This is a genomic window from Streptococcus sp. 2_1_36FAA, assembly GCF_000161955.2.
Taxonomy (GTDB): domain Bacteria; phylum Bacillota; class Bacilli; order Lactobacillales; family Streptococcaceae; genus Streptococcus; species Streptococcus gordonii.
Window position 1 is genome coordinate 235,570 of record NZ_KI391976.1, and the last position, 230,686, is coordinate 466,255.

The 230,686-nt window shown below is 41.4% G+C and carries 206 protein-coding genes, 1 tRNA gene and 9 pseudogenes (1 of these 216 cut by a window edge); 55 read left to right on the top strand and 161 right to left on the bottom strand.

Annotation, left to right across the window (positions count from 1 at the left end; translation table 11 throughout):
• The coding region (locus HMPREF0847_RS08970; RefSeq protein ID WP_020992797.1) for a sensor histidine kinase at window positions 1–1,325 on the bottom strand (1,325 nt) is incomplete at its 3' end.
• A gap of 12 nt (window positions 1,326–1,337) precedes the next feature.
• The gene (locus HMPREF0847_RS08975) at window positions 1,338–2,072 is read right to left on the bottom strand and encodes a response regulator transcription factor (RefSeq protein WP_020992798.1); all 735 of its coding nucleotides are present in this window, start codon (window positions 2,070–2,072) and stop codon (window positions 1,338–1,340) included.
• 675 nt (window positions 2,073–2,747) lie between these two features.
• On the opposite strand from HMPREF0847_RS08975, the pseudogene HMPREF0847_RS11135 reads away from it, so the two are divergent.
• Window positions 2,748–2,873, top strand: a pseudogene (locus tag HMPREF0847_RS11135) (tyrosine-type recombinase/integrase); the annotation flags it as partial.
• A 601-nt stretch (window positions 2,874–3,474) separates the two neighbouring features.
• Here the strand turns inward: HMPREF0847_RS11135 and HMPREF0847_RS11280 are convergent.
• The 8 genes from HMPREF0847_RS11280 to HMPREF0847_RS10955 all read right to left on the bottom strand — a co-directional run bounded on the left by HMPREF0847_RS11280 (window position 3,475) and on the right by HMPREF0847_RS10955 (window position 8,511).
• Window positions 3,475–3,642 carry a hypothetical protein gene (locus tag HMPREF0847_RS11280; RefSeq protein ID WP_020992799.1) on the bottom strand — a complete coding sequence of 56 codons (168 nt, stop codon included), beginning with the start codon at window positions 3,640–3,642 and terminating at the stop codon, window positions 3,475–3,477.
• A 13-nt stretch (window positions 3,643–3,655) separates the two neighbouring features.
• Entirely contained in the window at window positions 3,656–4,309 is a 654-nt protein-coding gene (locus tag HMPREF0847_RS08985; protein WP_000677415.1) for an ABC-2 transporter permease, read from the bottom strand.
• Window positions 4,290–5,147 carry an ABC transporter ATP-binding protein gene (locus HMPREF0847_RS08990; RefSeq protein ID WP_008808388.1) on the bottom strand — a complete coding sequence of 286 codons (858 nt, stop codon included), beginning with the start codon at window positions 5,145–5,147 and terminating at the stop codon, window positions 4,290–4,292. Before HMPREF0847_RS08990 ends, HMPREF0847_RS08985 begins: the two co-directional genes overlap by 20 nt.
• A 13-nt stretch (window positions 5,148–5,160) precedes the next feature.
• Window positions 5,161–5,673 (bottom strand): hypothetical protein, encoded by a 513-nt coding sequence (locus tag HMPREF0847_RS08995; protein WP_020992800.1) that lies wholly within the window; start codon window positions 5,671–5,673, stop codon window positions 5,161–5,163.
• A gap of 11 nt (window positions 5,674–5,684) precedes the next feature.
• The gene (locus tag HMPREF0847_RS09000; RefSeq protein ID WP_008808387.1) at window positions 5,685–6,152 is read right to left on the bottom strand and encodes a stage II sporulation protein M; all 468 of its coding nucleotides are present in this window, start codon (window positions 6,150–6,152) and stop codon (window positions 5,685–5,687) included.
• A gap of 87 nt (window positions 6,153–6,239) precedes the next feature.
• Complete coding sequence (locus tag HMPREF0847_RS09005; RefSeq protein ID WP_008808386.1) at window positions 6,240–6,518, bottom strand: class IIc cyclic bacteriocin; 279 nt, start codon at window positions 6,516–6,518, stop codon at window positions 6,240–6,242.
• 444 nt (window positions 6,519–6,962) lie between these two features.
• Entirely contained in the window at window positions 6,963–7,823 is an 861-nt protein-coding gene (locus tag HMPREF0847_RS09010; RefSeq protein ID WP_020992801.1) for a helix-turn-helix domain-containing protein, read from the bottom strand.
• Between the two features lie 115 nt (window positions 7,824–7,938).
• Complete coding sequence (locus HMPREF0847_RS10955; RefSeq protein WP_008808384.1) at window positions 7,939–8,511, bottom strand: helix-turn-helix transcriptional regulator; 573 nt, start codon at window positions 8,509–8,511, stop codon at window positions 7,939–7,941.
• Between the two features lie 154 nt (window positions 8,512–8,665).
• Here HMPREF0847_RS10955 and HMPREF0847_RS11465 point away from each other — a divergent pair.
• The 5 genes and pseudogenes from HMPREF0847_RS11465 (at window position 8,666) to HMPREF0847_RS09040 (ending at window position 12,454) form a co-directional block, all read left to right on the top strand.
• Window positions 8,666–9,110: pseudogene (locus HMPREF0847_RS11465) on the top strand (hypothetical protein).
• Between the two features lie 281 nt (window positions 9,111–9,391).
• Complete coding sequence (locus tag HMPREF0847_RS09025) at window positions 9,392–9,814, top strand: hypothetical protein (protein WP_008808382.1); 423 nt, start codon at window positions 9,392–9,394, stop codon at window positions 9,812–9,814.
• Window positions 9,815–9,816: 2 nt separating this feature from the next.
• Window positions 9,817–10,845, top strand: a complete 1,029-nt coding sequence (locus HMPREF0847_RS09030; RefSeq protein WP_008808381.1) for a replication initiation factor domain-containing protein — start codon at window positions 9,817–9,819, stop codon at window positions 10,843–10,845.
• A gap of 59 nt (window positions 10,846–10,904) precedes the next feature.
• Window positions 10,905–11,165: a helix-turn-helix domain-containing protein gene (locus HMPREF0847_RS09035; protein ID WP_008808380.1), complete on the top strand. Its 261-nt coding sequence runs from the start codon at window positions 10,905–10,907 to the stop codon at window positions 11,163–11,165.
• A gap of 71 nt (window positions 11,166–11,236) precedes the next feature.
• On the top strand, window positions 11,237–12,454 hold the full coding sequence (locus tag HMPREF0847_RS09040; RefSeq protein ID WP_008808379.1) for a tyrosine-type recombinase/integrase: 1,218 nt from the start codon (window positions 11,237–11,239) through the stop codon (window positions 12,452–12,454).
• Between the two features lie 110 nt (window positions 12,455–12,564).
• Here HMPREF0847_RS09040 and rpsI read toward each other — a convergent pair whose 3' ends face one another.
• The 5 genes from rpsI to rlmB form a co-directional block, all read right to left on the bottom strand.
• The gene (rpsI, locus tag HMPREF0847_RS09045; RefSeq protein ID WP_008808378.1) at window positions 12,565–12,957 is read right to left on the bottom strand and encodes a 30S ribosomal protein S9; all 393 of its coding nucleotides are present in this window, start codon (window positions 12,955–12,957) and stop codon (window positions 12,565–12,567) included.
• 19 nt (window positions 12,958–12,976) lie between these two features.
• A complete protein-coding gene (gene rplM, locus HMPREF0847_RS09050) occupies window positions 12,977–13,423 on the bottom strand; it encodes a 50S ribosomal protein L13 (RefSeq protein ID WP_008808377.1) in 447 nt (148 codons plus the stop codon).
• A 195-nt stretch (window positions 13,424–13,618) separates the two neighbouring features.
• Window positions 13,619–14,482, bottom strand: a complete 864-nt coding sequence (locus HMPREF0847_RS09055) for a DegV family protein (protein ID WP_008808376.1) — start codon at window positions 14,480–14,482, stop codon at window positions 13,619–13,621.
• 141 nt (window positions 14,483–14,623) lie between these two features.
• Window positions 14,624–15,268, bottom strand: coding sequence for a hypothetical protein (locus HMPREF0847_RS09060; RefSeq protein ID WP_008808375.1), 645 nt, complete (start codon window positions 15,266–15,268; stop codon window positions 14,624–14,626).
• Complete coding sequence (gene rlmB / locus HMPREF0847_RS09065) at window positions 15,268–15,999, bottom strand: 23S rRNA (guanosine(2251)-2'-O)-methyltransferase RlmB (RefSeq protein ID WP_008808374.1); 732 nt, start codon at window positions 15,997–15,999, stop codon at window positions 15,268–15,270. Before rlmB ends, HMPREF0847_RS09060 begins: the two co-directional genes overlap by 1 nt.
• A gap of 147 nt (window positions 16,000–16,146) precedes the next feature.
• Here rlmB and HMPREF0847_RS09070 point away from each other — a divergent pair, with 147 nt between their 5' ends.
• Complete coding sequence (locus HMPREF0847_RS09070; RefSeq protein ID WP_008808373.1) at window positions 16,147–17,109, top strand: aromatic acid exporter family protein; 963 nt, start codon at window positions 16,147–16,149, stop codon at window positions 17,107–17,109.
• 66 nt (window positions 17,110–17,175) lie between these two features.
• Here HMPREF0847_RS09070 and HMPREF0847_RS09075 read toward each other — a convergent pair whose 3' ends face one another.
• From HMPREF0847_RS09075 to pnp, 10 genes and pseudogenes are all read right to left on the bottom strand, one after another.
• The gene (locus HMPREF0847_RS09075; RefSeq protein WP_008808372.1) at window positions 17,176–19,023 is read right to left on the bottom strand and encodes an APC family permease; all 1,848 of its coding nucleotides are present in this window, start codon (window positions 19,021–19,023) and stop codon (window positions 17,176–17,178) included.
• Window positions 19,024–19,408: 385 nt separating this feature from the next.
• Window positions 19,409–20,539, bottom strand: a complete 1,131-nt coding sequence (locus HMPREF0847_RS09080; RefSeq protein WP_008808371.1) for an ABC transporter ATP-binding protein — start codon at window positions 20,537–20,539, stop codon at window positions 19,409–19,411.
• A gap of 108 nt (window positions 20,540–20,647) precedes the next feature.
• The gene (locus tag HMPREF0847_RS09085) at window positions 20,648–21,523 is read right to left on the bottom strand and encodes a helix-turn-helix domain-containing protein (protein WP_008808370.1); all 876 of its coding nucleotides are present in this window, start codon (window positions 21,521–21,523) and stop codon (window positions 20,648–20,650) included.
• Entirely contained in the window at window positions 21,510–21,914 is a 405-nt protein-coding gene (locus HMPREF0847_RS09090) for a Mini-ribonuclease 3 (RefSeq protein ID WP_008808369.1), read from the bottom strand. The genes HMPREF0847_RS09085 and HMPREF0847_RS09090 overlap by 14 nt, the downstream gene beginning before the upstream one ends.
• Complete coding sequence (gene cysS, locus HMPREF0847_RS09095; protein WP_020992803.1) at window positions 21,907–23,250, bottom strand: cysteine--tRNA ligase; 1,344 nt, start codon at window positions 23,248–23,250, stop codon at window positions 21,907–21,909. Before cysS ends, HMPREF0847_RS09090 begins: the two co-directional genes overlap by 8 nt.
• Before the next feature lie 17 nt (window positions 23,251–23,267).
• A complete protein-coding gene (locus HMPREF0847_RS09100) occupies window positions 23,268–23,789 on the bottom strand; it encodes a dihydrofolate reductase family protein (RefSeq protein WP_008808367.1) in 522 nt (173 codons plus the stop codon).
• Window positions 23,790–23,797: 8 nt separating this feature from the next.
• Window positions 23,798–24,562 carry a nucleoside phosphorylase gene (locus HMPREF0847_RS09105; protein ID WP_008808366.1) on the bottom strand — a complete coding sequence of 255 codons (765 nt, stop codon included), beginning with the start codon at window positions 24,560–24,562 and terminating at the stop codon, window positions 23,798–23,800.
• A gap of 13 nt (window positions 24,563–24,575) precedes the next feature.
• A complete protein-coding gene (locus HMPREF0847_RS09110; RefSeq protein ID WP_008808365.1) occupies window positions 24,576–24,776 on the bottom strand; it encodes a YdeI/OmpD-associated family protein in 201 nt (66 codons plus the stop codon).
• Between the two features lie 49 nt (window positions 24,777–24,825).
• Window positions 24,826–25,443, bottom strand: coding sequence for a serine O-acetyltransferase (gene cysE, locus HMPREF0847_RS09115; RefSeq protein ID WP_008808364.1), 618 nt, complete (start codon window positions 25,441–25,443; stop codon window positions 24,826–24,828).
• Window positions 25,444–25,529: 86 nt separating this feature from the next.
• Window positions 25,530–27,729 (bottom strand): annotated as a pseudogene (gene pnp, locus HMPREF0847_RS09120) (polyribonucleotide nucleotidyltransferase).
• A gap of 711 nt (window positions 27,730–28,440) precedes the next feature.
• Between pnp and HMPREF0847_RS09130 the strand changes: the two are divergent.
• The 5 genes and pseudogenes from HMPREF0847_RS09130 (at window position 28,441) to HMPREF0847_RS09150 (ending at window position 34,448) form a co-directional block, all read left to right on the top strand.
• Window positions 28,441–29,801, top strand: a pseudogene (locus HMPREF0847_RS09130) (MFS transporter).
• A gap of 114 nt (window positions 29,802–29,915) precedes the next feature.
• Window positions 29,916–31,712, top strand: coding sequence for an oligoendopeptidase F (gene pepF / locus HMPREF0847_RS09135; protein WP_008808360.1), 1,797 nt, complete (start codon window positions 29,916–29,918; stop codon window positions 31,710–31,712).
• Between the two features lie 165 nt (window positions 31,713–31,877).
• Window positions 31,878–32,537: a hypothetical protein gene (locus HMPREF0847_RS09140; protein WP_020992806.1), complete on the top strand. Its 660-nt coding sequence runs from the start codon at window positions 31,878–31,880 to the stop codon at window positions 32,535–32,537.
• Between the two features lie 340 nt (window positions 32,538–32,877).
• Window positions 32,878–33,669, top strand: a complete 792-nt coding sequence (locus HMPREF0847_RS09145) for a DUF2785 domain-containing protein (RefSeq protein WP_008808358.1) — start codon at window positions 32,878–32,880, stop codon at window positions 33,667–33,669.
• Between the two features lie 110 nt (window positions 33,670–33,779).
• The gene (locus tag HMPREF0847_RS09150; protein ID WP_008808357.1) at window positions 33,780–34,448 is read left to right on the top strand and encodes an MIP/aquaporin family protein; all 669 of its coding nucleotides are present in this window, start codon (window positions 33,780–33,782) and stop codon (window positions 34,446–34,448) included.
• A gap of 99 nt (window positions 34,449–34,547) precedes the next feature.
• Here the strand turns inward: HMPREF0847_RS09150 and trxA (HMPREF0847_RS09155) are convergent, their stop codons facing one another.
• The 3 genes from trxA (HMPREF0847_RS09155) to HMPREF0847_RS09165 form a co-directional block, all read right to left on the bottom strand.
• Complete coding sequence (gene trxA, locus HMPREF0847_RS09155; protein WP_008808356.1) at window positions 34,548–34,862, bottom strand: thioredoxin; 315 nt, start codon at window positions 34,860–34,862, stop codon at window positions 34,548–34,550.
• 13 nt (window positions 34,863–34,875) lie between these two features.
• Window positions 34,876–35,097: a DUF4649 family protein gene (locus tag HMPREF0847_RS09160; protein WP_008808355.1), complete on the bottom strand. Its 222-nt coding sequence runs from the start codon at window positions 35,095–35,097 to the stop codon at window positions 34,876–34,878.
• A 188-nt stretch (window positions 35,098–35,285) separates the two neighbouring features.
• Window positions 35,286–35,699 carry a YjdF family protein gene (locus tag HMPREF0847_RS09165; RefSeq protein WP_008808354.1) on the bottom strand — a complete coding sequence of 138 codons (414 nt, stop codon included), beginning with the start codon at window positions 35,697–35,699 and terminating at the stop codon, window positions 35,286–35,288.
• Window positions 35,700–35,987: 288 nt separating this feature from the next.
• Between HMPREF0847_RS09165 and HMPREF0847_RS09170 the strand changes: the two genes are divergently transcribed.
• Window positions 35,988–36,914: an alpha/beta hydrolase family protein gene (locus tag HMPREF0847_RS09170; protein ID WP_008808353.1), complete on the top strand. Its 927-nt coding sequence runs from the start codon at window positions 35,988–35,990 to the stop codon at window positions 36,912–36,914.
• A gap of 804 nt (window positions 36,915–37,718) precedes the next feature.
• Here the strand turns inward: HMPREF0847_RS09170 and rpsO are convergent.
• The gene (gene rpsO / locus HMPREF0847_RS09175; protein WP_001018251.1) at window positions 37,719–37,988 is read right to left on the bottom strand and encodes a 30S ribosomal protein S15; all 270 of its coding nucleotides are present in this window, start codon (window positions 37,986–37,988) and stop codon (window positions 37,719–37,721) included.
• Here rpsO and HMPREF0847_RS11470 point away from each other — a divergent pair.
• A complete protein-coding gene (locus HMPREF0847_RS11470) occupies window positions 37,987–38,139 on the top strand; it encodes a hypothetical protein (protein WP_185758058.1) in 153 nt (50 codons plus the stop codon). The genes rpsO and HMPREF0847_RS11470 overlap by 2 nt on opposite strands.
• A 76-nt stretch (window positions 38,140–38,215) precedes the next feature.
• On the opposite strand, the gene HMPREF0847_RS09180 is transcribed toward HMPREF0847_RS11470, so the two are convergent.
• The 11 genes and pseudogenes from HMPREF0847_RS09180 to HMPREF0847_RS09230 all read right to left on the bottom strand — a co-directional run bounded on the left by HMPREF0847_RS09180 (window position 38,216) and on the right by HMPREF0847_RS09230 (window position 52,528).
• Window positions 38,216–39,601 carry a DUF4832 domain-containing protein gene (locus HMPREF0847_RS09180; RefSeq protein ID WP_008808351.1) on the bottom strand — a complete coding sequence of 462 codons (1,386 nt, stop codon included), beginning with the start codon at window positions 39,599–39,601 and terminating at the stop codon, window positions 38,216–38,218.
• Between the two features lie 16 nt (window positions 39,602–39,617).
• On the bottom strand, window positions 39,618–40,289 hold the full coding sequence (locus HMPREF0847_RS09185) for a DUF4956 domain-containing protein (protein ID WP_008808350.1): 672 nt from the start codon (window positions 40,287–40,289) through the stop codon (window positions 39,618–39,620).
• A gap of 18 nt (window positions 40,290–40,307) precedes the next feature.
• Complete coding sequence (locus tag HMPREF0847_RS09190) at window positions 40,308–41,042, bottom strand: polyphosphate polymerase domain-containing protein (protein WP_020992807.1); 735 nt, start codon at window positions 41,040–41,042, stop codon at window positions 40,308–40,310.
• Complete coding sequence (locus tag HMPREF0847_RS09195; protein WP_008808348.1) at window positions 41,029–42,804, bottom strand: CotH kinase family protein; 1,776 nt, start codon at window positions 42,802–42,804, stop codon at window positions 41,029–41,031. The genes HMPREF0847_RS09190 and HMPREF0847_RS09195 overlap by 14 nt, the downstream gene beginning before the upstream one ends.
• Window positions 42,797–44,242: an exopolysaccharide Pel transporter PelG gene (gene pelG / locus HMPREF0847_RS09200; RefSeq protein ID WP_008808347.1), complete on the bottom strand. Its 1,446-nt coding sequence runs from the start codon at window positions 44,240–44,242 to the stop codon at window positions 42,797–42,799. Before pelG ends, HMPREF0847_RS09195 begins: the two co-directional genes overlap by 8 nt.
• Window positions 44,242–45,642: a GT4 family glycosyltransferase PelF gene (gene pelF / locus HMPREF0847_RS09205; protein ID WP_008808346.1), complete on the bottom strand. Its 1,401-nt coding sequence runs from the start codon at window positions 45,640–45,642 to the stop codon at window positions 44,242–44,244. Before pelF ends, pelG begins: the two co-directional genes overlap by 1 nt.
• Before the next feature lie 20 nt (window positions 45,643–45,662).
• Window positions 45,663–47,492 carry a DUF2194 domain-containing protein gene (locus HMPREF0847_RS09210; protein WP_008808345.1) on the bottom strand — a complete coding sequence of 610 codons (1,830 nt, stop codon included), beginning with the start codon at window positions 47,490–47,492 and terminating at the stop codon, window positions 45,663–45,665.
• Window positions 47,493–47,501: 9 nt separating this feature from the next.
• A complete protein-coding gene (locus HMPREF0847_RS09215) occupies window positions 47,502–48,401 on the bottom strand; it encodes a hypothetical protein (RefSeq protein ID WP_008808344.1) in 900 nt (299 codons plus the stop codon).
• A 1-nt stretch (window position 48,402) separates the two neighbouring features.
• Window positions 48,403–50,184, bottom strand: a complete 1,782-nt coding sequence (locus HMPREF0847_RS09220; RefSeq protein ID WP_008808343.1) for a hypothetical protein — start codon at window positions 50,182–50,184, stop codon at window positions 48,403–48,405.
• Between the two features lie 472 nt (window positions 50,185–50,656).
• Window positions 50,657–51,384, bottom strand: a pseudogene (locus HMPREF0847_RS09225) (pseudouridine synthase).
• A gap of 1 nt (window position 51,385) precedes the next feature.
• Entirely contained in the window at window positions 51,386–52,528 is a 1,143-nt protein-coding gene (locus HMPREF0847_RS09230) for an MFS transporter (RefSeq protein ID WP_020992809.1), read from the bottom strand.
• Between the two features lie 155 nt (window positions 52,529–52,683).
• On the opposite strand from HMPREF0847_RS09230, the gene def reads away from it, so the two are divergent.
• The 4 genes from def to HMPREF0847_RS09250 all read left to right on the top strand — a co-directional run bounded on the left by def (window position 52,684) and on the right by HMPREF0847_RS09250 (window position 55,861).
• Entirely contained in the window at window positions 52,684–53,298 is a 615-nt protein-coding gene (gene def, locus HMPREF0847_RS09235; RefSeq protein WP_008808340.1) for a peptide deformylase, read from the top strand.
• Between the two features lie 226 nt (window positions 53,299–53,524).
• The gene (locus HMPREF0847_RS09240; RefSeq protein ID WP_008808339.1) at window positions 53,525–54,568 is read left to right on the top strand and encodes a bifunctional glycosyltransferase family 2/GtrA family protein; all 1,044 of its coding nucleotides are present in this window, start codon (window positions 53,525–53,527) and stop codon (window positions 54,566–54,568) included.
• Window positions 54,565–55,464, top strand: a complete 900-nt coding sequence (locus HMPREF0847_RS09245; protein ID WP_008808338.1) for a phosphodiester glycosidase family protein — start codon at window positions 54,565–54,567, stop codon at window positions 55,462–55,464. The genes HMPREF0847_RS09240 and HMPREF0847_RS09245 overlap by 4 nt, the downstream gene beginning before the upstream one ends.
• The gene (locus tag HMPREF0847_RS09250; protein WP_008808337.1) at window positions 55,445–55,861 is read left to right on the top strand and encodes a hypothetical protein; all 417 of its coding nucleotides are present in this window, start codon (window positions 55,445–55,447) and stop codon (window positions 55,859–55,861) included. Before HMPREF0847_RS09245 ends, HMPREF0847_RS09250 begins: the two co-directional genes overlap by 20 nt.
• A gap of 91 nt (window positions 55,862–55,952) precedes the next feature.
• Here the strand turns inward: HMPREF0847_RS09250 and HMPREF0847_RS09255 are convergent, their stop codons facing one another.
• From HMPREF0847_RS09255 to HMPREF0847_RS09300, 10 genes are all read right to left on the bottom strand, one after another.
• Window positions 55,953–59,861, bottom strand: a complete 3,909-nt coding sequence (locus tag HMPREF0847_RS09255) for an SGO_0316/SGO_0317 family LPXTG-anchored serine peptidase (protein WP_232205104.1) — start codon at window positions 59,859–59,861, stop codon at window positions 55,953–55,955.
• The gene (locus tag HMPREF0847_RS11475) at window positions 59,825–60,436 is read right to left on the bottom strand and encodes a YSIRK-type signal peptide-containing protein (protein WP_008808335.1); all 612 of its coding nucleotides are present in this window, start codon (window positions 60,434–60,436) and stop codon (window positions 59,825–59,827) included. Before HMPREF0847_RS11475 ends, HMPREF0847_RS09255 begins: the two co-directional genes overlap by 37 nt.
• An 84-nt stretch (window positions 60,437–60,520) precedes the next feature.
• Window positions 60,521–65,005, bottom strand: a complete 4,485-nt coding sequence (locus HMPREF0847_RS09265; protein ID WP_020992810.1) for an SGO_0316/SGO_0317 family LPXTG-anchored serine peptidase — start codon at window positions 65,003–65,005, stop codon at window positions 60,521–60,523.
• A 447-nt stretch (window positions 65,006–65,452) separates the two neighbouring features.
• Window positions 65,453–66,064, bottom strand: a complete 612-nt coding sequence (locus HMPREF0847_RS09270) for a histidine phosphatase family protein (protein ID WP_008808333.1) — start codon at window positions 66,062–66,064, stop codon at window positions 65,453–65,455.
• On the bottom strand, window positions 66,061–66,657 hold the full coding sequence (locus HMPREF0847_RS09275) for a histidine phosphatase family protein (protein WP_008808332.1): 597 nt from the start codon (window positions 66,655–66,657) through the stop codon (window positions 66,061–66,063). The genes HMPREF0847_RS09270 and HMPREF0847_RS09275 overlap by 4 nt, the downstream gene beginning before the upstream one ends.
• Window positions 66,658–66,668: 11 nt before the next feature.
• Entirely contained in the window at window positions 66,669–67,511 is an 843-nt protein-coding gene (locus tag HMPREF0847_RS09280) for a Cof-type HAD-IIB family hydrolase (protein WP_008808331.1), read from the bottom strand.
• Between the two features lie 221 nt (window positions 67,512–67,732).
• A complete protein-coding gene (locus HMPREF0847_RS09285; protein ID WP_008808330.1) occupies window positions 67,733–70,117 on the bottom strand; it encodes a phosphoketolase family protein in 2,385 nt (794 codons plus the stop codon).
• A gap of 466 nt (window positions 70,118–70,583) precedes the next feature.
• Window positions 70,584–71,438, bottom strand: coding sequence for a methylenetetrahydrofolate reductase [NAD(P)H] (gene metF / locus HMPREF0847_RS09290; protein WP_020992812.1), 855 nt, complete (start codon window positions 71,436–71,438; stop codon window positions 70,584–70,586).
• 137 nt (window positions 71,439–71,575) lie between these two features.
• On the bottom strand, window positions 71,576–73,828 hold the full coding sequence (gene metE, locus HMPREF0847_RS09295) for a 5-methyltetrahydropteroyltriglutamate--homocysteine S-methyltransferase (RefSeq protein WP_008808328.1): 2,253 nt from the start codon (window positions 73,826–73,828) through the stop codon (window positions 71,576–71,578).
• Between the two features lie 280 nt (window positions 73,829–74,108).
• Window positions 74,109–74,480 carry a hypothetical protein gene (locus HMPREF0847_RS09300; RefSeq protein WP_008808327.1) on the bottom strand — a complete coding sequence of 124 codons (372 nt, stop codon included), beginning with the start codon at window positions 74,478–74,480 and terminating at the stop codon, window positions 74,109–74,111.
• Between the two features lie 132 nt (window positions 74,481–74,612).
• Between HMPREF0847_RS09300 and pabB the strand changes: the two genes are divergently transcribed.
• The 8 genes from pabB to HMPREF0847_RS09340 all read left to right on the top strand — a co-directional run bounded on the left by pabB (window position 74,613) and on the right by HMPREF0847_RS09340 (window position 82,532).
• Window positions 74,613–76,346 carry an aminodeoxychorismate synthase component I gene (gene pabB, locus HMPREF0847_RS09305; protein ID WP_020992813.1) on the top strand — a complete coding sequence of 578 codons (1,734 nt, stop codon included), beginning with the start codon at window positions 74,613–74,615 and terminating at the stop codon, window positions 76,344–76,346.
• A gap of 220 nt (window positions 76,347–76,566) precedes the next feature.
• Window positions 76,567–77,475 (top strand): ABC transporter ATP-binding protein, encoded by a 909-nt coding sequence (locus tag HMPREF0847_RS09310; RefSeq protein ID WP_008808325.1) that lies wholly within the window; start codon window positions 76,567–76,569, stop codon window positions 77,473–77,475.
• Window positions 77,476–77,491: 16 nt separating this feature from the next.
• The gene (locus HMPREF0847_RS09315; protein WP_008808324.1) at window positions 77,492–78,250 is read left to right on the top strand and encodes an ABC transporter permease; all 759 of its coding nucleotides are present in this window, start codon (window positions 77,492–77,494) and stop codon (window positions 78,248–78,250) included.
• Between the two features lie 37 nt (window positions 78,251–78,287).
• A complete protein-coding gene (locus HMPREF0847_RS09320) occupies window positions 78,288–78,980 on the top strand; it encodes an ABC transporter permease (protein WP_008808323.1) in 693 nt (230 codons plus the stop codon).
• A 142-nt stretch (window positions 78,981–79,122) separates the two neighbouring features.
• On the top strand, window positions 79,123–80,031 hold the full coding sequence (locus HMPREF0847_RS09325; RefSeq protein WP_008808322.1) for an ABC transporter ATP-binding protein: 909 nt from the start codon (window positions 79,123–79,125) through the stop codon (window positions 80,029–80,031).
• Window positions 80,032–80,043: 12 nt separating this feature from the next.
• On the top strand, window positions 80,044–80,739 hold the full coding sequence (locus HMPREF0847_RS09330) for a lantibiotic ABC transporter permease (RefSeq protein WP_008808321.1): 696 nt from the start codon (window positions 80,044–80,046) through the stop codon (window positions 80,737–80,739).
• A gap of 145 nt (window positions 80,740–80,884) precedes the next feature.
• Window positions 80,885–81,817, top strand: coding sequence for an ABC transporter ATP-binding protein (locus tag HMPREF0847_RS09335; RefSeq protein WP_008808320.1), 933 nt, complete (start codon window positions 80,885–80,887; stop codon window positions 81,815–81,817).
• The gene (locus HMPREF0847_RS09340) at window positions 81,810–82,532 is read left to right on the top strand and encodes a lantibiotic ABC transporter permease (protein WP_008808319.1); all 723 of its coding nucleotides are present in this window, start codon (window positions 81,810–81,812) and stop codon (window positions 82,530–82,532) included. Before HMPREF0847_RS09335 ends, HMPREF0847_RS09340 begins: the two co-directional genes overlap by 8 nt.
• An 88-nt stretch (window positions 82,533–82,620) precedes the next feature.
• On the opposite strand, the pseudogene HMPREF0847_RS09345 reads toward HMPREF0847_RS09340, so the two are convergent.
• The 15 genes and pseudogenes from HMPREF0847_RS09345 to HMPREF0847_RS09415 form a co-directional block, all read right to left on the bottom strand.
• Window positions 82,621–83,239, bottom strand: a pseudogene (locus tag HMPREF0847_RS09345) (helix-turn-helix domain-containing protein).
• Between the two features lie 121 nt (window positions 83,240–83,360).
• Window positions 83,361–83,594 (bottom strand): annotated as a pseudogene (locus HMPREF0847_RS09350) (hypothetical protein); the annotation flags it as partial.
• Window positions 83,595–84,042: 448 nt separating this feature from the next.
• The gene (locus HMPREF0847_RS09355) at window positions 84,043–84,918 is read right to left on the bottom strand and encodes a sensor histidine kinase (RefSeq protein ID WP_008808316.1); all 876 of its coding nucleotides are present in this window, start codon (window positions 84,916–84,918) and stop codon (window positions 84,043–84,045) included.
• A gap of 1 nt (window position 84,919) precedes the next feature.
• Window positions 84,920–85,600, bottom strand: a complete 681-nt coding sequence (locus HMPREF0847_RS09360; RefSeq protein ID WP_008808315.1) for a response regulator transcription factor — start codon at window positions 85,598–85,600, stop codon at window positions 84,920–84,922.
• A 382-nt stretch (window positions 85,601–85,982) separates the two neighbouring features.
• The gene (locus HMPREF0847_RS09365) at window positions 85,983–87,422 is read right to left on the bottom strand and encodes a 6-phospho-beta-glucosidase (protein WP_008808314.1); all 1,440 of its coding nucleotides are present in this window, start codon (window positions 87,420–87,422) and stop codon (window positions 85,983–85,985) included.
• 209 nt (window positions 87,423–87,631) lie between these two features.
• On the bottom strand, window positions 87,632–87,892 hold the full coding sequence (locus HMPREF0847_RS09370) for a SemiSWEET family transporter (RefSeq protein WP_001291473.1): 261 nt from the start codon (window positions 87,890–87,892) through the stop codon (window positions 87,632–87,634).
• Between the two features lie 250 nt (window positions 87,893–88,142).
• Window positions 88,143–89,717, bottom strand: a complete 1,575-nt coding sequence (locus HMPREF0847_RS09375; RefSeq protein ID WP_008808313.1) for an ATP-binding cassette domain-containing protein — start codon at window positions 89,715–89,717, stop codon at window positions 88,143–88,145.
• 541 nt (window positions 89,718–90,258) lie between these two features.
• Entirely contained in the window at window positions 90,259–90,606 is a 348-nt protein-coding gene (locus HMPREF0847_RS09380; protein ID WP_008808312.1) for a VOC family protein, read from the bottom strand.
• Between the two features lie 154 nt (window positions 90,607–90,760).
• Entirely contained in the window at window positions 90,761–92,536 is a 1,776-nt protein-coding gene (gene spxB / locus HMPREF0847_RS09385) for a pyruvate oxidase (protein WP_008808311.1), read from the bottom strand.
• 299 nt (window positions 92,537–92,835) lie between these two features.
• The gene (locus HMPREF0847_RS09390) at window positions 92,836–95,058 is read right to left on the bottom strand and encodes a heavy metal translocating P-type ATPase (RefSeq protein ID WP_020992814.1); all 2,223 of its coding nucleotides are present in this window, start codon (window positions 95,056–95,058) and stop codon (window positions 92,836–92,838) included.
• A 10-nt stretch (window positions 95,059–95,068) separates the two neighbouring features.
• Window positions 95,069–95,440, bottom strand: coding sequence for a cupredoxin domain-containing protein (locus HMPREF0847_RS09395; protein WP_002901455.1), 372 nt, complete (start codon window positions 95,438–95,440; stop codon window positions 95,069–95,071).
• Window positions 95,441–95,458: 18 nt separating this feature from the next.
• Window positions 95,459–95,854, bottom strand: a complete 396-nt coding sequence (locus HMPREF0847_RS09400; protein ID WP_002901456.1) for a CopY/TcrY family copper transport repressor — start codon at window positions 95,852–95,854, stop codon at window positions 95,459–95,461.
• Window positions 95,855–95,999: 145 nt separating this feature from the next.
• Entirely contained in the window at window positions 96,000–96,632 is a 633-nt protein-coding gene (locus tag HMPREF0847_RS09405) for an SGNH/GDSL hydrolase family protein (RefSeq protein ID WP_008808309.1), read from the bottom strand.
• A complete protein-coding gene (locus HMPREF0847_RS09410) occupies window positions 96,632–97,489 on the bottom strand; it encodes a Cof-type HAD-IIB family hydrolase (protein ID WP_037622592.1) in 858 nt (285 codons plus the stop codon). Before HMPREF0847_RS09410 ends, HMPREF0847_RS09405 begins: the two co-directional genes overlap by 1 nt.
• Window positions 97,490–97,499: 10 nt before the next feature.
• The gene (locus HMPREF0847_RS09415) at window positions 97,500–99,161 is read right to left on the bottom strand and encodes a MutS-related protein (RefSeq protein ID WP_020992816.1); all 1,662 of its coding nucleotides are present in this window, start codon (window positions 99,159–99,161) and stop codon (window positions 97,500–97,502) included.
• Window positions 99,162–99,341: 180 nt separating this feature from the next.
• Here HMPREF0847_RS09415 and HMPREF0847_RS09420 point away from each other — a divergent pair, with 180 nt between their 5' ends.
• From HMPREF0847_RS09420 to HMPREF0847_RS09430, 3 genes are all read left to right on the top strand, one after another.
• Window positions 99,342–99,983 (top strand): GntR family transcriptional regulator, encoded by a 642-nt coding sequence (locus tag HMPREF0847_RS09420; RefSeq protein WP_008808306.1) that lies wholly within the window; start codon window positions 99,342–99,344, stop codon window positions 99,981–99,983.
• A 245-nt stretch (window positions 99,984–100,228) separates the two neighbouring features.
• Window positions 100,229–101,419, top strand: a complete 1,191-nt coding sequence (locus tag HMPREF0847_RS09425) for a quaternary amine ABC transporter ATP-binding protein (protein WP_008808305.1) — start codon at window positions 100,229–100,231, stop codon at window positions 101,417–101,419.
• A gap of 14 nt (window positions 101,420–101,433) precedes the next feature.
• Window positions 101,434–103,158 (top strand): ABC transporter permease/substrate binding protein, encoded by a 1,725-nt coding sequence (locus tag HMPREF0847_RS09430; protein ID WP_008808304.1) that lies wholly within the window; start codon window positions 101,434–101,436, stop codon window positions 103,156–103,158.
• Window positions 103,159–103,234: 76 nt separating this feature from the next.
• Here HMPREF0847_RS09430 and HMPREF0847_RS09435 read toward each other — a convergent pair whose 3' ends face one another.
• On the bottom strand, window positions 103,235–104,674 hold the full coding sequence (locus tag HMPREF0847_RS09435; protein ID WP_008808303.1) for a glycoside hydrolase family 1 protein: 1,440 nt from the start codon (window positions 104,672–104,674) through the stop codon (window positions 103,235–103,237).
• 110 nt (window positions 104,675–104,784) lie between these two features.
• Between HMPREF0847_RS09435 and HMPREF0847_RS09440 the strand changes: the two genes are divergently transcribed.
• Window positions 104,785–105,657 carry an AraC family transcriptional regulator gene (locus HMPREF0847_RS09440; RefSeq protein ID WP_008808302.1) on the top strand — a complete coding sequence of 291 codons (873 nt, stop codon included), beginning with the start codon at window positions 104,785–104,787 and terminating at the stop codon, window positions 105,655–105,657.
• Window positions 105,658–105,768: 111 nt separating this feature from the next.
• Here the strand turns inward: HMPREF0847_RS09440 and HMPREF0847_RS09445 are convergent, their stop codons facing one another.
• From HMPREF0847_RS09445 to HMPREF0847_RS09480, 8 genes are all read right to left on the bottom strand, one after another.
• The gene (locus tag HMPREF0847_RS09445) at window positions 105,769–105,963 is read right to left on the bottom strand and encodes a hypothetical protein (protein ID WP_020992817.1); all 195 of its coding nucleotides are present in this window, start codon (window positions 105,961–105,963) and stop codon (window positions 105,769–105,771) included.
• Between the two features lie 16 nt (window positions 105,964–105,979).
• Window positions 105,980–106,207, bottom strand: coding sequence for a hypothetical protein (locus tag HMPREF0847_RS09450; protein WP_008808300.1), 228 nt, complete (start codon window positions 106,205–106,207; stop codon window positions 105,980–105,982).
• A gap of 103 nt (window positions 106,208–106,310) precedes the next feature.
• On the bottom strand, window positions 106,311–107,573 hold the full coding sequence (locus HMPREF0847_RS09455; RefSeq protein WP_008808299.1) for a CapA family protein: 1,263 nt from the start codon (window positions 107,571–107,573) through the stop codon (window positions 106,311–106,313).
• Window positions 107,574–107,729: 156 nt separating this feature from the next.
• Window positions 107,730–109,676 carry a beta-glucoside-specific PTS transporter subunit IIABC gene (locus tag HMPREF0847_RS09460; protein ID WP_008808298.1) on the bottom strand — a complete coding sequence of 649 codons (1,947 nt, stop codon included), beginning with the start codon at window positions 109,674–109,676 and terminating at the stop codon, window positions 107,730–107,732.
• 282 nt (window positions 109,677–109,958) lie between these two features.
• Window positions 109,959–111,230: a TRZ/ATZ family protein gene (locus tag HMPREF0847_RS09465; RefSeq protein WP_008808297.1), complete on the bottom strand. Its 1,272-nt coding sequence runs from the start codon at window positions 111,228–111,230 to the stop codon at window positions 109,959–109,961.
• 92 nt (window positions 111,231–111,322) lie between these two features.
• Entirely contained in the window at window positions 111,323–112,009 is a 687-nt protein-coding gene (locus tag HMPREF0847_RS09470; protein WP_008808296.1) for a DUF4947 domain-containing protein, read from the bottom strand.
• An 84-nt stretch (window positions 112,010–112,093) separates the two neighbouring features.
• Window positions 112,094–113,029 (bottom strand): peptide-methionine (R)-S-oxide reductase MsrB, encoded by a 936-nt coding sequence (msrB, locus tag HMPREF0847_RS09475; RefSeq protein ID WP_008808295.1) that lies wholly within the window; start codon window positions 113,027–113,029, stop codon window positions 112,094–112,096.
• 163 nt (window positions 113,030–113,192) lie between these two features.
• Window positions 113,193–114,131, bottom strand: a complete 939-nt coding sequence (locus HMPREF0847_RS09480; RefSeq protein WP_008808294.1) for a dihydroorotate oxidase — start codon at window positions 114,129–114,131, stop codon at window positions 113,193–113,195.
• Window positions 114,132–114,366: 235 nt separating this feature from the next.
• Between HMPREF0847_RS09480 and gdhA the strand changes: the two genes are divergently transcribed.
• Genes gdhA through HMPREF0847_RS09495 form a run of 3 tightly spaced genes read left to right on the top strand, consistent with a single transcriptional unit; the run spans window position 114,367 to window position 116,382 of the window.
• The gene (gene gdhA, locus HMPREF0847_RS09485; protein WP_008808293.1) at window positions 114,367–115,713 is read left to right on the top strand and encodes an NADP-specific glutamate dehydrogenase; all 1,347 of its coding nucleotides are present in this window, start codon (window positions 114,367–114,369) and stop codon (window positions 115,711–115,713) included.
• 30 nt (window positions 115,714–115,743) lie between these two features.
• On the top strand, window positions 115,744–116,229 hold the full coding sequence (locus tag HMPREF0847_RS09490; RefSeq protein ID WP_008808292.1) for a GNAT family N-acetyltransferase: 486 nt from the start codon (window positions 115,744–115,746) through the stop codon (window positions 116,227–116,229).
• The gene (locus tag HMPREF0847_RS09495; RefSeq protein WP_008808291.1) at window positions 116,230–116,382 is read left to right on the top strand and encodes an NADP oxidoreductase; all 153 of its coding nucleotides are present in this window, start codon (window positions 116,230–116,232) and stop codon (window positions 116,380–116,382) included.
• A 96-nt stretch (window positions 116,383–116,478) separates the two neighbouring features.
• On the opposite strand, the gene HMPREF0847_RS09500 is transcribed toward HMPREF0847_RS09495, so the two are convergent.
• The 4 genes from HMPREF0847_RS09500 to HMPREF0847_RS09515 all read right to left on the bottom strand — a co-directional run bounded on the left by HMPREF0847_RS09500 (window position 116,479) and on the right by HMPREF0847_RS09515 (window position 119,742).
• On the bottom strand, window positions 116,479–117,123 hold the full coding sequence (locus tag HMPREF0847_RS09500) for a TetR/AcrR family transcriptional regulator (protein ID WP_008808290.1): 645 nt from the start codon (window positions 117,121–117,123) through the stop codon (window positions 116,479–116,481).
• A 16-nt stretch (window positions 117,124–117,139) separates the two neighbouring features.
• Entirely contained in the window at window positions 117,140–118,144 is a 1,005-nt protein-coding gene (locus HMPREF0847_RS09505; protein WP_008808289.1) for an NADP-dependent oxidoreductase, read from the bottom strand.
• 262 nt (window positions 118,145–118,406) lie between these two features.
• Window positions 118,407–118,775 (bottom strand): EXLDI protein, encoded by a 369-nt coding sequence (locus tag HMPREF0847_RS09510; RefSeq protein ID WP_008808288.1) that lies wholly within the window; start codon window positions 118,773–118,775, stop codon window positions 118,407–118,409.
• Window positions 118,776–118,839: 64 nt separating this feature from the next.
• Entirely contained in the window at window positions 118,840–119,742 is a 903-nt protein-coding gene (locus HMPREF0847_RS09515; protein WP_008808287.1) for a DUF2268 domain-containing protein, read from the bottom strand.
• Window positions 119,743–120,123: 381 nt separating this feature from the next.
• Here HMPREF0847_RS09515 and sstT point away from each other — a divergent pair.
• Window positions 120,124–121,337: pseudogene (sstT, locus tag HMPREF0847_RS09520) on the top strand (serine/threonine transporter SstT).
• 77 nt (window positions 121,338–121,414) lie between these two features.
• Here sstT and HMPREF0847_RS09525 read toward each other — a convergent pair.
• The 5 genes from HMPREF0847_RS09525 to HMPREF0847_RS09545 all read right to left on the bottom strand — a co-directional run bounded on the left by HMPREF0847_RS09525 (window position 121,415) and on the right by HMPREF0847_RS09545 (window position 125,997).
• Window positions 121,415–122,029: a DUF4352 domain-containing protein gene (locus tag HMPREF0847_RS09525; protein ID WP_008808285.1), complete on the bottom strand. Its 615-nt coding sequence runs from the start codon at window positions 122,027–122,029 to the stop codon at window positions 121,415–121,417.
• 36 nt (window positions 122,030–122,065) lie between these two features.
• Window positions 122,066–122,905, bottom strand: a complete 840-nt coding sequence (locus tag HMPREF0847_RS09530; RefSeq protein ID WP_008808284.1) for a mechanosensitive ion channel family protein — start codon at window positions 122,903–122,905, stop codon at window positions 122,066–122,068.
• A gap of 143 nt (window positions 122,906–123,048) precedes the next feature.
• Window positions 123,049–124,488 carry an APC family permease gene (locus tag HMPREF0847_RS09535; RefSeq protein WP_020992819.1) on the bottom strand — a complete coding sequence of 480 codons (1,440 nt, stop codon included), beginning with the start codon at window positions 124,486–124,488 and terminating at the stop codon, window positions 123,049–123,051.
• Window positions 124,489–124,743: 255 nt separating this feature from the next.
• Window positions 124,744–125,151 (bottom strand): polyketide cyclase, encoded by a 408-nt coding sequence (locus tag HMPREF0847_RS09540; RefSeq protein WP_008808282.1) that lies wholly within the window; start codon window positions 125,149–125,151, stop codon window positions 124,744–124,746.
• 99 nt (window positions 125,152–125,250) lie between these two features.
• Entirely contained in the window at window positions 125,251–125,997 is a 747-nt protein-coding gene (locus tag HMPREF0847_RS09545; RefSeq protein WP_020992820.1) for a LysR family transcriptional regulator, read from the bottom strand.
• A gap of 108 nt (window positions 125,998–126,105) precedes the next feature.
• Here HMPREF0847_RS09545 and HMPREF0847_RS09550 point away from each other — a divergent pair, with 108 nt between their 5' ends.
• Window positions 126,106–126,624: a DUF4865 family protein gene (locus tag HMPREF0847_RS09550; RefSeq protein WP_008808280.1), complete on the top strand. Its 519-nt coding sequence runs from the start codon at window positions 126,106–126,108 to the stop codon at window positions 126,622–126,624.
• 161 nt (window positions 126,625–126,785) lie between these two features.
• Here HMPREF0847_RS09550 and trxA (HMPREF0847_RS09555) read toward each other — a convergent pair whose 3' ends face one another.
• The 6 genes from trxA (HMPREF0847_RS09555) to HMPREF0847_RS09580 all read right to left on the bottom strand — a co-directional run bounded on the left by trxA (HMPREF0847_RS09555) (window position 126,786) and on the right by HMPREF0847_RS09580 (window position 132,601).
• The gene (gene trxA / locus HMPREF0847_RS09555; protein WP_008808279.1) at window positions 126,786–127,100 is read right to left on the bottom strand and encodes a thioredoxin; all 315 of its coding nucleotides are present in this window, start codon (window positions 127,098–127,100) and stop codon (window positions 126,786–126,788) included.
• A gap of 84 nt (window positions 127,101–127,184) precedes the next feature.
• Window positions 127,185–128,603 (bottom strand): C69 family dipeptidase, encoded by a 1,419-nt coding sequence (locus HMPREF0847_RS09560; protein ID WP_008808278.1) that lies wholly within the window; start codon window positions 128,601–128,603, stop codon window positions 127,185–127,187.
• A gap of 100 nt (window positions 128,604–128,703) precedes the next feature.
• Window positions 128,704–129,348 carry a GNAT family N-acetyltransferase gene (locus tag HMPREF0847_RS09565; protein ID WP_008808277.1) on the bottom strand — a complete coding sequence of 215 codons (645 nt, stop codon included), beginning with the start codon at window positions 129,346–129,348 and terminating at the stop codon, window positions 128,704–128,706.
• A 10-nt stretch (window positions 129,349–129,358) separates the two neighbouring features.
• Window positions 129,359–131,692 (bottom strand): endonuclease MutS2, encoded by a 2,334-nt coding sequence (locus tag HMPREF0847_RS09570; RefSeq protein ID WP_008808276.1) that lies wholly within the window; start codon window positions 131,690–131,692, stop codon window positions 129,359–129,361.
• Window positions 131,693–131,747: 55 nt separating this feature from the next.
• The gene (locus HMPREF0847_RS09575; RefSeq protein ID WP_037622645.1) at window positions 131,748–132,296 is read right to left on the bottom strand and encodes a CvpA family protein; all 549 of its coding nucleotides are present in this window, start codon (window positions 132,294–132,296) and stop codon (window positions 131,748–131,750) included.
• Window positions 132,296–132,601 (bottom strand): hypothetical protein, encoded by a 306-nt coding sequence (locus tag HMPREF0847_RS09580; protein WP_008808274.1) that lies wholly within the window; start codon window positions 132,599–132,601, stop codon window positions 132,296–132,298. Before HMPREF0847_RS09580 ends, HMPREF0847_RS09575 begins: the two co-directional genes overlap by 1 nt.
• 150 nt (window positions 132,602–132,751) lie before the next feature.
• Here HMPREF0847_RS09580 and rnhC point away from each other — a divergent pair, with 150 nt between their 5' ends.
• From rnhC to recD2, 3 genes are all read left to right on the top strand, one after another.
• Window positions 132,752–133,642, top strand: a complete 891-nt coding sequence (rnhC, locus tag HMPREF0847_RS09585) for a ribonuclease HIII (protein WP_008808273.1) — start codon at window positions 132,752–132,754, stop codon at window positions 133,640–133,642.
• Window positions 133,643–133,645: 3 nt separating this feature from the next.
• Complete coding sequence (gene lepB, locus HMPREF0847_RS09590) at window positions 133,646–134,248, top strand: signal peptidase I (RefSeq protein WP_008808272.1); 603 nt, start codon at window positions 133,646–133,648, stop codon at window positions 134,246–134,248.
• Between the two features lie 94 nt (window positions 134,249–134,342).
• The gene (gene recD2 / locus HMPREF0847_RS09595; protein WP_020992822.1) at window positions 134,343–136,697 is read left to right on the top strand and encodes an SF1B family DNA helicase RecD2; all 2,355 of its coding nucleotides are present in this window, start codon (window positions 134,343–134,345) and stop codon (window positions 136,695–136,697) included.
• A gap of 53 nt (window positions 136,698–136,750) precedes the next feature.
• Here recD2 and HMPREF0847_RS09600 read toward each other — a convergent pair whose 3' ends face one another.
• From HMPREF0847_RS09600 to dinB, 5 genes are all read right to left on the bottom strand, one after another.
• Window positions 136,751–137,389 carry a TetR/AcrR family transcriptional regulator gene (locus tag HMPREF0847_RS09600; protein WP_008808270.1) on the bottom strand — a complete coding sequence of 213 codons (639 nt, stop codon included), beginning with the start codon at window positions 137,387–137,389 and terminating at the stop codon, window positions 136,751–136,753.
• A gap of 75 nt (window positions 137,390–137,464) precedes the next feature.
• Complete coding sequence (locus HMPREF0847_RS09605) at window positions 137,465–138,211, bottom strand: CPBP family intramembrane glutamic endopeptidase (RefSeq protein ID WP_008808269.1); 747 nt, start codon at window positions 138,209–138,211, stop codon at window positions 137,465–137,467.
• 45 nt (window positions 138,212–138,256) lie between these two features.
• Entirely contained in the window at window positions 138,257–139,051 is a 795-nt protein-coding gene (locus HMPREF0847_RS09610; protein WP_008808268.1) for a CPBP family intramembrane glutamic endopeptidase, read from the bottom strand.
• Window positions 139,052–139,370: 319 nt separating this feature from the next.
• Window positions 139,371–139,697 carry a hypothetical protein gene (locus HMPREF0847_RS09615; RefSeq protein ID WP_008808267.1) on the bottom strand — a complete coding sequence of 109 codons (327 nt, stop codon included), beginning with the start codon at window positions 139,695–139,697 and terminating at the stop codon, window positions 139,371–139,373.
• Between the two features lie 212 nt (window positions 139,698–139,909).
• The gene (gene dinB, locus HMPREF0847_RS09620; RefSeq protein ID WP_008808266.1) at window positions 139,910–140,974 is read right to left on the bottom strand and encodes a DNA polymerase IV; all 1,065 of its coding nucleotides are present in this window, start codon (window positions 140,972–140,974) and stop codon (window positions 139,910–139,912) included.
• 249 nt (window positions 140,975–141,223) lie between these two features.
• On the opposite strand from dinB, the gene pflB reads away from it, so the two are divergent.
• The 5 genes from pflB to HMPREF0847_RS09645 all read left to right on the top strand — a co-directional run bounded on the left by pflB (window position 141,224) and on the right by HMPREF0847_RS09645 (window position 147,532).
• Entirely contained in the window at window positions 141,224–143,539 is a 2,316-nt protein-coding gene (pflB, locus tag HMPREF0847_RS09625; RefSeq protein WP_008808265.1) for a formate C-acetyltransferase, read from the top strand.
• Between the two features lie 137 nt (window positions 143,540–143,676).
• Window positions 143,677–144,435 carry a threonine/serine exporter family protein gene (locus HMPREF0847_RS09630; protein WP_008808264.1) on the top strand — a complete coding sequence of 253 codons (759 nt, stop codon included), beginning with the start codon at window positions 143,677–143,679 and terminating at the stop codon, window positions 144,433–144,435.
• 4 nt (window positions 144,436–144,439) lie between these two features.
• Window positions 144,440–144,895: a threonine/serine exporter family protein gene (locus tag HMPREF0847_RS09635; protein WP_008808263.1), complete on the top strand. Its 456-nt coding sequence runs from the start codon at window positions 144,440–144,442 to the stop codon at window positions 144,893–144,895.
• A gap of 187 nt (window positions 144,896–145,082) precedes the next feature.
• Window positions 145,083–146,261, top strand: coding sequence for a hydroxymethylglutaryl-CoA synthase (locus HMPREF0847_RS09640; protein WP_008808262.1), 1,179 nt, complete (start codon window positions 145,083–145,085; stop codon window positions 146,259–146,261).
• Window positions 146,258–147,532 (top strand): hydroxymethylglutaryl-CoA reductase, degradative, encoded by a 1,275-nt coding sequence (locus tag HMPREF0847_RS09645; RefSeq protein ID WP_008808261.1) that lies wholly within the window; start codon window positions 146,258–146,260, stop codon window positions 147,530–147,532. The genes HMPREF0847_RS09640 and HMPREF0847_RS09645 overlap by 4 nt, the downstream gene beginning before the upstream one ends.
• 36 nt (window positions 147,533–147,568) lie before the next feature.
• Here the strand turns inward: HMPREF0847_RS09645 and fni are convergent, their stop codons facing one another.
• The 8 genes from fni to gla all read right to left on the bottom strand — a co-directional run bounded on the left by fni (window position 147,569) and on the right by gla (window position 155,570).
• Window positions 147,569–148,576: a type 2 isopentenyl-diphosphate Delta-isomerase gene (gene fni, locus HMPREF0847_RS09650; RefSeq protein ID WP_148507663.1), complete on the bottom strand. Its 1,008-nt coding sequence runs from the start codon at window positions 148,574–148,576 to the stop codon at window positions 147,569–147,571.
• Window positions 148,557–149,576: a phosphomevalonate kinase gene (locus tag HMPREF0847_RS09655; protein ID WP_008808259.1), complete on the bottom strand. Its 1,020-nt coding sequence runs from the start codon at window positions 149,574–149,576 to the stop codon at window positions 148,557–148,559. The genes fni and HMPREF0847_RS09655 overlap by 20 nt, the downstream gene beginning before the upstream one ends.
• Entirely contained in the window at window positions 149,566–150,513 is a 948-nt protein-coding gene (mvaD, locus tag HMPREF0847_RS09660) for a diphosphomevalonate decarboxylase (protein WP_008808258.1), read from the bottom strand. Before mvaD ends, HMPREF0847_RS09655 begins: the two co-directional genes overlap by 11 nt.
• On the bottom strand, window positions 150,495–151,373 hold the full coding sequence (gene mvk, locus HMPREF0847_RS09665; protein ID WP_008808257.1) for a mevalonate kinase: 879 nt from the start codon (window positions 151,371–151,373) through the stop codon (window positions 150,495–150,497). The genes mvaD and mvk overlap by 19 nt, the downstream gene beginning before the upstream one ends.
• A gap of 129 nt (window positions 151,374–151,502) precedes the next feature.
• Window positions 151,503–152,438, bottom strand: a complete 936-nt coding sequence (locus tag HMPREF0847_RS09670; RefSeq protein WP_008808256.1) for a serine hydrolase domain-containing protein — start codon at window positions 152,436–152,438, stop codon at window positions 151,503–151,505.
• Window positions 152,435–153,172, bottom strand: coding sequence for a CppA N-terminal domain-containing protein (locus HMPREF0847_RS09675; RefSeq protein ID WP_008808255.1), 738 nt, complete (start codon window positions 153,170–153,172; stop codon window positions 152,435–152,437). Before HMPREF0847_RS09675 ends, HMPREF0847_RS09670 begins: the two co-directional genes overlap by 4 nt.
• Window positions 153,173–153,299: 127 nt before the next feature.
• Complete coding sequence (locus HMPREF0847_RS09680; protein WP_008808254.1) at window positions 153,300–154,580, bottom strand: membrane protein; 1,281 nt, start codon at window positions 154,578–154,580, stop codon at window positions 153,300–153,302.
• 138 nt (window positions 154,581–154,718) lie between these two features.
• Window positions 154,719–155,570 carry an aquaglyceroporin Gla gene (gene gla / locus HMPREF0847_RS09685; RefSeq protein ID WP_008808253.1) on the bottom strand — a complete coding sequence of 284 codons (852 nt, stop codon included), beginning with the start codon at window positions 155,568–155,570 and terminating at the stop codon, window positions 154,719–154,721.
• Between the two features lie 103 nt (window positions 155,571–155,673).
• Here gla and HMPREF0847_RS09690 point away from each other — a divergent pair, with 103 nt between their 5' ends.
• Window positions 155,674–157,953, top strand: a complete 2,280-nt coding sequence (locus HMPREF0847_RS09690; protein WP_008808252.1) for a Xaa-Pro dipeptidyl-peptidase — start codon at window positions 155,674–155,676, stop codon at window positions 157,951–157,953.
• Between the two features lie 35 nt (window positions 157,954–157,988).
• Here the strand turns inward: HMPREF0847_RS09690 and HMPREF0847_RS09695 are convergent, their stop codons facing one another.
• Complete coding sequence (locus HMPREF0847_RS09695; RefSeq protein ID WP_008808251.1) at window positions 157,989–158,396, bottom strand: glycosyl transferase; 408 nt, start codon at window positions 158,394–158,396, stop codon at window positions 157,989–157,991.
• A 191-nt stretch (window positions 158,397–158,587) separates the two neighbouring features.
• Between HMPREF0847_RS09695 and HMPREF0847_RS09700 the strand changes: the two genes are divergently transcribed.
• The gene (locus HMPREF0847_RS09700; protein ID WP_008808250.1) at window positions 158,588–158,887 is read left to right on the top strand and encodes a YbaB/EbfC family nucleoid-associated protein; all 300 of its coding nucleotides are present in this window, start codon (window positions 158,588–158,590) and stop codon (window positions 158,885–158,887) included.
• 41 nt (window positions 158,888–158,928) lie between these two features.
• Here the strand turns inward: HMPREF0847_RS09700 and HMPREF0847_RS09705 are convergent, their stop codons facing one another.
• On the bottom strand, window positions 158,929–160,689 hold the full coding sequence (locus tag HMPREF0847_RS09705) for a glycerophosphoryl diester phosphodiesterase membrane domain-containing protein (RefSeq protein ID WP_008808249.1): 1,761 nt from the start codon (window positions 160,687–160,689) through the stop codon (window positions 158,929–158,931).
• 55 nt (window positions 160,690–160,744) lie between these two features.
• A complete protein-coding gene (locus HMPREF0847_RS09710) occupies window positions 160,745–161,239 on the bottom strand; it encodes a DUF536 domain-containing protein (protein ID WP_008808248.1) in 495 nt (164 codons plus the stop codon).
• Window positions 161,240–161,506: 267 nt separating this feature from the next.
• On the opposite strand from HMPREF0847_RS09710, the gene HMPREF0847_RS09715 reads away from it, so the two are divergent.
• The gene (locus HMPREF0847_RS09715) at window positions 161,507–162,682 is read left to right on the top strand and encodes an NAD(P)/FAD-dependent oxidoreductase (RefSeq protein WP_008808247.1); all 1,176 of its coding nucleotides are present in this window, start codon (window positions 161,507–161,509) and stop codon (window positions 162,680–162,682) included.
• Between the two features lie 55 nt (window positions 162,683–162,737).
• On the opposite strand, the gene HMPREF0847_RS09720 is transcribed toward HMPREF0847_RS09715, so the two are convergent.
• The 8 genes from HMPREF0847_RS09720 to tsaB all read right to left on the bottom strand — a co-directional run bounded on the left by HMPREF0847_RS09720 (window position 162,738) and on the right by tsaB (window position 168,575).
• Window positions 162,738–163,478 carry a MerR family transcriptional regulator gene (locus HMPREF0847_RS09720; protein WP_008808246.1) on the bottom strand — a complete coding sequence of 247 codons (741 nt, stop codon included), beginning with the start codon at window positions 163,476–163,478 and terminating at the stop codon, window positions 162,738–162,740.
• A 100-nt stretch (window positions 163,479–163,578) separates the two neighbouring features.
• Entirely contained in the window at window positions 163,579–164,247 is a 669-nt protein-coding gene (locus HMPREF0847_RS09725) for a hypothetical protein (RefSeq protein WP_051312045.1), read from the bottom strand.
• A 309-nt stretch (window positions 164,248–164,556) separates the two neighbouring features.
• Window positions 164,557–165,303 carry a class I SAM-dependent methyltransferase gene (locus HMPREF0847_RS09730; protein ID WP_008808244.1) on the bottom strand — a complete coding sequence of 249 codons (747 nt, stop codon included), beginning with the start codon at window positions 165,301–165,303 and terminating at the stop codon, window positions 164,557–164,559.
• Between the two features lie 109 nt (window positions 165,304–165,412).
• The gene (locus HMPREF0847_RS09735; RefSeq protein ID WP_008808243.1) at window positions 165,413–165,745 is read right to left on the bottom strand and encodes an AzlD domain-containing protein; all 333 of its coding nucleotides are present in this window, start codon (window positions 165,743–165,745) and stop codon (window positions 165,413–165,415) included.
• The gene (locus tag HMPREF0847_RS09740; RefSeq protein WP_008808242.1) at window positions 165,735–166,430 is read right to left on the bottom strand and encodes an AzlC family ABC transporter permease; all 696 of its coding nucleotides are present in this window, start codon (window positions 166,428–166,430) and stop codon (window positions 165,735–165,737) included. The genes HMPREF0847_RS09735 and HMPREF0847_RS09740 overlap by 11 nt, the downstream gene beginning before the upstream one ends.
• A gap of 9 nt (window positions 166,431–166,439) precedes the next feature.
• Window positions 166,440–167,450 carry a tRNA (adenosine(37)-N6)-threonylcarbamoyltransferase complex transferase subunit TsaD gene (gene tsaD / locus HMPREF0847_RS09745; RefSeq protein WP_008808241.1) on the bottom strand — a complete coding sequence of 337 codons (1,011 nt, stop codon included), beginning with the start codon at window positions 167,448–167,450 and terminating at the stop codon, window positions 166,440–166,442.
• Entirely contained in the window at window positions 167,440–167,892 is a 453-nt protein-coding gene (gene rimI / locus HMPREF0847_RS09750) for a ribosomal protein S18-alanine N-acetyltransferase (RefSeq protein WP_008808240.1), read from the bottom strand. Before rimI ends, tsaD begins: the two co-directional genes overlap by 11 nt.
• Window positions 167,889–168,575: a tRNA (adenosine(37)-N6)-threonylcarbamoyltransferase complex dimerization subunit type 1 TsaB gene (tsaB, locus tag HMPREF0847_RS09755; protein ID WP_008808239.1), complete on the bottom strand. Its 687-nt coding sequence runs from the start codon at window positions 168,573–168,575 to the stop codon at window positions 167,889–167,891. Before tsaB ends, rimI begins: the two co-directional genes overlap by 4 nt.
• Window positions 168,576–168,851: 276 nt before the next feature.
• Between tsaB and HMPREF0847_RS09760 the strand changes: the two genes are divergently transcribed.
• Together HMPREF0847_RS09760 and rnjA are read left to right on the top strand one after the other, a co-directional pair.
• The gene (locus HMPREF0847_RS09760; RefSeq protein WP_008808238.1) at window positions 168,852–169,082 is read left to right on the top strand and encodes a DNA-dependent RNA polymerase subunit epsilon; all 231 of its coding nucleotides are present in this window, start codon (window positions 168,852–168,854) and stop codon (window positions 169,080–169,082) included.
• A 3-nt stretch (window positions 169,083–169,085) separates the two neighbouring features.
• Window positions 169,086–170,768: a ribonuclease J1 gene (rnjA, locus tag HMPREF0847_RS09765; protein WP_008808237.1), complete on the top strand. Its 1,683-nt coding sequence runs from the start codon at window positions 169,086–169,088 to the stop codon at window positions 170,766–170,768.
• On the opposite strand, the pseudogene HMPREF0847_RS11160 reads toward rnjA, so the two are convergent.
• The 21 genes and pseudogenes from HMPREF0847_RS11160 to rsgA form a co-directional block, all read right to left on the bottom strand.
• Window positions 170,746–172,246: pseudogene (locus HMPREF0847_RS11160) on the bottom strand (IS1182 family transposase). The gene rnjA and the pseudogene HMPREF0847_RS11160 overlap by 23 nt on opposite strands.
• Before the next feature lie 208 nt (window positions 172,247–172,454).
• Complete coding sequence (locus HMPREF0847_RS09780; protein WP_002896638.1) at window positions 172,455–173,789, bottom strand: Nramp family divalent metal transporter; 1,335 nt, start codon at window positions 173,787–173,789, stop codon at window positions 172,455–172,457.
• Between the two features lie 234 nt (window positions 173,790–174,023).
• Window positions 174,024–174,428 (bottom strand): GNAT family N-acetyltransferase, encoded by a 405-nt coding sequence (locus HMPREF0847_RS09785; RefSeq protein WP_008808236.1) that lies wholly within the window; start codon window positions 174,426–174,428, stop codon window positions 174,024–174,026.
• Window positions 174,429–174,481: 53 nt separating this feature from the next.
• Window positions 174,482–175,828, bottom strand: a complete 1,347-nt coding sequence (gene glnA, locus HMPREF0847_RS09790) for a type I glutamate--ammonia ligase (RefSeq protein ID WP_008808235.1) — start codon at window positions 175,826–175,828, stop codon at window positions 174,482–174,484.
• Between the two features lie 29 nt (window positions 175,829–175,857).
• A complete protein-coding gene (locus HMPREF0847_RS09795; RefSeq protein WP_008808234.1) occupies window positions 175,858–176,223 on the bottom strand; it encodes a MerR family transcriptional regulator in 366 nt (121 codons plus the stop codon).
• Between the two features lie 288 nt (window positions 176,224–176,511).
• Window positions 176,512–177,042 (bottom strand): FUSC family protein, encoded by a 531-nt coding sequence (locus HMPREF0847_RS09800; protein ID WP_008808233.1) that lies wholly within the window; start codon window positions 177,040–177,042, stop codon window positions 176,512–176,514.
• Window positions 177,043–177,193: 151 nt separating this feature from the next.
• Window positions 177,194–177,844, bottom strand: coding sequence for a COG3942 and LysM peptidoglycan-binding domain-containing protein (locus tag HMPREF0847_RS09805; RefSeq protein WP_008808232.1), 651 nt, complete (start codon window positions 177,842–177,844; stop codon window positions 177,194–177,196).
• A gap of 247 nt (window positions 177,845–178,091) precedes the next feature.
• On the bottom strand, window positions 178,092–182,825 hold the full coding sequence (locus HMPREF0847_RS09810) for an antigen I/II family LPXTG-anchored adhesin (protein ID WP_008808231.1): 4,734 nt from the start codon (window positions 182,823–182,825) through the stop codon (window positions 178,092–178,094).
• Window positions 182,826–183,005: 180 nt separating this feature from the next.
• Window positions 183,006–184,205, bottom strand: coding sequence for a phosphoglycerate kinase (locus HMPREF0847_RS09815; protein ID WP_008808230.1), 1,200 nt, complete (start codon window positions 184,203–184,205; stop codon window positions 183,006–183,008).
• A 318-nt stretch (window positions 184,206–184,523) separates the two neighbouring features.
• A complete protein-coding gene (locus HMPREF0847_RS09820) occupies window positions 184,524–189,272 on the bottom strand; it encodes an endo-beta-N-acetylglucosaminidase (RefSeq protein WP_020992824.1) in 4,749 nt (1,582 codons plus the stop codon).
• Window positions 189,273–189,518: 246 nt separating this feature from the next.
• Window positions 189,519–190,529 carry a type I glyceraldehyde-3-phosphate dehydrogenase gene (gene gap / locus HMPREF0847_RS09825; protein ID WP_020992825.1) on the bottom strand — a complete coding sequence of 337 codons (1,011 nt, stop codon included), beginning with the start codon at window positions 190,527–190,529 and terminating at the stop codon, window positions 189,519–189,521.
• 232 nt (window positions 190,530–190,761) lie between these two features.
• The gene (gene fusA / locus HMPREF0847_RS09830; protein WP_008808227.1) at window positions 190,762–192,843 is read right to left on the bottom strand and encodes an elongation factor G; all 2,082 of its coding nucleotides are present in this window, start codon (window positions 192,841–192,843) and stop codon (window positions 190,762–190,764) included.
• A 417-nt stretch (window positions 192,844–193,260) separates the two neighbouring features.
• The gene (gene rpsG, locus HMPREF0847_RS09835) at window positions 193,261–193,731 is read right to left on the bottom strand and encodes a 30S ribosomal protein S7 (protein WP_008808226.1); all 471 of its coding nucleotides are present in this window, start codon (window positions 193,729–193,731) and stop codon (window positions 193,261–193,263) included.
• A gap of 19 nt (window positions 193,732–193,750) precedes the next feature.
• Window positions 193,751–194,164, bottom strand: coding sequence for a 30S ribosomal protein S12 (gene rpsL / locus HMPREF0847_RS09840; RefSeq protein ID WP_008808225.1), 414 nt, complete (start codon window positions 194,162–194,164; stop codon window positions 193,751–193,753).
• Between the two features lie 244 nt (window positions 194,165–194,408).
• On the bottom strand, window positions 194,409–194,948 hold the full coding sequence (locus HMPREF0847_RS09845; protein ID WP_008808224.1) for a hypothetical protein: 540 nt from the start codon (window positions 194,946–194,948) through the stop codon (window positions 194,409–194,411).
• Window positions 194,949–194,962: 14 nt separating this feature from the next.
• Window positions 194,963–195,778 (bottom strand): pur operon repressor, encoded by an 816-nt coding sequence (purR, locus tag HMPREF0847_RS09850; protein WP_008808223.1) that lies wholly within the window; start codon window positions 195,776–195,778, stop codon window positions 194,963–194,965.
• A gap of 95 nt (window positions 195,779–195,873) precedes the next feature.
• The gene (locus HMPREF0847_RS09855; protein ID WP_008808222.1) at window positions 195,874–196,815 is read right to left on the bottom strand and encodes a 3'-5' exoribonuclease YhaM family protein; all 942 of its coding nucleotides are present in this window, start codon (window positions 196,813–196,815) and stop codon (window positions 195,874–195,876) included.
• On the bottom strand, window positions 196,805–198,061 hold the full coding sequence (locus tag HMPREF0847_RS09860; RefSeq protein WP_008808221.1) for a DNA recombination protein RmuC: 1,257 nt from the start codon (window positions 198,059–198,061) through the stop codon (window positions 196,805–196,807). Before HMPREF0847_RS09860 ends, HMPREF0847_RS09855 begins: the two co-directional genes overlap by 11 nt.
• A 1-nt stretch (window position 198,062) precedes the next feature.
• A complete protein-coding gene (locus HMPREF0847_RS09865; protein ID WP_008808220.1) occupies window positions 198,063–198,695 on the bottom strand; it encodes a thiamine diphosphokinase in 633 nt (210 codons plus the stop codon).
• Window positions 198,688–199,347 (bottom strand): ribulose-phosphate 3-epimerase, encoded by a 660-nt coding sequence (gene rpe / locus HMPREF0847_RS09870; protein WP_008808219.1) that lies wholly within the window; start codon window positions 199,345–199,347, stop codon window positions 198,688–198,690. Before rpe ends, HMPREF0847_RS09865 begins: the two co-directional genes overlap by 8 nt.
• 17 nt (window positions 199,348–199,364) lie before the next feature.
• Complete coding sequence (gene rsgA, locus HMPREF0847_RS09875) at window positions 199,365–200,243, bottom strand: ribosome small subunit-dependent GTPase A (protein ID WP_008808218.1); 879 nt, start codon at window positions 200,241–200,243, stop codon at window positions 199,365–199,367.
• A 345-nt stretch (window positions 200,244–200,588) separates the two neighbouring features.
• Here rsgA and HMPREF0847_RS09880 point away from each other — a divergent pair, with 345 nt between their 5' ends.
• Both HMPREF0847_RS09880 and HMPREF0847_RS09885 read left to right on the top strand, forming a co-directional pair.
• Entirely contained in the window at window positions 200,589–201,506 is a 918-nt protein-coding gene (locus HMPREF0847_RS09880) for a CPBP family intramembrane glutamic endopeptidase (RefSeq protein WP_008808217.1), read from the top strand.
• A 176-nt stretch (window positions 201,507–201,682) separates the two neighbouring features.
• Window positions 201,683–201,765: transfer RNA gene (locus HMPREF0847_RS09885), tRNA-Leu, on the top strand.
• Window positions 201,766–201,780: 15 nt separating this feature from the next.
• Here the strand turns inward: HMPREF0847_RS09885 and HMPREF0847_RS11485 are convergent.
• From HMPREF0847_RS11485 to HMPREF0847_RS09920, 7 genes are read right to left on the bottom strand one after another with little or no spacing between them, the layout of a single operon-like run.
• Window positions 201,781–202,188: a hypothetical protein gene (locus tag HMPREF0847_RS11485; RefSeq protein WP_008808216.1), complete on the bottom strand. Its 408-nt coding sequence runs from the start codon at window positions 202,186–202,188 to the stop codon at window positions 201,781–201,783.
• Window positions 202,189–202,244: 56 nt separating this feature from the next.
• The gene (rsmA, locus tag HMPREF0847_RS09895) at window positions 202,245–203,117 is read right to left on the bottom strand and encodes a 16S rRNA (adenine(1518)-N(6)/adenine(1519)-N(6))-dimethyltransferase RsmA (protein ID WP_008808215.1); all 873 of its coding nucleotides are present in this window, start codon (window positions 203,115–203,117) and stop codon (window positions 202,245–202,247) included.
• Window positions 203,114–203,449: a hypothetical protein gene (locus HMPREF0847_RS09900; protein WP_008808214.1), complete on the bottom strand. Its 336-nt coding sequence runs from the start codon at window positions 203,447–203,449 to the stop codon at window positions 203,114–203,116. The genes rsmA and HMPREF0847_RS09900 overlap by 4 nt, the downstream gene beginning before the upstream one ends.
• An 11-nt stretch (window positions 203,450–203,460) precedes the next feature.
• On the bottom strand, window positions 203,461–204,876 hold the full coding sequence (locus HMPREF0847_RS09905) for an SseB family protein (RefSeq protein WP_008808213.1): 1,416 nt from the start codon (window positions 204,874–204,876) through the stop codon (window positions 203,461–203,463).
• Window positions 204,877–204,911: 35 nt separating this feature from the next.
• On the bottom strand, window positions 204,912–205,766 hold the full coding sequence (locus HMPREF0847_RS09910; protein ID WP_008808212.1) for an SDR family NAD(P)-dependent oxidoreductase: 855 nt from the start codon (window positions 205,764–205,766) through the stop codon (window positions 204,912–204,914).
• Between the two features lie 11 nt (window positions 205,767–205,777).
• A complete protein-coding gene (gene rnmV, locus HMPREF0847_RS09915) occupies window positions 205,778–206,347 on the bottom strand; it encodes a ribonuclease M5 (protein ID WP_020992827.1) in 570 nt (189 codons plus the stop codon).
• Window positions 206,340–207,110: a TatD family hydrolase gene (locus HMPREF0847_RS09920; RefSeq protein ID WP_008808210.1), complete on the bottom strand. Its 771-nt coding sequence runs from the start codon at window positions 207,108–207,110 to the stop codon at window positions 206,340–206,342. Before HMPREF0847_RS09920 ends, rnmV begins: the two co-directional genes overlap by 8 nt.
• 250 nt (window positions 207,111–207,360) lie before the next feature.
• Here HMPREF0847_RS09920 and HMPREF0847_RS09925 point away from each other — a divergent pair, with 250 nt between their 5' ends.
• The 3 genes from HMPREF0847_RS09925 to HMPREF0847_RS09935 are packed head-to-tail and all read left to right on the top strand — an operon-like array spanning window position 207,361 to window position 209,475.
• On the top strand, window positions 207,361–207,837 hold the full coding sequence (locus HMPREF0847_RS09925; RefSeq protein ID WP_008808209.1) for a DUF2975 domain-containing protein: 477 nt from the start codon (window positions 207,361–207,363) through the stop codon (window positions 207,835–207,837).
• An 8-nt stretch (window positions 207,838–207,845) separates the two neighbouring features.
• Window positions 207,846–208,064, top strand: coding sequence for a helix-turn-helix domain-containing protein (locus HMPREF0847_RS09930; protein ID WP_008808208.1), 219 nt, complete (start codon window positions 207,846–207,848; stop codon window positions 208,062–208,064).
• Between the two features lies 1 nt (window position 208,065).
• Window positions 208,066–209,475, top strand: coding sequence for a DUF4153 domain-containing protein (locus tag HMPREF0847_RS09935; RefSeq protein WP_008808207.1), 1,410 nt, complete (start codon window positions 208,066–208,068; stop codon window positions 209,473–209,475).
• A gap of 141 nt (window positions 209,476–209,616) precedes the next feature.
• On the opposite strand, the gene rpmH is transcribed toward HMPREF0847_RS09935, so the two are convergent.
• The 19 genes from rpmH to HMPREF0847_RS10030 all read right to left on the bottom strand — a co-directional run bounded on the left by rpmH (window position 209,617) and on the right by HMPREF0847_RS10030 (window position 227,745).
• On the bottom strand, window positions 209,617–209,751 hold the full coding sequence (rpmH, locus tag HMPREF0847_RS09940; RefSeq protein WP_000831902.1) for a 50S ribosomal protein L34: 135 nt from the start codon (window positions 209,749–209,751) through the stop codon (window positions 209,617–209,619).
• Between the two features lie 139 nt (window positions 209,752–209,890).
• Window positions 209,891–210,523 (bottom strand): hypothetical protein, encoded by a 633-nt coding sequence (locus HMPREF0847_RS09945; RefSeq protein WP_008808206.1) that lies wholly within the window; start codon window positions 210,521–210,523, stop codon window positions 209,891–209,893.
• 14 nt (window positions 210,524–210,537) lie between these two features.
• Complete coding sequence (locus HMPREF0847_RS09950) at window positions 210,538–211,536, bottom strand: DUF6287 domain-containing protein (protein ID WP_008808205.1); 999 nt, start codon at window positions 211,534–211,536, stop codon at window positions 210,538–210,540.
• Window positions 211,537–211,662: 126 nt separating this feature from the next.
• Window positions 211,663–212,625, bottom strand: a complete 963-nt coding sequence (gene jag, locus HMPREF0847_RS09955; protein ID WP_008808204.1) for an RNA-binding cell elongation regulator Jag/EloR — start codon at window positions 212,623–212,625, stop codon at window positions 211,663–211,665.
• 15 nt (window positions 212,626–212,640) lie between these two features.
• Complete coding sequence (locus HMPREF0847_RS09960; RefSeq protein ID WP_008808203.1) at window positions 212,641–213,456, bottom strand: YidC/Oxa1 family membrane protein insertase; 816 nt, start codon at window positions 213,454–213,456, stop codon at window positions 212,641–212,643.
• On the bottom strand, window positions 213,440–213,799 hold the full coding sequence (rnpA, locus tag HMPREF0847_RS09965; protein ID WP_008808202.1) for a ribonuclease P protein component: 360 nt from the start codon (window positions 213,797–213,799) through the stop codon (window positions 213,440–213,442). Before rnpA ends, HMPREF0847_RS09960 begins: the two co-directional genes overlap by 17 nt.
• 147 nt (window positions 213,800–213,946) lie before the next feature.
• Window positions 213,947–215,332: an argininosuccinate lyase gene (gene argH, locus HMPREF0847_RS09970; protein ID WP_008808201.1), complete on the bottom strand. Its 1,386-nt coding sequence runs from the start codon at window positions 215,330–215,332 to the stop codon at window positions 213,947–213,949.
• 14 nt (window positions 215,333–215,346) lie between these two features.
• Window positions 215,347–216,546, bottom strand: coding sequence for an argininosuccinate synthase (locus HMPREF0847_RS09975; RefSeq protein WP_008808200.1), 1,200 nt, complete (start codon window positions 216,544–216,546; stop codon window positions 215,347–215,349).
• 175 nt (window positions 216,547–216,721) lie between these two features.
• Window positions 216,722–218,179 (bottom strand): glutamate--tRNA ligase, encoded by a 1,458-nt coding sequence (gene gltX / locus HMPREF0847_RS09980; protein WP_008808199.1) that lies wholly within the window; start codon window positions 218,177–218,179, stop codon window positions 216,722–216,724.
• 149 nt (window positions 218,180–218,328) lie between these two features.
• The gene (locus HMPREF0847_RS09985; RefSeq protein WP_008808198.1) at window positions 218,329–218,823 is read right to left on the bottom strand and encodes a beta-class carbonic anhydrase; all 495 of its coding nucleotides are present in this window, start codon (window positions 218,821–218,823) and stop codon (window positions 218,329–218,331) included.
• A 136-nt stretch (window positions 218,824–218,959) separates the two neighbouring features.
• The gene (locus HMPREF0847_RS09990; protein WP_008808197.1) at window positions 218,960–219,670 is read right to left on the bottom strand and encodes a TIGR00266 family protein; all 711 of its coding nucleotides are present in this window, start codon (window positions 219,668–219,670) and stop codon (window positions 218,960–218,962) included.
• 112 nt (window positions 219,671–219,782) lie between these two features.
• Window positions 219,783–221,144 carry a DNA repair protein RadA gene (gene radA / locus HMPREF0847_RS09995; RefSeq protein WP_071788350.1) on the bottom strand — a complete coding sequence of 454 codons (1,362 nt, stop codon included), beginning with the start codon at window positions 221,142–221,144 and terminating at the stop codon, window positions 219,783–219,785.
• A gap of 12 nt (window positions 221,145–221,156) precedes the next feature.
• Complete coding sequence (locus HMPREF0847_RS10000; protein ID WP_008808195.1) at window positions 221,157–221,672, bottom strand: histidine phosphatase family protein; 516 nt, start codon at window positions 221,670–221,672, stop codon at window positions 221,157–221,159.
• 18 nt (window positions 221,673–221,690) lie between these two features.
• A complete protein-coding gene (locus tag HMPREF0847_RS10005) occupies window positions 221,691–222,149 on the bottom strand; it encodes an isochorismatase family protein (RefSeq protein WP_008808194.1) in 459 nt (152 codons plus the stop codon).
• Between the two features lie 9 nt (window positions 222,150–222,158).
• On the bottom strand, window positions 222,159–222,602 hold the full coding sequence (locus HMPREF0847_RS10010) for a dUTP diphosphatase (RefSeq protein WP_008808193.1): 444 nt from the start codon (window positions 222,600–222,602) through the stop codon (window positions 222,159–222,161).
• Window positions 222,603–222,686: 84 nt separating this feature from the next.
• Window positions 222,687–223,136 carry an 8-oxo-dGTP diphosphatase gene (locus HMPREF0847_RS10015; RefSeq protein WP_008808192.1) on the bottom strand — a complete coding sequence of 150 codons (450 nt, stop codon included), beginning with the start codon at window positions 223,134–223,136 and terminating at the stop codon, window positions 222,687–222,689.
• 263 nt (window positions 223,137–223,399) lie between these two features.
• Window positions 223,400–224,089, bottom strand: a complete 690-nt coding sequence (locus HMPREF0847_RS10020) for a gamma-glutamyl-gamma-aminobutyrate hydrolase family protein (RefSeq protein ID WP_008808191.1) — start codon at window positions 224,087–224,089, stop codon at window positions 223,400–223,402.
• A 178-nt stretch (window positions 224,090–224,267) separates the two neighbouring features.
• Window positions 224,268–226,037: an ABC transporter ATP-binding protein gene (locus HMPREF0847_RS10025; RefSeq protein WP_008808190.1), complete on the bottom strand. Its 1,770-nt coding sequence runs from the start codon at window positions 226,035–226,037 to the stop codon at window positions 224,268–224,270.
• A gap of 1 nt (window position 226,038) precedes the next feature.
• Window positions 226,039–227,745 carry an ABC transporter ATP-binding protein gene (locus HMPREF0847_RS10030; RefSeq protein WP_020992828.1) on the bottom strand — a complete coding sequence of 569 codons (1,707 nt, stop codon included), beginning with the start codon at window positions 227,743–227,745 and terminating at the stop codon, window positions 226,039–226,041.
• Window positions 227,746–227,940: 195 nt separating this feature from the next.
• On the opposite strand from HMPREF0847_RS10030, the gene HMPREF0847_RS10035 reads away from it, so the two are divergent.
• Both HMPREF0847_RS10035 and galU read left to right on the top strand, forming a co-directional pair.
• Window positions 227,941–228,957, top strand: a complete 1,017-nt coding sequence (locus HMPREF0847_RS10035; RefSeq protein WP_008808188.1) for an NAD(P)H-dependent glycerol-3-phosphate dehydrogenase — start codon at window positions 227,941–227,943, stop codon at window positions 228,955–228,957.
• Window positions 228,958–228,986: 29 nt separating this feature from the next.
• Window positions 228,987–229,895, top strand: a complete 909-nt coding sequence (galU, locus tag HMPREF0847_RS10040; RefSeq protein WP_020992829.1) for a UTP--glucose-1-phosphate uridylyltransferase GalU — start codon at window positions 228,987–228,989, stop codon at window positions 229,893–229,895.
• A 120-nt stretch (window positions 229,896–230,015) separates the two neighbouring features.
• Here galU and abpB read toward each other — a convergent pair whose 3' ends face one another.
• Window positions 230,016–230,686: the final stretch of a C69 family dipeptidase AbpB gene (gene abpB, locus HMPREF0847_RS10045; RefSeq protein WP_008808186.1), read on the bottom strand. It continues 1,282 nt past the right edge of the window; the window shows 671 of its 1,953 coding nt (coding positions 1,283–1,953); its start codon lies beyond the right edge, outside the window; the stop codon is at window positions 230,016–230,018.

Consider the following 230,686-nt stretch of genomic DNA (forward strand, 5'->3'; position numbering starts at 1 on the left):
TCTGTAGTTTTTTTTTGTATTTCTATTGTCTGTCTAAACACATATGAAAAACTTTGAGTTCTAATAGATGCACTAGGATACTTATCTAAAATTTGTGTCACTTTATATAACCCTATCCCTCGTTCTTCACCTTTTGTTGAAAAACCATTTTTAAAAATATTATTCCTATTTACACTTTCCTCCCTTGTCTTATTTTCAACTATAAAATAAAATCTATCATTATGAGAAAAAATAGCAATGTTAATTTCCGGATCTTTTGATAATAATGTTGCTTCTATGGCATTATCTAAAAGAATTGAAATAATTGTAATAAAATCTAGCAATTCAAATGAATATAAATCTTGCCTACCATCCACCTCTATAGCAATTTCAACCCCCTTATTATAAGCCTCAAGTAATTTTGCTGATAAGACACTTTTTAGGGCAGTGTTTTCAATTTTGGAAAGATTAGCAATATCGTATTTTCTATCCGAAAAATCTTTTACGGTTTTTGATAAAACTGTATCATATACATTCTGAATAGATGCTATATCGTTTAACTCAATACCTGATTTTATACTTGTAATAATGTTTATATAGTCATGCCTAAATAATCGTATCTCCTCATATAAGGACTCAATATGACTACTATATTTTTCTAAGTTCTGAACTTGGTTATCTTTCTGCTCTTTCAACTCTCTATCAATCTCATCAGTGATCTTAGAATGCAAAAAAATTAGCATAATCAGAAAGTAAATAACGTATATCCCTACTAAATTCTCTCTTAATTTAAGTGCATTTGGAATCACGTCTGTAAAAATAGAAAAAATTTGAAGCAATATAAAATAAAATGCCATTGAAATATCAAATGTTAACAAATAATATTTTAATTGATTTTTAGAAAACCCAATTTGCAAATTTTTAAAGTCGATCTGGATAGTTTTGGTCAAATAATAAAATGTTGGGAATATTAACAGTTCAATCAATAGTGATAATACCGGAAATTTATTTGTAATATTTATTGATACACCAAACATCGGTAATAAATCAAATGCAATAACCCTACTAAATAAACTTTCGACAACTACTGGATATAGACCAAAAAATACAGCTAATGTTCGATTACTAAATTTATTTTTATATAATGAGTAAATTAACCAAAATAATAATGAAGAAAAATATCCTATTGGTGGAACAATATAAAATAATACTCTAAAAATGATTGGTAATAGAAAATAAAGATAAAAACGTACCTTGTCCCCTGTAATTTGTTGATATAGCATTAAAACTACGATAGTATGAACAACAAATGTTATTTCTTCAAGCAAAAAATTATTGATATACAAAGTTAAAACCTTTTAAAAATCTAACCTTTCCTTGAGTTTCTTTAATTTAGTCTTAGAAACTAAGCAACTTTCTCCATTTTCAAATAGAATTAGCTTATTTTCCTTATCAATCTTACTAATGTTTTCAGGATTTACGACAAATGACTTGTGACATCTGTATAACCTATTATCCGTTTTTTCAATCTCAGAAATTCCAGCATAAAATTCTAATCTTTCATCTATCGTATGCATAATAACCTTATGCACAGTAGGCGATGTTTCAAAATAAAGAATTTTATTAAATGGAACTTGGACACGAGATAGTGATGTTTCAAATTTAAAAGAATCATGAGCAACAGTACTTCCATTTTTTTCCAATGTATATTCAATCGCTGATTTTACTCTTTCATAAAAATGAAGATCACCAAGTGCCTTATCAATAAAATCTAAAGCACTAACTTTATATCTGAATGTTAATGGCATAAACTCAGAATGGGTAGTCACAAAGACAATAGTTACATTGGGATCGAGTTTTCTAATTTGATAAGCAAGCTCTAATCCTTTTTTTTCTTCATCCTTGATCTCAATATCTAAAAAAAATAACTGATGAGCCCCTCTCTCACTTATCTCTGCTAATAATTGAGATGGCTTTCCAAAAATCTCAAACTTATTAATTTTTAAATTTTCATCTTTTATAACCTTATAAATAATAGTCTCTATGCGAGACTGCTGTAGTAATTCGTCTTCCAAAACATAAATGTTAAGCATCTCTATTCCCTCCATCTATATAAAAAGGCATTTACATTATGACAATATACTGACCAATTATGATAATACGATATTTTATTTTTAATTTATTTTATCATAATTATAAAACAATAGAATGAGAGGCAAAAAATATTTTCTGTCTAAAAATAATCAAATTGATAATTAAAATCAACAAATTATGTAAAAAATATTCATTAAAATATCAAATATTGCCTAACAAAAAAGCTATTAAAGTATTTAAGGATACAAATAATGGCTTATATTTTATCATAATTCTCTCCCAAAATACAGTGAATACTAAAATAGGCAGGATAAAGAACACTAACACTACTGATTATAAATCAATCATTCTTCTTACCAAGAAAATAAAGTACGAAAAACTCTTTTCTGGCCATTTAGAATTATATGGTGCAATTGATTTAACAGAAGATCTAGATGTATTAATGAAAGAAATTAACGAATACCTAACTGAGTGGTTAAAATTCACAACTAAAAGCTTATAAGTAACATCAAAATAACAAAAAATTTGACTCCATTAATTAAGATTTCATCTGATAAATGGAGTCTTTTATTATACATAATGGTTTAACCATTTAGTTAGAATTTCAAGGTAATTAGGAACTACGTAAATTATAGTATCGAACCAGTCTGACGAAGATACCCTGAACTGTAGTTTCGCTTGAGGAAATTTCTGAAGCACTCACTCATAGTGATACGATTACAACTAAGACTTATGTCAACACTTCAAACGTAATCCCAATGGCTGTTGGAGAAATTGCCTTTCGTAATCTTAAGAAGTAATGGTGTGAATTTTGCTAAAAATCATCAAAAAAACACTCCATGGTGTGAACCATGAAGTGTTTCGAAACGTTGATATAATCGTATTGATTAACGTTTTGAGGCAACTGACTCTGTCAGTTTGCAGCCACATTTGTAAGCAACTAAAGTCGCAACAACTGTGTCAATTGCACCAATTTAGTATAGAAATATAAAAAAGAACACCAAGAAAGGTGCTCTTTGTAAGTATAGTAATTCTTTCAAATTAACGTTTACTAAATTGTGAAGCTTTACGAGCTTTCTTAAGACCTGGTTAGAAACACTTTTATTTGAATAAGTTTCAAGATATGCTTAAAATCAATGTTTTCCCACGTTTTCAGAAAGAACAATTTCATCTAATTTGAATAACTTTCAGTTGAATGGTGTGAATTTTACCCTAAAAATACACAAATTGAGCTAACTAATATCTAAAATTCACACCATTGAATAATCTAATTTTTATTATGTTTTTTTGTAGAATACTCCCTTTATTTTTTCGTATAGAAAACAAATGAGAAAGACACTTGAGTATAAAACAAGCGTCTTTTCTATTATTCTAAAAACTAACTATGATGGAAATCTATTCCTATTCCTCCCCTTGCTTTCCCATTCGTTCTACCAATCCTGCAATTAAAAGAGGGATAATTGCAAAAAAGATTGTACCTCTTTCTCCCCAAATTAGCAATCCAACTGCCAATATAATTGAAATTATTGCTAAAGCAACAGCTACTTGATGATATATTTTTTTACTCATAACAATTAAACTCCTATCTATTAAATGTACTAGAGTATATTTTGGTTGATATTATCATAGAAACAACCGTTATTGTCATAATTAAGATACAGCTTGCAATTATTAGTAGAATAGCATTAGTATTGCTAATCCAAGAAATAAATACTAGACCAAAAGCTGTTTTCTGCAAAATGTAAACTGCTCCCATAATGAATACCAAAACCAGTATATTTACGACTGTGCTTCCAAATGTACCAAAGGCATAAACCGACGGAAGTAAGAATACTACATACATAATGCCAATCAATAAGCCAGCTATTGATATGAATATATGTATTTGTATACTGAATTGTTGAAAAATTAGAGCGGTTATAAGACTCAAAATCAGAGTTATAAAACTAACAAATATTATTAGAGAGATACAAAAAATGTACCTAGCTAGAACTATCGTTTTTTTGGAAATTGGGAAAACACCAACAAACCTGTTCCAACCACTTTCATAGTCAGAAACTAATAGACTGGTTGGTATAGATGCCAAGCCAATTGGTCCCATTATTGATAAAAAAATTGCTCCAGACTCTCTACCAAAAATTGTTATTAACAATAACGCACAGACAATTAACAATCTATTCGTCACACTTACTTTATTCAAAATAAGTTGAAAATCTTTATAGAGTAGTCCCTTCATCTATCCTCACTCCCTTTGCTAGAAATAATAATATTTCTTCTAATGTAGCATAGTCTTCACTATCAACTTCATTTTGTGATACGTCAACTAAATATTGAATAATGTTATCTTGAGACGACTTATATTTGATGTTTTTCAATGGCAAATGTGCTATTTCGGTTTTAATAGCGTAATGGTTAAGTAACTCACTCCTCTCGCCCTTTAGTAGAATTTTCCCATTTTCAATAAAAATAAAATAATCAGCGACTTGTTCCAAATCACTTAAAATATGCGAAGACAATAGTACAGTCATTCTATTATTATCTACATATTTTTTTAGTATAGTTAAAATCTCTTTTCTTACAATAGGGTCAAGCCCGCTTGTTGCTTCGTCAGCAATCAAAAGTTTAGGATGATGGGATAATGTGGCAGCAAAGTTTAGTTTTACAACCATTCCCCTTGAAAAATCTCCAATAGCTTTGTTAATAGGTAAGGCAAATTTATCAATTAAGCTGTAATAAAGTTCTTTATCCCAACTTGGATAAATCATTTTTAGCATTTTTTCAATTTGTTGAATTGAAAACGAATTTGGAAAATAATTTTGTTCTAAAATCACTCCTAGGTTAAGTTTTATTTGATATTCATCTTTATCAGAATCCAAACCTAAAATTTTCATATTACATGAGTCACTTTTTATTTGATTTAACAACAAATTCAGAAAAGTTGATTTTCCTGAACCATTTTCACCAATCAATCCAACAATACTTCCTTCTTGGATTTTTAAATTATTGATTTGTAGTTGAAAATCTGTATACCGCTTGCTTAAGTTTAGCACTTCTAATACTGGTTTTGTATTCATTTTTTACACCTCGCTAAGATTGCAATAGCATATACACAACCGTTAAGCTATTTCCAATTAGAATTACCAACGTCAATAGAGTATTAACTTTTTTAGATACATTGGCCTTTTTTAATTCAATAAATAATAATAAAGCTACTAAAACATAATTACCTAAACTCATTAGTAAAGTAAATAAATTTGTTATTGTGATAAATAGACTTGTTATCACAGAGATAGCACCTGTTATTGAATAAGATAATAGATAAATAAAATACAATGTATTTTTAAAATCATAGTTATCTATGTTTATGTCAGAAAATCTTATTATTATCTTCTTAATTATAAAATAGGTTATATTGGTATTTAAAATTAATACACCAGCTGTAATTACTAGTGAAACCACTATAAATAATAGTGTATTGAATAAGTTAAAGTGTATATTGTATTTTATTTGAAAGGTTTTTTCAGAAATAAAAATACTTCTAAGGATAAAGATAAATAATGAAATTGTAAATACAATGGGTAATTTATGCTTTTTATCCATTTTATTTCTCCTTAACTAATGAAATTAATCATGAAAGGGGTTATAAAGGTTTCAACCCCTGCCGCTAAAGCTAACAATAGGAAAGAGACTATAAAACGTTTAGTCACTTTTTTCTTATCTTGGTTCTGATTCCTCATATTCATTATAGTATCTGATAAATATACATAAGAGCCTATTTCAATCAATCCATGTGGTAAAACTAGCAATAAATATGTTATTGACGAAAAGGAAGACAACAAAAGTCCCAAGATTACTCCATTAATTATAAAGAAAATATAGATAATTGATTCACCAAAGATATATGCTAATAATAACCAAATACTAGCAATTGAATTTTTTAAAAGTATTTGGATAAAATCTTCAAAGCCAAAAGCTACATTATAGTTTGAAATTACTTGCTTTTCAGAAGAAGTGGAAAAATAAAATACTATAAGAGCGGTTAATAAATAGGTCAAAATTAAATATTTTTTCCCTCTCATCCTTTCTCCCTTAGTAATCTAATTATTACTTACTTGAATTTTGAAAAATTGAGGAAGAATTTATCTCCCTCAATCCTCCAACAGTATTTAAGCACTTACGACACCAAAACCAGCTAAAACTGGTGCAATCCATGCTGGAAGTGTAATCCCAGCAATAATTGCAAAGGCATCAACAATTGAACCGCCAGCAGATACAAAGTCTACAATATCTTGGTACCATCCTGGAGCCAACCGAATACCAAATTTTCCACAAATCCAGTAGATATTTCCTACCGCAATAAGCATACCTACAGAAACGAGCAAACTAAATAGAAAAGTTTTTTCAATTTTATTAAGATTGAAGTTTAGTGATACATTGTTTCTCATAATAAACCACCTTTCCCAGTGCAATATAAAGCAGTATTAGTACATTCACAAATTCACCTTTTTGTTTTGGACCCCCATAATAACCATCTCTTTTCTTTTAGTATTATTATCCTTTAGAAAAATATTTTACTAGTATTAATTTCGATAAAGGATAATTGGTGTAACCGATTACACTGTTATTCTAGCACTCTTTTATATATAACCTAGATAATTTCAAATAAGAACTTTAATTTACTATTATTTTCATATTTGAAAAAATACACCTTATTACTTATTTCGATTTATAATAATAGTAAAAGGAGGTTCTACCTTATGTTAAAAACAATTTTAAAAAGAATTATTTCTCTCGCTCTTGTCCTACCATTTTTCCTACTACCAATTTTATAAGCTATTATGAGCTAAAATGTTAAAAAGCTGCTAGATTTAAATCTAGTAGCTTTTTTATCAATGTAAAAATTGTTGTAGATTTATTCTTAAAAAAGAGGCAGCAATGGGATTACCTAGCTTTTCAATCATGTTTATATCATTATCTATTTTTTCAATGCTCTTTACATCACCATTGAGATAGTCTGATACTTGTTTTAAAACATGCAAACAAGTAATAGCAAACATATCTTGGTAATTCAATATTTCTTCTAATTTAGATATGAAATACCTCACATAGTAAATCTCTTTCCGCTCAATTAAAATTAAAATTAGATTCAAAAAGGCTATTTCAGCACTTTTTTTATGACTTGTAAGTGAGGAATATAATTTACTACGTTCTTCAAACGCTTTACCTAAAAAAATTAAATCTCTATCTGACAATATGGACATTGTATTACCAAATATATACAGTTCATATTCTGTCCATGCTTCAATCTCATATAAATAATTAGTTAAAAATTTTTTATCTTCATCAGTTATTAGAGAGCCGTTATCGAGGGAATGGATAGCTACTTTAATAACTAATAGGTTTAAACGATTATAAACATCAAAACTTTCGTATCCCTTATAAGTTACCAATAGCTTTTTTAAACCATCAATATCTTGTTTCGAGTGAAGCGCTGCTATTTTTTCTCCTAATTTAAAAAATTCAGGCTCTTGATAATTATTCAGTGCATATCCAAACTCTGAAAAGTTCATATGAATACCCGATATAGCTACTAATAGCTTATCAGACGAAAGCATCGTCTGACCATTCTCAAATTTAGATAATTGTGAGACAGACAATTTATCACTTGCAACATCTTTCAATTTTAAGCCTCGTGCAATACGTAACTCACGAAAAAGCTCTCCTAAATCCATTGATTCTTTTGTATTCATCTGCATGTCTCCTATTTTTTAGCTATTGATATAAAACTAAAAACTTAAATTCTCATGTATATCAGGCTTCACTTAACTCTTTCAAGTAATTTCATGTTTTACAAAATTAATTACTTTATAAATTTGTATGCTCAAATCGAATTACATCAATTTCTTTATCCGATTGTTCCTTATACAAAGAAATTAAATTTTCCGTTTTCCTTTGAATATCCTTTTCATACTTAAGTTGAATGAGTTCTATTTTATCTTCGTCAGACATGTTATTATTTTCAAGTCCTAACTCTTGATTCAGTTGTTCTTTTGTATAAGTTTTCTGTTCCACTTCTCGTTGAAATTGAGCATACTCAAAAAGATTTTCTAACAGTAACTCTTCTTCTGCCATACGAGCATAATGCCAATCATTAGCTAAGCGCTCCAAATGGTCTGCCCATTTCACATCCCCTTTCATCTCTCCAAACTCATTGTAAGGAAAAAGCGCATCCACATCAACTTTTAAAGCTTTAGCTATATCTTCAAGGCGTTCCCAGCTTGGGTCGGTAGTGCCTTTTTCGTAGTTAATAATCGTTTGTTTTGTGACACCAATAATCTTAGCCAATTCTTTTTGAGTCATTCCTGCTTTTAAGCGAGCTGACTTAATATCTAATTCTCCAGCTCGTAGAACAGTCGTATAATTATATAAAGGAGCCATTAGTATCTCACTTTCTGGGTAAAATATATTTTTACTTTTTTGGGTCGACAGGTAAAATTTTGTTTTGTATAATAAAGATAATTCAAGGTAAAATAATTATTTACCTCTTGATTATATAATATTTTACCATAAAAGTAAATGAGAGGAGACAAAAATGACACAGTTTTATGGTTATGCCCAAATAATTGAACTTGTTAAGGGATTGAACTCTATCTCTACACTAAAAAAAATGGCGTTTAAAGATTGAACAACTCACAGGGACTACCTTTGAAGAAAGTCGAGTCCGAACTGGTAAACGTTCTTACAGTAAAATCTATCTCTTTACAGATGATGATATTGAAAAACTCCAACAAATTGCAGATACCAAAGGAAACCTTGGGCTTGATAAAGCAATCTTAAAAGCCTATGCACCGAGTAGAGCCTCTCCCTTATCTATTAACCAAAAAGTCAATCGTTTAACTGTTCAATTAAAAGGGTTAAGTCAAAAAGTAACAGACTTAACACAACAGGAACAGGTATTAGCTATTCGTATAGAGCAGTTAAGAAAACAGATTGAAGTTTTAGAGAAATCGAAGAGGAAAAAATTATTTGGGAAGTGAGCACGGCTAGAAGCACAACGCCATGGGCGAGTGTGTAGAAACACGGTAGCCCATAATGGCGTGCCCGTGCTTGGACGGGCAATCTTCCCCAAAAATTAGTACCCCGATACTAATAGGGGGTACGAACGTACACGAAAGTAGGGCTAAACCCTTGATACGTCTGGGGTTAAAGCCAATCAGTTGAAGTTTGCGCTGAAATCCCTTGGGGGAGTATGGTTCAAAGCTAATTCTGCGTACGTTTAGAAAAGATAACTACTTTAAAAAACACAAAGGAGAATACTATGACAAACTTAACACTAACTGACACAACACTTAAACTTGGCGAATTGAACCTTGATAAAAGTCAATTCATGCTACCTAAAAAAGTGGTAGTGCTTTCTGCTCGTATGAGTTATAAGTATCAAGAGGTAAATGGCGAACAAGTCCGAACAGACGAACCATCCAAACTAGTTTGTAGCGTTCAAGATGCGGATAAAATCAAAGTGTTAAAAGAAATGAACATTGCCATTGAAGAACTCAAAGCGATTACGCTTGAAATTAATGACAACCTCGACAAAATCACGAAATTGGCAGAAAATGACGGTTTACTTGATAAGACCGTTGAACTCGTCAATCCTCAAGTCCGTCTCATGTGGAACATGACTCGTAGTAACTGGTCTGGAGTAAAACTAGTGGCAAACGACCTTAAAATGACTGGTGACTAAGCATGGATAACAGCGTAAGGATTGACTACTTCGCTGTGACCATTAAAGATGTTCCACCAGAGGAGGTGTTAGAAGAGATACTCCTTATACCCCAAGACCAGTTTGCCCTTAATGCTTGGGGAATAAACAAGTATCAAAGCCACTATGCCTGTTCAGATATCAAAGTTTACTTTAACCAAGTCTTAGATAAGATGGGGGTCTATCTGGAACTCAAAGGACGAGGCTGTCGCCAATATGAGGAATTTATGGTGGGTAACGCTAACAACTGGGTAGCTCTGGTCACACGCCTTTACCGCTATCAGGTCAACTTTACCCGAATAGATATTGCCAATGACATCTACGATAAGGCTTTATCCGTTCAAACCCTCTACGCCTACTGTAAACGAGGCTTGTGTATTACAAGAGCACAATATATGGACTATCACGAGCGGTCAATCCTTGAAACAGGCGAACGGGTTGGTGAGACCGTCACCATAGGGGCACGAGGGAGCCAACAATGGTGTGTCTATAACAAACTCATGGAACAAAAAGGTAAAGGTAAAATCGTTGATGAGACAAACGCTTGGGTCAGAGCAGAACTCCGTTGTTGGCAAGGAAAAGCCAATATCATTGCTCACCAAATACACCTTAAAAGACCTCTGACAGCCATTTACTTTGAGGCAATCAACGGACACTACCGTTTTGTCAGACCAAATGGCAGGGACACAAATAAGCGCAGACGCCAACCCGTCAAATGGTGGCTGGATTACCTCCAGACGGAAATCAAAACACGGTTAAGCACTGAACGTACCAAGCCAACGCTTAGACAGTCAGAACGATGGGCGGAAAAACAAGTCTCAAAGACCTTAGCCAAACTCTATGTGGCTAAATATGAGGCAACAACTCTTGAAGGAGCAGACCAATTTCTCCAAGACCTCTTAAAACTGGGATTATCGAAATTTACCAACAGCGATGAAAAGGAGATTGACCAATATGTCCGTGAACACCAAAGTTCCAACACTTGGGGCATACAAAAAGACGACTTGTCGTAAACAAATCGCCTTAGAAATAATAACTACAAATATTATATCATGAAAGGACAAAAAAGACTATGCAAGTGATTTTACCAGACGAACAAATTCATCAGCTACAACTGTTAATTAGCTGGCTTATAGAAAATGAAATAAAAAATAAATTGGATAGTAACAACATTGAAAGTCCATTCTTGAACAAGCAACAAGCTTGTAAGTATCTAGGAATTGCCAATAATACGCTTGATTCTTGGATAAAAAAGGGGTTACCAGTTATTCGAGTTGGAAAAACTGTCCGCTTTGATAGAATTGAACTCAATCACTGGTTACAAAATCAGTAGCATTCTAACCGTGGTTTGATATAATTAAGCCACGGTATTTTTCTAGCTCAATTCAAAAAAAGGAGAATACTATGTCAATTACAAAAACTAAAAATGGAACTTATCGCTTACGTATCTATGTCCCAGAAGAAGTCAAATCATCATTGGGAATTGATAAAAAAGTGATTGAAAAACGTTTTAAGCTAAGGAGTGAAGCTAAAAAATACGAACTTGAATTACAAAACAGGATTGATAAAATTTTAAGCGGAGATTCAACCTCATTGGAAACAAATGGTTCAACCCTCTTTTCCGATTTTTATCACAATATTTGGTGGGAATCCTATAAAGCAGGTCAAACAACATCTACCACAAAACCACCTTCACAAGCTACTATTGACGGTACAGAAATTGTCTTTAGAAAACATATCCTACCCTTGCTTGGAAATTATTCTATTGATTTTCTCAATCAAAATAAACAAGTTGTTTTGAACCTATTGACCCAAAAAGCAGAAGAATATGCCAACTTCAAAGTCATCAGAAGCTATGTTAACTCTATTTTTGATTGGGCTGAGGAATTAGAATATATCGAAACTAATCGCCTCTCTAAAACCATTAGCCGTATTAAGGCAACTAAAAAAATCAAACTACAAGAGGCTAAAAATGATGAAGATTTGTATCTGTCACAATCAGAACTACAAGCATGGTTTACAGCGTTTGAAGAAGATTTAGAAAATGACAAACTCCTGTTCAAAGATTATGTGTTATTCTATACAACCTTTTTCCTAGGTGATAGAAAATCTGAAAGCTATGCCTTACAATGGAAGCACATTAACCTAAAGAAACAAGAAATTCAGTTAGTGAGAGCCTTGGATAAGTATAAAAATCCAAAGTCAACTAAGGGTAATAAAAAGACGACTTTCCATATTCCCATTGAGCTAGCTGATTTACTCCGTGTTTGGAAAAAGCAACAAAAATTGGAATTAGCAAAATTCAATATTATTCAATCTGATGAACAGTATGTCTTTACTTATATTGACACAAAAGGAAACGTTAATAGTCCCTTACATGCTGATTATCTTAATAATAAGATGAAGTCAGTCGAACGCCGTCATAAGGAACTAATACACGCTACACCTCATAAATTACGTCATACGGGGGCAACTCTTGCCAAACAATCTGGCACATCACTAGAAGCCATTTCAGAGGCTCTAACGCATAGCGACACTTTTACAACTAAGACCTATGTCAATACTTCAAATGTCGTTCCAATGGCTGTTGGAGAGATTGCTTATCGTAACTTAAAAAAGTAATGGTGTGAATTTGGTGTGAAAAGTGGTGTGAATTTTACTTAAAAGACATCAAAAAACACTCCATGGTGTGAACCATGAAGTGCTTGAAACGTTGATATAAAAGTATAATATTAACGTTTTGAGAACTGACTTGCTTTACGAGCTTTCTTAAGACCTGGTTTCTTACGTTCTACCATACGAGCATCACGAGTAAGAAGACCTGCGCGTTTAAGAGAATCGCGGAAGTCTGGGTCTACTTGAAGAAGGGCACGAGCGATACCGTGGCGGATAGCTCCTGCTTGTCCTCCGTAACCACCACCGTTAACGTTTACGAAAACGTCGTATTGACCAGCAGTTGAAGTAACTGCAAATGGTTGGTTGATAACCAAACGAAGGTCAGCGTGTGGGATGTACTCTTCAACATCTTTTTTGTTTACAGTGATTTTACCAGTTCCTGGAACAAGGCGAACGCGTGCAACAGCGTTTTTACGACGTCCAGTACCTGCATATTGTGCTTGTGACATAGCTTATTTGTTCCTTTCCTTAGATAAGTTCTGAAATATCAAGAACTTCTGGTTGTTGTGCAGCGTGAGTGTGCTCAGCGCCTACAAATACTTTCAATTTCATACCTTGAGCACGGCCAAGAGTATTATGTGGAAGCATACCTTTAACTGATTTTTCGATCAAACGAACAGCGTTCTTAGAGCGAAGTTCACCAGCAGTGATAGATTTCAATCCACCTGGGTACATTGAGTGAGTGTAGTAAACTTTATCAGTAGCTTTCTTACCAGTCAATTTAACTTTTTCAGCGTTGATAACGATTACGCAGTCACCTGTATCAGTGTGTGGTGTGAATGTTGGTTTGTTTTTTCCACGAAGTACGCTTGCTACAACAGCAGAAAGGCGTCCAAGAGGTACATCAGTAGCGTCAACTACGTACCATTTGCGTTCAACTTCACCTGGCTTAGCCATGTATGTTGTTTTGTTCATGATTTCTCCTATTTGAATATCGTTTTTGTTTACAGGGCGGATGTTCCGGTCCGCAAGTTATTTGAAAGGTTCCGGGGCCTTACAAATGGGGTAAACAATACCGCCTACTATCATACCAAATTTTTAGGCCAAAAGTCAATATCTTTGCCGGAAATATTTCACTTTTTAGCTTGTTTTCGTTTTCAAGTTTGTTTCTTAATCTCGGTCGTTTTTTGCGAAGCCAAATAAGGCTAAGGTTCCTGGTCCAACGTGGGTTGCAATAACTGGTCCAAGTGGCTCAATCAAGACTTCTTTCACTCGGCCATCTGCTAAAAGCTGTTCCTTCAGATTTTCAGCATCCTGATCAGCATCTGCATGAGCAATCACTGCACGATCATCCGCTATATTTTCTAAAAGCATGCGAACACACTCTGCCTGAGCCTTCTTCTTTCCTCTTACCTTAGCAATTGGTTTCAAACTTCCATCCGCTTGAACTGCAATAATCGGTTTAATGCTAGCCAGACTACCTATCATGGCAGCTGTTTTTGAAATTCTTCCGCCCCGCACTAAGTGATTCAGATCATCCACTAAGAAATAGGTTTGAACTTTTAGTCGCAAAGCTAGTAAAATATCTAAAGTCTCAGCTAGTGATTTACCTTCTGATCGTGCCTCAACCGCCTTCATTACCAGAAGCCCTTCCCCCATAGAAGCCGCCCGACTCTCAAGAATCTCAATCACAGCTTGAGGATAGTCTTCCAAGACTATGTCCCGAGCCATAACAGCACTTTGATAGGTTCCAGATAACAAGGAAGCAAAAGCCACATATAAAAGTGGCGTGCCAGCTTTCGCATATTCTCTAAAGACATCCTCAAACTGACCTACATTAATTTGACTAGTAGTTGGTTGACTCCCCGCCTTCATCTTTTCAAGCAAGGTTTTACTGGTTAGTTTGTTTTCCCCTACTGTTTCATAGGTCACTCCATCCAGCTGAATGGTCAAGCCTAGGATTGTAACATCATGTTCAGCTGCCCATTTTTCAGACAGGTCTGTTGTAGAATCCGTTAAAATTTTAAAGGTCATCTTTTTTCTCCATCATTTTTTAGTTCCCACAGAAGCGCTTCTCCATGGGCATAAGCGGGTTATTAGTGGTGTTTTGAATGACCACCTTATTGGGACTAGCTATTAAACATTCTTGCTTTTTAGGAAAGTTATTTCGCTAGGTTAATCCAAAACAGGACTGACACCTTGAAAACCATTCAAATCAAAAATATATTGGAAATATTCATCTTGTGGATCTTTTAAAATCAGGTTTGCTCTATCATTAAGCAATTCAATACAAGTCCATTCCCCATCTAAACACTCAACATCATATTTTTTATCTTCTAAAAATAAATTTGTTAATTGTACTTCTGGATATTTATTTTGGAAAGAAACCATCCCAGAGTTGTCATTTCGGTAAGCAAGCACAGGAACTTCCACTTTTTGATTTCCCATATAAAAGGAACTCATACACCTCTTTTCAGCAAGGCACTCATATTTTCCTTTTACATAATTCACAATCTCTTTATTTAAAATTGTAGAAAAATTGAGAATGCTGATGAGATCCGCCTTAGCACTGGATAAGGTTTCGACCTCAATTAGGTATTTCAAAGAGCCATTTACCTGACTTCCTTGACCGTATAAATCCGTGCAATTCAAGGAATATTGGGTCAATAAATCTTCTAATGGATACTGATCTGCTTCGTCAGTGATTTCAAAGCAAAAGCAATAATTATCTTCTCCTTTATTATGATAGATATCATAAATAATCGGTTCAAACTTTTCTGTTTGATATTTTTCTAATACATAACTCCCAAGTACTTGCATTAGTCCACCCGATTTCTAAAGACTTCATACATGAGAATTGCCGCTGCTACACTGGCATTGAGGCTCTGGACATGGCCATTCATGGGAATGGAAATCATCTCGTCCACCTGCTTTTTAATATTGCTTGAAATCCCCTTACCTTCGTTACCGATGATGAGGGCCAGCTTGCCTGTGGTATTCCACTTATGAGAAGGCGTCCCCTGCATATCTGTACCGAAAATCCAGAAACCAGCTTCCTTGAGCTTATCCAGAGTCTGGCTGAGATTGGTCACACGAGCAATAGGAATATGCTCAATAGCACCCGTTGAGGTCTTGGCAACGACTGGTGTCACACCGACTGCCCGGTGCTTGGGAATGATGACTCCAGCCACATTGGTCGCGTCAGCCGTCCGCAAGATAGAGCCCAGATTGTGAGGATCAGTCAGCCCATCCAAAATCAATAAGAGAGGATTGTCTTCCTGCTCTGCTTTTTTCAAGAGTACCTCAAAGTCAGTATAGGCGAACTCTGCGACTCGCAGGACAAAGCCCTGATGAACTGCTCCGTCAGTCATCTCCTGCAAGGTCTTCTTAGGCGTCCAGGAGATGGAAACCTTTTTTTCCGCTGCTAAATCTTTGATTTTATCGACCTTTTTACCACGCAGGTCGTCTTGAATGTAGAGTTTATTTCCAGTGTTGGCTGCGAGCGCTTCTGTCACCGCATGCACACCGTAGACAATATCGTTTTTTTCCATGTTTTCAGTATAACATAAATGCCTCCAAAATTGCGACAGCTTTTACTGAACAAAACAAGAAATCCGAATTGAAGGAATCATCCTAACCAACTTTATACTCTAGTCATGATATAATAAAGCGACTCTAGAAAAAGAAAGTTGACGCATATGTCCCTTCTCCACCGAACGATCAAACTGATGCTCGCCACCTGCCTAGCGGCTTGGCTAGCAAAAACTTTAGGATTAGCTTATTCAGTCTCTGCTGGTATTATTGCTCTTTTGAGTGTTAGCGATACACGCCGGAGTACAGCTAGACTAGCTAGAGACCGCTTTTTATCGACCCTGCTGGCTCTGGCTATTGGAAGCTTAGCCTTTCACTTTCTAGGCTTTAATCTCGGTGCATTAGCCCTCTATATCGCAATCTATGTTCCGCTAGCTTTTCAACTTGGATGGGAAATTGGCATTACCCCCAGCACTGTCCTGGTCTCTCATCTGCTCTTAGAAAAATCCACCTCTTGGCTACTTCTTGGTAATGAGCTCGCTCTATTTCTCATTGGAACTGGCTTTGCTCTTTTAGCCAATCTCTACATGCCCTCGCGCCAAGAGGAGATTGACAGCTATCATGAGCAAGTGGAAGAACAACTAAAAAAGATTCTCCTTCGTTTTGAATACTTTTTAAAGTCTGGAGACGGACGAAACGAAGCGACCCTAATAAAAGAGCTTGATACAACTCTAGAACAAGCCTTGAATCTGGTCTACTTGGACCGCTCTAACCATCTCTTTCATCAAACCAACTACCATATCCACTATTTTGAAATGCGAAGAGCACAGAATCGCATCTTGCTGGATATGGCCGGTAATATCAATACCTGTCGCCTAGCAGCTAGCGAAAGCTTCATATTGGCTAAACTCTTTTTAAAAACAGCCAAACAGTTAAGTCAAGAAAATCCAGGTCATGATTTGCTGGATGAAATCGAGGAATATCTGGCTGTCTTTCGAAAACGGCCACTTCCTAAGACTCGCCAGGAATTTGAAACCCGCGCTACGCTCCTTCAGCTCCTGCGGGACTTGGAGACCTTTATTGAGTTAAAGGTTGATTTTTATAGGAATTATCAAGAAGAAAGAAACTAACTCTTTCTACACAAAATAAAAAAGGAACCAAAAAATTTGGTTCCTTTTTTACATTAAGAAAGTAGGTTACTCTTTTAAGTGATAAGAATAGCTTGCGACTACAACATCTTCGTACCACTTTAGATAATATTTCAATTTTAAACTCATTTGATTATGAAGGATATTTTGCCAGCTCTTTTTCGGGATAAACTGAGGAACCAAGACTGTCACTGTCCTTCCTTCTTTTTTAGCCCGCTTTGCTACCTTGATCACATACTGAACTGTTGGAGTAATGATATTGCGGTAGCTAGTCGTAACAGTCTCAAATCGAATATCAGGGAAGTAGTCAGCAAATTCCTCTGCGACTTCAGCATCCTTTTTAGCAGTTTCAGTTGTTGAGACGTGCATTGCGACGACATCGTCGCCAATACTGCGAGCATAGCTCATCGCTCCAACACTAACTCTGGTAACATTTCCGACTAGTACAATTACTGTATTGCCTGTGTAATTCTGACGCTCGATATGTTCTTCTAATCTCAGCTGTCTCGCGACTCTGTTATAGTGCTGTTTAATAGCTAAGAACAGCCAGGTCAAGACAATGATAATGGGAAAGAAGGGCCAAATATCTCGCAGACGGAATAAAAGTAAAATAAGAACAATCCCGTAACAAATAACAGCACCAAGGATATTCGCAATTGAATGCTTCAAGAAATCTTTTCCAAACTTTTTCTTCCAATGGACAACCATACCAGTTTGAGAGAGGGCGAAGGGCACAAATACACCAATGGTATAGAGTGGGATCAAACGCTCTGTGTTCCCTTTAAAAATCCACAAAAGAGCAATAGCCCCAAAGGCCAATGTAAAAATCCCGTTTGAATAGCTGAGTCGATCTCCTTTTTCCATATACATATGTGGCATATATTTATTCTTAGCCATATTGTAGGAAAGCACTGGAAAAGCTGAGAATCCTGTATTAGCCGCAACTGCCAAGATCAAAGCTGTTGACAATTGAAAAACATAGAATAAGACACGACCAAGTGGAGAACTTCCCAAAATTGCCTGAGCCATCTGTGCCAAGGTAGTTACACCTTTGACAGGCACGATTCCAATCCAATAGTTTAAGAAAGTGATTCCTGCAAACATGATCCCTAGGATTAAAGCCATAATTGATAGGGTTGTTGCAGCATTGTGAGCCTTTGGCTTCTTGAAAAAGGGAACTGAATTAGATATGGCTTCCACTCCAGTCAAGGAAGCTGAACCACTGGTAAATGCTCGGAGCAACAAGATCAAACTTACTCCAGTAATAGAAGTGCCAATATGAGCAGTTGCGTGATATTCCAAGTTTCCTGTCATGATTTGCACAAATCCAAAAGCAATCAATAGCAAAGTACTTAAAATAAAAAGATAGACAGGAACCATTAAGGAAGTCGCTGATTCTTTTAGCCCTCGTAAATTCATTAGCATCAATAAGAGGACTAGCAAGACCGAGATGTGTAGATTGTAAGGGTGTAAGACAGGAATCGCTGAGGTAATGGCATCCGCTCCAGAAGCAACTGAAACAGCTACAGTCAACATATAGTCTACCAGTAAACTTCCACCCGCAATTAAGCCTGCTGTTGGAGAAAGATTTTCTGTCGTTACCATATAAGCCCCTCCTCCTTGAGGATAAGCATGGATAACCTGACGATAAGAAATTGTTAAACTTGCTAGTAAAACTAATACAACAATTCCTATAGGAAGTGACCACCAAATCGCTCCGACAGAAACAGAAGTTAAGACCAAAACAACCTGCTCTGGTCCATAAGCGATGGAAGATAAGGCGTCACTAGAGAGCATAGCCAAGGCCTGTAGCTTTGTCAATAAATGACCATCCTCTCCTTCTTTACCGGATTTTAATGGGCGTCCAATAAAAAATCCTTTTAACTTGGAAAACATAAGTTCCTCCTCAATTAAAAAATAAGGGCTATTTTACTCTTTTTCAGAAAACATGTCAACAGTTTTCTGGATTTTTTCAAGTTTTAAACAATATTTCTTTATTCAACAGTGTGAGCTAGTAGCAATTAATAGATTGTGAGAAGGATTCAATTATCCTATCCTTAAAGAAGAGAAGTGAATCTCCTCATCTCTAATGAAATAACTTCGAAGGACAAATTCATATTTTCCAAACTCCATTTGCTATCACTTATAAAAATAATCTCTTCAACTATGAGGTTTTTGGGCCTATCAAGTATGGATTATAAGACCTAATATGATAGAAAAAAACGAGCGTAGATGTCCAAGCTCGTTTTTGATAACTAAATTTTCTTCATTGTAGAAAACATTAATAAACTGTCTTTTCAGTTTCTTTATCGAAGAAGTGCGCCTTGTTCAAGTCAAATCCAAGATCGATTCCTGCACCTGTTTGCAAGTAGTCACGCGCATCTACTTTTGCGATAAATTCGTTTTTACCAACTTGGCAGTACAAGTGCGACTCTGAACCAAGCAACTCTGATACAGAGATTGTTGCGTGTACCACTGAGTCAGGGAAAGTTTCAAGGAAAGCAGGTTCTGTATTGATATCTTCTGGACGGATACCAAAAATCAATTCTTTACCTTCGTAGCCTTTTTCTTTCAGAACTTTCAAGATCCCTTCTGGCACTTTCAATCTCACACCTTCTGTAACGATCTCGTTGCCTTCAAGCTTCACATTGATGAAGTTCATAGCTGGGCTTCCGATAAAGCCGGCAACAAATTTATTGACAGGGTGTTTGTAAAGTTCTTGTGGTGTACCAACTTGCTCTACGCGACCAATTGTACCAGTTCCTGATGGGTTCTTAGTTGCTGACATGATAACAATACGGTCAGCCAAAGTCATCGCTTCTGTTTGGTCGTGTGTTACGTAGATAGTTGTTGCTCCGATACGACGGTGGATTTTAGCGATTTCAGCACGCATAGATACACGAAGTTTTGCATCCAAGTTTGACAAAGGCTCGTCCATCAAGAATACTTTTGCATCACGGACAATAGCACGTCCCATGGCAACACGTTGACGTTGACCACCTGAAAGGTCAGCTGGCTTACGGTCCAAGAATTCTTTCAAACCAAGGATTTCAGCAGCTTCTTGAACACGTTTGTCGATATCATCTTTGCTGTATTTACGCAATTTCAAACCGAAGGCCATGTTGTCGTATACAGTCATATGAGGATATAGGGCATAGTTTTGGAAAACCATGGCAATATCACGGTCTTTTGGTGCCACATCGTTAACCACTCGGCCATCAATTGAACATTCACCTTCTGTGATGTCTTCAAGTCCAGCAATCATACGAAGAGTTGTAGACTTACCACATCCTGAAGGTCCTACGAATACGATAAATTCTTTGTCTTGGATTTCCAAGTTGAAATCCTCAACAGAATAGTGTTCACTATTTGGATATTTTTTGTAAATGTTTTTTAGGTTTAATTCTACCATGATAGGCTCCTTTTAAATTTATACTCTTATTATATTTGAAAGCGTTTTACAATGCTATGGCAAACTGCCTAAAATAAAAAAAATGTTTTGTGCAGCCTGCACAAAACATCAAAATAAATCTTTCAAAATGATATGGTAACAGAGTGATAAATCCGTCAACTCTTTTAACTGCAAGCCTGTCAACTCCTCCCACTTATCCAAGCGATATTGGAGAGTATTCCGGTGAATATAAAGTTGCTGGGCTGCCTTGGTCACAACTGCTCCATTTTCCCACAAGGCTAAGATAATCTCGGTTAATTGCTCTTGCCCATCTATAAGCTGATGTAGTTTTCTCTTCAGAGGAAGAAGAGTGTCCTTAGCCTCGTCTAAGCCCCATAAAAAGAGCTGGGAGAAGGACAAAACAAAAGAGTGCTGGTAACGATTGAACCATTGGATAAAGAGTTTGCTTTCAGCCTGGTAGAGCTGAGGCAACTCGTCTTTCACCGATTTGGGCCAGACTTGCCCAATCAAAACAGCCAAACGCAGGTTAAAGTCATATTCAACAGCTGACAAGACATCCCTCAGCAAATCTTTAACAGTCAATTGTTGCCCCTGATCAAGAACAAAAATATAGTCTTGCGGGCTGGTCTGAAAATAAGCGACTTTATTGGTCAAAAGAGTTCGCATCATGTCCAGCCAGGCTGAAATAGATTCTGCCTCATAATGGAAAAGATGACAATGAATAAACTGTAGCGCCTCAACCTCATGGGGAAGCGTCTCTTCGGACTCAGATACTAAATATCTATACCAGGGATTTTGTGAAAAAACGGACTCTTTTTCTGTCAGTAGAGCAAGCAGTTGCTGTTCTCGATCTGTTAAATCTTCTGTTGCCAAAACTAGCCAATGTTGCTGATCAAGACGAAGCGAGACTTTCTGGCTATCTTGACTGGGTTTATCTTGTAGACTAGCCTTTGGAAACAAAGCTAGCAGTTCATTTGTTTTCATGAGTAGCTTCCTCCACTCGTTTGACACACCAGTCAATTAATTCTTCCAAGCGTTCGATTTCTTCCGTCATATGCAGGTAGCCCATGACCGCTTCAAAGCCAGTAGACATACGGTAAGTAACAATATCCGCATTCTTGGCCTTGGTGTGGCTATTAGCATTGCGGCCGCGCTTGTAGATATCCTCTTCCTTTTCCGTCAGAATTCCTTCTTCCAGCATGAGAGAGATGAGATCGGCCTGAGCCTTGGCAGAGACGTACTTGGTTGCTTCCCTGTGCAGCTGATTGGGCTTGGTCAGACCCTGAAAAATCAGGTGACGCCGGATATACATGGAGTAGACAGCATCTCCCTCAAAGGCGAGGGCAATGCCGTTAATCAGGTTGACATCAGTCACGGGTCCACCTCACTCCGTCCTTGGTATCCAAAAGCTTGATGCCCTGAGCGGCCAAGTCATCTCGAATACGGTCTGCAGTCGCAAAGTCACGATTGGCACGCGCTACTTGGCGCTCCTCAATCAAGCGCTCAATGTCTGCGTCTAGGACTTCTTCTACAAAAACAATACCAAAAACTTCTAAGAGCTTGGCAAATGCTTCCTTAACTTCAGCGGTGTAATTGCCAGAATTGATCCACTTGGCTAACTCGAAGACAACCGTGATACCGTTGGCCGCATTGAAATCTTCGTCCATAGCAGCGGTGAATTTATCCAGAAAGGCCTGAAGCTGATCAGAGTCTGCCTGACCAGTGAAAGGCTGCTCATAGGTATTCTTCAAATATTTGAGATTGGTTGCTGCATCATGAACAGCTTTTTCTGTGAAATTAATCGGCTTACGATAATGCTGGGTAGCAAAGAAGAAACGCAGCACTTGACCATCAATGGTCTTGAGGGCATCGTGAACAGTGATAAAATTGCCTAAAGACTTGGACATCTTAACATCGTCAATGTTGACAAAGCCATTGTGCATCCAGTAGTTGGCAAAAGTCTGGCCAGTCTTAGCCTCTGATTGGGCTATTTCATTTGTGTGGTGAGGAAACTCTAGGTCTGCCCCGCCACCGTGGATATCAATCGTATCCCCCAAAATCTCCGTCGACATGACCGAACACTCGATATGCCAGCCCGGACGGCCTGCTCCCCAAGGGCTGTCCCAGGAAATCTCACCTGGCTTAGCTGCCTTCCAGAGAGCAAAGTCCACTGGATTTTCCTTACGTGCAGTCTCCTCATCTGTCCGGCCAGAAGCACCCAACTCCAAGTCTGCCAAGGTTTTATTGGCTAATTTGGCATAATTGTGAGACTTTTCCACTCGGAAATAGACATCGCCCTCTGACTCATAGGCGTAGCCTTTGTCAACCAAGTCCTCAACAAAACGGATGATGTCAGCCATAAACTCCACCACCCGCGGATGACGAGTCGCAGGTTTGACGCCCAAAGCTGTCACATCCTCACGAAAAGCTGCGATATACTTATCAGCCACTTCTTTTGGTGTGATGCCTTCTTCCTTGGCGCGATGGATAATCTTATCATCTACATCTGTAAAATTGGAAATATAATTGACCTCAAATCCCCGATACTCAAAATAGCGACGAACTGTGTCAAAAGCTACTGTTGAGCGGGCATTGCCGACATGGATATAGTTATAAACCGTCGGACCGCAGACATACATGCGAACCTTGCCCTCTTCAATGGGCACAAATTCACGTAGGCTGCGGGTCATAGTGTCGTAAATTTTAATCATGCGGTCCACTCCCTTCTCTATTTCTGACTTTTTCGGCTGAAAACCAGCTCTGCAAAAGGGCCAAATTGTCTGAGGCTATCCAGTTGGTAAAAGCGCTGCCCTTCCTCTTGGGTAAAGAGGGGAACCCCCTTTCCTAGGATAAGGGGCGCTATCTGAATAATGAGGTGGTCGAAAAGATCCGCATCCAAGAGCGGTCCTACCAAGGAATTACCACCAATCACAAAGACATTTTTGCCTTTGTCAATCTGGTGAACAAAGTCCACCACATCCCCAGCTACTGGCTGGTAATTGCTGACAGGCAGGTGCCCATCATGCGTAAAGACATAGTTTTCCGTAGCTTGATAAAAGCTTTCTACATCTTGCAAATCTTGGATTTCCTCAAAGGTCCGCTTGCCCATGATGGTGATATCCATTTGCCTGTAAAAGTCATCATAGCCTGTATCCTCTACAGAACCAAGCTGATGCAGCCAGTCTATCCTGTGCTGGCTGTCTGCCAAGTAGCCATCCATGGTGATACAGCCGTAAAAATATACTGCCATTCTTGTAGTTACCTTTCTAGTTCCTTTGCTATTGTCAAAGCGATAGTGAAAAAAGTCATGGCATCAGCTGTCCGCTCTTCATGGCGAGCATCCCAGGTTCGGTTATGATGATCCACATAGTCAGCTGTGTAGAAAAACTGATAGACTTTACTCTTGCGAAATTGGCTCCATGCCATGATAGCCGAAGCTTCCATGTCCACCACTTTGGCTCCAGCAGCCAAGCGACGCTTGACCTTATCAGGCGTTTCTCGATAAAAGGCATCAGTCGTCCAAGACTTGGTGCGGATATGCTCGATATTATGCTTGTCAAAGATGGCTTCTAGCTTAACTAACAGAGACTCGTCATAGACCACTTCATCACCCGGTGGAGCATAGTGATAGCTAGTCCCTTCATCTCGCAATGCGGCTGCAGGCAGAATGATTTTATCCGCCTCAATTGAGTGGTCCAAAACGCCACAGGAACCTAGAATGATAAAATTCTTGAAGCCTCTAGCCACCAACTCCTCCAGTTGACCAACTATCATGGGAGCCCCAATTGGAGCCAACATAACTGCTAGCTTGCTAGGTCCTTGGCCATAAATATACCATGGATGCTGTCCGTTTATGCTTTTCAGATAGCCTCCCTGATAGACTTCTTCTGACTCAATCAAACGTTTCAGAATTTCGCCATTAAAGGACAGGATGATGGTTTCGCACACCTCACCCTTGTCATGGACTGGCTTTTCAGTTGGCTCAATAACTGCTGCTACATCTTCAAATTCCTCTAATAGCATAACTTCTCTTTCTTTAAGGCTCCAGCAAATCCGCCTTCATTTTATTTAGACGGCGCAGTTTGGTCTCATCTTTTTTGGCTTCACTGATATAATGAGCCCATTCTCGCTGGTGGCTAGGTGGCAGTTTGATAAAGCGCTCCTTAGCAAGACCATCCAAGTGTTCTTGCAACTCAAGAACTGCCTGGTTCAAAATTGCATCTGATAAATCTGACATAGTTCTTACCTCCTGTCATACTTCACCTCGATAACTTTGCTACCCTTTCCTAGAGACTTGACGAATGGTGGCTGGCCTCACGGGCATGCTCTAGTTTGTCTAAATAATATTCTCGTTTTTCTTCTACTTCATGGATAGTCGGCTCATCCTTCTCGCCGTGAACACGGACAATCTTCGCTGGAACTCCGACCACTGTCACATCACTAGGCACATCAGATACAACTACTGCACCCGCCCCAACTTTAGCTTTCTCACCTATTTCAATAGGGCCAATCACCTGAGCGTGGGCCGAAATCAGCGCCCCTTTTCGAACAGTCGGATGGCGTTTACCTGTATCCTTTCCAGTACCTCCAAGGGTCACGCCGTGGTAAAGCATGGCCCCCTTCTCCACAACAGCTGTCTCTCCAATCACTAGGCCACTGCCATGGTCAATAAAGACACCTGATTCAATCTGGGCTCCAGGATGAATCTCTATCTGGGTCCAAAAGCGCCAGAATTGACTGTGCATTCGTGCTAATAGCTTGAACCCACGCTTCCACAAAAAATGAGAAAGACGATGAGCTGCCAAGGCTTTAATCCCTGGATAAGTCAAGAGGACCTCTAGGGAATTTCGAGCTGCTGGATCATTTTCTTTTACAATATCAATGGTTTCTTTCCACCACCCCATCTTCTTCTCCTTTCATGATGTAAAAAACAAGGGAGCTGGCCCAAGAATTGCAACGCAACTGAGCCCTACTACTCCTTGTTTGTCTTTTATTCTTCTGTTTGAGTAAGAGGTGCTTCTTCATGTTTCTTATGAGGATGCCCCTTACCATGATGCTTATCATGGTGCTTGTCTGATTTTTCAGGTTTAGGCGGACGTGGCAAAAGAGCCTTCATGGAAGCATCTACCCGGCCTTTGGCATCAATCTTGATCACCTTGACATCCACTTCATCACCGATTTGTACGACATCTTCGACATTGTTGGTCCGAGTCCAAGCTAGCTCTGAGATGTGAACCAGGGCATCTGTCTTGTCAAAGAGATTAACAAAGGCACCAAATTTCTCAATCCGAACAACCTTGGCATGGTAAACTTCATCCACTTTTGCTTCGCGGACCAAGCCAGCAATGATTTCCTTGGCACGATTGATGGCATCTTGGTCGCTAGAGTAGATGGACACATTTCCTTCTTCATCAATGTCAATCTTAACACCAGTCTCAGCGATAATCTTATCAATGGTTTCCCCACCTTTACCTATGACAATTTTAATCTTGTCCACATCAATCTTGATGGTGTCGATTTTCGGAGCAGTTGGAGCCAACTCAGGGCGTGGAGCTGGAATTGTCGCTTCAATCAAGTCCAGAATTTCAAAGCGGGCTTTCTTAGCCTGAGCAAGAGCTTCTGTCAAGATCTCGGCTGTAATTCCTTCAATCTTGATATCCATCTGCAGGGCTGTAATCCCTTCACGAGTACCAGCTACCTTAAAGTCCATATCACCAAAATGGTCTTCCAAACCTTGAATGTCCGTCAGAACCGTGTAGTTGCTGCCATATGAAATCAAGCCCATGGCAATTCCGGCAACCGGCGCCTTAATCGGCACACCACCAGCCATCAGAGCCAAAGTGCCTGCACAGATAGAGGCTTGGGAGGAAGAACCGTTTGATTCCAAGACTTCTGCTACCAGACGGATAGCGTAAGGAAACTCTTCCAAGCTAGGCAAGACTTGCTCCAAGGCACGTTCCCCAAGAGCACCGTGTCCGATTTCACGACGACCAGGAGCCCCATAACGGCCTGTTTCACCGACAGAGTATTGCGGGAAGTTATAATGGTGCATGAAGCGCTTCTTGTATTCTGGATCCAAACCGTCCACAATTTGCGTTTCTCCCATTGGTGCCAGAGTCAGAACAGACAAGGCTTGGGTTTGTCCACGGGTAAAGAGACCTGAACCATGCACGCGTGGCAGATAATCCACTTCCGCATCCAGCGGACGGATTTCATCAACCTTACGACCGTCAGGACGGACCTTATCTTCGGTAATCAAACGGCGCACTTCAGCATGCTCCATTTGCTCCAAGATTTCAGCCACATCACGCATGATACGGTCGAATTCTTCATGGTCCGCGTATTTCTCTTCATAAACTGCTGTGACTTGGTCTTTGACAGCCTGAGTTGCGGCTTCACGCGCCAGCTTTTCTTCTACCTGAACAGCTTTTTGCAAGTCGCTGTTGTAGGCTGCGACAATCTCTGCCTGCAACTCTTCATCAACATGCAGCAATTCTACTTCTGCTTTTTCCTTGCCGACTGCTGCGACAATTTCTTCCTGGAAGGCAATCAATTCTTTGACCGCTTGGTGCCCTTTGAGAAGAGCTTCCAGCATGATATCTTCAGACAGTTCCTTGGCTCCAGATTCTACCATATTGATAGCCTCTTTGGTACCAGCCACTGTCAGTTCCAAAAGCGAAACTTCTTTTTGTTCCTTGCTAGGGTTGATGATAAATTCACCATCTACATAACCGACTTGAACTCCTGCGATAGGGCCATTAAAAGGAATATCTGAGATAGAAAGAGCCAGAGAGCTACCAAACATAGCGGCCATTTGAGGTGAAGCATCTTCGTCATAAGAAAGAACGGTATTGATAACCTGAACTTCATTGCGGAAACCTTCCGCAAACATAGGGCGAATCGGACGGTCAATCAAGCGGGCAGTCAAAGTCGCATCTGTTGACGGACGGCCTTCGCGCTTGTTAAAACCACCAGGGTATTTCCCAGCCGCATACATTTTTTCCTTCATAGTTGACCTGCAATGGGAAAAAGTCACCAGTAGCCATCTTTTTGGACATGGTTGCCGCAGTTAAAACGGTACTTTCTCCATATCGAACAACGGCGCTGCCATTTGCCTGCTTTGCAACCTGACCGGTTTCAACTACCAGCTCACGACCTGCAAAAACGGTTTTAAAAACTTGTTTTGTCATAAAGACTCCTTGCCGAGCACATGCTCAAATTTTTTCATACGCCTTGGCTACAAAGATCAAGATACTAAGCCGTTAAGCAACTCAAAGGAAAATAGGAAAGCGAGCGACGGAGCGACTGCTCCTAGATAGATTTATCTTTTTCCACAGAGTTGTAGGCGTGTTCAATTCTCAAGATACTAAGACCGTCAAAAGCAAAGTAAAAATAGGAAACTGGCGAGGTCTTCGATGAAGACAAGACAGTTTATCTTTTTTACACAGCTTTTAGGTCGTGTTCAGTTCATCAAGATACTAAGACGTTAAGCAACTCAAAGGAAATTTATTTTTCTCAAGAAATGAGACCTGAGCTCAATTCAGATAAGCGCAAAGAACTTAGGACCTGTTCACTTAAGATTCTCAAAGCGACTCAGCTTAGCTTTGATTTCATGGCCTTAGTAGCCTATTATATCCTCATCTTTGTATCAAGCACGTATAGACCTTATTTTACCACAATTTCAGGCAAAAGAAAAAGGCTGAAAATGGCTTTTTTCTATAAAAGTAATAAAAAGCTATTTTTCTTTTCTATAGCTGATTATAGTCAGCTGTCAGAGTTCGTTTTTCCCCTTTCGATTCGTCAAACAAGATGGCGGTATAGCCACTATTCACTTTTCAAAGTGAACTTCTTGCTTTATAATAAATACAGTGACTCATTTCAAACATATAAAGGAGACAATCGTGCAAGATCATCAAACAGTTGAAAAGAAAGATTTTTTCTCGCTCCTTGCGACAGCCTTAGTCTGCTTTGCAGGCATCTTATCTGAAACCAGTATGAATGTAACCTTCCCGCATCTAAGTAAGGTCTTTGGTTTAGGCTTGGGAACACTGCAATGGATTACAACAGGATATTTGTTAGCAGTGGCCATTACGATTACTTTAGGAGCAACCTTAGCCCACAATTGGAAAGAGAGAATCATCCTCTTTACTGCTTTGGCCAACTTTTGCTTTGGCACACTGATTGCCATGCTGGCTTCAAGTTTTCCCATCTTGATGATAGGGAGAATCCTACAAGGAGGAGCTACTGGATTAGCCATTCCTTTGCTCTTTAACTTGATCGTTGAGCGTGTTCCTAAGCAAAAAATCGGAACCTACATAGGCTTATCTGGGATGGTGGTCAGCCTAGCACCAGCAATTGGTCCGACTTACGGTGGTTTTATGATTAGTCGTTTTGACTGGCATATGATTTATACCTTAATTCTTCCTGTTCCAATCATTTCCTTTATCCTTGGCTTTTTCTTTTTAAAAAATTCCGAGAAGTCTAGGAAACGCGCCTTTGATCTTCTCTCATTTTTCCTCTTAGCAAGCTCACTCGTCTTTGCCATTGTAGCTATCTCTAGCTTAGAAGAAGGACATATCGATTGGCTCTACCTTGTTCTCTGCCTACTGCCACTAGCTTGCTTCATCTATCGGAGCTTGAAAATCGATCATCCATTTCTAGATATTCGTATCTTAAAGCAACCAACGGTCTTATTAGCTATTTTACCCTTCTTCATTTTTCAGTTTATCAACCTATCGGCTAATTTTCTGCTTCCCAACTTCCTGGTCATAGAAAAAGACATTTCAACCGCTCAGGCAGGATTTGCATTGCTTCCGGGAACCATGCTTGGAGCCTTCCTCTCTCCTCTCTTTGGCAAACTCTATGATACAAAAGGTCCTAAACCAACCCTTTTTACAGGAAATTCACTTCTTTTCCTGGCTGTACCTTGCTCCTTATCTTCACAAAAGAACTCACCCTAACAGCTGTTATTGCGATTTATATTTGCTTTACCTTGGGGCGAAACATGGCCTTTAATAACACACTTGCCCTAGCGACGACTCAAGTTGATAAAGAAAAAACTGCAGATACGACCGCGCTCTTTCAGCTGGCCCAGACCTTTGCGGGCGCTATAGGTACTGCAGTTACAGCTGTCATCGCCAATCAAGCTCCCAATATGACAAAAGGAACTCAAAACGTCTTTACCCTTTTATTGGGCCTGGTTATCTTCGTCTTCTTGTCTTATATACTGCTTTTTAAAAAGATTGCTGCAAAGAAACATTGACTTTTATCCTTGACCTGATAAACATCTAAAATTTCCGACTTATCCTTCTCCCCCAAAGACATTTTGGGGGATTTTTTGCTATACTATTTCTATATATGACAAAAGGAGCATACTATGGAACAAAAACATCGTTCTGAATTTCCAGAAAATGAACTCTGGGACCTAACGGCCCTTTACCAAGATCAAGAGGACTTCCTGCGAGCCATTGAGAAGGCCAGAGAGGATATCAAAAAATTTGTCCGCGATTACCAAGGTAATCTCAGCACTTTCGAAGATTTTGAGCGGGCATTTGCTGAGTTAGAGCAGATTTATATCCAAATCAGCCATATCGGCAACTACGGTTTTATGCCACAGACCACTGACTTTGGTGACGAGAGCTTTGCACAGATTGCCCAAGCAGCTATGGAGTTTGAGACGGAAGCCAATGTCGCACTCAGCTTCTTTGACGACGCCCTGGTCGGTGCAGATGAAGCTGTCTTAGAAAAACTAGGTCAAGAGCCCCATCTGACTTCAGCCATCCGTCAGGCTAAAATCAAAAAAGCCCACTATCTGGGAGCAGATGTCGAAAAAGCCTTGACTAATCTGGGCGAAGTCTTCTACAGTCCACAGGATATTTACACCAAGATGCGGGCTGGCGACTTTGCTATGGCTGACTTTGAAGTGGACGGCAAAGTATACAAAAACAGCTTTGTCACCTATGAGAATTTCTACCAAAACCATGAAAATGCAGAAATCCGCGAAAAATCTTTCCGCTCTTTCTCTGAAGGCCTTCGCAAGCACCAAAATGCCGCTGCAGCTGCCTATCTGGCTCAGGTCAAGTCTGAAAAATTACTGGCTGACATGAAGGGCTATGACTCTGTCTTTGACTACTTGCTAGCTGAGCAAGAAGTTGATCGTTCTATGTTTGACCGACAGATCGACTTGATTATGAGCGAATTTGCCCCAGTAGCTCAGAAATACCTCAAGCATGTCGCTAAGGTAAACGGACTTGAAAAAATGACCTTTGCCGACTGGAAACTGGACTTGGACAGCGAGCTCAATCCCGAAGTCAGCATTGATGATGCCTATGACCTCGTCATGAAGTCAGTCGAGCCACTCGGACAAGAGTATTGTCAAGAAGTTGCCCGCTACAAGGAAGAACGCTGGGTCGACTTTGCGGCCAATGCCGGAAAGGACTCTGGAGGCTATGCTGCGGATCCTTATCGGGTTCACCCTTATGTCCTCATGAGCTGGACTGGTCGCATGAGTGATGTCTATACTCTGATTCACGAAATTGGTCACTCTGGTCAGTTTATCTTCTCTGACAATCACCAAAGCTATTTCAACGCCCACATGTCCACCTACTATGTGGAAGCTCCGTCTACCTTTAATGAGCTCCTGCTCAGCGATTATCTGGAGCGCCAATTTGATAACCCACGCCAGAAACGCTTTGCCCTAGCTCACCGTCTGACGGATACTTACTTCCACAACTTCATCACCCACTTGCTGGAAGCTGCCTTCCAACGCAAGGTCTATACTTTGATTGAAGAAGGCGGAACCTTCGGTGCAAGCAAACTCAATGCTATCATGAAAGAAGTCTTGACAGACTTCTGGGGCGATGCCGTTGAGATTGACGACGACGCTGCCCTGACTTGGATGCGTCAAGCCCACTACTACATGGGGCTGTACAGCTATACTTACTCCGCAGGTCTGGTCATCTCTACTGCTGGCTACCTACATTTGAAAAATGACGAAAATGGTGCCCGTGACTGGCTGGAGCTACTCAAATCTGGCGGCAGCAAGACTCCGCTTGAGTCGGCTATGATTATCGGAGCAGATATTTCGACAGACAAACCACTCCGCGATACCATCCAGTTCTTGTCTGACACAGTTGATCAGATTATTGCCTACAGCGAAGAGTTGGGGGAATAAGTCCATATCTTTAGAATCAGACTCAGATGAATCATCTGAGTCTGATTTTTTCTTTTAAAAAACAAAATCAAATCTGTATTTTAAAATTTTACAAAAATATCTATTGAAAACGCTTCCTTTTTGTGGTATGATGTCCTTGGATATATATCCGAAGGGAGAAAAATTATGAAAAAATGGTTATTTTTAACAGCTTTGACTGCACTACTGCTTGGAGCTTGCTCAACAGAGAATGAGGTTTCCCAAGAAAACACCGATAAACAGATAGGCTTCGTTCAAAAAGAGGATAAAAATAGTTTAGAGAAAGCGGAAAAAGAAAAATTAGAGAAAGAGAAAAAAGAAAAAGAACAACAGGAAAAAGAGAAAAAGACTGAGGAAGAAAGAAAACTACGAGAAGAAGAGGAAAGAAAAAAACAAGAAGAAGAGAGGAAAGCTCGCGAAGAACAAGAAAGAAGAGATGCGGAAGCCAAACAAATTGCAGAGCAAGCAGAGGCAACTGTTCAACAACTAGAAAACAATCAAGTTCAAGACTACGTTGCTCCTGCTCAAGCTGCAGTTGAGCGTGTTGCTGATGAAAATATAAAGTCTAAATTGGTATATCGTATTGGACTTGTCCAAAATGCGATTAATATTAGGGCCCAACAAGCTGCAGAAGCTGAACAAGCACGCCAAGCTGCAGAAAGACAAGCTACAGAAAATCAGATAGTAGAACAGCAAGAATCAGTAGCTGCCGGTGGATATTTTAAAGATTATAGAGGCAGATGGCATCGTCCCAACGGTCAATACGCTTCAAAAAAGGAAATAGCAAATGCAGGGTTGGCATGGTAACATTAGATCTGCTCAGTATCCATCAGGCAATATGTATATGCTTAACCACTCCGCGACACCATCCAATTCCTGTCCGACACAGTTGATCAGATTATTGCCTACAGCGAAGAGTTGGGGGAATAAATGAAGAGTAGGCTCGCTATATAATAATGCTTTTCAGCTATTAATCATTCTTGAAATTGGCTTATCTGTAGCCATTTTCAAGAAGACCGTTGAAGTTCGTGATGTTAGAACTGAACTTGCTATTTAGTTACTACTGAAAAAATTTGATGTTTAAATAATATAAAGTCATCTACGGATGGCTTTTTGATAAGTTACTAGAAATGTAGAGGTGCTAAGGATGTATCAAGAATTACAACGAAAAGTGACAGAAGAAAGACCAAGCTATAGCCAAGAAGAAATCCAGTGGTTACTGAAGCATTTGGGAGATCCCTCGTCAGAAATTCGCGACGACCTCGTTTTTATAAGCTTGGCTAGAGGGATTCAAGAAGAGCTATTTACAGAGAAACAATTCCATTTCATTGTTGAGGAAATTTTATCTGATGGAGGATTAGAGAAAGAGACTGATAAGATAGGGTTGCCAACACTTGAACGTTCTTTTAGGGCACTTATTTATGCAAATCTCCTGTCTGCAGATGCCAATCAGCAATCGATTTTTTATCGGGAATTAAAAGGAGAAATTCGCAATATCATTTTAAATCAAGGCTTGCACTATCTTTCAAAAGAAAAGGATACAACAGGTTTTTCAAGTCAATATGGTTGGGTTCACGCTTTTGCGCATGGTGCTGATCTCTTGACAGAGGTAGTTTGTCATCCAGAATTTCCTAAAAACAGAGTTCATGAAGTAATTGACATACTTGACCAACTATTTAAAAGAATTTCGATTCGTTTTACAAATGATGAGGATTGGCGTTTAGCAAGAGTGCTTTATGAACCCATTTTACAAGGAAAGTTAGAGCAAAAACAAGTAGTTTCTTGGATAAAAGCTATTGATTTTCCGTTAGAAGAGACTGATGATTTTTATAAATTTTCCAACTTCAGATCCTGTCTGTTGGAAGTTTATGTCCAACTTGATCAGAGAAACATTTTACAAAATGAATTAAGAAAAGCTATTCAATCTTTTCAATACTAGGGTTAAGATAGTCGTTTTATGATTTTCAAAAAAATTTCAAGTCACTTTTCTTGAATCCGGTTGCTTCTTTTGATAGACTAGTGCATAGTTTTAGAAAAAGGAGACAGAAAATGAAAAAGTTTTTTGCTGAATTAATCGGTACATTCATGCTTGTGTTTGTAGGGACAGGTGCAGTTGTTTTTGGTAATGGCGTAGAGGGTCTTGGTCATCTTGGGATTGCCCTTGCCTTTGGTTTGTCAATCGTTGCCGCTGCATACTCTATTGGTACGATTTCCGGAGCTCACCTTAATCCTGCAGTATCTATTGCTATGTTTGCAAACAAGCGTTTGTCGTCTAAGGATCTTGTCAACTACATCCTTGCACAAGTTCTTGGGGCTTTTATTGCTTCAGCGACAGTATACTTCCTCTTGGCCAACTCAGGTATGCCAACTGCCAGCCTAGGTGAAAATGCCTTGGCAAATGGTGTAACTATCTTTGGTGGCTTCTTATTTGAAGTCATTGCAACCTTCTTGTTTGTCTTGGTTATCATGACCGTGACTTCTTCAAGCAAGGGCAACAGCTCAATCGCTGGCCTCGTAATTGCCTTGACTTTGGTAGTGATGATCTTGGTTGGTCTCAATATCACTGGCCTCTCAGTTAATCCAGCTCGTAGCTTGGCTCCAGCTCTTCTTGTAGGTGGTGTAGCCTTGCAACAAGTTTGGATCTTCATCTTGGCACCAATTGTTGGTGGTCTTCTTGCAGCAGTAGTTGCCAAAAACCTTCTTGGAACAGAAGAATAATCGAAAATAAAAAGAGCCTTGCTCCTTATCTTGAGGAACAGGGCTTTTTCTTTAAATATTAAAATACACTCCCATTTTACTTACGGGAGTGTATTAACTTTAACTCAATTCAGCAACGATAGCCTTGATTTGTTCTGCAGTATGAACACCTGCAACTTGTTTAACCACTTGGCCATCTTTTTTAAATAGAAGTGTTGGGATAGACATAATTCCAAAGGAACGAGCTGTCAGTGGATTTTCGTCCACATCTATTTTGACAATTTTAAGTTTATCTTCTGAAACTTCTTCTGACAGTCTATCTAAGACTGGTCCTTGCATTCGACAAGGTCCACACCATGTGGCCCAAAAGTCAATGAGCACTAAACCATCTTTTGTTTCTTGTTCAAATGTTGCATCTGTGATTGCTTTTACCATTATTTTTCTCCTTTTAATCAAACTTTGTCAAATCCTGCTTCATCAGGAAAAAGAATACATCGCCATAAGTCCCATGATAATCCAAATCGTGCCCATTATAGGTCAGTTTCTGAACCGGATAATAATCCGCAACCCCAATCAAGCAGGCCTGCTGAGACTGTTCAAATGCTTGATAGGACTCAAAGGTCATCTTGCGTTCTTGCTTGACAGCATCCAAATAAGTAATTTCAATCATAACTTCTCCTTTTTCAAATTACTCTTGTAATTTTTTATTTTACGATTATATTGTAACCATCTTTATTACATCTGTCAAATGAAACGACTCAGAGAAATTCATTCACTTTTAAAGTTACTCACTGATTGCCTAGCAAATGAAAAAGCCTCCCATCGGAAGACTTTTTATGTAAATAAGAAAAAGCAGGATCAATGCCCCTTGTGTTTTTCCAATCGTTTTTGCTGTTTGAGTTCGAATTTCCTTTGCTTAGCCAGTTCTTTCTGCTGCTTGCGCTTGACTTGAGCGATTTTCTTTTGCTCTTCAAATTGCAGCTTCAGCGCTTCCTGGGACTTTGAAGACCGTGAAGCCATCTGCTCCTTTTTAGCCTGTCTCTGCAAGCGTTTGGGACTGATGGACTTAGCCTTCTCCTTCACCCTGATGCTAGGACTAAACTGCAACCGATGATAATAACGGTTTAGAAAATCCAACAGCTCCTGCATACTTGGCTCTGCGCCAAAGGTGACTCGGCAAACTCTATAAGACTGAGCATGTTCCCGCTCGAAAAGACCGTGCCAAAATCCCTCTTCAAAATAGACTGTCAGCGTCATTGAAATCTTATCCATGACAGCACCTCCTTTAAAAAATCCCTAAGAATGGACAACCAAGGAGGAAGGTTACTGACAAAAAATGGTTTTTTGCGTCTGGACTACCAACCAGAACTGTGTTTTTATCTTAGTAGCTACAGTCTAGCAAGATTTTCTAAAAAATTCAAGATTATCAGAATCTCGCTTAGATAAGTGAATTGGATTTTCTTGTATGAAAGGTAGAAAAATCAAAAAACAAGAAAGCTCTCTTCTTGTAAAATACATTCATTTCCGCTATAATACTACAAATACTGAAAGGAGAGAACTATGAAGTATATTTGGGCTTTCTTAGCAGCCTTGAGCTTGGCTGGACTGGTTCTTTTCTTCTGGCATTCCCAAACCAAATCAAATCCTACCCCTCCTAAGCCAGAAACCACACAGACAGCTTCTAGCGAGAAAATCGACAATCAACCGACTCCGACAGAAGACATCGTGTCCGAAGAGTACAGTATTTCATACGACGACAAGCAGCTCTACGGAAAGATTACTGCTCCTTCTGACTACAAGAGAAAAAAATTGCCGACCATTGTCATCGCACACGGGTTTAACAATACCCTTGAGCAATATGAAATGTACAGCCAGCTGCTGGCAAAGCAAGGTTATCTGGTTTACAGCTTTGATTTCTACGGAGGCAGCCATCATTCTAAAAGTGGCGGACAAGATATGCTGGATATGTCGGTCAAGACCGAACTCACAGACTTGACCCAAGTCATGGAAAAACTTCGTTCCGAGACCTTTGTAGATAAGAGCAAAATGAGCTTATTCGGTGCCAGCCAAGGCGGTGTCGTTGCTAGTCTCTACGCAGCTGCTTATCCGGACCGCGTATACAAACTCCTGCTTATCTTTCCAGCTTTCGTTCTTTTTGACGATGCCAAGGAGACCTATCGTGAGCTAGGGAGTCCAGACTTCGATCAACTTCCCGATAGCCTGACACACCACAATGTTACTCTAGGGAAGATTTATCTAATTGATGCTTTAGGTATCGATATCCAATCTGAGCTGGCCAAAATTACAGCTCCAACTCTGATTATCCATGGCACTGATGATGCAGTCGTTCCCTACCAGTATGCGGTCGAAGCCAGTCAGACCATTCCAAATGCTAAGCTGGTCACTGTAGAAGGTGGAGAGCATGGCATTGACGAAAGATTTGCTATCACTGCCGCTCCAGCAATCCAAAAATTCTTGAAAGAGTAAATCTTCTTATAAAAAAGTTCTTCTAAAATCCTAGAAGAGCTTTTTATTTAGAAAAACAAGAAATGTCGGCTGATGATAGAAAAACACTGGTATTTAAGCCAATCAATATAGGCTAACAAAGGACTAAGTAATTTATAGAAAAGATTAACAAAAAACGCGCATAAAATGAGAATATTTTTTTGAGCTCGGGTTAAAACCCATGAAAAAAGCTACCCAATTTAGAGTATCTTCATTATCAAGATATGCTCAATTGTACACGCCCTAAATGAGTTGATAAAACAAAAAAGCCCTCTGAATCCAGAGAGCCATTTTGAGCTCGGGCTAAAATCCTAGTGAAAAAGATGAAACTCCTTGTGTTCATCGAACACGGTGTCGTTTCCCTATGTTCATACGGATTTTTAACGCCCTTGACATCATGATTCTTGCTGGATAAAACGTTTATAGACTAGGCGACGAGTCGAAGATTGTACGAAAATTTTAGTGAAAAAAAATCTCCCCGAAGGGAGATCATTCTGGTTTATTTTACCTTACAGTGCTAGGAACCGTAACCGAAGATAATACTTGAGTATATCAAGGTAAGGTGACGGAACAGAAAAAGCTCCCTGAAGTCAGAGAGCCAATTTGAGCTCGGGTTAAAATCCATGAAAAAAGCTACCCAATTTAGAGTAGCTTCATTATCAAGATGTGCTCAATTGAACACGGCCTAAGCACTTGGCAAAAAAGATATAATCTCCTCGAAACTGAAGTTTCTTCGTCAATTTTCCTATTTTTGCTTTGTGCTTTTGACGGCCTTTGTATCTTGAATTAACGACGAAGTCCTAGAGAGTTGATCAACTCACGGTAACGGTTAACGTCGTTTTTACGCAAGTATGCAAGCAAGTTACGACGGCGACCGATTTTCTTCATCAATCCACGGTAAGTAGCGTGGTCTTTTTTGTGTTGTTTGATGTGTTCGTTAAGGTGGTTGATTTCCCAAGTAAGGACAGCAACTTGAACCTCTACTGAACCTGTATCACCTTCGTGACGCGCATATTGTGCAATGATTTCATTTTTTTTCTCTTTTGAGATTGCCATGATATACTCCTTTTCTTTACGCTTCATCCGAGTGGCAGGTTTGGCATGGCCTGCAACCAAGAAGAAGTTATTTGTCTTTACGACATTCTTATTCTACCAAGAAGGACCAGCTTTGTCAAATCATCCTACTTTAAATCGTCTTGGTCATTGATTAATCAACCTTAGTCACATAGTTCCCGGAAATTAGCTAAAAAAGAAGTGCTGCAATAGGCAGAGCACTTCTTTTTTTATTCATCAGTTGCAGCATCATATAGAGTCAGAACAGTCTGGTCTTCTTGACCTTCATTTGCAAAACGAATAGATGGCTGGTTTGTTAAAGGAGAGATAATTCCTATAGCAACCTTATAGCCCTTATCCTTACTCATCAGATTAGAAGTTGAAAGTGAGACTTCAAGCTCTTCCTCTTTATCTGGCAGAAGCTTGGTCAAATCAAGAGAAAGTTTCTTAGTTTCTACAATCTCCCCTGATTTATCAAGAACATAAATCTTAGTGTCCCAATTCCGATAAAAAGGAGCCACTCCTTTGTTTGCTAAAGTAAGAGTAAGCTTGGTTTCATCACCTTGTGACTTCAAGGACGCTGAAGGAACCCAGAATCTATAACCCATGTTTTTCAAGACTTCGTTATAGCCCGTATCATCCTTCTCATCAAGTACCTCAGCAATCTTAGGTCCCAAGAAGCTTGTATGCGATTGTTGAACTTCTTTAATCGTTTGTTCTAAATTATTCTTGAGAATGTTTTTCATGCTCACTGCACTAGTAAACTCACCACCAATCGGTGCAGTTTGCCAGGCGTCAGGCATCGCTACAAGGCCATCCTTCGCTTCTTCCTGGTCATAGTCGCCACCAGATTTTATCCAATCCAGCCAAACCTTAGTGCTTTCTTTCTCTCCTACCATATCATTATAAAGGCCGAAGCCATGCTTCTTCGCAGCCACAAAAGGACGACGCATTAAAATATTGGCTTTGGGAAAAGATTGAATCCATGGAGTGATAAATTTTTCACGGATTGCTGCTTCTGGTAATTTTCTGATGTTTACCTCATCATTGACGTGCCATTCTCCCCAATGTCCGAGAACTCCAAGCTGAATAAAGGCAATTTGCCCACTTTTAGCCCAGCGCTCTCCCATGGCAGCAACAGCTTTTTGATAATAAGAAATCAAGGTTTTATCTGAATAATTAGGAGAAAAGCCTTTTCCATAGTCAGACTCATAACGGTCCCCTGGATCAGACATTTCTTTTATGAGCCAAGAAGGAATATCTTCATGAGAAGTATCAGAAGGATAGTCTAAGACAAAGCGTAGAACAATGTACTTTCCTTCCTTTTTCCAGCGTTCCATCTGGTTGCTTTCTTCTATCTTGTCCCAATCATATACACCCTTTTGGGCTTCCAATTCTTTCCAAGTGACATCCATATATACCAGTTGAACATCGTCCGAAAGCTCCGATTCCTCTGCGGATGGTGCATAGCCCATCAAGGGATTTGGAATTGCCTCTTCAGAGTAGGTAAAAGTACGGTTTGCTTGTTTTTTATTATTCAAGGAACTTAAGAAAAAACTACCAAAAATCGTGGCTACTACTAAAATAATTAAACTGTATCGCAACTTTTTATTCATTCCATTTCCAATCATGCTATCCGTGATACTCACCGTTATATTGGATAAGGGTCACGTCTGAAACCTGTTCAATATTCCGAATGCGTTCTACAAATGTGAAATCGTCTTTTTTACAGAGGACTTCAACTGCCATTTCAACAGCATCTCCACGAAGGGTCTTGGATTTCACAAAGTACTTGATCTTACCAAAAGATTGGATGATGCGGTCTCCTGTTTCATCTCCTTGGTAATGAATAATGAGAATGAAGACCTTACCTTGGTGCTGCATCCGACTAAAAATGAGTAGCATTGCAAAAATAACAACCGCTGTCACAATAGCTAGGATATACATTCCCGCTCCAACTGTGATTCCCGTAGTGATTGCCCAGAACAAATAAAGCAGGTCCATGGGGTCTTTCACAGCCGTCCGATAACGCACAATGGAAAGGGCACCGACCATCCCCAAAGAGATAACAACGTTGGTACTAATTGCTAAAGTAACCATGGCTGTTAGGATAGACATCCCAATCAAGGTCATGGCAAAACTTCTTGAATAGACAACTCCAGTGAAAAATCGCTGATAAACAAAGTAAATAAAAGCTCCTAATGCGATTGCTAATAAAAGAGTGGCAAGAATTTTTACAGCATTTTGGGAAGTAAAATTCTCTGATTTTAATATTGATTTTTTAATCATATCTTGAACACTCATTCTTTTCTCCTATCTCTCCTAATAATCTGTGTCAAACCAGTACTCAAAATCATGCAAATATCTTGTCTTTTCATAGCAAAGAACGTATTTTGATACCGCGATAAACTCTGAAGCTCCGGGGGGAATAATATCTTTGATAATCTGCGGTTGCATCTCTGTATATTTCACCTCAAAGACCAACTTGCCTTCCGGAAGAACTGGAATAGTCGGTAAGTTCGGGTCAAATATATCATAGCTACCAACAGCTGCTCGAACATTTGAATCAAAGGTCAAGCGTACTGTCCCTGCATCGTAAACCCACGGTTCCCGCTCGTAGTCAACAATTACACGGGGACGCATAACATTTGTCACACATTCAAAATAAAATTCCCGACAAAGAGGGTGGGGACTATGGAGTAGAAACCCATAGTCGCCTTCAATAATTTTTTCCACCTCTTCTCGTGTTAAAGGTGCTGCTTCCTTATAGATATAATTTTCAAACTTTTTCTTTCTTTCCAACTTGATGCTACGATCGCTAAAATTATAAATTCTAATTCGATATTTCTTTCGCATCAAAATCCCTGCAGCCTTTTCCTCGTAACTACTATTCCAGTAATCGTCAAAATAAAGACTGCGAATGGTGTACCCTCCGTTTTGAGCATGTCTATCCAAATTTAGAATAGACTCAAACCGTTGGGTCAGTAAGGCTTTTTCTTTTAAACCGATGAGATATTTCGCTTCATGGCGAAACTGCTCCTTTTTATCTGTTTTCATAAGTGTCAACCTTGATTCCCCCATCTTCCATTACATAGAAGCCTGAGACACCAAATTGTTTGGTAGTGTCTGTCCGATAGTAGTCAAAGGCCGCTTGTGAATTGCCTGTTTCATTTGTAGCGAAAATTCGGATAAAGTATTGCCCCTTAGGTAAACGGTCTGTCTTAATGCTGAGCTCCTTGATCCCCTTCTTATCTAGTATTTTTTCTTTGAAGCTTGGATCCTTGGCAAGTTCTACGTGATAGGTAATCTCTTGATTATTAAAATCATAAGATGGTAGCCATCTTAAAACAAGTTTCTTTCCTTCTACTTTAGGTTGGTCAATGTAGAATGGCTGAGGCGATTGCAGACTCTTCTTATAACCATGATAATTTTCCTCTACTTCTTTTGGTAGAGCATCCAAAACTTGATTATACTGGTCTTCATTAAAATATAAATGACCCAAATCTGGCATACGAGACAGATATGGTTTTACTATTTTAGCATAATTTTTACTCAAATCGCCAATATTTTCTGGTTTCAGCTGATTTTTATATAACTCATCAACTGTTCTTTCCAAACCGGTTCTGAATCTTTCTGATTTGAGCAAGCGTTGGAACAAGTGATTTCCCCAGTAGTTGCTGACTCCGTATTGCCAACTATTTTCTCCCAATGCATCTGGCTTACGAATTGCATACTCACTTTTGTGTAGGGAATCGTCCAAGTCCCAAGGTAAGATATACCAGCGTGTCCCATTCTTTGGACTGTAGAGGAACATATTCCGGTTTTGACTGTCAATATTACCCATCAAAATCTGAAAGGCCATCCAGTACTGGACATTTTGCGCATCAAAATATTTTTCTAGGAACTCATCACTTGAGACTGACTCATCGTTTAGTTTATCCAACATATCAATCAGTTTGGTATGGTCCTTGTCTCCTTTAACCTCTAAACGAGACTCGAATTTTTTCTTATCAAATTGAGGATCATCTTCTTTTCGAATAGCATCAGGCTCTCTGTAGAATTCGAAATTATTAATCTTATAGAGATGGCCACTTTGGTCAAGACCATGAGCTTCAAGAGCCGTCTTGTTTAACTGTTCAACTTGCGTGTAGATGCCGTAATCTTCAAACCCCTTCGATTCTTCTCCTGTCTCATCTTTGACATAGAGATGGATAAATTGGGTTCGTAGTCCTACAATTTGCGGAATTCCTTCTATTAGCTTAAAAGCTAGCTTATTACGGAAACGCAGATAGTCATAGGGATGCTTATTTAGGTTAATGGTCCGTTGGCCTTCCCATCTTCCCTTGCTCCTTTTTATCTCAACCTTATAATTCTTTTGACTGGCTCTACTAGAGCTTTGCCCACGGATCTGAACCGTAGCATTGGGAACTTCTTCTCCAAAACCGAACTGTCCTGACTCAGGTCCTTTTTCATTGCCCACTTGAAGGAGACCTTCGACTTGATAGCGTTTCACACCCATTTTTTCATAGTCGTAAGCTGAATATTGGTTGACTTCACTCCAAGAATGATTGGTGTTTTCGACTGTATTACCCCGTCTAACAGTCAAATACATGGTAATCACATCCGGATCCCCTTGGTTATACAAGGTTTCTTTGTCATAAAGATGCAAGTCATTAATATTTTGCACCTTTTCCTTCTTCACCTTTTGGGTCACTTTGTCTTTTCCAGTATTTCCTGTGTTATCAAAAACTGCTAAAAGAATAAAGGCGAGGGACATTAAGCCAAAGACTAATAAGAACTTACCCCATTTATTATTCATCATTTCTCCTCGCTTCCAACGTATTATACAGCTTAGTGAAGAATCCCACTTCTTCACGTGAAACGACATCCTGACTTCCTAAAACACGGTAAGGAAGGTCTTTGGTATATTCAGTCAACCGAGCACTTGTTGTTAAATAAAGTATTAGTGAAGCTAATAAAAAGCCATAACCGATAAAAGATGTATCCATAAACTGAGTCAGAATACTAAAGATTACTGAAATTCCTGCAAACCATTTGGCACAATCCTTAGCACCCTCATAGTCTACGAAATAAAGAAGTAAGAGTAAGTTAACATTTCCTACGGCATAAAGCCCGTAGCCCAAACAAAGTGTCTGAAAATAACCTTTCATCTGACTATTGAAGCCTAGGGGTAGAACCCCCAACAAAACTATCCCCACAAACATCGCGAGCAAGGTTGCTAAGAGTTGTTTCCAAGATAAATATTTCAGTTCATTTCGGAGAGTCCGAAGCATATCCACTTCCGTCTGGTTGATTTTATCAACACTTCCGACCCCATCGTACAGCTGATAATATTTCCTAAATTTCGGATAAAATACAACTTCTACCGAAACCACAAAGCTCACAGTTGACACCAAGGTTACGAGATAGGCTAACATAGCTGACACATCATAGACAGGAGCCGTACGAAAAAGCCCTCCAATCCCTTTGCTCAATGGTCCGAACCAGTTAATCACAATATGAGCAAAGAGCCCAATAAAAAGATAGATTCCAACCTTAAAAAGATTGAAATATTCATCAAACCAGATCAGAAACTCGAAATTGGCCTCATAGCTTTTCGGAAAATACCGATACATTATGCGAATCATTTGAATTAGGATATATGCATAAGCGATACAGGTACTCAGAAGCAAACCATAAGGGATCGACAAGGATAAAGCGAGGAATCCTGCTCCAAGCGTAATCAGGATCGCCATTGCAAATGTTTTTAAGATACTGCGATAGTCTTTAACCGCTGTTAGGTAATTGACTGCATGCCAAATCAAGCATAATTCACTAAACAGTAGCAAGTTTAAAACAATCTCCAGCAAGGGAATGCCTGATAAGAATAAGAACAAGCCGTAAGACACAAAGCCAATCCCCAACATCATGGCACCAGAAGAAAAGTAAGAAGGCAGAATTTTTTCAAATTTTTCTTCATAAAGCATATCTGAGACATAGCGGGTCACAACCATAGAAAAAATATTGGTAATGGCTAAGGAAGCTAGGATTGAGTAGGAAATCAACCCCAACAGATGGTCGCGTTCACTGTTGCCAAAACGACCAAAAACACTAAGATAGACAACTGCAAGAATCAGTAAAATCCCAAGAATCATTGGTCCAACATAAATAATGCCTGCATAGCCATATGCTTTTTGCTTGGCCAGGAAGCTTCCCTTATTATATACCTTTCTTAGTTCAAATCCCAATCCTGCCATTACTTCACATACTCCTTATACATTTGTCTATATTGGTCAATCATTTGATCATATTGGTAATATAGCTCGGCTCGTTTTTTAGCAGTTTTCCCCATCACCAGCCTTTCTTCTTCCACAGAAGCCATCCGTAGCATAGCATCAGCTAGGCCACTTAGATCAGTAGGGGGGACACAATACCCTGCTGGTCCTAAATTATCGTCTTCTCTTCCCTCCAGCAATTCTCTACAGCAACCAACGTCTGTCGTTACACATGCTTTTCCAGCTGCCATTGCTTCTAAAACAGAAAGTGGCTGTCCTTCAGAAATACTGGTTAAAATCATAAAGTCCATTCTTTTTAGGTATTCTTTGATGTCAACTCGACCAGTAAAAATCAGGTTATCTAACTTCAATTTTCGAACTAGATCATAACATTCATTGGCATACGCTTTATCATCTACACCTCCCATAACATAGAGACGCACATTAGGCATTTGGGCGGATACTTCATAAAAGGCATAAATCATGGTTTTAATATCCTTGATTGGAGCCATTCGGACCGCTGCACCAATGTTGATAAAGCCATCCCCCTCATGAGGAATTGTTGAAAAAGCTTCGTAGTCAATTCCATTTGAAATGACTCGACACTTTTCTGGATCACAACCCATTTCTATCTGAATTTCTCTAGCTTTTGAAAAAAGGCTGGTAATACAGTCTGCTTTTGAATAGACGGCATCTGAGAGAGTATAGAAAAAGTCAATCCATTGTTTTCGCATGGACGGCAAAATCCAATCTGCTCGGATGATCTCTTCCTCACGCTCCCGAGTATAAATCCCATGTTCAGTCAAAAGAAGGGGTTTCTTTGTCCGAACGCTCGCTAGTGTGGCCAAGATGCCACCATATCCTGTCGAAATTGCATGATAAGCATCTGCAATCGGAATATCACTAGATAAAAGGGTCAAAAGTGGAAAAAGCATGGAGCGGATGGTATGAAACACATCTGACATCGGTTGCATGGCGTATCTTTCCGTACACAATTGCTGGATCATTTGGAAAAACTCTTCGCTAGCTAAGAAGCTATCCCGCTGGATTTTTCCGTCTTGAAGCAAGTTAAAAATCAAAGACCAATCTGGTTTTGCGCAAAAAACTAATTGTTTTAGGGCTTCGTATTCTGCATCCGTCAATTCTCCAGATTCCTTATTCCCTACTTCTGATCCAGCTAGACTATCTAGGAAAACCTCTCGAACTTCTACTACATTAGGAGGAAATTCGTAGACGAATTGTCCTTTTTTTTCCTCGTTCGCCCCTATCACCCATACGATAAACTCGTGTTCTTTCATCTCGGTGATATACTGATGCATCCAAGTAGATACACCTCCGTGAACATAGGGATAAGAACCTTCTAAAACCAAACAAATTCTCATTTTTCTTTTCTCTTCTATGTTTATTTGACCTCAATAGATACTTTCGCTGATGTTGCCTCCAGCAGATAGAGATTACCTGTTAAATGTTCGAGTTTGCCACCCTTGACTTTTCCAGGCTCGCCCTCGTTTAATCGAATCATTACATAAGCTTGATTATGGAAGTTTCCAAGTTCTAGCTCTAGGCCTGTATCTGTTCGATTCTGATTTATGGTTAAGATGGCATAGCGTTGAACTGCTCCAGCCATTTCAGAACCTGTCAGACGTCGAATATTTGGAACAACTTTGTACAGGCTCTCAATTTCACTTTGGAAATCTTTATAGAGTTTGGGCCATCCTAGTTTCGCACCTCGATCTTCATCCATGACATCGTCAGGATGAAGGAAATGAGTAGTGACATAGTGCATGTTTAACTCAGAAAATACGGTCAATTTTGAATAGGCATCCCATGAAGCACCCGAAACAATCCGGGGTTGTTCAATCATACCGTCATCTGCCACTTCAAATTCCTGGGAATAGGTGAATTTGCCTGGGAAATAGTTACTAGCAATACTCTTGATTTCTGGGAATTTTTCTCGTAGAACTTCCCTTCCTTCTTTAGATAGAACGTTTGAAGGCGGGATATAAATCGACTTTTCTCCCTTTGGAAAGAGTTCCTTCGTAAAGCGAAGCAATTCACTGATTGCAGAAGCCATAGCTTTCTTATCTTTCCAAGTTTTATAGGTTGGGAATTCATCACCATAGTCAACTCCCTTAGGCGTTAAAGGTTGGTGATTATAACCATGGTAACTGATCTCGCCTCCATTAGCCAAAAGCGACTTACCAAAATATTTAAATCGGTCTACGTCTTTTTGGCTATGAACATTTCCTGATGTGTCATCCTCATAATTTTCGATGACCCCGCCTGTATACTTAATTCCATAAGTTTCAGCCAGCTTCAACAAATCAGGCCACCAGATATTGGTATAAAAGTCTGAGATGCTCATGTTATAGTCACGTTTAATATAAGTCGCATCTCCTGCAGGGACTGGAGATGGGAAGTCATCTAGGTAAAAAGTTGTCCCATTAATAACTGGATAAGCTGTCGCGGACGTCATCAAGCTATAGGAAGCTGCATAGAGGCCACGTACTGCTCTTTCATAAATGCCAAAATTATCAACTACAAACTTCCCTTGACCATGTTTCTTTTCCCAGACCAAAGGAGTTTTTGCCTCATCATCTGTCCAGGCGTGAACTTTGGCATCAGATGATAGCGTAACTGACCAAGCAGAATGGAAAGCGCCGTCAATGGCATAGCTTTTCCCACCACCAATCATAAAGTCTTTATCAATATAAATTTTCTTAACATAGGCATTTTCAAAACTAGAACTTGAAACGCCTAATTTTTGTTCGATTTCTGTTAGTTTGCTGTCCTTGGAGAGTGTTACAGCAAAGAGAACATTTCCTCCCTGCTCAACCCAATCCACCATCTCAAGCGCCTTGTCTCCCAAGCCTTCCAAATCGCTCAGAAGCACAACGACTTTTTTATAATCAGAAAAACTAGGAATCGTCTCTTTTGAAATATCAACCAAGCGGTACCCCATTCTCATATCTTTGAGAATCTGAGTAAATTGCTCTTTTGCCCTTCGACTTGTATCATTGTTTTCATCATAAAGAACCAGATTATCCTGAGCTAAGCTGTCAAATACAGCATTAGACGAAGGGGTATTTTTTAGATAAATGTTTTTTTCAGGATTAACTGTATATTGTTCACCACTCTTTTGAATCCACAAAACTGCAGATAACAAAAGAAAGATTACAATTACAATAATGGATTCTTTTGAATATAAGATTTTTCTTTTTTTCTTTGTCATCTTAAAAACCTACGATTGCCAGAAAGCTAGGCGTTCTCGATTCGCTTTAGAAATATAAATAGAACCATTTTTGATAGCTTCTACCAATTCTTCTAACCTTTCTCCCTGTCTCGTTTCAAAATAATATCTGAGATAGAGCATATAAATCTCTTCTTGTTGAGGCCATTTTTGAGAAATAGTATTCAAGTATTTTTCAACACTTTCATATCGCTTCAACAAGAGTTCATTCTCTATCAATTTCACATAATCAGAAAGTTGCTCTTTTTGTTGAAGTTTCTTTTCTAAGAGATGGGAATAATCTTTCCGCAAGACCTCTTCCATCCGCTTAGTCACTAGATTCTTTTGCAGGTATGCTGCTAAAACTGCACAGTATTCTGCTAGAGTCCGGTAATCCGACGGATTTTCCTGGTGCTTTTTATCCAGTGTCTGTAGACGGATATCATATTGTCGAGATATTTCTGCAATCAAGGTCGTTGCGTAATGCACAACCTCTGTATCCTCATCCTGACGAGCCAGGAACAATAAGTCAATGAACTTAGCAGGAGCCCGACTGACTATCTCCATCAACATCCACCGAGAAACTTCTTTGTCTTGTAAGACAAGAGCTTCTTCTAGAGGAATAATTTCTTCAACGTGATCATAGGCACTTTCAACCCTGCTCATTTTCTGTGTGTCATCTACATCAAACCATTCTTCGAAATCACCTTGAACCAGCGAAAGGTCAGATTCATCCTTTTGAATAGAACGATTCAAGCCCCAAAGTAAGATATAACCTAAAAAGGGTAGAGCAATAGGAAAGACTATGTAAAAGAGAGGCAGCTGCATCCGTTTTGTTTTTAATAAGATAAACGAATGCAGGCATAAAGCTAGGTCTAAAAAGACACAAAAACTAGTAATCATCCATTCCATTTTAGTTTCCTTGCCTCATTTCGCCGGGACTGCTATGCGTGGTCAGGCCAGAATCTTTATTCATGCTAGAGAAGACTTGATAATAACCGGCCTTGTCTACCATAGACGCTGTCAGTTCACTTACCATCTGTAGGAAATGAAGTTTTGAGAAAGTCAATTGATCATAAGAAACTTCGTCGACCCATATCAGATAATGAAGCCCAGAAGCACTTTTCATTTCTACTGCAAAAACAGGATAGTCTGGAAGCATTTTTTTGTTAATCCAAACCGCTTCTTTTTCCAAACCTTCTTTCAACTGAGGATAGAGCTCTATCTTAAAGTTAGAAAAAGGAGACAAAGGATAAAAATGAACTTCATCAGTTGAAAATTCTTCTCCAATGATTTTTTCAGCTTCAGCAATCACTTCTTCAACTGTTTTCTTATTTAAACGTTTGTGAACAGCGTATAGTTGACTATTGCCATTGCTACTGCTCACTACTTTTTGAACTAGTGCATCTCGATCATGAGCGGCATCTTCATATGAAAGAGTCAAAAAGTCATTTTGCTCGTTCAATAACTGATTTTCTTTTTCCAGCAATTCCTTCTCATCTTGGTATTTCATCTGGATAATACCACAAATAAGAGCCACGAAGATATAAGCGGCAAACGGGAGCCATCTATCAGTGTTATATACAATTGATTGCCACTTATTACCTGCTGCTATGCTTGTTACAAATAAGCCTAAAACAGATAAAACACCAGCAAAGACGCCATATACTGTTCCAAAAATAGTACTAATTAAGGTTACAAACAAGAGGCGCACATCAATCATTCCTAGCTGATTAAATCTTGCAACGATAAAGCTGAGGACTTCTGACAAGAGAAAGGCCAGTAAAATCTCTGCTGTTTTTTGAAAATCATTATGACCCCGCAGTCTATAGATATTTTTCTTCAAACCGCGAAATTCAAGCCGTCTTAAAGGCTTACTTTCAGAAGCAAATTGGCAATAAAGATCTGATAAATCATCCAAAATAGAATAATGGATAAACCAACCATACCGACCACGCAGATTATTCTTGTCCATTGTTTGGTAGAGAGGCGATAGCTTATTGGATGATTGGAAACCAATCGTACTGTGCGAGAGCTCTAAATTTTGTAACTTGGTCGCCAACTGCTGGAAAGTATCCTGAAACGGACTAGGAATTGTTAGAACTTCAATCTCATCTGTCCAACTATTAAATACTTTATAAACAAGTTCTGCTAAGTCTTCTGAATTAATAAAGTTTGCCACTTCATCGGGCTGCTCATCGAAACGAATTGGCTGATTGCGTCGGATATTAGACATTAAACCGTAGAAATAGTCCTCTGGCTGAGTTGCAGAATAAACATAAGGACTTCTAATAATCTTGAGAGAACCACTGTAGGTATGAGCCCAATGCAAGCAAAGATTTTCTGCTGCTCTTTCTAAATCCTGAGGCAGATTGATGATTTCTGGTCCGGTCAGATAGATAATCTTAGACCAGGTCAATTTAGAAGTGTTTTTTAAGAAATCCTGTAGTCTTTCCAATTCCCCAATCTGTTGATTTTTATAGGTCAAGAAATTTGAAAGATACAAAATCTGATCGAAGCGATAATTTTCTAAGATTTCAGCGATTCCGATTGCTTCTGTCTTCTTAAAAACTGTTACTCGCTTTAGGCTAGTTAAGTTGGTCTTTCCAAAAATATAGACGTCGCTATTGGGGAAAGCCTCCTCAATGAACTCTTTAGTTATGTAACCTGTGTTTCCGAATAGTAAAGTCTTCACATTTCTCTCCTTTTTTTATATCCTTTGTTCGCCTTAAGAACAAAATTAGGTCGAAAATACTTTCATATATCGTATTATTTCACACTCAGTTTAAAATCATATAATTTTTTGGCAAAAATATCAAGTATATCACCCCGTAATTTACATAAAATACAGAAAGAACAATGACTTTATAAATTTAAGAATCAGATCAAACATTTGCTATATATAAAAAAACATCTCCGAGGATCATAATGCAACATAAAAAAACATTAGAAGGGCTCAAAGATTCACCTTCATTATACCAAAAAAGGTTATCAATGAACACTATTCACCCGTTTCAAATCCAGACTTAATCTTACAGAAAATTCTTATCCTCAAATAATTGGAAAGTCCCCACTATATTAAAAAATTTATGAAAATCAAAAACACCCTCGAAGTCAGATTTTCATTCCAACCTCGAAGGTGCGACAATATTATAAAATTAAATTCATTATAATTCTACCTGAAATCTCTCCAAAGATTTTAGCTCTTCCTCCGTTAAACGGCGCCATTCTCCGAGGGCAAGCTCAGGATCCAATTGCAGAGGCCCCATCGTGAGTCTCTGAAGATCTGTTACTTCTTTTCCGCAGGCGGCCACCATGCGCTTGACTTGGTGGAACTTGCCTTCGGCTAGACTGATTTCTACGAGAGAGGTCTCTTTTTCTTCATCTACTTCTAAAATCTTGAGCTGGGCTGGTTGACAGGTAAAGTCTTTCAACTCTATCCCTCTAGCAAACTGCTCCACATCTGATTGATTCATCAAGCCAGCTACTTGAGCTCGGTAGATTTTCTCAACGTGTTTTTTGGGTGACAGCATGGCATGAGCTAGCTTACCGTTATTGGTCAGAAGGAGTAGACCATGAGTGTCAATATCCAAGCGACCAACAGGAAAGACTTCTTTTTGGAGAGCAGTCTCATCCAATAAATCCAGAACTGTTTTATGTCGTTCGTCCTCTGTTGCTGAGATATATCCCTTGGGTTTGTTAAGAAGATAGTAAACAAACTTTTCATAGGTCAACTTTTGGCCAGAAACAACAACCTCATCTTCCGTCTCGTTAATCTGAGTCTTGGGAGATTTTTCCGCTCTGCCATTGACCAAAACTAAACCTTTTTCAAGAGTTCCTTCACTTGGCTTCGTGAACCAAGACCATTTTCTACCAAAAATTTATCTAGGCGCATATTATTCCTTTGTGATATTGTAACTTAGCATTGCTATGATCATCATGATGACCCCTAGAGCAGAGAAAATGAAAAGCGGAGCTTGAGATAGATGACCAATCAAAGAAAGGATAAATGTCGTTACAGAGGCACCACCACTGCAACCTAAAACAGTAATTGAAACAGCCTGATTGATTAGATGAGGAGGAATCTTCTCTGACACTGTATGAAAAACGGTCGTCAGAGTTATACTGTAGGTAAAGCCTGCAAAAAGGGCACTAAAAGCTAACAGCCATATATTGCTGGAAAGACCAATCAGAATCATGCTCAAGCCAAAACAAATTCCAATAATCGTCAGTAAACGGTCCTTAAAAATTCCGACCATAGGAGCAAAGCTAACACCAGCCACAATTCCAATTAACTGCATAGCACTCAAAATCAAACTGGCCGTTTGCGCTGTCCCTATTTGATGGTACAACACTAGACTAGGTACGCGCAAGTTGATGGCTGTATTACTGAGTACAATTACCCCAGCCACCAAAGCTGATAATAAGGTGAAGCGGAACTGACCAGCTGTCATTTTTTCTTTCTTGGCCTGCTTATGTTGATGAACTTCCCCTTTTTCATAAGGAACAAAGAGAAGAAAAAGTCCCAAAACCAAAAAGCAGAAGGTATAAACAAGGAAGGTTGCTGTCCAGCCAAAGCGCAAAAGTTGGCCGACTGCCAGAGTCAGAAGGGCTGTCCCCACTACTTCTGCTGATCCTCTATAGCCTAAGAGCTGTATGCGCTCATGACCTTGGTAACGCTCGCTAATAATTGAAATAGCCTTGGCATTGATCAAGCCTGTCCCCAAGCCAAAAATTAAACGGGAAAGAAAGACTAGATTATAGGATGGATTCAGAATGGGAACAAAGGCGCAGGCAGACATAATCAGTAAACCCGTCACAATCATGATCCTCTCAGATAAGAAACGCTCAATCAGTCCATTCAACAAGAGCATGACCATAATCCCTATAGAGGGCAGGGACACCAAAAGCTCAACCTTATCAGCTGGGTAGTCCTTATAAAAATCAAACATGGCCGGCAAGGCACTGGAGATTGAAAAAGAGGTTGTCAGTACCAAAGATAGACTCAGGATACTGATTTTTTCCATTGTTCTTTTCATTTTCTTTCCCTTCAATAACACACTATTAGTATCATACAGTTTTTTGCACAAAGACGCAATCCGTTTATTTAGAAAAATTCATCATCAAGTCGTCTTCTTTATTTCTAGTCTGTTTTGTGATATAGTATCTTATAGAAAGAACGAGGAAAGAGAAGATGTCTGTTATTGAAAAACTTATTAAACCAGCTCATTTGATTGATATGAAGGATATTATTCGCGAGGGAAATCCAACCCTACGCGCTGTTGCTGAGGAAGTTTCTTTTCCCTTAGCGGACGAAGATATTCTTTTGGGTGAAAAAATGATGCAGTTCTTACATAACTCACAAGATCCAGTCATGGCTGAAAAACTTGGATTGCGTGGCGGTGTGGGACTAGCTGCTCCGCAGCTTGATATTTCCCGACGTATCATCGCTGTTCTCTTACCTAACCCTGAGGATGAAAACGGCAATCCACCCCAAGATGCTTATGCTTTAAAAGAAGTCATGTACAACCCTAAAATCGTGGCCCATTCTGTACAAGATGCGGCTTTGGCTGATGGAGAGGGTTGCCTATCAGTCGACCGCGACGTCCCTGGCTATGTAGTCCGACATGCGCGGGTCACTGTAGATTACTTCGATAAAGATGGTGAGAAGCATCGGGTAAAACTCAAGGGCTACAAGGCTATCGTTGTCCAACATGAAATTGACCATATCAACGGTATCATGTTCTACGATCGGATCAACGAGACAGACCCATTTGCCATTAAAGAAGGTATGTTAATCTTAGAATAATTGATCAGAGGTGCAAAATTTCCTTCTGTCTCTTAACGAGGTGAGACCAGACTAACTGTTTAAACAAGCAGTCTGGCCTCCCTCTTTTTTCTTGTCTGTCGAGCATTTTTCCTTAAACAAATATTAAGCCAAACTTAAAGAAAACTGATATCAGTTAGCTTTAAGGAGCCGTCTTTATACTGTTCTGTATCTTATCTATTAAACATCTAAGAAAGAGGTACAGCTTATGGATTATCTCGTTATTCCAGCTTATGAGCCAGATTACAATCTCATTCGCTTAATAAAAAAAGTTCGTGAAAAGAGTGACTTTGAAGTAATCGTAATCAATGACGGCAGTTCTGCTTCATGTAATCGTGTCTTTGAACAAGCAGCAACGTATGCAACTATCCTACATCATTCTCTTAACCAAGGCAAGGGACAGGCCCTAAAGACAGCTTTTCGCTATATTCAATCTCAAGGTCGCTATGGTGTCATTGTCACAGCAGATGCAGATGGTCAACATAAGCTCTGGGACATCCTGCGTGTTGCCAATGCCGCCCATGAGCAACCTCAGAAGTTAATCTTAGGGGCACGAGCATTTACCGGAAAGGTCCCTCTACGAAGTCGATTCGGAAATAGTCTGACCCGTCTGCTCTTTAAACAACAAACCGGCGTTGCTGTTTCGGATACCCAGACTGGCCTTCGTGCCTTTACCAGCAATATGCTTCCATTTATGCTCTCAATTGAAGGCCAACGCTATGAATACGAAATGAATATGCTTCTGCAAGCTTGTAAGACTTATCCAATCGTGGAAGTTCCGATTGAGACTGTCTACATTGATGATAATAAAACTTCCCATTTCAGACCCATTCAAGATGGCTTAATGATTTACAAGGATATGTTCAAATTTGCCTTATCTTCACTAAGCAGCTTCATTGTGGACTATCTAGTCTATGCTGTCGCCCTACTCTTCCTGGTAGCTGTTCCGACAACTCTGCGTATTCTCCTAGCCAATGGGATCGCTCGCGTCACCAGCTCCATTTTTAATTACTCAACCAATAAAAAACTCGTCTTTAAAAATGAGGATAGCATTGCAAAAACAGGAAGTGGCTACTTTGGCCTAGCTCTAGGTTTGTTTATATTAGACACACTCCTTATCAGACTCTTCTACGTCGTCTTTGGTATCAACCTTCTACTCGTTAAGATTTTGGTCGGCATTCTGCTATTTTCTCTCTCTTGGCTTATCCAAAAGAAGTTTATTTTTAAAGAAAGGACCCACACCGTATCATGAAATTATTTAAAAAATCTTATGTTTATGCTAGTCTTTTTGGCTTATTGTTGACTGCATCTTTCAGCTACTCTATGCTCAAAACCTTTGTCTTATCAGAGTCCATCACAACTGTTAAAGCCAATACTACAAGTAGTAGCACCAGTACAACTGCAACCAATGTCAGCACGTCTGATACTAGCTATAGTGATGACAATATCTCCATTACACTGACGGAGAAAACAGTCAGCAATACCCAGGTTTATATTGCTGACATAACCGTCAGCTCTGCTGAATATTTAAAAACTGCTCTGGCTCAAAACACATATGGAACCAATGTCACTGCCAAAACCTCTGTCACTGCTGCCAACAACAATGCTATTCTAGCGGTCAACGGTGACTACTACGGGGCTAATTCCACTGGCTATGTTATCCGCAACGGTGTTGTCTACCGTGATACCGTCCGAGAAGACTCCAGCAATGGTGATTTGGCGATTTACAAGGACGGCTCCTTTAAGATCATTTATGAGGATGAAATATCTGCCGATCAACTGGTGAAAGACGGAGTTGTTAACCTCCTAGCCTTTGGTCCATCCGTGGTAGAAAACGGTGAGATTGTCGTTGATACCAATTCTGAGGTTGGTCAATCCATGGCTTCCAACCCACGTACAGCCATCGGTATTATCGACGAAAACCACTATATCATTGTTGTATCAGATGGCCGAACCTCAGAAAGTCAGGGACTATCCCTCTATGAGTTAGCCGAGGTCATGAAATCTTATGGCGTCAAGACTGCTTATAACCTTGACGGTGGCGGATCTTCTACACTCTACTTTAACGGTCAGGTGATCAATAAACCAACGACCAATGGGAATATTTCAGAAAGGGCGGTGAGCGACATTGTCTACATCGGTTACTAATCCAAGCAAAAAACGTTTCAAGAAGACAGCTCTTGTCTATACTCTCTTAAGTATTTTCTTCTTTGCCTTTAGCCGTATCTATGAGCCTTTCAGCTTTGGTGAAACCTCTACCTACATGCACTATCTTTATGTAGTTCCTTTGGTTGGAGGCCTCCTCTTATTAATCCTACTCAAGATCATTCCCAACCTCTCAAGACTCAGTCTTAATCTCTGGAACTCGGCAGTCGCTACCCTCACTGCCGGCATCCTTTTCCGAGGCATTGTTAATCTATCTGGACGTTCCACAACGCTGGATCAGCCCTATATCTATACTAGCATCGCCTTTCTTGTATTAGCTGTACTCTCAATATTATTTACTAGAAGCGTCTGGACAGAAGAAAATAATCTTATTGATTAAATAAATAACAAAAACAACCGGAGTCATTTTAGACTCCGGTTGTTTCTTATGTAGGTAAGCTAACTTAAAAGATTTTTAATTCTCCTATAGACTATTCGCTTTCTTCACGCTTTTTGTGAATGGCCATTCCGGCCAATGCTAGCGAAGTTATTCCAAAGAGACTGAGTGCTAGAGAAGTTTGGTCCTCTTGTCCTGTCTTCGGAAGGACACCAGATTCTTCTTGCTTACTAGAAGCTGTTTTATAGTTAATCGTTAGTGGCATAGCTGTTGCAACTTTTTCACTCGCTTTATTTGTTTCAAAAGTAGGACGACTATCCGGATTTGTAGGAGCTGGGACTCCCGGTTTCCTATCTGGTTTTACAATTATTCCACTATCTCGATCTGGATCAGGCGTCGGAATCACCATCTCCTTCAGATAGGATAAAACATAACGATTAATCTTATTTGTGACTTCATAGATAAAGTCATTTTCAGTTGCACGATATCCTGCTGGAAGCTCAACATGAATACGATAGTTTCCATTCATCAGCATGCTTTCAAAACTCAGAAGATCATAAATACTATGAGTAAGCTTACGGATAACCCCTTTCTCATCAATAGTCTTCACAACAGTTCCTTCTGGCACTGGCTTGTCAAAACCTATTGTCAGCTTATTCTCAGATAGGTAGTGCGAAGCAAAGGTAACTTTTGGATGAGGATCCTCAGCAGAAACTGTCACTTTTTTCACTAGCTCAGCTCCCCAATCATAATGGTAATCAGAAAGAGTAATCTTGACTGTATATGTGCCAAATGGGAGCTCTGGGAAGCTACCACCATTATAGGCCGAATTAAACTCACCAGTTACAGCACGCCCCTGATCATCAAAGACTTGGTAACGCACAATTGATGGATAATAATTAATTACCTCTCCACTACTGTCTGTAAAGACAAGCTCCAAGGTCCCCTTGTCAGGGGTCTCTTTGTTTTCTGGACTTGACGTTGGCTCTTCAGCGACCGAAGCTGCCTGAGCTGTTAGGTCTTCGCTAGTCTCTACTTTATTTCCTTGCAAGTCTAGCTCAGCTGTATTGTATACCTTATCCCAAACCGAATAACGAACTGTTGAAAGATCTACTCCCTCAGGAATGAGATAGCTTCCATCTTCTTCTGGAGTCAAGGCATGCGTTTCTCCATCTTTAGTGTATGACAGATAAGTACCTGCGACTCCGCTTCCTGTTTCGATAATCTTTCCAGGACGGAAAACTCTGGTCTTAGGATCATAGTGAGCGCTACCCGTCTCGATGCTTGGAGCTGTATTATCAATTTTTACTTTGAAATTCAACTCCTGCTTCTTAGCACCAGAGGCTGATGGACGGTAGGAAATGACAAATTGATATTCGCCATCTGGAAGCCGATTCCCATCATTATCCAAACCTTCCCAAGAAATTTCATAGAATTCTTCACTTCTGTTTCCGCTTCGGTATCTCCAGTGCGTTTTTCTATGAACTTCATTTCCGATCTCATAAATGGGTTGTTTTCTCTCTGTGTCTTCTTTCTTGTAGACTGTCAGATGCACATTTTCGACATTGCGGAGCATAACAGCTTTTACCTTAACACTATCAAAACTAGAATCGTTATTTGGTGAAAAGTAGAGTTGATCCCCATCAAACTTTTCGCCATCCTGTCCCAGTGTTTTAGCTACAGATTCGCCGTTTTCATACACATAGCTGATCAAGGATGTAAAATGATTATCTGGATGCCGTTCTTCCACATCCGGAATCTTGCCATCTGGATAGTCTGTTTTGTCCTTATAGTAATAGAAAGGTTTGTCAGAGCCAGTATATTCATAAATCGGTTTTTCAATTCCTCGCAGATTTTGGTATTCCCCTCGGAAACCTACATAAGGAAGACTGACCAAATGCTGGTTACTCTTAGCATCTTTAACAAGGAAAAATCCTTCTAGAAAATAACCATTTGGCATTTGTTTGCTCAGCTCGGATTGATACTTGCTAGCATCTACTGAGACACGAATGGTCCGTTGACCATGAGCTGGGACAGTGATAGTTTCTTTACCAGTCAGGGTCTCTAAAAGACGTGGGTGGAGCGTAAATTTCCCATCTTCAACTTGATCCGTCTGAAGAGTTGTTTCGTAGGTGACCGTCTTTTCCTGATCAGATAAATTATGAACTGTCACATCAAACTCGAAGGTGTCCTTGATATTTCCCAAGGTCAAGCTACTCTTTTCGCCTTTTGCAGTGACATATAAATCACCTAGAGCAGCGGCTGTCACATCCATGACTCCAGCCCCCTGTTGACGGACAGAAGAATAAGCCTTGGTTTCTTCATCCACATGGGGAACTGCTGTACTCATCGTCATTTGCTTGACGAGGATTTGGAGTTGTTCAGGTGTTAGATGAGGGAAGCGCTCTTTCAAAGACTGCTTGACCAAAGCTGTTGCCCCAGCAGCATGAGGAGATGCCATACTTGTTCCTCTGTCCATATAGTATTCACCGTTATTAACTGATGAGTAAATCATTCCACCTGGCAAGGTCACATCCGGCTTCAAGTCACCATCAACTGATAAGCCCCAGGATGAAAAGTCCGACATCTGTTTAGCAGCTTCATACGGTACACGCTTAAATTTGTTGGCAATGTTCAGTTGGTAATCACTGGCGTGCTGGGACAAAACCTCTCCTGCACGGTGGCCGATTACCCCAACAGGGAAACGCTCCCCTAAACCTTCTAGATCAAATGGAGCAGGCCTTTCTCCTTGCTCTTTTGTCTGATAGAAGACCACTCCAGCCGCTCCAGCTGCTTTCAGCTGTTTGACTTTTTCAACATCTGAGACCTGACCGCCTCTTTCAGTCAAAACCAAACGGCCATTTATCTGATCTCCTTGATAGTTTTCCAGCCCACCATTTTCCACATGGATATAATTTTGTGGAATGGTCGTCCGGAAGCCATCTCGTTCAACAAAAGAATGCATTGGAATTTTACCATCAGGGAATTCTGTAGAACCGACTAGCTCCTTAATGGTTAAGCTTGCTTCCGTTGAAACGTGTTTAGTCAAGCTATTGATTGAAGCAACAGAAATGACATTTGGATTAACCGACGGTGTCCCTGTCATTCCGTAATCAGGTGTTGTAGCAAGTGGCTTACTATGCCAAAAACCATTGGTCGCCATATTGGTAGAAGCAACAGTAATGGTCACTCCTGCCTTGCGAGCTTCATCGAAGGCTTGACGAGTAATTTCTCCAACATCATAGATGGAGCCTGAGGCAGTTCCTAAACTCATATTAATAGTGTCGGCCCCAAGCTTCACAGCGTCTTCCACAGCCTTGGTATAAATAAAGTTTTGGACTTGTCCACCTTTCGTATCTGAAAAGACGCGCAAAAACATGAGCTGAGCTTCTGGAGCTACCCCTCGGAAAATTTCCCCGTTTGGAGATGGTTGAGAAGCATTTCCTACAGCAGTTCCAGCCACATGGGCACCATGTGAAATCGGATCTTCTTCTTTTACATTATCATCCATATCACTATAGTTATGAACATAGACGACTTTGTTGTTGTACCACTTACCATAGGTAATACCAGCCTTTTTCTTGGCTACTTCAATATCAGCTTCACTTTTGAATTTTGCCTTGCTGATGTCCGTTAAACGAAAAGCGTCGTGGGCAGGATCAACTCCTGAATCAATCACAGCTACAACCTGACCCTGACCTTTAATCCCTTTATCCCAGAGCGGTTGTAAATTGATTAAACTGTTTTCTTCGCTAACTTTGGCAGGACTTGGGGTTGGGGAAGAGACAGCTGGTTGCGGCTCTTCCACTCTGGTCCGTCTAAGAGGAGCGTAGTCCACAGCATCGACACGCGCCAAACCTCGAATTTTCTTCGCATCTCCGTAAGTCGTTTCTAAAGCAAGTCCACTAAACAAAAGATTAATATCATATAGTTTCTTAAAGCGAATGGACTGTCTTTCTAATTCTTTTAAAAATTCCTCGTGTTCCCGATTTGTCTTCTCAATTCGTCTAGCCTTGTCCGTAGCTGATGTAAGAGGGGCTTCGCCAGGTGTTTTTCTTCCTTTAGGCGAACAAGAGCTTCTACAGGAGTCGCTTCATCCAGTTCATTTTTTGGAGCTTCAGCTACTTTTTTATGGGACTTTTCTTCTATATTTTCCTGAGTGGCTTTCTTTGTGGTCTCAAGGATAGGTTGCTTATGATCATTTTCACTTTTCTTCTCAGATTCAGGAGTGACATTGCTTCCTGCTTCTTTTCCAGCACTTACCTTGTCGGGCTCATTGCCACTTTCTTTTACAGGATCATTGCTCTTATCGGATGGCTGAATACCTTCTGTCTGACCCGAGTTAAGAGTAGAAGGAAGAGACGGTTCTTCCGGTTTTCTTACTTCTTCCTCTTTGACAGGATGATTTTCTTCCGTCGTCTTTGCAGTATCCACTGCAGACGCTGTAATGGCTTGTTCTTCAGAGGTTACTGTATCTGCCGCAACCATTGGTCCAACAAGAGCCAGTCCAATCAATACAGATGCTACCCCTATAGCATACTTTCGAATTGAAAAACGTTGTTTTCGGTGAAACTCCATACAAAACTCCTTTATTTTTAAGCTGGAAGTAACAAACCTGACTGCTTCCAGCTGTTGTCTAATTATTAACCTATCTTTAAGTGATTAATCCTGACTTTCTTTTCCTCTTTTACGAATGAGTCCAAAGGTGCAAAGTGACAAGAACAAGCCTAACAGACTCATGCCATCCCCAGCTTGTCCGGTATTTGGCAAGCTTTCTTTTGGATCCAAGTCAGAGACTTCTCGTATGTCCTCTTCCTTCTTTTCACTTGGTTTGACATACATTGGACGCAAGTCTGCTTTTTTCGCAATTAGCCGATCTTCTTTATCCACTTCTTTTCCTTTACCAGGATCGGATGTCTTATCCGGAATGAGTGGATCTGGTTTTGGATCTGGTACTGGATTTGGGATTGGATTCGGTGTTGGATTCGGATTAACCGGATTGTCTTCTGCAACTTCTACAAATGTTGTTAAGAAGCGATTGATTTTTTCTCCTACTGAATAGAAAACATCATTTTCTACCGCACGATAACCTTTTGGCAGTTCAATATGAATCTGATAATCTCCATTTAATAAAATCTTTTCAAAAGTCTTTGGTTCATAGAGGGTTTGTTCTAATTCATGCTGTTCTCCGTTATCCTTACGAGTAACAAATACTCTAGTTCCAGATGGTAAATCCTTATCAAAGACTACGTTAAATCGATTCTTAGATTTGTAATGGTAAACAAAGTTGACTAGGCCTTCAGGATGTTCTTTCGTCAACTCAACCGTTACAGTTGTAGGCGATACCCATGAATAGTTTTCATCTTGTGCAACTACTTTGACAGTATAGCTACCAAATGGCAACCTTGGCAACTCACTTTCATAATAAGTATTAAACTCTTTATCAATTCGATTGCCCTTACTGTCGAATACTTGGTAACGCATCATCTCAGGATATTGAGAGGTTGGATTTCCCTCTTCATCAACAACACGAACTTCTAGCCTTCCATCTGTTGCTTCTGCTTGACCGTCCTCAGAACTTCTTTTTCCTCTTGATTTTCCTGATTCCTTCTCAGCCGACTTATAAGCGTTCTGACCATCAAGGGTTAAAGTATTGGTATTATAAGCCTTATCCCAAATATAAAAACGAACAGTTGCTGGATCAACCCCTTCTGGGATCAAATACGAACCATCTTGATTCGGGCTGATTTCAATAGTTTGGCCGTCTTTTTCGTAGGATAAGTATTTACCTGCCAGACCACTACCTTCCTCAATAATTGTTCCCGGTTTAAAGATACGTGTTTTTGGATCATAGAGATCTTTGGTTGACGCTAATTGAGGGACCTGATTGTCGACTTTGACCTTCAAAACGATTTCTTGAGGTTTTGCTCCAGGAGTACTTGGACGATAGGTAAGAACGTATTGGTATTCCCCATCCGGAACAACCTGATTGTTTTGGTCTTTCCCTGTCCAACGACTAGCATAAAGGATTCTACTTCTATCGTTAATTCTCCAGCCATAATCGGTTTTTTTCTCACTTTCGTTTCCTTGTTCAAAAATCGGGTGTTCACGTTTCGTATCATCTGCTTTGTAGACTGCTAAATGGATATTATCAACATTTCTCAAAACGACCGCATTTAGTTTAACCGTATCAAAATGCCCATCTCCATTTGGAGAAAATACCAAGGCGTTACCATCGTATTTACCGTCTGTTTCACCCAGTACAACCTGCTCTTTCTTACCATCTCTACGAATAGAGCTGACTAAAGCAGTAAAATGATTTCCTGGATCCTTGACTGGATTTTCCGCTTTCTCATCTTGATAGTAATAGAAAGGTTTTTCCTTACCAGTAAATTCATAAACTGGCTTTTCGATACCAGGTAGGTCTTGGTAATGTCCTTTAAAGCCGATATATGGAAGACTGACTAAATCTTTTTGCATCTTAGCATCCTTGAAGAAGACGAAACCTTCTAGGAAATAGCCATTCTTCATTTGTTGGGATAATTCTTTGGTATAGGCGCTCGTATTAATCTTAATCGGAATTGTCACACTACCCATTGGAGGTACAAGGACAGTCTTATCACCCTTTTGGTCCAGTAGCTGACGCATTTGAAGTGTAATCCGACCATTTTCAACTTGATCTGTATTGACAACAGTATGGTAGCTGAGCTCTTGAGCTTGATTAGACAAGTTATGAACAGTCACCTCGAAGGTAAAGCTTTCTTTAACATTTCCAAGTGTCAGACTACTATCCGTTCCTTTTCCAGTTACATACAGATTGCCAAAAGCAGCTCCCGCAGCATCCATCAGACCAGAACCTTGTTGGCGGACTGAAGAATAGGTATTGCTTTCCTTGTCCTTGTGAGGTTTAGCTGTACTCATAACCAGTTGACGAAGCAAGGTATGAATTTGCTCTGGACTATATTGCGGGAATCTTTCTTCTAATGCCTGCTTAATCAAGGCTGTTGCTCCCGCAGCATGAGGAGTTGCCATACTAGTCCCACCATCCATGTCGTAAGAACCGTTCGGAATAGCAGAATAAATCATGCCACCTGGCAAGGTTACATCCGGCTTCAGTTTTCCTTCTGTTGACAGTCCCCAACCTGTAAAGTAGAGCATCTTATTAGCTTCACTATAAGGAACCTTTTTGACCTCTTGATGGAAAGTCAGCTTATACTCACCAGCATGCGCAGCTAATTCTTTACCTAAACTATGTCCTAGCACGCTGACAGGATAGAAGGAACCCCAGTAGCCCATTGGAAGATTTTGGAGCTGGTCTCCTTGTTCCTCATTTTGATAAACCAAAACCCCTTTGGCACCAGCTTGACGAAGGGAGTTTACCTTATCTTCATCCGTAACATCGCCACCACTCTCAACTAAAGCAATTTTCCCTTTGACAGAAGCTACCCGGTAAGCTTCTTCTCCACCTTTTTCAACATGGACATAAGACTGCGGACCTTCAACAGGGAAAATGAGCCGATAGACCGGTAAATCAACAAGACCATTTTGAAATTCTTTCTTATCTTTTAAGGCAGGGATTTCTAAGCGAATCTTTGTCACATGGTCAATTTTATTATTAAAGGCTCCGATTGCTAAAACGCCATTCTCAATAGCTGGTTCGTCAATTGTTCCAGTATCAGGAGCATCTGCTTTTGGTTTGGCTTGCCAATATCCATTCACCGCATAATTTCCTGCCGCAGCGTTTATGACAACACCTGACTTTCTAGCAAATTCAAAGGCTTGTCGAGTAAGAGGATTGGTATCAGCTTCTGAACCACTAATGCCACCGAAACTCATATTGATTGTATCTGCTCCAAGCTTAACAGCATCTTCTACAGCTTTTGCAACAATAAAGCCTTGCTCAGTCATTCCTTTCTTATCTGAAAAGACCCGCATAAACATCAGTTGTGCTTCTGGAGCTACCCCTTTAAGTAGTTCTCCAGTTGGAGCTGGTTTGGTCGCATTTCCAACTGCTGAACCGGCTACGTGAGTTCCGTGTGAGCGAGGATCGTCCTCTTTGATCTCATCATTCATATCAGAATAGTTATAAGCATAAACCACCTTATCGTTATACCATTTACCATAGGTAATTCCTGCTTTTTTCATAGCAGCTTCCATTTGCTCTTTATTCTGGTATTTGGCCTTGCTTTTGTCTGTCAAACTAAAGAAGTTATGCTCGTAATCAAGACCAGTGTCAAGAACTGCGACGATACGTCCTTGTCCTTTTATCCCCTTATCCCATAATGGTTGGAGATTGATTAGTTCATTTTCATCACTAACCTTGGTTGGCAACAAGGTATTTTGTTTCTTAGGAAGATCTTGAGGAGTATTGGCAGTTGAAAGAGGTGTGATGTCAACTTTTTCAACTCTGGCTACCTGACGAATCTTCAAAGCTTCCTTATAGCTTGTTTCTAAAACAAAACCATTAAAAATCAGATCAAAATCTGCTAATTTCTTATATTGGATTCCTTTTTCGTCCAATTCCTTTAAGACCGCAGCTTTGATTGGTTGATTTTCATGCATACGAGCTTCAATTTGTGTAGCTCCTACTGGTGTCTCCTTTTTTTCTCCTGCCAGACGGACTACGGCTTGAACACGGGCCTCCTCATCTACTTTATTCGCAATATCTGACTCAACATTTGCATCATTTTTTCTTGCTTCTGAATCATTCTTTTTAGGCTCCTGTGTCACTTCTTTCTTTGTAGTTTCTGAATCTATCTTATTTTGATTAGGCGATATTTCCTTACCTGACTTTTCCTCCAATGCTTTATTTTCTTGTCCATTTTCATTTGCGACAGATTCAACAACCTGGGTCTTGTCTCCTTCATCATCTGTCTTCCTTGTCTCACTCTTCGTTTCAGAGTTAGGCAACTCCTGACTCCTTGTATCTGTATCTGAAGGTGCTAACTCTGGCTGTTCCGACTTCGAATCTTCTTGCTGTACAAGTTCGGAACTCTGTTCGACGATTGCTGGTGGCTCCAGTTGTGGATTGACTCCTGATTCTTGGGCTAAGACAGTTGGACTATAAAAAAGGCATCCGACTACCACGGATACTAAGCCAACTGAATATTTGCGAAAAGAGAAGCGTTGTTGTCTGTCGTTTCTCATAATTGGACCTCCTATATAAATTGTAAGCGCTTGCCTCGGCTTCATTGTAGTCTTTCTATGTTTTAAAGTCAATGAAAATTAGTAGAAATATATAAGTGTAGTATAATATTAATATTTCTGACAATTAATCTTAGAAAAATATTAGAAATTAGTTCAAAAATCCCCTTAGAAGCCTCATAAATAAGGAATTTCTCGCTATTTTCCTCTCATTTGAATTTACAAATCCATTAGATAGAATCTAGATCAACTACAAGTTCCTTTCCAAAAAATATTTGGCTAGTTAGATTGTTAATAGTATGAAAATAGTCTAGCGCTTGTTTTCATATTGTATTTTTGACGAATGATAAATAAAAAGTCCTCTGAAAAGTATTTCTAAGGACTGTATTTCATATCTAGAAAAGGAACTTGAGTCTGATCTTTTTCCGTACTTATTCTCTTTTTTTATAGTCAAAGAGAAGTTTCACACTCATACACACTACCCGTCAGAGGGTCAATAACTTCTGCCAGCTTAAAGTGTCCCTGCTCATAATGGTAATGGCAGATGGCGCAGTTGCCAAAGCGCACCTTGGGATCCAGAGCTTGAGCTGCAATCTTGAGATAGAAGGCCCACATGGCACCGCCATGACTAACAGCCAAGACTGGCTCTGCTCCTGCCTGCTCCATGACCTCAGTCAGAGTGACCAGTACGCGCTCACCGACTTGGTCCACGCCTTCTCCGCCATAAGGGACAAAGAGGTCTTCAAAAGAGGTAGCTCCTGGTCGAAATTTCGGCTGCAGGCGTTCGGGCTGAGCCTCAAAAAGACCAAAATTCCATTCTTTAATGCCCTTGAGACGAGTATAGTCGGTCCGGCCGGAAACGAGTTCTAAGGTATCAGAAGCCCTCTCCTGGGTGGAGGAATAGAGATGACCAAAACGAATGCCCCGCTCTTTCAAATAAGCTCCTGCCTGCCGGGCTTGATCCTGCCCCAGTTCTGTTAAAGGAGAGTCGCAAGCTCCCTGCACCAAGCCTTCTTGGTTGAAAAAAGTCTGACCGTGCCGCATCAAATATAAATCTTTCATTTTTCCTCCCAGTCGCTAAAATCGTGACCAATGGCTTCTTCTAAGTAAAATTGGTCATCTTCAAAAGTAAACTTCAAGATACCGCAGTTGGTCATGTGACCTAAATCATCCAGACGCCAGTTTTTCTGCCAAGCTCTGGCAAAATTAGCCATAGATCCGCCATGGGAGACCATGAGCACAGACTGACCATCTGTCTCTTGCATGAGCTGGAGAATGGTCGACGCCATACGCTCCTGCACCTGATCTTGTGATTCACCGCCATAGGTCACAAAGAAATCTCCATAAGGCAGGGGCGGATTGAGATCCTCGCTTTCCCCCTCAAAGGTGCCGAAGTTCCACTCCTTGAGCCCCTTCACACGCTTATAAGGAAGCTTACCGTCCGTTACCAATTCCAAGGTATCACAGGCCCTCTCTTGAGTAGAGCTATAAGCATCATCAAATATAATACCAGCATCCTTAAAGTATCGCCCTGCCACCTTGGCCTGATAAATACCAAAATCGGTCAGAGGAGCATCGCACCATCCCTGCACCTTATGGCGTAGATTGAAAAGCGTCTGGCCGTGCCGCATCAGATAAAGAGTTTTTGCCATCATTCATATCTCCTTTAGATGAGTTCTAACTTTTCAAAGGCCTTGTAGAGACCGTCTTGACTGACCGAATCTGTCACCATATCGGCCATGGCCTTGATTTCTGTTCCGCCATTTCCCATAGCGACCCCGACCTGACAATAGTCCAGCATAGGAATATCAACCTTGGCATCGCCAAAAGCCAGAGTATCCGCCCTGTCAGCATGAAGATGCTTTAGCAGAACCTCAATAGCATGCGCCTTGGTAATATCCTTGACTCCCAAGTCACCAAAGAGGGCATGCTCCCCCTTGCCACCCCAAGTACCCGCCTTGAGCTCAGGAAAAGCTACCTTAGAGTCCAGATGGTCTTGGTAGCTCTTGAGGATAAAGCTGACTTTGTTCAAGTCGTCCCGATAGAGCTCTCCACAATAAACCAAACCATGAAGGGCTTCTTCTGCCTCCATATTTACGACTTCTTCTGGATTGGCTCCTTTTCCAAGGATGTAGGTCCGAAGCACTGGTCGTGCTGCTTCGCGGAAGCCCCTACTTGCAAAGAGACCGTTATTACTCTCTAGGTAAAACTCTAGCCTCCGCTCCTGAAGCCAGTCCACTAGCCTCTTAGCGACATCTGACGGAATCAGTTGGTGCAGAACAACCTGCCCCTCATGCTCTACATAAGACCCGTTGCCACCAATCATGCCATCAAAGCCAATATCCCAAATTTCCGGTGGCATCTCAGCCTTGCTGCGACCTGTGCAGACATAGACCAGATGTCCCATTTCCCGCGCCCGTCGAATGGCGATCACAGCAGACTCCGGTATATGATTATCATAGTCGATGATGGTACCGTCCACATCCAGAAAGATGATTTTTCTCGTCATAAAGCACCTTCCTTCTCATTTTTGACATAAAATTTGTATATTTCTCACTCTAAATTAACTTGTTTTAGTGAAGTTATTTAGTTTTCTTCTATTATATACTTATTTGAAAGCCTTTTCCTATGAAATAATCAGAGATTCTGATACTATTCTATGATTTATTTAAATAATTAGCTTCTCAAATACACAAAAAAGGCCGGAAAAAATTCCTAGCCTTTTAAAGATTATTTATTAATGTTTTCCCATTTCCAGTTTTGAACCTCTGGGATATCATCACCGTTTTCACGGATGTAAGCATTGTGGTAAGCCACTGTCTCGTCCATTTTAGCAGAGAAGTCAGCTGCTGTTGCACCAAGTGCTGCATTTGCTGCATCTTGAGCCAAGTGGAAGCGATCCAATTCTGACATAACACGCATATCAAACGGAGTAGTGATGTCTCCATTTTCACGGTAACCGTGAACACGAAGGTTGTGGTTGTGACGGTTAAAGAAGATGTCACGAATCATTCCTTCATAGCCATGGAAAGCAAAGATGACTGGCTTATCTGTTGTGAACACTTTGTCGAATTCTTCGTCTGAAAGTCCACGCGCATCTACAGATGGATGGCGTAATTTCAAGATATCAACCACGTTAACAAAGCGAATCTTAAGCTCTGGGAAGGCCTTGTGGAGAATAGATACTGCCGCAAGAGCTTCTAAGTTTGGCTCAGTTCCTGCTGCTGCAAAGACAACATCAGGCTCTTCATTGTTAGACACAGTTGAAGCCCAGTCAATAACCTTGTAACCTTCACGTACCAATTCTTCTGCTTCTTCAGCTGAGTAGAATTGCGGACGTGGGTGTTTTGAAGTAACAATCAAGTTAACCTTGTCTTCTGCCTTGAAGGCTTTATCCATAACAGCCAATAAGCTGTTTGTATCTGCAGGCAAGTATTCGCGGATATACTCTGGAGTTTTCTCTGCCAAGTGAGTCAAGATACCTGGATCTTGGTGAGTATAACCATTATGGTCTTGTTGGAATACTGTTGAAGTTGCAATCAAGTTCAAGGCTGGGTAGTTCTTACGCCATGTAGTATGAGTCTTACATTTACGCAACCATTTGAAGTGTTGCGTCACCATTGAATCTACTACACGAAGGAATGATTCGTAAGATGCGAAGAAGCCATGACGACCAGTCAAGACGTAACCTTCTAACATACCTTCAGCCTGGTGCTCTGACAATTGTGAGTCAATAACACGACCTGCTGGGCTCAAAGCTTCATCGTATTCAGGTCTCATACGGCCCAACCATTGACGGCTAGTACGAGTGAAAACTTCTTGCAGACGGTTTGATTTTGTTTCGTCCGGACCAAAGATACGGAAGTTATCTGGGTTAGCATCTACCAAGTCAGCAGCGTACTTACCAAACTCAATCATGTCTTGAGCCACGATCTCACCTGGAGTTCCAAACTTAAGGGCGTGTTTCTTCCAATCAGCAGTGTCCATTGGTTTGATAACACCAGCATTAGTGATTGGGTTCATAGCCATACGGCGGTCACCTTTCGGTGCAATCGCAGCGATTTCAGGCAAGACTTTTCCAGACTCATCAAACAATTCTTCTGGACGGTAAGATTTCAACCAATCAAGAAGGGCATCAACATGCTCCATATGGTGAGCATCTACTGGAATTGGCACTTGGTGAGCACGGAAACCACCTTCGATTGGAGTACCTTCCCATGACTTAGGACCAGTCCATCCTTTTGGAATGCGGGCAACCAATACTGGGAAAATAGCTTGAGTTGCTTCTTCAGCTGATCCTTTACGAGCTTCAGCTTGGACTTTCTTAATTTCTTCGATTGCTTCGTCCAATTTAGCCGCAAAAAGAGCATGAGCAGCTTCATGATTTTCTGAAATAGCTGTTACATCAGCAAAAATAGGTTTCCAACCTAAACCTTCAAAGAACAAGGTCAATTCTTCGTCTGTTTTACGTTCAAAGATAGTTGGGTTGTGAATTTTACCACCGTTAAGATAGAAAATTGGAAGAATAGCACCGTCATTAACAGGGTTGATAAAAGTATTTGACAACCAACCTGCCATCAATGGACCAGTTTCCCCTTCACCATCACCGATAACAGTTGCTGCAATCACATCTGGATTATCCAAGATAGCTCCTGCTGCATGAGATAGGGCATAACCGAGTTCTCCACCTTCATGGATAGAACCTGGTGTTTCAGGTGCCGCGTGAGAAGCGATACCCCCTGGGAATGAGAAGATCTTGCACAAATGTTTGAAGCCTTCTTCGTTTTGAGGAATATTTGGATTTAACTCTGTATATGAGCCGTCGAGGTATGAGTTTGAAACCATTACCTGACCACCGTGACCAGGTCCTTCAATGTAGAACATATCTAGGTCATATTTATTAATCGTCCGGTTCAAATGAGCGTAGATGAAGTTTTGCCCTGGAACAGTTCCCCAGTGTCCGATTGGGTGAGCTTTTAGATCATTAGCTACCACATCGCGTTTCAAAAGCGGATTGTCTTTTAGGTACATTTGAGCTGCCGAAATATAGTTAGCAGCACGCCACCAAGCATCAACTTTTTCTAAATAAGCCTTAGAATTATAATCTGTTGTCATGTTTCCTCGCCTTTCTATTTGGGTTGATTAGCCATAGCTAAGTCCCTAAACATGAATCTACACCTGGTCTCTCCCAAGATAACCCCTGAAAAGTGCAAAAAATAAAACATTTAGCTGTTTAATTTTCCCTCTTTCACTTCCATACTTTATTGGGTCAGGAGGTTGTATCTAGTAGAAGTATAGGTGTGATATAAAAGAAGTTAACCAATAAGATTTAAAACTCCTATGTTACCATTCTACCATACTTTTTGGAATATGAAACAATTTAATTAACTTTATATAAAATAATCTGTTTCAGCTGATTTATAAGAAATGTAAGCAATTTCATACTCCGAGATCAAAAACAGCCAAGAACATGCATAAATAAAAACTTACAGAGACTAAAAAATCCCCTCTCTTCCAGACCTAACTCAAGACGTGCTGAATATCTATCAGTCTGAGAAGAATAAGGGATAGGGGGTTAATATTAAGAGAAAAATGTATGTGTAGCCTGGTAAATATGATGGGCAGTTGCAGCATTGTTCATAGTATATAGATGAACACCCGCTACATCTTGAGTCACCAAGTCCACGATTTGATCCACGGCGTAGGCAAGTCCTGCTGCTCTGAGCGACTCAGGGTCATGCTCATACTTATCTAAGATGGCCTTGAATTTACGTGGAAGATGGATATTCTCACACGTTTTCAAGAGACGAAGCGCTTGATTACGGTTAAGAATTGGCATAATCCCTGCATGAATGGGAATATCAATCCCTGCCAAGGTACACTTGTCTTGGAAATCATAGAAACGCTCATTATCAAAGAAAAGCTGAGTTACAAGGCTAGAACAGCCTGCATCCACTTTCTTCTTGAGATTTTGAATATCCGAGATTTGGTTTGGCGAGTCAGGGTGTCCCTCCGGGTAGCAGGCACCAACAATATCAAAGTGCGGTGCTTCTTCTTTGATGTATTCAATTAAGTCAGTCGCGTACTTAAAATCATCCTTGGGTGCTACATCAGGGAAAATATCCCCTCTTAGAGCTAAAATCTTATGCACCCCAACCTTGTCCAAAGCCTGGAGTGTATCTAAGACCATTTCCTTGGTTAGATAGACCGCTGGAAGGTGAGCGATGGTAGGAATCTTCAAATCATTATAGATGAAGTCAGCCAAACGAACCGTTGTCTCTTCTATATTAAATTTATTATTGCTAGCAGTCACACTAATATAGTGAGGTGCAATATCCTGCATTTCCCGAAGAGCTTGGATTATTTTTTCATTGCCTACTGCTGGATTGGGAGGAAATACTTCAAATGAGAGACTAGGTGTGTGGTGACGAACCATAAAATAAAAAGTTCCTTTCAGTGATATACCGCTAAGCTGAGAACAATCCTACAGGAACAATTTCTGCAGGATTGTCAGCTCCGGTTTAAATTTTCTGTTTGCCCTCTATAAAAACAAACGATTATGTCAGAGGAGGATTATTTCAAGTGTTGTCTAGCTGCTTTGGCTGCTTCTACTAAACGAACCAAGCTAGCTTTGGTTTCTGGAATACCACGTGTTTTCAAACCACAGTCAGGGTTGATCCAAACTTTCTTGCTTGGTACTTTGGCAAGAATAGCTTCGATGGTGTGGTCGATTTCGCCTTCGTTCGGCACACGTGGTGAGTGAATATCGTAAACACCAGGTCCTACTTCTGTTTGGAAGTTTTTCGCTTTGAGTTCATCCAAGATTTCAAGGTTTGAACGGCTTGCTTCAAAGGAAATAACGTCCGCATCCATGTTGTCGATAGCTGGGATGATATCTGTAAATTCTGAGTAACACATGTGAGTGTGGATTTGAGTGTCTGGCGCTACTGTTGAGTGTACCAAGCGGAAGGCTGGAATTGCCCAGTCAAGGTAATCTTCATACCAGTCGCTACGACGGAGTGGCAATTTCTCACGAAGAGCAGCCTCGTCGATTTGGATAATCTTCACTCCTGCAGCTTCGAGATCAAGAACTTCATCCTTGATAGCAAGAGCGATTTGAAGAGTAGAATCCTTGATAGAGATGTCTTCACGTGGGAATGACCAGTTGAGGATGGTAACAGGTCCAGTCAACATACCTTTGACAGGTTTGTCTGTACGGCTTTGTGCGTAGCTAGACCATTTAACAGTGATTGGGTTGAGACGAGTCACATCACCCCAGATGATTGGTGGTTTCACCCCACGCATACCGTATGATTGTACCCAACCATTCTTAGAGAAGAGGTAACCTGACAAGTTTTGACCGAAGTACTCAACCATGTCGTTACGCTCGAACTCACCGTGTACAAGCACGTCAAATCCAACTTCTTCTTGCCATTTGATCCATTCGTCGATGGTTTCAGCAAGGAAGGCATCGTATTCTTCTTGTGATAATTCACCCTTACGGAAGGCCAAGCGTTTGGCACGAACTTCTTTTGTTTGAGGGAATGAACCGATTGTTGTTGTTGGAAGAGCTGGAAGTTTAAAGGCTTCTTCTTGGATGGCTTCACGTTCAGCAAAGGCTGGCAAACGAGTGTAGTCAGCGTCTGTCAATCCAGCGATACGTGCACGAAGTTCTGCATTTTCACCCACACGTTCAGTCGCAAAGAGTTCTTTGTTGGCCTCAAGAGCTTCCGCACCTTGACCATTGCGGATAGCATCCAAGTCACGAAGTTCTTCCAATTTTTCAACTGCAAAGGCAAAGTGATTCAAGATAGCTGGCTCAAATTCTTCGTTAGCTGTTGTAAATGGCACATGAAGAAGTGAGCATGAGCTAGTCAAGACAATGTTTTCAGCTGGGATTTGCTCAAGAACAGCCAAGCTCTTTTCGTAGTTGTTGCGCCAGATGTTCTTACCATTGACAATACCTGCATAAAGAGTCTTGTCAGCTGGGAAGCCACCTTTAACAAGTTCAAGAGTTTTCTTACCTTCAACGAAGTCCAAACCAATCGCATCTACTGGCAACTCTACAAGATCAGAATAGATATCACGAACGTCACCAAAGTAGGTTTGAATTAAGACTTCAAGACCTTTCTTGTCTGCCAAAAGCTTCTTATAAAGGTCCAAGAAGAGAGCTTTTTCTTCTGCAGACAAATCTTTGACCAAGCTTGGCTCATCCAACTGGATACGCTTTGCGCCCAGCTCTGCCAGTTTTGCAAAAACTTCTTGATAAGCTGCCACCAAGGCATCTACAAAGTCAGCCGGTGCCACACCATCTTCAAAGTCAGATACTTGCAGGAAGGTGAATGGCCCGACCACTACTGGACGGGTTACTAAGCCCAACTCTTTAGCTTCTGCAAATTCATCAAAAATCTTGTGGCCTGCAAGTTTTACTTGAGTTTCTTTTTCAAATTTAGGAACGATATAGTGGTAGTTGGTATTGAACCATTTCTTCATCGGAAGAGCACGGACATCCCCTTTTTCGCCCTGATAGCCACGAGCCAAGGCAAAATAACGCTCCAAGTCAGTCAATTCCAAGCCTTGCACAGATGACGGCACCACGTTAAAGAGAAAAGCTGCATCCAGCACATTATCATAATGAGAAAAATCATTTGATGGAATCTCAGAAATTCCTTTTTCCTTAACAATATTCCAATGCTTAGCACGGAGCTCTTTAGCTGCAGCCAAGAGTTCGTCAGCTGAGATTTCTTTTCTAAAGTATTTTTCAGTTGTAAATTTCAATTCGCGGAATTCACCCAAACGTGGGAAACCAATGATAGTTGTTGACATATGCGTCCTCCAAAATTTTTCTTGATTTTATCTTATCAGAAAATCCACCCTCTGTATAATTGGAATTTCCCTAGTTTTGATATAGCCAAAAACTATATCCTGATTGTTTTGATCATTAGAAAACCCTATTTTACAACTGACATTGATTGAAATTATTGTTTGGTATAATCAAAAACTATAACTCAAAAATAAGAAAAGCCAGCGATTTTCTCGCTGGTTTTTCTTATTTCGCCATCATTTTCTGAGTTCTTTGAATGAGAAAAAGTGGACGCGACACAGCTTACTCAGCCTTTTCATCACTCTTAAATCTCGGCAAATCTAAAAGGTATAGAGCTCCTCCCCCTATAGATAAAAGGCCAGCAAAATTACCCAAAAAAGGGATAAATCCAACAATAGAGGCAAAAAAGAGTAGCTTATGGCTAGTCTTATTGACTCTTGAGTCTTCGCTATAATGAGCTATTCCGACAATAGAAAGCGCCAAAAACAGCAGGCTTATTAATACTACCAAGCCACCCCAACCAGAGTTTTCGACCAGTTTAGGAACCAAATCAACTATTTTCCAGTCCCATCTCTCAGAAGAAGCGTAAAGGATTAAGAGACCTCCTAAGATACTGATAATTCCATTTACCAATAACAATTTATTCGATTTCATAACAATCTCATTCTTTCTTTTTTTAAAATAGTATACATAACCACTTTCTAATCTGTCAACTTTCTTGAAAGAATTGATGCTCTAGCAGATAAAACCGTTTTCATTCAAATTATCTTGTGATAAAATAACTTTATGCACAAGAAAACGATTATTGATTTTAAGCAATTGGGCCAACGCCTGATTTTCACAAATCCTATCAGGGAGCTAAAGACTCGTCGCCTGGACCAAGTGGAGGAACTTTTGACAGAGATTGAGAGCTGGCAGGAGAAAGGATACTACGCTGTCGGTTATGTCAGCTATGAAGCAGCTCCAGCCTTTGAGGAAAAGTTCCGAGTTCATTCAGCACCGCTCCAGAAAGAATACCTCCTCTACTTTACTATCCACGATAAGGCCGAGCAGGCTGCCATTCCCTTGACCTATGAGGAAGTGGAGATGCCAGGGGCTTGGCAGGGGCTGACTTCTGAACAAGAATACCAAAAGGCAATTGAGACTATCCATCATCATATCCGTCAGGGAGATACCTATCAGGTCAACTATACGGTGCAGCTGTGCGCGGAGCTCAATCCTGAGGACAGCTTGGCTATTTACAATAGGCTGGTCGTCGAGCAAAATGCAGCTTACAATGCCTATGTAGAGCATGATGAGACCGCCATCTTGTCCATCAGTCCCGAGCTCTTTTTCGAGGAGTACCGAGGTCAACTAACCACTCGCCCTATGAAAGGGACCACCAATCGGGGACTGACCTTAGAGCAGGATAGAGAGCAGGCTGCATGGCTGGCCCAGGATGCCAAAAACCGAGCAGAAAATATGATGATTGTCGATTTGCTGCGCAATGACATGAACCGCATTTCTCGGACGGGTAGCGAGCGGGTTGAGCGACTCTGCAACGTCGAGCAATACTCTACGGTCTGGCAGATGACCTCTACCATCAAAAGTCAGCTGCATGAGGGAATTGGACTGGCTGAGCTTTTCAAGGCGCTCTTTCCTTGCGGATCCATCACTGGCGCTCCTAAGATTTCGACCATGGCTATCATCAGGGCGACAGAAAAAGCTGCTCGCGGGGTTTACTGCGGTACAGTCGGCATCTGCCTACCAGACCAGAGACGGATTTTTAACGTTGCCATCCGCACCATTCAGCTAGAGGGAAGAAACGCCATCTACGGCGTTGGCGGCGGCATCACTTGGGATAGCACGTGGAAATCTGAATACATCGAAACTCAGCAAAAATCCGCCGTTCTCTATCGAAAGAATCCGCGATTCGACCTGATTTCTACTGGAAAAGTGACAGATGGAAAGCTGACCCTGCAAGACCAGCACCTGCAAAGACTGGCAGAAGCAGCTAGCTACTTCGCCTATCCTTTTGACCAAGACAAACTAGAGCAAGAGTTAGAAGAAACCTGTGCTCAGCTGGATAAAGGGCAGGATTATAGGCTGCGTATAGCTCTAAAAAAAGACGGTAGCATTGGGCTAGAAACGGCCCCTCTACTGCCACTAACAGAGACTTTCAGAAAGGCAAAACTGGTCGAGCAGACAGCCAATCTAGCCCAGCCTTTCACCTATTTCAAAACCAGTCATCGGCCACATCTGACCTTGGAACAGCAAGAACAGATTTACTATAATTCCCAATGCCAGTTGCTGGAAACCTCTATTGGCAATCTACTACTGGAGCTAGACGGCAAACTCTACACGCCTCCGGCAGAACTGGGTCTTCTCAAGGGCATCTACCGCCAGCAACTGCTGGATGAGGGTAAGGCCACTGAGAAAGTTTTAACGCTAGCTGACCTAGCTAAAGCCGATAAAATCTATGCCTGCAATGCAGTTAGAGGACTGTATGAGCTGGAATTGGACCGCAAGCCACTAATGTAAAAGTAAGCATTAAAACCTTGTATCTCAAAGCTTTCGATGATTGATAAAGGACTTACATAAGCTAGATATACCTGAAAAATTTCTGCTATTTGCAGGAATTTTTTTGCTAAAAAACTTTAGAAATATTTTAGAAATGCTTGAGAATTATTTGAAAGATTGGTACTATACTGGATAGTGAAAAGAGAGCTTCCTCTCCCTATCTATACAAGGAGAACTCATCATGGAAAATATTTTGGTTTTACAGCAAGTTAGCAAGAAATTCGGCCAACAATATGCCCTGACCGACGTGAGTCTGACCATCAAAAAAGGTGACATTTACGGTCTTATCGGGAAAAATGGAGCCGGAAAAACGACCCTCATCAAGATTATCGCTCAGTTACTAGAGGCAGATAGTGGCAGTGTTTCTCTTTTTGGTTCTCAAAATCAAAAAGAATGGACGCAAGGTCTCAAGCGGGTCGGGTCTGTCATCGAAACTCCAGTAGCTCACAACCATTTGACAGCCTACGAAAATCTTAACTACTACTGCAAACTCCGCCATATCCCCCATGCTGACAAGGTTATCCAAGAAACCTTGGAATACGTAAACTTAACAGATACTGGCAAGAAGAAATTCAGAGATTTTTCACTCGGTATGAAGCAACGTTTGGGTATTGCTATCGCCTTGCTATCTAAGCCAGATTTGATGATTCTAGACGAACCGATCAATGGTTTAGACCCAGTCGGTATTAAAGAATTCCGTCAAATGGTCCAACGGCTCAACGAAGAATTGAGGATGACCTTTATCATCTCCAGCCACATCTTATCTGAACTCTATTTAGTGGGAACAAAGTTTGGCATCATCGAACAAGGCCGACTGATTCGAGAAATTTCTAAGTCTGAGTTTGAAGAGCAAAGCGAAGACTATATTGTTCTTAAGACTTCCAAATTAGAAGAAGCCAGCCGGCTTATTCATGACCAGCTTAATTATCGGATTAAGGTGGTCAATGCTTCTGACGAAATTCATATTTTCACTCATTCGCACCAAATCAGCAAGATTGTAGAGGAACTTGTAGCTGCAGGTCTACCTGTGCAAGAAATCTACTATGCTCGCCAAAATCTGGAAAACTTCTTTACGGATTTAGTTGAGTAACAAAGGGAGGCTCATTATGATCGACTTCATTCGTGCCGATTTTTACCGGCTCATGCGCTCAAAAGGCTTTTGGATTACTGAGTTTTTATTATTCTGTGTGATTTCCTCAGCAACCTTCCTTCAAGCAAATATTCATTTTGGAGCAAATATCTCCAGAAATGCGGCTGCTAGTCAATCTCTAGGAAAACTAACCGGCCTTCAAGCTTTGGACTATTTTGCAGGCAATACAGACAGTCTACTCCTTTTCACCATCATTATCATCAGTATGGTCCTTGGAGTGGATCTATCACGAAAGCTCTACAAAAACTGTCTCAGCTATGGCATCTCTAAACTCAGCTATTATTTTTCTAAGTTCTTTGTTTGCGTTAGTATCGCACTTCTACACCTTCTCTTTATTCTGGCTATCTCCTTTGTGACTGCCAGCCTGTCCAACGGAATCGGAACTGCCCCTAGCTCTTTTTTGCCTCATCTGGGCGCTGCTCTTTTCGTTCAATTTCTCAGCACTATCTCTTGGATTAGCATCATCTCTTTGGTCCTCTATGCCAGTCACTCTATCGTATCTAGCTTTTTAACCTATTTTATTGGTGGAGCTCTACTATCTATCCCTCTTATCTTTTATCCTGATAATGAATGGCTCCCCTATCTCACTCTACGTTTCAACACTGCTATGGCAGCTGATGGAGGAACTGTCATCAAGGCCATCCTTACGACATCAGTTGTTACCCTCCTCTTTCTCATTGGGGGACTGAAGATTTTTAAAACAAAAAATTTATAAGATGCTAGTAGTATTTTAAACAATAGGAGGAAATTCCATGTTACACACCATTCAGGCGGAACTCTTCCAGCTCACTCGTTCCAAACTTTTTTGGATAATAGAGGGTCTGCTCTTCCTCCTCATCTTCGTTAGCTCTTTTGGAGAAGCTAGCTTTAGCTTATATGTCTCTACACCTTCTGGACAAGATGAAATAGTCCGTCAAGGATGGACAGGATTTCAAGCTCTCAATCAAGTCGCTCACGATTTCCTCCCTTTTGTCATGATTGCAGTTCTTGTCCTCACTACTTCTTTATTGGGGCGAGACCTGACCAAAAAACTCTACAAGAATACATTGGCTAGTGGCCTTTCGCGAAAAGAATTTTATCTATTTAAAACTGCTACCCTTACAACTACTAGTCTTATTCAATTGGCTACCGTATTTGTCACAGCTTTTATCTTGGGAAGTATCTTTCATGGGCCTGGGATCATGCCAAAGGATTTCTTTGAGAATTTTTCACTATCCTTCTTTCGTTCCTTTGTCTTTATCATGGCCTGTAGTTCTGCCTTTGCCTGCCTACTCTACCTAACCTACTCTACTCTAGCCAGCTATCTAATTTTTTTCGTCCTGATAATGCTTCAGGCTAGCCTCCACGCTCTTTTCCCTCAACTAAATTCTGATTTCTTCACATTCTTGATCCTTGCCGGATCCCTTTGGGGTGGCTATCAGGCCTTCCAACATCGAGACTTATAAATTTACAGAGTTAGTCCCTGACTAGCTCTTTTTGTTTTTCTTTGTATTTCATATTTCTTTAGAAATACTTTAAAAAGACTTGAGAAATATTTGAAATTTGGTTTGTATACTATAGTTAAACCTAAGAAAGCGAGAATATGCTATGCAAACTGTTTTAGAAGTAAAGCAAGTTACCAAACAATATGGCCAACAATATGCGCTTGATCATGTCAGTCTTTCGATCCAGAGAGGTGACATCTATGGACTGATAGGCAAGAACGGAGCTGGCAAAACCACTCTTCTCAAGACCATTAGCCGGCTCATTCATGCCAACAGCGGAACCGTGTCTGTCTTTGGTTCGCAGAACTCTAAGGAATGGAACGAAGCCCTGCGTAAGATAGGAACTGTCATCGAAACACCAGTCGCTTACAATCAGATGACTGCTTATCAAAACCTCAACTACTACTGTAAGGTCCACCAGATTGCCCAGCCTGACCAGCTCATCAAGGAAACCTTGGCCTATGTCGGATTAAGCAATACAGGGAAAAAGAAATTCCGCAACTTTTCGCTAGGAATGAAGCAGCGCTTGGGAATCGCTATTGCCCTTATAAACAAGCCTGAACTCATGATTTTAGATGAGCCCATCAACGGCCTAGATCCGCTTGGCATCAAGGCATTTCGACTGATGATTCAGCGACTCAACCAAGAATTGGGAATCACTTTTATCATTTCCAGCCACATCTTATCCGAGCTCTATCTGGTAGCCACCAAGTTTGGCGTGATTGACCAAGGACGACTCGTCGCAGAATTCACCAAAGACGACTTTGACCGAGCCAGCGAAGATTATATCGTCCTCAAGACCAGCGATAGAGAACAGGCTGCCAATCTCATCCAAGACAAGCTCCACTATCAGCTCAAGGAAGCTGATAAGCCTGACGAACTACACATTGTCGCCCAAGAACAGGAACTAAATGACATCAACAGGGAGTTGGTCCTATCCAACATTCATGTCAATGCTATCTATGCAGCTCACAAAGATTTAGAAAAATACTTTACAGATTTAGTCCAGTAAGGAGAAAAAAACATGTTACATACTTTTCAAGCAGATTTTTACCGTTTCTTTCGTTCCAAGGCTGTTTGGATTACCGAATTCATCTTTCTACTGACGACCTTGAGCGTAGTCTTTAGCAAATTAAATGCCGTCCAGCTGATACAAGCTGGCTCCAGCGCAATCGGTAATAATACTTTTATCATCATTATCCTCTCTATGATCGTCATCGGGACAGATCTGAACAAGCAGCTTTACAAGAATACATTAACCAGTGGCGTTTCTCGTACCAGTTTCTTCGTCTCTAAAGCCCTAGTCATGGTCTGCCTAACCTTCCTGCAGTTGGCTCTCTTTTATAGCATCAGCTTTATCCTAACGACCATTCTAAACGGTATTGGCGATTTATCCACTATCTTCCTGCTTCAGTTTATTCTTCTATTCTTTGTGCAGTGCCTGACTGTCATGGCTTGGACAGCCATTATTTCCTTTATTCTTTATCTGAGTAAATCTATGATTGCTGCTCTGGGAGGTTACCTTTTCTGCGCATCTTTAACTGGAGCTCTTGCGCAATTATACCCCAAATCTTTATGGCTGCAGCATTTCACCATGAGCTTTGACTTTGATACGCTTCAAAGCAGTGGCGTAACCTTGAGAATTATTCTCATCGCCTTGGTCTTTGGAACCGTCTTCACCGTAGCAAGTCTCTATACTTTCCACAAAAAAGATTTATAGTAAAAAAAGGAGCTGGTTCTTAACTGGTTCCTTTTAATTTTTTCATTTCGTATTTCTTTAGAAATACTTTAAAAAGACTTGAGAAATATTTGATAATTAGTTTGTATACTAAAACTATAAACAAAGGAATTAAAGGAGAAACAGCATGCAAAATGTTTTAGAAGTGAAAGGGCTCACTAAAAAATACGGTGATCAATATGCTCTGAAAGATGTCAGTCTTTCCATCAAGAAAGGAGAGATCTACGGTCTCATTGGTAAAAACGGTGCTGGTAAGACCACGCTAATCAAAATCATCACTCAAGTCATCTATCCTAGCGGAGGAACAGTGTCTGTCCTGGGCTCTCAGAGCCAACAAGAATGGACCAAAGCCCTCAGCCATACTGGATCTGTCATCGAGACCCCTGTAGCTCATGCCCACATGTCGGCCTATGAAAATCTGCGCTACTACTGTACCGACCGGGGTATTCCAAATGCTGACAAAGTCATCAAAGAAACCCTACAATATGTCGGCCTGACCGATACTGGAAAGAAAAAATTCCGCAATTTCTCTCTGGGGATGAGACAGCGGTTGGGCATTGCCATTGCCATTTTGGGGCGTCCCGACTTGCTCATCCTGGACGAGCCCATCAATGGTTTAGATCCAGTTGGGATTCAGGAATTTAGAGAAATGGTCAAGCGCCTCAATCAAGAACTAGGCATCACTATCATCATTTCCAGCCATATCCTGTCCGAGCTCTATCTAGTCGCAACTCGTTTTGGCTTTATCAATCAAGGACGTTTCATCAAAGAGCTATCTAAAGAAGAATTTGACCGAGAAAGCGGCGACTATATCATCCTCAAAACGGATAATATCAAGCAAGCTGCTCATTTAGTGCAAGACAAGCTCGGCTACCAAATCAAGACGACCAAGAAGGAAGATGAGCTGCATATTTCTGGCCAAGTACAAGAAATTCGCAAGATTGCCAAGGAATTAGTCCTAGCCGACATCCCAATCGGGGAAATCTACTACGCCCACAAAGACTTAGAAAAATACTTTACAGACTTAATCAACCAACAAGGAGGAAACACTCATGTTTAATAGTATCAAGGCGGACTACTACCGTATCTTCCGCTCCGTAGGATTCTGGGGAGTCCAGGCTTTCTGCATCTTTGGAATTCTCCTTGCCATTTTCACTTCCCAAGCCGTCAGTTCCGACAACGGTATCTTTTTTGCCATATATGCCGTCACCTACAACATCGGCATGCTCTTTATTGCCTGCAATGTCATGACTAGCTTGCTTCTAGGTGTTGATCTCAATGACAAACTTTATCACAATAACCTGACTACAGGCAAGACTCGAACCCAGTATTACTTCTCTAAAGCACTGGTTATCGCTAGCTTACTTCCTCTACAGTTCATACTGCTCTACACTTTTGGTATTGTCATTGAATTTGTCCGAACCGGCGGTAATATGGGAACCCTGCCAGCTAATTTCTGGGGACAATTCGCAATACTCTTTGTCATGCAGGTCATCTGTACCTATGCTTGGTACTGCATTACCAGCTTTGTCCTCTACTTGACTCGAAACTATAGTGTCGTCTTTATCACCTATATCATGACCTACATCTTACTCGGTCTCCCTAGTCAAATGTTCGATGCCAATAATGAATGGTTCAAGGCTATCAAGATGGAGTTCTTCTACGAAGACGCTTCAATACCAGGTGTCATCACCAAAACAGCTATCTTTGCTCTCAGTCTAATCACGGTCTTTACAATAGCAGGACTGGCTACACTGAAGAAGAGAGATTTGTAAAATAAAAACTCAGCTAATCACTAAATTAGCTGAGTTTTTTTGAGCAGATTTCACTCCTTCAGGTCTAGCCCTCTTTATCGGCTTTCTTTCACTGCTTCCAATCTTTGCTTTTTCAAGAACAGACTGATGCAGACTCCTAGGATAAGGTAGAAAGTGACAAAGGCAAGGCTAGCTGCTAGACTAGTCGGATATGGAAAGATCTTGCCCATAGGAAAAAGAACATTAGATAGAAATCCGAGAGGAACAAAAAGCAAGAATAAAATCAAGGCTAGCTTAACCTGAAAAGAAGGTCTTACCTCGGATAGATTGTGGCCTGTTCCCCACACCAGTAGCCCTACTCCCTGGACGATCAGCACCGGCGTTAGCAAGACACTAATCTTGAGAAAATCAGCTAAGATAATGGAGAGGATGATACCCAGACCGGCCAAGGCAAGAGAGAGTTGATAGCAGATATTGCTGGCTATTCTCCTGTGCTCAATTGACTGCTCTTCCTCTTTCTGGACTACTGGCTCAATTCCCTTGAGCAGATAGTCTGTAGTCACCTCAAAATAGTCACTCATGGAAATAATCTTATCCAAATCAGGCATACTCTGCTCGCTCTCCCACTTGGAAACGGCCTGTCTGGACACACCGAGTTGATCGGCTAGCCCCTCCTGAGAAATGCCCCGCGCTTTCCGCAGGTACTGAATTCTATCTGATAGTTTCATGGATTGTTTTACCTACCCTTTCTTATTTTTTATACTTTCTTTCATTGACACTTATTATAGCACAAGGCGAAGAGACTGCAAATTCTGCCTGTCACCTCATCATACAATGCTAGGTTTATTCTTTTTCTTTGTTCATATAGCCAAAATAATCTTGGTAAATGGTACCGTCCTTGTCGAAGACTGCTGTCGCCATGCCAGCCGATGTCTTTTCATGTTCCTTAACATAGTCTTGGATTTTCTGTCCGATTTGGCTATAGGATGTCCCAAAGGGAAGTCGAGTCTCATCAGCAGTAGCTGATAAAGCTGTTAAAAACAAAAATAAGATTAGCATAATGAATAAAGGAATTTTCTTCATGCTTTTTCCTCCTTTAAATTAAACTCAAGTTTTTAATCAAAATCCTCAATGACAGCGATTCGTTCATTCCGAAATCAAAAACTTGGCTTCTGCTTTCAGATTAACAAAAAAGCCAGTTGCCTTTCTAGCGACTGGACTTGGAATAAAGAAAAAATCTAGTTGCTTTTTGAGTGATTGAACTTGGAATCATTGTCAACTGTCAGTTGCAAGTCAGTTATATCAAGGGTTTAGACCATGTGGCTGATTTTTCACTTTGACCGGTAAAATGGCCTCTCTAAGTTGACTTGCTTTTCAAATCACAAAACAAAAAGACATTTTTATCATACCTTTCTTCGATTTAATCTAAAAATAAACCTCAGCCAATTCGAAAATTAGCTGAGGTTTATGAGCGGATTTTAAGGCTAGCTGATAGAGCTGAGCCTTCCCTATTTTGCTTTTTCAAGTCTTTTTACAAGGTCACAACCAGTTCAAACCAATCGTCCTCGGCTTTCACGGTCAAGTCCCCGCCTAGGATTTCGACTAACTGCTGAGTGATATAAAGCCCCAGACCAGAGGACTCCTCACTGCTGGAGAGATTTTCTGAATAGAAACGGTTGGTTAATTTATCCAGGTGCAAGATTGGTTGTTGAACGATATTTTTGACGGTAAAGATACAGTGTTCGCCGTCTTTTTTCAGAGAAATACTGGCAGCCTTTTGACCATGTTTAAGGACATTGCTTATCATATTTTGGACAATGCGCTCCAAAATATCAGGATCCGTTGTCAAGGTCAAACCTTCAGTCAAATCAAGATCCAAGTCAATCTGAGCTTTTTGAAAGGCATCGTAATAAGCAAAAAGTTGCTGAGTCACCAGCTGAGAAAGATCCGTCTTAACAAAGGTTGGGCGAATAGCTCCCTCCATCAGTCTGCGATACTCCATTAAGGCCTCTAGCCGTTTGGACACCATTCCTAGACTATCCGCAATCTTGGCCAGTTGCTGACTTTCTTGGCTGTTTTCTTTTAATAGTTGCTGGGTGTAGCCACTAGCAATGGTCAGAGGAGTGCGGATATCGTGAGCAATATTACTGATAGCCATGTCCAGAGTCTTCTTTTCTTGCTGTACCACAAAGGTCGTCTTATCCAGCTCCTGAAAGATCTCCTCAACCTCTTCAGTTAGCTCTAAAATACTTGCTAGATGGACCGATGGAGCTAGCCTACTAGAACTAGCCTGTTGACGCTTTTGCCGGATTTGCTGGGCTACATCCTTAACTGCCATATGATAACGAACCAAAACGAGGACTAGAAGCAGACAGATAATGACCAATAAAAATGCAAGAACTCCCATTTCAGTCCTCCTTGAGCCTTACACCTAAGCCCCAAACTGTTTCAACATACTCTTCGGATGGATCCAGCTGAGCCAGCTTTTTACGTAGGTTGCTAAGATGAGTATTGAGGGTATTGTCCCCAGGAAGATAGGCTTCTTCCCATACAGATTCAAACAAAGCTTCTTTAGTAAATATTTTTTTAGGATAGCGGAGCAAGAGTTGAAAAATTTGAAATTCTTTCTTACTCAAACGAACTTCTCGCTCTCCACAAACAGCCTGGAAAGTTGCTGGCAACAATTGAATATTCTTAAAACAAAGGCTTTCTTCCTCGGCTGACGAAGCATGCTGACTACGCAATTGGACTGTCACACGGGCAAAAACCTCATCCAGATTAAAGGGTTTGACAATATAGTCATTAGCTCCATTTAAAAGATACTCGCTGACCAGCGACTTCTCTCCCAAAGCCGTCAGCATCAGAATAGGTACTTGGCTGTTAGTCCTGCGAATTTCCTTCAATACTTGGTCACCATTCTTACCAGGCAACATGATATCCAGCAAGACCAGATCAGGTTTTTCCCGCTCAAAAACAGACAACCCTTCTGTTCCCGAATAGGCTGAGTAAACTTCATGTTCTTTCTCAAACAGACTTGTCAGAATCGCATGAATATCATTATTGTCTTCAATCACCAGAATTCTAGCCACAGTCCTTCTCCTTCGCTCCATTTTTACTATTAGTGTAGCAAGGAAAAAGCCGTAAGTCAATGAAATGCCGTCTTCGGACAAATCTTTAGAAATATTTTAGAATTTCTTGAAGAATATTTGAAACCTGTTCCTTACAATGAAAGAAAGCAATATTTCTGGATCGCATGTAGAAAGGAAGCAAAGAATGATTAGAGTATTTTGTAGAGTTATCTTTAGAAGTATAAGATTCGCTATTGAGGATTTATAAAAGAAAATTTATTTACACTATTTATTTTTAGGGTCATAATGCTTGGATTCTCCCAGTTCTCATCCGATTCAGTCTAAGATCGGAATAGGGACAAAACATAAACAAGGCTGAGACACTCATATCTCAGCCTTTTCCCTATTTCACAGATGCTCCGTTAGTCGCGATGACTTCCTTGTACCAGTCAAAGGATTTCTTCTTGGAACGTTTGAGTGTTCCCCTTCCTTCATTGTCCCGGTCCACGTAGATAAAGCCATAGCGCTTCTTCATCTCGCCAGTTCCGGCTGATACCAGGTCGATACATCCCCAGGTCGTGTAGCCCCACAGAACTACCCCATCTTCATTGATGGCTTCTCGCATGGCCTTGACATGGGCTGCCAGATAGTCAATCCGGTAATCATCAGCCACATAGCCATTTTCATCTGGAGTATCCACTGCACCCAGACCATTTTCCACGATAAACATAGGCTTTTGATAACGATCCCAGATGGTATTTAGCGTAATGCGCAAGCCCAGTGGATCAATCTGCCAGCCCCACTCAGAAGCTTCCAAATAAGGATTCTTGAGAGAAGCAAAGATATTGCCCTCAGTCAGCTCGTTGACCTTAGGATCGCCCGAAGCCACCCGGCTAGAGTAGTATGAGAAGGAAATGAAGTCCACCGTATGCTCCTTGAGCAGCTGCAGGTCTTCTTCTGTCATTTCGACAGTGATGCCCTCACGCTCCCAAGCTTTCTTGGCGTAATTAGGATATTCGCCACGCGCCTGCACATCAATGAAGAAATAGTTTTTCCTGTCTTCCTCCATACCAGCCCATACATCGCGTGGATGGCAGGTGTTAGGATAATTTTGACCCGCTGCCAGCATACAGCCGACCTTGTTTTCTGGGTCAATCTCATGAGCCAGCTTGGTGGTAATAGCTGACGCGACCAGCTCATGATGGGCCGCTTGATACTTGACCTGCTCCTCATTTTCACCTTCTTCAAAGCAGAGCCCCGCCCCCATAAAGGGTGCATGGAGAATCATGTTAATTTCATTGAAGGTTAGCCAGTACTTGACCAAGCCCTTGTAACGGGTAAAGAGAGTGTGGCAGAGACGCTCGTAAAATTCCAGCATCTTACGACTCCGCCAACCACCATATTGCTCAATCAAGTGCATGGGACAGTCAAAGTGAGTAATGGTCACCAAGGGCTCAATGCCGTACTTATGGCATTCCTTGAAGAGGTCTTCGTAAAATTTCAGGCCCGCTTCATTAGGCTCCAGCTCATCCCCCTTAGGGAAAATCCGGCTCCAAGCAATGGAAAGACGATAGGTCTTAAAGCCCATCTCGCCAAAGAGGGCAATGTCCTCCTTAAAGCGATGGTACATGTCAATAGCTTCCTTGGCTGGGTAGAAATAGCCTTCCTCAAAGTCAAACATCTTTTTCTTACCCGTGATGATGGCCAGACGGTCCTCACCAATCGGCACCACATCTACATTGGCCAGCCCACGGCCATCCGCATCATAAGCGCCCTCACACTGGTTGGCAGCTGTCGCTCCACCCCACAAAAAACCATCAGGAAAAGTCAGTTTTTCAGTCATATTTCTACTCGCTTTCTTATTTGCTTGTTTATTTACTTATATTATAGCTCATTCTGTAAACCTTTTCTTATAAAATACTATGACATACTGATACTATTCTACTATTTAAGTTAATCAGATCCTTTTTAAAAAAATTATCCTCTCAAAAAAAGCAATAGTCTCCTCTGAAACAAAAAAAGAAGACTGAAAATCAGTCTCCTCCGTTCCTTTTAAATCAAAGCTGTGATAGCAGTTACTAGACCAAAAACAATCCCGGGTGCATTGGCTGCTGCAAGTGGAATATCTCTTTCCTTTTTGAAAAGTCCATAGTAGACCCAGAGACTGCAGTTAATGGCTGCGACCAAGGGTTGGATGAAGTTTCCTTTTTGACCAGCTAGATTGTTCATGATTTGTGGGAAGTAAGACACATACATCATAACAGACATGAAGGTCGCTACCCAACCTAAAATTTTCATTTGTTTTTCAGACATTTTCAAACCCTCTTTCATTTTTGCTGAATCATATTTTATAATCTTTTTTCAAAACAATCAAGACTTTGAAGCTTTTGTTATGAAGATGTAAACTATCACAATCTTGTGATAAGAAATAAGAGTGAAGTTGGGAAAAGTATTTATAAGCAGAAAAACGAATATTTTTATGTGCTGAAAAATCTTGATACTGGGTCTTTTATTGCTGAAATATTTACTTCATTTTATGATAAAACTGACTTTTGGGCCAGAATTAATATTTTCCTAAATCTACAACTTGTTGATATCTACTTTCATCATCAATATGATGGGCAATTTCTAACATCATAACAGGAAGAGAAAATAGTAGTTCATGTACCATGAGGGCGTTTTCTTTATCTAGGGTTGCTGTTACTTCATCAGCCAATAACAGATTTTTTCTACGAAGAAGAAAGCGTGCCAATTCAATCCGCACCCTTTGTCCCCCAGAAATATTCTCCCCGTTATTCTTGATAATAAAATCCAGCCCACCTGTCAATTCATAATCTAGTTTGACTTGTTTCAAAACAGCAAGCAGCTCTTCCTCAGAAAATTCTTGTCCTAAGGTCAAATTGTAACGCACTGTATCGTTAAAGAGAAATGGGTGTTGGTTAATAATTCCTATACTGGATACAAAACTTGATGTAGACTCATTAACAGTTGTCACGCCGATAATTTCTCCCTCATCTGCTATTTCTTCTCCAGTAATGAGTCGGAACAAGGTTGACTTACCACAACCACTCGGTCCTTTGATTAAAACTTTCTGACCTGCTTGAACATCCAAGTTTAGATGAGTAAAAAGCTGTCTGTCACCATAGGATTTACTTAAATTTTTAATGTGCAGGGCATGCAATTCTTGCGCATCTTTTTTATCTATCTGTTTTACATCTCCAATTTCTAATATTCCAAAAATCTTATCTGCTGTCGTTTTTGCCCCTTGTATATCTACAGCATCATACATAATAGTCTGAATGGGGCTCACTAACTGACCTGCTGCGATGTACATGGCAACAAGACTTGCCACTGACACTTTCTGCCCAGCCATAGCAAAGTAAAAACCTAAAACAAGTGGTAAAACTTGGCTCAAAAAGACCATGAATCCGTTGCAAAAGAAAATAATATTATGGGTAAAGCAAAACTTTTGAATTGCTCGTTGATATTTTAGATTAATCTTCCAAAATCTGTTCTGATTTTCAGAAATTGCTTGGTTCATGAGTAGAGTATGTGATCCTCGGATACTATCAGATACTTGATTATGAACTTCTACTCTGCCTTGCGCCATATCATCACCAGTATGTTTGAGTCTTTTATTCATCAAGAACTGAGGAATAGGACGTAGAATAGTGAAAAAGACAAAAATGCTACCTAGCAACAAACTTTGCGAAATAATATAAATCGCTGTTAGTAATGCAACAAAGCTCCAGCAAATGATATTGACGTATTTTTCTAAGTAATTATCCCCCAAATACTCCATATCTTGTGTGAGCATGGTGATTTTTTCATCTTCGCTAAAATCTTTATTTGTCATCAGCTTGTCAAATAAATCTGCCCTCATATTCATTTGAATTTCACGACGAAAAACATTATGTGTATGATTACAAAAGAGCATTAAGCTATACAGGACAAAGTATACTGTAAAGCCAAAAACAGCAAACTGTATGATTTTAGAATAAGTCAGTTCTCCTTGATTTAAGGACAAGGCTCGTGATACGACTAAGGGTTGAGCAAGAGCCAAACCTCCATTTGCCAGTGCACCAATGATAGTATAAAACTTCGTTTTCTTGTCCAGATAGTGAAATATTTTATTCACAATGCCCTCCTAGAAAAAGAGAGAGGCTAGCACTCCTCTCCATTTTTATTATATAAATTTAACAAATATTACAATCTCATTATTCCTATCTTCTATCTATTTTAAATATTTGTTTACCTCATTTTCTTCAAGTAAATATTTATTCTCTTCCAAATAGGCAATATATTCACTTTCCGTTGTTTTATTTTCTTGTATATTCTTCTTCAATTCATTCGTAATCAAAAATGAATGATTATTTTTGGTATTAAAATATACACTACCATCTTCAGTATCATACCTTAAGACATATCGTGATAACTTTCATATTACCACCTCTTTATCTTTGCTTTATTTTAAATACATTATACAACTATTAAAATAATAACTCAAGAAAAATCAGAATATTAGAAAACTTCTACATTTTAATAATTTTTAATCGAGTACAAACTAATTTCAAATTCCCTTATCTACCACTATACATGCCGTACTATCACATTTCTGTTCGTAGAGACACAATCTCTCTATTCCTTGCTCTAAGGTTAACTTCAAATGACTACGCGTCCTATTTCATACGATAAAAATCAATCACTAGACCAGCAGGGCCTTTAACTAGCAGGGATTCTGTTCCCCAATCAGTTATAGCTGGACCGTGTAAAATCTCGGCACCAAACTCTTTCAACCGTTTGTAGTTCTGGTCTACATCCTCAACCTCGATGTGGAGAATGATCCCTGACTGAAAATTTTCCAAAGGAACCAAATGATTTTGGGACAACATGAGACAGTGACTGCCAACCGTGAACTGAGCAAAACTGTCGTCAACATAGTCTGCCTTTTTATCCAAAATACGCTCCAAGTCAGCACAGACTTGAGGAACATTTGACACGATGATATCTAATTGATTTAAATTCATTTACTCTCCTCCATAAAAAGACCGGATTGCTTCGATCTTTTCAAGTTCCGCTCTATGAAAATCAAAGAATAAACAAGGCATCGAACCGCAGGCAGTACTGAAGTACGGCAAGGTGAAGATAACACAGTTTACATTTGATTTTCGACGAGAGGAATTATTTAATTGCGCGTGATTGCAATCCTTCTTCTTCCAAGAAGAGACGGAATGGTACGAGTTCTTCTGCTTCGTATTTGTCCTTGAAGGCTTTGATTGCTTCTTCTGAGTGAAGTTTTGGATCCAATTCAAGTACTTCTACTGGAAGTGGACGATGTTGAGAGATGCGAGCATCGATCACAACAGTTTTACCTTCTTTGTTCAATTTAACAGCTTCTGCAACAACTGCGTCGATGTCTTCGATACGATCAACTGTAAATCCTACAGCACCTTGCGCTTCAGCGATTTTCGCGTAGTCCGCGTTAGGGAAGTCACAACCAAACAAGTGTTTGTTTGTGTCTTCGTATTTGTCCTTGATGAAGGCATATTTACCATTTGAGAAGACAAGGTTGATAACTGGAAGGTCGTATTGAACGTTTGTGATCACGTCTGGGTAGCACATGTTGAATGCACCGTCACCCATGATGTTCCATACTTGGCGATCTGGATTGTCTTTCTTAGCAGCGATACCACCAGGAAGGGCAATACCCATTGTCGCAAAGAGTGGAGATGTACGCCACATGTTCTTAGGTGTCATGTGAAGGTGACGAGTAGATGTTTGAGTAGTGTCACCTACGTCGATTGAGTAGATAGCGTCTTGATCAGCATGTTTGTTGATTGCATTGTAAACTTGGTACAATTGCAATTCACCCTCAGTTTTACCTTCGAGTTTGTTCATGTAATCACGCCAGTTTTGGTTGTTCTTAACGTTTGCACGCCACCATGGAGTAGATTCTACTGGGTTTACTTTGTCAAGGATTGCTTTCGCTGCTTGACCTGCATCACCAAGGATTGAAGCGTCAAGGGCATGACGTTTACCAAGTTTGTATGGATCGATATCGACTTGAATGAATTTTTCAGTGTTCTTGAAGGCTTCGTAAACTTCAGCAAATGGGAAGTTTGAACCAAGGAAAAGAACTGTGTCTGCTTCAAAGACCACTTCGTTGGCTGGTTTCCAACCAACACGGTAAGCAGAACCTGTCAAACCTTCGTAGTTCCATTCAAAAGCTTCAAAGTTTTTACCAGTTGTGATGATTGGTGCTTTGATTTTACGTGACAATTCAGTAATCACTTCACCAGCTTTGACACCACCGTAACCAGCATAGATAACTGGACGTTCAGCATTGTTCAAGATTTCAACTGCTTTGTCGATTTCAACTTCGTTCAAGGCAGGAGCGATGAATGAGCGTTCGTATGAACCTGAACCGTAGTATGAGTTTTCGTCGATTTCTTGGAAACCAAAGTTTACTGGAATTTCAACAACAGCTGGACCTTTTTTAGAAACTGCAGCACGGCAAGCTTCGTCGATTACTTTTGGCAATTGCTCAGCGTAAGCGACACGTTTGTTGTAAACAGCGATACCGTTGTACATTGGGTTTTGGTTCAATTCTTGGAAGGCATCCATGTTGAGTTCGTTAACTGGACGTGATCCAAGGATAGCAAGGAATGGAGTGTTATCCATAGCTGCATCATAAACACCATTAATCAAGTGAGTCGCACCTGGACCACCTGAACCAACTGCAACCCCGATTGAGCCGCCGAATTTAGCTTGCATGACCGCAGCAAGAGCACCTGTTTCTTCGTGGCGAACTTGCAAGAAGCGGATATCTTTGTCTTCAGCCAAAGCATCCATGAGTGAGCTGAGTGTTCCTGATGGGATACCGTAGATGGTATCTACGCCCCATGTTTTCAATACGTTGAGCATTGCTGCAGATGCAGTAATTTTCCCTTGAGTCATAAGAATAACTCTCCTTCAATAAATTAAATTTTCAGTTATTGAAAACATTTTCACTTGTGAATGAAAACGCTTCAAGCAACTTTACTATATCAATTTACCATATTTTTTCTCACTTGTATAAGAATATGCTCAGAGATGCTCAATCCCTATTACATAACAGATGCTCTTTTTTTGAGAAAATTTCACAAACTATAGTAGAATAGGATATTTTATTATAATTTGCATGCACCTCTAAGACTTGTAGCTGTAGGAAATCAAACAAAAAGCGATACAAAATTCTGTATCACTTTTCATTTCATTTAATCAATTTTCTCAACATTGAGAAGCAGCGAGCTAGTCAAAACAGACAAAGAACTAAGGGCCATAGCAAGACCTGCTAGTTCTGGATTGAGGATCAATCCCAGTCCTACAAAGACTCCAGCAGCAATTGGAATCCCAAGGATATTGTAGATAGAGGCCCAGAAGAGATTGAGTAAGATCCTGCGGAAGGTCTTTTGACTCATGTCAAAGGCGCGCACAACGCCAAGTAAATCATTTTGCGTGAGCACGATGCCACCGGACTCGATCGCAATATCCGTTCCAGATCCCATAGCGATCCCCACATCCGCGATCGAGAGAGCTGGAGCATCATTGATCCCATCTCCAACAAAGGCGACCTTGCTAGCTTCTTGCAGTTTTTGGATGGCGCTAGCTTTTTCTTGAGGAAGGACATCAGCAATGACGGTGTCAATTCCCACTTGCTTAGCAATAGCTTGAGCCACCCGTTCATTATCCCCCGTTAACATGACCGTTTTCAAGCCCCGTTCTTTGAGCTTTTTGATCGCTTCTTTTGAGCTGGCCTTCGGAGCATCTTGAATGGCAATCAAGCCAATCACTTGCCCATCCACAGACAAACTGATCACTGTTTTGGCCTGCTCTTGCAACTCTACCATCCGTTTTTCAAGCTCCGGATCCATCGCTGTCCCGTCATGAAGTTTGCCATTTCCCAAGGTCACCAACTGCTGGTCGATCTGACCTTGGACCCCTTTTCCTTCAATCGCTTGGAAGTTTTCCACAGGGAATAACACCAAACCTTTTTCTTCTGCTTGGGATAACACCGCTTGGGCTAGTGGATGTTCTGAAAAAGTTTCAAGACTAGCAGCCAGTGTCAAGACACGCGCTTCATCTCCTACAACATCGGTTACAAGTGGTTGGCCAATGGTAATAGTCCCTGTCTTATCAAACACAACGGTTTGAATCTTTTGCACTTCTTGAAGAACTGTTCCATTTTTAATCAGAACCCCCATCTTGGCACTACGGCCGGTTCCGACCATCAGGGCTGTTGGGGTTGCTAAACCAAGGGCACAAGGACAGGCAATAATGAGGACAGAGACTGCATAGAGCATGGCCTCTTGAAGCGACGCGCCCAGAAGCACGGACCAAACCCAGAAAGTCGCAATGGCCAAAATCGTCACCACTGGAACAAAGATACCTGAAATCTTATCCGTCAAATCTTGAATAGGAGCACGACTGGATTGGGCCATTTTGACAAAGTCCACAATTTGAGATAAGAGGGTCTCACTACCGACTTTTTCAGCCTTAAAGAGAATGGTCCCATTGCTGTTGATAGTGGAGCCGATAACTGCATCACCAACTGATTTTCCCACAGGCAAGCTTTCACCTGTCACCATCGACTCATCAATGGTCGTACTTCCTTCTACAATCGTCCCATCAACCGCAATCTTTTCCCCAGGACGGACCCGAATCAAGTCATCAATTTGGATATCTTCCGCCGCCACCTCAACATAGTTCCCATCACGGAGAACTTGAGCCGTTTTTGCCTGCAAATCCAACAACTTTTCCACAGCCTCGGAGGCATTGTTACGCATCCGTTCTTCAAAGATTTGCCCTAAGAGGATAAAGAAGATGATAAAACCCGCAGCCTCAAAGTATACTGGCTGACCAGTAAAAAGGGCAAATACACTATAGACATAGGCTACCAGGGTTCCAAGAGCTACCAAGGTATCCATATTGGAATGGTGCTTCTTAAATGAGGCCCAGGCACTCTTGATAAAAGGAACTCCTGCTACCAACATGATCGGCGTTGTCGCTAGAAAAGTCCCCCAGCGACTGACTGTATGGGATACAAATCCTGCCATCATCCCGATCATCAAGATCAATAAAGGAAGGGTAAAGATACTAGTAATCCAAAAGCGATCCCGTAAACTTAAGACACGACGGCGTTTTTCCACAACCGTGTAGGAACCCTTTTGCATCTTCATTCCACATGAAAACTCGAAGTCCCCTGTTTCTGTCGGGGTAAAGGATATCACCTTATCCACACCGACTTCCAAAGGCTCTAAAATCCCCTGATCTTCAAACAAAATTTCCTTGTAACAGCCAGAAGGATTGACCCGATGGAAGGTGATTTCAGCAGGGATCCCTTTTTGAAGTTGAAATTCTTTGGGACTATAGCCCTTTTCTGCTGTAATACGGATCTTTTGCACTCCGTTTTCCACAACTGCTTTTTGTTTTTCTACCATACCTACTCCTTTATTCCACAATCATGTGACCATGCATCATGTTCATTCCACATGAATACCCATATTCGCCCGCTTTTTCTGGCGTAATTTCAATGACATGTTTTTCACCTAAAGGCAAATCTTCATGAACTCCAAAATCTGGAAAGATCACTTGAGCCAGACATGAAGATGGATCCTTGCGATTAAAGATGATCCGGGCTGGAACATTCTTTTTCAGGACAATGGTTTCAGGCGAATAGCCCCCCATGACTTCGACTTCAATTTCTTGATAACCTGATTTCTGACGAGCGTGGCCGCTTACCTTTTCATGCTCTGCAAAGAACCACCAAGCAATAAAAGCAACCACAAGTAAACAAACAATACTAATCAACAATCCAAACATAGAATTTCCTTCTTTCTATTACATACAATTGCAAGGGACTGTTTCGACAGCCTCTGCTTTCTTTTCTTCCAGGACCTGCTGCAGCTGATTAAGATCTGCAAGCGTAAAGTCACTCGCCTGAATCAAGTTTTCAAGCACCTGGACAATCCTTTTGGAGCAAACCTTGTCTTTCACATCCTCAACGACCAAGTCTAAACTCTGGTCCTGCTTCAACAAAGCCGAGTAAACAAAGGCTTTGCCTGATTTTTCTCTAGTCAAACATCCTTTCTCCACCAAGCGGGTCAAGAGAGTCTTGACCGTCGACTTCGACCAGTCAAAGCGCTCGGACAAGACGGCGATCAAATCCGTGCTGGTCTGCTTGCCTTCCATCCAGATAATCTTCATGATGCGCCATTCCGCATTGGAAATTTGCATGACCTCTCCTTTCTAAATCTACATTTGTAAATCTTATAATCCTATTTTACCTCTAAGATTTACATTTGTCAACCAAAAGTTTTTAAAAAAAATCTTCCTTTGAAGATTTGTCTGGTTGGGCTTTTTTCGCTCCCTATTTTTATCTCTATAACGTCTCCTGCAAAGCCTTGGACAGGGCTGCATAGCCAGCAATGGTCAGATGGAGACCGTCAGTTGTGTAGTCTGGGCGCAGCTGGCCTTCCTCGTCCAGAAAAGTATCGTAGAGATCGATAAATTGGACATTCATGTAGGCGTTAGCCAGCTGGCGATAGGCCTGATTAAGGGCCTGAATCTTTTCATTGCTGCGGACATAGACCGTGCTCTTGTAGGCTGGAGCTTCATTGACCGGCAGGACAGACAGTAATTGGATCTGAGTCAAAGGACAGTCACGAGAAACCTCCTGAATAACGGCTTCCAAATTAGCCAGCGTTTCTGTCTGAGGCATCTCCTTGCCAATGTCATTGGTACCTATTAAAATAAAAACCTTATCTAAAGCAGAACCAAAAAGGTGGGCATCAAGGTTGTCTAGGAGCAAATCCGTCTTGTAGCCACGAATTCCACGGTTAATCAGAACCTTATTCGTCTGCAATAGTTCCTGCAAAGGATAGTATTCTACGATGGAATCTCCGATAAAGATAATATCTGGTTCCTTAACGGATACTTGATTCAATTCTCGGTATTTATCCTGCATTTTTGCCTGCTCTTTCAAGAGCCACTCTTCTAATAACTGTACTGCCATTATTCTTTTTCCTCTTCTAAGTATTGCTCAATCACTTGTAGAACACCGGCTTCTGTATTGGCCGGCGCTAGGTAATCTGCCACCCCTTTGACCCGCTCATCGCCATTCTCCATAGCGTAAGAAATACCAGCTAATTCAAGCATTTCAATGTCATTTTCACTATCGCCAAAAGCCATGATTTCCGCGCTTTGAATCTGCCACTTAGCCATCAGCTGCTGCAAGCCCCAAGCCTTGTGCATCCCATCTTGGAGAATATCAATGGCTCCATAACCACTAGCAACCGCGCTCAATCGGCCTGCAAAATGTTGATTAATCAGACGAGCATGCTCTGCTGCTGCAGCCTCTTCTACCATCATACTCATTTTTAAGACCTTGTCAAAGGGATAATCCTGAAGGCTTGGCACAAAGTTCATCCGTTTGTGGAAAAGCTGGGCCATTTCCTTAGTCATAACCTTTTCAATCAAGGGAAACTCTGTTCCCTCTTGAACAAAGCCGCCTCTTTCAGAGGTCACAACCAGCTGAAGCTCCCTTTCACGCCCAGCAAAGTAAGCCAGTGCATCCCTAATCAATCCGGCTTCCCAGAAGCTGCTCATGCTTAGCTGGTTCTTTTCAAAAATCCGAGCTCCGTTGGCGACTACCAAGGTCATTCGTTCTACCAAATCTCCCAATAGCAGGCGCATTCGTGGAATTTCATTACCAGTAGCCACCACAAAGCGAATGTCTCTCTTCTCCAGCTCATCTAAAATAGTAGCCAGACGCGGCAAATCCAGCTGTCCCTGTCCATCCAGCAAGGTTCCATCCATGTCTGTCGCTATCATCTTTACAGTCATCTTTTTATCCATTCCTATCTCTATCATCCAATTTTGATTATCCCTTTCCCAGCAAGCTCCAGTTGCCGCTGGCTTCGTAGGCTGTGATAATCTCCCTAGCTGTATCCGTAATCTCTTCTGGATAGTTCAGGCTCTCTAGTGTATTAACCGCATTCTTGGTCAAAGCGCTACCTTGCTTAATCTTATAGTCAAAGACAATTTCTCCAGCCACATATTGACTGTCAAAGTGATATTGAGCATTGAGCTGACCAGAAGCTGCTACCAACTCCACATCATGGCTCGAAATCATGTAAAGACAGGGTTTCTGAGCTAGCCAATCAATGATTGCCAGTCCTGCCCCAATCCGCTCAACAGTATTGGTTCCCTTAAAAAGCTCATCGATGAAAAAGTAGTGCATGCCCTCTTCTTCCAAGGAATCTATCATGCGCTCAATAGCCCTGCTCTCAGCGATAAAATAACTATCCCCAGAGCCAATGTCATCGGTCACATCCATTGAGCTCAAGACATGACCATGCTGCAAGGTCAAGCTCTCGGCACAAGCAAAGCCTAACCCCTGAGCCAAGATAGCATTGATAGCTGCTATTCTCAGGTAAGTCGATTTTCCAGAAGCATTATCTCCACTAATCATCATATTCTTAGAAAAATCCAAATCATTGCTGACAGGTCGCTCTAAGAGTGGGTGATAGAGACCCTTGCCCTTCATCCCAGTTGAGCTTGTAAAGCTAGGCTTCGTATAAATTGGCAAGCTTTCCTTGTAGTTAAGTACAGCAATCGCTGCCTCTAAGCGACCTAGAATCTCCAGCACTTGCCTAGCCTGTTGATTGGCCTTGACCAGGCGATTGGAGATATAGGCCTGAGCTAACTGAGGTATGAGCAAGACGGAGTTGATATAGAGATAGAAAATCTCCAGCTCAGAGGCACCCGACTGGGGTCGAAAGACTTCTCCAAAAAGCCGTGTTCGACTAAAAGAAGCCACCGCTTCTTTCAGAGCAGCTTGCTGGGGCAAGGGCAGGCGGGCGATCTTTTCACCAATATAGAAGATCCGTACCAGATAGCTCATGCTGTCCAACTTCATCTCTAGAGACCAGCGCGTGGCCATGGAATAAACGATATTAAAAGCCATGCTGATGATGGGAACTATATATCCCAGACTAGGATTGATAAAATAGAGTAAAGGGGAAAGTAGCGGAATCGCAGCCAAAAACAGGTAAAAACTTCCCCTGTGATTAGCCTGAGCTGGTTTATAGATCAGTTTCTTAGCTTGATTGTGATTTTTCTTGCCAAGCTCAGAAAAAAGCAGCTGCATCTGAATGCGCACCTCTGGATGTTGGGCTAAATATGCCTGCAAATCATCAAATTCCTGATCTGCCTCGAAATGCAACAGGCGGAGTTTGCTGTAAAGGTACTCTGAACCTAGACTGGATTGGGCTGCTGTATCAATATCCTGAAAAATATCAAAAAAGTCCAAATCTCCCCAAGTCTGGTCGTCGACCAGACTATCATAGGTTCCAGCTTCTTCGTCTAACAAAAAGGACTCATATAGACTGGACTCACTGTCTGGCCGGCAATCCACCCGCTCATGACCTCCCCAAGTAGCAGCTAAACGCTTCTTAAAGCGAAGCTTTCTCCGAATAGCAGAGGCTATGACAAGTACTAGCACCGCCAAAAAGCCCAGCAATACCAAGATAAATTGTGACATAAATATCCTCACCCCTTCCAGAAAACCTCTGACTTTTAGACATATTATACTACTTAAAAAAGTAAAAAGAAAGGTAAGAAGAGGCGGATAAGACGGTCGATTTTACAAAAGACACTTTTCAATCTTCCAGTTTTATATTATAATCATAGCTATATTCCTGTCGTAAAATTGGAGGTTCTCATGAGCAAAAAAGAAGTCGCATTCCCACGCTACCAGCAGATTGCCGTCGCTATTGCTGAGCGAATCGTTGACGGCAAATATCCCATCGGCAGCAAGATCTATGCTCGCTCTACCTTAGCCAGCAACTTCAATGTCTCCCCTGAAACAGCCCGCAAGGCTATCAATGTGCTGGTAGATCTGGAAATCATGGAAGTCCGTCACGGCAGTGGAGCCTTCATTTCCTCCAAGGAAAAAGCCCAGCAGTTTCTCACGACCTATAAAGATGTCAACTCTCTGCAGGATCTCAAAAGCAAGCTCCACCAGAGCATCCAACGCCAAGAGGAAGAATTTGTCAACTTTTCCCAGCTGCTCAATCAGCTTCTCAGTCGGACCAAAGATGTCCAGCAGCGCTTCCCTTTCAATCCCTACGAGCTCCAGCTCTCAGCAGACGCTATCAACCTAGGAAAATCTATCAATGAACTCAATATCTGGCACTCGACTGGCGCTACCATTGTCGCAATCCAGCAGGGAGACCAACTCCTAATCTCGCCTGGTCCTTATACCAAGCTGGAAGCCGGCAATACCATCTATTTTGTTGGTAACGAATTATCGGTCGGTTTGATGCATAATTTATTTTTTAATGAAATTGAAACAAACAAGTGAAACAGCGCTTGTTTTTTCTTTGTCAAAAAACAGAATAGACAGGCGAATCCGCTGTCTGACAAGCTTTTTGCGACTTTCAGAAATATTCTAGAAAATCATCCTCCTTTTTTATAATAACCGAAAAGGCTGGTCTGACAGTATTTTGGGTTTGACAAAGTGACCACACGATGTTATACTGTGATGGTCTTTTAAGTGACAACTTAATAAAATAAACATGTAGTCACTTTTGTAAAAGGAGAAATACGTTGAATAAACTAGAAGTAAAACATTTGACTAAAATTTTCGGCAAAAGGCAAAAGCAGGCACTGGAAATGGTTCAGCAAGCCAAAAGCAAAACGGAAATTTTAGAAAAAACCGGTGCTACTGTCGGAGTTTACGATGTAAACTTTGAAGTTCAGACCGGAGAAATTTTTGTCATCATGGGACTATCCGGTAGTGGGAAGTCTACCCTTATCCGCCTGCTCAACCGATTGATTGACCCAACATCAGGCGACATTTACATCGACGGCCAAGATGTAGCCAAGATGAACGAAGAGGAGCTGCGTGACGTTCGCCGCCACAAGCTCAATATGGTCTTCCAGAACTTCGGCCTCTTCCCACATCGGACCATTCTGGAAAATACTGAGTTCGGCCTGGAAGTCCGAGGTGTTGATAAGGAAGAGCGCACGCGCCTAGCTGAACAAGCTCTGGGCAATGCTGGTCTCCACTCCTTCAAGGACCAATACCCCGATCAGCTCTCTGGTGGGATGCAGCAGCGGGTTGGTCTGGCTCGAGCTTTGGCCAACAATCCTGATATTCTGCTCATGGACGAAGCCTTCTCAGCTTTAGACCCCCTCATCCGCCGAGAAATGCAGGATGAGTTACTAGATCTGCAGGCAGAGCATGAGCGTACCATTATCTTTATCACCCACGATCTCAATGAGGCCCTGCGTATCGGTGACCGTATTGCTATTATGGCTGACGGTCAGATTATGCAGATTGGCACCGGTGAGGAAATCCTGACCAATCCAGCCAATGACTTCGTTCGAGAGTTCGTTGAAGATGTGGACCGCTCCAAGGTCTTGACTGCCCAGAATATCATGACAACGCCACTGACCACCAACATTGACATTGATGGACCTACCGTGGCCCTTAATCGCATGAAAAAAGAAGAGGTCAGTATGCTGCTGGCTGTGGATAGGAAGCGGCAGCTCAAGGGCAGTCTAACTGCCGAAGCTGCCCGCGATGCCCGCAAGCAGCATCAAGCACTGGCTGAAGTGATTGATAAGAACGTCCGCAAGGTTACTCAGGAAACCCTGATTACCGATATTTTCCCGCTGATCTACGATTCACCAGCACCTCTGGCCGTTGTAGATGATAAGGACAAGTTAGTCGGCGTTATTATCAAAGGTCGGGTCATCGAAGCCTTGGCCAATACTACTGAATCTGAAGAATAAGGGAGGTTCGCATTTTGAATATTTTACAACAGCCAATCCCCGTTTCTCAATGGGTTGAGGCCTTTACTAACTGGGTAACTGATACCTTCTCCGGGCTTTTCTCGGTCCTTCAGACTATCGGAAATGCCATCATGAATGGAATGACAGACACCCTGCTCTTCATTCCACCTCTGCTCTTTATCGCAGTCATCACTATTTTTACCTGTTTGATTTCCAAGCGTAAGCTGGGACTGCCCCTGCTCACCCTCCTAGGCCTGCTCTTTGTTTACAACCAAGGCCTCTGGGAAAATCTTATGAACACTGTGACCTTGGTCATCATCTCCAGTGCCATTTCCATTGTCATCGGTATTCCACTGGGGATTTGGATGGCTAAGAGCAACCGCGTCGAAGCAGTTATCAAGCCCTTGCTGGACTTTATGCAGACCATGCCGGCCTTTGTCTACCTGATACCAGCCGTGGCCTTCTTCGGTATCGGTATGGTGCCTGGGGTCTTTGCCTCTGTCATCTTTGCCCTGCCACCGACTGTCCGCTTTACCAATCTAGCCATTCGTCAGATTCCGACCGAGCTGATTGAAGCGTCAGACTCCTTCGGGGGCACTGGCAAGCAGAAGCTCTTCAAAGTTGAGCTGCCTCTGGCTAAAAATACTATCCTAGCTGGGGTCAATCAGACCATCATGCTGGCTCTGTCTATGGTCGTTACGGCCTCTATGATTGGGGCGCCAGGACTGGGCCGTGGCGTTCTCTCTGCCCTGCAGCATGCCGACATCGGTTCCGGATTTGTCAATGGGGTATCTCTGGTTATCCTGGCCATTATTATTGACCGCCTGACCCAGAAGCTCAACCAACCTCTAGCTAAAAAATCACCGATCACTGCCAAGGAAAAACGCAAGAAGATTATGCTCTGGTCTGCTCTGGCTGCTGTCATCTTGACAGCCTTTGTCGGAAATCAAGTAACCAAGCTTCAGCAAAGCAAAAAAGAAAAGGTCAACCTTGCCTATGTTGAATGGGACTCCGAAGTTGCCTCAACCAATGTCGTAGCGGAAGCTCTCAAGGAAATGGGCTACGATGTCACCATCACACCGCTGGACAATGCCGTTATGTGGAAGTCCGTTGCTAATGGCGAAGCTGATGCTATGGTTTCTGCCTGGTTGCCGACCACCCACGCGGCTCTCTATGAGGAGTACAAGGACAAGATAGTGGACTTGGGGCCGAACCTCGAGGGCGTTAAGACAGGGCTAGTCGTACCAAGCTATATGGACGCTGATTCTATTGAAGACCTGTCAGACCAAGCCAAGAAAACCATCACAGGTATTGAGCCCGGCGCTGGTATCATGAGCGCGACTGAGAAGACTATGCAAAAATACAGCAATCTCAGTGGCTGGAATCTTTCTTCTTCCTCAACAGGAGCCATGACCACTGCTCTGGATCAGGCTATTAAGAATAAAGAAGATATTATCGTAACCGGCTGGTCACCACACTGGATGTTCTCCAAATACGACCTCAAATACCTCAAGGATCCTAAGGGAACCATGGGCGGCAAGGAAGCTATCCACACTATTACTCGAAAAAATCTAGACAAGGACTTACCAGAAGTCAACAAGGTCCTGGATAACTTCAACTGGACTCAAAAGGACATGGAAGAAGTCATGCTTAAGATTAACGAAGGCAGCTCACCAGAAGCTGCAGCCAAAGAGTGGATCAAAAACCATCAAAAAGAAGTCGAAAGCTGGAAGAAATAAAAGCATAGAAAAAAGGGATGAATCAAAAGATTCATCCTTTATTTTATAAGGAGCCATTCTATTTTGTTTAAGTCATTTAATCCTGATAGAGACTATCTCCATTCGTCGCAATGACTTCTTTGTACCAATCAAAAGATTTTTTCTTGTAACGGGCTAGACTTCCGCTACCATCATCGTTGCGGTCAACGTAGATAAAGCCGTAACGTTTGCTTAGTTCTGCCGTGCTGGCTGAGACCAGGTCAATACAGCCCCAGGTCGTGTAACCTAGCAGTTCTACGCCATCTTCCAGCGCTTCTCCCACCTGTTGCAAATGCTGTTTAAGATAATCAATACGGTAGTCATCTTCAACCGTTGGGCCAGTTGGACCATCCACCAAGACATCCTTGGCACCGAGACCATTTTCCACGATAAAGAGAGGCAACTGATAGCGATCATAAAAGCTATTTAGCACCAAGCGCAGGCCGACTGGGTCAATCTGCCAGCCCCATTCTGAGCTAGCCAGATGGGGATTTAGGATGCCACCTAGAAGATTGCCTCGGCCAGAAGAATAATTTTCCGGATCATGAGCCGCAACCACACTCATATAGTAAGAGAAGGAAATAAAGTCTACAGTATTTTCAGCCAAAAGTTCTTTGTCACCTGGCGCAAACTGAATCTCAATCCCATTTTCCTTGAAGAAACGATTGATATAGGCTGGATATTTTCCACGCGCATGGATATCAGAGAAGAGGTAGTTTTGATTTTCAAATTCTCGTGCCGCCAACACATCTTCTGGCTTAGGTGTCATAGGATAGGCCGGCATGGCGAGAACCATACAGCCAATCTTAAAATCAGGATTAATCTCATGACCAATTTTCGTTGCCAAGGCAGACGCCACCAGCTCATGATGGACCGCTTGATAGAGATCCTGCTTGGACAGTTCTTCAGCTGGCGTGGCAATGCCACCGCTCATAAAGGGCGCATGGAGAACAGAGTTGATTTCATTAAAGGTTAGCCAATACTTGACCTTATCTTTGTAGCGGGTAAAAACCGTGCGGACATAGCGCTCATAGAAGCCGATTAAATCGCGGTTGGCCCAGCCATTGTACTGACGCGCTAAATGCAGGGGCGTTTCATAGTGAGACAGGGTAATCAGAGGCTCTATTCCATATTTAGCCAGCTCGTCAAAAAGATTGTCATAGAATTGCAAACCAGCTTCATTGGGCTCCAGCTCGTCTCCATTTGGAAAAATCCGAGACCAGGCAATGGAGGTCCGGTAGACCTTGAAGCCCATCTCCGCGAAGAGGGCAACGTCCTCCTTGTAACGATGGTAAAAATCAATTCCTTCCAGCTTGAGATTATATGGCGTTGGCCCCTCGGTAATCAAAGGATTGCGATCACCCGGCTTGGCTGGCAGTCCGCCTTTTGGAGTCACATCCTGAACAGACAGGCCTTTTCCATCTAGATTATAGGCGCCCTCATATTGATTTGCCGCCGTTGCACCACCCCAGAGGAAATTTTTAGGAAATTTTGCCATTGCATTTCTCGCTTTCGTTTTTTCTTTGATTATATTATAATCTTAGATGAAAATGTTTTTTTGCACAATTCTCTTATATATTGATACTATTCTATTACAAGGAGCAGGGAATGCTAGATCTTGGACAGCTTCATAAAAATACCGTATATAAAAATCAAAGGACCCCCTATTCACTGACCCGGACTATTACAAAAAATGGGCAGCCTGACATCCTCTTTCATTGGCATACGGACGTTGAAATCATCTATGTCCATGAGGGGACTGCTAAGTTTCATATTGACCAGGAATATTTCAACAGCAAGGCGGGAGATATCATCCTGATCCGCCCCAATGCTCTTCACTCCATTCATCCTATCGAAAATCAAAAACATTACATGGATGCCTTAAACTTCCAACTGGACTTAATGGGCTACTCTGCAATGGATCAGGCTAGTATCGATTACCTGCAGCCCCTCTACAAGGGGGAGCTAGACTTTGTTCACGTGATCGAACCCCATCACAAGGGCTATCAAGCCATCCGTTCCTGTCTGATTGAGACCATGGAGACTGGCTATCATCGCAAGGACTACTTTGAATTTCAGATAAAGGCTCAGCTCAACCAGCTCTTTTATCTGCTTTTTGAAAATGGTTATGTTGTCTCCAAAACGCAATCCTTGGAAGGCTACCGAAAAGAAGAGAAGATCAGAAATATTATTGATTACATCAGTCTTCATTATCAAGAGGAGTTGACAATTGATCATCTGGCTAATATTTGCGGCTACAGCGCTACTCATTTTATGAACTTTTTCAAAAAGCATATCGGTGTCTCCTGCATGGAGTTCCTCATTCAGTTTCGCTTGAGAAAGGCGACCGAGCTTCTGCAACATTCAAATCTTTCAATCCTTGAAATCGCGAATCAATCTGGCTTCAACAACCTATCTAACTTCAATCGTCAGTTCAAAAAATACTATCTAATGACTCCCAGACAGTACCGAAAGAAATGACATTTATTGAAACACATAAAAAACAGCTTCGACGATATCCGAGGCTGTTTTATTTGTCAAAAATATTGAAAATTATCTTTTTTATCTTGCTTGTCTTTTTATCCAAGTCATTTAAATCAGCAAGGCCAGAATGATATTCACAAGTCCCAACACTAGCAAACTCCGCAAAAGCAAATGTCCTAACTTCTCTTTAAAGAAATTGCGTCGAAGAAAAAGGCCAAAAATCAGCAAAACTGTGGCTGCTAAAGCCAGAATCAACCAAATCACCAAAAGCAACCAAAAGAAAATGAATTGATATAAGAACATGACTCCTCCTAACTCTCTAGTAAGCATGACCAGTAATGAAAGCATAGATAATTCCAAAAACAAAGTATAAAGCAAGCCCCATGCCAAACAAGAGCCATAGACGTCCCAATAACTTCAAATAGAGAGACTTGCCCGCTTGACCAAAGAAAATTATCAAAAGAGCCGGCAGACTAAGGATTGATAGTATATAAAACACAGGAACAAAGAAACCTACTAGCAACAAACCACTCCCGATACCTTCCATTTCTGAGCTCCTTTCTTGTTCATTATAGCAAACGACATCTGTCTCACCAAACGAAAACCAGAAAAGCTATGCTCTTCTGGCTGTAATAACGACGAGAAAATACTTACTCCCAATTTAAGGCAACATGTTCTTTCATTTCCCGGTAGGCTATATCGACCCGTTCTTTGGTAGCTTCATCCAGCCTATCCCGATATTTTCCACCTTCTATAAAGTCTTCCAGAATCAGAGTTTGGTAGCTATAAAGCGGATAGCCTTCAGCAGAAAAACCTCCTTTTTCTACACGGCTGACCCAGGTCGGATGAGCCTGAGCACTCTTGATTCGGGTACCTTTGAGCGTCTTTTCAAGAGTCAGATCCATCAGAACCCCACGCTCGGTCCACTGAGCATTTTCAACTCCTTCCATGGTCTCAATCCGTTGATTAGATATGAAATTTCCCATAGAGTAGATGATTAGTTTTTTCTGGCCGTCCTTTTCCAGAGTTTCAGATGGTTGTGTCACATGTGGGTGTCCACCAAAGATGATGTCGGCACCCCAATCCACCATTTTGTGGTAGAGGCTTACCTGTTCTTCTGTCGGTTGTAGCTGATACTCTACTCCCATTTGGGGCATAACAACCGTAATGTCGGCTTCTTTCTCAGCACGTTCGATTTCCGATTTCATTTTCTCCTCATCAAGATTTGATAAATGCTGGTCATATTCATCTTGACTGAGATTTCCTTCCATTCCATTAAATCCGTAGGAATAGGCTAAGATAGCTATTTTAATCCCATTTACTTCTTTAATAGTCAGAGGCGCTTGGCCACGTGGTTCATGGGTATAAACACCAACCGGTGTAATTCCTTGGTCTTCAAAAGCCTTAGCAGTTGAAAATAGACCAGATAATTGAGAATCTAAAATATGATTATGAGCCAAGTCAAGCACATGATAACCCGCATCTTTAATAGCTCCTACTACTGACTCAGGTGCATTAAACAGCGGATAGCCTGCTAAAGGTAGGTCTGGACTAATGGTCCCTTCAAAATCTCCAATCGTAAGGTCTGCTTGATGGAGCCATTCTTTAGCATACTGAAAATTCTCTGAGAAATCATAACTACCATCTTCTCGTAGAGCGCTCATATAGAGGGCATCATGGTAAAGCAAATCACCATTTGCCATGATACGAGCTGTTTGAACCTGCTTGTTTGCTACAGTCTTCGGTCTAGCTGAATTTTTATTTTCTATACTTGCCTGTCTCGTCTGCTTTCTTGCATCTATTTCCTTTTGGAAGAATGAAATGAGACTAGCCGAAAGAATAATCAGACTAGACAAAGCAAAAACAAACCATTTCTTTTGGGCTTCAGCTTTTCTTCTATCCGAACGTTTCATCCTTGTCGCCTCCTACCATATCTATTTTACTATAAAATAGATGTTCCAGTCATCCTCTAGAAAAACATCGTCATTATTAAAATATCTGAACCTTAAGACCTTTTGAAACTTAAAAAGAGCAGGTGACATCCACATCCTGCTCTTTTCATATGGTTTTTAGTTTAATTCAAATAGAGTATCCCCTAGGTCAACTTCCCCTTCTGCCAAAACCTTCAGATCTCTGAAGCGACTCATATTGGTGACAATGATTGGAGTTGTCACAGGGTAACCAGCCTCCTTGATAGTATCGATATCAAAGCTGAGCAAAAGCTGGCCTTTTTTGACCTTAGAGCCTTGGACAACATGAGCTGTGAAACCTTTTCCATCAAGGGCTACTGTATCCATACCGACGTGAATTAAGAGTTCTGCTCCATCATCTGTAGCTAAACCAATAGCATGGTTGGTAGGGAAGAGCAGGCGAATGACACCATCGGCAGGGGCCACTACTTCACCGACACTTGGCTCAATGGCAACTCCTTTACCTATAGCTCCGCTAGCAAAGACTGCGTCTGGAGTATCCTCAAGAGCGATTATTTCGCCAGCTAATGGGCTTGTCACGACTTGCACAGTAGCTCCGTCAGAGACTCTTTCGTTTTCAACATTTAAAGACGGAGTAGCATCTTTTTCAGACGGACCGCCGAAAAGGTTTGGAATCTTGACCAGCTGAGTCAATCCAAAACCTAGTACAAAGTTCGCTACAATAGCGATGAGGAAGTGAATCAAGGTCATGCTGTTGCCAGCTTCAATAAAGGATGGAATTGCAAAAAGTCCCATACCTCCCATAACCTGCATTTTGACATCAAAGAAAGCTAGATATGCACCAGTCAACGCTCCAGAAATACAGGTCATGATGAATGGCAAGCGCATTGGGAGTGTGATCCCATAAATAGCTGGCTCCGTTACACCAAAGAGAGCTGAGATGAAAGCTGGAATCGAAAGCTGACGAACCTTCTCTTCCTTGGTTCGCATCATGATGTTAATAAGAGCACCTGCTTGTGCAAAACAGATAGCAATAGAGGCAACAAGAATGACACCTGGACCTTTTTGCAGTTCCAGGATTGCTAGTGGCACCAAGCCCCAGTGAAGACCAAACATGACTAGAACCTGCCAAGCAGCCCCTAGAACGATACCATATAGCACCGGACTAAAATCATAGATACCTGTAAAGAGAGCACCTACTAAATCAGATGCCCAACTCATGACCGGACCGATAACCAGAAAGGCCAGTGGCACTGTAATCAAAAGAGTAAAGAATGGTACGATAAAGACTTTGACAACATCTGGAATGATTTTTTTAAAGCCTTTTTCAATCTTGGCTCCAGCCCAAACAGCTGCAATCACTGGAAGGACCGTTGACAAATAGCTCGATGCTGGAAAGATACTCGATGCTGGAAAGATAATTGGAAGACCGAAGAAAGTCGAAAAAATCGGAGACTCAATCGGTGTACCAGCAAAAAGTGTATAAAGCGGTTTTTCCGCCGTAAAGCTAGCTGCGATATTTGGATAAACCAGAGCAAACCCGATAGCCAAAGCAGTGAACTGATTCATCTTGAACCGTTTAGCAGCTGTAATAGCCAAAATCAAAGGAAGGAATTGGAAAAGACCATCTCCTGCTGCATTGAGAACAATATAAGCGCCATCTGTTTTGGCAACGCCTAAGGCTGCCATAATGGCCACCACACCTTTGATCATACCTGCTGCTGACAAGGTACCGAGCATCGGCTGGAAGAGGCCTGATACAAGCGCAATGAAGCGGTCAAACAGATTTCCTTCTACAGCATCGTCATCTGCATCGACACTGCCCTCTCCAGAAATACCAGCAACTCTGAGCACCGTTTCGTAGACATCAGGCACATGATTGCCAATAACGACTTGATATTGACCACCGGCCTTGACAACCGTTACAACCCCATCTCTCTTCATCAGATAGTCTGTGTCCGCCTTTGATTCATCCTTTAAGGAAAAACGCAAGCATGTCACGCAGTGTACTAGTTTGGTGATATTGTCTTTGCCCCCAACGTGGGCAACAATGTCCTTAGCTAATTCTGTGTAGTCTTTAGCCATTTGGGATCCTCCTGTTCTATTTTGATCACGCTAGACCTGTTCAAACTCCTGAAAAAAAGAAGAAACCTAGACGAATACCAAATGAGAAGATAGAACAGAGTTCTAACTCATTACTTGTATTCATCTAGGTTTTGCCTGCGTGATCAGTAACAATCCTTGTATCTAGTATAGCATATGATTTTAAAATTGCAAGCGTTTTCTAAAAATTTTTTAATGTTTTTAGAAAGTATCTTAAAAGAAAAGAGACTGAAAGCAAATGCAGCCTCTATTTTCTTCTCAAAATCAATCTTCTATATTGACATTCACTGTCAAAACCTGGCCATCTCGAACGACCTGCTTGCCAGCAATGTAGACATCCTGGACATCGCTACCTTTAACCGCATACACGAGGTGTGACAGCATATTTTCCAATGGATAAAGGTGAATCCGCCCCTTTGGTTGAATAGCAATGAAATCGGCTTGCTTCCCCACTTCCAGGCTACCAATTTTGTCCTCCAAGCCCAGCGCTTTAGCCCCCTCAATCGTCTGTGCTTTCAAGGCTTGCTCAATCGTAAACTGACTTGCATCACCTACCCACATCTTCTGAAGTAGAGCAGCGGTCCGACCTTCTTCAAACATATCTAGATTATTGTTAGAAGCGACAGAATCTGTTGCTAAGCCAACAGTCACACCAGCAACTAGTAGGTTAGTCACCGGAGCTACACCAGAAGCCAACTTGAGATTACTGATAGGATTGTGGGCGATGCTGACTGGTGACGTCGCTAAATCCGCAATCTCTGACGGATTCAGCTCAACCCCATGAGCAAAAATTGCTGGCTGCTCCAAGTAACCCAGCCCTTTCAAGAAAGCCAGAGGCCTTTTACCGTAACGTTCCAGGATAATTTTATTTTCATTTTGGGTCTCTGCCACATGAATATGGAGCCTCAAATCCAACTCACGCGCTAAATCTACACTGCCCTTTAGCAAATCTTCATCACAGGCATAGGGTGAATGAGGAGCCACCATGACCTGAAAATCTTCGTCATCATAGGAGAGGATTTCCTCTATAATAGCCCGGGTACGAGCCAGGGTCTCTGCTGCTGTTTCCGCTGGTGAAGTGAAGAGAGTTGGAGAGAAATAACAGCGCATCCCCGACTGACGGACAGCTTGGTAAATCTGCTTAATATCCACCCCATGAGGATTATACATATCATTAAATGTTGTTGTTCCTGACAGCAACATCTCAGCCAGAGCAAATTGAACTGCTTTAGTAGTCACTTCTGCTGTAAACAGGCTCTCTGCTGGCCAGAGGTAATCCTCCAACCATTCATGCAGATTGCTGTCATCACGAATCCCACGTAGTAAAGTCATGGCCGAGTGAGTATGGCAGTTGACCAAACCTGGCATGATCCAAGCACCTTCGTAGTCTACTGTTTCACTACATTTCCCTAGCCAAGCTTGGTCATAGGGACCGCAGTAGACAATGCGGTCATCTTCCACCACAAGCAGGCCTCCCCGATAAACATGAAATTCGCTATCACAGGTCACCAGATTGACATTTGTATAAGCTTTCATCCGGATATATCCTCACTTTCTAAACACTTGCACTCAGGAGATTTTAGCTATTATAACAGGCCTTATAAAATAGTTCAAGAGATTCTGATAGTTTATTCGAAATTAAGATAATCAGGGTCCGGTGTAATATATAATAATTGGCCTTTATAAAATACGAGAAAAACCTCGTTCCTCTTGTAACTATATAAGACATAACTGTTAGCAGAGTCTTCTCCCCCAGCTAGTCCAACTCCGACTGCAACATCCGCTACTGCAGCACCAAAGGCGCTCAGTTGCTCTTTTGTAAGATGCTGATCTAAATATAATGATTTTAAGTTTTTAATTTCTTGGTTTCTAAAGTTTCCAGTGAGGTATTTTGGATCCCTTATCACTGCCTCAGGTTCCCCCAGTGCTTCTTTGACTGTTTCCTCAGTATAGCCTTCATAACTAGGCACTTGAGCTTTAATTTGCCCGTCAGAAGAGTTATAAGATACACTTCCATGTCCTTTTGCATAGATTTTATCTTTTGGAGCTAACTGGTCTCCTTTGTCCGAAGCTTCCCTTTTTTCTGAGAAACCAGAATTATCCTTCTCTCCACTTTCCTTACTTGACGACTGGGTCTCTTTACTAGTTTTCTCTTCTTTACTAGTTGACTTAGTCTTTTCTTCTGATTTTGAGCTTGAACTTTCTTCAGTTGGTTTATTCGAATTAGCCTGCCCTTTACCATTAGATTTACAAGCAGTTAGAGTGACAATCGTTAAAATAGTAAGTAAAATCGTCGAAAATCTTTTTAATTTCATCTTTCACTCCTCATTTTTATTATGATCATTATCCCTTATCTAAAAACTTTTGTCAACGCTCAGCAAAAAAGGCCTAACGGCCTTTTATTTCATGTGTTGAAGCAGATAAGCATAACCTTCTGCTTCCATTTTTTCTTTTGGAATAAATCGCAGAGCTGCGGAGTTGATGCAGTAGCGAAGACCGCCTGCTGATTCTGGACCGTCAGTAAAGACATGGCCCAGATGGGCATTGCCAGAACGGCTGCGCACTTCAATCCGCTCCATGCCATGACTCTTGTCTTCATAGTATCTCAGAACTTCTCTGGCAATAGGCCGACTAAAGCTAGGCCAGCCACAGCCCGACTCAAACTTGTCACCGGCAAAAAAGAGAGGCTCTCCAGTCGTCACATCGACATAAATTCCTTCTTCAAAAGTGGCATTGTAGGCATTGTGGAAAGGACGCTCTGTCGCACTGAGCTGGGTCACCTGGTATTGCTCTTGCGTCAACTGTTCTTTCAGTTCCGCATCTGTAGGTTTCTCATATTGGCCAGGATCGACCAAGGGCTGATAGGCATCATTGACATTGATATGGCAGTAGCCACCGGGATTTTTCTTGAGATAATCCTGATGGTAGTCTTCAGCTAATACATAGTGGCGCAAAGGTTCCAGCTCAACAGCTATCTTTTGTCCCAGCTGTTTTTCCTGCTCAGCAAAGACCTGTTCAATGACCGCCTTATCAGCTTGATCCGTATAGTAAACGCCCGTCCGATACTGACGTCCTACATCATTTCCCTGCTTATTGACCGACAGAGGATCAATAACTCGGAAATAATAGAGCAGGATTTCCCGCAGACTAATCCTCTTTTCATCATAGATTAGATGAACCGTTTCTGCATGGTCCGTTTGATGAATCAGTTGATAGTTGGTTGATTCCACCTGTCCATTGGCGTATCCCACTGTCGTTTTCTTAATACCTTCAATGCGGGAGAAATACTCTTCCAAGCCCCAGAAGCAACCTCCTGCTAGATAAATTTCAGCCATAAAAACACCTCATTTCTTTGCGTCTATTTTCTCATAAAAGGAGTCGAAATTATAGCAATTTGATTAGAACTTTCTTCAAAATAATATGAAAAAGCTGGGTCTTAATGACAATCAACCCAGCCATGTTCTTCATTTCAAATCACAATAACGCTTGTATAGAAGATTATTCCTCTATATACTTCAATTTCCCACGGAAATCTTCTAGGTTTTCATAGCCTTTTTCTTCCATAATAGTCTTGAGTTCTGAGGTGATGCGCTCAAAGGCTGCTACACCTTCTTTATGAAGGGTTGTTCCGACCTGCACCATACTGGCTCCACAGAGGATATGCTCAAAGGCATCGCGCCCCGTCAGGACACCACCAGTACCAATGATTTGGATTTCTGGTTTAAGGCGTTGATAAAAAGCATGGACATTGGCTAGAGCAGTCGGCTTGATGTACTGACCTCCGATACCTCCAAAACCATTTTTCGGACGAATGACCACTGACTCATCTTCTATATAAAGGCCGTTTCCGATCGAGTTGACACAATTGACAAACTTGAGCGGATACTTGTTAAAAATCGCAGCGGCCTGGTCAAAATGCACAATATCAAAATAAGGAGGCAGCTTAATGCCTAGGGGCTTTTTGAAATAAACAAAAACCTCTGACAAAATTTTTTCCGTCGTTTCAAAGTCATAGGCAATCTGCGGCTTGCCAGGGACATTAGGGCAGGAGAGATTGAGCTCAGTAATCCCTTTAAAGTCGCTTGCCTGCACTTTTTTGAGAATGGTGTGGGTTTCTTCTGGTGACATACCGACTAAAGAGAGGAAGAAAGTGCGATTTGGTTCACTTTCCTGGAGTTCCAGCAGGTAGTCAAGATAGTAGTCTAAACCATTGTTAGGCAGGCCCATGGAGTTGATAGAGCCCAGCGGAACATCCTGATAGCGCGGTTCTGGATTTCCCTGACGAAATTCCAGCGTCGCTGTCTTGGTCACAAAGGTCCCCGCAGCAGAATCTTTGACTTCCGCCAATTCCTCTTTTGTCATACAGGCAACCCCAGCTGCATTCATCAGGCAGTTGTTAAATGCAAAACCAGCAATCTGTGTCGATGTCGAAACCATAGTAAAATACTCCTTTTCCCTATGAAGGCTAATGCCTCTATCTCTTTTTCCTCATTATATCACCAAACTCCGCTTTTTCGCTTTTTAAACTGGAATTTTCTAACAAACGTTCGGGAATCTATCCAAAAGATAGTTTTTCAAATTTTCAGAAAATTCAACTTTTTTCTTTACACCCCAAAAAAATTCTGCTATAATGGCTCATGTAATAAAATATAACAACAAAAAGGAGAACGATATGACATCTGCTAAAGAATATATCCAAAGCGTGTTTGCAACTGTGAAAGCTCGTAACGGGCATGAGGCTGAATTTCTCCAGGCTGTTGAAGAATTCTTCAGCACTTTGGAGCCTGTATTTGAAAAACACCCTGAGTACATCGAAGAAAATATCTTGGCACGTATCACTGAGCCTGAGCGCGTAATTTCTTTCCGTGTTCCTTGGGTTGACCGTGAAGGCAAAGTACAAGTCAACCGTGGTTACCGTGTTCAATTTAACTCAGCTGTTGGACCATATAAAGGCGGACTTCGTTTCCACCCAACTGTAAACCAAGGGATTTTGAAATTCCTCGGATTTGAACAAATCTTTAAAAATGTCTTGACTGGACTTCCAATCGGCGGAGGTAAAGGTGGATCAGACTTCGATCCTAAAGGTAAAACTGATGCTGAAGTGATGCGCTTCTGCCAAAGCTTCATGACTGAATTGCAAAAACACATCGGACCATCACTTGACGTCCCAGCCGGCGATATCGGTGTTGGTGGACGTGAGATTGGTTACCTTTACGGACAATACAAACGCCTTAACCAATTTGATGCGGGTGTCTTGACTGGTAAACCTCTTGGATTCGGTGGTAGCTTGATTCGTCCAGAAGCAACTGGTTACGGTTTGGTTTACTATACTGAAGAAATGCTCAAAGCTAATGGTAACAGTTTTGCTGGTAAGAAAGTGGTTATTTCAGGTTCTGGTAACGTAGCTCAATACGCTCTTCAAAAAGCGACTGAACTCGGTGCTACTGTCATCTCTGTATCTGACTCAAATGGTTATGTCATCGATGAAAATGGTATCGACTTCGACCTTCTTACAGATGTTAAAGAAAAACGTCGTGCACGTTTGACTGAATATGCTGCTGAAAAAGCAACTGCTACTTACCATGAAGGTTCTGTCTGGACTTACGCTGGAAACTACGACATCGCTCTTCCATGTGCGACTCAAAACGAAATCAACGGTGAAGCAGCTAAACGCTTGGTTTCTCAAGGAGTTATCTGCGTATCAGAAGGTGCCAACATGCCTAGCGACCTTGATGCGATTAAAGTCTACAAAGAAAACGGAATCCTTTACGGACCTGCCAAAGCTGCCAATGCTGGTGGTGTAGCTGTATCTGCCCTTGAAATGAGCCAAAACAGCCTTCGTCTTTCATGGACACGTGAAGAAGTTGATGGACGCCTCAAAGACATCATGACAAACATCTTCAACACAGCTAAAACAACTGCTGAAACATACGGTCTTGGTACTGACTACCTTGCAGGAGCAAATATCGCTGCCTTCGAAAATGTAGCCAACGCTATGATTGCACAAGGATTAGTTTAATTAATCGATACATCCTATCGGAGGTCAATCATGAACTTACGGCCAATGGAAGTGAGAGACAATCCAGCTGTAGCGCAACTCATTCGAGCCAGCCTAGAAGAATTCGGGCTTGACAAACCAGGAACTGTCTACTTTGATTCTCATCTAGATCATTTGGCCGATTATTATCAACAGCAAGAGAGAGCAGCTTACTTTGTTCTGGAAGATGAAGATCAGCTGGTTGGCTGTGGTGGCTTTGCACCTGTGTCCGATAAAATTGCTGAATTACAAAAACTGTATGTCACCAAAAATAGCCGTGGCAAAGGTTATTCCAGCAGGTTGATAAAGCGGATATTCCAGGAAGCCCGCCTAGCAGGTTATGAACAGCTTTATCTAGAAACCTCTACTGAACTGGCTACGGCCGTGGCCATCTATCAACACTATGGTTTTACATCACTGCAACAACCACTTTCTAACGCTGCCGGCCACCCAGCTATGAATATCTGGATGATAAAATCCCTCTTATCAGATGAATAGATGTCAGTATACTCTGGCCGTCCCAATGACATCATGATAAACATCTTCAACACAGCTGAAACTTACAGACTTAGCAAAGACTACCTTGCAGGAGCTAATATCGCTGCCTTCGAAAATGTAGCCAACGCTATGATTGCACAAGGTATTGTTTAAGATTCTTTTCTCAATCCTCAATCACTCCGATTGGGGATTTTTATGTTGGTCTCAAAAAAGCTTACTATTTAAAATAGTAAGCTTAGAAATCTAGATTTATTTTACTTCTACTAAGGCAGAAGACAGGCAGTCAACAATTTCGTTTACTGCTTCATCTATGTTCTCATCTTCCTTATTATTTAGCATCATTGGAATAACATAAGAAAGGCTCAAGGCTAAAATATAGCGAACAATTCTTTCATTGGACCAATCTCGGATAACACCATTTTCTTTAAACTGATTCAGAACTGGACTAATTGGCTTAATGATAGAGTGAACAATAACATTCCCTAACTGGTCAGAAATATTTTTATCAATAAAAGAACGACTCAAGAGAATTTTAACTTGCATGTGATTCTCCTGAATGAAGACTAGTCTATCTCGAACAATGCTTCTCAAAAACACTGGAAAACTCACTTGATTCGCTGTAAATTTCTTCTCAGAAAAATCAGCAATCACATCTGGAATAACCTGTTTAAGAAAAGTTGACAGAATAGCTTCTAAGATGCCTTCCTTGGTTTTAAAGTAACTAAAAACGGTCCCTTCTGAAACTCCAGCCTCCTTAGCAATAAGGCTGGCTGTTGTATTTTCAAAGCCGATTTCTGAAAACAACTTTAAACTTGATAATAACACTTGACGTTGTTTTAAACTCAAGTTGCTATTTTCTAATGTCTGAGCATACTTTTGTTCTATACTTTCCATTGCTAGCCCCTCTCTGCTACTCTCTTACTTTTACAACTTTCTTACCTCGTGTGTGTCCCGACTTCAGACTACGATATGACTCTCTAACTGACTTTAGAGAAAAATCATAAACCTGATCAATATTCAGCCGAACCTTCCCTTCTGAGACCATTTCCGCTAGAGTGTTCAAATCATCATATGTGGAATGTCTTGGACCCGTGAACTGAGCACCTTTTATCATAACATATGGTGAAGGTACTAGCGTTCCAATAGCTGTGCCCTTCAATCCCAAACTGAAAGCCAATTTAACATAATCACTTCCATAGCAATCCAAGAATTTTGTAATCGGTTTTGGACTTGCTGATAGAAGAACATTCTGGATGTTCTCTTCGTAAGCTACTGGTATGGCACCTAAGGACTTCAGATATTCTGAATTCTTCTTACTTGCAATGCCGATAACCGTTGCACCCTTAGCAACTGCATACTGTACTGCAATACTTCCAATACCTCCTGCCGCTGCTGAAATAACTACAACATCTTTAGAACTCAACTCAATTTTTCTAAAAGCACCTCCCACAGTTAAAGAGGCTACCCCCATAGTAGCAGCATGATTCATATCAATCATATCTGGTTTCAATACAATTTCCGATTCATTGACACAAATTTCTGTGGCCAAAGCTCCCCTCTTGGTCCCCAATCCAGGGTCACTGATCATTGTTCCAAAAACCTTATCCCCTACTGCAAACCGACTTACCCCTTCACCAATTTCTGTGATGACTCCAGCGAAATCCCGACCAACACCTCTTGGAAAGAGAGATGATTTTGACTCAAACCAACGACTTGGGTACCTAATTTTTGTCATAAAAGATAGAAAACGAAGTGGCTTTGCACCCTCAAAAGTCTTATAATCAATAGGATTTAACCCAACTGCATAAACTTCTACCCTAACTTGATTCTCTTTCAAAGAATCAGATTTAATGTTCACTAAATCTAACACTTCTTCATCACCGAAACGACTATATTGTATTGCTTGAACAACCATTGTATGAACTCCTTTGTTTATCTATAAATTGAGTGAGCGCTCAATCATTTTTCTTGATTGTACGCTTATTCTTCAAAGAAGTCAACTATACTGTTCCCACAACTTCTAACTAAGTTAGCTATTCATGATAAAAATGGATCTAATTTCAGTATCTTGGTAAAATAAAAAAATACTGCTGGTTCAATAGCTCTATATTCCCTCATGAAAGATTTTCAAACTAGAACTCAAAGAAATCCGACTGCTTATAAAAGCAGTCGGATTTTTATATATCTAATTTTTCAAAAAATTTGCCTGCTACCTGCTTTTCTTTTAGCTTCTCCAGCAGCTCATTCTCCAGAAAAGGACTCAGGTCGTCAAAATCTTGGCAAACCTTAAAAACCGTCTCTCTGTCCATCTGACCGTAAGCTAATTCGTAATAGTCCTTATTATGATGCCAGTTCTGGTCATAGTTGACATCTGTCCGTTGATAGTAAACAATGTTTTGCTTCGGAGTCAGGTAAAGCTTCTGCGTCAGAATGCTTTTCTGATCTTTGGACAGCTTGCTGCGGCTGAAAATTTTAACACCTTGAAAAATCTTGCGCTCATGGATACCTTGATTTGTGACTTTTAATTCAATTCTTTTATAATGCATACTGATACCTCCAGAAATCACCTACATTATATCAGGTTCTGGTAGATTTTCAAGCAAAAATGTGTCATTTCCAAAAGTCTTTAGTCGCTTCTAAAATTTCTTCTGTCGGTGTCACGGTAGCCTCAATAATGCTTTTGCCAGTCTCTTTCAGATAAGCTTGTATCAGATGATAGCCATAAGCATAGCCCGCAGCATAGGGCATACCAACCGGAATTTGACCCTGTATCTCTGCAATTTCATCACCGTAGAGATAAGGAGCCATTTCCGCCATCCCAGTTAGCTGAAGCTGACTTGAGATGATGGGCTTAATATCTTCTAACTGATCGGAACTGGTTGAAGTAACCCAAGGCCCAATGAGATCTTTGCCATAGAGCTCAGCAGCAAAAGACTCTGCCAGACCTTCACTGACTACCCAGTCTGCTAGTGTCGTCTGCTGGTTCCATTTGATAAATTGGAAGCGGACATTGTGGTTGCACTCGTGGGCTAACGCAGCCTGCACACGTGGCAAAGTATAGTCATTCGGTAGCAGACTAAGCATGAGGTAGCCTGGAATTCCACCATCTCCGCTATAACCCTTATTGAGCTGTAGCATAGGCTTTTCTGGATTGCCCAATAAAATAGTAAAATGATAATCCTCAACCTCTAAATCATAGCCAGCCTGCTCAAAAAGACCTATACTCCTCTTGATGGTATCTTGGCAATTTTGCCAGAGTTGATCAGAGCTCAGAGCATCGATAGCCGGTCTATCCTTTTCTGATAGAGTTCCGGGCAACAGATTCATAAAGCCAAGTAGAAACAGAGCATCAAATCCTCCGGGATACTTTGCTTTTAAAGGAATGTGTTGAGTTTGGTATTTCTTTGCAAAAGGTGCTAATATTTTAGCTCGAAAGCAACCTTCTCTCTTTTCTAAAGGAAGCTCGAGCATCTCTTGATAAACTTTATCCGAACGAATCATATTGATTTTCATGGTAATCTCCTTTTCTAATTTTCACCAGTATACACCCTCCTCTAAGGTCAGAGTCAAGAAAAAGATTTGAAACTTATCTAAAATCTTCTTATCGTTTATGAAATCAGCTACTTCCACTTGAAGATTTTTGAGAAGATAGGGAATGACCAGCTAGGACCAGCATTGCTTTCACTAGCTTTCTATTGTATAATGGAGAAATACTCTGTGGCGCATTCAGATAATACGAATCTAATGAGTATGATTTTTTCTGCTTTCTGAGCAATTAAAAAGCCACTGAACTAATTTATCTATCAACGAGAGAGCTCTGCTTTCTTACACCCAAGCTTCAGCAATTTCTTTAACTGTTGGAGCAGACTTTCTATCGTAACGAAAGGAATAGCCATGCTTCATCGAATAATTCTTACTTGGAAAAAACAAATCTTATTAAACGAATTTCACTGGGTATCCTATGCGGGGCTTTATTAGCTGTCCTCTTTCCCCAAGCTTCAGCAATTGGCCTGTTGGGTGAAATTTTCGTTGGCGGTCTAAAAGCAATTGCCCCTCTCTTGGTTTTTGCTCTTGTAGCCAATGCTCTTTCTCAGCAGAAGAAGGGAGAAAAGAGCAATATGAAAACAGTGATTATGCTCTATCTGTTGGGAACATTTGCGGCTGCCCTTGTTGCAGTTCTTATTGGCTTTGTCTTTCCGCTTGAAATTGATTTGGCAGACGCTAAACAGTCCCTCTCACCTCCCGACGGCATCGGACAAGTTCTAAGCAACCTCTTGCTAAAGCTGGTTGACAATCCCCTCAATGCTCTTATTTCAGCTAATTATATCGGCGTTCTCTCTTGGGCTGTAGTTTTTGGGATTGCCATGCGCGAAGCGAGTCATCACAGCAAGGATCTGCTTCGAACCTCAGCCGAAGTTACTTCTAAAATCGTCGAATGGATCATCAACCTCGCCCCCTTCGGGATTTTAGGGCTGGTTTACACTACCATTTCCGGCAAGGGATTTCAAGCACTGCAAAGTTATGGCTTATTGCTCTTAGTCCTAATTGCCACCATGCTGATTGTCGCCCTGATTATCAATCCCCTGATCGTCTTTATCATGCTTCGAAAAAACCCCTATCCTCTTGTTTGGCGTTGCCTCAGAGTTAGCGGTGTTACAGCATTCTTTACACGTAGTTCTGCAGCCAATATTCCTGTTAACATGAAACTTTGTCGAGACTTAAATCTAAACCCTGAAACTTATTCTGTCTCGATTCCTCTAGGGGCCACCATCAATATGGCTGGTGCTGCGATCACTATTAATACTTTGACCCTTGCTGCTGTTCATACTTTGGGAATTCAAGTAGACTTTGCGACTGCTTTTGTCTTGAGCATCGTTGCAGCTATCTCTGCTTGCGGTGCGTCCGGAGTTGCAGGTGGCTCTCTTCTGCTGATTCCTGTAGCTTGTAGCCTCTTTGGCATTTCCAATGATTTGGCTATGCAAGTCGTTAGTGTTGGCTTCGTGATAGGAGTCATTCAGGATTCTTGCGAAACTGCCTTGAACTCCTCTACAGATGTCCTCTTTACTGCTGTTGCAGAAATGAGAAACTGGCCTAAAGAAGATCGCTAATAAAAAAACCAAGCTCATCCTATCAATAGGAAAGTTTGGTTTTTTATTTATCTTTAGTTGATTCATTAAAATGATCGCTATTTTTTTGATTTGGGCTTCATCCACTTATCTTCACCATAAGTTACGGTATAGGAATGCTCATCCCCCTGCTCACCATCAAACACTAAGTCGAAGCTAATCGTCTTCCCAGGAATTAAATCCATCCCTACCTGAGCATGGTCAAAGGTAGAACCATCTAAAATATAAAGATTTCCTTTTTCATCATATAAGTCGAAATTATAGGGATTTAATAATATCCTCCGATTGGAAGTATTCTTAACCTTTATAGACACAACAACAGCAACTCCAGCAGCATCGTCACTCATCTTTTTATTAGTATCCATCTTTGCTGACTGAACAGTGATTTTAGTTCCATTTTGAAAAAAGACAGCATCGCCAAAATAATGATTAGGATGCTCATTTTTATAATCGTAAGCCCGATATGAACTATTTATCCTGCCATTTATCTTCAAACTATCCTCTGAAAGGCTGAAATTAATGAGCAGTAAAGCAACTGTTACCAAAGATAGAATAATGACCAAGCCAGTACTGATGACACTGACCCAAAATAATGGCTGTTTATGTAAAGGCTTCTTAATTTGATAGAGATTCCCATCGGCATCAATCATTTCGTGTGGGGGATCATGTTTCATATTTTCTCCTCTATCTAAAGGACTAGCTTTAGAATATTAATTTGGCAAATCAATGCCTTCCTTTAGTAAAGCTTCATGATAAAGTCTGTAAAAGGAATGGTAAATTTTAGTTTGAGTCCCACTTTGAACCATCATGCTAACACGAAAAACAAACTGGCTATTTTCTTCTAACTGAGGTCCCAAAATATCTGGCTCTTGTAAAATTTCAGGATAATCTTTAAGGGATGCTTGGTTGACTTTCTCAATCACACGAGCAATATTATCTAAATCTGTTTGTGCATTAATCGGAATATCAATCAAAACCCGCATATCTCCACGCGAAAGATTGCTGACGACCATAATATTGCGATTAGGAATATAGTGAAGCGAGCCATCTGCATCCCGAATCTGAGTTGTTCGAATCCCGACACTAACGACTGTTCCCGCTATATTGATAGGACCATTGGTCAAGCGAACACTGTCGCCTACATCTAGCTGACGCTCCAAAAGAATAAAGAAGCCATTGACCAGATCCGATAGAAAGCCTTGCGCCCCCATTCCGATAGCTACTCCGGCAATCCCTGCACCAGCTAACAGACTAGAAACTGGCAAACCTAAAATGGATAAAATCCAATAGATCAAAAGAAAATAAAGGGCATAATTGAGAACATTCTCTATCAAGCGACTAATGGTTTTCTGTCTGGCGATATCAGTACTAGAAAACTTTAAGGATGGGGAGATAATTCTTCTAACAAAGACATGAAGAAGCTTCTTGGCAATATAAAATAAGATAAATAAAAAGAGCAGAGAAATCAACTTGGAAACAGCATCATCTACAATAGCCGTCCAATCAAACTGCTTAAAATAACGAGAAAAAATATTACTTGAAAAAAACATTGCTTACCTCATACAATCACATTTATTCCAGTACCAGAAGAAATATAATCTATTATAACACAAAGCCCATACTTGAAAAAGGCTAGATCCCTAAGACATCTTAAAAAAAGCTGGGACAGTCTTTTGACTTGTCCCAACTTTCTTTATTTCTTCTCTCGACGTGCAGCCATAGGCAGAAGCAAGCCTAGACCCAAGAGGGCTATCGGAGTGATAATATTCGTGATGAGAGCAAACCACCACTCAGTCGGATGAGTTGCCATATCTACTTGTGGAGCCATACCCAGAATACAAGCAAAGGCCGTAAAGGCTAATCCCCAAGCTCCCATTAGAAAACCTAGTCTACGATTTTTCATAAATTTGTATTCAACGTTTTTAAATTTGTCCCATTTACGATACAAGAACATATAAGCTACAAATACCCAAAGGAAACACATGGGAGAAACGATAGCATTGAGATTGGTCATCCATACGACCAGACCATCGATTTCCTTCAATCCAAAAAGTGGCAGTACAATGATAATTGCTACTAGTACCCCTGTTAAGAGATAGCCATTAATCAGCATTCCTGACTTGGTACGCTTACGCAACCAGCTTGGAATAAAATCTTTATCTGCGCTACCCAAAAAGATTTGTAGAGGCGCATCGATACAAATAGCTAGTGTAGCCGCTTGTCCTATTGCTTGGGTAAGAGCATAGATAGTAACTAAGAAATTGCCTATTCCCCAATGCTTTCCTAAAACAGCAAAGGCTTGGTAGGCGCCATTCCTCATCAAATCGGCTGGGATATGGTTGCTATCAAAAATCATGGCCATGGCAAGAGAGCCTAAAATGGCACAGGCTCCTATCATGACAACCATAGCTATCATACCTTTTGGAAAGCCCTTTGCAGGATTTTTCACTTTATTAACATAAGGAGAGATAGCTTCCGCTCCTCCTACTGAGAAGACTAAGAGTGCAATCGTTGTAAAATAGGAGAAGTCAAATTTTGGAATATAAGTCGATAACTGGTCCATATGTTGAGTGGCCAATTGTAGATCTGGCTTAATCAATGGCACACCAACAGCCATTAGAATAAAGAGAACCGACATGACCAGCATGGCTCCACCGGCTAATGTTCCCAAAAATTTCAAGGCTTTCAAACCCTTGGTCGAAATATACAAAAGGAGAAGGAAAGTTAGTAAAGAAAGGCAGACAATCATGGGCATGGACAGACTATCCAAAATCCTTCCATTTCCTTGAAAGGCCCATCCTAAAGCAATTAAGATTGTTTGAGGTTTTTGGGCCAAATATGGTATCTGCACAACCCAGTAGGTCCAAGCCGCAAAAAAAGCTAGCTGTTTGGTAGAAGTAAACTTAATCCAGTCACTAACCCCACCTTCACTATCCTTAAAAGTTGAACCTAGTTGCCCAACCATTAATGTGTAAGGAATAAAATAGATAATCAGCAACAGAATCCATGAAGTGATCACGACAATTCCCTGCTGAGCAAAATTATTCACGACATTGCCTAAGCCCCAAACAATATTAAAGGCTATCAAGGCTATCATGAGCCAACTTAACTGCTTAGAATCTTTTTCTTCCATACGATTTCCTCCTTCCAATCGTTAAAAGCTCTTTTGTCTCTCAAATAGAGGCAGCAGTTGGATAAATTATTAATATATTTCACTGTTATTATAACACTTTAAAAAACAAAATAAAGCGCTTTCGTATTTCGTTTCTGTTTCATTTTTTCCATTAAAGAAGAGCATAAAAAGAACAATAAATCATCTGTACCTCTTGCTGATCCCTTCTCAACATTTAGAAAAAATAAAAAAATTCCCTAGCTAAGCAGAGAATTCTTATTTTTCCAAACAATTTTTTAAAATAAAAATCGATTGAGGAACATCTGAGAAAACTTGGCTTAAAAATCCCAAATGTTGCTGATCTTTGCTATCTAAAGCTACGGTGTGCTTAACATTTACAGTGCCATCATTGTTCTCAATGATCTGATGACCAAAAAGGATATCTCCAAACGGAGTCGCTGTTTTATCCCAAAATTCCTCAAAGGGCTTGACAAGTGTCAGCTGATATTCCATTGGGGGCATTCCTTCGAGTTCCATCGTCCCACAAGAACCTGTCTTAAATTCACCATTTAATGTAATATTTTTTAAATCTTCTTCCCAGTCATACCACTTTTCAATATTTTCATAGTAGCTCCATACATCTTCTTTTGATGCTTTTATGGTTAAACTAAAACTAAATTCCATTACAAAATCTCCTTTATAATATGTACACTTATTATAAGTGTATTTACAAAAATTGTCAAATGGTTTTCCACTCTAGCATTAGCATTTCTTCTAAATGAGCTACCTGCTTTGGTTCTTCTTTTCATACTGATAAAATGGAATCAGAACGATGCCTTGGTCGTATGGCTTGATTTTCGCTCTCTTATTTAACCATTTAGGCAATAGTGCGATTCCTTTCCCGTTTTCAACTAAGCTGATAATGTTCTCAAAAGAATCAATTTCTACAACTGATTTTAAATGAGCAAACTTCATTAAGCTTTGTTTTCTAAAAGGACAATTTTCATCTTTATTAACAAATATAGGCATTTCCTCAGTAGCCTTTATGCTACTCGAACAAGCATAAACTGACTCAATGTGTCCGATAGTCTCATCATAATGCTTTAAATTTTCAATTTTTTGAAAGCAAAAAATTTTATCAAATTCTTCCTGATGAGCAATGATTGGTATATCCGAAGTTTTTTGGATATTAATTTCGCTTTTATCCAAATTAATTGTTTGTGAATTATTAATATCGTGATTGAATAACAATTCTGAAATTAAGATGGATATTTTTGAGGTTTCACATTTCTTTTTTAATTTCTCTAAATTGTTAGAAGTTTCCTTACAAAATTGATAAAATAAGTCTCCACTTTCTGTCGGAATTAAACCATTATATTTTCTGTAAAATAATTTCGTATCTAATTCAGTTTCAAGCACCTTCAATCTAGCGCTGAGATTAGATTGCGCATATTGTAAGATCTTTGAACTTTTGTTTATTGACCTTGTCTCATAGATTGTCACAAAAATGCTCATATCATTAAAATTCATTTAAAACACCCTATCACTTTTTGTGATAATTATATCATTTTTAAGTATTATTCAACATGATATAAATCATTTATACTGTTAATAGTTCATTAGAAAAGGAGTACTGCTATGCAAGCAATGCAATATACTATAAAATTACCATCAGATTATGATATGGATATCATTAGACAACGTGTCCGAAATACAGGTCATTTAATGGATGGATTCGACGATTTGTTTTTCAAAGTTTATTTAATCTCTGAAAAGTCTGAAGGCCAATTATTTAATAGTTACTGTCCGCTATATATTTGGAAAAATACCAACGGAATGACAAAATTCATATTTGATGGTTACTTTGATCATATTTTAAATTCGTTTGGCTGGCAAAATATTGAAATCGGAGTGACTTCATCAGTCGAAATATCTGATCATTTTGACTCAAGTAAATATGCTACATTAGAAGTCATTGATATAGAAGTATCTGAAAGTTTAAAATCCTTTACCATTCATGAGCAAATGCAAACCAACGAAAGCGGCAAAGTTGTTATTTTTAATCCTGATAAATGGAAAAAATGTATCTTTACTTTTTATACCAATAAACCCGACACACAACTACCAACATTTGAAATTTTACACATTTCACAATAAGCACCTATGATAAGTAATAGGGAAACGCCTGAACAAACACTTCTTCGCTATTTTTCACACTATGAGAGTATACTTGCTCTTCCCAAAATTGTATGACCTTTACTGTCATCAGCTAAATGAAAAAATCGTTACGCTATGTAACGATTTTTTTAGCTATGATATTAACTCAATTCCGCGATAATAGCCTTGAGCTGGTCTTTGGTGTGAACACCTGCGACTTGCTTAACGACTTGACCATCTTTCTTGAAGAGAAGGGTCGGAATGGACATAATGCCAAATTCACGGGCAGTATTTGGATTTTCATCCACATCCATTTTGAGGATTTTCAATTCGTCTTCATGAACTTCCTCTGCCAACTGCTCCAAGATAGGTGCCTGCATGCGACATGGACCGCACCAAGTTGCCCAAAAGTCAATCAGAACCAATCCGTCTTTTGTTTCTTCTGCGAATGTTGCATCTGTAACTGCTGCTACCATAAATTTTCTCCTTTAATAGCTTACTTTTGATAACATTTTACACCAAAAGCCAGAGAAAGAAAAATATTTGCTACGGATAGGACCTTAGTCACTCAATGAGAAGTGGTTGACCATGAGATTGCTGGCATCCAAGAGTACTTTCTCCAAGAGATGGTCTGTCGCTTCTTGCACCTTGTCGCTCATGGCTTGATTTTCAGCTTCAAAGTCAACATCCTCACCCTTAGCCAAAGCTCGGTCCACCCGACCTATCATTTCATGACCCCAGGCCATAGTCTTTTCCTGATAATCATCCAAGTCTCCGACATGACTGCTAAAATGAGCATCAGCCAGCCCAGCAATCAGTCGATTGGCCCAGTAGAAAGAATCCGTGGAAACCTTGTCCGTCGTATTGGCAAAGTAGTCTGGCGTTGTTGAGACTTGAGTAAAGAAAGGAACGGCTGTATTGTAAGGCATGGAGCCGTAGGACAGCCACTGGATCCCTGTCGTTTCCTGCGGTTGATTAGGGCGTAGCTGCAAGATGGCTGTCTGACTGGTCCGATTGATTCCAATAGTCCGAAAGGCCCGTCTACTGTAGTGGTCGCCCTCTACTCCATAAGGATCATAAGGCGAATCCTGATAGTGACTGCTCAGGACATACTTGACATCTTCGATCGTGATCTTGCGGTAAGGCTTGCGGCACCATGGAATAAAGAAACTCCTTGGATCTTGCTCCGTTTCTGGATTGAGAAAACGCTGGATATCCCAAGCTCGCGGCGTATTGTAATGGCGATCCTTATCCTTCTGGCTACCAAAAGCATAGCGGGGATTGAAGCCCTCATCTGAGTAATTCAGATTGAGATGATTTTCCTCAATAAAGTTTTTGAGATTTGGATGACAGAGGAAGTGCTCTGGATTGTCAAATTCAAAATAGTCACTGCCCAACTGATTTGGATTGGTCACATAGGCATCGTCTGGTACGCGTCGCGCCATCCAATGGTGACCGCCAATGGTTTCCAGCCACCAGATTTCGTTGACATCTGAGATTGCAATTCCATTGGACTCATAAGTGCCGTATTCCTCTAAGATTTTCCCTAAGCGTAGAACCCCTTCACGAGCCGTTTTGATATAAGGAAGAACCAGCGTAAGGATATCTTCCTCGCTGATACCTGACTCTACCAAAGGATCTGCCCCCAGCACGCGGCTGTTGGTCGTAATCGTTTCCGTCGCGCTAACAGCAACATTGTAGCTGTTAATTCCAGCTGCTCCCCAAATCCCATCTTTGGGAACTGCGTCTGGCACTGCCGTATAGCGGACTGGATTGTCCGGCAAATCCATCTCAAAAGATGTCAAAACTGACTGATAATGACGGGGCTGGTCTTGTGGCTCCACTACGACAAATTTCTTGGGCGTAAAGACCCCATTTTGTGAATCCTCTGTACGAGCCACAATGGTTGAACCGTCGTAACTGGCCTTCTTGCCTACCAAAATAGTCGTGCAGGAATCTGATGCATGCTTTATTCTCATTATTTTCCCTCCGGTACTCTTTATGCTACTTACATTATAGCAAAAAGCAGGCCCTCATAAAAGAACCTGCTGTTATCTCTACGCTGAAACTTCCAATGCCCTATTCGATTTTCAAGACATAGGTATGTTCTTTGTAAAGCTCATCAATCTCAAAATGCTCTAAATCTTCTTTCCTTGAGACAATATAATGCCCTTCTCTTTGATAATAGCCTAAAGAATTTCCTGACTTGTCTGTCAGGCAGATTGTCTGCTGCTTAGTATCAACACTGAAAGAAAACGGTGTTTGATCTTTGGGGCGTCCGACAACTAAATAATCTTGACAAATCAGCTTGCCGCCCCACTTCTGATAGAGGTGATTTGCCTGCTCTCCGTCTCTGGTAAAGATGATCAAGGCCTCAACTTTCTTTTCATGCAGCTGCTCCCAAGCACTATGAAAGAGTTGGCTAGCTATCCCTTGATTCTGAAAATCAGGATGGACAGCCAGATTAGCAAAGTAAGCTATCTTTTTTCCTGGATAATATGGATAAGAATGACTTGCTTCCTCAGTGTAAATCCCAATATCCAGAAGCCCAACAACCTGATCATCTTCTACTGCTATGAGCTCAACCGAATCTTGGTAAGGTTCTTCAGTAAACTCATCCTTGTAACGGCTCATATCATCAAAGAAAGGCGAAAAGAGATAACTCAAAGCTTTTGTATAAACCCAACTTTCCTCATAAATCGAGTCATAGATTTGTATTTTCATTTCTGGCCTCTTACTTAAAGATCACAATCGTTGCACCGCTGCCGCCAGCATTTTGCGGAGCATAGCCGAAGGACTTGACGTGCTTGTTGCGGCGGAGGTATTTTGTCACCCCTTCACGAATGACACCAGTCCCAATACCATGGATAATATCCACTTGAGCCATATTATTAAGAAGGGCCTGATCAATAAATTCATCTAGCTCTTTCATAGCTTCTTCGTAGCGTTTGCCTCGCAAATCCAGTCTGGCTTTCGGACCAGCAGTATTGGCCCGCTTGACCACATTGACCTGCTTGCGCTTAGGTTGTTGCTCTTTTTCAGCCTTGAGAAGATTAAATTCCTGTTCCTCTAGAGTCATCTTGATGAGACCTACCTGAGCTTCCCAGCGGCCGTCCTTGAGCTGCTTGACCAAGGTTCCCCGCTGACCATAGCTAGTGACTAGGATATCGTCTCCCACCTTGGGCGCCCGATGTTTCTTAGCCTGCTTGAGCACCTTATTCTTTGATAAATCAACCGTTTCTGGTGCCAACTTTTTGAGTTGAGACTTGGCTTCGATAATCTCATGAGGTTTGAGACTGGACTTAGCATGGAGATTTTGGAGAATGCTCTCACTCTCTGATAGAGCCAAATCAACGATTTCCTGAGCTTCCAAGCGTGCCTTATTGAGTTCGGTTTCTTTTTCTCGGTTAAACTCATTGTAAAGTTTTTTGAGGGCTCGGTTAAATTTGAGATTTTCCTGCTCCACCTCGCGGATATTATCCAAGCGCTTGCGACTTTCCAGCGTCTGCTCTTCCAGGCGCTCAATAATCCGATTGACATCGCTGTCTGTGTTGGTCTGCTCTTGGGCATGGCTAACGATAAGTTCAGACAAGCCTAAGCGGCGAGCGATTTCAAAGGCATTAGAACGACCAGGCACTCCCTGCATAAAGCGATAGGTCGGCCTTAAACTATCTGTATCAAACTCCATGCTGGCATTTTCCACCCAATCCATCTCAATCCCATAGGCTTTGAGCTCAGGATAGTGGGTTGTCGCCATTGTTTTAATCTGTCTTAGTCGCAGATCTTCCAAGATAGCAATAGCCAGAGCCGCTCCCTCTTGCGGGTCAGTTCCAGCTCCCAGCTCATCCAGCAGAACCAGACTCTCGCTATCAACCTGCTCTAAAATAGAGACAATATTGGTCATGTGACTAGAGAAAGTCGACAGGCTCTGCTCAATGGACTGCTCATCCCCAATATCTGCAAAAATCTGACTGAAAATTCCGACGCGACTGCCCTTGTCCGCCAAAATCGGCAGACCTGATTGGGCCATAATCTGAGCCAGACCCAAGGTCTTCAACATGATGGTCTTACCACCGGTATTTGGTCCAGTAATAACAATCTCTGTTAAATCAGGTCCGAAATGCAAATCATTAGCTACTGCATTTTCAATCAGGGGGTGACGAACCTGTAGCAACTGAATGGCTTGTGTCTCGGATAAGGCTGGCACTACTGCTCCTCGTTCTCTCATAAAGGCCAATTTGGCCATCACCAAGTCAAGATGACCGATAATCCAAGCATTGTTGGCAATTTCAGTTGCATGAGGGCGAATCATAGCAGATAGTTCTTGCAAAATTCGCAAGAGTTCGTAGCGCTCGTCCGCCTTGTAGTTGGAAATTTCCTCATTGAGGTTAACCACTGCCCTAGGCTCGATATAAATGGTCGTTCCACTGGCAGAAATGTCATGCACCACTCCTGGAATCCGATTTCGATAGGTGTTTTTAACCGGCAGCACATTGCGGCCATTCCGGCTGGCTATCACTTGATCTGCCAGCATGTCTCCCTTGTTTTTGAGAATTTCTTGCAAAAGATCTCGTACCTTGCTTTCATTCTCTTGGATCTTACGACGGATTCGCCCCAGATCCTCACTGGCAAAACTTTCAATAAAGCCCCCGTCGTTGACAGCTAACAGACTCCCTTGAATAGCAGGGAAATCGACTAGATTTTCAAAAACACGGTTCAATTCTTGAAGTCGAACATTTTCTAAATCATTATAAAAAGTAACCAAGTCATGCGAAACGCGCAAAACCTTTTTTAAAACAAGCAATTCCTCGATATTCAGATCACCATCAAGCTCCAAACGCTTGCTAATAGCAGTGATATCCTTGGTTGCTGCCAAATGAAAATGCGGATCTTCTACTAAAATCTGCTCCATATCTGCAACTTCTAAAAATGCTCTCTCAATTGCCTCTTTTTTTGTGGTCGGCTGTAAAACTTGTAATTCCAACTTTCCCTGCTCCGTTTGCAAAAAGCCTTGGAACAAGTCTTTTATTTTATTAAATTCTAAAGTTTCTAATATTTTTGTATTCATGATAATATCTTTTTCTAGTGAAAAAGAACCCAGCTAGTAGGCCAACTGAGTCCTTTTATCCAATCACCTTGGTAACCCAAAAATACTTCAGGAGACTAGAGGTAATTGGGGTATGGTTAATAATGAAGCTAGCTAAACCACTGTGATTTAAGCGATCTTGAATAAAAGCTAGTGGTACAGTAGCGAAAACCGTTAGGAACATTTCAATGGCAATTAAGGAAATGAAAACAGCAATTACACCGCTCGCAACATTATACCAACGAGAATCCGTATTCCCTTTAGGTACTAAATGGATAAAAATCCCAATGAAGCGACCAATCGCATAAATAAAAGTGTAAATGATAAAAAAAGCTAGGCCAGCGTAGAAGACTTTATCTAAATGAAAGAGCTGATTGTTAGGAAAATAATACGTTGTAGCTCCTTCTGTCGCACTTGAATAAGGGACCCACAAACTTAAAAAGCGGGCTAAACCTTGGTAAGATTGACTAGCGATAAAAAAGGCTACAATAGCTGATAGTAAATAATAAGCCTGAAGGACAATCCCTCTAGAGTAGCCAATATAGAAACTCCATGCCAAAATCAGTAAAATTAGTAGTGAAATAATCATAAAGGCCCCTCTGTTTGCAAAGATTTTTCTTTTATTTCAGTTAGGGCTTTTCGACGCAAACTTTCTAATTCTCTTTCCTTGTCATCAAATTCAATTTCACGATTTAACTGAGTCGACAGACTATTAATGGCAAGCAAAATAGCCAAGGTTTCATCATCCGCTTGGGGCATTCTTTCCTTGATTGCTTGGTATTTTTCTGTCGCGACCTTTTCGACTTCCTCCATAAACAGATTATCAAAACCTGTTGTTAAAGTCATGGTCTTCTTTCCAAAAGTAAACTTATATCGATTCAAATTTGCCATAAAATCACCTCGTTATATTATACCAAATATCAAGCGTTTTGTCAGGTCGGGGCTTACCCCTCTATCCTGCTTTTCTAAAATATGCTTGAAGATAAAAAGTCCGTCAATCTTTTTTTCAACTTTACTCTTTTTTATGTTAAAATAGAAGGCATGGGACAATTCACCTTAACACCGAGTGAGCGGGAGATTCAAGCATTTCTTAAGCAATATAAAAAATATCTCAGCTCTAGTAAAAATCCTTATATCCGTTATTTTTTCCGTTTGGAGCAAGCAACAGCCAGTATCTATACTTCTGGTAAATTACTCCTTCAGGGAGAAGAGGCAGGTAAATATGCTCTTTTTTTCAAAGAGACAGCAGATATCACCCAGCCTCCACAGAAAATCACCTACCAAGCTATGATAGGAACGGATGAGGTTGGTAATGGTTCCTATTTTGGTGGTTTAGCTGTTGTGGCTTCATTTGTCACTAAAGAACAGGAAGATTTTCTCAGAAAATTAGGAGTTGGAGATTCTAAAACCCTGACGGATCAAAAAATTCGCCAATTAGCTCCTATCCTAAAAGAAAAAATCACCCATCAAGCCCTGCTCTTATCACCTAAGAAGTACAATCAAGTCATTGCTTCGGGTTACAATGCTGTTTCGGTCAAGGTTGCCCTTCACAACCAAGCCATCTATCTCTTGCTAGAAAAAGGAATAAAACCTGATCAAATCGTAATTGATGCCTTCACTAGCAGCACCAATTACCAGCGTTATGTCAAGCAAGAGCGAAATCAGGTTAGTCAGGCGATTCATTTAGAAGAAAAAGCTGAAGGAAAATACTTAGCTGTGGCTGTCAGCTCCATCATAGCCCGCGATCTTTTCTTAGAGAATCTAGAGATTCTGAGCCAGGAATTAGGCTACCAATTACCAAGCGGAGCAGGGGCTAAGAGCGATCATGTGGCCAGTCAGATTTTGAAGGCTTATGGTATGGCCGGTCTTGAAACAAGTGCTAAACTACATTTTAAAAATACTCAAAAAGCAAAACAATTACTAGAAAGGTAAGTTATGTCTGGTTTTAGAAAATTTATGAAAGAATGGGGATTTTTCATCCTCTTCATGGCTACTTTGCTCCTCACCCGCCTCTTCCTCTGGTCTCCATTTTTGGTAAGTGGCCACTCAATGGACCCGACCCTTGCTGATGGAGAGTATCTGCTCGAAGTCCGCTATCTCCCCATCGATCGTTTTGATATCGTTGTTGCTAAAGAAACAGATGAAAATGGGAACGAGAAACGGATTGTCAAACGAGTGATTGGTATGCCTGGTGATACCATCAAATATGAAAACGACCAACTCTATATCAATGGTAAGAAAACTGATGAGCCTTACTTAAAAGAATATATTTCTAAATTTAAAAAGGACAAATTGCAGTCGACTTATTCTTACCGGAAGATGTTCCAGCAAATCGCTGAACAAGCCAACTCTTTCACTCAGGACTCTCTAGGTAACTCAACATTCACTGTCGAAGTTCCTAAGGGACACTATTTCCTTCTAGGAGACGACCGACTCGTTTCAAGAGATAGCCGAGAAGTTGGAAACTTCAAGGCCAATCAGATTGAAGGAGAAGCGAAATTACGCTTCTGGCCACTCAATAAGATTGGTATCTTCTAAGTACCATTTGTTAAGCAAATAAGAATCAAGAAATAAAAAGGGCAGGACAGCAGGTTTCATTGGCTTGTCTGCCTTTTTTTCTAGGATGAGAGATATGGAATTCTATTTTTCAGGAACCGTCGAACGCATTATTTTTGAAAATCCCAACAATTTCTTTCGAATTTTGTTACTGGATATCGAGGACACAGATGCAGAATTTGATGATTTTAAGATTATCGTGACCGGAACCATGGCCGATATCATGGAAGGACAAGACTATACTTTTTGGGGAACTCTTGTTCAACATCCCAAATACGGGGAACAGCTAAAAGTAACTCGCTACGAAAGAGCCAAGCCAAGCAGTAAGGGTCTAGTCAAGTATTTTGCTAGCGATCATTTTAAAGGGATCGGTATTAAGACCGCCCAAAAGATAGTAGATCTCTATGGCGATAATACGATTGACCAGATCTTGGCTGATCCTAGCCGACTCGTAACTATTAACGGCCTTTCTTCAACCAATCGGGAAGCCTTCGTCAGCAAACTGAGACAAAATTACGGCACAGAGATGTTGCTCTCTAAACTCGCTGAATATGGCATTCCTAATAAATTAGCCTTGCAGATTCAAGATACCTATAAAGAAGAAACGCTGGAAATTGTCCAAAAATATCCTTATCAACTGGTTGAAGACATTCAAGGTATTGGTTTCAAAATAGCTGACCAGTTGGCCCAGCAACTTGGTATTGAAAGCGATGCTCCAGAGCGTTTCCGGGCTGGTCTTGTTCATACCCTTTTCAGCCAATCTATGGAGACAGGTGATACTTATATAGAAGCACGTGACTTGCTATCCCACACCATTGATTTGCTGGAGAATGCCCGTCAGGTTGAACTTGATCCTTCCTTGGTAGCGGATGAATTGGCCCACCTTATCGAAGAAGATAAGATCCAAAACGTTGAGACAAAAATATTTGAAAACAGTCTTTATTTCGCCGAGGAAGGTATCCGTAGCAATCTGATTCGGATTCTAGAAAAAGGCAAACAAGAAACCTTTGATGCCCCAAAACTCGAAAGTATCATCGAACAAGTCGAGCAAGATTTAGGAATCTGCTATGACCATATTCAAAAGAAGGCCATCTGCGATGCCATTAATCATAAGGTGTTTATTCTGACGGGTGGGCCAGGAACTGGTAAAACGACCGTTATCAATGGCATCATTGCTACTTATGCTGCTCTTCACAAACTAGACTTGGCTAAGAAACAGGAATTACCTATTCTGCTTGCTGCTCCAACTGGACGAGCTGCCCGACGAATGAATGAATTGACTGGACTGCCCAGCGCTACTATTCACCGGCATTTGGGCATGACTGGAGATGACGATACCAGTCATTTAGATGACTATTTGGATGCTGATTTCATCATTGTAGACGAGTTCTCTATGGTCGATACTTGGCTGGCCAATCAACTGCTCAGCAATATTTCTTCCAACAGTAAAATCCTCATTGTGGGGGATGCTGACCAGCTTCCGTCTGTCAGTCCCGGTCAGGTTCTGGCCGATCTTTTAAAAATACCTCTCCTACCTCAAACTAAACTAACAAAAATCTACCGGCAAGGAGAAGATTCAACAATTGTTACCCTGGCCAGTCAAATCCAGCAAGGGATTCTGCCAGCTGATTTTACTGAAAAAAAGGCGGATCGTTCCTATTTTGAAGCAACTAGTGAATATATCCCTGACATGATTAAGAAAATCGTAGCCGCTACCATTCGTAGTGGCATCCCTGCCCAGGACGTCCAAGTCCTGGCTCCTATGTACCGAGGACCCGCAGGAATCGACCAGATCAACCAACTCATGCAAGATTTAATAAATCCATCAGAAAAAGACCAACTGGTCTTTGAAGCGCCAGACTGCCAATACCGGCAAGGGGACAAGGTCATTCATCTGGTCAACGATGCTGAAAGCAATGTGTTTAATGGGGACTTGGGCTATATCACGGACTTGTTGCCAGCAAAATACACCGACTCTAAGCAAGATGAACTTACCATCAACTTCGATGGAAATGAAATCGTCTATCAACGTAGCGAGTGGTACAAGATCCGCCTAGCCTATGCCATGAGTATCCACAAGTCTCAGGGCAGCGAGTTTCCCGTGGTCATCCTACCTATCACCCGTAGCAGCCACCGCATGCTCCAGCGCAATCTGGTCTACACAGCCATTACCCGGGCCAAGAGCAAGCTGATCCTGCTTGGGGAAAAAGCAGCCTTTGACTATGCTGCAAAAAACACTGGCACCGCCCGCAAAACCTATCTGGTCGAGCGTTTTGCTGACCTAGAAGCTCCACAGGAACTTAGCTACACTCCTGTGGATAGGTTGGAAAAAGCTGTGGAAAACTATGTCTTGACAGAAGAAAATTTCCTGAAAATCGACCCCCTAATCGGCCTGACCGAGGAAGATATCCACAGTATATTCAGCACATAAATAAAAAGGCTGGGACAGAATTAAATTTTTTAGTTCTGTCCTATCGCCTTTTTTTATGCCTTATTTTTCTGGCTAAAGAGCTGCAGGAGCTCATCATTAAAGATATCCATGCCGACCGAGGTCATCATAAACTGCAGAAAATGGAAGCGTTCTGGCAGTTTTTCAGGATCGCTTTCAAAAATGGTCCCATGCATCCAAAAATTCACCAGCAGCAGAAAAACTTCCGCAGCCTGGTCCGGATACTGGGTCTGAAGGGAACCATCTGCCATCCCTTTTTTGATAATGTCACTGACCAGAGGGGCGCCTATCCGCAGATTGTCCCGCATCATGGTCAAAATAAAGCCTGCGTCCTTCTCATACTCACCCACAATGCCGTCCGTAGCCCGGGCTGTCTGACTTTCCAGATTAGACTTGAGGATGGTCTGCAGCTGCTCTCTGCCAGTCAGATTTTCCGTAGCCTTGAGCCACTGCTTCATCTCTTCTTCCATCAGCTCCTGCCGGCTCCTAATCACCGCCAGGACAATCTCATCTTTTGACTTAAAATGATGATAGATAGCCCCCTTGGAGATGCCCGCCGTCTGAGCGATGTCCTGCATACTGGTCTTTTCGGACCCCTTTTGGATAAAGAGCTGGGTTGCTGTATTTAAAATTTTTTCTCTCATGGCCTGGGATTTGTCTTTTCGTTGCGCCATTCTATTCCCCTTTGTTTCTAATATAGCTTTATTCTACCAAAAAAGCCGGGGAAATACAAAATCATAAAACTATCTTTAAGCCTTGTCTTGCTGATCCCTTTGATACCAAAGATAGATACTGTAAGCCGCCATCAAGATATAGCCTAGGAAAAAGAGCGGATTTTCCGTCCCCTTCCCCAGGAAAATGCCTTCACCAATGGTATTGATGGCCCCGTGGAAAAGAACACAGTAAAGGATGGACTGACTGACCTTGTAAAGAGACGCTAGCCAGAAACGGGCGAGCAGGCAGGCGGCAGTAAAGACTAGAAAAGAAGTCCCTGCCTGACTGCTGCCGGGCATAAAGAAGAGGGGCAGATGCCAGACAGCCCAGATTAACCCAGCTGTTACAGTTGCTAAGGGAAAGGGCAGAAGCTTTTCCAGAGTCGGCTGCAGGAAGCCCTGCCAGCCAATCTCTTCATTGCCGCCTGTCAGAAGAGTCGTCATGAGAAAAATCAGGGCAATCCTGAGAAGGCTAAAACCAGGCAGGAGCGGGCTCCAAAAGACTATGGAAAGGGTATAAAGAATTGTCAAAATCAAGAGATGGACCCAAGTCCTTTTTCGGGCCGATCCGATAGAAGCTAAGAGCTCCTTGAACGATTTTCCTAAGACCAGTTTGGCTCCAATGGCCGGGCCAAAAACACCAGCGATGGTTAGGACCTGGGAAATAATAGGAATCCTCAGGAAAGCCGAAGCCAGCCAGGCAGACCAGCTGATACCAAAAGTCCAGGCCAGAAAGGGCAGGATATGCCTTGTCTCTGGCTCTACATGTGTTTGTGTTTTCATATGATTACTCCTTTTTCTTTGGCAGAAGAGCGATTGCCAAGATTTTTAGCCTGCATCTTTCTGAACTCCTTTCCGATTGCCCTTCCAATACCACCAGCCGACCAGCAGGGCGGTCATGACCAGATTAGCAACCTGGAAGCTGAGATACCTTCCGCCATTTGTAGCACTGCCGACAATCGTCGCCTGAGCAAAGTTAATGCAGCCGTGAAAGACCATGCAGGCAAAGACAGAGGCCGTCTGCTTGTAGAGAGCCGCCTGACAGAAACAGAGCAAGATACCAAAGGAGAGATAGAAGGGCAAAGAAATCTGACTTTGACTCGTTCCCGGAATCAGCCAGAGGGGCAGATGCCAGGCCACCCAGACCAGAGCCGTGATGACAGTTGCCAGAGGGAAGGAGAATTTTTTCTCCAGAGCCGGCTGCAGGAGGCCCCTCCAGCCCAGCTCTTCGTTCCCGCCTCCAGCAAACGTGACAAAGGTCCAGCCCAAAGGAAACATCAGAACGGCATTGAGCGGCGGTAATACAGGATTGGCGATAAAAAGGGTCAAAACCCGAACCAGACAGAAGGCCAGCATATAAATCCACCAGCCCTTAGCATGAGAAAAGATAAAGTCCAGCATCTTCTTAGGATGAGAAATTTTGAGGCTGATAAAAGTTCCCAAGGCCGGTCCGAAGCCCCCGATGAAATTGAGAGCAAGGCCCAAAGGCTCAGCCCCGCTGGTCAGCTTCAGGGCGGTTAAAATATACTGAAGCAGCCAGGCTCCCCAGGTAATGCCAAAAGTCCAGGCCAGAAAGGGCAGGATATGCCTTGTCTCTGGCTCTACATGTGTTTGTTTGTTCATACGATAACTCCTTATCAAATGTAGAATAGTGAAAAGTCATCCGAAAACTGGACAAAGGCATCCTTTACTCTCAGTCTTTCAGATGATTGCCTGTTTTGAAACGCAGATTTTTAAAATCCGACCATTCGGTTTGTTTTATTGTAAAAAAATAAAGACCTGCGCCAAATAGAAAACGTAGTCTTTTAGTCCTTGCCTAAAATAAAAAGCAAAGATAGACTAAATAATGCTAAAAGCTATGTCAGCACCGTTTAGCTACTGCCTGCTGCTTTTAGTTTCTAAGTTGTCCTGACTCTGATGCTTAATACAGGCCATTTCTCTGCTACTTGCTCCTTTCTTTATTTTGCAATCGCCGAATTTGCCAGAGATTGGAGGCAAGGCTCAGACTGCCTACTGCCATAATACCCAGTCCTCGCCAAGGGCTAAAGACAGAAGTCAGCAAGCCACCAGCAAGGACAGCATATCCAGCTTTGACTCCCCACTTAGAATAGCGTATGAGATTCTCATCCTGTGTTATCTTTTCTAGCCACACCTTACGTTTTTCTGCCTGCTGCTGCAAAAACTCTTTCTGACCTTCCCGCTGCCGATCCAGCTCCTGATTAAACTTGAGGATGTGCTCGCTTGTTTTTTCTACTACAGATTTCTTCATTTCTGCTCCTTTCTTTTTAAAAACCGACCAGGCGGTTTTTTATTTTATAGACTCAGTATAACAGACACAGAAAACTTTGTCCAGTATTTTTTCAAAAAAGATTATTTTTAGTTAATGAAAATTATCAGCCAACTTAGAAACTCGTCACAAGCAACTCTCTCATGCTAAAAACTATATCTAAAAAAGCCCGGTAACGAACCAAGCCTTTATCTTTATTCAAACCCCGTCACTGTCAGCCCTAGCAGACGAATACCTCGTGGTTGTTCTTCCAAGCTATCGTAAATCTCATGAGCCGTTCGCTCGATTTGCTCCTTGTCTTGAGTAGCTAGATTCAAACTTTTCCTTTTAGTCAAGGTGGAGAAATCGGCATAACGGATTTTCAGAACGATGGTTCGTCCTTTCTTATCATGCTTAGTCAGGCTATTTTCTACCTTCTGTGCCAGCAGGGTCAGCTCTTTCTTGATATCCTCCTCACTATAGAGCAGTTTGGCATAGGTCCGCTCCTTCCCAATCGACTTACGGATGCGATTGGACTTGACTGGACTATTACTGATGCCACGCGCTTTACGATAGAGATCAAAACCAAAGCGGCCAAACTTATCAATCAAGGTCATTTCTGGTATCTTGAGCAGATCTCCACCAGTATAAACTCCCATTTCATGTAGTTTCTCAACACTCTTCTTACCAACCCCATGAAACTTAGCAATATCCATTGGCGCTAGAAAGGCCTCTGCTTCCTCAGGCAGAATAACAGTCAGACCATGAGGCTTCTCATAGTCACTGGCAATCTTGGCCAGAAACTTATTATAAGAAACGCCTGCCGAAGCCGTCAGTTGCAGCTCATTCCAGATATCGTGCTGAATCAACTTGGCTATTTTGACTGCGGATTTAATCCCCAGCTTGTTTTCCGTTACATCCAGATAAGCCTCGTCGATACTCATTGGCTCAATCAAGTCCGTATAGCGTTTGAAAATCTCTCGGATCTGCAAGCCGACCGCCTGATATTTTTCGTAATTCCCAGAGATAAAAATCCCCTGCGGGCAACGCTCATAGGCTTCCTTGGAGCTCATAGCCGAATGAACTCCGAACTTTCTGGCCTCATAATTACAGGTGGAGACGACACCACGACCGCCAGTCAAGCGTGGGTCGCTGCCGATGATGACCGGATGCCCCTTTAACTTAGGATTATCCCGCTCTTCCACCGAAGCGAAAAAAGCGTCCATATCAATGTGGATGATTTTTCTTGATGTGTCGTTAATTAAGGGGAATATCAACATTCTAGTCGCCTCTTATTCTTGTCTTCCAATTCTAGTATAACCTTTTTCTCATTTTTGCCCAACTATTTGCTAAGAAATTTCTCTCATCCGTCTATATAGTACACTTTTCGGATTTTCAGACAACTGTATTATAAAAGAAAAGGCTTACAAATCCCGAAAACACTTTGTGTAAACGATTACTATGTGTTATACTTTAACTATACAAATGTAACAGATACTTGTTACTAGAAAGAAAAAGAGGAATTTAACATGGTTGTTAAAACTGTTGTCGAAGCACAAGATATTTTTGACAAGGCTTGGGAAGGCTTCAAAGGTGAAGATTGGAAAGAAAAAGCAAGTATTTCACGCTTTGTTCAAGCTAACTACACTCCTTACGATGGAGATGAAAGCTTCTTAGCAGGTCCAACTGAACGCTCTCTTCATATTAAAAAGATTATTGAAGAAACAAAGGCTCACTATGAAGCAACTCGTTTCCCAATGGACACTCGCCCAGCATCTATTGCAGGTATCCCAGCTGGCTACATCGACAAAGATAACGAGCTAATCTATGGTATCCAAAACGACGAACTCTTCAAATTAAACTTCATGCCAAAAGGTGGTATCCGTATGGCTGAAACAACTTTGAAGGAAAATGGTTATGAGCCAGATCCAGCTGTTCACGAAATCTTTACTAAGTACGTGACAACAGTTAACGATGGTATCTTCCGTGCTTACACTTCAAACATTCGTCGTGCTCGCCACGCTCACACAGTTACTGGTCTTCCAGATGCATACTCTCGTGGACGTATCATCGGAGTTTATGCTCGTCTTGCTCTTTATGGAGCTGACTACTTGATGGCTGAAAAAGTAAACGACTGGAATGCTTTGACAGAAATCGACGAAGAAACAATTCGTCTTCGCGAAGAAATCAACTTGCAATACCAAGCACTTGGTGAAGTTGTTAAATTAGGTGACCTTTACGGAGTTGATGTTCGCCGTCCTGCCTTCGATACTAAAGAAGCTATCCAATGGACAAACATTGCCTTCATGGCAGTCTGCCGCGTCATCAACGGTGCCGCAACTTCTCTTGGACGTGTGCCAATCGTTCTTGACGTCTTTGCAGAACGTGACCTTGCTCGTGGCACTTACACTGAAAGCGAAATCCAAGAATTTATCGATGACTTCGTTTTAAAACTTCGTACTGTTAAATTTGCTCGTACAAAAGCTTACGACCAACTGTATTCTGGTGACCCAACCTTCATCACTACTTCTATGGCAGGTATGGGTAACGATGGTCGTCACCGTGTTACTAAGATGGACTACCGTTTCTTGAACACTCTTGACAACATCGGTAACTCTCCAGAACCAAACTTGACAGTTCTTTGGACTGATAAATTACCATATAACTTCCGTCGCTACTGTATGCACATGAGCCACAAACACTCTTCTATCCAATATGAAGGTGTAACAACAATGGCTAAAGATGGATATGGTGAAATGAGTTGTATCTCATGTTGTGTATCTCCACTTGACCCAGAAAATGAAGAACAACGCCACAACATCCAGTACTTCGGTGCTCGTGTAAACGTTCTGAAAGCTCTTCTTACTGGTCTCAACGGTGGTTATGACGACGTGCATAAAGACTACAAAGTATTTGACATCGATCCTATCCGTGACGAAGTTCTTGAATTTGAATCAGTTAAAGCTAACTTTGAAAAATCACTTGATTGGTTGACAGACACTTACGTAGATGCTTTGAACATCATCCACTACATGACTGATAAGTATAACTACGAAGCTGTTCAAATGGCCTTCTTGCCTACTCATCAACGTGCTAACATGGGATTCGGTATCTGTGGATTTGCTAACACTGTTGATACATTGTCAGCTATCAAGTACGCTACAGTTAAACCAATCCGTGACGAAAATGGATACATCTACGATTACGAAACAATCGGTGAATACCCACGTTGGGGTGAAGATGATCCTCGTTCAAATGAATTGGCTGAATGGTTGGTTGAAGCTTACACAACTCGTTTGCGTAGCCACAAACTATACAAGAACGCTGAAGCTACAGTATCACTCTTGACAATCACATCTAACGTTGCTTACTCTAAACAAACTGGTAACTCACCAGTCCACAAAGGAGTTTACCTTAACGAAGATGGTACTGTGAACTTGTCTAAACTTGAGTTCTTCTCACCAGGTGCTAACCCATCTAACAAGGCAAAAGGTGGCTGGTTGCAAAACTTGAACTCACTTGCTAGTCTGGACTTCAGTTATGCAGCTGACGGTATCTCTCTGACAACTCAAGTATCACCTCGTGCGCTTGGTAAAACTCATGACGAACAAGTAGACAACTTGGTAACAATCCTTGATGGTTACTTTGAAAATGGTGGACAACACGTTAACTTGAACGTTATGGACTTGAAGGACGTTTACGACAAGATTATGTCTGGTGAAGACGTTATCGTTCGTATCTCTGGTTACTGTGTAAATACTAAGTACCTCACTCCAGAGCAAAAGACTGAATTGACTCAACGTGTATTCCACGAAGTCCTTTCTATGGATGATGCTTTGAGCTAATAAGTCATTAAATTCAACTATAAAGGAAGATTGGTTTATTTCCAGTCTTCTTTTTTGATTTTGCATGGAATTTTTATGAAGAAGCTTCTGAATTTTGCTATAATAGAAGAAAGTTTAGAAACACTTGGAAAGAGATTATGGAAGAGTCAAAAGAATTTAATCTAGCCGTAGATGTCATCATGCTAGCCGGAACCCTCTTATTGCAAAGCGGATCTGAAATCTATCGTGTAGAAGATACCATGATTCGTATCGCTCATTCGCAGGGGATTATTGATTGCAATGCTCTAGCTATGCCAGTTGCGATTTTCTTCTCCGTCGAGAATACGAATTTCTCTCGTATGAAACGTATTGTGCATTCAAATTATAATATTGAGAAGGTCTGTGATGTCAACCAAGTCTCCCGTCAGTTGACCAGTGGTCAATTAACCTTGCAAGAGGCTTACGATGAACTCTTGCGTCTCAAAAACAAATGTCTGCCATACAACAAAAAACAATTGACCATTGCAGCTACGCTCAGTGCCCCATTTTTTTCCATCATGTTTGGAGGAAATTTTTACGATGCACTTGGCGCTGCTGTGGCAACCTTCTTTGGCTTTACCTTTTCACTGTACGCTGAGAAGTATGTACGAATTCCTTTTGTTACAGCCTTTGCAGGTGCCTTTGTTTTTGGTTTACTAGCACAGGCTTGGGCGCGCTACTCTGGTTTTAACTCAACTGCAGACTTGATTATAGCAGGCTCTGTCATGCCTTTTGTCCCTGGGATTGCCCTGACTAATGCTGTCCGTGACATCATGACCAACCATATCAACTCGGGAATGAGTAAACTTTTTGAATCTCTTCTCATTACCCTTGCTCTCGGTGCGGGTACTTCCGTAGCCCTTGTATTAATGAAATAAAACTATGACAATACTAACATTTTTCCTTCAAGCTCTTGCAAGTTTATTGGCTATTATTACTTTCCTTATCGTTTTAAATGTCCAGCGCAGAATGCTAATTCCAGCTGGTCTACTGGGGATGTCTATCTGGCTTCTTTATTTGCTTTTAAAAGGCCCGACCAATGTTATCGTAGCCACCTTTGTAGCTGCCATCGTCGGATCTTGCTGTAGCCAAATTATGAGTGTTATTTATAAAACTCCTGCAGTTGTCTTTATACTAGCGATTCTAGCACCCCTAGTCCCTGGTTACCTCTCCTATCGAACAACCGCATTCTTTGTAACTGGTGATTATAGTAAGGCTATGGTTAATGCCACCTTAGTAGTCATCTTGGCCCTAGTTATTTCGATTGGAATGGCCAGCGGTACAGTTGCGCTAAAACTTTTTAAGTATATTCAAAAAAGAAAGCACGTCCACTATTGAGTCGACTATAAACTCTAAACAAATTTGATACTTCTGATTAAATCTTAGTAAAAACAAGTTTTACGCTAAGATGTTTCAAGTTCCCTGTCTCTGTTCGACGGGGCTTTTTTATCAGTTTTATTTTGAATTATGGTAAAATAGATGTTGAAATACTCTTGATAATCATATCAAGATATGAGGTTTTAATATGAAAATAGGAATTGATAAAATTGGATTTGCAACCTCCAATTATGTCTTGAAATTAAACGATTTAGCGGCAGCGCGTGCTACCGATCCAGAAAAACTAAGCAAGGGACTCCTGCTTAAAGAACTCAGCATTGCTCCTCTGACAGAAGATATTATCACCTTAGGAGCTGCAGCTGCAGATCCCATTTTGACAAGTGAAGACAAAGAGAAGATTGACATGGTCATTGTAGCTACGGAGTCAAGCATTGATCAGAGCAAGGCAGCGGCCGTTTTTATTCATGGCCTTTTGGCGATCCAGCCTTTTGCCCGGAGTTTTGAGATTAAAGAAGCCTGTTATGGCGCTACTGCTGCACTTGACTATGCCAAACTCCATATCGAAAAATATCCAGATAGCAAGGTCCTCGTTATTGCCAGTGATATTGCCAAATATGGTATTAATACTCCTGGTGAACCAACTCAGGGAGCGGGAGCTATTGCAATGTTGATAAGCAAGGATCCTCGCATCTTAATTTTCAATGAAGACAATGTCGCACAAACTCGCGACGTTATGGATTTTTGGCGTCCAAATTACTCGACAACTCCTAATGTAAATGGACTCTACTCTACCCAACAATACTTGGATTGTTTGAAAACAACCTGGGATGAGTACCAAAAGCGCCACAATCTTTCTCTCAAAGATTTTGTAGCCTACTGCTTCCATCTTCCTTATCCAAAACTTGCTCTTAAAGGTCTCAATAAAATCATGGATAAAAGCCTTCCTCAAGAGCAGCAAGATCAGCTTAAGGAAAACTTTGAAAAGTCAATCCTCTACAGCCAAAAAGTCGGAAATATTTACACAGGTTCTCTTTTCCTAGGCCTTTTGTCCCTCTTAGAAAACTCAGATAATCTTAAGGCTGGTGACAAGATTGCTCTCTTTAGTTATGGCAGTGGTGCTGTAGCAGAAATTTTCAGCGCTTCCTTAGTTCCAGGATACGAGAAACAGCTGTCACAGACACGTCTGGAGGAACTAGACCAGCGTCAAGCTCTTTCTGTTGAAGAATACGAGCATATCTTTTTTGCAGAAGCTAAATTGGATGCAGAGGGTAATGCCAGCTTCTCTGGCTATGAGGAACAAAGCTTTGCTCTGGCGGAAATTGCAGAGCATCAGCGTAAGTACATCAAAGTTGAGAAATCATCATGAAAATAAACTGGACTGGATTTTCCAAAAAAACTCCTGCTGAACGGCTACAGATGCTGAAAGAAAAGGAACTTTTACAAGATGAACATTGGCAGCTGCTAGACAGTCAGCAGACTTTGCCACTGGAAACAGCCAATCAGATGAGTGAAAATGTACTGGCCACTCTGGCCCTGCCCTACTCTCTGGTGCCAGACTTTCTGGTGGATGGTAAGACCTATCAAGTTCCATTTGTGACAGAAGAGCCATCTGTCGTAGCAGCAGCTAGCTTTGCCGCTAAGATTATCAAACGTTCAGGCGGATTTGAAACCGAGGTTCACAAACGCCAGATGATTGGGCAGATTGCCCTCTATCAGGTTGATAATGCAGACCAAGCCATTAAAGATGTTCTCAGAAAAAAGAAAGAGTTGCTGGAACAGGCTAACCAAGCCTATCCATCGATTGTTGCCCGTGGTGGTGGTGCTAGAGATTTCTGGCTAGAGCAAAAGGATGACTTCCTCATTTTCTATCTATCTGTGGATACGCAGGAAGCCATGGGAGCCAATATGCTCAACACCATGCTGGAGGCTCTCACCCTTCCTCTGGAAGAGCTGACTGGCAGTAAGAGTCTGATGGCTATCCTGTCAAACTATGCAACAGATAGCCTGGTAACAGCCCGCTGTGTCATCGACTATCGCTTTCTCAGTCGGAATAAGGCTGAGGCAGAGCTTCTTGCGGATAAGATGCAGCTGGCTAGCAAGCTAGCCCAGGTCGACCCTTACCGAGCAGCTACCCACAATAAAGGTATCTTTAATGGCATTGATGCTTTGGTGCTGGCTACTGGAAATGACTGGAGGGCTGTAGAAGCTGGCGCTCATGCCTATGCCAGCCGAGAAGGAAGCTACCGTGGCCTCTCTACTTGGACGGCAGACCCAGACAAACGCCAGCTTCATGGTCAGATGACCCTGCCCATGCCCATTGCAACTAAGGGAGGCTCCATTGGCCTCAATCCCGCAGTGGCAGCCAGCTTTGACTTGCTGGGGCAGCCTCAAGCCAAGGAATTGGCTTCCATCATCGTATCGGTCGGATTGGCACAAAATTTCGCTGCCCTCAAAGCCCTGGTCAGCACTGGCATCCAAGCCGGACATATGAAATTGCAAGCCAAATCTTTAGCATTGCAAGCTGGAGCTCAAGGCGAAGAAATTGTTGCTGTAGCCAGTCGCTTAACAGCCAAGAAGACTTTCAACTTAGCTGCTGCTCAGGAAATCCTAGCTGACTTACGAAAACAGGACAAGTAAAAAGGCCATTGATGGCCTTTTTTGTATGTCTTTATGCTATTTAATCTGTTCCTGAGCTTCTTTCAGTCGCCCATAGAGTAGATAGGGTACATTCTTTAGTTCTTGCAAGTTTCGGCAGGACAGGGCACACATGATGAGACGCAGATCTGATTTCCAGCCTTCTACAATAGCAATAACCTCTTCCACCGAGTGATTTTCCACCAAGTCCAGCATGGTGCGAGAGAGGCCAACTGCCTTAGCTCCTAAGACCAGGGCTTTGATCATATCCAAAGGATGACGGACACCTCCACTAGCCAAGAGTTCGACCTCATCGCAAAGTGGCTGAAGAGCCAACAGGCTCTGCAGAGTAGATTGTCCCCAATCATTGAGGTAGTCACGATTGCCACCCCGCTGATTTTCAATATAGGCAAAACTAGTGCCGCCCCGGCCAGAAATATCAAAAGTCTGAATGCCCAAGGAGCGCGCTTCTTCGACAGTAGAGCGATCCATGCCAAAGCCAACTTCTTTAAGAATTAGGGGAAGATCCAGCCGCTGACTATAATCAGTCAAGTGCTGTCTCCAAGAACGAAACTCCCGCTCACCCTCTGGCATCAGCAATTCCTGCATGAGATTGACATGGACCTGCAAAAAGAGGGGCTGCAAATCAGCTACTGCTTGCTGGGCAGCTTGATAAGGCTTGTCCAAGCCGATATTGGTAGCCAGCAATAAATTAGGCCGACCAGCCGCCACCCGATAGGAAGAATCAGAAGGATTTTTCAAGGCTGCACTATAAGAGCCAGTTACAAAAAGAAGGCCACAACTTTCAGCTACTTGAGCCAGTTTCTCATTGATTTGACCGCCTTTGTGGCTGCCGCCAGTCATGGCATTGATGTAAAAAGGAAACTCCCAATCACGACCAGCAAAGTGAGTAGATAGGTCTATCTCTGCCAAATCATACTTAGGCAAAGAGCGGTGAACCAGTTCCATTTCATCAAAACTGTTGTAACCCAGACGCTGCTCTAAAGCGTATTTGATATGGTCGTCCTTACGATTCTGGCTCATCATATCCCATCCTTTCTCTGTATAATAGCTCAATGCCAGCTTCTTGCCAGGCTTGAATCAGTTGCTTGCTAGATGCGGCATCAAAGCTGAGAGCAATCCCGCAGTCGCCACCACCGGCACCGCTACTCTTAGCCACACAGTTCAGTCTTTCTGCCGCTTCCTTTAGGGCTTTCAGCGTGTCTGTATAGATAGCCGGGCTGAGCCTTTCTAAGAGCTGGCTAGCCTTTTCCAAACTAGACTGAATAGCAAGTTTCTCTCCTGCTAATAAAGCCTTCTCCAAAGTATCAACCTGTATCCTACTACCTGTCAAAAAGGACTCTGAAATAGCTGACTTGACCTGATTGACCAAGTCCTTAGAAATTGCCGGCTGCTTGGTCCAGCCAACTAGAAAATCCATGGCTAAGCAAGGCTTAATGATGCGAATTTCAAAATCCCAATCCTCTGCTAATAGCTGTGGTAAATCGACTTTGTCCATGCGCTTGCGGAACAGTTCTCTATCAAAAGACCGGTAGTAAATCAGGTCTTCAAAAGCAATGCAGGCTAGATCTCCCATGGAGCCATTATCTCCTCGCTTGAGGAGAACGTAAGAAGCCAGCTTAAAGAGTAGCTCTGGCTCTAAGTCTAGCTCATAAAGGGCTGCCATGGCCTTGATGGTCAGAATAACAACACTACCGCTGGAGCCAATCCCGAACTTCTTGCCGTCTCTTTCCATCTTGCCACTAATCTTTAGAGAAAATGGCTGAAGCTGGTAGCCTAAGTCCTGCAAATAAGTGTTCATAACCCCTATCGTCTCCTGAATCAAGGCGTAATCAGGGTCCGGCTCTAGGTTAGCGCTGTGTTCGAACATATCTGATGACAAGCGATAGTCAGGTACTATCTGGATTTCTCCCGCCATGTAGATAGGAATGGCCTTGATAATGGCTGGCTGACCAGCCGTCAGCACTGCATATTCACCCGCCAGATAGAGCTTGCCACAGGTTTGGACTCTTGCACTAGCCTTCATCTGACAAGTCCTTTGTTTTGGAGACGATAAGCCGGTAGTCTTTCTCAAAAATAGCCACCAGATGGTCTAGGTCTTCCTCCAAGCAGAGCACCTTGACATTGGGCCCTGCGTCCATGGTAAAGTAGCAACGTTCCCCCTGCTCCCGCAGCTTTCTGACAGCATCCATAGCCTTGTAAGACTCCTCTGTCAGATAAGAAAACGGTGGATAAGCCTTTTCTGTCGTGGCATGCATCCGAAGAGCATTTTCCTCCGTCAGCTGGCCCACCTTGGCAAAATCATTGTCCTGCAAATAGCTTAACATAGCTTTATAATCCAAGGCAGACTGGGCAATCCAATCTGGGAAAATTGTGGAAGTTTTAGCGCAGAGCTCCATACCGTCACGGCTGGAAATGGGCTTTTTCTCATCATGCAGAACCAACATAATCATGGCTAGCTTCAAATCCGTCTTGACTGGATAAATGGCTCCACTGTCCTTATCCCAGGCCGCTAGCGGACCAAAGAAAGACCGAGCAGACGACCCTGAAGCAAACTTGGCCAGCTGAGCCAGCTCTTTTGTCTGATAGCCTGTCTGAAAATAAGCATTGCAGGCCTTGACTAGGGCAGACAGACCGCTGGAGCTCGAAGACAGACCTGCTGCTGTTGGCATATTATTGCTGGTATCAACGCGGACAAAACCATCTTCTGGAGAGCGGAAGCGGTCAATAATCTTACTGATTTTGGTATGTTCTGCCGGACTTTGTAGCTGACCGTCAATATAAAACTCATCTCCAGTCGCTGTATCCGGCAAAGGACTCAGCTGCGTCTCGGTATACATATTTTCCAGTGTCAGCGAGATACTGCTGGTAGACGGAATCATCTTTTCTGCATCTTTCTTGCCCCAATATTTGACAATTGCAATATTGGCATAGGATTTGACACTTACAGGCTTTCGATCCATGTGTTAATGGCCCCTTTCTCTCTCAATACGGTGGCTAAGACATCCGCCTGACTTCTTTCTCCTACAAGAGCAATGACACAGCCACCCAGACCGCCACCGCTCATCTTAGCTCCCAAAGCTCCATTTTCAAGAGCTGTTTCAACTAGTTCATCAGCTTTCTGGCAAGACACTCCTAGCCTAGCTAGCTTCTCATGAGCCTTGGTCATGGCTTGCCCCATCGTCATCAGATCCTTGATAGAAATGGCTTTCTCAAGGATTTTTGTTAAATTCCCCAATTCCTGGAGCAAGGGCAGAGCCTTTTGACCCTGACTTTCTACAGCACGGATGGCTTCGCGAGTATGACCATGAATACCTGTATCTGCAATCAATAAAAAGGCATCCAGATCCAATTCAATTTCACTGAAACCAAAGTTGCGAATGAATTTGATAGCTACATCACTAAGGCAGGTCTTGGCATCAAGGCCGCTGGGATTCATATGGGCAATCATCTCTGCCCGATTGGCTAGAATCTCTAGGGTTTGGTCATCCAGCTCTTCTTCAAAGTAGTCAAAAACAGCCCGAATAGCTGCAATACTAACCGCAGCCGATGAACCCATCCCTCTCTTTTCAGGAACCATAGACTCCACCTGACAGCTTATCTTAGCACCTTGCTGGCCTAAATGTTCTAGACAGGCAAAAACAGCCATAGACAGCGTATCCTCAGCATAAAGAGCCCAGGGACGTTCAGACGAAAAGACCCGGCAGGTTACTTCGATATGGTTGAGTGGCAAGGAAATAGCTGGATATCCATAGACTACCGAATGCTCCCCCATCAAAATAATTTTACTGTGTGCCTTTCCGACACCAATTTCTTTTGTCATGATCTTTCCCTATATTTATTTCTTTAACTATTATTTTAATATACTTTGAAAAAAAAAGCGATTTTTACGAGAAAAATCTTTAGGATTCAAGGAACATGAGAAAACTCCGAGCATAGAAGTCGGAGTATCTTATAGTTCCGTTTTTATCAGATTCATCAGCTGGTTGCGATCTAAGATCCACTGAGCCCGCTCGTCTTTTTCATAGGTCCGGTTGGACAAGAAAATGACTGCCTTTTGCTCCTTGCGATTATACATGATAAAGGTTCCCGTGTAGCCAGTGTGATCCAGCCAGTCGTCCTCCAGATTCCAGGCTAGGCTACGTCTTTTGCCAGGCTCCTTGGAAAAATTCTGGGTCAGATTGGCCGCAAAGTCATCCTGCAGATAATGCTCTAGAAATATTTCCAAATCCCTGAGAGTTGAAAATAAGCCAGCACTACCAGCATGGATGCCTAGAACACGCGCCTTGGGATCATGAACCTGACCATCCTTGACACCGCGAACGGTCGGCACAGCTCCTGGAACTGGCCCAAAACCTGTCTCAGTTAAACCCCAAGGCTGGAAAATCTGACTTTGAAAGATCTGATCCAAGGCCTGACCGTAGATCTCTTCCAACATAAAGCCCAAGAGCAAAAAATTCACATCTGTATAGCGAAAGGTCGTATCTTCAAGCACCGTCAAATGATTGAGTGCTTCTTTCAACTCGGGAGCTGTCAGCTGATCACGATTGGGAATAAAAGGATCAAGCCCTGACGTGTGAGTCAAGAGCTGGCGCACAGTCACATCTTCTCGATGAAAGTCCGGATAATAGTGCTGCAAGGGTAAATCCAGATCCAGCTTGCCCTGCTCATATAAAAAGGCTGCTAGAGTCCCCACTCCGACCACCTTGCTGACGCTAGCCAGATCATAGACCAAGCCCGCTTGAGTGACTTTTCTTTCTTGTGGATCAGCCAGACCAAAGTAGAATTCCCGCCACTGACCAGCTTGATATAGGGCTAGGCTAGCCCCAGGATAGATTTCCTGACGAATCTGCTCTTGAATTTTCTCAAAAATTTTTTGCTTTGTCATGCTTGTTCAAACCACAAGTCAATCTGACTATCATCTGTCGCTAAAAGAAACTTTTTAGACTTAGGAACGAACAAATCACGTCCTTCAAGAAGCTCAGCCAATTGATCTACATCAAAACGTTCCAGAGAAAACTTAATCATAGACAAGTCCCAAGTTGCTGCATTTGCAGCCAATAAATCCTGGCCTTCTTCCTCTTTAAATTCAATTGGTAGCATGTCTCCAAAAGGTTGATAATAAGTTTGAGCTGCTGATTTATTTGGAACATTGAGAATCACTTTTTCAATATAAAATTGTGTTAAGCCAGTGAAATCAGCCTGTGTCTCAAATACAGGAATCTTTTCTAGAGCACGGAGTGTTTGAGGATCATCCTCAGCATGAACTAAGAAAATATCTCCCTCTGGGGAAACAGCCTTGAAAGCATAGCCCTTCTCACCTTGGTAGACCTGTAAAACAGGACGTGCCTGTCCTAGCAAGGCTTCAATTTCTTTTGACTCTTTAACCTTTATAGTGATCTGAGCTAGTTTTTTAGGTCCAACGACCTTACGCGAACGTGCGCCTGGTGATTCTTCAATCACTAATCTTTCACTCTTTGTCTGATCTCCCAAACTGACACCTGGGCCTTCTTCCAAAAGATTTTTCATCCCTAATGTCTGACAATAAAATTCTAAGTTTAAACGACGATTGTTCGTTTTTAGTACTGGTACAGCCTTAATCGTTTGATGATTTCGTGTCATAAATTCCTCCAAGTCTCTTCTATTTTAGAGGATTTTCTCCTATTTGACAAATAATTATATAAAAATTTTAAAAAAACAAACACAAGCTGAAACAAAAAGCAGCAGGCCATTCCCTGCTACTTGTAAATCAACAATAAACATTGTGGGCGACAACCAAACCATTGGCAGATTCAAATTCATACTGCAGGTAATTTTGGTAAGTTCCAGGCGCTATAATTCCTCTTACATTCAAAATAGCAGTCCCAGCTTGACCAACAATCGAGTCCGCCAGCAAACAACAATTGGTCGAAAGAATAAAATAGCTTTTAAAACGGCTACTCTTAAATTTATAAAGCTCCGCCCCTAGCTCATGCCTTAATTTATAAGCATAAGTAGGACTACCATTAAGTTCCTGTTCACTTGGCTCCCATGGATCTAGCAAGTCATCGATTTCCCTCAGACGCTTTTCAACGGCCTCTCGCTCCTGATCAGTTAAAGCCAGAGAATAGCCAAATAAGGTCTTTTTACTCTCTTTTTTACACAAATCGATATAAGCATCCTTATCCACTTTAAATAGTACCCCGTCACCAATGGTACCAAATAGTTTCTGAGAAAAAGGATCATAACTACCATAGGAAATCACCTTCCCCTTATAGCAAATATCAACATGACCAATCGATCCAAACAGGTTTTCCTTAGAAGTATGAACAAGAACTTCTAAATCAGCTTGCTGTTCTCCTTTTAGAATCCGATAAACACTTGATAATTCCTGGTCCTTCGTCCCACGAAAAAAATGGTTGAAGCGTTCCAATTGTTCAAAAGGAATAAAGGCCGCTATGATGACGGGTAGATTGACCCGAAAATGCCTGCGTAAATCCTTTTTTTCCTTATCAAGGTCAAAGAAGAGTCCATCTCTCATATTGGAAATTCCAAGCAAAATCAAATAAATACCTAAAAATAAAAATTGTAGACGACCGTCTGTAGCTGGCGAAAAAATGCTTGTTAGAGCTACTAGTCCCTGAAGAACCGCATCAAATAAATAACGAAAGCCTCCCTTAGCCCGATCACAACGGTAGAGGTAATAAGTAATGGCATAAACCACGGCTGTCGCCAACTGATAAAGTCCTAAAATAATAATGACAACATTAACCGAAAAGTTACCAAGTTCATTCAAGCCTGCTAAAAGCAAGCCAAAGATGATTCGTAAAATCTCAGATGTCAGCGGAATATCTTTCTTACCAGCAAAAAAGTAGAGGATACTATTAAATAAGCCTACTAGAAAAAAATAGAGGCTGAGCAAGTCCAGAGCCAGCTTTGTAAACCCTGCTCCATTTATGATAACAATCATTCCCAGTAGAATGGCTAAGAGACCGAAAAGCAAGGTCCGCCGTCCACTTAATCGATCCATTTTAAATGGGACAATCTTCATTCTCTTCCCTCCAGACTATACCTTTATTCTTCCTTACTATGAAAAGATAAGAAGGCAAAAATATATACCAAAATTACTTCTTTCCCTCTGCCTTCAAGTCAGCTGAGTCTTCTAAAAAAAGGGCTTGCGCCCTTTTAATTATCCATAGATAAATTTGTACAACATAACAGCAGTGATACCTGCAAGGATTGGTGCCACGACTGGTACCCAAGAATACCACCATTTTGAATCACCCTTGTGCTCTCCAAGAACAGACTTAGGCAAGATTTCATGAAGAATACGAGGTCCCAAGTCACGAGCTGGGTTCAATCCAGGACCAGTAGGTCCACCAAGTGAAGTAACCAATGCCATCACAAGGAAACCAAGTGCCAAGTGTGATACAGCCAAACCACTAAAAATGTAGTGACCAACTTGTGCTTTACCTTGGATAGAAGAAGCATCTATACCCTGAGTAGCTGCATATTTAACAATCTCAGCTCCAAAGTAATTCTTTGTCATTGCAATTGCAGCAAAGAAAAGAACGAAGGAACCAACAAACTCATTTACAAAACCATTGATAGTTGCTGCTTTGCGAGATTCAGGTGTTCCATGGTCGATGCTTGAAATCGTTGAGAAACTTCCCAAAATTGCATTTGGATTTGTTGTTTGCAAGTAGTAAGGACGGTGAGTCGCAACCACAAGAGCTTGACCGAAGATAGCTCCCAAAATCTGAGCAACAATGTAAGGAGCAACATGTCCCCATTCAAAGTAGCCGCTGACAGCCAATCCCAAAGTAAAGGCAGGATTAATATGGTTTCCTGAAACATTTCCAAACATCAAAGCAGGAATCATAACACCCATTCCGTAACCAACTGCGATTACCAACCAACCGCTTTGATGACCTTTAGTACCTTTCAATTCAACGTTAGCTACAGCACCGTTTCCTAAAATAATCAAAATGGCCGTACCCAGAAATTCTGTGACGTATTTCGCCATCCATGTAACATCCATGTGTTCAATCTCCTTATAAAATTTTTAGACAAACTTTATTGTATCAGTTATAATGGAGAATGTAAAGGTCAATTTTATATAAATACAAAAAAGGAGTAGATTCATGCGTTACAACCAGTATAGTTACACAAAAGCAAGTGAAGAAGTTATGCTGGATGAATTGGCTCGTTTAGGATTCACTATCCAAGCAACTAATTCTCCCAAGGAAAACCTTCAACACTTTCTGCAAAAAATTCTCTTTCGCTATCAGGACGTCAACTATGTCCTCTCTAGCTGGGTAGCCGACCGACAAACAGATCTGTTAACCTTCTTTCAATCAGACCAGCAACTGACTGAAGAGGTCTTCTATACCGTAGCCCTTCAGGTCTTAGGTTTTGTTCCCTTCGTGGACTTTGACGATGTAACAGCCTTCTGCAAGGAAATACATTTCCCAATCACTTATGGAAATATCCTCGAAAATCTTTATCATCTTCTCAATACTAAAACCAAGCTAGGGAATATTCTAATTGACCAGCTTGTCAGTGAGGGATTCATTCCAGAGAGCAATGACTACCACTTCTTCAACGGCAAAAGTCTAGCAACCTTCAGTAGCCATGAGGCCATTCGCGAGGTCGTTTATGTTGAATCTCGTGTGGACACAGATGGAGATGGCAAGCCGGATTTAGTCAAGGTTAGTATCATCCGCCCTTCTTATGAAGGGAAAATTCCAGCAGTCATGACTGCCAGTCCCTATCATCAAGGTACCAACGATAAAGCTAGCGATAAGGCTCTGCACAACATGAATGTAGACTTAGCCTGCAAGAACCCTAGAACAATTACTGTTCAAGAATCTAGCATTCAAACAGTAGAACCCCAAGGACAGGCAAGTTTGGTTGAAAAAGCTGAAGAAAAACTGGGCCATATCGGTAGTTACACCCTCAATGATTACCTCCTTCCTCGCGGATTTGCCAATCTCTATGTATCTGGTGTGGGAACTAAGGATTCAGAAGGGATGATGACAAGTGGAGATTATCAGCAAATTGAAGCCTACAAAAATGCCATCGACTGGCTCAACGGTCGCTGCCGCGCCTTCACAGATCATACACGCCAAAGAGAAATCAAGGCAACCTGGTCTAATGGAAAAGTTGCCACAACTGGAATTTCTTACCTAGGAACCATGTCAAATGGTTTAGCAACAACGGGGGTAGACGGGTTAGAAGTCATCATTGCCGAGGCTGGTATTTCTTCCTGGTACAACTACTACCGTGAAAACGGACTTGTCACTAGCCCTGGTGGCTATCCTGGGGAAGACTTTGAATCGCTAACTGAACTGACCTATTCACGCAATCTCCTAGCTGGCGAATACCTACGTCACAATCAAGCTTACCAAGCCTACCTTGACCAGCAAAGAAAAGATTTGGAACGAGAAACTGGTGACTACAATCAATTTTGGCACGACCGCAACTACTTGATTCATGCAGATAAAGTCAAGGCTGAAGTTGTCTTCACTCATGGCTCTCAAGACTGGAATGTCAAACCTCTCCACGTCTATAATATGTTCCATGCTCTGCCAGCTCACATCAAAAAGCACCTCTTCTTCCACAACGGTGCTCATGTTTATATCAACAACTGGCAGTCCATTGACTTTCGTGAAAGCATGAACGCTCTTTTATCAAAAAAATTACTAGGGCATTCATCCGACTTTGACTTGCCACCAGTCATCTGGCAGGACAACAGCCAGGCGCAAAACTGGATGAGCCTAGATGATTTTGGAAATCAAGAAGACTACTCTCATTTCGATCTTGGTAAAGGCTCTCAAGAAATCCAAAATCGTTATTCAGACGAAGACTACAATCGCTTTGCCAAGAGTTATCAAGTTTTCAAAAATGAGCTATTTGAAGGCAAAACCCAGCAGATCACCCTTGATTGGACTCTGGAACAAGATCTCTTTATCAACGGGCCTACAAAGCTCAATCTCCGCCTCAAATCTAGCACCAACAAAGGGCTCATCTCCGCCCAGCTTTTGGACTATGGCCCTGCCAAACGCCTGACCCCAATCCCAAGCCCCTTGGAACCACGAGTGATGGATAACGGTCGCTACTATATGCTGGACAATCTGATGGAACTTCCTTTTACGGACACTCCACACCGCGTCATCACAAAGGGCTTCCTCAACCTGCAAAATAGGACTGACCTCTTAACTGTTGAAGAAGTAGTCCCTAATCAATGGATGGAACTATCCTTTGAACTGCAACCAACAATCTACAAACTGAAAAAGGGCGACCAACTGCGTCTCGTCCTCTACACTACTGATTTTGAGCACACTGTCCGCGATAAGACAGACTATCAACTAAGTGTTGATATGGAGCATTCTAGCTTGAGTCTTCCTCACAAGAAATCTTGACAGATAAAAAGAAAATAAAAGCACAAAATGTGCTTTTATTTTTCTCGGATATAATTTTTTGCGTACTTATCGTAGTTTGGTTTTTCCTTACGATTCATTGCCAAAATCATGGTTCCTTCGAGGTAGTTATCCTCTGAAGTTGGCTGTAAGAGAACAGCAATGTTTTTGTCTGCATCAGGGAAAATAATTGAATATTTCTTTCCTTCCATTTCAATCACGATATATTGAACATTATTTTTAAATCCAACCTCTACCTGCTTATACTCTGCTTCTTGTCCATTCACACTGACCTTCTTGTCAGTAAAGGTTACAGTAGTATACTCATGGTTAGAATCCTGAACATTCCACTTTCCTTTAAGGTTTTGTTTGCTGTTGCATCCAGCTAAAATAAAGAGAGGGATCAAAAGACTAAGCAACAAAAGGCTCCATTTGTGTTTTTTCATTAAGAGATTTCTCCTATATCTAAATTTTTAAATATTCTATCATAATCTCAACTTTTTCGTCAACACTGCCTTGAAACGATTCTCTAAATTTTGAAGCAGATTCTTGCCACTTTTTTTAAAAATGATATAATTTGAAGAGTGTAGATTACCAAATGTTAATCCTCAAACAGGAAAGGAATTATAAAAATCTTATGATGAACATGCAATCAATGATGAAACAAGCGCAAAAGCTTCAAAAGCAAATGGAACAGAGCCAAGCAGAATTGGCAGCTACTGAGTTTGTAGGCAAATCTGCTCAAGACTTGGTGACAGCAACTTTGACTGGTGATAAGAAAGTTGTAAAAATCGACTTCCAAGCTGCTGTTGTTGATCCAGAAGATCTTGAAACCTTGTCTGATATGACTGTCCAAGCGCTTAACCATGCACTGGAGCAAATCGACGAAGCAACCAAAAAGAAAATGGGTGCCTTTGCAGGTAAACTGCCGTTTTAATCACAAAACCCTCACTCTGATTAGAGAGTGAGGGTTTTCTCTTAGCTTCCTGGAAAGTTTAAAAGGTCAGCTGCTTTATTTTCTAATAAGGTCGAATATTTAGGATTATCTCTCAGCTCTTTGATTGAGCTTTGAATGTATTCAACATCGTCTGTGATAATCCCATCCACCCCTAGTCTAAAGGACTTGGACACGGCATCTTCTGTATTAATGGTCCAAGTATAGAGTAGTTTATCTGAACTCCATAGCTTATTGACAAAGTTTTCATCTAGGGTCGAATATTCCATGGTATAGCCAGATGCCTTGGTTCGAGGGAAAATGGTATTATAAGGTAAAATGAAGAAGGCTGGTATATCCTTATCATAATCCAGCACCTTATCAATCACTTGATAATCTAATGACTGCATTTGATGCCCATATATTTTGATATTAGCTGCATATTTCTTCAAGAAACGCTCCATCATATCTGAAGAATCAAATTTACTAGTTTTAATTTCAATCAAAAGGCGCTGTCCCAATTGATTGGCTCTTTTCAAATAAGCATCAAAACTTGAAATCTTAGTTCGATGGCCATTTTCCGAAATATCTAGAGCTGTTAACTCTGCTAGCGTCAATTCCTGAGGATGTTTATCTACCCCTGCTAGGTCTTTTAAGGTGGCATCATGCATCATGACGAACTGGCCGTCTTTGGTCTCCTGGACATCCATTTCGATATAGTCTGGCTTGAGTAAGGCTGTTTTTTCTAAAGACTCAATTGTATTTTGTACCCCATTTCCATTTGAAACTCCCCGGTGAGAGATGGTCAGAGGAATGGTTTCCAAAGGAAATTGCAGATAAACATAGCCTTCTAATCCAAAAATTAAGCACGACGCTAGAAGTATCAAAGCCCGTAACCAAGGATTCCCCTTTTTTCTAGGATAGTCTGCCAGCGACTTATCAGTCAAGAAAGATAGAAACTTGATTAAAAAGTAGCTCAGCATGAAATAATAAGCCAGCTTCATGACTACAAAATTGAAGACTCCGACACCAAGACTAATTGCATTAGACTGGGTATCCGCATATTTTTGAAGAAAGACAATACCAATGACAAAGAAGGCGTAGATAAACAAACTTTTGAAAACAATCCAAGATAAGTGCCATGAATAGAAAACGAGCCGTTTTCTGGTCTTATCCAGGCTAAATCGGATGGCTTCTCTAACAGAGGTTCTTTCTAGAAAGATTTTGGGGATGGCAAACATAAAGCGCACCGCCATCAAAAACAGAATTATTGCTAGAATCCCTATCGCCCAGCCCAAGTAGTATTGATTGCTCAGATATTCCTGTATAAACTCTGGAATTAAAATCTTATTGAGGTAGTATATTTTTAAAATCTGTCGGAAAAATGGAAAAAGAATCCCCATATAACACACAATAAAGAGAACCTTTCCTGGTCTAGCTCTCAGTAGCATGATCCAACTGTCTCTCAAAGTCGCTTTAATAAAGCCCCAATGGGAACGTTCTTCCTTATCTAACAAGTTGCGTACGCCCATGAAGATAATGCCTGTTTGGAAATAAGCGACTAATAAATTGACCAAAAATAGGCCTAGAAACTGGGCAGTCACAAGCCAATTTGCTGTGAAAATACTTACGGCGTTGTTATAAGATAAGAATTCGTAGCCTGTCTGCTTGAGCAATGATTCAGCCGCCCAAGACGTAAAAGGAATCCAGGCAAATTCCATGGCCATAAAAACCATGAAAAAGAGTAGCAAAATCTTATCTAAATTTCGGTAGAGCCGTTTGAAGCCTAACTTTTGCGGTTTCATCTTCATTCCTTCTTTTTTAAAACAATAAATCTCAGTTTTTCAACTGAGATTTTTCTTACTTCCCAAATAAACGCGCCCAGAATCCTTTGTTTTCCTGCTGTTGGACCTGCTCTTTTGCTTCGTCCAACTCTAACAGTAACGTTTCGCGCTCACTCATAGCCTTGGCTGTCAGCTGTTGCTGCTGATCTAGCTGCTTGTCCTTCTCCGCAATCTGAACGTCCTTAATCCGAAGTTGTTCGTCTTTGCGTTTTAATTGCTCATCTTTTGACTTGAGTTGATCGTATAGACGGAGAATCTCTGCATTTTTCTCGTCTACCAAAATTTCCATCAGTTCGCGCTGTTTGACGTCTTCGCTGACTGGTTCATCCTCAAAAATGGTCTTCTTGTATATCTCTTCCAGTTTAATTAATCCACTGCGAGTAACAACCGTTACTCCTTTTTCATTTTTTGTTGTATCTTCTTCTGGGAGAGCTTTGACACGATTGTTAATCGCTTGGCGACTAACTCCGAGAATCTCAGCTAACTCGCTGACTGTCTTTTCAATTGCCATAATTTCCTCAAATACTTTTTCTAGATATAGATACCTAAATCTTATCATATCAAGGCTTCCCTGTCAAATTTCCCAATGTTTTCTAAGCTTAACTCCTATCCATTTTTCGCACTTTTATGATACAATGAGACAGATTAGATTACTTTGAAAATGAATGAATACGCCAAGCTTAAAACGATCATTTAACTGCTCATTAATGGACAATATTTCCTAAGAAACATTCACAATTAAACCTTCGCCAAATTTATATCAGAAAGGACGATAAGAATGAACCATTTTGACACAATCATCATCGGCGGAGGACCGGCCGGCATGATGGCTGCCATTTCCAGCTCTTTCTATGGACAGAAGACCTTGCTCCTCGAGAAAAATAAACGCCTGGGTAAGAAACTAGCTGGTACAGGTGGCGGACGCTGCAATGTGACCAATAATGGAGATTTGGATGACCTCCTGGCTGGTATTCCAGGCAACGGACGCTTTCTTTACAGCGTCTTTTCCCAGTTTGACAACCATGATATCATCAACTTTTTCACTGAGAATGGTGTCAAACTCAAGGTTGAAGACCACGGCCGTGTTTTCCCAGCAACAGACAAGTCCCGAACCATTATCGAAGCTTTGGAAAAGAAAATTGCAGAGCTGGGTGGCACTGTCATCACCAACACCGAAATCGTCTCTGTCAAAAAAACTGATGATCTTTTCACTGTCAGATCCAGCGACCAGACTTGGACCTGCCAGAAATTGATTGTGACGACTGGCGGCAAATCCTACCCTTCAACAGGCTCGACAGGCTTCGGCCACGATATTGCCCGACACTTCAAGCACACAGTAACTGACCTAGAGGCTGCTGAAAGTCCCCTTCTGACTGACTTCCCCCACAAAGCGCTTCAGGGGATTTCGCTGGACGATGTGACCCTAAGCTATGGTAAGCATGTCATTACTCACGACTTGCTCTTTACCCACTTTGGCCTATCAGGTCCAGCAGCCCTGCGCTTGTCTAGCTTTGTCAAGGGTGGCGAAACCATCTATCTCGATGTCCTGCCACAGATGAGTCAGCAGGATTTGACAGACTTTTTAGAAGAAAATCGGGAAAAATCTCTGAAGAACTGCCTGAAAGTCCTCCTACCCGAGCGAATGGCAGACTTTTTTGCCCAGCCCTTTCCTGAGAAAGTCAAACAACTCAATCTCAGTGAAAAAGAATCCCTCATCAAGCAAATCAAAGAACTGCCCATCCCTGTCACTGGCAAAATGTCCCTGGCCAAGTCCTTTGTAACCAAGGGCGGTGTCAGTCTCAAAGAAATCAATCCTAAAACCCTAGAAAGCAAACTCGTTCCCGGCCTCCACTTCGCTGGAGAGGTCTTAGACATCAATGCCCACACGGGCGGCTTCAACATTACCTCTGCCCTCTGCACCGGCTGGGTGGCAGGAAGCTTGCATTATGAGTGATAGGTAAAATAGTAGAATCATAAAAAAACTGGTCGAGGAAAATCCTCGCCAGTTTTTATTCTGCACCTGCCCGAACATAAACAGCAATCACATCTGACGTATACTGAGCTGTGCCAACTCCAAATTTGTCGATGTTTTCCTTAAACTCTGGGTTATAGACATAGCCTTTACCGATATGACCAAAGACTTGTAGCGAGCAGTCAAAGCCATAAGTACGAATGGCTTGTAAAAGACGCCCTGCCTGCTCTTGATTTTCTGCCGCTTCAACTGGCAAGCCTTGTCGCATATTCTCTGCCAGACTTTGAAAAACTTGATTGAAGGCTTCGGTGGATTCTTCTTCCCGTCCATTTTGACGAGTCAATGCTTCTGCCATAACTTCTTGACCGTATTCTTCGACAGCTTCTTGATGATATTTGTGATTGTCTTCGTAGGTAAAGCCTGCGAATTTTTCTTTCATTGTCATTTTTCTTTCTCCTTTTTGAGCTTGAATTGTTTTTTGCAAGGTCGAAATCAAAGTATCCAAGCGGTCTCTTTCTTGCTCAAGACAATCCAACTGCCTTACCAGATGTGGCAATAGGGCCTGATCATCCTGACTCAAGAGCTCTGCTATTTTCTCCAAAGAAAAGCCCAGATACTTGTAGTAAAGAATAACTTGCAACCTCTCTAAATCGGCTTGACTGTATGTCCGATAGCCATTTTCTGATTTAGCAGGCACCAAAAGTCCGATTTTGTCGTAGTGATGTAGAGTTTTGACTGAAACACCTGAAAGCTGTGCAGCTTCTTTAACATGATACATGAAAGACCTCCTTGCTACTATAGTATAATCCCTAACCTTAGGGTAGGGTCAAGTGTTGTTAAAAAAACTCCCCACTTAGATTACAAGGGAGTTTCATAGCTTAGTTTTTAGTTAAAGAAAATTCAAAAGCATAATAATTTGAATAATCAAGAGGTTGATCAGCAGGACCAGTAAACATGACAGGTGTGAATTTACCATTTTCTAAAGTAAAGCCTGGCTCAGCTTTCCCTATACCACCAAGACCTGTTATACCAGGAGTCAAGGCACTATATTCTCCTGAAACTAACTCCCATCGATAGAGGTTTTGACTGATTTTAATTGCTCTTGCAACAGCCTTTACATCGCTCTTTTGACCATAACTGCTAAAGTTAGCCTGAGCCCAAACAGATCCATCTGCGCCAACAGTCATTGTAATCTCCTCAGCTTGAGGACTTCTTCCTTTCCAGACACCAACTAATTCTGATGGAACAAGGGAGTCAGCTGTTGGAGCTTCCTTAGTGCTAGAACCGGATGAACTAGTTTGGCTTGATTTTGAAGCATCCTCACTAGAAGAAACTGAAGTTTGGCTGGATGAAGTCGATGACTCCTTGAAACTGCTCTTACTAGACTCACTCGATTTACTCTGACTAGACTTACTCGATTTACTGACCTTATCGCTGGATGAACTCTTTGTTACGCTATCTTTTGGCGAACTGCAGGCTACTAAAATAAATGACAAAGCTAGAAATAAAGATGCATAAAGGAGTTTTGACAATGATTTCACCATCATGGTTACCTCTTTTCTACTTTTCTACACTCTGAAATTATTATAGTTCTTTTTATTCAAAAAAATCAAGTTATTTTTGGAATTGGCTTAAAATCTTTACTTATATAAAACCTTTTGTAAAAATGGCCAAACTAGGTAAAATCTATAAACACTTTATCAACAGCGAATGAGTTCAAGTGTCCTATTCCATAGGCTATGTAAAAGCAAGGGAAGATAAAGTGATTGAACCTACTTAAAAAGGAGAAAACAAAATCATCACTAAAGTATTTTGTCAAATCTTCCCTAAATCAATAAAACAAGAGGATTGATTTCCTATTTGTGAGAAACCATAGCAATAAAGCCCAGTTTTTCTTGATTCTTTTGGAACATCTTAAACATCTTCATAAATTGGCCGTAGTTTTCTTTCTTGAGGGCATTGAAGCAAATTTTCAGAGTGCCGCCTAGTCCTTCGTCATATATCATCCCTCGAAGGCTCATCAAGGTCATTTCGCCGACAAAGGTGTCTACACGGTCAAAAGCATGAGAACGTGCCAGCTGAATCCAAGAGCCTTCTGTCAATGGGCCAACATTGACGTTAATCGCACGTGACAGCTCTTCCCGGACATTCTCATCTCTTTGCTTAAGCATGACATCATGAGTCAGAAGCACACCGCCGGGCTTCAGCACCCGGTAGTACTCTTCCATACATTTAGCTTTCCCCTTCTCTGTCTGCATGGTCAGCATGGCTTCATTGATAACGATATCAAACGAATTGTCATCATAAGGTAGCTTCATAGCGTTGGCTTGTTTAAATGTGACGAGTTCACCAACGCCAGCCTTGTCTCCATTAAGTCGCGCCTGAGCCAGCGCAGCCTTATCTAAATCAACTGCAGTAATTTGGCAACCATATTTTTTTGCTAATTCAATCGTTGTAGTTCCCATATTGCAGGCTACCTCTAGAACCTTTTTATCACTGGAAAATTTCCCTTGCTCTATCAACCAGTCGGTTGCAAGCTTACCTCCAGGACGAAGACGTTTCTTTCCTAATTTTGCTAAAAATTTATGACCTGCTTCTGCCATGGTCCACCTCCTTAGTCTAACAAGACTATTATACCACGATTATGAAATATTCTGACATTTCTAATAATAAAAAAATCTCTCTACCTGAGATAGAAAGATTTATAAATTACTAGATCACTTGAATCACTAAACGTAACAAGGCCACTAAAATTACGCCACAAACCACTGTCAAAATTAAGTTTTTATACTTAAATGCTATGTAAGTTGTTGGAAAAATCGCTAGCAAATCCAGCCATTTAAAACTTGGCAGCTGACCTGTTTTAGCATTGGTGACACTGGACAGGATAAGGGCAAAGATAATGGAAACTGGCAGATATTTGAGGAAACGCTCTGCCATAGGCGGAAGCCCCTTGTACTTGACTAGGATAAAGGGCAGAACACGCGGAATCCAAGTGACCAGGGCTGACAAAAGAATGGCCAGCAAAATATACTTACTTATCATCCAAAATCACCCCCACCGTACAGCCTAGCAAGGTTGCAAAAAGCACCGCCAGCGAATTTTGAAGCAGCATGGTCAGGAGCAAGTAGGCAAGGCCCACCACGCTCAAAACCAAAAAGAGCTTCTTTATCTTGACCCGTCGCAACATGATTGTAAACTGAGAAGAGAAGATACCAATAAACATGGCGACTAGGGCAAAGTCTAGGCCAAAGCTCTCAGGATTGGGCAGAAGGGCGCCGAGGGCAGTTCCTAAAATTGTACCCAAAATCCAAGCAGTATAGCCCATAAAATTATTGCCCATCATCCAACTCGCAGCGATTTCCTCTGTATGTGCCCGCTCCCCCATCAAGACTCCATAAGATTCATCCGTCAAAAAAGAGCCGATGACAATATTCTGAGTCAAGCTAGACTTACGAAAAAGAGTTGATGCATGTAAACCGAGCAGAAGATTCCGGATATTAATAAGAAAAACGGTCAGTGCGATGGCCAAGACTGGCGCCTGCTGGGCGAATAAACCAATCATGGCAAACTGGGCGCTGCCGGCATAAACCAGAATACTCATCACCCCCATCTCCAAGGGATTCATATGAGGTGCCGCCATGATGCCGCAAGCTAGACCAATTCCAATATAGCCCAGAGCCGTTGGCACTGCCGCCTGTGCCCCCTGTTTAAATGTCTGTCCGCGCATTCTTCTCCTTTACTCCATCGTTTCAAAAGCCAGACTCGGCTTAGCATTCAGGTCCAAACTGGCAAAATTCTTCTTATTCCACTCGCTGACACTAGCATAAGCAATCATACCAGCATTGTCACCGCAAAGGCGCAGAGGCGGAATAATCACCTCAACATCCTGAATCTCAGCTGCCAAGCGCTCTCTCAGACCTTGATTGGCCGCAACACCGCCCGCCACGACCAGAGTCTTGACTGGATATTTTTCCAATGCTTTCTTAGTCTTAGCCATGAGAATATCCATGACCGCCGCCTGAAAGCTTGCTGACAAATCTTGATTAGACAAAGCTTCTCCCTTTTGCTGGGCATTGTGGTGCAGGTTGATAAAGGCTGACTTGAGACCAGAAAAAGAAAATTCCAGATTATCTTCCTTGATCATGGCCCGCGGAAAATCATAAATGTCCTGTCCTTGATGAGCCAGCTGATCAATCTCCCGGCCTGCTGGATAGGTCAGGCCCATGACTCGACCGACCTTATCATAGGCTTCACCGACCGCATCATCGCGAGTTTCCCCCACAATCTTATAGTCACCAGCCTGACTGACATAGACCAGCTCAGTATGACCGCCGCTGACCAAGAGAGCCAGCAAGGGAAACTCCAAGGGCTCCACGCTCTGGGCTGCCATCAGGTGGCCGGCCATATGATTGACTGGAATCAGTGGGATATCATGAGCCCAGGCAAAGGACTTGGCCGCTGCCAAGCCGACCAGAAGCGCCCCGACCAGACCAGGACCGTAGGTAACGGCCACCGCTGTAACTTGCTCCTCGCTAATCCCTGCTTCTGCCAAGGCCTCCTCAATGCAAACCGTAATGACCTCCACATGGTGACGGCTGGCCACTTCCGGTACCACTCCGCCAAAACGCTTGTGACTCTCAATCTGGCTGGCAATGACATTACTCAAAAGCTCAGTCTCATTCTTCAGAACCGCCACACTGGTCTCATCACAAGACGTCTCAAAAGCTAAAATATATCTATCTTTCATGGATCTCTCTTTTCATGACAATCGCATCTTCCACCGGCGCATGGTAGTAGGCCTTCCGCCGCGCGATTGCTTCAAATTTTTCTTTTTTGTAAAATAGCAGAGCTGGCTTGTTGGACTCCCTCACTTCAAGGAAAATTTCTTTGTCAGCTGGCAAAAAGTCAAACAAGGCTGTCGCGATTTTCTGCCCCTGATAGCTAGGCAATACAGCAATCTGCAGGACTTCTGCTTCAAAGTCTGTCTCCTGCCAGACTAAAAAGCCGACCAGTAGCCCCTCATCTTCTGCTAGCGCACAACTGTTCACATCCGAACGCAGAACCTCCGCTACTTGATCCGCTGTCCAAGGGCTGACTTCATAGACAGCAAGTAAGAGCTGTTCCAGCTTTTCTGCAAGAGCAGCCACGTCATCATCTGAGCTGTCGCTCCATTTTCTCATCTTAATCATAAGCGCTGAATGTAAGAATCGCTGGATTCCTGATGGGTCTTGAGCCAATTTTCCTCAGCTTCTACTCGCTTGAGGTAGTTAGGAACAAAATCATGAATGGACTGTGCTGGCAGGTCTAAACCGATACGACCAATAGTTGATGCATCTGGCAAAGTTGACTGAATGGCAGCCTGAGGAAGAGCATCTTTGATCTGCTCCACAAAAGCTGTCGTTTCTCCGACAAAGGTGACTGATTGGTTAGCAGCGCCAGCTATTTCCAAAACCTCTGCCAAAGGTAGATGAGCTTCCGACCGTACAGCCTGACCAGACTGGTAAAAGCCAGCGTAGACATTATTGCGGCGGGCATCCATGACAGGAATGACCAAGCCTTCCACCTGCTCTGGGACTAAAGCTAGCAAACTAGATACACCAACCAGCTCAATCTTGAGGGTATGCGCCAAAGTCTTGGCTGTCGCCACCGCAATTCTCAGACCCGTGTAGCTACCCGGTCCCTGAGCCACTACAATACGATCCAAATCCTTCGGTTTCATGTCCAGACTATTCATGAGAAAATCAATAGCCAGCATAAGGATAATGCTATGATTTTTCTTGATATTGAGCGTTGTCTGAGCCAATAGGTGCTCATCTTCTAAAATAGCTAGGGACAGTGCTTGATTAGAAGTATCAAAAGCTAATAATTTCATTCTTATCTTTTCCTTACTCGATTGTCTGCCTTATATTATACTACGAAGAGAGGGATTTTCCAACTTCTTTCCCCTTTAGGTAGAAGGGAAAAATGAAAACGGCTTCCTCTTCTTTTTGGATTTCTAAGTTTTACTAATACCGTATTTTATGATATAATTGTTATAATTGTAACGAACCAAGATTAATCTATTACCCAGAAAACTAAATACAAAAAAACAGCTGATAACTTGGCTGCATGTTTGTTGTAGATTAATCGTGAAATGAAAGGAAATAGAATGATTTACAAAGTTTTTTATCAAGAAACAAAAGACCGTAGCCCACGTCGTGAAAGCACTCGCTCTCTTTACTTGGAAGTTGAAGCAGATAACGAACTCGAGGGACGTATTAAAGCCCGTAAATTGGTTGAAGAAAATACTGATTACAACATTGAATTTATCGAACTCTTGTCTGACAAACACTTAGAATACGAAAAAGAGTCAGGCACTTTTCAAGTAACGGAGTTTTAAACCATGTCCTATACTTTAAAACCAAAAGAAGTTGGCGTTTTTGCTATTGGTGGTCTAGGAGAAATTGGTAAAAACACCTACGGAATCGAATATCAAGACGAGATTATTATCGTTGATGCAGGTATCAAATTTCCAGAAGACGATCTTCTAGGGATTGACTATGTTATCCCTGATTACTCCTATATTGTAGAGAATATCGACCGTGTCAAAGGGGTCCTCATTACTCACGGTCACGAAGACCACATCGGTGGTATCCCATTTTTGCTTAAACAGGCTAATGTGCCTATTTATGCTGGACCGTTGGCACTAGCCCTTATTCGTGGCAAATTGGAAGAGCACGGACTTTTACGTGATGCCAAACTCTACGAGATTAACCAAAACACTGAACTGAAATTTAAAAACCTTAAAGCAACCTTCTTCCGTACGACCCACTCTATTCCAGAGCCTTTGGGAATTGTCATTCATACACCACAGGGTAAGATTGTCTGTACCGGTGACTTTAAGTTTGACTTTACTCCAGTCGGTGAACCAGCTGACCTGCACCGTATGGCAGCTCTAGGCGAGGAAGGCGTTCTCTGCCTACTATCTGACTCGACCAATGCTGAAGTTCCTACTTTTACTAATTCTGAAAAAGTGGTCGGCCAATCAATCATGAAGATTATCGAGGGTATTCACGGACGCATCATCTTTGCCTCCTTTGCCTCAAACATCTTCCGTCTTCAACAAGCTGCAGAAGCTGCGGTAAAGGCTGGACGCAAGATTGCGGTCTTCGGTCGATCTATGGAAAAAGCGATTGTTAACGGGATTGAATTAGGCTATATCAAGGTTCCTAAAGATACCTTCATTGAGCCAAATGCTATCAAAGACTACCCTGCTAGTGAAGTCCTGATTATGTGTACCGGAAGTCAGGGTGAGCCTATGGCAGCCTTGTCACGTATTGCTAACGGCACCCACCGTCAAGTTCAGCTACAGCCTGGAGATACAGTCATCTTCTCATCTAGCCCTATCCCTGGTAATACGACCAGCGTTAACAAGCTGATCAATATTATTTCCGAGGCTGGTGTAGAAGTGATTCATGGTAAGATTAACAATATCCATACCTCTGGACACGGTGGTCAACAAGAGCAGAAACTCATGCTCCGCTTGATCAAGCCAAAATATTTCATGCCAGTCCATGGTGAATACCGTATGCAGAAAGTCCATGCAGGTCTAGCCGTTGATACTGGAGTTCCAAAGGATAATATCTTTATCATGAGCAATGGCGATGTGCTGGCTCTGACAGCTGATTCTGCCCGCATAGCTGGTAGTTTCAACGCCCAAGATATCTATGTCGATGGAAACCGCATTGGTGAAATCGGTGCTGCAGTCCTGCGTGACCGTAAAGACCTATCTGAAGACGGTGTGGTACTTGCTGTCGCAACAGTTGATTTTGAATCGCAAATGATTTTAGCTGGCCCAGATATTCTTAGCCGTGGCTTTATCTACATGCGTGAGTCTGGTGATTTGATTCGCCAAAGTCAGCGTCTTCTTTTCAATGCTATCCGCATTGCCCTCAAAAATAAAGATGCCAATATCCAGTCTGTCAACGGTGCTATCGTCAACGCCCTTCGTCCTTTCCTTTATGAAAATACTGAGCGCGAACCAATTATTATTCCGATGGTGCTTACACCAGACGAAGACAACTAAAAAATAGCTTTGCCACTTGGGCAAAGCTCAGATTGAAGACAAACATCGTTTGAGTGTTTGTCTTTTTATATCTTCAGCGCTACTATTCTCAAAATAGGCTGGAATCTTTATCAAAATAGTTTTCAGCGAAAAATAAAAAGGCTTCCCCGCCATCATTTTTACCAATTTTTTGATATTCAGGCATGCCAAAGTAAGTCCAACTTTTGCCTTCATTTTGGACTTACCTACTTCTCTCGTATAACGTAGATTGTGGTATTCTTTGGCCGTGCCAAAAAGCCGCTCCACCGTTTCTTTACGTTTCTGGTAAAGTTCCTTGCTTCCCTTTTGATGCCGAATCTCCTCACAAATCTCTAAATACTCCCTCCAAATATGGCGAGTAACGACTTTCTGTTTCTTTTTACTTTCTGTGCAACTGGATAACAGAGGACAAATTGCGCAAATCTTAGGATCACTTTTATACTCACGATAGCCATCGCGATTTGTTGTAGAGTAAGCTAACACTTGATTTTCAGGGCAAAGATAACAGTCATAGTAGTCATCATAGATAAAGTCCTTAGGGCGAAGCTTCCCTTTCTTTCCACGAGGGCGAGTATAAGGGAATACAGGTGTAATATTTTGGTCAAGGAGGAATTTTGCAATACTTGGAGTCTTGTAGCCAGAGTCGGCGATAAGGTAGTCAGATTGGAGCCTTTCCAACTGTTCAAAAAGTGCAAGAAAAGCCTGACTGTCATGCACATTGCCAGCATCGATACTATAAGCTAGTGCCCATCCATGCTTATCGCATCCTACTTGGGCATTGTAGGCGAACACTTCCTTATGCTCCCCTTGTGAAACCAACCACTTTCAGGGTCTGTAGTAGAATTCTTCTTCGGTTCAGCCTCGCTTTCTTTTGCGGGCCCGAGAGACTTTTTTCAGTACTTTTTCCGATCTAAGCCAATCTCAACTTCCAGTTGCTCACTCATAAACCTAGCTTGCTTGTCTAGAACTTGATGAGTATATTTATGGTTATTGGCTGTGGCCTTGATATGAGTCCCATCAATAAAAATCTCAGTCGGGTCAATCAAACCTTGCCCCCATACAATGGATAGGACATAATGAAAAAATTCCTCGATTACTTCCTTATCTTGAAAACGACGATTGTAATTTTTGCCATAAGTGGTAAAATGAGAAACCTTATCGTTTAAACTCAAACCCAAAAACCAGCGATAGGAGGGATTGACCTCAATGTCCCTGATAGTTTGGCGCATGGAACGTATACCGTAGAAACATTGGATGAGAGGGATTTTAACTAGCATAACAGGGTCTAAACTAGGACGACCTTTATCTTCAGAATAAGTATCTGCGACTAAGTCATAGATGAAGGAAAAATCGATCACTTGCTCAACCTGACGAAGAAAATGGGCTTGCGGAACGAGTTCATCTAGCGTGTAAAAACCAACTTGATTGCGGTTGTAGTCTAGATTTTCTTTGTGAAACATAGGGAACACCTCACAACTTTTCTTACCTCTATTATACGACTTTACACAAAGAAAAGCCCTTAGAAATTTGTAGTTCTAAGGATTTTGCCTTCAATCTGAAAGAACAATTTCAACTGTTCTTTTTTTGTACTTATTTTTATGAACCAACCACTACTCTTTCTCTTTATTAAACTTCACGCCGCTTCCGATACTTGACTTCAAAACCACTCTAAAAAATATCGAAAAGAAGTTTGATATTGAGAATGGTTAAGATAATGGAAACTGCGTAACCTAGGATTGTGTTCCACTTGGCATTAGTAAATTCTCCCATCAGTGACTTCTTAGAGGTTAGATAAATCAAGGGGAAAATTGAAAACGGAAGAGCGATTGAAAGAAAGACCTGTGAATAGACCAATAACTGATCCAAGGTTTTTTCTTGATGCCCAAACAAAACGGCGACTATAATCACAGGTAGCAAGGCAAAAATACGTGTACCGATACGGATAAGCCACTGAGGCAATCTTAGATGTAAGAAACCTTCCATGACAATCTGTCCTGTCAAGGTACCTGTAATGGTCGAATTCTGGCCACTTGCTAAGAGGGCTAAAGCAAACAAAGTTGACAGAATTGAGCTAGCTATCGCTCCTGCTATCGTCGAATCCTGTAAAGCATTGTACATTTGGGAGAAAGCTGAAATTTCAGATGCATGACCAAAAAAGAGGGAGGCACCTAAAATGAGAAGCAAGGAATTTACAATAAAGGCTAGAGACAACTGAAGATTTGAATCCCAGGTCATAAAGCGCACTGCTTTTCGAACATCCTTCTTATCTTTGTGATTTATTTTCCTTGTCTGGGATAGAGAGGAATGAAGATAGAGATTATGGGGCATGACTGTCGCACCTACAATCCCTAGAGCCAAGGTCAATTGACTTTCATGACCTGGTAACGGTGTTTCAAATAAAGTTGAAGTTGGTAAATAACCACCAATAATCCCTTGGATACTTGGATTGGATAAGGCCACAAGATAGGTAAAGATGGCTAATATGGTTAAAATAAGGGTCGTAACAATAGCTTCAATTTTTTTGAAACCAAATTTCATCAATAAAAGTAATAAAAATACATCTAAAACGGTTAGAAGGATAGCAATCATAATCGGTATTTTAAACAAAAGATTTAAGGCAATCGCTGAACCTAGAACCTCAGCCAAGTCTGTCGCCATTAAAGCCAATTCTAAAATCACCCACAAACTATAGCGAAGCCACTTGGGAGCATGATGAGCTGTTGCCTGCGCTAGGTCCATCCTAGTCACGATACCGAGCTTTCCAGCCATCTGTTGTAACTGCATAGCAATGATGGATGAAATCAAAATAACAAATAAAAGACTGTACTTGTAGGAGGCACCACCAACCACGCTGGTGATCCAGTTTCCTGGATCCATGTAGCCAACTGCCACAAGTGCACCAGGTCCTAAGAATGCTTTTAGATTTTGCCAAAAATGATTGTTATTTGGAGTCTCAATAGATTGATTGATCTCAGAAAGAGAGACTTTTTCATAAGAGGACATAGGGATTTCCCACTTTCTAATCTGTCTTTACATATTTCTTAATATAATATTTTTTGAAAGAATGATGAAAATAGTTTACCTATTTCCAATTCACCCTTATTATATCACATTTTGTAATGATTCCTAAGAAAAGAAATGATAGTTGAAATAGGCAATATCAGTATTGTAAAAGCCAGCGTTTTTTGTAAACTTTAATGGTGTTTGGCAATTGACTTCCATCTATTTAAGAAAAACTCAGCTTAATCGCTTAATAAAATGATATTTGCTAATGCCCTTTTGTGGGACATCTGCTAGACTAGCGTAGATTTCATAACCTTGTTTGAGGTAAAAATCCTTGGCCTGATAGGATTTGGTGGATAAGGTAATACTAGTTGCTCCTGCTTCTGCAGCCTTTTCTTCTAATTCTGACAATAGAGATGCTCCCAAGCCTTTTTTCTGGTACGCTTTATCCACCACCAAAGCCTTGATATGAATATTTTCTAATACCTGCTGGCCATGGAGCAAGGCAATCAACAGACCATCCTCCTCCCGCGTCAGATAATAATCTCTGGGCTCTAGTTTTTCAAGCATGTCTGGACCAAAGTAGACTTCATATTGCTCATCAAAAACCCGCTTAATAAAATCATCAAATTTTTCCATCTTACTTCTCCTCCACGAAAAAGCAGGGGACTTTCAAGCCACCTGCTCTATCATTAGTATAGATCTAAATAGTTATCAATTTCCCATTGCGAAACAAAGGTTGCGTAGCTAGCCCACTCGATACGCTTAGCCTCTACAAAGCTAGTATAGATGTGATTGCCGAGGGCATCCTTGACGACTTCATCCTCAGTTAGAGCCTTTATAGCATTGTGCAGAGTTGAAGGAAGGTCTGTAATGCCAGCTTCCTTTCGTTCTTCTGCTGACATAACATAAATATTCTCTTCAACAGGAGCTGGTGCCTGAATCTTATTTTCAATTCCGTGAAGACCAACTTCAAGAAGAACAGCCATAGCAATATAAGGGTTAGCCATAGGGTCTACAGAACGCAATTCCAAGCGAGTTCCCATACCGCGAGATGCTGGTACACGAACCAAAGGAGAACGATTTTGCCCTGCCCAAGCAATATAAACTGGTGCTTCGTAGCCTGGAACCAAACGCTTATAAGAGTTGACGGTTGGATTCATAATAGCTGTATAGTTGTAGGCGTGTTTGATCAAGCCACCCAAGAAATAGTAGGCTGTATCCGACAATTGCATACCTCTTGGATCCTCAGGATCAAAAAAGGCATTTGTCCCATCCTGATTAAAGAGAGACATATTACAGTGCATACCTGAACCAGCAATACCAAACTTAGGCTTAGCCATGAAAGTAGCATACAAGCCATGCTTACGAGCTATAGTCTTGACAACTAGTTTAAAGAGCTGGATTTTATCACATGCACGTAGAACTTCATCATATTTAAAATCAATTTCGTGCTGACCAACAGCTACTTCATGGTGACTAGCCTCAACTTCAAATCCCATACTTGTCAAAACATTAACAATTTCTCGGCGAGTATTATCGGCTAAGTCTGTCGGAGCTAAATCAAAATAGCCTCCTTTATCATTCACCTCTAAAGTAGGATCTCCATTTTCATCCAACTTAAAGAGGAAGAATTCTGGCTCTGGTCCAAGATTAAAGGATTTAAAGCCCAGCTCCTCCATGTGCTTGAGGGCGCGTTTCAAGTTGCTACGCGGATCTCCCTGGAAAGGCAGACCTTCTGTCGTATAGACGTCACAAATTAGTCCTGCAACGCTACCATTTTCATCTCCCCAAGGGAAAACAGTCCAAGTGTCCAAATCTGGATATAGATACATATCCGATTCGTTAATCCGAACAAAACCTTCAATAGAAGAACCATCAAACATAGCTTTGTTAGATAATACTTTGTCTAACTGTTCATCTGTTGCAGGGATTTCCACATTTTTCATTGTTCCCAAAATATCTGAAAACATAAGACGGATAAAGGTAACATTTTTTTCTTTAACTTCGCGCTTGATATCAGCAACTGTAATAGGCATGATGATCTCCTTATGAAATAAAACAATAGTTATGGTCGTTTTAATTGACCAAATGTCGGCACAGAGGATGCAAATCTACTCTGTTGCACAATGTCGTTGTGTAGTGCACGTCGAACGTCTTTTGCGCTCACTGGTTTTTTGGCCATTGCTTCACGTTCAGCATACTTACGCTTGATTGCAGCAATATTATAGCCTTCAGAAATATAGTCTTTTATTTCCAGCAAGCGATCCATGTCATTTAGGGAATACATGCGACGATTCCCTTCTGTTCGCTCAGGTGTAATCAGCTGCTGATCCTCATAATAGCGAATCTGCCGAGCCGTTAAGTCTGTCAATTTCATAACGCTGCCGATTGGGAAAACTGCCAAATTGCGTCGCAGTTCTTTTTCTTTCATTACATCCTCCTTTCGTAAGAGATGAGAACTCCAAAAACTAATAGGAAAACAAGCTATCAAACCGGCTTTAGCACGACCATATGATAGCTGAAACAATTACTTTTCTTTTCAGATAAAAAGGATTGCTAATCATTCTTTCTAAGTTTTTAGTACGGATCCAATTCCTTACTTGTATGGCAAGTATTAGCAAATGAAGCAAAAACTTCACTCTCCACTAGCCAAGATTACCACTATTATATTCCTAAAGATTTATCCTGTCAAGAAGGAATGTTACTTTTTCTGACATATTCATTTGCTTTTCTCTTTTCTAAAAAAAGAACGCAGGCGATTAATGTCATAATTTACTAACATGGCAACGAATACACCAAGAAATGTCTCAAAAATCCGGGCAAATACGTAAACAATCGTATCCCCTTCAGAAACTGACAGTGTAATAATCAAGAGGGCCGATACACCCCCAATTACCCCTGCCTTATTGTTCATGGCAACATTAGTCATAATCGTTAGCATGGTACAAATCGGAACAAAAAGCAAGGTGACCCAGAGCTGATCTTGAAAAACCTTATTGATGAGGAAAAAAATCAAGGCATAAAAACCACCGATACTATTTCCTAAGATACGAGAAGTACCAAAATGCACGCTCTTATCAAAATCTTCCCGCAAGCTAAAAACTGCTGTCAAAGCTCCTATCTGCAGGCCACCCCAGCCAAATAGACTAAACATCAAGAGAATGATAAAAACCGCCAACCCTGTCTTAAAAGTCCGCATTCCTAATTTGAATTTTGATTTATCAAACTTGTACTTGCTAAAATAGTTCATTCCTGACCCTCTTTCAAATCAAATTACTTTCATTCTAACATATTTTCCAACAAAAAGCCTTCTTGTTTGCAACGTCCTCTCATTCTCACCCTCTATATCCTATCTTGAAAAATAAAAAAGATCTAGAGCAAGCTCTAAATCTTCAATCAAATTAGTTTGGATAGATATACGTTACATTTCCCAAAAATTCATTGGGGTTAAAATAACCGCGATAATTATCAATTTGCTTTTGACGATTGTAATTAGCTTCTAGCACTTGGATTGTACCGTCGCTCTGAACATCTGTAACATAAGCAACATGACCATATTCTCCTCCGTCCCAAACAGCGATTGCGCCTACTGTCGGAACTGTACCAGTAACATAACCTTGATTGCTGGCATTGATAGCCCAAGTATTGGCATTCCCCCACCAGTTGCTTGCCCAAGGAGCTAATTCCTTAACACCCCAAGTACATTGTCCGATTGGATAAGAGTTACCATAGTCAGTCGGGGTATTTAAAACAACATCATCTACATCAGATACCAAATCCGCATTACTGCTCACACCATAACCTGAATTTGCATAAGTAGAAGTAGCACCGTCCACTTCCAAAACATCACCTGGGTTGATTGTATCAAAAATAGATTTGCCATTTTTCGCAGCTAGATCATAAGGGCTCATTCCGTGAGCACTAGCAATTCCAAAGAAAGAATCACCTTGTTGTACAACATAAGAATCTGCATGTGCAACTTGAAGACCAGCTATAGCTGAAAGAGCTGTAGAAGCAACCACAAGAGCTGTTTTAATAAATATTTTTTTCATAAAATGATTTTCTCCGCAAAATTTGATGTTAGCATAATCATACCTTATTTAGATGTCAGTTATCTTATCCCAATATTTTGAAATGATTACAAATTCTATATATTTCTGATACATAAATTATATAGAAAAGTAAAAAAGAAATAAGGCCGGAACACTGGGTTCCAGCCTTAAAATCTATAGAGTCCTAAATTACCGACTCAGTATAGCCGACATAACATCAAAGATGAAACAAGTCTAAGCTATTTGATTAATCTTCTTTGCGCTTTGCTAGACCTAATCCTAGGAAACCAACAAGGGCAGCCAAGCCTAAATAAGGCATATAAGTTGCATCATTTGTTCCTGTTTTTGGAAGTGTTGTTAATTCTTTACCAACAGAAACAGGAATTGGTGCTGAAGGATCTTCAACTTTTGGACTAGGAACTTTTGGTTCTTTTGGTGTCTCAGGTTTGTCAGGATCCTTTGGTTTTGGCGTTGGAATTGGTGTCGGTTTGTCTGGTGTTCTTGGTATTGGAGTTGTTGTACGTACCGTGTTAGATGCATAAGCAACCTTATTAACAGTATTTACATAAGTATTTTCAAATGTTCCAATAGCAATTCTGCGCATTTGAAGGTAAGTTTCAGCTTGGAATGGAGAATCCAAACTAATCTTTTGTAAGAAATCTTCCTTGAAACGAACAGTTACAATACCATTTGCAGCATCTGTTTCAGCAGTTGTTTGAGATGTTAGATCTGTACCTGCCTTAATCACTGAACCATCTTTCATTGTCAAGTTCAGAGAGCTGAATGTCTTGTAATTACCAGTATACTGATCACCAGCTTGGTCATAATCATCCACAAAGCTGTAGTCTTCTAATTCCTCAGAGTGATTTTGTGGAATGAGGCCACCAATCAGACGATAGTTAAATGTTTGATACAATTGAATTGTTTGACCATCCAGATTTTCACTAGTTGGATCTAGGCTCACTGTTACGTCTTTTTTCGGTGTGATTTTCGGTACGTTGTTAACCACTACTTCTGTAGCATAGCCATTTCCGAAATCAATTTGATAAGCCTTGTTTTCATACTTACCACCTGTCTTACCAAATTCAGACTTAACAGTCATCGGATCTGTAATGACTAGTGATGTTCCAGTTGCTACATATTGCTTATAAAATTCTTCTGGATTATCAGCAGAGAAGAGTTGGAAAGCACCCTTAACAGTAATGTTAGCTTTCTTCAACAAGTCTTGAACTTTCTTAGGAGCAGCTTCTAGACTGTCATATTGTTGAACGCTGACACCTGATACTTGATTTCCTTTTTCATCTGCAACCTTAATCAAATCAGGACGAGTATCTAATGCTTCCTCTGGATAATCATCTACATAGTAGAAACCATTTTGGATTGCTTCCTTAGAAGATTTATCGCCCTTATATTGATCCAAATCCCATGTTAATTCGTAGTAGTTGGTTGAACCAGCTAAAACTTCTTTTCCGTCAATATTAAGACCTTCTTTATTCTTATTTACTTTCGTTGGCTTAATATAATTGTTATTTGGATTATCAGGATCATTTGGTTTACCAGGAGTCGTTACACGAACAACATTTGACTTAATACCATAAGCATCATTGACTGTCAAAGTGAAGTTATTAGTATAAGTTGCCCCATCGTTCAAGATTCGACCAACAACCGTTGGATGAAGAGTCTCAACAGATTTAGTTAAATCAGCATTATACGTTGTCAATGTCTCATCAGTCGCCTTAAAGGTTACAGTGTGGCTCGCTTCATCATAAGTTGTATCAAAGCCTGTACTTGCAGCCTTAGTTGCATCCAAGTCAAACTTATAGCCAGTTGGTAGTGGATCTACCAATACAAATGAAGTAGTTTTTGGACGTCCAGCTGTCAAGGCTTCAGTTTTCAATTCAAACTTAACAATTGACTGTTTAGCAACCAACGTCCGGTCAATATCTACACCATCCTCATTCTTGATTTCTTTATTAATCTGAGGCTGAGCTAATAAACTGCTATAGTGGAAATGAACTGTCGGTACAACTGGTGGAGTTGGCAACTGCTTAGGAGTTGGTGCTAGCGGTGGAGTTGGCAATGGATCATATGTTGGCTCTTCCGGTTTTGATGGCTCCGGTTGATCTGGAGTCTTAACTGGTGGAGTTGGCTCATTTTCATATGTCGGTGCTACTGGTGCTGGCTCCAATGGTTTCTCTGTCTCATATGTTGGCTCTTCCGGTTTTGATGGCTCTGGTTGATCTGGAGTCTTAACTGGTGGAGTTGGCTCATTTTCATATGTTGGTGCTACTGGTGCTGGCTCCAATGGTTTCTCTGTCTCATATGTTGGCTCTTCCGGTTTTGATGGCTCCGGTTGATCTGGAGTCTTAACTGGCGGAGTTGGCACATTTTCATATGTTGGTACTACTGGTGCTGGCTCCAATGGTTTTTCCACTTCATAAGTAGGAGCTTGTGGTTCAGTAGGTGCTACCGGCGGAGTTGGTTTTTCCTTAGTAATTTTTGGAACGTTGACCGCACGAATTTTACCATTAAGTGAGTACCAAATGTTTGGTTTTTTACCTTCAGTATTGTCTCTTCCAGGTACTTGAGGCATTTCCGCTACAGGCATCACATTAGTAGCAGACGTTGCACCAACCGTAACGTAATTGTTAGGGCCTGACATGCTAATAGCCCCTGCACCATACCAAGAGTTTGGTGCATCAGAGGTATCCCAACCAGAACCTGGCTGACCATTTGGATACATTGTCCAACGTGCCCCACCCTGTCCTTGTTTAAAGTTCAAGGTTTCAGTAGCATAAATCATACCATTCTTTTCACCAATGGATGAACCTGAGATTTTGATAAACTTACCACTATAATCCTTGGCCATCTCAATAGAGTTATGCTCACGGTTAAGTGAGGCTACAGAAAGAAGGGCATTGTCAAAATTAATTGGCTGATCATTTTCATCATAGAAGGTGAATTCATTTTTAATGAAAAGCGAAGTATCTTTTTCTACTTGACCCGTATAGGCTGAAGCAAAGACTCCTAGAGTAGGGTCGGTAAAGATTCCCAACCAAACTTTTCCACTAGGATTTTTAAATTGCGAAGAAGGATCTACAGTATATTTGTAAACAATCTTCGAAATCTTTTTACCGTTGTAGTAGGAATTTTGAAGGTTGGTATAAGTCGCTGTTACGCTTTGACCACGTTCTAGAAGAACAGATCCCCATTTAACTTCAGTTTTATTCCCTACATTGGTGGTCCAGTCAGATTTGTTATTGATGTTCCCATACAATTCTACTGAAGAAGTAGTAGCACCGTTTTCCAAATTCTTGACATTCAGGTTGTCTAACTGAAGATTCTTTTTACCATACTGGTCTGTGTCTTTCTTAAAGGCTTCATCAACAGCTGCTGCTGTAAGAAGTTTTCCTTCTGTTTTGAGGTCAAGTTGAGCATTCGGTTCTAAATCATAAACCAAGCTCTGAGCAGATGGCTTAGACAAGTAACCATCTTGATCTTTTTTCTTTTCAAGTTCTACAAGTGCTGCCTTAATTTGGGCCTGCTCATCTTCATAAGCCTTTAACTTAGCCGGATACTCAGCCAACTCTTTCTTATATTTGGCAAGATCTGCTTCATATTTAGCTAATTTGGCTTCATAGTCAGTTTTAGCTGCGGCATTCCGTTGCTTGATTTCTTCGTTTTCAGCTTGGAGCGCTGCATTTTTTGCCTTGTTGTCTTCAACGGCCTTCTCATAAGCTGCTTTAGCATCAGCATTTACCTTTTGAACACGTGCCAATTCTGTCTGGTATTCAGCTAGCTTAGCTTGGTAGTCAGCTTCACTGTCTTCGTTGGCTTTCTTTACAGCCGCTAAATCTGCTTCATATTGCTTCAACGCTGCTTCATAAGTTGCTTTAGCTGCGGCATTCCGTTGCTTAATCGCTTCATTTTCAGCTTGAATAGCTGTATTTTTAGCTGTGTTTTCTTCAACTGCCTTTTCATAGGCTGCTTTAGCATCAGCATTTGCCTTTTGAACACGTGCCAGCTCTGCTTGGTAAGCTGCTAATTTTGCTTGGTAATCAGCATCATTATCTTCCTTAGCTTTTTTAATAGCCGCAAGATCTGCTTCATACTGCTTCATGGCAGCGTCATAGTTGGCTTTGGCTGTTTCATTGCGTTGTTTAATTGCTTCGTTTTCAGCTTGAAGTGCAGCATTTTTAGCAGTATTTTCCTTTACTGCTTTTTCATAAGCTGCTTTAGCTTCAGCATTTGCTTTTTGAACACGCGCCAATTCTGCTTGGTAAGCTGAAAGCTTGTTTTGATAATCAAGCTGACTGTCTTCATTAGCTTTTTGAACAGCTGCTAAGTCTTTTTGATATTGAGCTAGCTTCGCTTCATATTCTGACTTCGCTGTCGCATTGGCAGTGTTGATTTTTTCAACTTCCGCTTGATGAGCTTTTAAGTCTTCTTGATACTTATCTTCAGCAGCTTTGTTCTCAGCCTTAATTTTATCAGTTTCAGCTTGATGAGCCTCTACTTCTTTTTTATAAGCTTCCGTTGTTTTCTTTATTTCTTCAGCTTGTTTAGCGTAGTCACTCTTAATTTCAGCTTGCTTTTGTGCATTTTCTTCAGCAGTTGTAGCCGTCCCTTTATCGCTTGTTTGATCTTGCACAACATTGACACCTGCTGCTTTGGCATCAGTCACTGCTTTATTTAAATCATCAGCAGATACTTCTACTGGCAGAGCACCATCTTTAGAACCGGCCTGTGCTTGACTTTGGCTTGCTGCTTCAGTCGCTTCTCCCTGTGCTTCAGGCAGATTAGTAGCTGGATTTCCAGTTGTAGTGACTGCTACATTTGCTGTACTATTTGTTTCTGTAACTTCATCAGCCAAAGCTTGCTGATCTGCAACAGCAATCAAAGCTGCCCCTAAGACAGCTCCACATAAAGTCTTAGCGACTTTACTTTTACGAAAACCAAAAACTTCTTTTCTTTTGTTCATTTAAACCCTTTCCTTTAGCATAATTAGTTTTATACATCAGTTTATAATAGCAGTTTTACAGACTGTATGCAACTATTTTACCTACTTTTTTTCTAAAGAACAGATGAAAGCATTTTATCCAAAAAATTAGGCCAGAATATTAGATAAAAAGATGGCTAAAAGCCATCTTAATATGATATCTTATTTCTCTGTAAGTGCTGCAAGACCTGGTAAAACCTTACCTTCAAGGAGTTCCATTGAAGCACCACCACCAGTAGAGATCCAAGAGAATTTGTCTGCACGGCCAAGGTTGATTGCTGCAGCAGCTGAGTCACCACCACCGATGATTGATTTCACGCCTGGTTGTTTCACGATAGCGTCCATGACACCGATTGTACCAGCTTGGAAGTCTGGGTTTTCAAACACACCCATAGGTCCGTTCCAAACAACAGTTTTCGCACCAGTCAAGGCTTCGTCAAATTTAGCAATTGATTTTGGACCGATATCCAAACCAAGGAAGCCTGGATCTACTGCTTCACCTTCAGTGTCTTTCACTTCAGTGTAGTCCGCAAATGCGTTTGCTTCTTTTGAGTCAACTGGCAAGATCAATTTGCCGTTTGCTTTTTCAAGAAGAGCTTTAGCAACATCCAATTTGTCTTCTTCTACAAGTGAGTTACCGATTTCGATACCTTGCGCTTTGTAGAATGTGTAAGTCATACCACCACCGATAAGGACTTTATCAGCTTTTTCAAGCAAGTTTTCAATAACACCGATCTTGTCAGATACTTTTGAACCACCAAGGATAGCCACGAATGGACGTTCTGGAGTTTCAACTGCTTCTTGGATGTAGGCAATTTCGTTTTCAAGAAGGAAACCAGCAACTGCTTTTTCAACGTTTGCTGAGATACCTACGTTAGATGCGTGTGCACGGTGTGCTGTACCAAATGCATCGTTTACGAAGATACCATCTCCAAGTGATGCCCAGTATTTACCAAGTTCAGGGTCGTTTTTAGATTCTTTCTTGCCGTCAACATCTTCGAAACGAGTGTTTTCAACCAAAAGAACTTGTCCATCTTCAAGAGCGTTGATTGCTGCTTCCAATTCAGCACCACGAGTTACACCTGGGATAAACTTAACGTCTTGACCCAATTTAGCAGCCAAGTCAGCAGCTACAGGAGCAAGTGATTTACCTTCTTTGTCTGCTTCTTCTTTTACACGTCCAAGGTGAGAGAAGAGGATTGCACGTCCACCTTGTTCAAGGATGTACTTGATAGTTGGAAGAGCTGCAGTGATACGGTTGTCATTTGTGATCACGCCATCTTTTACAGGAACGTTAAAGTCAACACGAACGAGAACTTTTTTCCCTTTCAAGTCAACGTCTTTTACAGTCAATTTTGCCATTGGATATGACTCCTTCTATTTTTAATACATGATAATTATATCACAAAAGATGTAAAAGAGGTAGAAAAATCCAATCATTTCCCCTGCTTAATTATCTCCGTTTCATCGGCAATATAGTCAATTCATTCACACATAAACCTTAACAAGTTGTTTTTATACTTCAAAAGCTTCCCTTCTACAACAATCAAACCTCCCATATGCAGTTTACGGGAGGTTTGATAATCTAGTCAGGTTAGCAGTCTTCTTGTAGGCGTCTTCTCCTTTCGCGTCTAATTGCTAAAAGGGATATCTAGAAAGACACTTATCTTGGCTGATTTGTTAATCTTCTTTTTTCTTACCTGCTAAGAGAAGGCCACCGAGAGCCGCCAAAAGGATTGACTCTGCTACAAATGATGCTTCTTGGCTAGCTGTATTAGGTAAGTTGCTTGCAGACGTTACAGTATTTTCTTTTTTAACATCCAGAGAATCAACTTCTGCTTTGGCTGATTGAGAAGATGAATTTGCTAAGTTCTGACTTTGATAATTTGCAGATCCTCTATCCATTTCCTGATAGTTTAGATGCTCAACAGTTGAATTTGCATTCGGTTGAACTGAACTCAAACGACCATCACCTGGTAACTGAGGTTGAAGTGGTTTAGAATTATCATTACTTGGAACAGTAGGCTTATCAGGTTCAGATGGTTGATCAGGCTTGAGTGGCTGGTCAGGCTCACTTGCTTTTGCTGTCTTGTAGACAAGAGCATAGTGAGTAAAGTGAGGCGCCGTGAAGATAACTTCATTGCCTACTTGCTCAAAGGCTAAAGATTGAACTGGCTGATTATCTGGGAAGAAAAGAACTTGTTCAACTTCCTTGCCAGCTTCTACTGGTATTTTAACAAGAGAAGCATGCTGGGTATCAATATCTCGTCCCTCTTTATCTACTCCCTCTATGTCATATACCTTACCAAGTCTACCTGCAAAGGCTTCTTTTTCCGCAGCATTAGCCTCAACAACTCCGACTTTCAAGCCTTTAACTGGAGTGGTTTCCTTATTTGAAAATTGAACTTCAACTCCTGTAGCTGAATCCACAAATACAGCCGGTTTGTCTTCTTTAAGTAGAGCAATCAACGCTTGAAGAGAAGTTTTGGCTGTTTCAAGCGCTTCTGGGGTTACTTCTGAAGAGGCCAATAGATCTTTATTTTTATTCAATAAATTGAGTAAAGCATCTCCAGAAGGATGATTTGGCTTTTGTGCAAGCAAGTCTTGAGCTTCTGTTGCCAAAGTATCCAATTCAGAAGTTTTGGTTGCAAAATTCTTTCGGCCATCCAAAGCCTTGAATGCTTGAGTCAGTTTAGACAGACTTTCATCAACCTGTCCTTGTGTACTTGTATCATGGTCTTTCAGGATTTGCTCCGCACTTGCGATTTCCTTGAGCAAGGCATCTTTATTTTCCTGACTTGCAAAGCTGAAATCGACCTTATTTTGTACAGCAGCTGCTTCTGCCAATTTTTGCTTCAAATATTCATCATTTAGAGCTGGCTTTGGCGATACAAACACATCATAAGTTGTCGTCACACCACGATAGCTAATCGAAATTGTTTGGCGTCCTTCTTTGTGAGCATCATATCCTGTAACTTGGACACCTGCTTCATCTAAAGCATGTTCTTCAGTTGTTTCATCATCAAAAACTAGTCGGAAACGTCCTCCTTGTGTCTCAAGATTTTCACCAACAATGTAGTCTGTTTTAGGTTTTTCAATCAATTCAAGTCCCACAGGTGTCTTCTCTCCTGCTTCGCTATGACTGACAACATAAACTGTCAGTGATTGATCCAGTTTTTGGCCCAGATAAGATACTTGTAAATGCTGCTCTCCTAATTTAGAAGGATCATAGCCAGTTACTTCAACCCCGCTATTTGATAGCTGAATCAACTGATCCGCTTCTCCCCCTTTAAAGCTGACACGAATGGTACCACCCTTCAGAGATAGAGCATCTCCTTGACGATAAACCTTTCTTTCAGGTGCTGTTTCAAGTTCGACTTTAGATATTTCTTTATCTTCTTTAGGTACTTCAATAGCTAGCACATTACTAATATCCTTACCTGCAACTTGAGAGCGATAATATAGTAAATTAGGCAGTTTAGCAAAAGCAAGAGGTTTAAAGATAAGATTACCGTCCTTATCAGCTGTCATAGTTGCAATCGCTTGTTTTGCATCGCTACTTTCATATAATGATACTGTTGTTTTAGCTGCAACATCTTTAAAACCTACTTGAACGTGTCCATTTCCAAGAACACGCGCAGCAGCATTTTTCATCGGAATATTAACTGTCTCAGTATCTAAGCTTTCATACATCTTCCAGTTATAAATCCGAATTGCCCGCCATGGAGTCCCGTTATCAGCTGTAATGACATCTAAGCGCCAGTCTTGTGCTCGAATCGGCTTATCTAATACAATATCTGACACATGATCCTTATTGCCCCGGACAGCCTTGGCTAATTTCCATTCGCCGGCTTCATCCTTGTAATATAGATCAAAGTCTCGCGTATTCATCTTACCATCATCAACAGACTCTCCGCCGGCTCCAGCATGTTCCATAACCCAGCGGGTTACCGTGCGTGGCTGAGTCAAGCGAATGTCTACCGTTCCGCTTAGTTGGGCAGAAGACCATTTATCTGACAGACTGGTAATAGTACCATTCAGCATGCCTTCAATACCTTCGCTTCCATCTGCATCAGGGAAGCTTGAAGCGGTCACTTTGGCTCCTAAAACTACATTCGGCGCTAAAGGTTTTGGTAAAGAAGTATCGGAAACTTGCATGCCCCAATCAAAGTCAACCGTCCCTGCATCTGAACGAAGACCGTTCTTTCCTACCGCAACGACTTTTAGCTCTTGCTTACTACCCTTGGCACTAGCTGAACGAGTCACTTTAGCCAAATAAGCTGATGTGCCAGAAGTTCCAGTTACTAGACGCCATTGATCACCATCCTTTTCATAGATTTCATAATAATCTGCATCTGCACTTCCCTTAAACTGTAGCAAGGCTTCGGCTTCCTGAGCATTTTGAAGACGTTTAGCTTTTACAACGACATCCTTTGGCGCAGCTGGTTTCTCTTGGTTAGCATAGATGGATAATTGTCCTAGATTAAACTTATAATCTTTGACATCACTGTCGTGGTCAAAGAACATTTTAACCCCATAAATCGTTTTACCAGCTAGAGAAGATAAGTCAAAGGTCTCTGTCTTCCAGTCTTTGCTAGGGTTAAGTTCTTTCCATTCATACTCTGAATAATCTGGTTTGGTCGCAAGAGCAACCCAAGCACTCGTTCCTTGACCACCTTTATGCGTTAGGCTAAGTTTGGTCTTATCACTAACTGGAATCTTAGTTGAATAAAGCATAACATTCTGGCTGCTATTTGCATCCAAGTTTCCCTCAAAAGCTAATGAATTTCCACCGTTATAGGCTTCATCAAAATCATAACGCCCCTTCAGAGGTGCACTACCTTCTGAGTGCTGAATCCACCAACGCCAGGTCGGCAAGAAACCAGATACCGAACGATAGTTCCATTCTCCAACTTTAGAAACTTTCCCATCTACAAACCAACGTTTCCCGTGGCCAGTATTAAAGGAAGTATTAAAATCGGGTTTAGTGATAGCTGTTTTATCAACCACCAAGTTTGACATACCATACCAAGATTGGTCAGCTGGTTTTCCCTTACTAGGATCCCCTTGGAAACCTGTCCAGAAGTAATTTTCGTGAATATGGTAGCCCTCACCTGTTTTACCAAGACCAGTGATAGTATCAGGTGCATAGAGACCTAGAGAAAGACGGAGTTTCCCATTTTCATCTAGAATGGCATCCCAGTCCACATTGGTCTTGTAAGAACCGCCCTTTTGTAACTCTATTCCAGCCAAAACATCGTAGGGATTGCGTTTAATCCATTTTGCAGTACTGATTGAATAATCCGTCTCTGCCTTACCCCAGTTAAAGTTAGCAAAGAAAGTATCTACTGGATTTTCACCATCTTTAGGCTGCATAAACTGATAATTATATTCTCCAAGGGCATTTTCATGATAACGACCATATTCGTAGGTCATGGCATCATACCAAGAATATTTAATCGGGTAATTCAAAGAACGTGCATACTCTTTTGTATAGAGCAAGAAGTCACGCATTTTAGGTCCTAAAGGCTCTACCTGACTACCAGTTGTTTCTTGGTTAATAAAATAGCCATCATAACCATAATACTTGGCAAGTTCAACTAATTTACGTGCAATAGGGAAGGTCTTTGAACCTTCAGAATCTTCTTTTAAAGCCTCTGCAAATCGTTCCTGATCCTTAGCGCTGGAAGACCAATTAAAGAAGAGGGTACCATAGATAGGAACGCCATTTCTATGCGCAGCATCAATGACATCTGAAGTAGGAACTAGCCCATCCCAGAAAACCATTGAGTGTAAGTATTGCCAATAATCAAAGGCATAGGCCTTAAATTCCTCACCTCCAGTAGAAGCATGGTCAAGTGCTTTGGAGTTCATATTGGATAAAGCCTGAACCTTAGCCTCTGGATTTGCTTGTTGATTAATTTGATGCCCTTGATAACGTTCAGCCAAAGGTACGCTAGCGCGGTTAATATCATCATCTTCTCGATCCCCAGGTTTCCAATTTAGCAGATCTTGCCAAGTATCAAACTTAACTTCTTTTGGCTTTAGTTTTTTATCTTCTTGACTCGGTAGATCCTCTACGACTTTTGCTTCCTTAGTTGCAGGTTTTTCCTCTTTCTCTGCGACAGTTGCTACATCTTGCCTCTCTACTACTGGTTTTTTATCTTCAACAACTGCTTGATTTTCTGTATCTGGCTGTGTTGCTTGACTTGCCTCCTCTGAAGCAGGTTTCCCTTGTGCTTCCTCTGACGCCTCTTCCTTCGGGGCATCTGCATTGACTAAAGCCACATCACTAGCTTGGGACAAGTCTGTAAGCTTCTCTTCTGCTGAAACATTTGCCACTCCAAAAAGAGCTATTCCTACTAAAACAGAACAAACTCCCAAGCTTAACTTTCTGATGCTAAATTTTTGCTTTTTATAAAATTCCATGTTTACCTTGACTCCTTCTCTTCTTTTCTTAGTTTTGCGACTATCCAATTCTAAATACTAACACCACTCCCTTTTCTGAGTAATCGCTTACATTTCTCTTTAAAAAAAGAAAACTTCACTCAAACCCATTCTACCCTTTGCTTACTTTTATTGTCAATCCCTTCCACCTTATCCTATAAATAGAGCTTAAATCTCTAAAAAAAGTACAAAAAAAGAGAGCTAAGCTCTCTTTTTCTATACTATGAATTATTTAGCGATTTTCGCAAAGTATTCAAGAGTACGTACAAGTTGTGCAGTGTATGACATTTCGTTGTCGTACCATGATACAACTTTAACCAATTGTTTACCGTCAACGTCAAGAACTTTAGTTTGAGTTGCGTCAAACAATGAACCGTAAGCCATACCTACGATATCTGAAGATACGATTGGATCTTCAGTGTATCCGTATGATTCGTTTGAAGCTGCTTTCATAGCTGCGTTCACTTCATCAACAGTAACGTTCTTGTCAAGAACTGCTACCAATTCAGTTACTGAACCAGTTGGAACAGGAACACGTTGAGCAGCTCCGTCCAATTTACCGTTCAATTCAGGGATAACCAAACCGATTGCTTTAGCAGCACCAGTTGAGTTAGGAACGATGTTAGCTGCAGCAGCACGAGCACGGCGGAGGTCACCTTTACGGTGTGGTCCGTCAAGAACCATTTGGTCACCAGTGTAAGCGTGGATAGTAGTCATCAATCCTTCAACAACACCGAAGTTATCTTGAAGAGCTTTAGCCATTGGAGCCAAACAGTTTGTAGTACATGAAGCACCTGAGATAACTGTTTCAGTACCGTCAAGAACATCGTGATTAGTGTTAAATACGACTGTTTTAACATCTGATCCACCAGGAGCAGTGATAACAACTTTCTTAGCACCACCAGCATGCAAGTGTTTTTCAGCAGCTGCTTTAGTAGCAAAGAAACCAGTTGCTTCAAGAACAATTTCTACACCGTCGTTAGCCCAGTCAATGTTTTCTGGGTCACGTTCAGCAGAAACTTTAACGAATTTACCGTTAACTTCGAATCCACCTTCTTTTACTTCAACAGTACCGTCGAAACGACCTTGAGTTGTGTCATATTTCAACAGATGTGCAAGCATTACAGGATCTGTAAGGTCGTTGATGCGAGTAACTTCAACGCCTTCTACATTTTGGATACGACGGAATGCAAGACGACCGATACGACCGAAACCGTTAATACCAACTTTAACTACCATTCGTGATTTCCTCCTTATGAAAATCAATAAATATTTTATGTGAAAAGAGTAACTTGAGTTGCTACAAATCACCTTTCAACATTATTATTATATACCTATTTGATACAAAATGCAACTGATTTCATCATTGTAAGAGAAACTTGTTCATTCTTTCAAATCTTTTTCAAGAATATTTTCAGATAGCTCTTTTGGAAAGAAAAAAGCACCCTTTGAGGGTGCTCAGGCAGAGCTATTATGCTTCACCTTTATGTTTTTTGATAATTTCTTCTTGTACTGACTTAGGTACATCTTCGTAGTGGTCAAATACCATCATGAAGGTACCACGTCCTTGTGATGCAGAACGAAGAACTGTTGCATAACCGAACATTTCAGCAAGCGGAACGTAAGCACGAACGATTTGGCTGTTACCATGAGCTTCCATACCATCAACACGTCCACGACGAGCTGTTACGTGACCCATAACGTCACCAAGGTTTTCTTCAGGAACAGTGATTGTTACCAACATCATTGGCTCAAGGATAGCTGGTTGTGCAGTCTTAGCAGCTTCTTTCAATGCAAGTGAAGCCGCAACCTTGAAGGCTGTTTCAGATGAGTCGACATCGTGATATGAACCATCGTAAAGTTTAGCTTTCACGTCAACGATTGGGTAACCAGCAAGGACACCATTAGCCATTGACTCAATCAAACCTTTTTCTACAGCTGGAATGAATTCACGTGGAACCACACCACCGACGATAGCATTTTCAAACTCGAATCCTTTACCTTCTTCGTTTGGTGTAAACTCGATCCAAACGTCACCGAATTGACCTTTACCACCAGATTGGCGTTTGAAGAATCCACGAGCTTGAGTAGGAGCGCGGAAAGTTTCACGGTAAGATACTTGAGGAGCACCTACGTTTGCTTCAACCTTGAACTCACGACGCATACGGTCAACAAGGACATCCAAGTGAAGCTCACCCATACCAGAGATAACTGTTTCACCAGTTTCAACGTTTGTTTCAACGCGGAATGTTGGATCTTCTTCAGCCAATTTTTGAAGGGCAATACCCATCTTGTCTTGGTCTGCTTTAGATTTTGGCTCAACCATCAATTGGATAACTGGTTCTGGAACGTTGATAGACTCAAGGATGATTTTAGCTTTTTCATCTGTCAATGAGTCACCAGTAGTAGTATCTTTCAAACCTACGGCAGCAGCGATATCACCAGCATATACTGTTTCAATTTCTTGACGGCTGTTAGCGTGCATTTGAAGGATACGTCCGATACGTTCACGTTTACCTTTAGAAGTATTCAATACGTAAGAACCAGATTGAAGAACACCTGAGTATACACGGAAGAATGTCAAACGACCTACGAATGGGTCAGTCATGATCTTGAAGGCAAGAGCTGAAAATGGCTCTTCGTCAGATGCTGGACGAGTTTCTTCTTCATCTGTATCTGGGTTGATACCTTTGATTGCTGGGATATCAAGTGGGCTTGGCAAGTAGTCGATAACTGCATCAAGCATCAATTGAACACCCTTGTTCTTGAAGGCTGAACCACACAATACTGGGAAGAATTCAACGTTGATAGTTGCTTTACGGATACCAGCTTTCAATTCTTCGTTAGTGATTTCTTCACCTTCAAGGTATTTCATCATCAAATCTTCATCAGTTTCCGCAACTGCTTCCACCAATTTTTCACGGTATTCTTGTGCTTGTTCAAGGTATTCAGCAGGAATATCTTCTTCCAAAATATCTGTACCAAGGTCGTTAGTATAGATTTCAGCTTTCATCTTGATCAAGTCAATGATACCACGGAAGTCATCCTCAGCACCGATTGGCAATTGAATTGGGTGAGCGTTTGCTTGAAGACGGTCATGAAGAGTGCTTACTGAGTAAAGGAAGTCAGCACCGATTTTGTCCATTTTATTAGCAAATACAATACGAGGAACTCCGTATTCAGTAGCTTGGCGCCAAACTGTTTCTGTTTGAGGCTCAACACCTGATTGTGAGTCAAGAACGGTAACCGCACCATCCAATACACGAAGAGAACGTTGTACTTCGATTGTGAAGTCCACGTGTCCTGGTGTGTCGATGATGTTTACGCGGTGGTTGTTCCATTGAGCTGTTGTCGCAGCAGATGTGATTGTGATACCACGTTCTTGCTCTTGCTCCATCCAGTCCATTTGTGACGCACCTTCGTGAGTTTCACCGATTTTGTGAATTTTACCAGTGTAGTAAAGGATACGCTCAGTTGTAGTTGTTTTACCAGCATCGACGTGAGCCATGATACCGATATTACGTGTTTTTTCAAGTGAAAATTCGCGTGCCATGAGGTTATTTTCTCCTATTAATTTATTTTACAGTTTATTATAACATTATTTAGCAAAAACGGATAGGCAGGACCTACCCGTTCTCAATGTTTATCTGATTTTGTTGGTTTCAACTTGTAGATAAGTTGAATTGTAGCTAAGAGCTGACCAAGCTCAATTGAACTCGGGCTAAAAGCTCAAGTTAGCTGAGTTGAACCCGAGCGAGGCCCGGCGCAAAAAAGATAAACTGCTTTGTGTTCACTGAACACTGCATCAGTTTCCTATTTTAACTTTGCATCCTTACCGTTCCTAGCATCATGATTTAGTTGAGCTCAAGCTAAAAGTCTGGAGAAAAAGATGAATCTCATTGGTTGCAATCGCAACCTGCTTCGATTCCCTATTTTCTCTGGGACTTTCTTAACGCTTTCGCATCCTATATTACCAACGGAAGTGTGCGAAGGCACGGTTGGCTTCAGCCATACGGTGAGTATCTTCGCGTTTCTTAACAGCTGCACCCGTGTTGTTAGCAGCATCCATGATTTCTTTTGCAAGACGGTCTTGCATTGTGTGTTCACCACGAAGGCGAGCGATTGTTACCAACCAACGAAGTCCCAATGTTGTACGACGTTCAGGACGAACTTCAACCGGTACTTGGTAGTTAGATCCACCAACACGGCGAGCACGTACTTCAAGAACAGGCATGATGTTTTCCATCGCTGTTTCAAATACTTCAAGTGCATCAGTTCCAGTAGCTTCTTTGATTTGCTCGAATGCTCCATATACAATAGAAGCGGCTGTACCACGTTTACCATCAAGCATAACGCGGTTGATAAGACGAGTAACTAATTTTGAATTGTAAAGCGGATCTGGCAATACTTCGCGCTTAGGCGCACGGTTTTTACGACTCATTTCTCTTTATCCCCTTTCCTTATGCTTTTGGTTTTTTAGTACCGTATTTAGAACGGCCTTGTTTACGATCAGTAACACCTGCTGTATCAAGTGCACCACGAACGATGTGGTAACGTACCCCTGGAAGGTCTTTTACACGTCCACCACGAAGAAGCACAACACTGTGCTCTTGCAAGTTGTGTCCGATACCTGGGATATAAGCAGTTACTTCGATCAAGTTACTCAAACGTACACGAGCAAATTTACGAAGGGCAGAGTTAGGTTTTTTAGGCGTCATAGTTCCGACACGAGTCGCTACACCACGTTTTTGAGGTGCACTTTCGTTAGTTGGAACACGTTTCAAACTATTGTAACCAACGTTCAATGCTGGTGATTTAGATTTTTCTACTTTTGATTTACGCGGTTTGCGAACCAATTGGTTAATTGTAGGCATCTACATTCTCCTGTATTTTTTTAATTTTGGTGATGGTACACTTGGTGACAGCTACCATCTGTGTGTACTTTTGCAACATTTGTCAGCACGTCTCTGTACACTTTTGAGAGACCAAAAGTAAAAAGTACCGTCTATCATTATAACACGGGCCAGTTGGCGAGTCAATAGATTTCTTCATTTTTTGCTCTTTTTACTTTGTGAATCTTGAACTAATACAAATAAGAGAAGCTCTTAGGAACTTCTCTTATTGTGTAGTTGTGTTAGCAGAAGGGGCTTCTTCAGTTTGTGTTTGAGTATCAACAGTTGAAGGTGCTGCTGGAGTTTGGATTGTAGGCGCTTGATAGACCGGTTGCTGTTGAATTTGTGGTTGCGCAGCATTTGCAGCTCGGTTTGCAGCTATGGTATCTTTAACTGCCTGAATCCTATCCTGCAACCTAGCTTTAGCATCTAGATCCTTCACCTTGTCAACTGCTGCCTGCGCAAGTGACACATTTTCTTCGGTCTGCTCAGCTTCTAATTCCTTCACAAGAGTTTCTGCATTAGCAAGACTTTGTGTATCTGAATTTTTCGTTTTATCCTGATTAGAAGAAGTCTTTTCATTAGATGAATCAACTTTGGAACTAGACGTACGGCTGTATGAAGCAACTGTTGAGGACTGGTGACTTGTTTTGTAGTTTGGCTTTATAAAAAACAAGCCAGTAATCAAAATCACTATTAATAGCAATAAAACTCCTATACGAACCCAAATTGGAATTCGGTCAAATTTCTCAAATATACTTCTCATAATACTTTTCCTGCTTATTTATCAAAAATATTTCCGACTTCAACATCGATTTTATTTTCTTTTACATCGATATTGGTCACTTTCAATAAAGATTTATAAGACAGATGTTCTCTCTTTTCCTGGGCGTTATCCGCAAAAACAGCTACACCTGCTAACTCCGATTCGAATTCAGCAAGCAAGCTAATCATCCCATTGATTGTACCGCCTCCCTTAAGGAAGTCGTCCACTATCAAAACTCGGCTACCTGCTTTCAAGCTACGCTTTGATAAAAACATCTTTTCGATCCGATCGCTAGAACCAGAAACATAGTTAACGCTAACAGTTGAACCTTCTGTAATTTTTAAATCACGACGGACAATCACAAAAGGAACATTCAATGTATTGGCCACGGCATTAGCAAGAGGAACTCCCTTAGTAGCTACTGTCATGACAGCATCGATTTTTTGATCGCGAAAAGCTTTGGCGATAATCCGCCCAATACTATTTAAAATAGATGGAGTGCTCAAGAGATCAGATAGGTAGATATAGCCACCTGGTAAAATGCGGTTACTTTCTGACAATTGGTCTCGTAGTCCTTCAACAATTTTTCTAGACTCTCTATCAGAAATAGAAGGGGTAAAGATGACTCCTCCTCCCGCACCAGTAATTGTTTCAATAGATCCAATCTCGATCTCTTCAAAAGCGCGTTTGATGATGACAATATCTTCTGAAATAGAGGATTTAGCTGATTCATACTTTTCAGCAAAAGTATTCAGACTAGTTAGTTCATAAGGGTGGTTTAAAAGATAGTTTGAAATTACTACCATCCGGTCACTTCTTCTTAGTTTCATATTTTCACCGTTCTTGTTATTTTTCTTCATTATAACATACTCTATCAAAAAAACGAACATTATTTCAAATATAATGCTCATTTTTCGTTTTTTCTTTAGTCTAAATTGGGTTTATAGAAGGAACGATTGTCCATAGCAAAAATACGACTGGTCATTTCTCCTTCTCCAACCTTAGCCAAGGCACCTGTCATCATCATCATTTCTGCATCTAAGTTGTCAATCATATGAAGAATCTCCGCCTCCATAATCCTTGGACGAACTGGACTTCCATATTCAAGCAAGCCATGGTGACTCAATATGACATGACGCAAGACAATCACATCTTCCTTACTGTCGTCAATCTTCAATTCTAGAAGAACTTTTGTAATTTCTTCGTCAATTAAAGCAATGTGGCCAATTAAGTTGCCACGAACTGTGTACTCGGTGTCATCAGGACCACTTAGTTCGATTACTTTTGCTAAATCGTGCAACATAATTCCAGCAAAGAGCAGACTCTTGTTGAGCTGAGGGTAGATATCTCCAATCGCATCAGCCAAGCGAACCATAGTTGCCGTGTGAAAGGCTAAGCCAGATTCAAAAGCGTGATGATTGGTCTTGGCCGCAGGATAAGAATAGAATTCCTTGTCATACTTGCTATATAAAGCTCGGACAACACGTTGCCAAACCGGATTTTCAATCTTGAAAATCATCTGAGCCAAATAATCTCGCAAATCCTTCGGATCCACTGGAGGTTTTTCTTTAAAGTCAGCTGGATCGTTAGGCTCACCTGCTCTAGGAAGGCGTAGAACTAACTGATTAACCTGAGGAGTATTATTGTAAACTTCTCGGCGACCTTGCATATGAACAACTTTTCCAGCTGTATATTCAGCTACGTTATGGGGCTGGGCATCCCAGAGTTTCCCTTCGATCTCTCCACTATCATCTTGAAAAGTAAAGGCGATATAATCCTTCCCTGCCCTCGTCTGTCGAACTTCAGCTGATTTAATCAAGTAAAACCCTTCAAAAAATTCATCTTTTTTCATTTGGTTAATTTTCATGATCTTCCCTTTCTTCTGGCACATCAAGCAGGTCTATATGCAAATCCTCATCTGACAATTCAATCTGGCGTAAGGTTCTCTCAATGGCATTTGTTCTGCGTGTCAGCAAATCATCAATATTCCCCGAAGCGTGCTGCAAATGCTTCTGCGCCTTAACCAAAATACCTGCGAATTTATTAAATTCTAGTTTGACGCTTCCCAAAACCTTGCTGATGTCATCCGCACTCTTTTGAATGTTCAGAGTTTTGAATCCAACGGATAGTGAGTTGAGTAGGGCTGATAAAGTCGATGGTCCAGCAACTACAATCTGCTCTTCTCTACGAAGGTTGTCAAAAAATTCTGGATTGCGAACAACTTCTGAATAGAGACCCTCTGTCGGTAAAAACATAATCCCAAAGTTGGTTGTAGCAGGAGGTGCTAAATACTTGCTGCGAATGTCTTTTGCAAAGCGTTTAACACTATTTAGCAGTGCCTTGCGATAGAGTTCAATCTCTTCTTTATTACCAGATTCATAAGCGTCTTCCAAGCGATAGTAATCAGCCAAAGGAAATTTCGAATCAATCGGTAGATAAACATAGTCTTGATCAGTTTGCCCAGGCAACTTGACTGCATACTCAACTCTTTCGCTAGAGCCTGAAACAGTAGCAAACTCCCGCTCGTACTGACTTGGAGTCAAGATATCTTCGATAATCTGACCCAGCTGTAACTCGCCCATAATACCACGAGTTTTAGTATTTGAAAGGACCTTATTAAGGGTTCCAACATCGCGCGCAATATGCTGCATTTCACCTAGACCGCGGTTGACTGATTCCAATTGCTTAGAAACGGACTCAAAAGAGGTCTGAAGGCGAGTCTGAAGAGTCTTTTCCAATTTTTCTTCTACTGTCTGTCTCATTTGCTCTAGACGTAATTCATTAGACTCTTGAATCTGTTTCATGCGTTCATCTGTCTTATCGCGATTCTTTGTCAAATTATCACTGATTTCTGCCCGTAAATCTGTCAAATCCCGATGCAAACTTGTGTGTAGAGAACTAAAACGATCTCCCAAGCCTATCTCTAGATTTTTTTGTTGTAGCAAGGAAGCTTGTTTTTCCTGCTCCAAACGATAATCAAGCTGATCTGATAAATGGTCCGCCTGCGCTTCCAAGATTTCTTGAACATCCTTCTTTTGCTGTGTTTGGCTCTGCCAAAGCAAGAAAGTCAAAAGAAGATTGGCTACCAGCAAAATGATGATAAGTATCTCCATCTTAATTCCTATCTTTACTATACATAATCACCACATACCCAGAATCAAAAGACAGGGAAATGGGTCTACCTATAAATTCGTTAGAAGCATAGACTTTTTTAAAGAAAAAGTTTTTTTCATTTAAAGGATACTTGGCTCCTTCAATGGTCAAGGCAATATCCTGTGTTGACATAAAGGCAACATAGGCCATTCCTTCTACAGAATCGATTAAATGTTTGCCTGCTGGTCGATAGGTAAGTAGGTTTTGTTCATCTTGCAAAGCAAGCCGCTCCATATAAGGAGCAATCTTTGGATTGCTGGGAAGAAAAACATTGGCTAGAGTATGATCCATACGGCCTCCAAAAGCAGCAAAAATAGTAACATTTGCGTCTGGATAGCGCTCAAAAGTAGCTGCGACAGCCAACTCAAGATCTGTATCATCTTTTTCTGGCTGGGCACGTAGGACCTCTTTAGCTTGTTTTTGAATGAGCTCAAATTCCTGCTGGGATACAGAATCGAAATCTCCCACCGCCAAATCTGGGGTAATCCCCTGCTCTATCAAGTAGAGGCTACCTCTATCCACACCGATCCATACATCAGCATCTGATGGTAATTCTTCTAATTGACCTCCAGCAACTAAGACAATCTTAGTCATGTAAGGCTTCCTTCAAGGTTTGAACTTGATGGTCGACATCGCCTTTAAAGACATAGCTACCTGCTACAAAGACATTAGCACCAGCTTCTTTTGCTAGCTTAATGGTTTGATTGTCAATACCACCATCAACCTCGATATCAAATTGTAGTTGTTCTTGTTCCCGAAGACTAGCTAACTCACTAACTTTAACCAAGGTCTCAGGTAGAAAGGCTTGTCCGCCAAAGCCAGGGTTCACAGTCATCACTAAGACCTGGTCTACCAAGCCTAAGACGTGCTTAATCGCTTGAACCGGAGTACCTGGATTGATTACGACACCTGCTTTTACTCCTGCGGCACGAATTTGTTGGAGGGCACCGTGGATATGAGGAGTTGCTTCGACATGGATTGTGATAATATCTGCTCCAGCACGAACGAAATCCTCGATATGCTTCTCAGGATTTGTAACCATCAGATGACAGTCAAACACCAATTTGCTATGTGGACGCATGCTAGCTACAACACCCGCTCCAAAGGTGATATTAGGAACAAAGTGGCCGTCCATTACGTCAATATGAGCATAGTCAGCTCCAGCCGCTTCTAGTCTTTTCAATTCACTTTCAAAATTAGCGTAATCAGCACTCAAGATAGATGGTGAAATTTTAAATTGTGTCATAGTTTTTCTCCTGTTTCCTATTTAGGTATTTTCTTAGCTGTTTTTTTATAGGTTTCTCTTCGATTTTCAATCTCACTGAGAAATTGCAGATAGTTGTCAAAGCGAAAAGTTGCTATCCGACTACTTTCGACCGCTGGCTTGACTGCACAATTTGGTTCATGGGTATGGGTACAAGTACGAAACTTACAGAATTTGCTAAACTCAGCAATCTCAGGAAAAGCTTGATTGAGATCTTCAGCCGTACTCACCTCGTAATCCAATGAAGAAAATCCTGGCGTATCGGCAATCTTCCCACCGTTCAGATTGTAAAAGCTGACAGCCCGTGTCGTATGACGGCCTCGGCCTAGACTTTCAGAAATCTCTCCTGTTTCGAGCCGCAGATCTGGGGCAATCTTATTGAGAAGAGTTGATTTCCCAACTCCTGTTTGTCCCATAAAAACAGTTATTTTATCCGCTAGAAGAGGCAACAATTCCTCAACGTTTTGGACCACATCGTAGCCAATTGTTCGATAGACTTGTAAGAACTCATCTAGCTCATTTTCGCGTTCCAGCAAATCCAGTTTACTAATATAGAGAATCGGATGAATCCCTTTATGTTCCAAGAGAACCAAGAATCGATCCAGGAGGTTTGGATTAAAATCTGGCTCCTTCGCACTCATGATAACAACTGCCTGGTCAATATTCACAATCGGAGGACGCACAAGACTGTTTTTGCGCTCTGCTATTTTTAAAATATAACCTTCTGAGTCCTTTTCTGCTGAAAATTCAACCTTGTCGCCAACGTAGGGTGTCTGTCCTTTTTTTCGAAAATTTCCTCTAGCTCTGGTTTGATAAATTTGCCCAGCCGACTCTACATAATAGAAACCAGCCAAGGCTTTAATGATTTTACCTTGCAAGATTACTCCTTAAAAGTTAGTACACCCATTATAACAAAAAATGTTTGATTTAGCTTACATGTTTACTAAGAAAGCCACAAATTCTTTAGTTGTAAGATTTTCTAGATAAACAAGGACAGAATGTTGTAAACGTTTTCTGAAAGTTTTATAATAAAGAGGTAAATAACAAACATCTATATGCCTCGTGTGAGGAATGGGACAAGTACAATTAGAAGGGAAGGTGACAATCACAAGGCACTTGTCCATCTGGTTACTACTGGAATTCCAGTGAAGCAGAAACTTCTTCATCAAGAAGCAAGTCTCTAACTTCTTTAATGGTTCATGCTAGCTATAAGGAGGTTATTTATGAGCCTTTCATTTCTCTCAAAGAGCAACCCGCTCATTTCCAATGTCAAAAAAGGGAAGTTTTTGACTCCTTGGTTTTTAGCTCCCTTCATCCTTTATTATATTACCCAATATATGTCTCCGATTAGTAGGGCTTCAACTAACTTTTTCTTAGACAAGCAAAATTGGATTCCTGACTGGTGGAATATTTTGGACCTTTGGTCCTTCCTCTACACCATTATCGCCTTCTTCCTTTGGGTCAAATTCATTGAAAAACGACCAATACGAACCATGGGATTCTCTAGAGGAAATGGCCTTCCCGAATTCGCTAAAGGTGTGTTGGTGGGTGCCATCATGATTACGACCGTCTTAATCGTCTTCTTCATTACAGGAGATGCTAAGTTTGACCGGATCCAATTTAGTCTGCCTTTTCTCGTTTCTTGGATATTAGTTCTCATTGGCTATATATTCCAAACAGCTGCAGAAGAGATTTACATTCGCGGATGGTTGATTCCCATTATTTGCTATCATAAAAACACCTACTTAGCCATTTTGATTGCTTCTACCATGTTCTCTTATTTCCATTTGGATAACAATGGTGCTTCTTGGCTCTCAACTGTCCACCTATTCGTTTTTGGCCTTTTCACAGCCGTTTACGCTCTGAAGCGCGGAAATATCTGGGGACCTTGTGGCTTCCACTTCGCTTGGAACTTCATCATGGGTAACGTTTATGGTTTCCATGTCAGTGGATTTGACAGCGAGTCTTCCTTGATGTACTTTACAACTTCCAATCGTACACTTATCACAGGTGGACAATTCGGACCTGAGGGAGGAGTTCCTGGCTTGGTTGTCTTCATTTTAGCTCTCTTATGGGCTATCTTCATCTTGAAAGATACATCCAAAGAACAAGAAACCCTCTATCCGCAAATTGTAGAATAAATAATAAAAAAATAGCAAGCGAGGGTAGAGAAAGATTCTTCAACTTTTATTTGCGATTCATCATAACTAGAGGCTGGAATAAGAATTTCCAGCCTCATTTGCTTCTATGGATGGCACTGTCTAATCTGGCTATTTTTTCTTGGATTTTTTAAAAAATATGTTATAATAGAGAACAAGCGGAGGTGGTGGAACGGCAGACACGCATGCTTCAGGCGCATGTGCCCGTACGGGTGTGAGGGTTCAAATCCCTTCCTCCGCATCAAAAGCAATCCTATCAATCATGATAGGATTTTTTCTTATTATGGAGAAGAAGGCTACTGCTTAGAAAAGCTAGGAAGGTCAGGCCCCCAGTTAAATATTTCTCTAACGGACTCGTACTGATAAAGAAATTGAAAACCGTAGCCAAAAATAGAAACACAGTTCCAACTAAAATAACTTTCTTCAAAACTGAAGACCTCAAGCCACTTTTCAACCAACCACCAAAAGCTAGATAACTAAAACTAAAGAAAGCCCACAATGAGAACAGCAAGAAGTTAACCGGCCGCAACCATAAAGGAAACACTACAAAAGCACCACCAAAGACCAAACGTCCCAGAGGCAGGCCTAGCATCAGCAAAAAATGGAGTAATGACTGCGAAAACCAGAGTAGTCCAGAAAACAAAGATAGATATTTCACTTTCATGTATACCTCATTAATAAAATAGAAGACCTGCTACCAGAGAGCAGATCTTCTTTTTTTTACAATCCTTCGGACTTTAATGCGTCACTCAAGCGGGCAAAAGCTGCCAAGTCTAGCGCTTCTCCTCGAACATTGGCCGCAAGATCGGCTTTTTCTAAAGCTCTTTCAAGCTTGGTCTTGACTTCTTCAGACTTACCGAAATAGCTAGTCAGGTTATTCCAGAGAGTCTTCCTCCGGTGAACAAAACTGGCCTTGGTGACCTTGAAAAAGAATTTCTCGTCCTGGACCTCAACTGCTGGTCGCTCTCTTCGCACCATCTTAAGAATTGCCGAATCCACATTTGGAGCAGGCACAAAGACTGTCCGCGGTACGATAAAGGCTACCTTGGCCGTCATGTAATACTGGACCGCAATCGACAAACTGCCGTAGGCCTTGGTATTAGGCTGAGCCGAAATCCGATCTGCTACTTCTTTTTGCATCATAACGACAAACTCACTAAAAGGAATTCCGCTCTCAATCAAGTGCATGAGAATCGGCGTCGTGATGTAGTAGGGCAGATTTGCCACTACCTTGATAGGCAGGTCTGGATTCTTAAACTCTGCTATGTACTGAGCCAAATCAACCTTAAGAATATCCTGATTGACCACTGTCACATTGTCAAAATCGCGCAAAGTATCCGCTAAAATCGGCACCAACCGATCATCTATCTCAAAGGCCATGACTTCCGCAGCATTTTCTGCCAAAAATTCTGTCAAAGCCCCAATCCCAGGACCAATCTCGATAACATTGACATTTTTGTCAATCTCAGCCGTATCCACAATCTTCTGGAGGATGTTGGTATCAGTCAGGAAATTCTGACCGAAAGATTTTTTAAAGGTGAAACCGTGACGCTCCAGAATGGCACGGGTCACACTATGGTCTGCAATTCTCATCTATTCTCTTTTCTTTTTAAATAATTTTCAGGTGTAGAATGGTAAATTAGCTCAAATCGGCTATCACCATTTGCCTCTTCAATCATTGTTTTTAACAAGGCATCTGATTGAAGCGTCTCTTTTGTTTTTGTAAAGTAGGCCCCCTGCTCCCCATTGATATTGCGAAGCCCCCATACAACATCACTTCCTTGAACAAGAGGGAGATAACTATCTTCTTCAAGAAAAGCAAAGAAAGCTCCTACCGTCATTTCTTCAGACACTTCATATTCTGTCTTATGTGGAACAGTGTCATCTCCTGCACTAACAGAGACTCTGTCAACTATAATCTTCATATTTACCTCTTCTACTGCTTTGGAGCATCATTTAACTCGGCACTTAGTTTTTCCATTTCTTTGAAAGAATCTTGACTTATGTAACATCCCGCTTTTAGATACTCTGTTCCATTGACAATATAGTCAAACATAGCAATCATATTCCCTGCCGGCTCGATCATACCGTTCCACTCTTCATCAAAAACCATCCGCAGACGTTTCCAGTCTGTAAAGAGAGAGATAGCTTGTCGGCCGTCTTTCCCTTCTCGAACTGGTAAATCTAGACTAGCCCCTCTTTCTAACATTACTTCCTTGGCTTCATCGCTCGCTTCAGGGAAGTTCTCTCCTCTTCGCACCGGAATGAGGAATTTAGCCTTAGGCACTGCCTTTGATAGGAAGCCATAATAAAGCCTGTCTACCAGCTGTTTGTCTTCAGTGTCAGGCTTGCCTAGCTGTCCAAGTAAAAGTAACCATCTCACTACATCAGGATTCATGACAGGTACCTGGATCTCAGGTAGATTTGAAAAATCAGGTTTTTCTACCAAGCTTTGAGCCTTGATGCACACATCATCTGAATTCATGATAATTCCTAGCGCACCATTAAGGTAAAAAGCGGAACCCAAGAAGTTTTTAATAGCTTCCTTGTCCTCTGTATTTTCAATCCGTCTCACTTCGGTATTCGGCTGACTGTCAAACGTTTCTTTGTAATGATGATACCAACGAGAAGTCGAGAGGTGAATCAAGGGATCAGTACACAGGTAGCCATCATCTCCTCGGTCATATGTCTTTGAAAACATATAAGGCTCTCCTGTTAATTGCGAATAAATCACATAGACCTCATCTGCTTCAAGTAGCTTGTCTCTGACAACTTCCTCAAGATGGGCAATTTTAGCCAGATTTTTTTGATATTCTTCTTCGCTTCCATTTTGTCGATTCTCTCTACAATCCCATAAGAACAAACGCAAAATTTCTACACTATCTTCTAAACTAGCTCTCAGATAGTCTTCATTGCTCATATCTCCATTCTGCATTTCCACAAAAGATGTATAGAGGGCATCTGTATAACTAGATAAAAGCTGGCGCTCATCTATATTGGACGTATAGAGAACACTCCCCTTTTTAAGTCGACCTGCGATTTCAGATGCAGCTACAACAATATGGGCAAGGGGCTCGTCTGTCAAGAAGTTAGAATCTTCTTTTCCATTGCTTAATTTTTCAACCGTCAGCTCGCCAAAAGACTCAAAGCTTTCGCCAGGATTGCATACTTGCAGACGGTCGCCTAACTTTAAGCTCCCTTTCAATCGGCCCAAGATCAACAGCTGATCGGACTTCCCAAGTGAAAAGAAGTCAAACACTCCCAAGCAAGCACTTGTCTCACTGGTCTCTTCTTCAACTTCTGTTGCAGATTCTATTTTTTCTTTTTTCTTCCCAAAATTAAACCAAGCCAAAGCTATTTCTCCTTATGGACTTTATTTTTAATTCTTTATTCGTTATCCTTTACGCAGGTCATTTGCGCTAGCAAGGTGTAAAGTTTTTTCTGCTCTTCTTTCTCATAAGCAGATGGGTTTGCTTTTACTTCCCTGCATTTCTCATCATACAAAAAACCGTCATATCCATCTTCTGTAGATAAGGACGTATAGACTTTCGCCATTTCTTCAGGACTAATCGAAAATTTTGACTTAATTTTATACAGATTTTTCATAAAACCGCTGAGGTGATCATAGCGGTGCATATCTACTTTGACATTGGTCACACGGATTGCCTGTACCTTGATGTCTTTCCAATGTTTCCGCATATAAAGCGACAGCATCAACAGGGCCAGCTTATTCTGATAATAGGTCTTAGCAGGACTGTAATGTTTTCGACCAGATAAATTTCCAAAATCAAGCTTCATGAAAGGATAAAGTACCAGCCCTTGGGAAGAAATATTAATAATTCGGCCACTTTCTGACTTTTCTAACAAGCCCTTCAACAAGGTAGAAAGTAAAAAGGGAGCAACCACGTTGGTCGCAAATTGTTTTTCCAATCCGTCTTTGGTAAGAATTGGCTTTTTGATTGATAAGTCAAAATCAGCCGCATTGTTAATTAAAACATCTAAAGTCTCTTCTTTTTGGATATACTGTTCCACTGCTTTCCTGACGCTCTTCATCTCAGATAAATCAACCAAGATATAATCTACATGCGAATTTCCTGTTTGTTGACGGATTTTCTCACAGGCTTGCTCAGCAGCTGCTTTTCGACGGCAAAATAGGGTCACTGACCACCCCTTTTCAGCCAACTGTTTTGCAGCCTGATAGCCAATACCACTATTGCCGCCCGTAATAATTACTTTTTTCATTCCTTACTCCGTTATACTGAATATTTACGCATAGCTTCTTCCACTTCCGCCAAGGTCACCCCAAACAACTCCAAGCGTTTGAGGAACTGCTTTCCGTTAGAATAGCCAATACGAAGCTCTTCCCCCAGATACTCTCGGCGCTGACGGCTGTCACTTCCCATAAGCAGACCTAATCGCACAAGATCGCTTTTGGTGATGTCAAAATTATCTTCATCATCGAAATATCCGACCAGCCCCGCTAACGCCTGCTGTAAATCCTCAAATGAAGCGTGTTCTACTCCGAGCGACCGACCTTTGTTCTTAGACTTGGGAGTTGCCTCATCTCGTCGGAGAAAGGCATGCTGAGCAGTTGGCACAGCATCCATAATTATTCGACGAATGCGCTCACCATTGTAGTCTGGATCGGTAAAGACGATAACGCCACGTAGCTGGTGCAGTTTCTCTATCCGCTCAAGATCTTCTTCATTGATCGCAGATCCTCTCGTCTCGTAAGTGTCAACTTGGTAAAATCGTTGCAGATTGGCTGTGTCATCCTTGCCCTCAACGACAATCACCTGAGGGATTTTTATCTTCTCAGTCAAGCCCAAACACCTTCTTTGCATTATCATAGGTCGCCTGCGCTACTTCTTCGACAGTCAGCCCACGCAGCTCCGCAATTTTCTCTACCACATAGCGGGTATAGGCTGTTTTGTTTTCTCGACCACGTTTGGGAACCGGCGCCAGATAAGGTGCATCCGTCTCAACGAGGATTTTGTCCAAAGGCAGGTTCTGCGCAGCCTCCTGAATATCTGTCGCTTTTTTAAAGGTGACGACTCCAGAAAAGGAAATCATCATTCCTAGCTCGATAAAGCGCTCTGCCATTTCCAAAGAACCTGAATAAGAGTGCATGATACCACCTCTAGGTCCGACACCTTCACTCTTGATAATCTCATAGGTGTCATCCAATGCGTCACGTGTGTGAACGACAAAGGGCAGGTTCAGCTCTTTGGAGAGCTGGATTTGGCGTCGAAAAACCCGCTCCTGAACATCCTTAGGCGCAGTCATCCAGTGATAGTCCAGACCAATCTCGCCCAGAGCTACAACCTTGGGGTGACGAAGCTTATCCAGCAGATAGGCTTCTACCGCCTCATCATAAGTCCCCGCCTCAGTCGGATGCCAGCCAATCGTAGCATAAAGCTGATCATAGCTGTCCGCCAACTCCAAAGCGCGCTCAATGGTCGGTCGGTCAAAACCGACAATATTGTGTGCAACAACACTCATTTCTTTGGCTAATTGAAGCTCCTCTGCCTCTCGACCAGCAAATTCTTCCACATTTAAATGCGTGTGTGTGTCAAAAATCTTCATGGTTTACTTCCTTGTATTTCCTGTCCTTTATTATACCAAAAATGACCTAAAAAATCAGAAGTCTCTTCAAAGCAGAAAAATAAGATAGCTGCCATTCAACAGCCATCCGAATCTGTCTTTAAAACTTTTAAACTTGCAGTTTCTGATCTTTAATCGATAACTTTTTGTTATTTTTCGATAGAATCTTATTGATTATCGATAATTTTTGTGTTATAGTTACTAAGAACTAAAATATTTGTCGGAGGATATTATGACTACCAAAACAAAAAAGACTGCTGAAGATTGGAGCATCAATCTCACAAAAATCAGTATTAGCCTTTTATTTATTGCTTCTACTATCTTAATCTTCCTAGGTCCTTGGATTGTAAATCTTATTATCGTATTTCCTTCCCCTCTCGTTCAAGGCGAGGCCCGATTCTGGATTTTGCTCTTGCTAGGTTATGCCTTAGGAGGACTGGCTTTGACCTGTATTGTTCATCTTTATCGACTCCTTCATTATATCGGACAGGACCAAGTTTTTATTCAACAAAATGTTCAATATCTCCGATATTTGGGCTGGGAGGTTGGAATTGTTGCTCTTATTTCACTGTTCATGGGACTGACAGTCTATCTACCTATGCTCTTAGTGACCGTTTCTTGCAGTATTTTAACTTTAATTATCCGTGTCATTCGCAATGCTTTTGGCAAAGCTATTGAACTGCAAGATCAAGTAGACTACACAATTTAGGAGGGCATATGATTCAGATAAATTTAGACCTTGTCATGGCACAAAAACGTATCAGTGCCGGTCGCTTGGCTGAGCTGATTGATTTAACACCAGCCAATCTATCCATTTTGAAAAATAATCGAGCCAAAGCAGTTCGCTTTTCAACTCTCAATGCACTTTGCCGAGAATTGGAATGCCAACCCGGCGATATATTAGAATATATTCCAGATGAAGAAGAGGAGGCATAAAATGGAAAGAACTTTACAAGAACAGATAGAAGAGCAAGACTATCAGCTTGACGATCTAGATGATCTAGAAGAACAGACGATCTTCAGCTCTTTAGATGACGCCCAAATAAAAATCTTTAAAATTGGGACTATTGTTTTCTACCTGGTAGCTTATTTTTACACTGCTATCCTGGTACAGCTTAAAACTATTTACTCTCTCCCAGTCACAGTCGGTCTTTTACTTTCGACTGAGTTTCTAATCAAGAAATTACATACAACCTCTATCCCATTAAAAGAAGGCGCAAAAAAATTAGAGACGAGAGTTTTTTTCACTCTAACCATTGCTCAAGCCACGGCTTTAAGTATTTGGGGGGCACATCAGCAACTAGATTTTTTCCAATTTTTAGCTATACACCTCTCTTTTGCCTTCTATGTCCTGTCCCGTACAGGTTGGCTCAGTCAGGGGCGCTTAGGGATTATGGTTTGGTTTGATATGGTTCAAGCTTTCTACACTCTGCCCTTTAAAAATTTCATGGCTTCTTGCATCGTCTTTCTTCACGAGGAGGAAAGCTCTGAAAAGACAAATGACAGCTATTCAAAGAACTTCCAACATTTTGTTATCCTAATAGGCAGCCTCTTGGCTTCAGGAGTTCTGGTTTACTTTGTTTGGACTCAGCTAAGTCAGGTCTCAGGTAATTTTGCAAATCTCTTCCTACAATTATCCGATTTTAGTCAGACCTTCTTTGACTCACTTTTTTCCAAGATTGATATAGCTACTATACTAGCACAGCTATTTCTTGCTATTCCAGTCAGTCTCTACTTATATGGACTCATTGTGGGTAGCTTGCTCAGCGAAAGAACGTCTACTTTTAACTACCAAGTCTTCCAAGAAAAAGTTCAGCCACTAAGGGCTATTCCAAACTTTGCAGCATATATTGTCATTGGAAGCTTACTTGTAACCTATATCCTTTTTTTCACAACCGGTCTAAGCGAGCTAGGAAATCTTTTGAGCGCTGGAACTGTTACAGAAGCCATTTCTCCTCAAAGTGCATCTTCCATTGCAGTCACTGGGTTCTGGCAACTAGTTAGAGTTTCTCTTCTTAATTTTGCTGTTTTAGGAGCTTTTTATCTCATCTCTAAAAAACCGCTCTGGGATCAGATAGGTACACGGGTAGCAACCACTCTGCTCTTTATATTTGCCACCTTGCTGACCTTACTTGCAGGATGGAAATTATTTGGCGTCTATATTTACCTTTATGGACCAACCCCTCTACGATTACTTTCCGGCTGGTTTGTCCTTGTCTTATTGGTGTGGTGCTTGCTCATCTTGATTCGACTGTATAAACCTATCCAAGCTATTCGCATCGGTATCCTTTATGCTATGATTAGTTTCACCATACTTTGCTATCTATATCCTTTTTTACTGAAGTGATAAGCTAGTTTATATATCAAAGACCAGAACGATTTCATCTTAGATCTGGTCTTATTTTTATTTATAAACTCTTTATCAGCATAATAGAAAAAACCAGTGGTCTCGAGTTTCCACTGATTTTTCTTGTTATAATCGTTTTGATTAAGCAGCCAAAACTTTGCGTCCTTTACGACGACGAGCTGCAAGTACGCGACGACCGTTTTTAGTAGACATACGATTACGGAAACCGTGTTTACGCGCGCGACGGATTTTACTTGGTTGATAAGTACGTTTCACGATGAATACCTCCTCTTAGATTCTTGTATTCGTTTAGCCGGCTAGTTGTGATCAGTTACTAAACATACTTTACTATTCTATATGATTCTAAGCCTTTTGTCAATAGTTCCAGAAAATAAGTTTCCTTTTGAGAACGTAATCATAGAGGCCTTGTTGCTTCATAAAATGGAATCAGGGCAGTCATTGCTTCTTGTAAATTAGACAAGACTTCTTCTCTAGAATTAGCCCCAGATAGATTAACATCGTATTTGGCTAAAACCTTGCGAACCTGACCTTCTTGGACCTGTTTCATAAGTAACCTGCGATTATCTTCTATGCCTTCAAAGCGCTGACTCACACCATCTATCTGAGCAAAATAATAAACTGGTCTATCAATAGGTACTTGCAAGATCCGATTTTGCTTAGAGAGACTATAGTCGTCTTTCTTACGCTCCATAAAGCTAACTTCGAGCGATACACCAAAATCATCTGCACTTCCATACAAACGCAGAGCGAACATGGGTTCCGTTATCTCCCCATACCCTCTCACATAATTCCAAAAGTGAGGGCGCAGTATCTGAGCCTGATTCATCCACTGGCTGGCTCGCTCCAAGCTTAAATTCGGATAAAGGGCCTGAAAATCTTTGACTAGATCTATGAACTCTTTACGAGCCGCTTGGCCCTTAGCTCTCAGATCCAGCATGACCTCACGAAGGTCTCCTGCTTTTTCTGGAGCAATATACTTAGTACCTTGATAAGGAAGATAAGCTTTTATAGCTGGGAAAAGTGACATAACATTTCCTTTCTTTACTCTCTATAATAGAAAACCTCAGGGTTATTAACAACAACACTCTGTGTTATAAGAATTCGATCTTGTTTTTTATCAGAAGCATCTGCTATCGTTTGATTATCCGCAGTCACAGACATATCAACACCTGCTGGAATGAACAAGATGGCTGCACCCGGACCTCCAGAGGATACTCCACCTTGTAAATAAGAATCAATCATTCTAAAATTATTTCCCAATTTTAGGTCGTTATTAACCAAGCCATTTTTATCAAATACTAATTCACTCCCCTTCCCATTTCTCCATCTGCCTTCAATACTAGAATAATCTCCTTTTTGGATGGCTTCCAAATCCAATTGAGACGAACGACTTTGTTCTTTCTGATTTCCAACACTTGTCGTTGCTTGATAGTTTTCTATGTCTTTCCACTTTAACGAAGATAGATCAAGCTCTTTTTTAGATCCTGTCCCAAATACTGTATGTTGCCCGCTTTCAGAATTTGGATCCACACCTGCAATTTGAAAATCTGCTTCTTTTAGCACATCTACACCACTATTATCAGATCTCAGTTGATAAAGATAACCCTTAGCATCAGGGCTTAGAGAATGCCATTGGGCATAAAAGACTGTTCCATCAGTATAAATAGTTGTGACCTCTCTGCTTCCGCCTGCCGAAGCAACTCTAGATTGTGCTAAATAAGTAGAAACACCTTGCTTCAAGTAATAGATTGCTGCCAAATAATATTGACCTTTGAAATGGTGCCCAGTTAGCAATTCTTTAGTGCCGTTTCCATCAATATCATAAAATGCGTATAAATTTGCTCGCCCCTCTGATGTATCATTTTTTAGACTATCCAAAGTACTTGCATATGCTTTTTCATCTTGCTCAATAGAATTCGAAGAAGTCTGAGATGGCTTTGATGGTTTTGGAGTACTTGAAGGAGATGAATGATCTCCCTTCGGACTACATGCACATAAAAAAATTGCGCCTGAAAGTAATAAAACAAGTATTTTTTTCATATTCTTTCCCTCTTTGATTTTCTACATTCAAACTTATTATCTATAAAAGAAAGGAGACGGAGACAATGGCGTCTCAGTCTCACTTTGTTGTATAAAAAATTCTGACATAGTTAATAATTGAAGCTTTTACTCACTATCAATATCAACTACGACGTAACGGTTTGGCTCGTCGCCTTCTGAATAGCTAGTAACGCCATCCATTTTAGAAATGATTCGGTGGATAATTTTGCGTTCGTTGTTAGACATTGGATCTGTCGGCTGGCTACGGCGCTCTTCCAAAGCTTTGTTAGCCAATTTTTGAGCGTAACTTTGCAAGACTTCAGCCCGATGTTCCACATAGTCATTGACATTAATAGAGATATAAAAACTCTTTTCATAACGAATATAGAGATAGTTCTGAGCCAATAGTTGCAGAGCTTTGAGAACCTTTCCGTGGTATCCAATCACACGGCCAGGTTCATTGGTGTCAATCTGCATATTGACCGTACGACGGTTGTAACTAGATGATAAACTTGCTTCAACGTCCATTTCATTGATGATTTCTTGGACATAGGCTGTCACATCTGAGACAACTTCTTCAATGTCATAGTTTTCTTCAACTTCGATACCTAAATCTGAAAACTCTTGATTAGCTGGTTGGCTCTTTTCTTCTGATTCACCTTGTCTTACTTGGTTTTTAATAAGGTCAATTGTTCCAGTTTCCTCTAAAATAGTATTGGCTTGTTTATCATGTTTGAGGATTTCTGCCTTAACTTCGTCTGAAACTTTCTCACCTTCGCCTTCAACCTTCTTGATTGCAGCGACAACCCGACCCAAGTCAACTGTTTCTTCACTAACACTTTTGACCGGTTCATTTTTAGCATTAACTTCCTCTGGAACACCTTTTACAGCTTTTTGATTAGCCTTGACCATTGTTGTTTCGCTGATTGGCTCCACATCAACTTGGGCAGGTTTTTTACCAAATAAACCTAGAAAACCTTTTTTCTCACGTGAAATAACAGTAATATGTGCTTTCATACGAGGAATATCTAACTCACGCAATCCTTCTTGAATTGCTTCTTCTACACTTGCTCCTGTAAATACAACCATTTGCAAGAGACCTCCTTATTTTTTCTTTTTCTGTGCTTTTCGGAAGGCACGTTTTTTCTTTTCTTCTTGTTCACGCGCAGCATTAAGCTTAGCTTCGCGCTCTGCGATCATTTTGAACGGATTGCTCAAAACTAAAGTTTGTCCCACTTGGTAGGCATTTGACACTGTCCAGTAGAGGGCTACCCCACTGGAAAAACTCAGGGCAAACCAGAAAATCAAGAGTGGCATGAGATAGGTCATAACTGTCATCGCTCCATTTTTCTCTGCCAAGCCCTTGTTATTGAGCCAACTACTCAAGAAAGTAAAGAGAGCTGCAAGTACTGGGAGAATAAAGTAGGGATCTTTCTCTGCCAAATTAAGCCAGAGGAAATGACCTGTTTTCATAAATTCAACTCGGGTAAGAGCTTGGAAAAGGGCCAAAAGTACAGGCATTTGAATAAAGAGCGGTATGAAAGATGCAAGCGGATTGACACCTAATTCCTTGTAGAGTTTCTGTGTCTCTGTCGCTAATAAATTTCTGCTCTCCATATCTTTGCCTGGATATTTTGCCTGCAAGGCTTTGATATGTGGCTGAGCTTCCTGCATCTTGCGCGATGAATTCATCTGGATTTGGAAGACTGGCAAAAGAACTGTTCGAATAACAATGGTAAAGAGGATTATTCCAATTCCCAAACTACTATTAAAGGATAAGAAACGAATCGTTTCCGCAAAGAAAAAAACAAATTTCTCCCATAAATCAGTTGATTGTGATGTTACTTCGCTCGTTCCGCAAGCGGTCAATACAAGCGAGGACAAAAGCAGGAGACCTGCTAACTTACTCTTCTTTTTCACTGAGAATCCCTTCCTGATAGATTTTAGCTAGTTTCAGCACATGTAGCAAATTCCGCTCAATTTCTTTGTAATTCAACTCTTCCACTCCCTTACGAGCAATGATGACAAAGTCAACCGGTTGCAGCTCTTGTCTATGCTCTATCAAGACATGGCGAATCTTCCTCTTAATCCCATTTCTGACAACTGCATTCCCAAGTTTTTTACTGACAGAAAGCCCCACTCGAAAGTGTTTTTGATCTTTATCCAATTTATAGATGACAAATCGTTTATTAGCCACACTTTGTTTATCATTAAAAATCGCATTGAAATCTTTTTCACTCTTGACGCGATAGCTTTTTTTCAAAATTTAACTCCATCTACCAAAATTATATCTATTATACCATATTTTTCCAAAAAGCCAATGCCAGCAACCTTTAGCGCTATTTCTACCTTCATTTATAGCTTTTTATAAAGCAAAAACATCGCTCTTTTTCACGATGTTTTCTAAATGTTATTTGTTGTTCAAATCTTTTTTAGCTCTTTCCAACTCCTGACGGATCTGTTCGAATCCAGTTCCGCCGAGTGAATTTCGCTTTTGCACAGCCGTCTGCGACTCAAGCGCTTGATAAATGTCTTCTTCAATCAGTGACGACACTTCCTGATAGCGACTCAGCGGAATATCCTGTAGATAATAGCCTGCCTTGCTGCATTCCAGCACCAACTTCCCGACAATCTCATGGGCTTCTCGGAAAGGCAATCCTTTTTTAGCCATATAGTCAGCCAATTCTGTCGCATTGGAGAAATCCCGCTGAGTTGAAACCAGCATTTTTTCTTTGTTTACTGTCATACTAGACAGCATACCCGCCATAATATCCAGCGATTTTTGGATGGTATCCACTGTATCGAACATGCCTTCCTTGTCTTCCTGCAGGTCCTTATTATAGGCCAAGGGCAGGGATTTCATAACCGTCAGAAGGCTGAAGAGATGACCATAAACCCGTCCGCTCTTGCCCCGAATCAGCTCCGCCATGTCCGGATTTTTCTTTTGCGGCATAATGGAAGATCCCGTACTAAAGGTGTCTGATAGACTGACAAAGCCGTATTCATAGCTACACCAGTTAATCAGCTCCTCGCAGAGACGAGACAGATGCATAATGAGAATGCTGCTGTTAGATAAAAATTCCAAGATAAAGTCTCGATCACTGACCGCATCCAAGGAATTGTGGTAAATGCCTTTGAAGCCCAACAATTCAGCTGTCAACTCCCGGTCAATCGGAAACGTTGTCCCCGCCAGAGCCGCTGCTCCTAAAGGAGACAAATCCGTATGCTCCAGATTAAAGGCAAAGCGCTGACTATCCCGGCTGAACATCTGATAATAGGCCAGCAGATGATGAGCAAAGCTAATCGGCTGAGCATGCTGCAGATGGGTATAGCCTGGCATGATGGTCTCTACATGCTCCTCAGCCAAGTCCAATAGAACCTGACGCAGATTTAAGAGTTTATCCGCAATCTGACCGAGCTGATCCTTGAGATAAAGGTGCATATCTGTCGCCACCTGATCATTACGAGAGCGAGCCGTATGAAGCTTACCAGCTACTGGCCCAATCTCCTCGGTCAGAAGAGCCTCCATATTCATATGAATATCTTCATTACGCACATCAAACTCAAGCTCTCCAGCCTCATAACGTGCCAACAGCTTTTCTAGGCCTGCCTGAATAGCAGCTGCTTCCTCTGAAGCAACGATTCCTGTCTGCCCCAGCATTTTGACATGGGCTAGGCTGCCCTCTAGATCATAAGGAGCCAGACGATAGTCAAATCCAATGCTGGCACCAAATTCTTCTACCCAGCCTTCCAGAGAGGCTTCAAAACGTCCGCCCCACAGTTTATGATTCGCCATAGGAAAGCCCCTTTCTATTTATCTTTGTGAGCCTGAACCTCTGCGTGAACCTTAGACGGAAGACCCCATAGCTTGATAAAGCCAATCGCGGCATCCTGGTCAAAGGTATCTGCACTGGTATAGGTAGCCAGATTTTCGTCGTAGAGAGAATTGTCAGACTTACGAGCTACAACTGTCACAGATCCCTTATAAAGCTTCACTTTAGCTGTTCCATTGACCACTTGCTGAGTGGACTTAAGGTAGGCAATCAAAGCTTCTGTCGCCGGATTAAACCAGAGACCATTGTAGATGAGATTGGACAGCTCATTTTCGATAATCGGTTTGAAATGAGCCAGTTCTCTAACTAGAGTCAGATCCTCGATTTCCTTGTGAGCAGCCAAGAGAGTCACTGCACCAGGGCATTCATAGATTTCCCGAGACTTAATCCCCACCAGACGATTTTCCACATGGTCAATCCGTCCGACACCGTGTTGTCCTGCCAAGTCATTCAGCTCAAGGATCAAATCCGCAAGCTTTATCTTTTTGCCATCTAATGCAACCGGCACACCCGCTTCAAAGTCAATATTTACATAGGCTGGGCTGTCTGGCGCTGCCTCTGGCGCAACCGTCAAATCATAGGCGTCTTCCGGTGCTTCATTCCATGGGTTTTCCAAGACACCACACTCATTGGCCCGTCCCCAAAGGTTTTGGTCGACTGAGTAAGGACTGTCCAAATCTGCAGGAATTGGCACACCATTAGCTTTAGCATAATTGATTTCTTCTTCCCGAGACCATTTCCACTCACGAACCGGAGCAATCACCTTGAGCTTGGGATCCAAGGAGGCGATGGACACTTCAAAACGGACCTGATCATTTCCTTTTCCAGTACAGCCATGGGCAATAGTCGTCGCCCCTGTCTTGTGGGCAATTTCAACTAATTTCTTGGAAATCAGAGGTCGGCTCAGAGCGGACACCAGAGGATATTTTTGTTCATAGAAGGTGTGTCCTTGCAGAGCAACCAGGACGTAGTCTTCCGCGAACTCATCTTTAACATCAATGACGTGAGATTCAATAGCGCCAACTTTCAGCGCCTTATCATGAATGAAATCCAAATCATTTCCCTCACCCACGTCCATGCAGACTGCGATCACATCATAATCCTTGTTCAGCCAAGTAATAGCCACCGATGTGTCCAAACCTCCTGAATAGGCCAAAATAACTTTCTCTTTAACCATGCGATTACTCCTACCCTTCTATATTTTGTATTTTTAAACATTCTACGGTATGAAAATGCAAATGTCAAGAGAAAGTCGATATTTATTAAAATAAAAATGTTTTATCAATTTTTATTCAAATACAATATATTATATACTGGATTAAAATAAAAACCAGCCCGAAAGCTGGTTCATCTTATTGAATTTGATTTAGCATGTTCTCGATATGCTGGATAGATTTCTCACGACCTAATAGGTAAATCGTATCTGGAAGTTCTGGTCCATGCATTTCACCTGAAACGGCAATACGAATCGGCATGAAGAGGTTTTTCCCTTTGATACCTGTTTCTTTTTGGACTGCTTTGATTTGAGGGAAGATGTTTTCTGTCACAAATTCTTCATCTGTCATAGCTTCTAGCTTCGCTTTGAAGGCTTCTAAAACTACTGGAACTGTTTCTCCTGCCATAACTTCGCGCTCAGCCTCTGTCAACTCTGGGAAATCTGAGAAGAAAAGATCTGTCAGAGGTACAATTTCATCAACTGACTTCATCTGTGGTTTGTAAAGCTCTACTAATTTTTCAGCCTTATCTGTCAAACGCCCTGCTGCTTCCAAGTATGGTTTCGCCAGAGCAAAGATTCTTTCGAAATCTGCATTTTTGATGTATTCATTGCTCATCCAGTCTAGTTTCTTCTGGTCGAAGGCTGCTGGAGACTTGCTGAGGCGGTTCTCATCGAAGAGTTTAATGAGCTCTTCGCGAGAGAAAATCTCATCTTCACCACCAGGATTCCAACCTAGCAGTGCAATAAAGTTAAAGACTGCTTCTGGCAGATACCCCTTCTTACGATAATCCTCGATAAATTGAAGAGTGTTGGTATCACGTTTAGATAGCTTTTTACCCGTTTCGCTATTGATAATCAAGGTCATATGGCCGAACTCTGGGGCTTCCCAACCAAGCGCTTCATAAACCATGAGCTGTTTTGGAGTGTTAGCAATGTGGTCGTCTCCACGGATAACGTGAGAGATTTGCATATCGTGGTCATCAATAACAACAGCAAAGTTGTAAGTTGGGTATCCGTCTTTCTTTTGAATAACCCAGTCACCACCGATATTGCCGCCTTCGAACTCAATGTCGCCTTTGACTATGTCGTGCCATTTGTAGATACCTGACTCATTAACCGCCAGACGGACAGTTGGTACAATACCTGCTGCTTCACGTTCAGCAATATAAGCCGCTTTTTCTTCTTCACTCATACCAAGATATTCGTTGATGTAGCGAGGTGTTTCTCCTGCTGCTTCCTGTCGTTCGCGCTCGGCTGCCAATTCTTCTTCTGTGACATAAGATTTGTAGGCCTTTCCTTCAGCTAGCAATTGGTCAATGTATTTTTGGTAGAGTTCCAAACGCTCAGACTGACGGTAGTTTTCATGTGTTTCTGGGCTTTCATCCCAATCCATGCCTAGCCAACGCAAATTTTCAAGCTGTGAACGTTCCCCATCTTCTACATGGCGCTTGCGGTCAGTATCCTCGATACGGATAATGAAGGTCCCGCCATGATGACGAGCATAGAGGTAATTAAAGAGCGCAGTCCGCGCATTTCCGATGTGTAAAAGTCCAGTCGGACTTGGTGCATAACGCACCCGAATAGCTTTTGCCAAAGCAGATCTCCTTTATATCATTCTTTTTATCATCGAGGACCAAAGGGCCTCTTTTCAATCGTTTCTATTATAGCACAAGTAAGAAAAAAAGATTACCCGCAAGCAATCTTTTTTTCATTCCCAAACTAATTGGAAACTAGAACATTTATTTATAGAACTTCATGGATTCGCCCGGTATCCACATCATAGACGCCACCGGAAATTTCTACATCATCAGGAATCAAGGGAGACTTTCGAAGTAATTCCATGTCCTCCCGTACACTTTCTTCCACATCTGTGAAGGGCAGAAAATCTTGCCCCTTAACATCCACACCTAGCACATTTTCAAGGTGACAGGCAAATTCTGGATTGGTAAAGGTCTGAGCTCCACAGTCGGTATGGTGCAAAACCACTACTTCTCTGGTCCCCATCTGTTGCTGAGAAATCACTAAGGATCGAATCATATCCTCCGTTACACGCCCACCAGCGTTCCGCAAAATATGGGCATCTCCAAGGGCCAAACCTAAGGCCGGAGCCACATGAAGTCGGGAATCCATGCAGGTTACAATAGCAACCTTTGTTTTTGGTTTTATTGGTAAATGAGCTGTTCCATGCAAGTCGACATACGCTCTGTTGGCCTTCATAAAATTTTTAAAGTAAGACATATTCACCTCTGCTTCATCTCTGGAAAATTTATTTGATTGTCAAATAAATTAATCTTATCTTACCAGCTTTTTTAAGATTTGTCAGAGATAAAGCTTCTTACTCATGAAAAATTTATATGCCCAGGAATAGTCAAGCCTACTCTTTTGTAGGAATATATCCACCCAAAATTTTAGCGAAAGTTTCAACATTTAGACTTTGAACATAGATTTCTCCTGTACCTCGGAAAGTATTAACAACACCTTCTCCTGTACCGACAGATTGTAAAAAACCATTTTCCAAGTGAATGTCATAATGCAAGTCTTTGCTCCAGGCAACAACATGGGCATTATCAATCGTCATTTCTTGGTCTTTCAGTTCAATTTTCTTGATAGCTCCAAAGGCATTGACTAAGAGTGTTCCTTCTCCTTGAGTGGTCATGACAAAGAAACCTCCTTGACCGCCAAACAAGGCACGGCCAATAGACTGGCGTTCCATCGTATAAAATGCTGAACCATCCAAAGCAAGGAAAGCTCCATCGTTCAATCGATATTGATGTTCCCCTAAATACAAGGGCATTACCTGACCCGGAACATTAGGAGCTAGAGCTAAGAGGCCACCATCTGCATCAGATAAAGCTTCCGTAATAAAGGTGCTTTCACCAGACACCATCGAACGTCCAACTGCTTTAACTAATTTACCAAGACCAGATCCTTTTGCATTCAGTTTGGTTCTTAATTTAACACTAGAAGAATGATAAACCATGCTTCCGCGCTGAATATAGGCTTTTTCGCCTTTATCTAATACAATTTCTACAAAAGGAAATTGGCTATTGTTTTCAATAGTAAAATTCATGCGATTATCTGACATCAGATTTCTCCTTTTATCTTGTTTTGAGCAAAGAGAACTAATCCTTGCACCTGTTTTATTTATCTACCAAAGTCGTTACATTGACAGTTTTATTTACCTATAAAGCAAGGTTCTAAGCAAACACTTTCTTTAAGACTTCCCCAATCGTCGTCACACCGATGACTTGGATATTGTCTGGAACTTTGAGGCCGTTCAGAGAGTTTTTAGGAGCATAGACCTTGGTGAAACCCAGCTTTGCTGCTTCGTTGATACGCTGCTCGATACGGTTGACCCGTCGGATTTCGCCAGTCAGGCCAATTTCACCAATAAAGCACTCTTGAGGATTGGTAGGCAAATCCTTGTAGCTGGAAGCAATGGCTACCGCTACCGCCAAATCAATGGCTGGCTCATCTAGCTTAACTCCACCAGCTGATTTGAGATAGGCGTCTTGATTTTGCAGGAGGAGCCCCGCCCGTTTTTCTAGAACCGCCATGATAAGGCTGGCTCTGTTAAAGTCCAGACCAGTCGTGGTTCGCTTGGCATTGCCAAACATGGTCGGTGTCACCAAAGCCTGCACCTCTGCCAAAATCGGCCGCGTTCCTTCCATGGTCACGACAATAGAAGAGCCTGTCGCACCATCCAGGCGCTCTTCTAAAAAGACTTCACTGGGATTGACAACCTCAACTAGCCCGCCAGACTGCATTTCAAAAATGCCAATCTCATTGGTCGAACCAAAGCGGTTCTTGACGGCTCTCAAGATACGAAAAGTGTGCTGGCGTTCACCCTCAAAATAAAGCACAGTATCCACCATATGCTCTAGCGTCCGAGGACCAGCTAAGGTTCCTTCCTTGGTCATGTGGCCAACGATAAAGGTCGCGATATTATTGGTCTTGGCCAGCTGCATGAGCTCAGCCGTCACCTCGCGAACCTGAGAGACAGAGCCTTGAACACTGGAAATTTCCGGCGACATAACTGTCTGAATGGAGTCAATAATCAGAAAATCTGGCTTATTCTTTTCAATCTCTGTGCGGATATTTTGCATATTGGTCTCAGCGTAGAGGTAAAATTCACTGTCAATATCACCGAGGCGTTCCGCCCGCAGCTTAATCTGCTCAGCAGATTCCTCCCCGCTGACATAGAGAACGGTGCCCTGATGAGAAAGCTGAGTGGACACCTGCAAAAGCAGGGTGGATTTCCCGATACCAGGATCTCCACCAATCAGAACAAGACTGCCAGGTACTACGCCACCACCCAGCACACGGTTGAACTCGTCCATTTCTGTCTTGGTCCGATTGACATCAATCGAAGTAATCTCAGCCAGCTTCATGGGCCGAGTCTTTTCACCTGTCAAGGAAACACGAGCATGCTTGACTTCTGCAGCCTCTACTTCCTCAACAAAAGAAGACCACGCTCCACAATTAGGACAGCGGCCTAGATACTTGGGCGAATGGTATTCACAATTTTGACACACAAAGGTCGTTTTTTTCTTAGCGATGAGATATCTCCTTTATATTTCTAATTCACATTCAATAAACTGGCAAAAATCAATCTGCTGATCAGCTACAAACTGGCGGATGAGCATGCGATGAGCTACAAGAGCTATCGTCTCGTAGTCTCTGTATTTGCTTAAGGCACGAAAAAAGCGGGCTTTCATCTGCTCAGCCGTTTCATACCGGACAGGACTTCCTGCAGGAATAGAACCATTATTTTCAAAAAATAACTTCCGAGCCTGCTCAAACTTTTCTGTCCCACTCTCATATACCTGCCATTCATGCAGCAAAGGCTCCACAAAAAGCGATAGTTGGCGGTTTCGAATCAGATAGGAAGCCGTCTCCAAAGCCCGCGTCAAAGAAGAGGAGATCATAATTTCCGCTTGTTCCAGCAAAGGATTAGCAGTGGCCTCTGTCGCCATCCGACGACCAGCAGCCGACAAGGGAGCCAAATCTAGTCCAAAGCCAGTATAACCAGCCTCTTCCAAAAGTGAATAATCTGGCTCTCCGTGGCGGATAAAAATGATTTTCATGCTAATATCCTCATAAAGCTATCTAATCTTGATTCCGCAATCTTTCCATTGCTTCATTGTTTTAGAGAATTTCTTCTGGTGGGCAACTCCGACAACGGACAAATCGACAGAAACCTGATAATTCTCCTTGACAGCTGCCAAAACGGAAGCCTTGACACAGCCATTGCCATCTACCCCTATAAACTCTAAGCTTTTAGCACCAGTTCCCTCTAAAAACTCTTTTAAATCCGGATTCGTAAAGCAAGAAGCCCGACGCTTCTCAAAGATGCGAGAAGATATAACCTTCAAGCCGGTCGCAAATTTCTTCTTCCTATCTTTTCTCTCCCAGAAAAAACGATTGAGAATATAGATAACCCGATTGCTGGGATAACTAGCTATTTTGTCATTGACAGCCGCAGTCAGTGCTTCATTATCATATGCTTTTCCTGCAGCAACATAATCTGACTGCATATCTACAACTAATAAATAGTCTTCCATTTTTTCACTCTATTTCCCTGTCGATCCAAACCCGCCAGTCCGCACGCCATCTGCTTCATCTCCATCCGCAATTAAAAAGGGTGCAAAGACAGCCTGCACGATACGGTCTCCAACTTCAAGGACGACTTCCTGATCTGTGATGTTTTTCATCTGAGCAAAGATATGACCTTCGTTTCCAGGGTTGCCATAGTAGTCGCCATCAATGACCCCCACGGAGTTAATCAAGACCAAGCCTTTTTTGCGAGGATTGGACGAGCGGTCGTAAAGATAAAGTACCTCTCCGGCTTGCATATAGGCCTTGACACCGGTCGGAACTAGCTTAATATCTCCTGGTGCTATGACGGTACGCTCTGCCACTTTCAAGTCGTAGCCAGCTGCGTGAGCCGTCTCTCTCTTGGGTAGCAAATCATCATTTGTAAAGCTGGAAACCAGCTCAAATCCGCGAATTTTCATGCATTTCTCTTTTCTATTTTTACTGCCCCTATTATACTAAATTCGGTAAAAACAAGCAAAAAAACCGCCGATTGGCGATTCTCTCTAGTATAGATCTCTGATAACCTCTCCATTATCCAGATAGGTAAACTGCTCCGTCAAATCTGATGTGAAAACTTGATACATTTCCTTAAAGCTCACAGCCAGCGAGTAGCTGTCAAAATCTTCACGGTTAACCCAGAACACTTCGCCTTCGTCGGATGACACTAGCTCTCCTTCAAAACGATTGGTCTTGTAAAGAAAAACGATGTAGCGCTCATCTTTTTCAGTATAAAACTGCTTGACACCACACAAGCGAGGCTCATAGATAGTCAAACCCGTTTCTTCCTTGATTTCCCGTATCACTGATTTGACAAAGGATTCACGATTTTCAACATGGCCACCTGGAAAGCAAAGGCCGGTCCAATCATCATTTACTTTATTTTGCACTAAAATGCGGTCTCCATCGTAAACCATACACATATTTGTTAAAATAACTCGCTCCGCTCTTGACATCTCTCTTCCTCCATCTACTGACCGATTCGCTTGGCCTACTTGTGACTCATTATAACATAAAAGACATTAAATTACTGAAAATCCAGATTTCTCAGCCTTTCCAGCAAAAAAACCGCCAATTGGGCGGTTCTTATAGGGAGATTATTATGAAAAAGAAAAGTTTTAGGATTTCTAAACAAAGTTAGGAGGTCTTTGTTTATGGTCTTAGTATAAATCTCTTACCTTAAACTTTCCTAAAAGCAAACTGAAAGGTTTAAAAATTTTTATAATTCCTGCAAAAGATAGTGAAATAACTCTAAATTCCCCTTTTCTTCCCCAATCAAAAACTCCGGATGCCATTGAAGCCCAATGATCCGATGGTTATCGATGGACTCGATAGCTTCGATAGTATTGTCTCTTGGGTCAAAAGCCGTCGCGCGAAAATTAGGAGCCAAGTCCTTGATACTTTGACGGTGGACTGAGTTAATCCGACTAGCTTGACCAAATAAACGCTCTACAACACTTCCTTTTTCCGTACGAATCGAATGCGAAGTCCCAAAAGGCTGACCCTGCCAATGATTATCAATCTGCTGGTTTAAAGTACCACCAAAAGCAACATTTACCAGTTGCAGACCACGACAAATTGCCATAACAGGTTTGTTCTGGCGTAAGGCTTCTTTTAAAAGTGCTAATTCAAATTCATCACGGGCGATATTATAATCGTCACTATCAATAGTTTTTTCTTCCCCATAGAATTTTGGATGGACATTCTGCCCACCTGATAAAATCAGCTTGTCTATGGTTTCTACATAATCCTCGACCAGGCTTCTATCGCCAAGAGGAATCACCATTGGCAGACCACCAGCCATTCGTACGCCGTCCACAAACTTTCGTGAAACAGAGGTGTGAATATTTTTTCCGTCTTCATCAACTGGGCAAAGATTGGCCGAAATTCCAACAATTGTTCTGCACATAGGAGACTCCTTTCTCAAGATATACTTTATCTTACCACGACTAGCACTTCTCGTCCAATAAATTTTTTTAAAGCAACTTATAAAAATTTTTTATCAAGTACTTGCTAGAAAGTTTTAAGGAAAAACTCCCGAATGAATTTAAAATTCAAACGAGAGTTGTAAAATATGAATCAATTCTTTACTCAAAGACAAATTGATTATGATAGAGTTCTGAATAGAATCCTCCGAGCTGAAGAAGTTGATGGTGGTCCCCTTGCTCAATCACCTCTCCATCTTTAAGGACGATAATCTGGTCAGCATTGAGGATTGTCTTGAGGCGATGGGCAATGACAAAGCTAGTTCGACCAGCTACAATGGCTTCCATAGCCTGCTGAATCTTGCTCTCTGTTACCGTATCGACATTAGACGTCGCCTCGTCCAAAATCAAGACTTGCGGGTCCGTCAGCAAAGTTCTAGCAATGGAAATCAACTGTTTCTGCCCAGTTGAGAAAATATTCTGGTCATCATCCACCAAGGTATCATATTTGTCTGGCAGACTTTCGATATAGTCATGAATATGTGTCGCACGCGCAGCCGTTTCGACCATTTCCTGACTAGCATCCGGCACACCGAAGCGGATATTGTCCCGAATCGTGCCACTAAAGAGCACCGAATCCTGCAGAACAATCCCCACATGGCTCCGCAGACTGTCCAACTCATAATCTCGAATGTCGCGACCGTCAAACTCAATACTGCCACTATCCACATCGTAAAAGCGATTGAGCAGGTTCATAATGGTCGTCTTACCTGATCCAGTCGGGCCAACAACAGCCGTCATCTTACCCTTAGGAGCAAAGATAGACACGTCTTTGAGGATGGGCTTGCCTTCTACATATGAGAAGTCCACATGCTTGATCTCTACTGAGTCTGTGAGCTCTGTGAAAGCAGGCGCATTCTCTGGCCGGACTTCCTCGGGCGCGTCAAACATCTCCTGAATCCGGTCAGCCCCTGTAAAGGCCAACTGCAAACTGCCCCAGCTGGCTGCAATCTGGATGATAGGCTGATAATATTGCTGAGAAAACTGGGCATAAGTCGTAATCAAACCAACTGCAACAGCCGTTTCGACATTAGGGTCGCTCAGTAAGACAGCTGAACCAACAAAAATGACTATGGCTGTATTAATCAGACTCATTCCATTCATGATGGGGAAGAGAAGTCCTGAGAAAGCTCTGCCCTTAAAAGTAGCTGAACGGACTCGATCATTTTGCTCAAGGAAGCCTTTGATGACTTCTTCTTGCATGCCCTGAACAATAACAGCCTTCTGACCGGAAATGGTTTCATCCATATAGGCATTAAGTTGACCAACTTCTTTTTGCTGGAGATTGGTGTACTTTCTAGCTAGTTTAACAATCACGACTAAAACCACAATAGCTAGGGGAGTGCTGGCAACAGTAATCCAAGCCAAGCGAGCATTCTGCCGGAACATGATGATCACAAGGACAAGGTAGAGAAGAATATTGCTTAAAACTTGAATCATACTTTCGTTCAAGGCCTGAAGAATATTGTCCAAGTCACTGGTAAAGCGTGACAAGATATCCCCGTCCTGATGACGATCAAAAAAGGATACGGTTAATTTAGCTAGTTTTCCAAAGAGACCCTTGCGCATCTCATTGGTCGAATGCGAAATCACTCGGCTCATCAAAACCATATAAATCAAGCTAGAAATTGACAGACAGAGAAAGGTTAGAAACAGCTTGGTCATAAGGGATGCAAAAGCAGCTAAAAGCTGATTTTTTTCTCCGCCATTAGCCAAGGCATTGCCTAATTCAACTAGATGTTGAACAGCCTGACCAACATAAATCGGAAAGAGCACTTGTAAAATAGTAGAAGCAACCATCATCACGATTACAATAAGAAAAGATAAGCTATAGTCTTTAAAATATTTCCAGAAAAATTTTACGGTCCGCATCTTAATCCTCCTTTCCTTTCTGTGTCTCGTATATCTCACGATAGACTTCATTTGTTGCGACTAGCTCTTTATGCGTTCCTTGCCCGATTAAGCGGCCTTGGTCTAAGACTAAAATCTTATCTGCATGGACAACCGAACTAATCTTTTGAGCAATGACAATGGTGGTCGTGCCCTTCAAGTCCTTGTTTAAGGCTTCTTGAACCAATTTTTCTGATTTGGCATCTAAAGCTGAGGTCGAATCATCTAAAATTAGGATCTTGGGATGGTTGACGACACCACGCGCAATGGACATCCTTTGCTTCTGGCCACCAGAGAAGTTATTCCCGCGTTCTTCTACCTGACTGTCAAAGCTGTCCGCCATACGGCCAATAAACTCACTGGCTTGAGCAACCCCTGCCGCCCATTCCATCTCGGGCAGAGAAGCATCGAGTTTCCCTTGACGAAGATTGTCAGCAATGGTCCCGCTAAAGAGAATAGCCCGCTGCAAGACAATAGAAACATTTTTCCGAAGACTTCCCTGACTGACTTCTCGCAAATCCTTACCGCCAATTGAAATAGAGCCTTCTTGGGGATCAAAGAGGCGAGGAATCAGCTGAGCCAAGGTAGACTTACCAGCACCCGTTGCACCGACAACACCAACCATTTCCCCTGGAGAGACTTCGAAACTAATATCTTTTAGAATTGGACTTTCATCTGTTGGATAAGTAAAGGTCACATGATCAAAACGAATGCTGCCTTCTAAGTCTTCATCTGCTATATCTGGGAAGGTCATGGCAGGCTCTGTATCTAAAACCTCATTGAGACGTCTCATTGATATAATAGCCCGCGTCACACCATTTCCTAAAAAACCAACCATGATAATAGTAAAGATGATTTGATTCAGGTAGCCAATGAAAGAAGCAATTGAACTGACTACTCCCGCGTCTGTAGCAAGCATGCCTGACAAGGTCCAAATAGCCAGATAAACTGCTCCGTAACCGATGAACATCATTATTGGTTCAACAACTGAAAAAGCGTAACCGATAAATAAATTTTGATCCAGGAGTTCATCAGAAACATGGCTGAATTTATCAAATTGTGCCCTTTCTTGCACAAAAGACTTCACCACCCGAACTCCTCGAAGATTTTCCTTGGCAATAGCATTCATTTGCTCTAACAAGGTTTGAAATTTCTTAAACCGAGGCCCCATAAGCCCCATCATCATAGCTGTCAACCCAGTCACAAGTAAAATTAGGAGGGCAATAATCCACCAGAGTTCCGGAACAGTCACGATGGCCAGGACAACCGAACCAATGAATAGGACTGGCAGGCGAAGCAAGATTTGAAACATCATCATAACCAGATTTTGAATTTGATTAATATCATTGGTCATCCGAACAACCAGATTTCCGGCATTGAACTGCTCAATATTGGCATAAGAGAAAGTCTGGATCTTGCGAAAGGTCTTTTCCCTCAAATCAGATGACACTGCTTGGGCAATATAAGCTGCTGTTGTCACATTAATACCACCAGCAACCAAACCAATAATTCCCATACCAATCAGCCAAGCCCCCGCTTGATAAATGGCTTTACTATCACTCATCTGCAAGGCATCCAGCACCTGCTTAAGGAGCCAAGGTTGCAACAGTGAACTGGCAATCATCAAGCCAGTCATTACAATCGAACACACAACAAACCATTTGTACTTTAATAAGGTTTTTACAAACATCATCTTCCCTCTATTAGTTCTCTCTTTTTCCTTCGTTTTCTTACTATATCACAGAAAAAATCAATGTCAAGCTTATTGAGCTTAGCTTTAAAATGACCATAAGAAAATAAGAACATTTAAGCTTGAAAACGATTTTTTTCTTTTAATATGATAGAATAGAGTAGAATACTCTAGTTAGAAATGGAAATAAGAAAGATGGATAAACAACGAGTTGCTGTAATCGGTCCTGGCTCTTGGGGTACAGCTTTATCACAAGTGCTAAATGATAATGGTCACGAAGTACGTATTTGGGGTAACATTGCTGAACAGATTGATGAAATCAACCAAGCGCATACAAACACACGTTATTTTAAAGATACTGTCCTCGATGAAAAAATCAAAGCCTACCACAGTCTAGCAGAAGCCTTAGATGGTGCTGATGCGGTTCTATTTGTGGTGCCAACCAAGGTCACAAGACTGGTAGCAAAACAAGTCGCTCAAATCCTAGACCACAAGGTTAAGGTTATGCATGCTTCCAAAGGTTTGGAACCCGACAGCCATGAACGTATTTCTACAATCTTAGAAGAGGAAATCCCGAGTGAATTGCGTAGTGAAATTGTCGTTGTTTCAGGTCCTAGCCATGCTGAGGAAACCATTGTTCGCGATATCACTCTCATTACAGCAGCTTCTAAGGACCTAGAAGCTGCCAAATATGTACAGAAACTTTTCAGCAACCACTATTTCCGCCTCTATACCAATACAGATGTGGTTGGAGTCGAGACTGCAGGCGCTCTTAAAAATATTATCGCTGTCGGAGCTGGGGCTCTACACGGCCTAGGCTATGGCGACAATGCCAAGGCTGCCATTATCACGCGTGGACTGGCTGAAATCACTCGCTTAGGAGTAAAACTTGGTGCTAGTCCTTTGACCTATAGCGGTTTATCTGGAGTCGGTGACCTTATTGTTACTGGTACTTCTATCCACTCTCGCAACTGGCGGGCTGGGGATGCTCTTGGACGTGGAGAAAAATTAGCGGATATTGAAGCTAACATGGGCATGGTGATTGAAGGAATTTCCACTACCAAGGCTGCTTATGAATTGGCTCAGGAATTAGATGTTTATATGCCTATTACCCAGGCCATTTATAAAGTCATTTATCAAGGCCATGATATAAAAGAGGCTATCTTCGAAATCATGAACAATGAATTCAAGGCCGAGAATGAATGGTCATAACCAAATCTATATCTGGAAAGGATTTACTGATGTCAAAAGTTAAGAAAGCTGTCATTCCGGCAGCGGGTCTTGGAACTCGTTTCCTACCTGCTACTAAGGCGCTTGCTAAAGAAATGCTACCTATCGTGGACAAGCCTACCATTCAATTTATTGTTGAAGAAGCTCTCAAATCAGGTATTGATGATATTTTAGTCGTAACTGGTAAGTCAAAACGTTCGATTGAGGACCATTTCGATTCCAACTTTGAACTTGAATACAATCTCAAAGAAAAAGGCAAAGATGACCTTTTGAAATTAGTTGATGAAACCACTGGTATTGGCCTACACTTCATTCGACAAAGTCATCCGCGTGGGCTGGGAGATGCTGTGCTTCAAGCTAAGGCTTTTGTCGGCAACGAACCTTTTGTTGTCATGTTAGGTGATGACCTTATGGATATCACTAATGATAAAGCTATGCCACTTACTAAACAGCTGATGAACGACTATGAAGCAACCCACGCTTCTACTATTGCGGTTATGGAGGTCCCTCATGAAGAAGTTTCTTCATATGGTGTCATCGCTCCGCAAGGCGAAGGCGTCAATGGCCTTTATAGTGTTGAAAAATTTGTTGAAAAACCAAGTCCGGAGGAAGCTCCAAGTAATTTAGCAATTATTGGTCGCTATTTGCTTACTCCAGAAATCTTTGAAATCTTGGAAAATCAAGCTCCTGGTGCTGGAAATGAAATCCAACTGACAGATGCCATTGATACTCTTAACAAGACCCAGCGCGTATTTGCCCGTGAATTCAAGGGTGACCGCTACGATGTTGGTGACAAGTTTGGTTTCATGAAAACATCTATCGATTACGCTCTCAAACATCCGCAGGTCAAAGATGATTTGGAACAATATATTATTGAACTTGGTAAAAAGCTAGAAGAGAAAACTAAAAAGCAAAACTAAGAATGAATTAAGACCGATTGGTCTCATGCCTTTTCTATTACCAAAAATACAAAAACACCTAGATTTAACTAGGTGTTTTCTTATATCCAATGACTAGCTTTCTCAACAGAAAAATTAGTTTCAGTTAGAGAATGTTCCAATATTCTTGAAATCTTTTCCGCCTTCATAATTTCCTGCAAAACCAAAGCGGTTGTTTGGATTGCCTTCTGCATTGGCAACTGTTGTTTGTGAAGCTTGACTTGGCTCTTGAGAAGCTTGGCTTTGTACCTGAGGAGCTTCAGTGCGAGTAGATGTTTGTCCGAATACTTGCACATTTGCTGTAGCTGCATAGCCAAAACGATTGTTTGGATTACCTTCTGCATTAGCAGGAATATCATGAGTCGGAGGTGCTGCAACATAGTATTCAGCAGGAAGTACGTTTTTATTTACTTCTTCAGTTGCTTTTGGTTTTTCCGGAGTTTTTGGAGTATCTGGTTTTTCAGGTGTTGATGGGTCTTGTTTATCATCTGGTTGTGAAGCGCGATAAGGATCAGACTTACGTCCAGCAGCTTCTAATTGTTTTTCCATCAACTTTTCATAGTCCTTAAAGTGTTGGAAAAGACGATCTGATAAATCAAGTGCATCTTTTGTCACTTTGTGTTCAGCAGCTTTAGCAGCTTCTGGTTGATCTTTCAGTGAATAATACTCAATATCCTTCTTCTCTTGATCAATGATGAATTGTTTTTCAAGCATCTTCCAATGATCTTGAACAGTCTTACCGAAAATATCTTGGTTCTTAATTGCCATTTGGT

Coding starts and splice junctions, on each gene's coding strand:
- HMPREF0847_RS09465 (WP_008808297.1), bottom strand. CDS start 111,230: ATGAAAGCTTATACAAATGTCAATCTGGTGACCTGTGATAGCGAATTT.
- HMPREF0847_RS09680 (WP_008808254.1), bottom strand. CDS start 154,580: ATGAAGATTGTCCCATTTAAAATGGATCGATTAAGTGGACGGCGGACC.
- HMPREF0847_RS09270 (WP_008808333.1), bottom strand. CDS start 66,064: ATGAAAGATTTATATTTGATGCGGCACGGTCAGACTTTTTTCAACCAA.
- HMPREF0847_RS09365 (WP_008808314.1), bottom strand. CDS start 87,422: ATGACTGAAAAACTGACTTTTCCTGATGGTTTTTTGTGGGGTGGAGCG.
- mvk (WP_008808257.1), bottom strand. CDS start 151,373: ATGACAAAAGAAATTGGTGTCGGAAAGGCACACAGTAAAATTATTTTG.
- rnjA (WP_008808237.1), top strand. CDS start 169,086: ATGTCCTATACTTTAAAACCAAAAGAAGTTGGCGTTTTTGCTATTGGT.
- cysE (WP_008808364.1), bottom strand. CDS start 25,443: ATGGGGTGGTGGAAAGAAACCATTGATATTGTAAAAGAAAATGATCCA.
- HMPREF0847_RS09300 (WP_008808327.1), bottom strand. CDS start 74,480: ATGAAATCGAATAAATTGTTATTGGTAAATGGAATTATCAGTATCTTA.
- HMPREF0847_RS09170 (WP_008808353.1), top strand. CDS start 35,988: ATGAAGTATATTTGGGCTTTCTTAGCAGCCTTGAGCTTGGCTGGACTG.
- HMPREF0847_RS09420 (WP_008808306.1), top strand. CDS start 99,342: ATGAGCAAAAAAGAAGTCGCATTCCCACGCTACCAGCAGATTGCCGTC.
- HMPREF0847_RS09815 (WP_008808230.1), bottom strand. CDS start 184,205: ATGGCAAAATTGACTGTAAAAGACGTTGACTTGAAAGGGAAAAAAGTT.
- HMPREF0847_RS09855 (WP_008808222.1), bottom strand. CDS start 196,815: ATGAAAATTAACCAAATGAAAAAAGATGAATTTTTTGAAGGGTTTTAC.
- HMPREF0847_RS09780 (WP_002896638.1), bottom strand. CDS start 173,789: ATGTCCTCTTATGAAAAAGTCTCTCTTTCTGAGATCAATCAATCTATT.
- HMPREF0847_RS09110 (WP_008808365.1), bottom strand. CDS start 24,776: ATGTCAGATTTATCAGATGCAATTTTGAACCAGGCAGTTCTTGAGTTG.
- HMPREF0847_RS09530 (WP_008808284.1), bottom strand. CDS start 122,905: ATGTTTTTTTCAAGTAATATTTTTTCTCGTTATTTTAAGCAGTTTGAT.
- HMPREF0847_RS09060 (WP_008808375.1), bottom strand. CDS start 15,268: ATGCAAGTACTTGGGAGTTATGTATTAGAAAAATATCAAACAGAAAAG.
- HMPREF0847_RS09325 (WP_008808322.1), top strand. CDS start 79,123: ATGCAAACTGTTTTAGAAGTAAAGCAAGTTACCAAACAATATGGCCAA.
- HMPREF0847_RS11280 (WP_020992799.1), bottom strand. CDS start 3,642: ATGAGTAAAAAAATATATCATCAAGTAGCTGTTGCTTTAGCAATAATT.
- lepB (WP_008808272.1), top strand. CDS start 133,646: ATGTCTGGTTTTAGAAAATTTATGAAAGAATGGGGATTTTTCATCCTC.
- HMPREF0847_RS08990 (WP_008808388.1), bottom strand. CDS start 5,147: ATGAATACAAAACCAGTATTAGAAGTGCTAAACTTAAGCAAGCGGTAT.
- HMPREF0847_RS09605 (WP_008808269.1), bottom strand. CDS start 138,211: ATGAAAACACAAACACATGTAGAGCCAGAGACAAGGCATATCCTGCCC.
- tsaB (WP_008808239.1), bottom strand. CDS start 168,575: ATGAAATTATTAGCTTTTGATACTTCTAATCAAGCACTGTCCCTAGCT.
- HMPREF0847_RS09910 (WP_008808212.1), bottom strand. CDS start 205,766: ATGAAAAAAGTAATTATTACGGGCGGCAATAGTGGTATTGGCTATCAG.
- HMPREF0847_RS09635 (WP_008808263.1), top strand. CDS start 144,440: ATGACAATACTAACATTTTTCCTTCAAGCTCTTGCAAGTTTATTGGCT.
- HMPREF0847_RS09185 (WP_008808350.1), bottom strand. CDS start 40,289: ATGAGTGTTCAAGATATGATTAAAAAATCAATATTAAAATCAGAGAAT.
- HMPREF0847_RS09690 (WP_008808252.1), top strand. CDS start 155,674: ATGCGTTACAACCAGTATAGTTACACAAAAGCAAGTGAAGAAGTTATG.
- HMPREF0847_RS09860 (WP_008808221.1), bottom strand. CDS start 198,061: ATGGAGATACTTATCATCATTTTGCTGGTAGCCAATCTTCTTTTGACT.
- metF (WP_020992812.1), bottom strand. CDS start 71,438: ATGGTTCGTCACCACACACCTAGTCTCTCATTTGAAGTATTTCCTCCC.
- tsaD (WP_008808241.1), bottom strand. CDS start 167,450: ATGAAAGATAGATATATTTTAGCTTTTGAGACGTCTTGTGATGAGACC.
- rnhC (WP_008808273.1), top strand. CDS start 132,752: ATGGGACAATTCACCTTAACACCGAGTGAGCGGGAGATTCAAGCATTT.
- HMPREF0847_RS09100 (WP_008808367.1), bottom strand. CDS start 23,789: ATGGCAGTATATTTTTACGGCTGTATCACCATGGATGGCTACTTGGCA.
- HMPREF0847_RS09105 (WP_008808366.1), bottom strand. CDS start 24,562: ATGCTATTAGAGGAATTTGAAGATGTAGCAGCAGTTATTGAGCCAACT.
- HMPREF0847_RS09920 (WP_008808210.1), bottom strand. CDS start 207,110: ATGAAGATTTTTGACACACACACGCATTTAAATGTGGAAGAATTTGCT.
- HMPREF0847_RS09570 (WP_008808276.1), bottom strand. CDS start 131,692: ATGAATACAAAAATATTAGAAACTTTAGAATTTAATAAAATAAAAGAC.
- HMPREF0847_RS09285 (WP_008808330.1), bottom strand. CDS start 70,117: ATGACAACAGATTATAATTCTAAGGCTTATTTAGAAAAAGTTGATGCT.
- HMPREF0847_RS11475 (WP_008808335.1), bottom strand. CDS start 60,436: ATGGAGTTTCACCGAAAACAACGTTTTTCAATTCGAAAGTATGCTATA.
- HMPREF0847_RS09800 (WP_008808233.1), bottom strand. CDS start 177,042: ATGAACTATTTTAGCAAGTACAAGTTTGATAAATCAAAATTCAAATTA.
- trxA (WP_008808279.1), bottom strand. CDS start 127,100: ATGGTAGCAGCAGTTACAGATGCAACATTCGCAGAAGAAACAAAAGAC.
- HMPREF0847_RS09565 (WP_008808277.1), bottom strand. CDS start 129,348: ATGAAAATACAAATCTATGACTCGATTTATGAGGAAAGTTGGGTTTAT.
- HMPREF0847_RS08995 (WP_020992800.1), bottom strand. CDS start 5,673: ATGGATAAAAAGCATAAATTACCCATTGTATTTACAATTTCATTATTT.
- HMPREF0847_RS10030 (WP_020992828.1), bottom strand. CDS start 227,745: ATGTTTGTAAAAACCTTATTAAAGTACAAATGGTTTGTTGTGTGTTCG.
- HMPREF0847_RS11485 (WP_008808216.1), bottom strand. CDS start 202,188: ATGAAAGTGAAATATCTATCTTTGTTTTCTGGACTACTCTGGTTTTCG.
- HMPREF0847_RS09935 (WP_008808207.1), top strand. CDS start 208,066: ATGGAAAGAACTTTACAAGAACAGATAGAAGAGCAAGACTATCAGCTT.
- HMPREF0847_RS09700 (WP_008808250.1), top strand. CDS start 158,588: ATGATGAACATGCAATCAATGATGAAACAAGCGCAAAAGCTTCAAAAG.
- HMPREF0847_RS10010 (WP_008808193.1), bottom strand. CDS start 222,602: ATGAAAATTCGCGGATTTGAGCTGGTTTCCAGCTTTACAAATGATGAT.
- HMPREF0847_RS09000 (WP_008808387.1), bottom strand. CDS start 6,152: ATGAGAGGGAAAAAATATTTAATTTTGACCTATTTATTAACCGCTCTT.
- HMPREF0847_RS09705 (WP_008808249.1), bottom strand. CDS start 160,689: ATGAAACCGCAAAAGTTAGGCTTCAAACGGCTCTACCGAAATTTAGAT.
- HMPREF0847_RS09025 (WP_008808382.1), top strand. CDS start 9,392: ATGACAAACTTAACACTAACTGACACAACACTTAAACTTGGCGAATTG.
- HMPREF0847_RS09435 (WP_008808303.1), bottom strand. CDS start 104,674: ATGGCAAAATTTCCTAAAAATTTCCTCTGGGGTGGTGCAACGGCGGCA.
- argH (WP_008808201.1), bottom strand. CDS start 215,332: ATGGCGAATCATAAACTGTGGGGCGGACGTTTTGAAGCCTCTCTGGAA.
- HMPREF0847_RS09400 (WP_002901456.1), bottom strand. CDS start 95,854: ATGCAAATTTCCAATGCGGAATGGCGCATCATGAAGATTATCTGGATG.
- pabB (WP_020992813.1), top strand. CDS start 74,613: ATGCACAAGAAAACGATTATTGATTTTAAGCAATTGGGCCAACGCCTG.
- HMPREF0847_RS09950 (WP_008808205.1), bottom strand. CDS start 211,536: ATGAAAAAAATACTTGTTTTATTACTTTCAGGCGCAATTTTTTTATGT.
- HMPREF0847_RS09550 (WP_008808280.1), top strand. CDS start 126,106: ATGCAAGCAATGCAATATACTATAAAATTACCATCAGATTATGATATG.
- HMPREF0847_RS09355 (WP_008808316.1), bottom strand. CDS start 84,918: ATGGGAGTTCTTGCATTTTTATTGGTCATTATCTGTCTGCTTCTAGTC.
- HMPREF0847_RS09715 (WP_008808247.1), top strand. CDS start 161,507: ATGAACCATTTTGACACAATCATCATCGGCGGAGGACCGGCCGGCATG.
- HMPREF0847_RS09180 (WP_008808351.1), bottom strand. CDS start 39,601: ATGAATAAAAAGTTGCGATACAGTTTAATTATTTTAGTAGTAGCCACG.
- HMPREF0847_RS09145 (WP_008808358.1), top strand. CDS start 32,878: ATGTATCAAGAATTACAACGAAAAGTGACAGAAGAAAGACCAAGCTAT.
- HMPREF0847_RS10025 (WP_008808190.1), bottom strand. CDS start 226,037: ATGCGGACCGTAAAATTTTTCTGGAAATATTTTAAAGACTATAGCTTA.
- HMPREF0847_RS09490 (WP_008808292.1), top strand. CDS start 115,744: ATGAACTTACGGCCAATGGAAGTGAGAGACAATCCAGCTGTAGCGCAA.
- recD2 (WP_020992822.1), top strand. CDS start 134,343: ATGGAATTCTATTTTTCAGGAACCGTCGAACGCATTATTTTTGAAAAT.
- pepF (WP_008808360.1), top strand. CDS start 29,916: ATGGAACAAAAACATCGTTCTGAATTTCCAGAAAATGAACTCTGGGAC.
- HMPREF0847_RS09340 (WP_008808319.1), top strand. CDS start 81,810: ATGTTTAATAGTATCAAGGCGGACTACTACCGTATCTTCCGCTCCGTA.
- HMPREF0847_RS09740 (WP_008808242.1), bottom strand. CDS start 166,430: ATGCGCGGACAGACATTTAAACAGGGGGCACAGGCGGCAGTGCCAACG.
- HMPREF0847_RS09695 (WP_008808251.1), bottom strand. CDS start 158,396: ATGAAAAAACACAAATGGAGCCTTTTGTTGCTTAGTCTTTTGATCCCT.
- HMPREF0847_RS09320 (WP_008808323.1), top strand. CDS start 78,288: ATGTTACACACCATTCAGGCGGAACTCTTCCAGCTCACTCGTTCCAAA.
- HMPREF0847_RS09160 (WP_008808355.1), bottom strand. CDS start 35,097: ATGATTGAAATTACTTATTTGGATGCTGTCAAGCAAGAACGCAAGATG.
- trxA (WP_008808356.1), bottom strand. CDS start 34,862: ATGGTAAAAGCAATCACAGATGCAACATTTGAACAAGAAACAAAAGAT.
- HMPREF0847_RS09245 (WP_008808338.1), top strand. CDS start 54,565: ATGAAATTATTTAAAAAATCTTATGTTTATGCTAGTCTTTTTGGCTTA.
- HMPREF0847_RS09005 (WP_008808386.1), bottom strand. CDS start 6,518: ATGAGAAACAATGTATCACTAAACTTCAATCTTAATAAAATTGAAAAA.
- HMPREF0847_RS09230 (WP_020992809.1), bottom strand. CDS start 52,528: ATGAAAAGAACAATGGAAAAAATCAGTATCCTGAGTCTATCTTTGGTA.
- HMPREF0847_RS09785 (WP_008808236.1), bottom strand. CDS start 174,428: ATGGAAAAATTTGATGATTTTATTAAGCGGGTTTTTGATGAGCAATAT.
- pflB (WP_008808265.1), top strand. CDS start 141,224: ATGGTTGTTAAAACTGTTGTCGAAGCACAAGATATTTTTGACAAGGCT.
- HMPREF0847_RS09210 (WP_008808345.1), bottom strand. CDS start 47,492: ATGACAAAGAAAAAAAGAAAAATCTTATATTCAAAAGAATCCATTATT.
- HMPREF0847_RS09845 (WP_008808224.1), bottom strand. CDS start 194,948: ATGAGAAGTATATTTGAGAAATTTGACCGAATTCCAATTTGGGTTCGT.
- def (WP_008808340.1), top strand. CDS start 52,684: ATGTCTGTTATTGAAAAACTTATTAAACCAGCTCATTTGATTGATATG.
- HMPREF0847_RS09140 (WP_020992806.1), top strand. CDS start 31,878: ATGAAAAAATGGTTATTTTTAACAGCTTTGACTGCACTACTGCTTGGA.
- HMPREF0847_RS09390 (WP_020992814.1), bottom strand. CDS start 95,058: ATGGTAGAAAAACAAAAAGCAGTTGTGGAAAACGGAGTGCAAAAGATC.
- HMPREF0847_RS09380 (WP_008808312.1), bottom strand. CDS start 90,606: ATGAATTTAAATCAATTAGATATCATCGTGTCAAATGTTCCTCAAGTC.
- HMPREF0847_RS09195 (WP_008808348.1), bottom strand. CDS start 42,804: ATGAATAATAAATGGGGTAAGTTCTTATTAGTCTTTGGCTTAATGTCC.
- HMPREF0847_RS09985 (WP_008808198.1), bottom strand. CDS start 218,823: ATGTCTTACTTTAAAAATTTTATGAAGGCCAACAGAGCGTATGTCGAC.
- mvaD (WP_008808258.1), bottom strand. CDS start 150,513: ATGGATCGAAAGCCTGTAAGTGTCAAATCCTATGCCAATATTGCAATT.
- HMPREF0847_RS09795 (WP_008808234.1), bottom strand. CDS start 176,223: ATGAAAGAAAAAGAACTGCGACGCAATTTGGCAGTTTTCCCAATCGGC.
- HMPREF0847_RS09600 (WP_008808270.1), bottom strand. CDS start 137,389: ATGGCGCAACGAAAAGACAAATCCCAGGCCATGAGAGAAAAAATTTTA.
- HMPREF0847_RS09055 (WP_008808376.1), bottom strand. CDS start 14,482: ATGACCTTTAAAATTTTAACGGATTCTACAACAGACCTGTCTGAAAAA.
- HMPREF0847_RS09805 (WP_008808232.1), bottom strand. CDS start 177,844: ATGAAAAAAATATTTATTAAAACAGCTCTTGTGGTTGCTTCTACAGCT.
- HMPREF0847_RS09415 (WP_020992816.1), bottom strand. CDS start 99,161: ATGTCACAATTTATCTTGGTATTGCTGGGCTTTTTGGCGGTGCTAGTA.
- HMPREF0847_RS09030 (WP_008808381.1), top strand. CDS start 9,817: ATGGATAACAGCGTAAGGATTGACTACTTCGCTGTGACCATTAAAGAT.
- HMPREF0847_RS09760 (WP_008808238.1), top strand. CDS start 168,852: ATGATTTACAAAGTTTTTTATCAAGAAACAAAAGACCGTAGCCCACGT.
- fusA (WP_008808227.1), bottom strand. CDS start 192,843: ATGGCACGCGAATTTTCACTTGAAAAAACACGTAATATCGGTATCATG.
- HMPREF0847_RS09630 (WP_008808264.1), top strand. CDS start 143,677: ATGGAAGAGTCAAAAGAATTTAATCTAGCCGTAGATGTCATCATGCTA.
- glnA (WP_008808235.1), bottom strand. CDS start 175,828: ATGCCTATTACAGTTGCTGATATCAAGCGCGAAGTTAAAGAAAAAAAT.
- HMPREF0847_RS09310 (WP_008808325.1), top strand. CDS start 76,567: ATGGAAAATATTTTGGTTTTACAGCAAGTTAGCAAGAAATTCGGCCAA.
- HMPREF0847_RS09610 (WP_008808268.1), bottom strand. CDS start 139,051: ATGAACAAACAAACACATGTAGAGCCAGAGACAAGGCATATCCTGCCC.
- HMPREF0847_RS09370 (WP_001291473.1), bottom strand. CDS start 87,892: ATGTCTGAAAAACAAATGAAAATTTTAGGTTGGGTAGCGACCTTCATG.
- metE (WP_008808328.1), bottom strand. CDS start 73,828: ATGTCAACAACTATCATTGGTTTCCCACGTTTGGGTGAATTCCGCGAA.
- HMPREF0847_RS09075 (WP_008808372.1), bottom strand. CDS start 19,023: ATGTTTTCCAAGTTAAAAGGATTTTTTATTGGACGCCCATTAAAATCC.
- HMPREF0847_RS09470 (WP_008808296.1), bottom strand. CDS start 112,009: ATGAAATTAAAAAGATTTTCGACGATTTTACTTACTATTTTAACGATT.
- HMPREF0847_RS09190 (WP_020992807.1), bottom strand. CDS start 41,042: ATGAAAACAGATAAAAAGGAGCAGTTTCGCCATGAAGCGAAATATCTC.
- purR (WP_008808223.1), bottom strand. CDS start 195,778: ATGAAACTAAGAAGAAGTGACCGGATGGTAGTAATTTCAAACTATCTT.
- HMPREF0847_RS09215 (WP_008808344.1), bottom strand. CDS start 48,401: ATGGAATGGATGATTACTAGTTTTTGTGTCTTTTTAGACCTAGCTTTA.
- HMPREF0847_RS09710 (WP_008808248.1), bottom strand. CDS start 161,239: ATGGCAATTGAAAAGACAGTCAGCGAGTTAGCTGAGATTCTCGGAGTT.
- HMPREF0847_RS09500 (WP_008808290.1), bottom strand. CDS start 117,123: ATGGAAAGTATAGAACAAAAGTATGCTCAGACATTAGAAAATAGCAAC.
- HMPREF0847_RS09445 (WP_020992817.1), bottom strand. CDS start 105,963: ATGTTCTTATATCAATTCATTTTCTTTTGGTTGCTTTTGGTGATTTGG.
- HMPREF0847_RS09505 (WP_008808289.1), bottom strand. CDS start 118,144: ATGGTTGTTCAAGCAATACAATATAGTCGTTTCGGTGATGAAGAAGTG.
- HMPREF0847_RS08985 (WP_000677415.1), bottom strand. CDS start 4,309: ATGAAGGGACTACTCTATAAAGATTTTCAACTTATTTTGAATAAAGTA.
- HMPREF0847_RS09560 (WP_008808278.1), bottom strand. CDS start 128,603: ATGAGAATAAAGCATGCATCAGATTCCTGCACGACTATTTTGGTAGGC.
- HMPREF0847_RS09525 (WP_008808285.1), bottom strand. CDS start 122,029: ATGAAACATGATCCCCCACACGAAATGATTGATGCCGATGGGAATCTC.
- HMPREF0847_RS09640 (WP_008808262.1), top strand. CDS start 145,083: ATGAAAATAGGAATTGATAAAATTGGATTTGCAACCTCCAATTATGTC.
- HMPREF0847_RS09540 (WP_008808282.1), bottom strand. CDS start 125,151: ATGGAATTTAGTTTTAGTTTAACCATAAAAGCATCAAAAGAAGATGTA.
- HMPREF0847_RS09515 (WP_008808287.1), bottom strand. CDS start 119,742: ATGAAAATCAATATGATTCGTTCGGATAAAGTTTATCAAGAGATGCTC.
- HMPREF0847_RS09735 (WP_008808243.1), bottom strand. CDS start 165,745: ATGATAAGTAAGTATATTTTGCTGGCCATTCTTTTGTCAGCCCTGGTC.
- HMPREF0847_RS09975 (WP_008808200.1), bottom strand. CDS start 216,546: ATGGTTAAAGAGAAAGTTATTTTGGCCTATTCAGGAGGTTTGGACACA.
- HMPREF0847_RS09925 (WP_008808209.1), top strand. CDS start 207,361: ATGACTACCAAAACAAAAAAGACTGCTGAAGATTGGAGCATCAATCTC.
- rplM (WP_008808377.1), bottom strand. CDS start 13,423: ATGAACAAAACAACATACATGGCTAAGCCAGGTGAAGTTGAACGCAAA.
- HMPREF0847_RS09730 (WP_008808244.1), bottom strand. CDS start 165,303: ATGGCAGAAGCAGGTCATAAATTTTTAGCAAAATTAGGAAAGAAACGT.
- HMPREF0847_RS09990 (WP_008808197.1), bottom strand. CDS start 219,670: ATGTCAGATAATCGCATGAATTTTACTATTGAAAACAATAGCCAATTT.
- HMPREF0847_RS09410 (WP_037622592.1), bottom strand. CDS start 97,489: ATGATAGAGATAGGAATGGATAAAAAGATGACTGTAAAGATGATAGCG.
- rpsO (WP_001018251.1), bottom strand. CDS start 37,988: ATGGCAATCTCAAAAGAGAAAAAAAATGAAATCATTGCACAATATGCG.
- HMPREF0847_RS09150 (WP_008808357.1), top strand. CDS start 33,780: ATGAAAAAGTTTTTTGCTGAATTAATCGGTACATTCATGCTTGTGTTT.
- HMPREF0847_RS09675 (WP_008808255.1), bottom strand. CDS start 153,172: ATGACACGAAATCATCAAACGATTAAGGCTGTACCAGTACTAAAAACG.
- HMPREF0847_RS09545 (WP_020992820.1), bottom strand. CDS start 125,997: ATGAATTTTAATGATATGAGCATTTTTGTGACAATCTATGAGACAAGG.
- HMPREF0847_RS10000 (WP_008808195.1), bottom strand. CDS start 221,672: ATGAAAATCATTTTTATCCGCCACGGAGAGCCAGATTATTCACTTTTG.
- galU (WP_020992829.1), top strand. CDS start 228,987: ATGTCAAAAGTTAAGAAAGCTGTCATTCCGGCAGCGGGTCTTGGAACT.
- rsmA (WP_008808215.1), bottom strand. CDS start 203,117: ATGAGAATTGCAGACCATAGTGTGACCCGTGCCATTCTGGAGCGTCAC.
- HMPREF0847_RS09395 (WP_002901455.1), bottom strand. CDS start 95,440: ATGTTTGGATTGTTGATTAGTATTGTTTGTTTACTTGTGGTTGCTTTT.
- HMPREF0847_RS09930 (WP_008808208.1), top strand. CDS start 207,846: ATGATTCAGATAAATTTAGACCTTGTCATGGCACAAAAACGTATCAGT.
- HMPREF0847_RS09495 (WP_008808291.1), top strand. CDS start 116,230: ATGTCAGTATACTCTGGCCGTCCCAATGACATCATGATAAACATCTTC.
- HMPREF0847_RS11470 (WP_185758058.1), top strand. CDS start 37,987: ATGATATACTCCTTTTCTTTACGCTTCATCCGAGTGGCAGGTTTGGCA.
- HMPREF0847_RS09035 (WP_008808380.1), top strand. CDS start 10,905: ATGCAAGTGATTTTACCAGACGAACAAATTCATCAGCTACAACTGTTA.
- HMPREF0847_RS10015 (WP_008808192.1), bottom strand. CDS start 223,136: ATGTCAAGAGCGGAGCGAGTTATTTTAACAAATATGTGTATGGTTTAC.
- HMPREF0847_RS10035 (WP_008808188.1), top strand. CDS start 227,941: ATGGATAAACAACGAGTTGCTGTAATCGGTCCTGGCTCTTGGGGTACA.
- msrB (WP_008808295.1), bottom strand. CDS start 113,029: ATGGCTGAAATTTATCTAGCAGGAGGTTGCTTCTGGGGCTTGGAAGAG.
- HMPREF0847_RS09280 (WP_008808331.1), bottom strand. CDS start 67,511: ATGACGAGAAAAATCATCTTTCTGGATGTGGACGGTACCATCATCGAC.
- HMPREF0847_RS09335 (WP_008808320.1), top strand. CDS start 80,885: ATGCAAAATGTTTTAGAAGTGAAAGGGCTCACTAAAAAATACGGTGAT.
- fni (WP_148507663.1), bottom strand. CDS start 148,576: ATGATGAGCCAGAATCGTAAGGACGACCATATCAAATACGCTTTAGAG.
- HMPREF0847_RS09265 (WP_020992810.1), bottom strand. CDS start 65,005: ATGAGAAACGACAGACAACAACGCTTCTCTTTTCGCAAATATTCAGTT.
- HMPREF0847_RS09070 (WP_008808373.1), top strand. CDS start 16,147: ATGTCCCTTCTCCACCGAACGATCAAACTGATGCTCGCCACCTGCCTA.
- HMPREF0847_RS09450 (WP_008808300.1), bottom strand. CDS start 106,207: ATGGAAGGTATCGGGAGTGGTTTGTTGCTAGTAGGTTTCTTTGTTCCT.
- gdhA (WP_008808293.1), top strand. CDS start 114,367: ATGACATCTGCTAAAGAATATATCCAAAGCGTGTTTGCAACTGTGAAA.
- rpsI (WP_008808378.1), bottom strand. CDS start 12,957: ATGTCACAAGCACAATATGCAGGTACTGGACGTCGTAAAAACGCTGTT.
- HMPREF0847_RS09820 (WP_020992824.1), bottom strand. CDS start 189,272: ATGGAATTTTATAAAAAGCAAAAATTTAGCATCAGAAAGTTAAGCTTG.
- gap (WP_020992825.1), bottom strand. CDS start 190,529: ATGGTAGTTAAAGTTGGTATTAACGGTTTCGGTCGTATCGGTCGTCTT.
- HMPREF0847_RS09405 (WP_008808309.1), bottom strand. CDS start 96,632: ATGGCAGTACAGTTATTAGAAGAGTGGCTCTTGAAAGAGCAGGCAAAA.
- HMPREF0847_RS09615 (WP_008808267.1), bottom strand. CDS start 139,697: ATGAAGAAATCTGTAGTAGAAAAAACAAGCGAGCACATCCTCAAGTTT.
- spxB (WP_008808311.1), bottom strand. CDS start 92,536: ATGACTCAAGGGAAAATTACTGCATCTGCAGCAATGCTCAACGTATTG.
- HMPREF0847_RS09330 (WP_008808321.1), top strand. CDS start 80,044: ATGTTACATACTTTTCAAGCAGATTTTTACCGTTTCTTTCGTTCCAAG.
- HMPREF0847_RS09720 (WP_008808246.1), bottom strand. CDS start 163,478: ATGTATCATGTTAAAGAAGCTGCACAGCTTTCAGGTGTTTCAGTCAAA.
- pelF (WP_008808346.1), bottom strand. CDS start 45,642: ATGAGAATTTGTTTGGTTTTAGAAGGTTCTTATCCCTATGTTCACGGA.
- HMPREF0847_RS09455 (WP_008808299.1), bottom strand. CDS start 107,573: ATGAAACGTTCGGATAGAAGAAAAGCTGAAGCCCAAAAGAAATGGTTT.
- HMPREF0847_RS09240 (WP_008808339.1), top strand. CDS start 53,525: ATGGATTATCTCGTTATTCCAGCTTATGAGCCAGATTACAATCTCATT.
- HMPREF0847_RS10020 (WP_008808191.1), bottom strand. CDS start 224,089: ATGTGCAGAACAATTGTTGGAATTTCGGCCAATCTTTGCCCAGTTGAT.
- HMPREF0847_RS09440 (WP_008808302.1), top strand. CDS start 104,785: ATGCTAGATCTTGGACAGCTTCATAAAAATACCGTATATAAAAATCAA.
- HMPREF0847_RS09645 (WP_008808261.1), top strand. CDS start 146,258: ATGAAAATAAACTGGACTGGATTTTCCAAAAAAACTCCTGCTGAACGG.
- HMPREF0847_RS10955 (WP_008808384.1), bottom strand. CDS start 8,511: ATGGCTCCTTTATATAATTATACGACTGTTCTACGAGCTGGAGAATTA.
- HMPREF0847_RS09165 (WP_008808354.1), bottom strand. CDS start 35,699: ATGGATAAGATTTCAATGACGCTGACAGTCTATTTTGAAGAGGGATTT.
- dinB (WP_008808266.1), bottom strand. CDS start 140,974: ATGTTGATATTCCCCTTAATTAACGACACATCAAGAAAAATCATCCAC.
- HMPREF0847_RS09810 (WP_008808231.1), bottom strand. CDS start 182,825: ATGAACAAAAGAAAAGAAGTTTTTGGTTTTCGTAAAAGTAAAGTCGCT.
- rpe (WP_008808219.1), bottom strand. CDS start 199,347: ATGACACAATTTAAAATTTCACCATCTATCTTGAGTGCTGATTACGCT.
- HMPREF0847_RS09655 (WP_008808259.1), bottom strand. CDS start 149,576: ATGAAGGCTAGTGCAAGAGTCCAAACCTGTGGCAAGCTCTATCTGGCG.
- HMPREF0847_RS08975 (WP_020992798.1), bottom strand. CDS start 2,072: ATGCTTAACATTTATGTTTTGGAAGACGAATTACTACAGCAGTCTCGC.
- HMPREF0847_RS09510 (WP_008808288.1), bottom strand. CDS start 118,775: ATGCATTATAAAAGAATTGAATTAAAAGTCACAAATCAAGGTATCCAT.
- HMPREF0847_RS09670 (WP_008808256.1), bottom strand. CDS start 152,438: ATGACAAAGCAAAAAATTTTTGAGAAAATTCAAGAGCAGATTCGTCAG.
- rlmB (WP_008808374.1), bottom strand. CDS start 15,999: ATGGAAAAAAACGATATTGTCTACGGTGTGCATGCGGTGACAGAAGCG.
- rimI (WP_008808240.1), bottom strand. CDS start 167,892: ATGATTAAGATGAGAAAATGGAGCGACAGCTCAGATGATGACGTGGCT.
- HMPREF0847_RS09535 (WP_020992819.1), bottom strand. CDS start 124,488: ATGGAAGAAAAAGATTCTAAGCAGTTAAGTTGGCTCATGATAGCCTTG.
- HMPREF0847_RS09010 (WP_020992801.1), bottom strand. CDS start 7,823: ATGAATACAAAAGAATCAATGGATTTAGGAGAGCTTTTTCGTGAGTTA.
- HMPREF0847_RS09275 (WP_008808332.1), bottom strand. CDS start 66,657: ATGATGGCAAAAACTCTTTATCTGATGCGGCACGGCCAGACGCTTTTC.
- HMPREF0847_RS09900 (WP_008808214.1), bottom strand. CDS start 203,449: ATGAAGATTATAGTTGACAGAGTCTCTGTTAGTGCAGGAGATGACACT.
- rpsL (WP_008808225.1), bottom strand. CDS start 194,164: ATGCCTACAATTAACCAATTGGTTCGCAAACCGCGTAAATCAAAAGTA.
- HMPREF0847_RS09725 (WP_051312045.1), bottom strand. CDS start 164,247: ATGATGGTGAAATCATTGTCAAAACTCCTTTATGCATCTTTATTTCTA.
- cysS (WP_020992803.1), bottom strand. CDS start 23,250: ATGATTAAAATTTACGACACTATGACCCGCAGCCTACGTGAATTTGTG.
- HMPREF0847_RS09880 (WP_008808217.1), top strand. CDS start 200,589: ATGAGCCTTTCATTTCTCTCAAAGAGCAACCCGCTCATTTCCAATGTC.
- HMPREF0847_RS09865 (WP_008808220.1), bottom strand. CDS start 198,695: ATGACTAAGATTGTCTTAGTTGCTGGAGGTCAATTAGAAGAATTACCA.
- HMPREF0847_RS09080 (WP_008808371.1), bottom strand. CDS start 20,539: ATGGTAGAATTAAACCTAAAAAACATTTACAAAAAATATCCAAATAGT.
- HMPREF0847_RS09460 (WP_008808298.1), bottom strand. CDS start 109,676: ATGGCTAAAGACTACACAGAATTAGCTAAGGACATTGTTGCCCACGTT.
- HMPREF0847_RS09085 (WP_008808370.1), bottom strand. CDS start 21,523: ATGAAAACAAATGAACTGCTAGCTTTGTTTCCAAAGGCTAGTCTACAA.
- jag (WP_008808204.1), bottom strand. CDS start 212,625: ATGGTTGTATTTACAGGAGCAAGTGTAGAAGAAGCAATTCAAGAAGGA.
- HMPREF0847_RS09945 (WP_008808206.1), bottom strand. CDS start 210,523: ATGTCACTTTTCCCAGCTATAAAAGCTTATCTTCCTTATCAAGGTACT.
- gla (WP_008808253.1), bottom strand. CDS start 155,570: ATGGATGTTACATGGATGGCGAAATACGTCACAGAATTTCTGGGTACG.
- HMPREF0847_RS09315 (WP_008808324.1), top strand. CDS start 77,492: ATGATCGACTTCATTCGTGCCGATTTTTACCGGCTCATGCGCTCAAAA.
- HMPREF0847_RS10005 (WP_008808194.1), bottom strand. CDS start 222,149: ATGGAAGACTATTTATTAGTTGTAGATATGCAGTCAGATTATGTTGCT.
- HMPREF0847_RS09040 (WP_008808379.1), top strand. CDS start 11,237: ATGTCAATTACAAAAACTAAAAATGGAACTTATCGCTTACGTATCTAT.
- rpsG (WP_008808226.1), bottom strand. CDS start 193,731: ATGAGTCGTAAAAACCGTGCGCCTAAGCGCGAAGTATTGCCAGATCCG.
- HMPREF0847_RS09580 (WP_008808274.1), bottom strand. CDS start 132,601: ATGGCAAATTTGAATCGATATAAGTTTACTTTTGGAAAGAAGACCATG.
- HMPREF0847_RS09480 (WP_008808294.1), bottom strand. CDS start 114,131: ATGGTTTCGACATCGACACAGATTGCTGGTTTTGCATTTAACAACTGC.
- pelG (WP_008808347.1), bottom strand. CDS start 44,242: ATGGCAGGATTGGGATTTGAACTAAGAAAGGTATATAATAAGGGAAGC.